Consider the following 230,686-nt stretch of genomic DNA (forward strand, 5'->3'; position numbering starts at 1 on the left):
GCTGTCTCCTTTATGCCTTGATCTTGCGTCGTTGTTGTTACTGCATGGAATCCTTCGTTCATCGCTACAAATCAGTTGCCTGATCGATAGACGGCCACACCTTGCGGTTCTATTGCGCGTGAACCGATCACAAAAGCATCGTCGGCGACATCGGCCAGCGTGTATGTCTGATCGCCGTAGTTCAACACGTAGGTCAGCGCGCCGCGACGGCTGAAGCGCACGGTGTCGCCGAGCGATGTCGTTTCGACGCCCGCTTCCCCGGCGATTCGCTTCAGAAGGCGGACCGTCAGCGCATCGTCGAACAGGCTCGCAAGATAGTGAAACGCGCCGCTTTTCACGTAGGCGGGATGACCGTCAGCGAAACGGGCACGCACGTCGAGCGAATCCGCGGCATCGCTGTCGATGAAATCGCGCCAGTGGCGCGCCACGCCGTCCTCCTGAGTCGCGCTCTGGTTATCCACGAGCAGCACGGCTTCGGTCACATTCGGCCGCATCGATTCGACTCGCCACACACGCAGCGGCAACACAGAAGCGAGCGCGCCCGGCGGCAGGTTCGCCGGAATCTGCACGTCTGCCGTCTTCGAACCTGTGCGGGGACCCAGCACGACTTGCGCGCCCGAGCTCGCCAGCCGCGCCGCGAAATCCGCAGGTACAACCGGCAGCGGCGGCACGACGATCAAACGATAGCCGTCGAGCGCTGCATCGACCGGCACGATATCGACATCCAGTCCGAGCGCGCGCAGCGCCGAGTAGTACTCGAATGCGAAACGCGGATAGTGAAAATCCGCGCCCTGCGGATGAATCTCGAAGAGCCACTTCGCTTCGTAGTCGTAGACGAGCGCAACCTTCGAGCGGATCGCTGCATCGGCGTCGGCGTTCGCTGCGAGCACCGCGCGAATCTCGTCGGCAACCTGCGCAGCTTCGTTGCCACCCACGTCGAGCCGGTTATCGGGCGTATTCAAACCGGCATGCATCTGCTCCTGCGCGAACGGCGCCTGGCGCCAGCGAAAATACGACACGCAGCCTGCGCCGTGCGCGAACGCCTCCCAGCTCCACAGCCGCACCATGCCGGGCAGCGGCGCCGGGTTCCACTGTGCCCAGTTCACCGGGCCCGGCTGCTGCTCCATCACCCAGAACGGCAGCTTCGACATGCCGCGGTACACGTCATGATTGAACGAGGCGAAGTCGGGATGCCCGCTGCGCAACCAGCGCGCTTTCACGTCCGGCGCGAACCACTGCTCTTCGAGTGCGCCGAGCGGATAGCTGTCCCATGCAGCAACGTCGAGATCGGTCGCCACCTTGTAGTGATCGAATTCGGTAAAGAGCTGCATGAAGTTGTGCGCAACCGGCCGCCCCGGCGAATGCGCGCGGATGATCTCGACCTGCATGCGGTTGTAGCGCGCCACTTCGTCGGAGGCAAAGCGCCGGTAATCGAGCCGGTGCGACGGATGCGCCTCGGTGACGGTCGCCACCGGCGCGTCGATCTCGTCGAAGCTGCGGTACTCCATGCTCCAGAACACCGTGCCCCACGCACGGTTCAGCGCATCGATGGTTTGATAGCGCGCCTTGAGCCACTCGCGAAAACGCCCCACTGCCGCGGGCGAATAGCTGACCACCGTGTGATGGCAACCGAATTCGTTATCGGTCTGCCAATAGGCAACGGCGGGATGCTCCCCGTAACGCTCGGCGACTGCCGTGCAGATTCGCTGCGACGCGGTGAAATATGAGGGCGAGGAGAAATCGTAATGACGGCGTGAGCCAAAGGCGCGCGGACGGCCATCCGCACCGATCGGCAAAATGTCCGGATGACGGTCGATCAGCCACTTGGGCGGCGTCGCGGTAGGCGTGCACATGACCACCTGCAAACCGGCCGCGCCGAGTACATCGACCGCGCGATCGAGCCAGCCCCAGTCGTACTCGCCAGGCGTTGGCTCCATCCGGCTCCACGCAAATTCGGCGATACGCACCTGCTCGATGCCAAGTGCTTTCATCCGGCGAGCGTCGTCTTCCCACATCGACTCCGGCCAGTGTTCCGGGTAATAACAGACTCCAAGGCGCATCCGAATATCCTCTATGCGTAGTGTTCGACGGATTCGAGCGAAGCGGCGGCAAAGCCGTCTTCGGTAAACAAATGGCAGGCGCGGCTCGGAACACGCAAGCTCGCGCGGTCGCCCGGCGCGAGACGTGTGTCGCCCGGCGCCTTGGCGATCAGCGTGGCGCCACCCGGCTGATCGAGGTGAACATAGCTGTGCTCGCCGAGCTGTTCGACTAGCGATACGGTGCGGATCAGCACGGCGTCCTGCGAATTGTCAGAAGCTGCCCCGTCGATGAATTCGAGGTGTTCCGGGCGCACGCCGAGCGTGACGGGTTGCGCTGTCTGCAAACCTTCACCGCTGACCGGCACGCGCACGTTTTCGTCAGTGTGATCGAGCGTCACGACCACCCCTTGCGGATCGACCGACGCTACACGCCCCGGCAAAAAGTTCATCCGCGGTGAACCGATGAAACCGGCGACGAAGCGACTCTTCGGCCGGTGATACAACTCGAGCGGCGCGCCGATCTGCGCGATGCTGCCGTAGCGTTCCGTGTCCTTGCCGGCATGCAGCAGCACGATCTTGTCGGCGAGGGTCATCGCTTCGATCTGGTCGTGCGTGACGTACACGACGCTGGCTTTGGCGAACTGCTTATGCAGCCGCGCGATTTCGATGCGGGTCTGGCCGCGCAGCGTAGCGTCGAGATTGGAGAGCGGTTCATCGAACAGAAACACGCCCGGCTCGCGCACGATGGCCCGGCCAATCGCCACGCGTTGCCGCTGTCCGCCGGACAGTGCTTTGGGCCGGCGCTCGAGCAGCGCCTCAAGTTGCAGGATGCGCGCGGCTTCCCGCACCTTGCGGTCAATTTCGTCCTTGGGGGTTTTGGCCAGCTTGAGGCCGAAGGCCATGTTCTCGAACACGGTCATATGCGGAAACAGCGCATAGCTCTGGAACACCATCGCCACACCGCGCTGCGCCGCTGGGACGTCGTTGACGAGGCGGCCGGCGATCGACAGGTCGCCGTCGGTCACGTCTTCGAGGCCGGCGATCATCCGCAGCAAAGTGGATTTGCCGCAGCCCGACGGGCCGAGAAACACGCAGAACTCGTTCTCGCCGATCTCCAGATCGACATCGCGGATCACCAGCGCGCCGTCGCCATACGCCTTCTGCACGCCCCTCAACGAAATGCTCGCCATTGCATCGACTCCGTGATTTAATCGGCTCGACGTCGGAGATTAAGCGCTTAATCAGCAGGGCCGAAAAAAATCGATCGCTACCGATCGCTGGGGCCTTGCCTGTCTCCGATATCGTTTTGTCTGTGCGGCAAATGGTGCCGCGCCTTGGGCTTTGATGCAAATGTCGGACACCCATCCCAAATATTGAATACGCATTATGACAACCCTTAGCGAAGTCGCGCGTCACGCCGGCGTCACCCCTGCCACGGTGTCGAACGTGCTGCGCAATCGCGGCCGGGTCGGCGCGAGCACCCGGCAGCGCGTGCTCGATGCCGTCGACGCGCTCGGCTACCGCCCGCATCTGGCCGCCCGCGCGCTCGCCGAGGGCCGCGCGCCGACGCTGGCGTTGATGGTGTCGAGCATTGCCAATCCGTTCTATCCGGAGTTCGCGCTCGCGGTCGAACACGCGGCGCGCAAAAGCGGCCACTTCGTGATCATCTGCAATACGAACGAAGATCCGCTGACCGGGCGGGCCTATCTCGACCAGATCGCAGGGACGCTTTCCGAAGGCGTGCTCGTCACCAATGCGAACCTGGACTTTGCAGACCTTCATACGACCGAATCGCGCGGCACGCCCGTGGTGCTGTGCATGTGGGAACGGCCGAATGAACCGCCGGGGCTGCCGTGTGTAGCGGTCGATTTTCGTCTGGCAGGCGAATTGGCCGCCACGCATCTGCTGACGCTCGGGCATCGGCGGGTCGGCGCGATTGTCGGCAGCAAGGCCTCGGGCATTCACGCAGCGCGTTACGAAGGTTTTGTCGATGCGCTGCACGCGGCCGGCGCGCCGAAAGGACGGGTTAAGCACGCGCCCGATACGATACAAGGCGGCTACGCCGCGGCACGCGCACTGCTGGAAGCCGACCCAAAACTCACCGCGATCTTCGCGACCAACGATCTGCCGGCGCTCGGCGCGATGCACGCCGCCGCCGATCTTGGCCTGAACGTGCCGGGTGATCTGTCCGTGATTGGCATTACCGATATTCAACTGGCGCGCGAGTCGCGGCCTGCATTGACCACAATCGCCGTGCCCACTGTCGAAGTTGCCGACCTGGCGGTGTCGCTGCTGCGCGAGTTGATCGAATCGTCGTATGGGCAAGCGGGTCGTCAACCGGCGGCAAGCGTGCCGATGCGGATTTCCTCGGCGCCGAAGCTTGTTGTGCGCGCGTCGACGGGAGTACCGCGCCCGAGGTAACGTGGCCGTAACAACATCGAAGACGTTACGTAGCGAACCCTGACTACGGCCGCCCTCACCTCTCAGGTCGCCGTCCGAAAACGCCCGTATCAAGCGGTTCCGCGGCAAAAACACTGTTTCAATCAGTCCATCCATGCAGTTGGCACGGTCCCTGCAATAAAGCAGGAAAGGCCGAGCGCCGGCATGACTCACATGCCGCCCACGCTCCCCCAACCGGCCAGGCCAAGGCCATAACAAGCATGGATACTCAAATGACTGCCGCTCTTCTGCTGGACGCCGATCTCGCCGAACAGACCACCGACGCAGACTCGACCTTCGCGCAGCGCCATCCCTTGCAAATCGCAGTTTGCCTGCGCAAGCTGATGGCCGGACAGGACTTCGTGACGGTGGAATTCAACGGCCGCCAGATCGTGACGCAGATACTCGAAGTCGATTCGCGCAATGCCCGCTTTATCTTCGACGCCGGCAGTACGCAGTTGGACAATTACGCGCTGCCGTCTGCTCGCCAGTTGATCTTTCGCAGTTTGCCGGGCGGCATTCGCACGGAGTTCACGACGCTCAACGCAGACCCGATCATGTTCGAAGGACGCCCGGCGTTCGAGGCAGCCTTCCCTTCACTTCTGTACTACGTTCAGCGTCGCGAGTTCTTCCGCGTGCAAACGCCCGTGCTGGATCCGTACGTCGCTAGCGGGCCGTATGCAGACGGCGATTCGTTCAGGCTCGAACTGCAGGATCTTTCATTGGGTGGCGTGGCGTTGAAAACCGCCGATGCGCGTTTCGGCTCGCTTGAAAGCGGCACCGTATTGCGCGACGTCACGCTGCAACTCGGCAGCTTCGGCACGCTTCGCCTCGATCTGGAAGTCGTCGCGCCGCGGCAACTGACTACGCCGAAGGGCGACCTGCGCTTCGTGATCGGCTGCAAGTTCGTGACGACGCCGGGGCCGGCCGAACGGATCTTGCAGCGTGTCGTCACGCAACTCGAAACGAAGCGTCAAAGGCTCACGCCGCGCGGATGAGTTCCTTCCGGTAAGCCCCTTCAGCCCCTTCAGCCACGCACCGCGTTGGAATCGCGCCGGGTTCCAAACCAGACTGCTGAACCTCGGCATCTTCACTGGTGTGTCAACGCCTGCAGGAGATCGGGCGCGCCGGCAAGCCGATACGGCGGAATCTGCCGAATCGCGCTTTCGCCTGCAGGAGCGCCCGTGAGCAGATGAACGGCAAGGTCGAACGTCGTCGAGCGGCGCGTAAGCATCAGGCAGGTCACTTCGTCCTGCAATGCACGGGTGGCATGCCAGCAACGCGGCCGCATGCAGATCCCCTCCCCGACGGGCACCCTGAAAGCGGCCAATGAATCAAGGTTCGGGTGCCCCTCCGCTGTACTCGTCGCGACAATCTGAACGACAGGTCCAGTTAGCGGCACCACGGCCTGCTCAGTCAGCCAGTGCGCCTCGAGCTTCATCACCTCGGCTTCGCGATCGCGGTATCTGACCCACAGGATTTCTGGATCTCCGGACAGTCCGGCATCGAACAGGTGCTCGCGCCAGAAATCGGAAGACGGGCTTGCGAACGAAGGCGCCGCGCTATCTTCCGGAAACGGTTTTCCCAACATCCATCCATAGGGTTCGAAAGTGCCGGCAGTAAGCGGTTGAACGGTCAGAGGCGTGGCAGTCGGCATCTCGGTTCAGGCCTTTGATAATCAATCGAAGAAAAACATCACGGGATGCCGCTCAATGAGGCGGCAGTGCTTCGTCGGTGTCTGGAAAGAGTGCGATATCCGGTCCGTTTTCCAGGCTGAACTCTCGCATGACCTTTTGCGCCAGATGCGTGATCGACTCGCATAGCAAACTGTCCGGACTGCGCCGGAAGGACGCGAAAAGCGGGAGTTCCGGAACCCGATGCGTCACTTTCAGCAGTTGCAGATGACCGGACTCCAGCTCGCGGGTCACGAATGCTGTCGGCAGAACCGCAATACCGAAGCCGTCGAGTACGAGCCTGATAATCGCCGCAACCGAAGACACGCAGTTGATTTGCACACGCGGCTCACCGGCCGCTGCAAACAGGCCGGCGACAAACACATGCGGCGACGAATGACGGGCAAAGCTCACAATCGGAAAGCTCGCCAGTTCAGCTTCCGATAGTGCTTCAGCCGAGAGATTCAGCGAGGGACTCGCAACCCATCGCATCGGCAATGCCCCGAGCGAAACATTTTCCGCGTCTGCACCTGAGACAACGGTGCTCAAAAAAGCGATATCGACGTTGCCATTAACGAGCTGCACGGACAGATTCGTCGAGGTGTCACAGGTCAGCTCGATCGTCAGATTCGGATATTCGTCCCGCACTCGCCGCAGTAACTCGGGAAGCCACGTATGCACGACGGACTCCATCACGCCGACCCGCAACAACCCGCTCACGTGCGAGCGGTCGCTTACGCTTGCGAGCATGTCGTTCGTGAGTTTCAGAATCTGCTCAGCGAAGACCAGCGCTTTGGTCCCTTCCTGGGTCAGCTTGACATCGCGCGGTCCCCGATCGAATAGACGCACGCCGAATTCCTGCTCGAGCGCAGATATCCGACTGGAAATTGCAGCCTGTGTCGCATGCAAGCGCTCCGCTGTCAGCCGGAAATTGCGCAGCTTGGCGAGCCATACAAACGTTTCTAGAAAACGGACATTCATCAAACACCCTGTGTAGTCGACGGACGCGCAACCCGATTCCACCTATTGCGCCCGCGCAAACGGACAGCCTCAGCGCATCGGCAGAGTTTAGCGCCGCAAAATCGGCCCCGTGACAATAAAAACTGGCCGCCTGGACCAACTTTTTGTTGTGACCGTGGCGGCTCAACGCGCAAGGGGCGGACTATCGGGAAAGCCCTGGGGACAATCAGATTTATCTATCGCCGGTCAATAAAATAAGTCGTTGGACGGAAGAATTTGGCGTTCGAATACTCATTGAACCGAAAACCAAGGAGCCGCCCATGTCACCCTCGATCAATAAATTGAATCGAACGCTGCAAACAACCGCCGCAGCGTTGCTGCTCGGCGCTGGCGGCACGAGCTTTGCCGCGGAACCGGCCGTGATCCTGATTGGCCATGCCGCGCCGTTGACAGGGCAGCTCGCGCATATGGGCAAAGATAGCAAAAATGCGGCGCGGCTTGCCATCGACGAGATCAACAGCCAGCATCCGGTGATCGATGGCAAGGCGGTCCGCCTGCAGCTGGACGCTCAGGACGACGCTGCCGACCCGCGCACAGGCACCCAGGTTGCCCAGAAACTCGTTGACGATGGCGTGGTAGCCGTAGTCGGCGACATCAACTCCGGCGTTTCGATCCCGGCATCGAAGATTTACAGCGAGGCCAGTCTGGTGCAGATCTCGCAAGGCTCGACCAATCCCACGTATACGCTGCAGGGCTTCAAAACGACCTTCCGTGTGGTCGCGACCGACGCACTGCAAGGGCCGGCACTGGCCCGCTACGCAATCGACTCAATGCACGCGAAGCGAATTGCAATCGTGGACGACTCAACCGCATACGGCCAGGGTCTCGCGCAAGAATTTGAAAAAGCGGCAAAAGCACGAGGCGCCGTTATCGTGGCGCACGAAGCGACAACCGATAAAGCCGTCGACTTCCGGGCGATTCTGACGAAAATCAAAGGTCTGAAACCCGACGCAATCATGTACGGCGGCTCGGACGCAACGGCCGGCCCGCTGGCGAAACAGGCGGCGAACCTCGGCATCACCGCAAAGGTGCTCGGGGGCGACGGCGCCTGCACGGACAACATGACGCAACTTGCCGGCAGCGCGATTGCCAACGTGACGTGTTCAGAAGCCGGGCTTGCCCTGTCGAAAATGCCAAAGGGTCAGGACTTCGACAAGCGTTACGTGGCGCGCTTCAGAACGCCGATCGACGCCTACGCCCCGTTCACGTATGACGCCGTCTACGTTATTTACGACGCAATGAAGCGGGCAAACTCGACCGACCGATCGAAAATTCTCGCGGCGATGCCTGCCACCAGCTATGACGGCGTAATCGGGCACATTGCGTTTGACCCACATGGCGACCTGCGGGACGCCGCGATCACGATCTACCAGTTCAAGGACAACAAGAAGACCGTGATGGACGTCATCAGAATGTGATCCGGCCGAAAGCGACGGATATTGCGTACATGGTGTTACGCCCAGCCATCACTGATTACCCTTCGCGACGGCAGCCCATCCCGTCGCGAAAGACCACCTAATACTTCAATCACCTTACAAGCGAGCCAGGACTTTCCCGAAGTACCTGCGCTCGATCTTGCATCGCATCACTCCCGCAAACCCCCGTCACGTAAGGCCTGCAGCCTTGGCAACTGCTTTGGCGCATCAACGGCCTCCCCGCTCGTTTCCTTGACTCTCGTCCCTCCGCCTGCTCTACTAAATCAACCAAAGTGATTTAAGCGATCGATTTCGGACGACATCGGAATCGCATCAGGTTCGAAACCCGATCGCAAATAGGTGGCAAACAGGCGGCAAGCGCGCAGCGTTCGCGTATGCAATCACCAGCAGTTCACAACGTCGTGACCAATAACCGGAGGAGCGTCCCATGAATCTGAATTCCCGCAGGCATCCTGTCGCCAGGAAAATCGTGTCGATGTGCGTCGCGGCATCGGCCGTGTGGTGTGCGAGCGCGAGCCAGGCGGCCGACCAGCCTGTCGTCGGTCTCATCACCAAGACCGACACCAACCCGTTCTTCGTGAAGATGAAACAGGGCGCCGAAGCAGCGGCATCGAAAGACGGCGCCAAGCTGCTCACCGCCGCCGGCAAGTTCGACGGCGACAACGCGAGCCAGGTCACCGCCATCGAAAACATGATGACGGCCGGCGCGAAAGCGATTCTGATCACACCGAGCGACACCAAGGCGATCGTGCCGAGCATCAAGAAAGCGCGCGCCGCCGGTGTGATGGTGGTCGCGCTCGACACGCCGACCGATCCGCAAGACGCCACGGATGCCCTCTTCGCCACCGACAACTTCAAAGCCGGCGTGCTGATCGGCAAGTACGCAAAAACCGCCATGAACGGTAAGCCCGCGAAGATCGCGACGCTCGACCTGGCTCCCGGCGTCTCGGTCGGCGTGCTGCGTCATAACGGCTTCCTGGAAGGCTTCGGCGTGAAGGAAGGCGATCCGTCGATTGTTTGCAGCCAGGACACCCGCGGCGATCAATCGAAGGGCCAGACGGCGATGGAAAACTGCCTGCAGAAATCGCCGGATATCAACGTGGTCTACACGATCAACGAACCGGCTGCAGCGGGTGCGTATCGCGCGCTCAAGGCAGCGGGCAAGGACAAGAGCGTGATGATCGTTTCCATCGACGGGGGCTGTGAAGGCGTGCGCAATGTGAAGGCCGGCGCGATTGCCGCGACCTCGCAGCAGTATCCGTTGAAGATGGCCTCGCTCGGCGTGACGGCGGGTGTCGAGTATGCGAAGACCGGCAAGAAGGTCTCCGGCTATCAGGACACCGGCGTGACGCTGATCACCGATAAGGCGATGTCCGGCGTCGACAGCAAGGATACGAAGTACGGCCTCGACAACTGTTGGGGCAACAAGTAAAGCGTACTGAATGGCGGCCCACTTCGCCGGGCCGCTCACGGATTGCCAGCCACTGAACTGCCGGCCGCGGGATACCCCGCTGATCGCCGGTACGCCAGATGGCCGGCCGCCGGATCGCCGGCCGCCGTAATTGCCACGTGGCTTGCACGTCACGTTCATGCATCGAGGACCCTATCATGTCGACACCTTCCGCGCCTGCCGGCCACCCGCGCACCTTTACCGACCGTTTGCCGTCGCTCGCAGAAATCGGACCGCTAATCGCGCTGCTGCTGGCCTGCGGTTTCTTCATTTCGCAGAGCAACCGGTTCCTGTCGTTCCAGAACCTCTCGCTGATCCTGCAGCAGACGATGGTGGTTGCCGTCATCGCCATCGGCCAGACGCTGATCGTGCTGACAGGCGGGATCGATCTGTCGTGCGGGATGGTGATGGCGTTCGGCTCGATCATCATGACCAAATTCGCGGTCACGCTCGGCGTGCCGCCCGTTCTCGCGATTCTGTGCGGCATCGCCGCGAGTGCGTTGTTCGGCGCGCTCAATGGCGTGCTGATCACGCGGATCAAACTGCCCGCCTTCATCGTCACGCTCGGTACGCTGAACATCGCATTCGCGCTCACGCAGATCTATTCGAACGCGGAGAGCGTCTCGAACCTGCCGGACGCGATCATGTTCCTCGGCAATACGTTCAAACTCGGCCCCGCCGATGTCACCTACGGCACGGTGCTGACGTTGCTGATGTATGGCGCGACGTGGTTCGTCTTGCGCGACACCGTGCCCGGCCGGCATCTGTACGCGCTCGGCAATAACCCCGAAGCCGCTCGCCTGATGGGCCTCTCGTCGCAAAAGATCCTGCTCACCGTGTATACGCTGGCCGGTGCGATCTACGGCATCGCTGCACTGTTGTCTGTCTCGCGCACCGGTGTAGGCGATCCGCAGGCGGGACAAACCGAGAACCTCGACAGTATTACGGCAGTGGTGCTGGGCGGCACGAGTCTGTTCGGCGGACGTGGTTCGATTAGCGGAACGCTGCTCGGCGCGCTGATTGTCGGTGTGTTTCGTAATGGCTTGACGCTAATCGGTGTCTCTTCGGTCTACCAGGTGTTGATCACCGGCATGCTGGTGATTCTCGCGGTTGCCGCGGACAAACTTTCCCATCGTCGCGGTTGAACGTCCAAAGGAATCTGTCATGTCGACACCTACTTCCGCTTCTGCCGTGATGCCCGTTCTGCAAGCGCGCGGACTCGTCAAACGCTACGGCAACGTCACCGCGCTCGACGGCTGCGATTTCGAAGTGCTGCCCGGCGAGATTCTCGCCGTGATCGGCGACAACGGCGCGGGCAAATCGTCGTTGATCAAGGCGCTTTCCGGCGCCACCATCCCCGATGAAGGCGAAATCCTGCTCGACGGCAAGCCGGTCAGATTCCGCAGCCCGCTGGATGCGCGCGCTCAAGGTATCGAAACCGTGTACCAGGAACTCGCGGTGGCGCCCGCCATGAGCATCGCCGAAAATCTGTTTCTCGCCCGTGAGCTCGTCAAACCGGGCTGGCGCGGCTCGATCTTCAAGATGATCGACAAGCGCCGCATGCTCGACGAAGCCACCGCGCACATGAAAGATTTGCAGATCGGCATCCGCTCGATGCGCCAGGCGGTCGAAACGCTATCCGGCGGCCAGCGTCAAGGCGTGGCTGTCGCGCGCAGCGCAGCGTTCGCACGGCACGTGGTGATTCTCGACGAGCCCACCGCCGCACTCGGCGTCAAGGAAGGCAACATGGTGCTCGAATTGATCCGCCGCGTGCGTGATCGTGGCCTGCCGGTGATCCTGATCAGCCACAACATGCCGCACGTGTTCGAAGTCGCGGATCGTATTCATATCCAGCGGCTCGGCAGGCGTGCCGCAGTGGTCAACACCAAAGACATCCACATGTCGGAGGCTGTGGCGATCATGACGGGCGCGAAGCAGGCGGACGTCAAGGCGATTGCATGATGCACGCATCCCGCTGAGAGGCACACGACGATGGACACCACCGGTACACGTTCGCCTCTCAAACGCACGGTCGGCTCGAACCAGGTCGGCATGCGGCAGTTCAACGAACGGATCGTTCTACAGGCAATCCGTTTGCATGGGCCACTGCCGAAAGCCGACGTGGGCCGTCTCACGCGTCTGTCGATGCAGACCGTTTCGATGATCGTCGACCGTCTGATCGACGACGGGCTGCTCGAGAAGCAGGCGCGCGTGCGCGGCCGCATCGGCCAACCCTCGGTGCCGATCGCGCTGCGTGCGGACGGCGCGTACACCATCGGCATCAAGGTGGGCAGACGCAGTCTCGACGTGCTGGCAATGGATTTCGCGGGCCACGTGGTGTGCCGCGATGTATTCGACTATGCCTATCCCGATCCGCGCACGCTATTCCCCGCGCTCGAAAGCAAACTGGCGCGCGTGAATCAAACGCTCGGCGCGAAGGCAAACAAAGTGGTTGGCGTGGGCGTCGCGGCGCCGTTGTGGCTCGGCGGCTGGCGCGACTTTCTCGGCGCCCCGCAAGATGCGCTGGAAGCGTGGCACGAGATCGATCTGCGCAGTCGCATCGCGACGATGACGGGCTTGCCCGTCGAGTTCGCCAAGGACACCACCGCGGCCTGCGCGGCAGAACTCGTGATGGGCCAGGGCCGCGGGATTCACAATTTTCTGTACCTGTTCGTCGGCACGTTTATCGGCGGCGGCCTGGTGATCGACGGCCGTTTGCATGCCGGACCACACGACAATGCGGGCGCAGTCGGCTCGATACCGCTGCGGGACGGCAACGCACGCAAACCCGCGCGGCAACTGCTGCACGCAGCATCGGGTTTCGTTCTGGAGCGGCTATTGAGCGACGCAGGCGTGCCGCCCTCCGCCGCGCACGATCATCGCGCGTTGTCGCCTGAACTGTGGCGGCAAACCGAACAATGGCTCGACACCGCGTGCCCTGCGATCGCCAATGCATTGACCAATGCGGCTGCGTTGCTGGACCTGGAAGCGGTGGTGATCGACGGCGAACTCGACCGGCAACTGGTCCGCGAAATCATCCGCCGAACCGAGCGCGTGCTCGATCGTTTTGAATGGGAAGGCATGGTGCGTCCGCAACTACTGGAAGGCACCATCGGCGCCGACGCGCGGGCGATGGGCGGCGCAATTCTCCCGCTATACGCGCATTTCGCGCCTGTGCACGAGCTTTTCCTTAAGCCGGCAACGGATGCCGGCTATTAGGCGCCCTTGCTCATCGCGCGTTCATTGCGCCGCTACTTTCGCTATCGCAGCCGCTTTGGCCGGCGGATTCTGCAGCAAGGGCTGCAGCACCGGCGCCAGCGACTTCAGCAACTGCACCGAGAGCGCGCTCGTGAACTCGTAATGGGCCGCATACGGCTCATGCACCCAGGCAGTCAGTGTGCCGTAGAAGCGGTCCCCCATCACGAACACGAACGTCGCGCTGCGGTTCACCTTGCGTGACTCGATCAGGCGCGCGCCTTTGGCCCACACATTGAAGCGCTGATCGCCAGTGCCGGTCTTGCCGTAAATTTCGAGTGTCTGACCATCGGGGAACGTCATGCCCTGCGCGAGACGCTTGGCCGTACCGCCCAATACGACATCACGCAGCAGTCCCCTGACCACCCCGGCGATCTCCGGCGACAACTGCTGCTGCGGCGCCACCGCCGCGCGCTGGAAATGCGTTTCGTACGGCGTGTTTTTGGCGAAGTCGAGTTGCGTGAGGCTTTCGGTCGGCACCTTGTTGCCGTTGTTGGCAATCACGCCGATCAGTTGCGCGAGCGCTGCCGGACGGTCGCCGGATGCGCCGATCGCGGCAGCATACGACGGCGTGAGCGTCGCGAACGGATAGCCGAGCGCCTGCCACGATTTGCCGATCGCATCGTAGGCGCGCAGTTCGACCATGCGCTTGATGCGGCGATCCTGGGTGGCGTGATAGCGGGTCTTGAAGAGCCATGAATAGGTTGACAGGCGCACGTCGCGGCTCGCGTTCTGTATCTGGTCGAGCGTCGCGTCGGGATGAGCGCGCAGATAGTTGAGAGTCCACAGTTCCAGCGGATGCACGCTCGAAATGTAGCCGCGATCGTTCAGATTGAAGCGGTCGATTGCATATTTGCCGTACAGGTTCGCGAGGTCCTCATCGTCCAGGATGGAGGCAGCCGGCGTGTTCTTCAACGCCGCGCGCATCTTCGCGTTGAACCACGCGTTCGATTCATCCGGCGCGACACTGCGCAACACTGTTGCTACTTTAGGCGGCGATTTGCGCACGCCGAGCAGCAGCAAGGCCAGTTGCTGCTCGGACGTCTTGCCGTGGTACTTCGTGTAGAAACGATTCATGTACACGCGGCTTTCCTGATCGGCAAAACGTGTGAGATACATCTTGCGAATCGCCGGATCGCCCAGCCATTGCGACGACGGTCCGGTGGTCTGCACCATCTCGTAGTGGACGATATCGCGCATCAGCCGCACGAACACCAGATTGACCGAATGCTGGAATGCGCGGTGCACGGTGAGAATGCGGCTGTTGTCGTCGGATTCGAAGTTGTTGAAAGTCTGCGCGCCGCCGCCCGTGTAAAACGTTTCGCCCGGGCTTGCCGAGTATTTGCGTTCCACGGCCGCGTCGAGCATGGCTTGCAGCGAGCGGTCGGAAGTATGCGCCAGATAGTCCAGCGCCCAGCGTGTGAGCTGATCGTTCGGATCAGGCTTCACGGCTTTCAGCTCCGTTGTGCTCAACGGGGCATAACGCGCATGCAGCTCGGAGACGATCTGCAAATACGTCACCACGGTACGCATTTTCGCGGTCGACCCAAGATTCAGGCGCGCGCCGGAATTGATGTCGAATGGCTGGTTCACGCTGTCGGTTTGCACCCGCACCAGGTTCGCGCCGTCACGCCGTTCGAACAGCGTAAAGCTATAGGCGATTCTCGACGGGTCGTCGGAAGCGCGCAGCATTTCATAGCCGACGAGTCCCGCGGCTTTTGCACCGTCGCGCGTCGCGGCGGCGGCAAGACGTTCACTCACGGCCTGCTGCACGGCGTTATTGAGCGTGCCCGTCGCCTGCATGTCCAGCCGGTCGAGTTCATAGAAACTCGGTATGCCGAGCGCCGCCAGCAGGTGCGAACGCATCGACGTTACGGCCTTGCGCGACACGAACGAGTCGGCGTTGCGCGTTTTTTCCGGCGCGCGGCGCAAATCCACTTGCGCGGACAACGCGGCATCGCGCAGCGGGATTGAAATGACACCACCGTTCGCCAGCAAGCGCAGATAGCTATCCGTCAGGCGTTCAAGCTCGGCATAGCCGTGATGCAGGAAATACGACGGCGCACGTTGCGCGATCATCAGCGAGAGCACCTGGCGAAACGCCACGCCCTGGTCCGCAAGATTCTCTTCGGTCGAAGGCGCTTTGAGAATGCGGTTGACGTCGTTGAAATCGCGACTGTACCAGGCGGCCAGGCCGTCGCCGATGCCATTGATCTCACCAATACCCGGTTGCGCGGCGAGCGGCACCGAGTTGAGATAGTGGACGACGATCTGCTGGCGCGCGGGCATAGTCTGCGGACCGTTCAGATAGGCTCGTACCGAGGCGGATGCGATTTGCCGCAATTTCTCCGGCGGCGTTGCCGTGCGCCCGCCCGCCGAGTGGCGGAACTTCTCGATCTGCGTAGCTAGCGTACTGCCGCCAGGCGTCGACTGATGCCGGTTGAACACGCGCGCGCCCTGGTCGACGAGCGCATGGCTAAAGCGCCCCCAATCGATCGCCGGATTGCGATTCGGCTGATCCGGATCGAGCAGATAGCGGTCTTCGATAAACAGCAGCGAATTGACGATCAGCGGCGGGATCGAATCGAAGCTGTCATAAACGCGGCCCGGATACTGCTCGCCAAAAAGCGGCGCGCCGGTACCGTCGAAGAGTTGCAGTCCCGCCTGATCTTTTTCGGCGTAGGGAATAAACAGACCGCTATCGGCCAGCGAGAGCATTCGCTCGGAATCACGCGATTGTGCGCGGATTTCAAACCCGCGTTCGAGCAAGCGCTTCTGGAACGACGGCAGCAACGCGTAGCCGAGGCGGCTGTCGTAGGGACCTTTGTCTGCCTGAGGGAAGCGGATGGAATGACTTGGACCATTCTCGACGGAGAAACCCACGTCGCGCGTGAGTTCGGAGAGGTAGCGCGCCTGCAGTCGAGACGTTTCGATCTCGACCTGGACAAAGCGGGCCGCCAGAGCCAGCGCGAGCAGGAAGCCCGCTGCCAGCCCCCATTTAAGCCACTTCCTGACAGGCGCCATGCCTGTCGCGCGAAGCGGTAACCGAATCAGTGGCCGATTCATGGCTGCTCTCCCCGAGCGTGCGCCATTCTCTTGATTCTGGCGCACCTTCGATCAAGTGTAGCGCGGAACGCGAGCATGTAATCGGTTCGGATTTACCCCAAAGTGTCGCCGCCGCAACACCTTTTCGCCGGGCATGGCGGAGCGCCAATTGCCATGCGATATTGGGGGGCTTTCTCGCGTCAGAAGAAAGCAGATTCAGGCGTTTTTTGCGCCGGCGCCGCTCTCCCTTCGCCCTACCCCAACGTCCGTCCCCGCAGTAACTCGATGAATTGTTCAGCCGGCGGCGACAGCACGCCGCCTTTGCGCGTCACAATCCCGAAGGTTTGTGACGGCGACTTCAGTTTGACCGGCACGAAGCGCAACATTTTCTGCCGCACGAACAACTCCGCAATTGCGGTCGGCAACAACGAAACCAGATCGGCGCTGCTTTGCAGTAATGCGACTGTCACGAAAGTGGAGGCTGTCGAGATCGGGTTGTCTGGCATCTCGAGCCCCGCCAAATCCATCTCCCGTTCGAGCAACGCATGTAAGGGCATATGCGACGGATACATGACCCAGCGATGGCCGGCCAGGTCACGCAGTTTTACTTCTTTCCTCGGCAATGGCGGATGGCCGTAACCCACCACTACGGATAACGGCTCGTCCCCAAGCGGACGGTAGTGATATTTCGACGGATCGGCGGCGACCGCCGCACGGCCGATCACCAGATCGAGCCGGCCTTCGTCGAGCTGTAGCAGCATGCGCGCGCTGGTGTCTTCCATCACTTCGATCGATAGGCCCGGCTGGCCGGCATGCAGATCGTTCAGCGCCGGCACGACGCAGTCGGGAATCGCGCCCATGATCGCGCCGACCGCGAGCCGGCCGCCGCGCCCCGAGCGGATCTCGGCGACGTCCTGACAGAGCGCTGTAAGGTCCGTTGCCACGAGCCGCGCGTAGCGAATCACGCAGTGGCCGAGCTGGTTCGGAATCATGCCGCTCTTCGAGCGCTCAAAAAGCGGCGCCTCGAGCATCGACTCCAATTCCTGCAACGCCTTGCTGGCCGCCGATTGCGTCATCGACATCGCGCCGGCGGCTTTGTGCAGCGACTTGTGGTCGTCGAGCGCGATCAGCAATTGCAACTGCTTCATGCGCAGTCTCGACAGCAGGACGTTCAGGGTGTCTTTCATGAGTTACCGGGCAGTCGCGGGTAAGTCGCGAGATGAGTCGCGACGTGAGTCGCAAAAGCGATCACAAGATGGAAACAATTCAATATACCCGCCAGGCACCCCGCCGTATAGTCAACGACGGAGACATTCAAAGACCCACGCCTCACTACGTCGTCACCTCACCTCGGCACAACGCACATCACCATGACCCACACCCACAACCCTGCTCCCATGCGCGGCGTGTTCCCCGTCGCGCCGACCATCTTCGACGAGGCCGGCGGTCTCGACCTCGAAGGCCAGAAACGCTGCATCGATTTCATGATCGACGCGGGCTCCAACGGCCTGTGCATTCTGGCGAACTTCTCAGAGCAGTTCGCGCTATCCGACGACGAGCGCAACACGCTGATGCACGTGGTGCTCGAACACGTTGCGGGCCGCGTGCCGGTGATCGTCACGACCACGCATTTCAGCTCGTACCAGTGCGCTGAACGCAGCCGCAGTGCGCAGGCTGCCGGCGCCGCGATGGTGATGATCATGCCGCCGTATCACGGCGCGACGATCCGCATCGGTGAGCGCGGCATCTATGAGTTCTATCGCACGGTGTCCGATGCAATCGGGATTCCGATCATGATCCAGGACGCGCCGGTCAGCGGCACGGCGTTATCCGCACCGTTTCTTGCCCGCATGGCGCGTGAACTGCAGAACGTGTCCTACTTCAAGATCGAAGTGCCGCAGGCCGCGAACAAGCTGCGCGAGTTGATCGAGCTGGGCGGCGACGCTGTGGCAGGTCCATGGGATGGCGAAGAAGCGATCACGCTGATGGCCGATCTCGATGCGGGCGCAACCGGTTCAATGACCGGCGGCGGCTATGCGGACGGCATCCGTCTGATCGTCGACGCTTATGCGGCGGGCGACACTGAAGCGGCCGCCGCCCACTATCAGGCATGGCTGCCGCTCATCAACTATGAAAACCGCCAGGGCGGCCTTGCATCGTGCAAGGCCTTGATGAAAGAAGGCGGTGTGATTCGATCGGACGCAGTGCGCCATCCGTTGCCGCCGATGCATCCGGCCACGCGCGCAGGCCTGCTCAAGGTCGCACGGCGGCTCGACCCGCTGGTATTGCGCTGGGACGTCTAAGGTCGACCCAGACCTGTCGAAAGCCAAGCAACAAGCGCCCGGGCGCAACCCTCGGACGCAAACCCCCGGTCCTGCAGCCATATACGCGGCAATATGCGCGGCGGATGCAGCACACGGGGGGAAAACCACATATAAGGTCGGAAGGAAATTGAGTAACATAGGCCCGCAAGCTCACCACACCACTTTCCATGACCGCCGATCCTCGAGAACTGACGCCGGAAACCCTCGCCGAGTTGCTCGAACGCATTGCCAAAGAGGATGCTTCGGCACTGCGCGAGCTATATGATCTCGCCGCCCCGAAACTGTTTGGCCTTGCGCTCCGTATATTGAGCAAGCACGAGTGGGCCGAAGAAGTCTTGCAGGACAGCTTCGTCAACATCTGGCGCTTTGCAGGCGACTACCGGAGGGCGCTCTCCGCCCCCATGACGTGGATGTCGGCAATCGTCCGGAACCGTGCTCTCGATCACCTGCGGCGGGTCAACAAGCAGGAAACAGAATGGAGCGATGCGTTGGACGATCTTGTGGCAACCGGCGATCCGGATCCCGAAGCACTGACCGCAGTCAGCCTGCAGGCGCGTCTGCTGGCCGGCTGCATGCAGCAGCTGGAACCGGCGCAGCGTCAGGCGGTTGCTCTCGCCTACCTGCGTGACCAGAGCCACAGCGAGATCGCTGAAGCGCTGACGGTGCCGCTCGGCACCATCAAATCCTGGATCCGGCGCGGCCTTGCCAAGCTGAAGACCTGTCTGGGAGGCGAGTGATGAATCTCCATCGCTATCCTCAACTGGTCGATATGCTGGCCGCCGAGTATGTGCTCGGCACGCTGCGTGGCGGCGCCCGGCGACGCTTCCAACTTTACGCGGATCACGATGTGGTGATTCGCCGGGCCGTCGACGAATGGCAGCGGCGCATCTCCCCGCTGGCCGAACTCGCGGAGCCGCGTATGCCGCCGGCCGCCGTCTGGGATGCCATCGAGCGGCGGCTCGGTTTGACGTCGGCGCGTGAGGCGGCACGACCGCGCACCGTGGTTGAAAAACCTGCGCGGCCGTCCGGCAGCATCTTCGAAAACCTCGCGTTCTGGCGCGGCTGGGCGATCGGCGTGACAGGGTTCGCCGCAGTCGCCCTCGTGGTTGCTGTGCGCTCGCTGTTGCCTTCCGGCGTAACGCCATCCACGGCACCGACCGTCGCGCAGCAGCCGGAAGCGGCCGTCTCGCATGTCGCGGTGCTGAATGACAAAGACTCGCATCCGGTCATGCTGGTCGCGTGGGACGAAGCCCGCTCAACCATGACGCTGCATCCGCTCGGCAAGGTGGACTTGCCGGCCGGCCGGGCGATGGAGTTGTGGGGCATTCCGGCCAGCGGCCATCCGGTGTCGCTCGGCTTGCTGCCGGACAGCGCCAGCGGCAAGGTCACGGCCGGTCAGCAGAAGCCGGAAAGCTACGCGGCGCTGGCGGTCTCGATCGAAGCGCCGGGCGGCTCGCCCGATCACAATGCGCCTACGGGTCCGGTGGTGTTCAGCGGCAAGCTGCTGCCGGTGTCCTGATCTACCGTCGCCCTATGCAAAGCTTTTACGAAGCCACCATCACCCGCGCTGCCGGGCACTCGTCCGCTTACGCGCCGCTAACCGGCCGGCGCAGCGTCAACGTCTGCATCATGGGCGGCGGCCTCGCGGGTTTGTCCACGGCGTTGGGACTTGCCGAGCGGGGCGTCACCGACGTCGCCGTGCTCGAAGCCGAGCAGGTGGGCTTCGGCGCCTCCGGCCGCAACGGTGGCTTCGTGTTCGGCGGCTACAGCCTCGATTGCGCGGATCTGCTCAAAACCCTCGGGCCAGTTCGCGCGCGCGAACTCTATGCGCTGACAACCGACGCCGTCGATCTGATGAGGCAGCGTATCCAGTGCTACCGCATCGATTGCGATGTGACGGATGCCGGCGTGATCCTCGCTAACTGGTTCGACGAACCGGCAAGGCTCGACACGCAGCGGCGTTTGATGCGCGATTCGTTCGGTGTCGAGTGGGAACCCGTGGCGCCCGCGGAGCTTGCTTCACAATTGAAGACGAACCGTTATCACGGCGGCCTGTTCGAGCGCAACGCGTTCCACTTTCATCCGCTGAAATATGTGCTCGGCGTAGCGGGTGCCGCGGCTAATGCGGGCGTGCAGATTCACGAGAAGTCGCCCGTTGTGCGCCTGGAGCGCGACGGTGCCGGCTTCGTGGTGCATACGCCGCAGGGCGCGCTCGAAGCACGCCACGTAGTGATGGCCGGCGGCGGCTATGCGCGCAACGTCTATGCACAGGTCGAACGCGCGGTGCTGCCGGTCGCGACTTACGTGATGGCCACCGAACCGCTCGGCGCCCGCCTGAAAGACGCGATGGACACTCGCGCCGCCGTCTACGACACCCGCTTCGCCTTCGACTATTACCGTCCGCTGCCCGACACACGCATCCTGTGGGGTGGCCGCATCTCGGTACGCGACCGCGCGCCCGACGACATCGCGCGGCTCTTGCGGCGTGATCTGTTAAAGGTCTATCCACAGTTGCACGACGTGCGTATCGAGCACGCCTGGGGTGGCCTGATGAGCTACGCGCGGCACAAGATGCCGCAAATCGGCCGCAACACGGACGGCGTCTGGTACGCGGTCGGCTTCGGCGGCCACGGCATGGCGCCCACCACCGTCTCGGGCGAATTGCTGGCGGCGGCCATCTCCGGCGAACGGCCGGTGCCCGAGGCATTCGCGGCTTTCGGCCTGACGCGCACCTACGGCGCGCTCGGTCTCGCGGCCGCGCAACTCACCTACACCGCCATGCAGACGCGCGACGCCCTCGCCGCCCGGCGCCCTTCGGCCCGGCCGGCGCCGTGACGCTGCCCGGTACGCGACCGGACTGCCGGCTCAATACGCCGCCGCTTATGCCCGAGACCCGCTCCAGAGGCTGGTTTCAGCGTGCTAGAATGCGCCGTCATCGCCGCTCGAATACACAATGAAAAAGGGAAGCAAGGCCGCCGAGCCTGATACCAACGGCATCGCGTCCGACACCCGACGCAAGTACGATCCCGAACAGACGAAGCGCAACATCCTCGACGTCGCGACGCAGGAGTTCTCCGCGATGGGATTGACAGGCGCACGCGTCGACGCGATCGCGGAGCGCACGAACACCACCAAGCGCATGCTGTACTACTACTTCGGCAGCAAGGAAGGGTTGTACCAGGCCGTGCTGGAAAAAGTGTACGGCGACATTCGCGCGCTCGAACAGGATCTGCACGTCAGCGAACTCGATCCGATCGAGGGCATGCGCGCGCTGGTCGAGTTTACATTCGACTATCACGACCGCCAGCGCGACTTCGTCCGCCTCGTGACGATCGAGAACATTCACGGCGCGAAGTACGTCGAGCAGGTGAAGAGCTTCAAAGGCCGCAACGTCACCGTCATTCATACGATCGAAGATCTGCTCTCGCGCGGCATCGCGGCGGGAGTGTTCCGCAGCGACGTCGATGCGATCGACCTGCATCTGATGATCAGCTCGTTGTGCTTTCATCGCGTCGGCAATCGCCATACCTTCGGTACGGCATTCGGCCGTGATCCGTCGCACCCGCGCCTGCGCGCGCGTCATCGCGCGATGATCGTCGACGCCGTGCTGCGTTTCGTGCGCAAGGAAGACTGAGGCAAGCCTGAAACGAAAAAGCGGGACCTGGCTAATGCCAGGTCCCGCTTTTTTTTGCTCAATGAAAGCCGTTCGAACGATACGTGCCGGTCAATCCACCAGCACGATCCGCTTGATATCGCCGACGATAAAGATGTACGACAGCGCGCCGATCAACGCGATTGCGCCGATGAACACCAGCGCACCGACAAACGAGCCGGTTGCGGCGACGATGAAACCCACCACCAGCGGCGTGACGATGCCGGCCAGATTGGCGGCAAAGTTGAAGATGCCGCCGGTCACGCCGAGCAGTCCATCCGGCGCAATGTCCGACACCAGCGTCCAGCCCAGTGCCGCCATCCCCTGCGCGAAAAACGCCACCGACAGAATCGCGATCACCGCCACGTTGCTCTCGACATAGTTAGCGAGAATGATCGTCGACGCGAGCAGCAAACCGGCGATGATCGGCAGCTTGCGCGCCACGTTCGGCGACTTGCCGCGCCGCAGCAGCCAGTCGGAGAAAATACCGCCGAACATCACGCCAATCGACGCGGCAATGAAAGGCATGATCGCGAAGAAGCCGATCTTCAGCCATGCCATGTGACGCTCGGTGGCGAGATACGTCGGAAACCAGGTGAGGAAGAACACGAGCGTCGAGTTACCGGCGAACTGGCCAAGACAGATGCCGGCCAATTGACGATGCTTGAGCAGGCGTCCGATGGTGCGCCATTCGAAGCCACTCTTCTCCGATGCAGCCGGTGCGCCGGAAACACCAGCGTCCTTCTTGCTGTGCGTGAGACCGCCGCCTGCTTCGATATAGTCGAGTTCCGCCTGATTGACGGACGGATGATCGTGCGGCTCGCGATAGAACAACCACCAGATCACACCGAACACGAGACCCACGCCGCCCACCACGTAGAACAGCGAACGCCAGCCGAACGCGCCCATCAACATGAACAGGAACGGGCTGAAAAACGCGAGGCCGATATATTCGCCGACCGTGTAGGTGCCGGTCGCCATCGCGCGCTCGCTCTGCGGAAACCATGTGGCCACCACGCGGCTATTGGTCGGAAAACACGGCGCTTCCGACACGCCGAGACCGAGCCGGAACACGAACAAAGCGCCGATACCATGCACGAGCCCTTGCGCGAGGGTGCACAGCGACCAGAACGTCATCGACAGGAAATACGTGAGCTTGCTGCCGAAACGGTCGAGAAAGAGACCGCCCGGAATCTGCGAGGCCACATAGCTCCACGAGAACACGGAGAACAGCAAGCCCATGAGCGCGGCGTTGATGCCAAGTTCCTTGGTCAGTTGCGGCGCCGCGATGCCGAGCACCGTGCGGTCCAGATAGTTGATCATCGTGCCGACCGCCAGCAGCGAGAGAATCTGATAGCGGGCTTTCGAGCGGCGCGCGGTGCTTACCGTGGCAGCCGTTTGGCGGGTTGCCTCGGCGGGCGTGGAGTGGATGGGTTGTGGCATGGCGTCTCTGTCTCCTCGGTCGGGTTACGTACCGGATATGTATGGCTTATGTGTTACTGGCCTGGCGTTGCAACAAGGACTGGAAATGCGTGTACACGCGCTCGGCGTCGGGTTCCAGGCCCGTGAAGATGCGCACCGCGTCGACCGCCTGATATACCGCCATCCCGCCGCCGCTCAGCGTGCGGCAGCCGAGTTCTTCGGCGGCCTGCAGCAGCGCGGTGCGGATCGGGAAATAGACGATGTCCGCTACCCACAAATCGCGATGCAGCAATTCGACCGGCAACGGCAAGCCCGGTAATTTCGCCATGCCGGTGGGTGTCGCGTGAATCAGGCCGTTAGCGGCAGCGAGCGATTCGGCGAGCGAGCTGCCGCCACTGACGGTGGCGGCGGGGAAACGCTTCTGCAACTCCGCGGCGAGCGATGCGGCCCGTTCGGCATCCACGTCGAATAGCGTGAGCGTTTGCGCGCCCATGGTCAGCGCGGCATGCGCGACCGCTGCGCCCGCACCACCCGCGCCAAGTTGTACGACGCGTTCCAGCGATACGTCCGGCAGGCCGCGTTGAAACGCACGCGCGAAACCGGACCAATCGGTGTTGTGGCCGATACGCTTGCCGTTCTTGAACAGAACCGTATTGACCGCGCCGAGTGCGCGCGCGTCGTCGGAGAGTTCGTCGAGCAGCGGAATGACGGCCTGCTTGCAGGGGTACGTAATGTTCAGCCCGTTGTAGCCCATGCGTTCGGCTGAAACGAGCAAATCGGAGAGCGCCGTGGTGTCCAGCTTCAACGCTTCCAGATCGACGCGCCGGTACACATAGTGCAGACCGAGTTTGCTGCCCTCTTCCTCATGCATCGCCGGGCTAAGCGATCCGCCGATGCCCGAACCGATCAGGCCGACGAGAAACGACTGCGGGCTCGCCTGAGCGTTTGTCTGTGTGTTCGCTTGTGCGTTCGCTTGTGCGTTCGCTTGTGCGTTCGCTTGTGCGTTCGCTTGTGGGTTCGCTTGTGGGTTCATTTGGCCGCCCTATTCTTAAGGATGACCGCCATCCGCTCCAGAGCTAGCACATAGCCTTGCGTGCCGCAGCCAACGATGATCGCCTCGGCCACTGCCGACACGTACGAGTGGTGCCGGAACGCTTCGCGGCGATGCACGTTTGAAATATGCACTTCGATGACGGGCTTTTCGATCGCAGAAAGCGCGTCGGCAATCGCCACCGAGGTATGCGTGTAAGCCGCCGGATTGATCACGATGCCGTCGACCTTGCTGCGCGCCGCATGCAGCCACTCGATGAGTTGGTGTTCCGCATTCGATTGGCAGAAGTCGACCGACAGATCCAGTCGCTCGCCCGCGTCGCGGCAGAGCCGCGCGACGTCGTCGAGCGTTTCCGAACCATAGATGGCCGGCTCACGCGTGCCGAGCAGGTTGAGATTCGGTCCGTTGAGGACCAGCACTGATGCAAAACTCATGACGACCACTCCTGCAAAAGGTGAGGCATAAAGCGGGCCACAGCATGCGCCGCGGCTCTACAACGTAAGCGCAGTGTGCGCGCATTGCCCGCGATCGTCATTCGGGGTTTATACGAATTTGTACCATCTAGTTAGTTTGTATAGACTATCGGGAAATTCCGCTAGTATGGGTATTTCTGACGTGCGCCATGCTGGTTGACGGTAACCAGCTAGACCATTTTGCGCATTGCAGCATAGCGGACCGCAAGACACGCGGACACCGCACAGCGGCCGCTTCGCGCCGCCCCAATAGTCGTTTCATTGTTTTTTGCAGGAGCCGTTCATGCAACGTTCGATAGCCACCGTGTCGATCAGCGGGACCCTCGTCGAAAAGCTAACCGCAATCCAGGCGGCAGGCTTCGAAGGCGTCGAAATCTTCGAGAACGACCTGCTGTATTTCGACGGCTCGCCCGCCGACGTGCGGCGCATCGCCGAGGATCTCGGGCTGAAGATCATGCTGTTCCAGCCGTTCCGCGATTTCGACGGCGTAAGCCCGGAGCGCCTCGAACGCAATCTGGATCGGGCGAAGCGCAAGTTCGACGTGATGCACGAACTGGGTACGGACCGGATCCTGGTGTGCAGCAACGTCTCGCCCGACACCATCGGCGACGATTCGCTGATGACCGACCAGCTCGGCGCACTGGCCCGCGCGGCCGAAGCGGCCGGCGTGATCGCCGGCTATGAAGCGCTCGCGTGGGGCAAGCACGTCAAGACCTACCGCCACGCGTGGAAACTGGTTAACGCCGTCAATCATCCGAATCTGGGGCTTGTGCTCGACAGCTTTCATACGCTGTCACTGAACGATACAGTGGACGCGATCGCCGATATCCCGGGCGACCGGATTGCCTTCGTGCAGATTGCCGATGCGCCGAAGCTCGCCATGGACGTGCTGGAATGGAGCCGCCACTACCGCTGCTTCCCGGGTCAAGGCGATTTCGATCTGGCAGGCTTCACCGCCCAGGTCGTGAAAACCGGCTACACCGGGCCGCTCTCGCTCGAAATCTTCAACGACGGTTTTCGCGCTGCGCCTACCGCCATTACCGCGGCGGACGGCCATCGCTCGTTGCTGTTTCTCGAGGAACAGACGCGCGCGCTGCTTGAATCCACCCGGCAGCCGGTCGGCGAGCTCTATCGATCGCCCGCTGCGCCCGCGCACGTCGGCTATCAGTTTCTTGAGTTCGCGGTCGACCACACGACCCGCGCGCATCTCGTCGACTGGCTCGGCAAGCTGCGCTTCCGTCAGGCCGGCCAGCATCGCTCGAAAGATGTAACGCTGTTTCAGCACGGCGCAGCATCGATCGTGCTGAATGCCGAACCGGATTCATTCGCCAACGCCTTCTTCCAGCGGCATGGCTTGTCACTGTGCGCGTCTGCGTTTCGCGTGGATGACGCCAATCAGGCGTTCGAGCGCGCCGCCGGGTTCGGCTATGCCCCGTTCTCGGGCCAGATCGGCCCGAACGAGCGTGTGCTGCCCGCCGTGCAAGCGCCCGACGGGAGCCTGAACTACTTCGTCGACGAGACTCCGGACCAGCCCACGCTTTTCGAAGCCGATTTCGTGCTCACCGACGTCAATGGTCCGACGGAAGTGGGGCCACTCGCGCGCATCGACCACGTCTGCCTGTCGGTGCCGGCACCTTCGCTCGATACGTGGGTTCTGTTTTTGCGGACCGCGCTCGGCTTCCAGGCCGAGCCGGGCGTGCTGGTGCCCGACCCGTACGGGTTGGTGCGCAGCCGCGCGCTGCGCAGTCACGACGGGTCGGTGCGCATCGTACTGAATGCGTCGGTAGACCATCACACAGCGGTGGCCGAAGCCTTGCACACCTATCACGGCTCGGGCCTGAATCACGTCGCGTTCAGCACTAGCGATATTTTTAGCGCGATTCCCGAATTCGTCGCCGACGGTCTGCCGGTGCTGCGCATTCCGCGCAATTACTACGACGACCTCGCCGCCCGCTACGCACTGCCGGACGAGACGCTCGAAGCGCTGCGCGCGCACAACATCCTGTACGACCGCGACGAACGCGGTGGCGAGTTCTTCCACGCTTACACCGAGCAACTGGATCAGCGCTTTTTCCTGGAGATTGTCGAACGGCGCGGCGGCTACGACGGTTATGGCGCGGCCAATGCGGCTGTACGGCTCGCTGCGCAGGCTCAGCGCCGCAAGTAGGCGTTGGCGCAGCCGGCAATGCTTGTGGGTGATGGTTTGCACACGGCTCTCACCCGCGAATTCAGGCGGATCGGGCACGGCCCATGCTCCATCGGCTCAGGCGGGCGCGCCGCACCGATATAATGGCGTTTGATCCGCGGCCGGTGCCGCGCGCACTCCGCCCCATGCGGGTGTGGCGCGAACCGTCAGCCGAATGAAACGCCAGGAGAGATATGAAGAAGTTTGCCGTAGTCCTGTCAGTCCCCCTGCTTCTCAGCGCTTGCGCGTACTTCCAGAAGAATCCGGATGCCGGCGAGCCCGTCACGGACACCACCACGCAACGCTCGGTCAACGACGTAGTCGCCTGCCTGACGCAAGTGGCGACAAGCCACAACGCCGCGTTCAAATCGACCGAGATTCCGCAGGGTCAGATGCTCGATTTCGGCGATTCGAATATCGTCAAGGTGCGCAGCGACAACGGCGCGACGACTTATCGCTTCTACGCCGGCAAACGCCACGTGAACAATCTGTGGATTGAATCGGCGAGCAAAACTTGCGCGCCGTAAGGTAAGCAGGCGCGACAATCGGCCAGGTGTAACGGTCGGTAACTTGTTCCGGCGCAATCATAGTGTCACGGTGTTACATCACAATGGTGTCTTAAGAATCGTTTAAGACTTCATCCGCATGATCCATCCGACACTATCTCGCACAAGGTGCGCTTCATGAACCAGCCCGATCACACCACGAACGACTCGCCCGCACCGGCGAAAAAACCTACGATTCTGCGCCGCTTGCTGAGCCATCACGAACTGGCAACGCTGCTGCTGTTACTGCACGCGCCGATCGACGCATCCGCGAAACCCGAGATTCCCCAGCTTCACGAAGCCGGTCTGATCGAAACGGTCTCCGGCGACGCAGGCGCCTCGCATATCCGTCTGACGCCCGAAGGCAATGCAGTGTTGCGCGGACTCGGCGTGAAATAAAGCGCGTTTTTAGGTTTTCGTTACGCCTGCCAGACGCCGTACCCCGCCTCGCGTAGTCCAATCGCCAATTCCACTTCCATATCCTGTGCGCCGCGGTAAGGCATCGGATTGTAAACTTCATACAGTTCGGGCATAAGGCGCAGGCCGTAATCGCGCACATAGCGATTTGCCTGAATGCCGGCCTTGTGCCGGTCGAATCTCAGATCCGGGTCCAGTCCCGTCATTCCCACGTACACGCAAGGCTTGTCGAACCGGTAATCCGGATTCGCGCGGCGAAAGCGCGCCTCGTTCCAGACGGTGTCGTCCAGTGCGACGACATAGACGTAGTAATGATGCTTGCGACGAACCATGTGTGCGGCGGCTCAGCTTCGCGAGGTTCCGTGCAGCAGCATCCGGTACTCGGTCGGCGTGACGCCGACGGTCGCCTTGAATTGACGCGTAAAAGCGCTGTGGTCGGTGTAGCCGCAGAGTGCGGCGACGTCGGTGACTTTATCGTGTGAAACCAGCAATGCGGTGGCGGCGTCCAGCCGCGTTTTCAGCAGCACCTGGCGCGGCGTCAAATGAAACACTTTGTGAAAGTAGCGCTCCAGTTGCGCCACCGACATATCCGCCATTGCAGCAAGCTGTTTCAGATTCAGCGGCTGGACGTAGTTTTCCTGAATGGACTGCACCACTTCAGCCAGCCGGCTGTAAGCGGGATGACTGCTTTCGTCCGCTTTCAGGTCGCGGGAGATGCCGGCGAGGCCGACCACCTTACCCGCCGGATCGCGTAACGGCTGCTTGCAGGTCAGGCACCAACCCGGCTGCCGGCCAGGATACAGGTGCAGTTCCAACTGATCGATCATCTGGCTGCCGACGTTGATGATCGCTTTGTCCTGGGCCGTGTAGATACGGCCGAAACGATGCGGGAAGACGTCCTCGGCGGTCTTGCCGAGCAGCGCAGACTTTTCCTTGAAGCCACAGCGCGAAGCGAGCGTGCGATTGACCAGCGCATAGCGGGCCTGCGCGTCCTTGACGAAGAACACGACGTCCGGCATCGCATCGAACACGGGCTCGAGTAGCGTGAAATGCGACAGCATGCCGGACAGCGTTGCGTCGTCCGGTTCGAGCGGATGAGCCAGCGTGTTCATCGTGCAGGTTCCGAGGTCGGTGCGGTTGTGCGTTGCGTGCGTTGAGTGCGTTCACCCGCGCGACTGCGCGGGTTGGCACTTGCGGTCGATTATAGGGCCACACGCTACTGAAAATATCCAGCGGACGAATGGATGGCAGTGTCATTCGGCGGGCGATTGCTCCTCGCTGATTGCCATCAACGTGCCGATTTGCGCCGGACTGAACGGCGGGCGCGGCGCTGCAGCCTGCCAGCCTAAATACAGCGAAGCCGCGGCGCCGCAGATCCGGCCCTGGCATGCGCCCATCCCGCAGCGGGTATGCAGTTTCGCCTCGCGCCAATCCGGATAGGCGCGCACCTCGCCGAGGCTGACGTCTTCGCAACGGCAAAGCAGCGTGGCGTCGTCGGGTGGCGTGCGCGCGGCAGACTGCAAGGCAAAGGCCGTCTCGACGTGCCTTGCGAAACGCCGCCATCGGGCCCGTTGCGCTTGCAGTGCGGTGCAGTTTGCCGAGACACCGCTTGCGCACAGCCCAGCAATCTCACCTTCCACCTGCGCCAGCTCCGCGCCGCCGACGCCCGTGCATTCGCCTGCCGCCAGCACGCCGTCGACCGAAGTCTGCTGCTCACCGTCGACGACGATCTCGCCCGCTTCGCTGATCGCACAGCCGAGCGCTGCGCCAAGCGTGATGTTCGGCACGAGTCCATAGCCGCAGGCGATACGGTCGCAGTCGAGCGTCGACTCCTGCTGGCCGCGCCGGATCGTCACGCGCTCGACACGGCCATCGCCATGCGCTTGCCGGACGACGCTGCCGGTCCAGTAATGCACGCCAGCGAAGCCGCGCGTCATGGTCAAGGCCTGCCGTAACTTCGCCGGCTCGCCCAACAATGAGACTCCGAAGCGGGCGACCTGGAGCGCCGATGTCTGCTCCACGACCGCCAGCACGCGCGCCCCTGCCGCACGTGCAGTGGCGAGCGCCGCGATCAGCAAGGGCCCGCTGCCTGCAATCACGATCCGTTCGCCGCGCACCGGCATGCCACCTTTGATAAGCGCCTGCAATGCACCTGCACCAGTCACGCCGGGCAACGTCCAGCCGGCGAATGGCAATAGCCGCTCGCGCGCGCCGATCGCGAGAATCAATCGATCGTAGCTGATCGACACGCCACCCTGCTCCGCCGACTCGAGCAGCAAACCTCGCTGACTCAATGGCGCGATCACGCGAGTCGACGGCAAAAGGGTGACATTCGTTTGCGTCCTCAACGCGCCGAGAAGGCCTTGTAGCGGCACTTGCGGCGGATGGCCGGGACCTTGCCGCCAGATTTGACCGCCGGCGCGCGGATTGTCGTCGAGCACCGCGACCGTGGCGCCCTCGCGCGCCGCTGCCTGCGCGGCGCTCAACCCGGCTGGACCGGCGCCTACCACGACGATGTCGAAGTGCTGCTTCATCAGTTGTCCGTGGTGGTGCAGGTGAGGGTGGCAGTGCAAACCACCTGCCCTTCGCGGCAAAGCGTCTGGCATGCCAGCATATGCGCCCGGCCGTCGATCGTGACGCGGCACTCCTGGCACACGCCCATTCCGCACAGTGCTGCGCGCGGCTGGCCGCTGACCGACGTCCTGGTGCCGCCCGCACCCGCCATGACAAGCGCCGCAGCCACGATCGTGCCCGCTTCGACCTCGACGCTTCTACCGTCGATCGTCAAGTGAAGGTGTGTTGCATCGGCGTCAATCATGGGTCACCTTTTGCGCAAAACGGACCGGCAAGTACGGCTCGACGGGAATCGGTGCGGTGTTCCCAGTGATCTGCGCAGCGAGCAACTTTGCCGTTGCCAGCGAGGTCGTCACGCCAAGGCCCTCATGTCCGACCGCAAGCCACACACCGGGTGCAAAGTCACCGGCCGGACCGATCAACGGCAAACCATCCGGCGACGCCGCACGAAACCCGGTCCACGCACGGATCCCATTGAGCGTCGGCAGGACCGGCAGATAGCGTGCCGCGCGCTGCAGCATCTGCGCGAGCACCGGCATGTCGACGGCGGGATCGGTTGTATCGAACTGGCGCGACGAGCCGATCAGCAACTGGCCTGTAGGCCGCGGCTGCGCATTGAATGCCACCGAGGTGCCGGCCGCATGATGCGCGCTCTTGATGTAACCCAGCTCGAGCAGTTGATGGCGAATGAGTCCGGGATAACGATCGGTGATCAGCAGATGACCTTTCTTCGGTTCCAACGGCAGCGAGCGCAGCAGTTGCTGCGCGCCCAGACCGCTGGCCACGATCACGTGCTCCGCGCTGATGTGCTCGCCGTCGGCCAGCGTCACGCCACGCGCGCTGATTGCGGCAACCCGCGTACCTGGCCGCACGCGAATCTTCTTGACTCCTGACGATTGCGTCAGCAGCCACTCGGCAACCGTAGGCGCATACACGATGCTGTCGTGCTCGACCCGCAAGCCACCCGCCATCGATGCCGCCAGCGCCGGCTCACACGCACGCAATGCAGCCGCGTCGAGCAGCTGAGCGGAGACGCCCTGCGCTTCGAAGGCTGCATGCATTGTTCGGGCGGCTTGCCATTCCTCATCGTCGGCGGCGACCCACACAGTACCGCAGCGCGCAAACGCATCGCGCGCGCGCAGTTGCGGCGCGAGCGCCAGCCACAAGTCGCGCGAATAGCGGCTCAACGCGAATTCCGCGGGCGAGTCGTTCATCACGACGATATGGCCCATGCCCGCCGCCGTCGCGCCGCCGCCGATGCCCTGTGCGTCGAGCACCTCAACGCGCATGCCGAGCGCGGCCAGCTCCGCCGCGCAAGCCGCGCCGACAATGCCGGCCCCGACAATCAACGCATCCGCTGTCATGCCGTGCGGATGCCCCATGCGAACGGGTCGCGCTCGTCGAAACACAAACGCCCTTCGGCCATGATGTGCGCGTGGCCGGTGATGGTCGGAATCACCGAGACGCCATCACCGGCGTGACGATAGCTCGCCTCGAACACGCTGCCGATGATGCTCTCCTGCCGCCACACCGCACCTTCGGCCAGCTTGCCGTCGGCGGCGAGGCAGGCGATTTTCGCGCTTGTGCCGGTACCACACGGCGAGCGGTCATACGCGTTGCCGGGACAAAGGACGAAGTTGCGGCTGTCGATACCCTCTCGCGAGCCGGGTCCGAAAAGTTCGATGTGGTCGATCAATGCGCCTTCCGCGCCGGTGATGCGCTGCTCGATCAGCGCGTCGCGGATTGCCGTACTGAAGTTGGTCAGCTCGGCGATACGCGCCGCCTCCAGCGTGTGCCCATGGTCGGCGACGAGAAAGAACCAGTTGCCGCCCCAGCCGATATCGCCAGTCAGCATGCCGTAGCCTGGCACGTCGACCTGCACGCCTTGCCGGTAGCGATATGCCGGCACGTTGCGCACGGCCACGCTGCCGTCCTCGTTGAGTGTCGCTTCGACGACGCCGACCGGCGTCTCGATCCGATGCAGCCCCGGCCCGATCCGCCCCATGTGCGCGAGCGAGACAACGAGACCGATCGTGCCGTGCCCGCACATGCCGAGATAGCCCACGTTGTTGAAAAAGATCACGCCGGCCGCGCACGCGGGGTCGTCCGGCTCGCATAGCAGCGCGCCGACCACCACGTCCGAGCCGCGCGGTTCGGTGACGACGCCCGCGCGCCAGTCGTCGAAATGCGTGCGGAACACGTCGAGACGCTGCGCCAGCGTGCCGCCGCCAAGCGCCGGGCCACCCGACACCACCAGGCGGGTCGGTTCACCGCCGGTGTGCGAGTCGATGATGTCTAGGGTTTTCATGATGTACATGGTAGGAATGCCGGGCGTCCAAGTCTTGGTGCGCATAATCGTGGATTGTGACGATTTCGGCATATCTTATCTGTCCGTCCCCGCACGCGTCGACTATTGAAATCAGGCGAGCGCCGCGCCTGAACAAGCTCTATTAAGCGAGTTGAGGAGCGCACTTGACGCCCGTTCCGCATGCTTTCGACGTATTTTGCGTCCTATGCTGAAATAGCCAGTCCGCTTGACCTTGTCGGGCATATAGGCACAACCGCTATGCTGAAATCGTCATCCGCTACGCGTGAATCACGCAAGACGGCGGCATTTTCCCTGCTTACACTGCGCTTGAACTCAACACACTCAGGAGAGCAGTCGTGGCGCATATCTGGGAAGGCGTATTGCCCGCAGTTACCACCAAGTTTCACGCGGATTTCAGCATAGATCGCGAATGGACTGGCAAGAATATCGAGGCGCAGATCGACGCGGGTGTGGACGGCATCATCGTGTGCGGATCGCTTGGCGAAGCATCCACGCTCTCGCTGGATGAGAAGCTGCAAGTGCTCGACATCGCCGTTGAGGCCTCGCGCGGCCGTGTGCCCGTTTTGCTGACGATCGCCGAGAACAGCACGCTCGACGCATGCCGCCAGGCCGAAGCCGGCAGCCGGCATGGCGCGGCCGGTTTCATGGTGCTGCCTGGGCTGCGCTATCTGTCCGACCGGCGCGAAACGCTGCATCACTTTCGCAGCGTCGCCGATGCAAGCGCGCTGCCGCTGATGATCTATAACAATCCGCTGGCCTATGGCGTCGACATGACGCCCGAGATGTTCGCGGAAATCGCCGACGAAAAGAAGATCGTCGCGATCAAGGAATCATGCGGCGACGTGCGGCGCGTGACCGATCTGATCAACGTGGTCGGCGACCGCTTCGCGATTCTGTGCGGAGTCGACAACCTCGCGATGGAAGCGATCCTGATGGGCGCGCATGGCTGGGTAGCCGGTCTCGTGTGTGCGTTTCCGCGTGAAACGGTGGTGATCTACAAGTTGCTGAAGGCGGGCCGTCTTGAAGAAGCGCGCGCGATCTATCGCTGGTTCGCGCCCCTGCTCGCGCTCGACGTTTCGTCGAAGCTGGTTCAGAACATCAAGCTGGCCGAGACGATCGTCGGGCTCGGCACGGAGCCGGTGCGGCCGCCGCGTCTGCCGTTGGCCGGGGATGAACGCAAGGAGGTCGAAGCGTTGATCCGCCGGGCGATTGAAATCCGGCCGACGCTGCCGCAGGTCTAAGTTGCGGTTCGGGTTGCAGCAAGTTGACGGGCAGCCGCTCCCGGTCGCGGAGCGGTGCGGAGCGGTGCGGCCGGTGATGCACCGGTTTGTCAGGCCGCCTGTTTTTCCGCAACCGCTTCACCTTGCCTCAGATGCAGCAGCCGATAGCCGCTCTTGTAAACGGGTTGCAGACGGAAGTCGTTTTGTGGCTCGATCTCGAGCAGCAAACGCAGGCGCGACACGTGACTGTCGATCGTGCGGGTGAACTCGCGGAACTCACGGCCCCACACCATCGCGAAGATATGGTCGCGCGACATCACGCGGCCAATATTGGAAAAGAACAGCGACGCCAGCCGGTATTGCGTTCCCGATAGCGGAACCGGCTGACCGCGCAGCATGACGAGCTGACGATGCGTGTCGAAACGGTAGGGGCCGACATCGAAGCTCGCGGCGCTGAAACGGTCCGGATAGGCGCGGCGCAGTAAGGCCGCAACGCGCTCGCGGAACTCGCCGGGACGCAACGGCAGCCCGACATAGTCGTCTGCTCCGCTGGCAAAGGCGCGCACCACGCTGTCCTCCGAGGTCTCGGCCGAAGCAAACAGGACCGGCAGGCGGTCGCCGCCAACGGCGCGCACCGACCTCAGGACTTCGGCGCCGGACAGACGGGTGCCTTGCCAGTCCAGCACCAGCAGATCCACGGTGGAACGGGCGAGCGCTTTCGACATGGCCAGACCGTCGTCGTAGACCATACAGGTATGGCCGGCGCTCATGAGAACCTTTTCGATCGACTGACGCATGACGGGGTCACGCTGAAGAATGGCAATACGCATGGGATGACTCTTAACTGATAGCTCGGACGCGATTCTCAGAGGGACGCTCAAGCCATCCCATAGGAGCATTCTTAATTTGCGCGCCAATTGCCCCCTTCCGACACGTGCGTGCTGCATTCCTACACGTGACCGCTGCGGCTCTCACGACACGCACGCCCCGCCATCCCCGGCCGCCGTCGAAAAACCACGTTTCCTGGAACTTTTCCCAATCTAATTAAGCACTTCCCGAAGCGACCGGCTTTCATCCTGTAAAATCGCCGCCCTGGCCCCTGTCGTCATCGCGCTTGCCCTATCCTGGCCGGCGCGCCGGTGTCCCGTGCTCTACCCAGCGCTTGCCACACTTCTCGCCCGACGACCGCCGTTTTTCCACGCGCTACGTGTGGTTTCCAACTCAAGACAAGACACAAGCAATGCAAGCGACAAATCTGGGTGGAGCGCAGGCTGTCACCCCACGCCCTCTTGGGCGAAGCGACTACAAGACGCTCGGCCTCGCCGCGCTCGGTGGGGCGCTGGAGTTTTACGACTTCATCATCTTCGTATTCTTTGCGCCGGCGATCGGCCAGTTGTTCTTCCCCGCCGCGATGCCGGACTGGCTGCGTCAGGTACAGACCTTCGGCATCTTCGCGGCCGGCTATCTGGCGAGGCCGCTGGGCGGCATCATCATGGCGCACTTCGGCGACCTGTTCGGCCGCAAGCGCATGTTCACGTTGAGCGTGCTGCTGATGTCGGTGCCGACGTTGATGATGGGTCTACTGCCTACCTACTCGAGCATCGGCGTGATGGCGCCGGTATTGCTGCTGCTGTTCCGCGTAATGCAGGGTGCTGCGGTCGGCGGCGAAGTACCGGGCGCATGGGTGTTCGTCTCCGAGCACGTACCGCAGCGGCACATCGGCTATGCGTGCGGCACACTGACGGCCGGCCTCACGGCAGGCATCCTGCTCGGCTCGCTGATCGCCTCGGCGGTGAACCGCAACTTCGCACCGGCGGAAATCTCCGCCTACGCATGGCGCATCCCGTTCCTGGTAGGTGGCGTGTTCGGCATGTTCTCGGTTTATCTGCGCCGCTGGCTGCATGAGACGCCGGTGTTTGCTGAGCTCAAGCAACGCAAGGCAATCGCCGCGGAAGTGCCGCTCAAGGCCGTGTTGCGCGACCACGGTCGCGCCGTGATCGTGTCGATGCTGCTCACGTGGATGCTGTCGGCTGCAATCGTCGTCGTGATTCTGATGACGCCCACGTTGCTGCAAAAGCAGTTTCATATCGCGCCGGCCACTGCGTTGCTGGCGAACTGCGTGGCGACGCTGTGCCTGACGATCGGCTGCGTGATGGCAGGCTCGATCGCCGGCCGCATTGGCGCGGGACGCACGATTTTCATCGGTGGCCTCGCGCTGGCCGTGACGTACTACGTAATGTTCCAGCAGCTTGCCGTCGATACATCTGAGCTGGTGCCGCTGTACGCGGTGGCTGGCCTGTTCGTCGGCGTGATCGGCGCGATTCCGTTCGTGCTGGTGAAGGCGTTTCCGCCGGTCGTGCGATTCTCGGGCATCTCGTTCTCGTATAACGTTGCCTACGCGGTGTTCGGCGGCCTCACGCCGATCGCCGTTTCGCTGATGATGAAGTCGAACCCGATGGCCGCGCCGCTGTATGTCGGCGCGATCTGCATTGTCGGAGCATTGACCACGCTGTTCATCAAAGACGCGCCGCAAACGCGCTAATCGAGCTGTTTTGCAACGGCGCACCACTTTGTGCGCCGTTGTTTCCATCGGCTTTATGCCCTGCCTTTCCGGCAATGCCCGGCACCCTCATCCACGACTGTTTCGCTCTCTCAGACTTCAGGTCTCGATTGGCTCGCACAGTGACTCCGCCTGCCGGAATCAACCCGCACGTCTTGCCAGTATCCGTTCGACCCGACACAAGAGTAAGCACACGTGGGTCCTTGAAATTGCGCATACTAGTTCATAGACTAAGGGCGGCCTTTCCGAGTCCGGACACCGGCAATCCCGCAGACCGTTTTTAAAGCGGCAAGAAACAGATCGTTTTTAATTACGTAGAAGAACTTCCCATCGAGGGCAAGTCCGATTCATGTAAGCACACCCGTAAGGTCGCGATAACCATACGTGGAGGCGCAACATGGCTTGCGATGTTCCTGTTACCCGTCGGACTTTCCTCAAGGTCATGGGGAGTGGCGTCGTCACCGTGTCCGTGAGTTCCATTACTGCCTTGACGTCTGGTTGTTCTGCGCCGCGCACGGAAGACCGGTCAACGCCGAATCTCGCAGCAGGATCCCACGCGACGCCAGAACCCATCCATGGAGCACCCGTCTGGGCACCCGAGCCAGGAAAGGCACGCTGGAGAATCGAAGGCGTTCGCAAAGTAACGGGATCCAAAATCTACGCGCGCGACTACAAGGCGCGTGACTTCGACGGATGGCCAGGTAAGGAAAACTGGCTATATGCCCTTAGATGCAATTGCATCGACAGGAAATTCGAGGGCTTCGATCTAAGCGTACTGCCCCGGCATCTCCGCCCAATCGCGGTGGTATCCAACAATACATTGAACGACTATGGCATCGCTCTTGCAGCGGAACCGGATCCGAGAAAGAGCAAAGACATCTACCTGTTTGCGCAAAAAGGAGGCACTGCCGATTGCTACGGTCAACCCGCTGCACTACTGATTTTCGAAGACTTCGACACATATCGCCACGCGAAGAAGGTGCTCGACTTTAACAAGGACGTTATTCTGTACGGCGAAACGGTAGCCCGGCAGAAGAACCCACCGGCCTTTGGACAATCCAAACTCTACGTCCGCGACGATGAAAAGTCGTTATCGAACATTCACATGGACGCGGACAACAATGGCAACCCCACCGCCCTATTCCGAAGCAAATGCGAGGCCGCTGCCACTGATATCCGCGCATTGGCGAAGCAGAAGGTCAGGAACAAGGTTTGGCATCAGATCAGCGGATCCTTTCAGACGCCGGCAATCGATCCTGTTTTCATGGAACCGGAAGCAGGACTTGCCTGGTATCAGCCAGACTCCGGACTACTGCAACTGGTTCTCGGCACACAATCGCCGCGCGACGACGGCACATCCGCAGTCAAACTGTTTTCCGGCAGCGACATTCACATAGGCCATGTTCACGTCATCGGATGCTTTCCCGGTGGTGGATTCGGCGGGCGCGACAAATCGTATTTTCCGCTCTACCTCGCATTGGCGGCGCCGTTCGCGAAGGGTGCATTGCGCTGGCAGCAATCACGTTATGAGCAGTTTCAGGTCGGCCTGAAACGCTCCGAAACCGAATTCGTCGAATCAATCTGGTTCGACAGCAGCGGCAAGCTCCAGGCACTGGACAGTGCGTTCACGCTCAATGGCGGTGGCAAGCTGAACCTCACGGGCGCCGTCGGCGACCTCGCCTCGATGAGCGCGATGAGTTGCTATGACATTCCGCGCGCGATCGCGGAGGGCTCGGTGACGTATACACCCGAAGTATTCGGCGGCTCACAACGAGGTTTTGGCGGCCCGCAAGCTTTCATGGCTATCGAAACGCTGATGGATGAAGCAGCTCAATCCCTGCATAAAAGCCCATTCGAATTTCGCCGTAGCAATCTGCTTGTCAAAGGTCGCGGGAAGACGATTACGGGCGCGTCCATTCTGTTCGACCTGCAATTGGACGAACTTTTGGCGCGACTTGAATCTCATCCCTTATGGCGCGACAGAGAAAGGACGCGCGCGGAAAGACACAAGCAAGGCCTGAGATATGGCGTCGGGCTCGCCATGTCGAATCAGGCGTATGGAACCGGGAAGGATGCAGTATTTGCAATGGTTCAGATCCAGCCGAACGCAGGATTGTGCGTGTTGACACACTACACGGACATGGGGAATGGCGCGGCAACCACGTTGGGCCTCGCGCCAGCTGAAAATCTTGGCCAGAACGCGCAGGAGATCGTCATGAGTGAGGTCGACGCGTTTGGCTCAATCACGGATTTCGACTTCTCCGTACTAGGCAAGTGGCAAGACGACACCCGAAGCCATCCTATATCGGGCCCGTTTGGCTCTTCCAGTGCATGCCTCGGTGCATTCCATCACTTTCAGGCCGTGGATCGCGCAGCAATGGTATTGATGTTGCAGAGCGTGCTGCCAGCTGCACGCGAACTTTGGGACAAACCACACCTTCAGCAGCAAGACCTCAAATGGATAAATGGAAGGCTAACTACGGCAGGTCACCCGGCCCTCAGTTGGCCCGCGTTATTGGACAAAATCAACCGCATGCAGTTGCCTACGGTGGCTGCTGTCCACGTCACGTATGCCGGCGGATTCTGGAAGAGTAAATACACCTTCAAGTCCGGGCCGGCAGACATGGACTGTGACTTTGTGGCGGTAGGCTCCGATGTGCGCAATCTCAAGTGCTTGCCTCGAGGGGACTTGATACCTCCCCATGATGCGGTCGGATATGGCCGGACAAACTTTGCGCCTGCTGCCGCGCTCGTCGCGGTATCTGTCAGCCCCGGCAGTGGGCACGTCAAGGTCGAGCATGTCGTAACGACACTTAGCGCCGGCCTCCTGATATGCCCGGAGATTGTCGAGGGTCAATCACAAGGTGCGGTTGCGATGGCGATCGGCAACGTGTTGAGCGAGTCGTGCCCTCTGGGCGACTTCGGCCCTGGAAACGGCAAGTGGAACCTCGACCAGTACCTGATAACACGCATGACCGACATCCCCACGCAAGAGCTGATTACACTGCCCCCGTCAGCTGGCAGGGACCATCACAGCGCACGCGGGATCGGAGAAGCCGTTATGTGCCCCATAGCACCGGCATTGCTCAATGCGCTGGCAATGGCGACCGGTCACCGTTTCAGGCAGACCCCTGTCACGCCCGATAAGATCCGGGAGGTACTAACGTGAGCGAAGCTGAGGTGAAGATCTACGTCAACGGGCAGTCGGTCACCGTGCCTGCGGCCGATGCCGATATGAGCCTCGCTGAATTCCTTCACGAGCGCCTGGATTTGACGGGGACAAAGGTGTGTTGCGGCATCGGTGTTTGCCGTGCGTGTACCGTAGGCATGCGCAGCCGTCAGGAAGCCCTGATGGAAAAAACCCTGGCGTGCGCCACACCTGTTAGTGTCGTCGCGAATCAGTACATCTACACCGTCGAGAGTCTTGCGGACGGCAACAGGTTTTCGCCGTTGCAGCAGACTTTTCTTGAGTCTTTTGCCTTTCAATGCGGCTACTGCACGCCCGGGTTTCTGATGGCGGCCACCGCCATGCTCGAACATCTGAAGGCGTATCGCATTGGTGCCGATCAACTCGAAACGACCATTGATACATGGGTGGGCGGAAACCTTTGCCGTTGCACCGGCTACGTCAAATACCGGGACGCAATTCGCAAGGTCGCGCAAGCGCAAATGAATGGCGGGACCTGAAGATGAAAATCTCCGCCGCATTGTTCGCCCTATGTCTCGTCATCGCCTCACCGCTTGTGGCCAGCGAGCGTGAGCAGACGTTGCTTGAATACGGTGAGCAATGTGCGAAAGAGATCGGCGAAATTCCTCCCTTCAACTGCAACGACGGAACCAACATCCCGATCACGATCAACGGAAAACCACCTGCGCGTGGAGATGCTCCGAGGCGGTGCGACAGACCCTCGCTACTTCACCCAACCTCGGAAGTAGAGGGACAGTGCCTGCCCTACTCCAAAATACTGAACCTGTCGCGAGGCAATACGCAGATATCTGCCTACTGCCGTCGAAACAAGTTGCGTGATGACCGCGATCCTGTCTATGACGAAGTTGTCATCGTGCAGCATCACTCAGGCAACGGCAAAACCTGCTGGTTTCTGTCGCAGTCGCGCGCGGGAACGAATGGAATCGATGCCTCAAGAGTGCCGCCACCGAACGAGAAATCGCCACCGGCCGGACACACCCCTGCGGTCGAATTCTGGACGACGCCTGCCAGGATTGCCGCCGTCCAACCCACCTGTATCTCGTGCCACGACGCAGGGCCGTTTATCTTCAGTCCATATATCGGACAGGTCTGGGACAAGGTACCCACCGATCCGTGGGGAAAGTATTCAAGCATCGGTCCTGTATTCTCGTCGCATCGCCTCAATGTGATCAGCACGCCGGGGAACGCCTGTATCGGTTGCCATCGAATCGGAAGCGAGCAAAGTTGCGCAGCTTATATCGGGCTCTCGACGGGACGATTGTCCGCGCCGGGCAACAACCAGCTCGCCAGCAGCTATCCGCTGAACCACTGGATGCCCACGGCCAATAACATGAGCCACGCACAGTGGGACGAGGCCAACATCAAATCAGTCGATGCGTTGCTGTCGTGTTGCCGGGACAAGGCACACAAAAATCCAAACTGCACTTTTACACCGATATCTCCGTCGAAAAAATGACGCAGAGATCAAACAGGGCGACGAAGGCATTCACGTTCAACAAGCAGATTCGAATCTGAACGTGGCCTGTCACAAACTAAATTCGTTAAGCAAAAAGGTAACGTCATGGAAATTTCGAATCTTCATTGTGGTCTTCGCAGGCCCGGACGGTTGTCGTTGTCGATCGCTGCGGGGTTACTGCTGACATCATTGTCGACTGCTGCATGCGCCGACGATGAACAGGATTGTCAGGCGGCCGGGGGATCATTGCTTACCGGCCAGGTCGTCTCTCCCCCAAAGTTCAAACATGGTTCATTCCGCAAAGGCGTGGAGCTGTCCCATACGCATCTCACCTTGAAGGGCGATTCGGATGGCAACAATTACGACGTCGCTATCGACAACGTCTTCGCTTCGGGTTATCAGAGCAATTCGAAGGCCGTACCCGCCCCGATAAATTCGATCGAGGTAGGCGACAAACTCTCAGTCTGCGGGATCCCGTTCAACGGGGGAATCCATTGGGTTCACAATAATTGCGGAGACACGCCGACCTCAACAGACCCGAACGGATGGATCAAGGAGATCACATCCGATGGAAGCGACGGGCCGAACCTCGAGGGTGGCCAGAAATACTGTTACCTTTGGCCTCGTCAATGAACGCCACATTTCCCGTACAACACGGAGACGTGGAAATCGTCGGCTGGTTACATCAAACGGTGGCGTCAACGGTTCGACGAAAACATCACGGGGTCGCGGCGGGCTACTGACCGGCGCCACTCGCAGGAATAACCGAAGCCTGGTCACCCGCGAGGAGGAGCTGGGGAATCTGCGAGAAACTCCACGGGGCGATCCCGGTCGACCTGTCGAGAACCCACACAAGGTCGAACCGGTTCCCCGGCCATTCAGACGGACAGATTCCGTCTGAACCGAGAATTTCCCCCGCAATTGCTGGAATGTCCTCGTGTTGCCATGCTACGAGAACGATGCCGCCAGCTTCGGTGATTCGCTTCACCAGCTCATCCGTCTTCTCTTTCTTGATCGATGCATCGATGTTCATTCCCAGCCTGGCCGCGAGTGGTTGCAGCGTTTGCTGTGGACGCTTACTCGCGCTTCCCGACGCAAACAACCGCTGTGGCGTCGCGAGACCAGGCCGGCAGACCTGGCCCGGCGCTGGCGAGAAAATCCCTATCAGTGCGCCGGCGCGCTGCCACCCCTGAACGGTGAGCGCTTCGGGGTCGTTTTTGCCGTCAGGCGTTACACCGAGCACATTTCCTTCCGGCTTTTCCGCATGGCGCACTAACATGATTTTCGTTGTAGACATCGTCTGTTTCCCGAAATCACCGATGGCAAGTGGTACCGAACTTCCCCAGTTGCGGGCTGTGACGCCGAAGCACGGCACCTGGGCAACTGCATTGTTTGCGCCGCCCCATAAGACACCTAACGTGCAAACAGCTGACGCTCGCTTTCACGGATATCGTTCGGCGTGTAATACCTCGACCACCACTTTTCTCCGTCAAACTTGAGACGAAGCGGCTGTTGGGACGCCCCGGCTTTCTTAAGCGCTTCGGCGAAGGCGTAGTGGTCAACAAGCCGGATGCCTTCAATCGAAAAAGCCGTGGCAATCGCGCGGTCGTAGATAGCAAGGAGATTGTCACCGTTGCACTCTTCCCCATCCTCCGCCAGATTCGACGAACCACAGAAAACGACCGGATTTGTCCCGTTGAAATCGACGACGACGAATTTGTGGTGAACGATATGTGAAGCCGCTCCGGTCACCTCGCGCTCCCTCGCAAATGGTAGAGGAAAGGTCTCGGGGTTCGCCTTCGAGTATACAAGTTCTCCGCCCTTTGAAGACGGCGTGTAAACCGTCGTACCGTTGACAGTGTCGTCTTCGGGATCGACAGAGTCCGAGATGCCATAGGAGAAAACGTTGCGATCGGCATGCAGATCGGACAGCGCCTTCAGTACTTCACCTTTGCCATTCAGGTCCATCACGGCGAAGATGACCGAACTTTCAGCGCCCTTGATCGCACCCAATACTCTCTTCAGCCCGACATCGGGAACCTTGTGAGGAGCAAACGAGAAAACGAGAGACGGCATGCCCGATTCGTTGATCGGAAATTCCTTCATCGAAATCTCGTCCGAGTAAAACTTTGGTGCGGCCAGTTCATCTTTCAACGCAGTATTGAACGCGGTTTCATACTGCCCGGCGACTTTCGCATTGTCGAACACAACAACGTGATTGGCATTGACGTAGAGACCTGTGATGGAAAAATTGGTTGATCCGGTCAGGACCTTGACTGGCGCGCCATCGACCTTCTTGATCAACACCTTGTTGTGCTGGAAGCGTTTGAACTTGCCGCGCATAAAACCGCTTTTCATTCCAGCAGGCGCCAGATTCTGGATTTTTTCAAAGGCCAGTGCAGCAACAGTCCCGTCCGCGTGCTCCTTTGAGTTGTCCGCCAGCAGTCTGAGTTTTCCCGCTTGGGCCAACTGGGCAAACGCCTCGATGATCTGCGGTTCATTGAGGTCGTAGACAAATGCATCCAGCGTTGCCCCGTCCTCACTGTGACATTCAGTCAGGAAATCGTCGATGGCCTGTCGCGCATGTCCCCCGAGCCATGCCCATTGGTTGAGATAGGGCGCCGGATCGAAATCCCAGTTCGCTGCTGTCACGTGCGGCTGGAAGGGTTTATCGTCAAACTTGTCCGCATACGCCTGAGACGACAGATAGCCGCGAGTAAACGCCACCTCGATATTACCTTCCTGGAATGGGCCGACATCTATTGTCAACTGGACGGTCTGGTCGTTCGTCAACTCCGCCGACTGGTCGCGAACGAAGCGCTTGACGACAACCTCGTAACAGAACGTTCCACTGGTCCCATCCGCCGGGAAATCCAGCCACCAGAATTTCTGGAACGGAGCAACGTCCGAGGAGAAGAACTTCCCCTTGTCGGCCCCCGCCCGATTCGTATAAGCACCGTCAAATGAAAGCCGGTTACCTAGCCAGGTCCAATCCCCCGAATTGCCCACTCGACGTCGAATGGCGAACCCGGCAAGCTTTGCAGTCAAGTGGTCGTTCAGGTCAAACGCGAGCATTACGCACCGGTCTCCGGTATACGCCTTGACTGTGAACCCATTTGACGTCGCCGTCGCGGCAAATATTTTAGTCACATCGCCTCCTCAATTTAGTATGCATTCCAAACTTAACTTCCGACGCAGCGAAGAATGAAGGCATTGATACGTTTTCTGCGAAGGGCGCACTTTTGAACCTGATTCACCATGAATCAAGGAACCAAAACGGGTCGATACGGGTTCCCGCAGATGCGATACGCTGCGTGGCCGTGTTCGATGTACTGTTAAAGCTGCATGTTCCCGAGTGGGAGCGAAAGATGTCTGAAATCGCGAACGACAGAGCTCAAGTCAGAGGCCAGAAGCGCTATCACGCTTGCGCATCGAAAAGTCTTTCTACCTTGCCTATGTGAAGGGCGTGTGTCGATCCTACGAACATATACGCCATTTACCGTTTGCCGAAGCTGGTGTGGCGACGATTGCAAGATCTTGGCGGGTTGGCACTAGAACAGTGTTATTCGAAATGAATATATTTAGGTTCACGAAGCACTCCACTAAACGCCGTGTGTTTCGTTCATACCCGTATTCCGTATCTCGCTGGTGCACAGTAACGACTGCACGAGCGCAAGAGCCACGGTGAGCGCAACGCCCTATGACGAAGTAGACATCGCGGTACTGGAGGCGACGGAGACACTTCTCCCGGAGGAGGTCTATTTTCGCCACCGATCCTCCCCTTCCAACCCCACATTCGTGCATTCCAAAGTTCACGACGGATGGAAATGTCTGGGACAACGAAGTCTCATAATTGTTGGCAAGATGCGCGCGATACCCAGGACAGGTTTATTTGTCCGACCCTCAGACCCGGGCCGAACGATTTTTCCACTAATCAATAGGTACCGAGAAGATCCATCACACGGTTCGTTTGCAGGTCACCATCATGAACTCTTCCAATACCGCCATCTCGCCAGCCCTCGGCCGCGTCCTTGCGACCGTCAGCATCGGCTTCGTGGTCACGCAGCTCGACGTGACCATCGTCAACATCGCGTTGCCGAAGATCGGCGCGGATCTGCATGCGGATGTCGCGGGCCTGCAATGGGTCGTTGACGCGTACACGCTCGCGTTCGCCGTGCTGATGCTTTCGGCGGGCGCGCTCGGGGACCGGCTCGGCACACGGCGTATGTATGCTGTCGGCATCGTGCTGTTTGCGCTCGCGTCGCTCGCCTGCGGACTCGCGCTCGATGCCACCATGCTGGTCGCCGCGCGCGCCGTGCAAGGCATCGGCGCCGCTGCCATGCTGCCGAACTCGCTGGCGCTGCTCAATCAGTCATACGGCCACGATCCGAAGCTCCGGGCACGTGCGGTCGGGCTGTGGACGGCCGCAGGCGCGATTGCAATCGCGGCTGGACCTGTGGTCGGTGGCGTGCTGATTGCGGCGTTCGGCTGGCGCAGCATCTTTCTCGTCAATCTGCCGATTTGCGTAGCCGGGTTGCTAGCGACTTTGCTTTGGGTGCCACAATCCGGGGCCGCGCGGAAAAACGCGCAAGCAGCGGCTCGGTCTCCTGCTGCGGCCGCGACTGGGACTCGCACAGGGACTGGAACAACAGCAGCCACTGGCGCGAGAACTGCGGATGGTGTTACAACACCGACATCCGCCGCGGCTGCAGCAATCCCGCGTGGTATCGATCTGAGCGGCCAGGCCCTTGCGATCGTCGCACTCACCGCGTTCGTCGCCGCTGTGATCGAATGGCGGCCGTTGGGGCTGAGCCATCCGCTGGTCGCCGGCGGCTTCATCCTCGCGCTGATCGCGGCCGGTGCCTTTATCGTCGTGGAATCGCGTGTCGCGGCGCCAATGCTGCCGCTCACGCTATTCAGCAAGCGCACCTTCAATGCGGCGGTGCTGTTCGGCATTTGCGTGAATCTGACGTACTACGGCATGGTGTTCGTGCTGAGTCTGTACTTGCAGCGCGTACGCGGCTATACCCCGCTGCAGGCGGGTCTCGCGTTCCTGCCGTTGACGGGCGGCTTCCTGCTCTCGAACGTGGCGAGCGGCTGGGTGGTCGGGCGCTTTGGCGTACGAGTGCCGATGATCGCCGGCGCAATCACTGCGGGACTCGGCTACGGTCTGCTGCATTTCGTCGACGCGTCTACGCCGCTCATCGGCTTGCTGCTGCCATTCCTGCTGATTCCGTCCGGCATGGGTCTCGCGGTGCCGGCGATGACAACCGCCGTGCTGGCTTCCGTCGAGGCACAGCGCGCCGGCACTGCGTCTGCCGTGCTGAATACCGCCAGGCAAGCAGGCGGTGCGGTGGGTGTGGCTGCCTTCGGCGCGTTGGCAAGCGGCGCGGCTGCCACGCAGATCGTCGCGGGAATGCAGACTGCAACGGCCATCTCGGTCGGTTTGCTGGTGGTCGGCGGCGTAATGGGCTGCCTTGTCCATCCCGAGCCGCACGCGTCGAGCGCCAGACCGCACAAAACTGGCACCCGGCGAGTTCATGAATCGCGCTGATCCTCACTTCAGCTTATCAGCGCGGCTCCGCAAATCGCGGTGCCGCCCCGCGGACTTACAGCGGCGCTTCCTGAATCGTGCCGGTGTCGATCGCGCGTTCGATCAGCCCTTCGTTCTGCGCCTTGGTGATCGCATCGGCAATCAGCTTTTCCGGCTGTTCGATTTCGGCCTTGATTGTGCTGATAAGACCCGATGCATCCAGAACCACCAATGTTTTCGCCGAATCGGCAAGGCTGATGATGACGCGATGCGGCGTAGGCCCTTCGCCGAGACTTGCGCATAACTGCGTAACCTTGCCGCCAATGGTTTGCTCAAAACTTTGGATCATTATTTGCTCCCTTGGTTACAGCCACAATCACAAGCGACCTGCACAGACTACCTCAATTGCACGATCACAGATTCAGCCCGCCGCGTGGCGAGCGTGCGCCGTCGATACTGATTCGGCCCGCTCCGGTCACGAACAGCAGCAGGAAACCACCCGCGATACCGATGTTTTTCCAGAAGTGAATCACCATATCGCGTTGCAAGGCGGGATCGGTAACATTCCAGAAATCGTGGCCCAGCACTGCGGTTGCCACCGTGTAGACGGCCATGATGAGCGCGAGCGGGCGAATCTTGAAGCCGACGATCAGCAGCAGGCCACCGAGTGCCTCGACCGCCGTTGCAACCGGTGCGGCGACCTGAACGAGCGGCACACCCTTCGAATTCAGGTAGCCGACAAAGCCCGCATAGCCCAGCAGTTTCATCACACCGCCCCATAAAAACAGCACGGCAAGGGCAATACGCGCGATGAGGATGACGCCGGAATCGACGGGACGCGTCATGAGGGGCTCCTGTAAATGAATAAGCAGCAGACCCGGCCAGACGGCCGCAGTTCCCCACTTTGCACCTGAGAATAGGCGCACTGCCCGCCTTTTCCAAGCGTGGGCCGGCATGAACGGCGCAATCCGCGCCGTCTCAACGGAAGGGAAAAGGTGTCCGAGCGCCCTGCGGGTGCCTGACCGTGCACGCCACGAAAAGTATCGCCGCCGTGCCTAAGCGCGGGGATACGTCGCGACCTCGATCAGATTGCCATCGGGATCGCGGCAATACACCGAGGTCATCTTGCCGCGCGCGCCGTCGCGTTCAACCGGACCAGCCTCTATCTCGACACCCTGAGCGAGCCAGTGAGCTTTGACCTCAGCGGGACTCGTGGTGGTGACAAAACACAGATCGGCGCTGCCCGGCACCGGCTCGCGCCCGGTGAACCACGCGACCGTGTCGGCATCCGCGGGACGCAGGTTGATCTTCTGATTGCCGTACGTCATCGCCACGCGCATGCCGCTGCGCGACTCGAACTCGGTACGCCGCATGCCGAGCATGCGTGCGTACCAGGCCGCGCTGGCTTCCACGTCGGCGACATTCAGAACGAGATGATCGAGACTGTCTATCGAGAAGCTCATGGGTTTTGTCGCCGTCGTGGGGTGCTGCGAAGTGCTATGAGGTGCTGTGAGGTGCTACTGCTGAGGCGCATCCGGCGCGAGCAAAACACCCTTCGTAAAAACGAAGCAGCCGTAACCGCGCTCTTCGCCGGTAGCGATCACGCAATAGGCTTTGCGCGCCCGCTCATAGAAAGCGAAACGTTCGACCGAAGCGAACGGCACCTCGCGCCCTTCCGCTGCATTGATCTCGATCTGCACTTCGCGCTGAACGGCCGGAATGGTATTCGGCTCACCGACCACTTCCATACGCGACGCAGGACGCTCGATGAATGTATCCAGCGGCATCACCGACAGAATCGCGCGAATGGCACGCGGCGCGTTCACGCCATCGAGGCGCAGCAGCTTGCCCAGCACCGTCTCCTGCGCGACGGACGCGCCCGGAAAGTTGGCGTCGCAAACCACCAGTTCGTCGCCATGCCCCATCGAGCGTAGCGCATGCAGCACGTCGGCATTCAGCAGCGGGTCCAGATTCTTCAGCACGGTGTCTCCTTGAGGGTCGATTGGCCGCCAGCCACCCGGGATCGAGCGGATCGTCCTTGTGGCGCGTCGCGATCGATTGTAGCAAGACCGTGGCGCACGGTCCGTTGCCCGCGGCTCACCGTCAATCCGCCTTTCCACACGATGCGGCGAGCGGCATTCCGTGGCACTGCCACCGTAGCCATCCGACCAACGCGAGCAGCACGAGACCCACGCCGCCTAGCACCGGTTCGCGCCAGGCCAGCAACGCCGTGAAGGTGAACGCTCGCGCGCCGGCCAGCAGAGCGAAACCGGCGATCGCGCTGGAAAGCGCATCGACGGCGCCCGACAGGCGCGCGACCGTGAGGACAGTACCGGGAGCCGTGACGGCAACGGACTCGTGCATGATCGTCTCCGTAAAAAGTGGTGTGGTCAGGTAGCGGCAGGAATCTGGTCGAGGAAACCGGTCACCGCCTGCAGGCGGCCGTGCGCGTCGAGCACGCCGAAGTCGGATCCCTTGACGATTGCCTCGCCGGCCGGCGTGGTGAGTGCCCACGAAAAGCGCAGGCGGTTCGCGAAACCGTCGACTTCCGTCGTGCGGTGAAACGTGTGATGGGGGAAGCGTTCATGCACGGCACGGATCATCGCGTCGATGCCGTCATGGCCCGCGCCTGCCAGCAGCGGATCGCGATAGTCGGCATCGGCAGTCCATGTCGCGGCGATCAGTTCGCGGCGGCGCACTGCATCGGTTTCATTCCATGCGTCGAAATAACGGTCGATCAGATCGGTATGCGCATTCATCTCAGACTCCTTGATTGGCATGACTGAGCACTACGCTCGGCAGACACGTTGTATGCGGCGGGCTCGGAATGAAGATTGACGGCTGGAGCGCAGCGCGTCGATTACGTGGGAGGTAAGCATCTGGATGCACCGGCTTGAGGAACTGCGCCTTTTTGTCCACCGGATCGGCCGTCCGGCTGAATCGTCACCAGCTGCGTCAGTCGTTAACCTCAAGGTTGGGGGGTGCGCAGCGTTGATTCGCGCCTGGCGTGCCGCAGCCTAGGGCAACGTCCTGAATGAGCTACGCATTCAAGGGTGCTCCTACGCTTTCTCGGATATTCCCGGGTATTGCGGTGCATTTCCGGGTATTCCATTACCTGTCAGGTAATGGATCGCTAACGCGCTTTGGCTATCATCGGCAACATGAACACACTCTCTCTTGCACAAACCATCCCGTCGAACAGGCCGACGGCAAGCCGCACGGTCGGCGATCTGCTGCGCGAATGGCGGCAGCGGCGAAGAATGAGCCAGTTGCTGCTTGCCGCCGAAGCCGATATTTCAACGCGGCATCTGAGCTTCGTGGAATCGGGTCGTGCGGTGCCCAGCCGGGAAATGGTGATGCACCTGGCCGAGCGGCTCGACGTGCCACTGCGCGCGCGCAATGCACTGCTGATTGCGGCGGGTTATGCGCCGCTGTTCCGCGAACGCCCTTTGACTGACCCGCAGTTAGCCGCCGCACGCGAGGCAGTTGAGTTGGTGCTCAAAGGTCACGAGCCGTATCCGGCTCTCGCGATCGATCGTCACTGGACCATCGTTGCCGCGAACAATGCGCTTGCGCCGCTGCTTGCAGGCGCAAGCCCGGAGCTTCTGAAACCGCCGGTCAATGCGATGCGACTGAGCTTGCATCCGGAAGGCATCGCAGCGTCGATCGTCAATTGGCATGCCTGGCGCGCGCACGCGCTATCCCGGCTCCAGCGCCAGATCGACGTAAGCGGTGACGACACGTTGAGCGCACTGCGCGACGAACTCGCCGCCTATCCCGCTCCGCCCGGCGCGCAAGCGGCCGACCACGACGACACCGCCGGCAATCAGATCGCCGTGCCGCTGCGCTTGCGCACACCGATCGGCGTGCTGTCGTTCTTCAGCACGACCACGGTGTTCGGCACACCGGTAGATGTCACACTGTCGGAGCTTGCTATCGAGGCCTTCTTCCCCGCCGATCAGGAAACCGCGGCGGCGTTGCGCGAGTTTGCCGCGAGCCAGCGCGCCGAAGGCCAAGGATCTGAAGCCGTGAAGCCATAGCAGAACCGCTGATCCGCATAAGCCCGAGGAGCAACATCGAAGGCTGGGTTGTTCACACTTGCAGCACCATGCAAACCACACGGAGAAACATACTTGATCAACAGCGCCCTACTGGTCCGCCAACTCGGTCTGGCCGACCGCGACGCCTACTTCCAGCTTCGCCTGCGCGGACTGAAGGCGCATCCGGAATCGTTCGGTCAAAGCTACGAGGACGCGGTGGCCAAGGGCGCCGCGCGGCACGACGCGATGCTGGAAGGCACACGCGCGGCCGAAGGCGATTTTTTGCTCGGTGCGTATGAATCGGCTGATACGCCATTGATCGGCGTGGTGGGATTGCTGCGTAACCAGAGCGACAAGGAACGGCACAAGGCCTCCGTCGTCGGAATGTATGTCGCACCGGAAGCGGCGGGCCGCGGAGTCGGGCGCGCCCTGCTCAATGAGTTGCTGGCGCGAGCGGCGCAGATAGAAGGTCTAAGGCAAATCCAGCTGATGGTGGGTAGCCGCAATGAGGCGGCACGCAAGCTCTATGAGTCGCTTGGCTTTCGCAAATATGGTTGCGAGGTCGACGCGTTGAACGTCGGCGGTGTGTTTCACGATGCTGATCTGATGGCGCGCTTCATGTAACAGCATTCGGGCGCCGTGCTGCAACGCGCGATCCGTGCTATCTTTTTCAATCACCTTTCCGCTGCACCAACCCCGAAGCGGCTCATCCGCCGCCTTCGGGCTATCTCCGATTTGCCGCTCGCCAGTCAAACACCATGTCCGATCTTGCCACTTCGCTTCCGCGCGTCCCACGCCGTTTCGACATCAATCCGAAACCGCTAGGCGCGGCACTCCTTCTAATCGCGCTGGGCGCCGTCTATCTGGCGCAGACCGTTAGCGGCCGCCAGGCAGCGCTCTACATCGTCGGCACGCTGCTGGGGTTATCGCTCTATCACGCGGCGTTCGGTTTCACCTCCGCGTGGCGAGTCTTTATCGCCGACGGCCGCGGCGCGGGTCTGCGCGCCCAGATGCTGATGCTGGCGCTCGGCGTGTTGCTGTTCTTTCCCGCGCTCGCCGCGGGTACGCTGTTCGGACGGCCGGTAGTCGGCCTCGTCGCGCCGGCCGGCACGTCCGTGCTGGTCGGGGCCTTCATGTTCGGCATCGGCATGCAGCTGGGCGGCGGCTGCGCGTCCGGCACGCTGTACACCGTGGGCGGCGGCAGTACACGCATGATCGTCACGCTGGCGGCGTTCGTCATCGGTTCGGTTGTCGCCACCGCGCACATGCCGTTCTGGACCGCACTGCCGTCTCTTAAACCGCTTTCGATGGTGACCACGCTCGGGCTGGGCTGGGCGATCGCGCTGAATTTGCTCATGTTCGCCGCGATCGCGGCGCTCACCATATGGGTCGAACGGCGCCGCCATGGCCGGCTGATCGACGAGCCTCAGCGTCCGGCCCACGCGTCGCCCTGGCTGCATGGCCCGTGGCCGATGTTCGTCGGCGCAATCGCTCTGGTCCTGCTCAACTTCGCGACGCTGGCGTTGTCCGGTCGCCCATGGGGTGTGACGTCGGCGTTTGCGCTGTGGGGCGCCAAGCTATTTGCCGCACTGGGTATCGATGTGGCCAATTGGCCGTATTGGGCCGCTCACGCCAACGCCGGCGCACTGGCCGCCCCTGTTACACATGACGTCACCACGGTGATGGACATTGGCATCATCCTCGGCGCCATGACGGCCGCCGCGCTTGCCGGCCGTTACGCGCCGGTCTGGAAGGTGCCGGCCCGCTCGCTGATCGCGGCGGTGGTCGGCGGGCTGATGCTCGGCTACGGAGCCCGTCTGGCCTACGGTTGTAACATCGGCGCCTATTTCAGCGGCATCGTGTCAGGCAGCTTGCACGGCTGGCTGTGGCTGGTCGCCGCCTTCGCCGGCAACGTGCTCGGCACCCGCCTGCGCCCGGTGTTCGGCCTCGAAGTCGAACGGGTCCGCGCAAACGGTTGCTAGAAGTTACAAATGCGGCCTCGTTTGTAACTGGGGCCGCATCCACTTGTTACACGCCTGATTTGTCCCCACAGCAGCGTCAATGAACGGTATTTATTACTTTCAATTGGGCTCGCTTTCTATTTCCTTTCTGATTCAGTCCTGATTTTCCGGTTCTCCACCGGTTACATATCATTGCTCGGATGAATAACTCCGACGCCCGCCACACAAGGGTTTTCATGGATCAGACGAAATTCTCAGGCGGCAAAAAATCCGCTAAGCATCGTCTATTACAGGACTGTGAAAGACTTACCGAAATTTGATGTATCTTTTTGAGATATTTTTTTGAGAGGGGATTGATTTCTTGTTTTGCCCTTCATACAATTCGTCCCAAGCTGTTACGAAATGTAACGCGATGTATCAAAAAGTCGCGATCTGTATCAGGTGGTGACATGTAGCCGGAGGACAACGTTTCCGGCGAGGCATAAAAGACATAACGGCAAAAAAAGCCGACTTAGTAATTCGGGGCTTCGGAAAACAGAAAATGGACCGTAGCAGCGAGACGCTGGATTCAATCCGCGAGATCAACTTGTCTTACATCATGCTCGCGCAACGTATGTTGCGTGAGGACAAACCGGTCGGCATGTTCCGACTGGGACTGTCGTCGGAACTGGCTGATTTGCTTGCCGGGCTGTCGCTCGCGCAGATCGTCAAGCTGGCCGCTTCCGATCAGCTTTTGTGCTTCTTCCGCTTCAACGACCACTCGATGTTGTCGGCGTTGACGCAAACGACGAAGCACGCAGCAGTTGCACCGACTCACGCGGCGATCCTGCTTGCAGGCCAGCCTGCTGAGCAGTTTGCTTAATCGAGGTGACCGCGATGCTCAAGCGTAGCCTGACGGAAGACGCACAAGAAGTATTCCGTGCCATCGCGCTGATTGAACTCGGCGCGCGCATGCAGGTGCTCGAAAGCGAGTTGACGCTTTCGCGTGACCGCATGATCCGCCTGTACCGCGAGGTCAAAGGTGTATCGCCACCCAAAGGCATGCTGCCTTTCTCGGCAGACTGGTACATGACGTGGCTCGCGAACATCCACGCGTCGTTGTTCTACAACACGTACCTGTTCCTGAAGAACGAAGCGCGTTGCTCGCACCTGGACGCGCTGACCAAAGGATATCGGCTGTATCTGGAACATTGCCAGCACAGCGACTCCGAACCGGTGCTGGATCTCACGCGGGCATGGACGCTGGTGCGTTTCTTCGACGCCGACATCCTGCAGCTGACCAAATGCTGCCGTTGCACCGGCAAGTTCGTCGCGCACAAGCACGACCTCCAACACAACGTGGTGTGTGGCGCATGCCAACCGCCATCGCGCGCCGGCAAGACCAAAAAGGCGGCCGCCGCTCGTCAGGAAGCGCTCGAAGCAGCGCAGATCGCGCAAGCCGCCTGAGTTAAGTGGAATCGATGAGGGCCGGTCCAGCCTGATTCGAACCGAAGCACCTTGGAAAAAGTCCGCCATCCCGCGGACTTTTTTTTGTGTGGTTTTCGTCCAGGCACGGGGCATGGGACACGGGGCATGGGACACGGGGCACCTCACATCTAACAGCCGATGCCACCCGCTACTCCGCTACCTCTCGCTACTGCATCAGTCCACCAGTCCCACCGTCTGCACCACCAGCCACAGGTTCGCCGCACTGATCACCACGAACAGCGACCAGGCGAGGAGCCGCGTCGGCAGTCGGTTGGCGAATTCGCCCATCAACGAACGATCGTTGGTCATGCGGATCAGCGGATAAAGCGCGAACGGCAGTTGCAGGCTTAACACGACCTGGCTTGCGACCAGCAATTTGCCGACTGCACCGTTGCCCATCATCTGCACACCAATCAGCGCCGGAATCAAGGCGAGCGCCCGCGTGATGAAGCGCCGCTGCCAGCACGGAATTTTCAGCTTCAGGAAGCCTTCCATGATGACCTGCCCCGCCACCGTGCCGGTGAAGGTCGAACTTTGCCCCGAGGCCAGCAGTGTGATCGCGAACAGCACTGCCGCGAAACCGGTGCCGACGATTGGCGCCAGCAGCTTGTACGCGTCTTCGATTTCGGTGACCTGATTATGGCCGGTCGCATGGAACGCGGCGGCGGCGAGAATCAGGATCGCCATGTTGATCAGCAGCGCAATGATCAGCGAGACAATCGTATCGATGCGCGACATGCCGATCGCCGAGCGGATGCTGGCCGAATCACGTTTAACCGCGCGGGTCTGCACGATCGACGAATGCAGATAAAGGTTGTGAGGCATCACGGTCGCACCGAGAATGCCGATCGCCAGATACATCGGCTCGCGGCTGCTGAGTGCCTGCCACGAAGGAATCAGTCCTTGCGCGACCGACGGCCAATGTGGCTTCACCAGCGCCAACTCGATGATGTAGCCGACGCCGATCGTCGCGATCAACCCAAGCATGATCGCTTCAAGGTCGCGAAAATTCTTGCCCTTCAGGCCGAGCACGATCAGCGTATCGAACGCAGTCAGCAACACGCCGGTGGTCAGCGAACATTTAAAGAGCAGATGGAAAGCCAGCGCGCCGCCGAGCACTTCGGCCAGATCGCAGGCCACGATCGACAGTTCGGCAAGCAACCATTGAAAGCGCGCGACACCTGGTGAATAACGCAGTCTCGACAATTCCGCGAGATCCCGCCCGGTGGCGATGCCAAGACGCATGCTCAGACATTGCAGCGCCATCGCCGCCAGACTCGACAGCATGACGACGAACAGCAGGCTGTAACCATAACGCGAGCCTGCTTCGATATCCGTGGCCCAGTTGCCAGGGTCCATGTAGCCGATCGAAATCAGCAGGCCTGGCCCCGCGAATTGCAGGATTTTTTTCCAGAACGGCGCGCCTTGCGTGACGGCAACCGTGCCTTGCACCTCGGATGGGCAAAATGGCGCCGTTGCGGTGGTCGGTAATTTGAACTGCAAGCCGGTGATCTCTTGAAGGGGATAAACCGCGACGCCTCATGCAGGCCGCCGCGAACCGCCTCAAGTGTACAAAGAAACTTCCGGCAATGTCCCGCTTAACGCATAACGGCCGACGTCGCGTACGCGATAGTCGAGTGGATCGTGCAGCGTATGCACGCGAGCGTTGCGCCAGAAGCGGTCGAGCGCGAGCGGCGCGTGGGTGGCGCGCGCGCCGCAGGCATCGAACAGTTTTTCGCTGACGTCGAGCGCGGCGCGGTGCGCGACGATTTTCGCCTCCGAGGTGGCGAGCGCTACCTGTGCACGAGTTTCGGCGTCCAGAGCGGGGCCTTGTTGCCATGCGTCTTCGAGTGCGTAGGCGGCACGCACTGCCAGTGCTTCCGCGCTTACCGCCTGCAGACGCATCTCGCCGAAGCGCTGGATCAGGTAGGGATCGTCGGTGGCTTTTTCGACGCCCGAGGATATCCACGGTTTGCCGTACTGTGTGACGTACGCGCGTGCTTCTTCAAGCGCACCCTGCGCGATGCCGACGAACAGATTGATCAGCACCTGCTGCGAGATCAGCGTACGCAGGCTCGCGTATGACGTGTCGGCCCGCTCCAGCACCTCGTGCGGTTCGACCTTGACCTGCACAAAGGAGACGCTGCCGCTATCGGTTTGCCGCTGACCGATTGGATTCCAGTCTTCGTGAACGGTAATGCCTTCACGCGTGGTCGGCACCACCGCGAACACCGCTTTGCCGGTAACCGGATCGTGTCCGGAAACCGTCATCATGTGCGAGCCGCGCGTGCCCGAACAAAATCCTTTCTGCCCATCTAAAAGATAGCCACCGTCGCTGGTTGCGCTTGCAACGAGTCGCGTGTCGAGCGGATTGACTGCATTGCCCCACCACCAGCGATTTTCCACGGTGCCGCCCAGATAGCGGGCACGTTGTTCCGGGTTGCCCCATACATTGACGCTGACCACCTGCAGGCACGTGAAGCCCAGCAGATGCGCGAGCGCACTGTCGACCCGCGCGATCTGACGGATCGTCTCGTAGATCTCGGGCCAGCGCGTGCCGGAACCGCCGAATTCGCGCGGCACGGCGAGTGTGAGCAACCCCGCGTCAGCGATCCATTGTTTTTCCTGCGCGGCGTGGCCGCCGTCGCGATCGCGCTGAGCCGCGCTGGCACGCAACGCATCGAGCAAGCCGGTCAGGTCGCGCACCACAGGCGCAGCACCGGTTTTCAGCGATTGCAGCGCCCCGGGATGTCGAGGTTCGTTCATGCAATGTCCACTTGAAGAGGTTTGACGAGCGGGAGTCTCGTTGCGCCCAGCGTCGTAAATAACATGATAGACGGTGGCGTCGGCGCTGAAAACGTGGGCCGCAAGCGCGTATTCGTCATGCAAATAGCGGTCGAAAGGCGACAATCATGCGCGTTGTGCAAGCCGTCGCACGAAGCGGTCGCCGACGAACTGCACAGCCGTCACAATCACGATCAGCAAGACGATCACCGTCACCATCACGGTAGTATCGAAACGTTGATAGCCGTAGCGGATCGCCAGGTCACCGAGACCCCCGGCGCCCACCGCGCCCGCCATGGCCGAGGAACCGATCATCGCCACCACGGTAATCGTGAAGCCGCCGAGAATGCCCGGCAGTGCTTCAGGCAGCAGCACATGCCAGATGATATGCCGGCGCTGCGCGCCCATTGCCTGCGCGGCTTCGATCAAACCGCGGTCCACTTCGCGCAAGCTCACTTCGGCTACGCGCGCAAAAAAAGGAATCGCTGCGATGCTGAGCGGCACGATGGCAGCCCATACGCCGATCGTCGTGCCGATCAGCAAACGCGTGAGCGGCAACAGGGCGACCAGCAAAATGATGAACGGCGTGGAGCGGAATGCATTGACGAGTGCGCCGAGTGTGCTATTCACCACACGTTTTTCAAAGATGCCGCCGCGCGTGGTGGTGACCAGCACCAGTGCAAGGGGAATGCCGATCAATGCCGCGACGAAGGCCGATACGCCGACCATGACGATGGTGTCGCGAATGGCATCGGCGAGTTCTGAGAGCCAAAGATCAGACATAGCCGAGGACCTCGACATGATTGGCATAGTGACGTGCACGCTCGAGCAGCGTCGCGATCTGCTTTTGCACCGTGTCATCCCTGTTCGCGCGCACTTCCGCCGACACCACCAGACGCCCCTGCGCATGCCCCTGAATCCGGTCGATGCCGCCATGCACGAAACTCACGCGGCTACCTTCAATGCTCAATGCAGCCGTCAATCCGCCCAGGTCAGGCTCACGCGCATCGCTGCCGGTGAAGCGCACGTCGAGCAGAATCTGCGCATCCGTCTGCACGATCTCGTGCAACGGTTTGACGCGCGCGGCGAGATCCGCTGGCAGATCATGCACCAGCGTGCGCAGCAACGCGCGCGTCGCGTCGTGCTGCGGGTCGCCGAATACACGCCACACCGGACCCGCCTCCACCACTTCACCACGCTCGATCACGGCCACCGTATCGCAGACCTCGCGAATCACCTGCATCTCGTGCGTAATCAGCACGATGGTCAGGTTGAGCCGCTGATTGATATCGCGCAGCAACGCGAGAATGGCTTGCGTCGTTTCAGGATCGAGTGCGGAGGTTGCCTCGTCGCACAGCAGAATGTCCGGGTCAGTCACGAGGGCACGCGCGATCCCGACGCGCTGTTTCTGGCCGCCGGATAAACTCGCCGGATAGGCATCGCGTTTGGTCGACAGGCCGACCAGTTCGAGCAACGCGTCGACCTTTTTGTCGATCGCAGCTTTTGGCGCGCCAGCGATTTTGAGCGGCAACGCAATGTTCTCGCGCACCGTTTTGGCGGAGAGCAAATTGAAATGCTGGAACACCATGCCGATACGCCGCCGCAGCGTGACCAGCCCGCGTTCGTCGAGCTCGCCGACGCTCACGCCATTCACACGCACGGCGCCCGAACTCGGCTTTTCCAGACCATTGACGAGCCGCAGCAGCGTCGATTTGCCTGCGCCGCTTCGTCCGATGATGCCGAACACTTCACCACGCGCCACCCTCAAAGTGACGTTCGCCAGCGCCGCGCTCGACACACCGCGCGAGTTGGCGAACACCTTGCCCACGTCGTCGAATACGACAACTTCCTGCGCGGCATCGGCCGCATCACGATTCACGGCGAGGGACGGTGCGTCTTCAATGAATTGCGGCACGTCGAAAAGATGAGCCATGGCTTCGTTCCTCTCAAGCGTCCACGGTGGATCGCGCGCCGTTCTGCGCAACGGGTGTATGACGCCGATGCTGCGCGCCGGCATGCACCTCAGGCAGTCGTGCCCTGCCGCCGCCGAACAGCTTTTCACGCAGCGTCGGCGCCGGGTCGTAATCTTCCTTGTAGACGCCGCGATTCTGCAATTCCGGCACCACCAGATCGACGAAGTCTTCGAACGATTCGGGCATGACCGTGCGCGTCAGATTGAATCCGTCAACGCCCGCCTCTTCTATCCACGACACCAGCTCGTCCGCGATCTGCTGCGGCGAGCCGACTACCGGCTTCGCGCGGCCGCCGAGCGTCATCTGTTCGAGCACCTTGCGTTTGGTCCATACGCCGCTCACGCTCTTCTTCGAAATCGCTTCAACAGCCGATTGCATCGATTCGGTCTTCACATACGAAATCGGTTCATCCAGCTCGTACTGCGAGAAGTCGATGCCGGTCGAACTGGAGAAATGCGCAATGCCACCCTCGGCGCTCGCATAACGCCGGTACTCTTCGAATTTCTCCTGCGCGGCGCGTTCTGTTTCGCCGACTACAACGGTGATGCCGGCAAAGATCTTGATATCGTCCGGCGCGCGGCCGAAGCTGACCGCCCGTGCGCGAATGTCGTCGACAATGGAACGCGTGAGCTGCTTGTTCTGGCCGCCGACAAACACGCATTCCGCGTGACGCGCCGCGAAATCGACGCCCCGGCTCGACGAACCCGCCTGATACAGCACCGGCGTGCGTTGCGGCGATGGTTCGCTCAAATGAATGGCGTCGATCGAATAGTACGGGCCGTCGTGTTTCACGCGATGCACCTTGTCAGGGTGCGAGAAGATACGCGCCTCGCGATCGCGCACCACCGCATCGTCTTCCCAGCTTTGCTCCCACAGCTTGTAGACCACGTCCATGTAATCGTCCGCGCGATCGTAACGGTCGTCGTGGCTGATCTGTTGTGCGAGACCCATGCCACGCGCCGCGCTGTCCAGATAGCCGGTGACGATATTCCAACCCACCCGGCCCTTGGTCAGATGATCCAGCGTCGACATGCGGCGCGCGAAGAGATACGGCGGCTCGTAAGTCAGATTCGACGTTACGCCGAAGCCGATATGCTTCGTCACGTGCGCCATCGCGGGCACGATCAGCGACGGATCGTTGATCGGAATCTGCACCGATTCACGCAACGGGGTGTCCGGACCACCCTGATAAACGTCGTATACGCCGACGATATCCGCGAGAAAGATCCCGTCGAACTTGCCGCGCTCGAGCGTTTGCGCGAGGCTCGTCCAGTAGTCGAGGTCGGTGTAATGCGCCGAACGGTCGCGCGGATGCGTCCACAGACCATGATTGATGTGACCGACCGCATTCATATTGAACGCGTTCAGTAGGATCTTTTTCTTCGCCATCGTGCGGCTCCTTGCTGGTTGCAACGTTGCTAGCGGCGTGCCTTACCAGGCGACGGCGTAGAGACTGCCGAAGGCTTTGTCGAGCGCGGCGCGCACAGCGGGCGAATGCTGGTAGATCGAGATGAACTTGCGGATGCGCGGATCATTTGCGCTTTCCGGACGCACCACCCACTGGATCGCGTAGTTCCTGTTTTCCAGGCCGTCGAACAACAATGCGCTGTTCGGATCGGTCGTGCCCGCGAGCTTGATGAAGCTCGGGTAGCCCTGGGCGAGATCCACGTCGTCGAGCGAGCGGGCCAATTGCGAGGCCTCGAGCTGAACGATCTTCAGGTGCTTCGGGTTGTCGATGATGTCGAGCGTCGTGGCGCGATAGTCGATGCCCGGCGTCAGCTTGATCAGACCGGCACGCTGCAGCAGCAACAGACCACGGCCGCCATTGACCGGATCGTTAGCGATGGCGACGGTAGCGCCGTCTTTCAATTCATCGAAGCGTTTGATCTTTTTCGAATACAGACCGATCTTCATGATCGTGCCCGGGGCGATTGCGACGAAGTTGTAGCCGCCCTGCTTCTTTGCGTTCTCGAGAAACGGGATGTGCTGGAAATAGTTGACGTCGATATCCTTGTTGGCAAGCGCCGCATTCGGCGTATTCCAGTCGGTGAACTCGATGATCTTCACGTCCAGCCCTTGCTCCTTTGCTTCGCGCGCGGCGACTTTAAGCGCCTCGATTTGCGGGCTGGTGGCGATGCCGATTTTCAGCGTGGGCGTGTCTGCCGCGAACGCGGGCGTAGCGGACAACGACAGCGCGAGGCCGAACGCGCCGAGGAACGTCAGCGTCCGCGCCTTGAAAAAACGCCGTGCAGTGCTCAGAGAAATACGCATGGTGAACTCGTTAGGAAGGGGGCGTAGTGTGTTTCGAGGCGAGCCGGTCCCGCGGCACGCGGGCAGGCGCGCCGGAATCGGTCGAACAATGGAAAATTTGCAGCGCGCGGTTTAACCGGCGCGCAGCAGCGATAGAACGCGCGAGCGGATCAGCGCGGACAGCGGCAGGTCGGACAGGTCATCGCCTCTCTCCAGATGAGGTGCGAATCATCATAGACGGCGGGAAACCGGCGGTCTACGAACGGATTTTTGGAAGGAAAGCGGGAAAAATGATTTGGGGCTCGCCCCATGGAGCTGACGTAACACGTCACCAAAGAAAAAACGCCGGGCCACGCTTTAGCGCGACCCGGCGTTCTTCGCCGACCAACAAACCAAAACTCTAGCGCTTCGCCACCTGCTCCGCCGACGCAGAAGCGGACGTAGAAGCAGACGCAGCAACCGCACCCGATGCCGGCGCAACCGCCCCCACCGCCTCGTCGCCCGCCGGCTTCACATCGCCCCAGCCGCCGCCCAGCGCGCGAATCAGATTAACCGTCGCCACCGCCTGCGTGCCCGACAGATGGCTCGCCTGCAGTTGCGATGTCAGCACCTGCCGCTCGCCGTCGATCACATCCAGATAGCTGACCGCGCCTTCCGTGTACTGCGTGCGCGACAGATGCGCCGCGCGTTGCGAGGCCACCACCGCATTGTTCTGCTCGCGCATCTGATCGTCGAGCAAACGCAGATCGGCCAGGTTGTCCTCGACCTCACGGAACGCCACCAGCACCTGTTGACGATACTGCGCGACATCTTCGTCATACTTCGAGCGAGCTTGCGCGAGGTTGGCCTTGCGGCGTCCACCATCGAACAGAGGCACAGTCAGCGCGGTGCCGGCTAACGGCCCGAGGAGGAACGCGCGGCTCGACCACATGAACAGATCGCCGAGCGTCGCCGACTCATACCCAAACGCGCCCGTGATATCGAGCTTCGGGAAAAATGCCGACTTCGCCAGACCGACTCGCGCATTCGCCGCCATCATCGCCCGCTCCGCCGCCGAAATGTCCGGCCGACGTTCGAGCAGCGCCGAAGGCAAACCTGGTGGCACACGCACCGTCACTGGCGCGAGCGGCGCTTCCGCGAACGAGAAATCCGCCGGCGGCTTGCCGAGCAGAATCGCGAGACTATGCTCGGAAGCGGCGCGCTGGCGCGCCACGCCCACAGCATCCGCACGCGCACTCGCCAGTTCGTTGCGGGAGCGCGAAACATCCAGCTCACCGATATCGCCTTCCTTGAAACGACGCTCAACCAGCTTCAGCGTGTCCTCGCGCAACGCCACGGTACGGCGGTACAGATCCTGATCCGTGTCGAGCTCACGCAACTGGAAGTAGTTCTGCGCGACGTCGGCCTGCAAGGACAACTGGACCGAGCGGAACAGCGCTTCACTTTGTTGCTCGTCCGCACGCGATGCATTCACGTTCGAACCAACCCGCCCGAACAGATCGGTCTCATACGAAGCGCCCACCTGCGCGCGCCAGATCGTGCCCGTCGTACCGCCCGCGCTATCCGGCTGCAATTGCGATGCCGCCGACGCCCGTTCGCGCGTCGGGCCAAAGCCCCCGTCGAACTTCGGGAACCAGTCCGACTTCGCCGCCTGCGTCACCGCACGCGCCTGTTGCACGCGTGCCGCAGCCGCCTTCAAGTCCTGATTCGCGGCAGCCGCCTGCTCTTCCAGCGCGTTCAACTGCGGATCGCCGAAAATCGTCCACCATTCGCCGCGATGCGCGTCGTCGGCGGGCTGAGCCTGCTTCCAGGTGCCCGTGTCCTGCGCCGATGCGGCGGAGGTAGCCGAGGTAGCCGACGCGCCGGACGCAGCCGATGCAGCAGCCGGCGTTTCCTTGAACGCAGCCGGTGTATCCACCTCCGGCCGCTTATACGTGGGCTCCACGGAGCAGGCCGCGAGCAACGCCAGCAGCAAACCGCTGGCAGCCGCTCTGCCCCACCCGCTTAAAGATTCAAAACGATTCATTTTTATTTTCTCCTCAGGCTTCCGTCGCCGGCGCCCCAAGGTGCGGCGCGTCTTTCTGCGCGACGTGAATCGTCCCGCCCGCCAACGTACGCAGCACCACATAGAACACAGGGGTCAGCATCAGGCCGAACAGCGTCACGCCGAGCATGCCGAAGAACACCGCGATACCCATCGCATGACGCATCTCCGAACCCGCTCCGCTCGACAGCACCAGCGGCACCACACCCATGATGAAAGCGATCGACGTCATCAGAATCGGACGCAGACGCAAGCGGCTCGCCTCGATTGCTGCAGCAAGCGGCGTACGCCCGTCATGTTCGAGTTCGCGAGCGAACTCGACGATCAGAATCGCGTTCTTCGCCGACAGCCCCACCAGCACCATCAAACCGATCTGCGTGAAGATGTTGTTGTCGCCACCCGTGAGCCACACACCGGTGAGCGCGGACAGCACGCTCATCGGCACGATCAGGATCACCGCGAGCGGCAGCGTCAAACTTTCATACAGCGCGGCCAGCACGAGGAACACGAGCAGCACGCTGATCGGGAACACCCACAAACCCGCATTGCCGGCGATGATCTGCTGATACGTCAGGTCGGTCCATTCGAGCTTCACGCCATGCGGCAAGGTTTCCGCCGCTACGCGTTCGGCCGCGGCTTGCGCCTGGCCCGATGAGAAGCCCGGCGCCGGACCACCGTTGATGTCGGCAGCCGTATAGCCGTTGTAGCGCACCACCATTTCCGGACCATACGTAGGCGTCACCGTCACCAGCGACGACAACGGCACCATATCGCCAGCAGCATTACGCGTCTTCAGTTGCAGGATGTCGTCGGCACGTTGACGGAACGGCGCGTCAGCCTGCACCCGCACCTGATAAACGCGGCCGAAGCGGTTGAAGTCGTTCACATACAGCGAGCCCAGATAGATCTGCATCGTGTTGAACACGTCCGTGACCGGCACGCCGAGTTGCTTGGCTTTCACGCGGTCCAGGTCGACGTTCAATTGCGGCACGTTGATCTGATAGCTCGAGAACGTCGGTCCAAGTTCAGGCGTTTGTGCCGCTTTCTTCACGAATGCTTCCGCAGCCTTGTTCAACTCTGCGTAACCCACCGCGCCGTGATCCTCCAACTGCATCTTGAAGCCGCCGAGCGTACCCAGACCCAGCACCGGAGGCGGCGGGAACACGGCCACGAACGAATCCTTGATCGCACCGTACTGCTGGTTCAACGCGCCAGCAATCGCACCGGCCGAGAGCTTCTTGTTGCCACGCTCCTTGAAAGGCTTCAGCGTGACGAACACGATGCCCGCGCTTGAGCTATTGGTGAAGCCGTTCACCGACAGGCCCGGGAACGCCACCGCGCTTTCCACGCCCGGCTGCTTCAAGGCAATCGCGCTCATATCGCGGATCACCTTTTCCGTGCGATCCAGCGATGCACCGTTCGGCAATTGCGCAAACGCAATCAGGTATTCCTTGTCCTGCGCCGGTACGAACCCGCCCGGCACGACGCGCGACATCAACACCGTTGCGCCCAGCAGGATCGCGTAGACCGCGAGCATCGCACCTTTACGGCGCAGCACGCCTTTCACGCCACGGCCATACTCCGTCGAACCGCGATGAAACACCTTGTTGAAGCCCTTGAAGAAACGGCCCAGCACGCGATTCATCACACGCGTCAGGATGTCTTCCTTCGCGCCGTGGCTGCGCAACAGCATCGCGGACAACGCCGGCGACAAGGTGAGCGAGTTGAACGCCGAGATCACCGTCGAGATCGCGATGGTCATCGCGAACTGCTTGTAGAACTGACCCGTCAGGCCGGTCATGAAAGCGAGCGGCACAAACACGGCAACCAGCGTCAGCGCGATAGCGATAATCGGCCCGCTCACTTCCTGCATGGCCTTATACGTCGCGTCGCGCGCACTGAGCCCGCTTTCGATATTCCGTTCGACGTTCTCCACCACCACGATCGCATCGTCCACCACGATCCCGATGGCTAGCACCATCCCGAACAGCGACAACGCGTTAATCGAGAAGCCGAACGCCAGCAGCAGCGAGAACGTACCGACAATCGACACCGGTACTGCGATCAACGGGATGATCGACGCACGCCACGTCTGCAGGAACACGATCACCACGATCACCACCAGCGCGATCGCTTCGAGCAGCGTGTGAATCACCGCCTCGATACTCGAGCGCACGAACTGTGTCGGGTCATAGACGATCTTGTACTCGACGCCTGCCGGCATGTCTTCCGCCAGTTCCTTCATTGCGGAGCGAACCTGGTCGGAGATCGCGAGCGAGTTCGCGCCCGGCGCCTGGTTGATAGCGAGCGCCACAGCGGGTTTGTTGTCGAGCAGCGAACGCAGGCCGTATTCCGACGCCGCCAGTTCGACGCGTGCGATATCACGCAGGTACGTCACGCCGCCGTCCGGCGCGGTCTTGACGATGATGTCGCCGAATTCGCCCTCAGTCTTCAAGCGGCCACGCGCATTCACCGACAACTGCAGTTGCGTGCCCGGCACCGAAGGCGATGCGCCGATCACACCGGCTGCCACCTGAATGTTCTGCTCACGGATTGCGTTGACCACTTCGGTCGCCGTCAAACCGCGCTGCGCGACTTTCTGCGGATCGAGCCAGACGCGCATCGCGTAGTCGCCCGAACCCCACAGCTGCACCTCGCCGACGCCCTGAATCCGCGCCAACCGGTCCTTGACGTTGAGCAACGCGTAGTTGCGCAGGTACGTCATGTCATAGCGATTGTTCGGCGAGATCAGGTGGACCACCATCGTCAGCGTCGGCGAACTCTTGATGGTCGTGATGCCAAGCCGTTGCACGTCTTCCGGCAGGCGCGGCAGCGCCTGGTTGACGCGGTTCTGCACCAGCTGCGTCGCGAGATCCGGATTAGTGCCGAGCTTGAAGGTCACCGTCAGCGTGAGATTGCCGTCGCTATTGGCTTGCGACTGCATGTACAGCATGTTCTCAACGCCGTTGATCTGCTCTTCAAGCGGCGCCGCAACGGCCTCCGCGATCACTTTCGGATTGGCGCCCGGATATTGCGCATGCACCACCACCGAAGGCGGCACCACTTCCGGGTACTCCGAAATCGGCAGCTTGAAGAGCGAAATGATGCCCCCCAGCAGGATCAATACCGATAGCACACCGGCAAAGATCGGTCGATCGATGAAGAATTTGGATATGTTCATGGGAAGCTCTTAACGTTGGAGCATGCGCCCGCTACGGCCCGTCAACATGACTGGCCAAGCGCAGCGCACGAGGCTCACGAATTCTTGTCCGCTGCTTTTGCTCGCGTCTGCGCAAGCGGCGCGCTGTTCGGATCCTGATCGGTGGTCATCGGCACCATGTGAGCGCGCACTGCATCGCCCGGGCGCACGCGCTGGATACCGTTCACGACGATCCGGTCGGTTGCCTGCAAACCGCCCTTGACGACGCGCAGGTTGCCCTGCATGCCGCCCACTGCGATTTCCCGGTACACGACGTGGTTGCTCTGATCGACCACCAGCACGAACTTCTTGTCCTGATCGGTGCCCACCGCGGCGTCGTCGATCAGCAGTGCCGGATGCGGCTCGCTGCCGCCGACCTTCACGCGCGCATAGAGGCCCGGGATCAATGCACCGTCCTGGTTATCGAAGCGCGCACGCACCCGGATCGTGCCGGACGACGTATCCAGCCGGTTGTCGACGGATTCGATCGTGCCGCTGCGCGAGTAGCCGCTTTCATCCGCCAGCCCGAGATCCACCGGCACCTTGCTGCCATCCTTCGCGCGGCTCAGATACTGCAGGTAGGTTTGTTCGTCGACGTCGAACGATGCGTAGATCGGCGAAACCGACACCAGCGTAGTCAGCGGCGCCGAGCTTGCGCCCGCCGACACCACGTTGCCCACCGTGATTTCCGCACGCGAGACGCGACCCGACACCGGCGCAACGATCTTCGTGTAGCCGAGATTGATGCGCGCGGTTTCCACAGCGGCTTGCGCGGCCTTCAGGTTGGCGCTCGCTTCGCGCGCGGCGTTCTGCTTCTCGTCGTAGTCGCGCTTGGCGATCGCGTTGTCGGCGATCAGGCGTTGCGCACGCTCCCAATCGCTTTGCGTATAGCCCGTGCGCGCTTGCGCCGCCGCAACCTGCGCTTCGGTGCGATCGACTTCGGCCGCGTACGGACGCGGATCGATCACGAACAGCGTGTCGCCCTTCTTCACGAGGGCGCCGTCCTTGAAGTTGACGGACACGATCGTGCCCGGCACTTGCGAACGGACGTCCACTTTTTCGACTGCTTCGAGACGGCCCGAATACGTTTGCCAGTCAGTGATGGTCTTTTGCACCACGGTGGCCACATCGACTTCCGGCACGATGGTCGGCGCAGCAGGCGAGCTCGCGTCGACGCGGATCGCGCCAAACGTACCCAGCCCGGCCACCACGATGACGGCTAGCACGGCAATCGCCACACGGCGACGGGAAAGAGGAAGGATAGTCATGAGAAGCTCCCGGTATCGTTGATTAAAGTTTTGCTTATTGGTGTCTCAGCGATGGGCGCGTGCATCGAAGCGCCACTGAAAAAATCGCACCGCTTCCTGCAATGCGGGCGGATGGTCGGCCAACGCGGCGTGCGAGACGCTGGGATAGCGGACCACCTGGGTCAGCACGCCCGCGTCGATCAGACCGCTCGCGTATTTCTCCGCTTCCACATGCAGCACGTCGTTTTGCGCCGTCGCGATCAGCGTGGCCGGCAGGCCCGCGAGGCGCGACGATTCGAGCGGTGCGGCATACGGATGCATGCGTTGCGACGCTTGCGGCAGGTACGCGCGATAACACGCCGCGCATTCCTTCGCCGTGATATCTGAGCCGAGGCGCTTTTCGTCGCCGAGGCGCGTCAGACTCGGATCGAGCATCGGTCCGAACAGCGCTTGCGCCGCAATGCGCACGTCGCCGCGATCACGCGCGATGAACGCGAGGCAGTTGGCCAACTGCCCGCCTGCATCGTGGCCCGCCACGCCAACCTTCTTGCTGTTCCCGCCGAACGCGCGTGCTCGTGTCTGCACCCACAATGCCGCGCGATGGGCGTCTTCAGGCGCCGCCGGAAACGGAAACTGCGGCGCCAGCGAATAACCTACCGAAACGACCAGCGCCGGTAAGTGTTCTGCGAAATACCGGGCGGCGAAGTCCGCCTGATCGATCGAACCCTTGGTAAAACCGCCACCGTGGAAGTAAAGCAATACCGGCAGTGCGGTTTTCTGTGCCTGGCGGTACAAACGCAACGTAATGTCCTGTGCGTGCCCTTCGATCTGCACGTCAGTGACGTCGAGTGCCGTGCTGTCAGCTTGTGCCGGGCCGCTGCCGGCGGGCACAAACGAGTACGGCGGTTTAAATGCATCCATGTCGAGCCGCGCAATGCGCATAGAACTTCAATGGTGCGAATTGTGGGTTCGGCAGACTCGTAAATAAATGCCTATAATCCGGCAACACAATTCGGCGCCCCTGAACAATCGAACGCGATTGCTCTGCGGATTCGATTCCTGCTCAGTGCGCCCGCCCCTTTCTGGAGGTTTGCAATGGACCGGCTTCAGGCCATGCAAGTGTTCACGCGCGTCGTCGACACCAACAGCTTTACCCGCGCGGCGGAAACGCTCGATCTGCCACGCGCATCAGTTACCACCATCATTCAGAACCTCGAAGCGTTCCTCGGCACGCGCCTGATGCACCGGACCACGCGGCGTTTGTCGCTGACGCCGGACGGCGCGGCGTATTACGAACGCTGCGTGCGCATCCTCGCGGACGTCGAAGAGACCGAGGCCAGCTTCCAGAGCGGCAATAAAAAGCCGCACGGCAAGCTGCGCATCGACATGCCGGGATCGATCGGGCGTTTGCTCGTGATCCCTTCGCTGTGTGAATTCCACACGCGTTACCCGGACATCGACCTGCAGCTCGGATTGACGGACCGGCCCGTCGATCTGCTGCAGGAAGGCGTGGATTGCGTGGTGCGGGTGGGCGCGCTACAGGATTCCTCGCTGGTGGCGCGCCGTATCGGTCTGTTCGAGGGCGTGACATGCGCGGCCCCCAGCTACATCGAGCGAGCGGGCATGCCGACTTCGCTCGAAGACCTCGAGAATCACAAAGCAGTCAATTATTTTTCGAGCCGCACGGGGCGCACGATCGATTGGGCCTTCATGGTTGATGGCAAAGAAATTGAAGTGAAGATGAAGAGCATTGTGTCGGTGAACGACGCCGATGCTTACGTAACGTGTGGTCTGGAAGGCTTCGGCCTGTTTCAGCCGGCGCTCTTCATGGTGTTGCCGCATCTGCGTTCGGGTCAGCTGGTTGAAGTGCTGCCGGAGCTGAAACCTTTGCCGATGCCGATTTCCGCAGTCTATCCGCACAGTCGGCATCTGTCGCCTAAAGTCCGTGTTTTCGTAGACTGGATTGCCGAGCTGTTCGACCGCTGCCCGTTGTTGAGCGGACGTGGCAGTCTCGATGCGACGTGCACGAAGCGTACTTTCGAAGAACGCGAATCTGCTCCGATGCTCGACACGCCGGTGATAACAGAGTGGGTTGCCTGATTCGCGCGAGTTGAAGTACAGATTTTGGAAAAGTGAATTTCAACCGCGGCTCTAATGCCGCGGTTTCCCTGCAGTAACCGGATAACGCGTGCGTTGTCGCGATTGTTCTAGATTCGCGACAATTCATTTCGCGAAAGTGCGATTTATCCGCCTCACCTCGAAGTCTACATTTCACCCTGTCGCAGCGCCGCTCGTGCTGCAAACGAATCGACAGGAGTGAATCATGAAGCGCAATCTCTTAGCAGGTCTGGCTCTTTCGCTGCTTGCCAGCGCACCGGTGTTTGCTCAAAGCAACGGTGGGGGCATTGGGCATGCCGGTACATACCAAACGTTACCCACGCCGACCACTGTCGGCAAAACCCGTGCTGAAGTTAACGCCGAGCTGGTCGCGGCGTATCGCGATGGTTCGCTGCCTGCGTTGAATCGTACGTCGTATCCGAATAAAGGTCTGATTGGTCAGACGCAGGCTGCGCGTATTGCATTGCAGGAAGGGACTGGTGGCGACGTTACGCGTGTCGCCAACGGGCAGTAAGGCAAATGCGCCGCGATGATTCGGTTTCCAAAAGAAATTTTCATCGCGGTGGGTTGTTTGCACTCTTTATAAAGGAGCATGTTATGACACCGTCTGAACTTGATGATTGGGATGTGGATGTGGGGGTGTGGGTGCCTTATCGGGCGCCGCAGCGGTAAAGGTTTTGCTTTTTTTCCTTTGTGGCGCTTGTTTGTCCGTGTTCTTAGGGCTTTGGCCTTTCCTTGTTTTGTTGGTGGTCTATTAGCGTTCCCCCTGTGCGGGGGGCACCTACTTTTCTTTGCTTGCCGCAAAGAAAAGTAGGCAAAAGAAAGCGGCTCAAACCACTCCTGCTAAGTGGGTACCGTGGTTTACACAGGGTAGTGGTGCATCTGGAATCCGTGCTCTCCCACGTTCCGTGTTAGTGACAAAGGACTCATCCGCTCCCACTCCGCACGACGTGCGTCGCGGACGGGTTTGCATGGGAAACCGCCGGCTTCGGTTGAGGTACTGGGGGCCGTCGGCTTCGCCTCGGCGACGCACCTCTGCCCCCACGCGGGAACCCGGCCTCAAATGATATGGCGGGATCCCGTAATCACGGTCACGACACGGGTGCGGTTGCAGGTGCAGTTGCGGTTGCAGGTGCCGTTGCCGTTCCAATCACAATCGCCATCGCGATGGCAATGGCAATGGCAATGGCAATGATGAGGCCACGGCCTGATGGCTACGCGTGAACGCCAAAACGCAGCGAGTGGTTTTATGAACGGCTCTTCGGCGCGCGCAGCGCCGCCGGAAGTATGACGCCCTTGTCACTGGCGCAAGCAGGTGCACGAACACAGATTCCAGATGCACCACTACCCGTAGCAGACCACGGTGCCCACTTAGCATTAGCGGTTTAAGCTGCTTTCTCTTGCCTACTTCTCTTTGCAGCCGGCAAAGAGAAGTAGGTGCCGCCCCGCACAGGGGCAACGCTAATAGACCACTAACAAAGCAAGGAAAGGCCAAAGCCCTAAGAACAAGGACAGTCCCCTAAAACCACAACCAAATGCCGCCGCCAAAGGCAAAAAACCTACCTCTTAGGCACCCCATCCCTCCACTCCCCCCAATGAGCAGCAATATCCTGCACAAGCGGATTCCCTGACCTGAACAGGTTCTCAATAGCAATCGTAAAACCCCCTTGCGCAGCATAGTTAAGCAGATTATCCGCACTAGTCTGCCCATCATATGGCCGATCAAAATCAGACCCAGCCCGCAGCACCGCAACGCGATTCAAATCAACCTTATGCACTGAGGCCGCGCGCTTAAGCGCCTCATACGTCGCGTTATCCTCCTGCTGCGTCGTGCAATACACACCATTGCCATCCGTCAGGATCTTGGTCCAATCCCGCGCGCGCTGCCCAAGCAGCGTGCCCGACCACCAGGTGTCGCCGGCGAGCGTGTCGCACTGAATGACAGCAGGCGGCCGATTCGCCGGCGCATACGAATACTTGGCCCGCGCAGCCTGCGCCTGAGCGTTATCGGACAACACAACGCTACGCGACAAGGCAAACGCCGTATCGGCTAGCTGGGTATTCAACTGAAACACCTCCGTCCGATAGTCGAGCGGCGGCTTGGCCGTCGGACTCGTGGTGTTGATCCCCAGGTATCCGGTATTCCAGCCAGGCGGAATCTCCCGTCCATCGATCTCCCACTGAATCCCGAAGTCGACCAGGTACTTCGCCCATGCGGCGGATCCCACCGTGCCCTGCTGCGGATCGATCCCGGCAATCCCCGCCACCATAAAGTACGTACGTCGCAAATCGAAACGCGACGAAAAGGTCAACGCCATGATCGATGCAGCAGCGTTGCTATGCCCCATGCCAGTCGTCATGACACACACGTCCTGCTTATTGCAATGAACCGTCGGGTAGTCAGGCGATAAGCCATCGACCGTAATCTCGCGCCATGGACCAAGCCGATCAAGCCATACCTGCCCTTCCGGCCCGAACATCGAAATGATCATCACCTTGACTGGCCGCCCGTGCGAGCCGCCGTCGCCTTGCGAGAAACCGTCGTTATCGTCCGCGCTGGCAGGGCCGGATGTGAAGGCGGCGCAGGCCGCGAGTGCAATGACGGAGATTGCGCCAAGTGTGCGAGTCAGCATCGTGATCCTTCCTTTTTGCTTGTGATGCAGATTGGGAGAAAGGCCGCTTTCAAGCCGAAAGAAGTATAGATGCGAAGAAATTATTTTCCACTACGTATTGCAGCAATTCGCCCGCCTCGGTCGAACTCCACCGAGCCGTGCGTTCGGTTGCCCTTCCAGCACGTCAACGCGTCCGTTCCTATAATGGGGGGTCGTCAGCACGCACCGCGTTTGTGCACTTCAACACAGGAGCACCTCGATGGACTATGTGAAACTGGGCCGCACCGGCCTCGATGTATCGCGTCTTTGTCTCGGCTGCATGAGTTACGGCGTGCCCGCTCGCGGCACCCACCCCTGGTCGCTCGACGATGAAGCGGCGCGTCCCTTTATCAAGCAGGCGCTCGACCACGGCATCAATTTCTTCGATACCGCCAACGTTTACTCGGACGGCACCAGCGAGGAAATCGTCGGCCGCGCATTGAAGGACTTTGCGAAACGCGACGAGATCGTGCTGGCCACCAAGGTGAATAGCCGCATGCATCCGGGCCCGAACGGTGCGGGTTTGTCGCGCAAGGCGATCATGGCGGAAATCGACAACAGCCTGAGGCGACTCGGTACGGATTACGTCGATCTGTATCAGATCCACCGCTGGGACTACGACACGCCGATCGAAGAAACCATGGAGGCGCTGCACGATGTGGTGAAGGCCGGCAAGGCGCGCTATATCGGCGCGTCGTCAATGTATGCGTGGCAGTTCGCCAAGGCATTGCACGTGGCTGAACGCAACGGCTGGACGCGCTTCGTGACGATGCAGAACTACGTGAATCTGCTCTATCGCGAGGAAGAGCGGGAGATGCTGCCGCTGTGCGAAAGCGAAGGCATCGGCGTCATTCCATGGAGCCCGCTGGCACGCGGACGCCTGACGCGTGACTGGAACACTGAAAGCGCACGCTCGGAGACCGACGAGTTCGGCAGCACACTGTACGCACAGACCGAAGACGCAGACCGCCGGATCGTGGAGCGCGTCAGTCAGATTGCGAAAGAACGCGGTGTGCCGCGTGCGCAAGTCGCGCTAGCCTGGGTGTTGCAGAAGAAGCCGATCACCGCGCCTATCGTCGGTGCGACCAAGCTGCATCATCTCGACGATGCGGTCGCAGCACTTTCGTTGAATCTGACTGCGGACGAGATCCGTCAATTGGAAGAGCTGTATGTGCCGCATGCGGTGACCGGCTTTAAATAAGCGGCCAATGCACCGGCCAGCGGACGCGAAAGTATGGGTCTTCCCAAGCGGAGACACTGGCGCGATCCGCTGGCAACCGACGAATCGCACATATCCCCGCCAGCGCGGCAACGCATCAAACCCGCGGCACGTCCGGTTCGAAAAACACCCAGCGCACTTGCGGAAACGCCGCCTGCAAGTCCGCTTCGATCACATTGATCGCGTCGACCATCGCGCGGCCGCTCGCGTAATCGATCATTTCCGCCTGCACCGCCACCACCACGTGGCGGCCCCACTGCAGCGTAATCATGTTGATGATGCTGCGAATCTCGGAGCGGCCGCGCAGATGCGTCTCGATCGCGCGGCGCACTTCCGGGCTCGCCGATTCGCCGACGATCATCGACTTCACTTCGCGCGCCACCAGCCACGCGATCACCATCAGCAATACACCGACGCCGATGGAGCCCAGTGCGTCATAGACGGGATTGCCGGTCACCATCGTCAGCAATACGGCGACAAAGGCGATTGCAAGACCGGCCAATGCGGCAATGTCCTCGCCGGCCACCACCAGCAGTTCGGACTCGCGCGTTTCGCGAAACCAGCGCCACAGGTGTTTGTCGGGATGCGATTTGCGAATCTCCTTCACCGCCCCCAACAACGAAAGCGTTTCGAGCACCACCGAAACGCCCAGTACGACGAGCGCCACATAGGCATACTGCAAAGGCTCGCGCGCGAATAGACGATGCACGCCTTCATACACCGAAAACGCGCCGCCCACAAAAAACAACAGCAAGGCCACCAGCAATGAATAGAAATTGATCTCGCGGCCACTACCCATAGGATGCAAGGGGCTCGCCGGCTTGCGCGCCTCACGCAGGCCGAATAGCAGCAACAACTGGTTACCGCAGTCGGCGGTCGAGTGAATGGCTTCAGCGAACATCGAGCCGGAACCGGTGAACGCAGCAGCAGCGAACTTGCAGATGGCGATGCCGAGGTTGGCGGCGAGCGCATAGAAAATAGCTTTCGGCGATTCTTCTTTCATCGTCGTGGAGAGGGTCCGTGAGTTTGCAGAGCGCTTTCGGTTGGCAATAGTTCGTATTATGGACATGCCAGGTGACATGCGTCCAACCCCGGCGCCGTTCTGCGCCGGGTTTTGTGACGTATGCAGCACATCTGCCCGCTACAGCACTCGGTCGTGCTATGCCCTTTCGAGCGCGGCCATCTCCCGCACGATCACCAGCAGCATCGACAGGCTCGCGCCGCCCGTGGCCCGCAAATCGGCAAGCAGACGCGCATAACGCTCGAGTTGCGCGGTGCGCTTCTCGCGCCATGCCTGAACCAATGCGTCCGGCGTGGATGCCTCGTCGGCGCCGGCCAGCGCGCTCGTGGTCAGCGCGCGTTTCAGGCGTGCAAGCTCCGCCAGCGCGGTGGCGCGCGCCAGCATGTCCCAATGCGTGGGTGCCGGCAGCGCGGCCGCGCGCTCGCTGATCCAGCCGTAGTTCAGCAGCGTGCCGAGTGCGAAGTAGACGCCCGCCACGAGTTCGAGACTGCGTCCGCAGGTCGACGCCACTTCGGCGATGTCGAGCAAAGCCGCCGAGATTTCGCCACTGGCGATCCGCACCGCCAGTTCGCTATCGACACCCGCGTCCACCAGCACGCGTTGCCGCTCGGACAGCGCGTCGAGATCGGCGCTCGGCAGCAGCGCGGGCCATTGCGGCGCGAGGCGTTGCGCCGCGTCGCGGCAGCGTGCGAGCAGGCCAGCAACATCGCCGGCGCTAACCGCTCCCGATTGCAACTGCCGCAGGAACCACAGCGCCGAACGTTCAACGAGCCGCGCCACTTCGACGAACATGCGCGCCTGCACATCGTCGGCGACACGGTTATCGAGTGCGTCGATACTGCGCCACACGTCGTCGAGATCGAACACGTCACGCGCCATGATGCAGGCCCGCACGATATCGCCAGGCTGTGCATCGGTCTCCTCCATCAGCCGATGCACGAACTCGCAGCCCACGCGATTCACCAACGCGTTGGTCAGATGCGTCGCAAGAATTTCGCGCCGCAACGGGTGACGTTGCATCGGTTCGCTAAAGCGCTGCCGCAGCGGCTTCGGAAAGTATTCGATCAGCATGTCGCTGACGAGCGGGTCTTCCGGCATCGACGATTCGAGCAGCGCGTCATACAGCCACATCTTGCTATAGGCAAGCAGCACAGCACGTTCCGGCGTGGTCAGCCCTTGTTTCGCTGCCTGACGCTCGGCGACTTCTTCATCAGTCGGCAAGAACTCGATCACCCGGTTCAGGCGGCCTGCGCGCTCGAGATAGCGCATCAGGCGCGCTTCGGCATCGAGCAACTCGACGCCATAGCGCCCCGCAATCGAGAGCGCCTGGGTCTGGTAATAGTTGTCTTGCAGGACGAGCAAGCCGACTTCATCGGTCATTTCCGCGAGCAGTGCATTACGCTGTTTCTCGGTCATTTCGCCATCGGAGACGACCAGACCCAGCAGGATCTTGATGTTGACCTCGTGATCCGAACAGTCCACCCCGGCGGAGTTGTCGATCGCATCGGTATTGATGCGGCCGCCGCGCTGCGCGAATTCAATGCGCCCGAATTGCGTGAGGCCGAGATTGCCGCCTTCCGCCACCACCTTGCAGTGCAGATCGGCGCCGTTGACACGGATCGCATCATTGGCGCGGTCGCCCACCTGCAGATGCGTTTCGCGGCTCGCCTTCACATAGGTGCCGATACCGCCGTTGTAGAGCAGATCGACAGGCGCCTGCAGAATCGCGCGCATCAATTCAGCGGGCGCGAGCGCCGGTGCGCTGATGCCAAGTACAGATTGCACGGCCGGAGACAATGGAATCGTCTTGGCAGTGCGCGGAAACACGCCACCGCCCGCCGAGATCAGTGACGGGTCGTAGTCAGCCCAACTCGACCGGTCAAGCCCGAACAGCCGCCCGCGTTCGGCAAGGCTTACCGCCGGATCGGGATTCGGATCGAGAAAGATATGCCGATGATCGAACGCGGCGACCAGCTTGATATGCGGCGAGAGCAGCATGCCGTTGCCGAATACATCGCCCGACATATCGCCGACACCCACGACCGTGAAATCAGTTGCTTGCGTATCGACGCCCATTTCGCGGAAGTGCCGTTTGACCGACTCCCATGCGCCGCGCGCCGTGATCGCCATTTTCTTGTGGTCATAACCGACCGAACCGCCCGACGCAAAGGCGTCGTCAAGCCAGAAACCGTATTCCTGGGAGATCGCGTTCGCGTAGTCGGAGAAGGTGGCCGTGCCCTTGTCGGCGGCGACGACCAGATAAGGATCGTCGGGGTCATGCCGCACCACATCGGGCGGCGGCACCACCGTCGTACCCGTGAGGTTGTCGGTCAAATCGAGCAGGCCGCGCAAGAACGTCTGGTAGCAGGCGATGCCTTCACGCATCCACGCGTCGCGTTCAGTCTGCGGCGGCGGATTCTTCACGACGAAACCGCCTTTGGAGCCAACCGGCACGATCACCACGTTCTTGACCATCTGCGCTTTCATCAAGCCGAGGACTTCCGTGCGGAAGTCCTCACGCCGATCCGACCAGCGCAGACCACCGCGCGCAACACGGCCACCGCGCAAATGCACGCCTTCCACACGCGGCGAGTACACCCAGATTTCGAACATCGGTTTCGGTTCGGGCAAACCGGGCACCTGGGCGGGATTGAATTTGAACGACAGATACGGTTTCGGATGGCCGTCGGTGTCGAAGCGATAGTAGTTCGTGCGCTGTGTGGCCTTGATGACGCCGAGGAATTGCCGGAGTATCCGGTCCTCGTCGAGATTCGGCACCTGATCGAGCGCGCCTTCGATCGTCTTCAGCAAGTTGTCGACGCGAGCTTCGCGCGTATCGCCAAGCACCGGATCAAAACGTGCAATGAACAACTCGACCAGCATGCGGGCAATTGCCGGATTACCGGTGACCGCGCGTTCGATATACGCGTCGCTGAACGTCGAACCCACTTGCCTCAGGTACTTGGCGTAGGCACGCAGAATCGTCACCTCACGCGCGCTCAGTTGTGCGCGCAACACCAGGCGATTGAAATCGTCACTTTCGATTCCACCGGTCCACACCTGTTCAAACGCATCTTCGAAGAGATCTTTCACGCGTTCGATATCGAACTCCGCATCGTCCGCGAGTTCAAGGCCGAAATCGTGAATCCAGGCAGGCGTAGCGTCGAGTGCTTCGATCAGATAAGGCCGCTCTTCATCGACACGCACGCCGAGATGTTCGAGCATCGGCAAGCTGCGCGACAAGGCAATCGGCAAGCCCGCGCGATAAACCTTGAAACGGAACGCGCGCGGCCCCGATTCGATCGGGCGGTACAGGTTCATGGCGAGCCGCTCGCTGCCCTGCACGCGTTCGATCAGCTCGATATCGCGCACTGCAGTACGGGCCGGATAGTCGTCGCGATAGCCGGGAGGAAACGAATCCGCATAGTGCTGGAGGAGACGGTTGCCCTGCTCTTCGCCGAAGGCATCAAGCAACGCGTCGGCGAGATCGTCCTGCCAGCGGCGCGTGACGTGAACGAGCCGCGCTTCGAGTTCACGCGTGTCGACATGGGGCATGCCCCCGGGCTTCGCATGCACGACAAAGTGAATGCGCGCGAGTGTCGACTCCGATAACAAGGGCGTGAATTCGACGCTTTCCCCGTTGAACGCATCGGTCAGCAGATTGGCGATACGCTGCCGCAGATCGGTGTTGTATTTGTCACGCGGTACGAACACGAGACACGATACGAAGCGGTCAAAACGGTCGCGCCGCACGAACATGCGCGTGCGCTGATGCTCCTGCAAACGCAGCACACCCAGCGCGATATCGTAGAGCTGGTCTTCGTCGGCCTGAAACAGTTCGTCGCGGGGATAGGTTTCGAGCACCGTCACCAGTGATTTGGCCAGGTGGCCCTTGGGCAGGAAACCGGCCCGCCGTACGATGTTCGCGCATTTGCGCCGTACGATCGGAATCTCGGCGGCCGATACGAGGTACGCGGTGGACGTATACAGGCCGATAAAACGCCGCTCGCCGGTCACCTTGCCGTCGGCACCGGTCAGCTTGATGCCGACGTAATCCAGATAGCCCGGCCGATGCACCGTCGCGCGCGAGTTGGCCTTGGTCAGGAAAATGGGCGACGAGCCGGAGATGATTTCGGCAGCCGCCGGTGGCAATGGCGTGATTTCCGCTGCGCCCGCAGGACGCAACTCGTCGCGCAGAATGCCGAGCCCGGAGCCGGGTACCGCACGCAGGCCAAAGCCGATATCGTGCTGCACCAATTCATAGTCGCGCTGGCCGAGAAACGTGAAATGATCCGCCACCATCCATTCGAGGAACGCACGGGCCTCGACCCCTTCCGGTCCCGCTTCGCCGGCCTTCATGCCTTTGACGGTAACGCGCGCGAGTTCGACGATCTTCGGCCAGTCTTCCACCGCGGCGCGTACATCGCGCAACACTCTCGCGATCTCGTCACGCAATGCGTCGAGTTTCGCTGCGTCGCCGCAACGGTCCACCTCGAAGTGAATGAACGAAGCAAGCTGCGAGCGCGTATCAGCGGCATCTTCAGCGCCCTGACCCACGCGCACAATGCTGCCGTCCGGTCCGCGCCAGATGCGGAATACCGGATGCACGACCGAATGGAGCGCGAGCCCGAGGCGATTGACCGCCATCGATACCGAATCGACCAGAAACGGCATGTCGTCGTTGACGATCTCAATCACCGTGTGATCGGAATGCCAGCCATGCTGTTCGAGTATCGGGTTGTAGACGCGCAGCCGTTCGCTGCCTGGCACAAAGCGCTGCGCGGTTTGCCAGTGAGCAAGCGCTGCGCCGTAAAGATCGGCGATGGAGCGGCTTTGAAGGTCGTCGGCGTCGACGAAATCGTAGTAGTGCCGCAGGAAAGGCTCGACGACTTTGAAGGTCGGCTCCGGCAATCGCCCACGCGCAAATTCAAAGACATCGTTCAGCAGGTGCGTGACGGCTTCTTCATTCTTTGCTTGCATGATCAACTCCCCCGGCGGGCGGCAATAGCGAGTATCGCTTGATTCGCATGCATCGTCTGAACCAGGATTATGCGCCTGCCACCCGGAAATCGATGCGCGAGCTCACTTAGGTTATACCCGCTGCCGGAGAACGTGCCGCCTCTGTTTAAAGCGCGGCCTTCAATTCGCCAGCCTCCTGCTTCAGCCATGCCTGAAGCTGTTCGCTGGCCCAGGCCGGGTCATCGTGCGGCAGGTCATGACCGGCCCATTGATGCTCGCGATGCGTTGCGCCCCAGGCTGCCGCGAGCTTGGCCGAACACACAGGATTGACCAGCTTGTCGGCGCGTGAAGAAAGAATCAGCAGCGGGCAATGCGGTTTCGCCGCCGCCGCACTGAAGCGCGCGGCAGCCCACAGCTGCCGTAACGCATTGCCGCGGCTCACGGGCGCGCTGCGGCGAATTTCGCTCCATGCATCGAGATCGGCGCCCAGCGTTTCGACGTTGTTGCACGTCAGTCGATGAATGCCGCTTTCCGCGCGCGGCGCATCGCGCCAGTGTGCTGCGACGCCCAGCAGGCCCGGCCATGCCGATGGACGCAAGCGCTCGTGCATGCGGCTGAACGGCCGCATGCTGGTATTGATCAACACGAGCCGCTCGATTTCGCCGGGATGCCGTTGCGCCCAGTCGGTCGCCACCATGCCGCCGAGCGACATTGCCAGCACGCGATAAGGACCTGCCGCACCCGTTTGCAATGCAGCAATCCGCACGAAGCCCACCATATCCTCGACCGTGGCCGGCGCGCGCAAGTGCACGAACTCGCCATTGCCGGGCAGATCGAGCAGCAACAGGCGATCCGTGCCGGTCGCCTCGCGCAGCAAGCCAGGCAAACGACCCCAGTGGCGTGTTTCGCGCGTCAGTCCACGCAAAAGAATCCACGTGCTCATAGCGCTTCCGGCATGGTCCAGTGATCGATCGCGCATTGCAGCAGTTCCTCGCGACGATTGCCTTGCGGCAGCCAGCGTTGCGACGAGAACGCCGCACGCGCGAGAAAATCGAGCAGATTCGCGTGACGCCGCAGCACGCGTGCGGTGCGATGCGCCTTGACCGGATTGAACATGCCCTGGCGCGAAAACAGCTGGCGCGGATTCTTCTTGATCCACAGCCACGAACCGAGTTCGAGCGTCATCGGCAGGAAGACGTTGGGTGGCGGCGTACGGTCGTACGCGAAGTCCCACAGATCGCCATGCAACAGATACTGGTGGCTCTGCGGCTCGAACGCGTAGCCATGATGCGGATGCGCGCGCTCGAACATGGTTTTCAGCACGTACATTTCCGGCAGATGCGGCATCAGCTTGCGCGTGCGCGCGTACGGAAACCAGATGCTGTCGCGCCAGCCGTACCCCGAGTGGCAGTCGAGCGCGATGCTCAGGGGCCGCGTGGCCATGTCGGTTTCGACCACTCGCAGGAGTGCTGCGGCCTCGGGCTCCATCGGCTCGCCTTGCCGGCCGCGATACCACGGCAGCCAGGCGCCCACCCGCTGACCGCCGGCGAGCAGCGGCACGCGTTCGTCGGCGTTCTGCGGCGCATTGCGCATCAGATCGACGCCATTGGGATTGGCCCGCGTGGCGGCCCACATGCCGCCCGGATTGACGATCGGCATAAAGATCAGACGAATCGATTGCAACTGCCGTACCAGCAGTTCGTCCCATTCCAGCCGGGCGAGCAGCGCGCGCATGTAGTCGAGCACGAGTTGCGAGCCGATCCGTTCGAGTCCGTGAATGCCGCCAAAAAACCCGATTGCCGGCGCGAGCGGATCGGTTGACCCGATGCTCGCGGTGTGCACGGCGAATTGCCGGCCCCGCACCGTCGTCTCGCAGACGGTGCGGATCTCGAAGCTGGCGCTGCCCTGGTCGAGGATCGTCCTGAGATCTTCGTACTCCGCAAAACTATCGGGCAGAAAGCTCAAAGGCTGCATGACGACGTCGAAAAGGAACTGCAAGGTTATTGGGGACGGCTCACCGAATGACGCAATATAGCCTGGCTGCGCGTGATCATGCGCAGCCCACCCTGTTCAATGCAAATCATGTCATGCGGGTGTCATTTTCTGTTCGAACGAATGACTTCTGTCTGCCTTCCTGGCGACTCAAAAAAGACACATATAGATATAGTCGTCTAGACGTTGCGATGCCTTCACTCAACCGTCACAGACGCTTCCTAGAATGAGCCCCACACATGCCGGCAATGGCCGGATGCATCAAGGGGTACTCATGGAAGCAATTCGGGAAGCTATTCGCATCGAACGGTTGAGCAAAACGTTCGGCAACGGCCGCAAGGCGCTGGACGAAGTCGATCTGCGCGTCGAGCCGGGCGAAATGGTTGCGTTAATTGGAGCCTCGGGCTCGGGCAAGTCGACACTGCTGCGGCATATCGCGGGCTTCACGGCCTCGGATGCGCAACCGTCGCAGATCGCGATTCTCGGCAGGCCGATCCAGCAGAACGGCCGCATTGTGCGTGAAGTGCGCAGCATTCGCCGCGATATCGGTTTCGTGTTCCAGCAATTCAATCTGGTGAACCGGCTTACCGTGGAAAGCAACGTACTGATCGGCGCGCTCGCGCGGCTGCCTTTGTGGCGCCGTTTGAGCGGGCGCTTTCCGGCTGCGGAGCGGGCGTTGTCGATGGCCGCGCTCAATGAAGTCGGCATCGGCGACCATGCGCGCGAACGCGCCGCCAACCTCTCCGGTGGTCAGCAGCAACGCGCGGCATTGGCGCGTGCTCTGGTACAACGCGCACGCATCGTGCTCGCCGACGAACCGATCGCTTCGCTCGACCCTGAATCGTCGCGCCGCGTGATGGAGATGCTGCGCACCCTCAACATCGAACATCAACTGACTGTGCTGGTATCGCTGCATCAGGTCGACATCGCAATGCAGTACTGCCCGCGCACCGTTGCACTGCGTCGCGGCAAGGTGGTCTACGACGGCCCCTCTGCCGCGCTGAGCCCTGCCCTGCTCAAGAAACTCTACGGCGACGATGCCCGTGAACTGCTCGAAGAGACCAACGCAGATGGCGTGGTCAATCAGGCGGACAGCAACGCACCGGCGCAAGACACCGAATCCACCTCGACGCGTTACGCGTTCGCCCTCAATCCGGCGCACTCGAACTGAGCGCGCCCACTCATTCTGTTCACTCAACCGGACCTCAAAGCGATGAAATTCCTGCGTTCATTGATTACGCTGACCGTCGGCGCGGCCGCATTTGCCTGCGTCGCCACCGCACAAGCCGAGGACATCAATCTCGGCATCATCTCGACCGATTCGTCCTCCGTGCTGAAACAACGCTGGGAGCCCCTGATCGACGACATGAACAAGCAAACCGGCCTGAACGTCAAAGCGTTCTTCGCGACCGACTACGCCGGCATCATCGAAGGCATGCGCTTTAACAAGGTACAGGTCGGCTATTTCGGCAATGCCTCGGCGATCGAAGCCGTGGATCGCTCGCAAGGCGAAGTGTTCGCGAAGGTCCTGTATCTGAATGGCGACGCGGGTTACAAGTCGGTGCTGATCACCAATGTGAACAGCCGCTTCAAGACGCTCGACGACGTGTTCAAAAACACGAAGGACGTCACACTCGGTTTCGGCGATCCGAACTCCACCTCGGGTACGCTGATCCCCGGCTATTACCTGTTCGCCAAGCACAACACGCCGGTGAACACCTCGTTCAAGGCCGTGCTGCCGTCGAGCCACGAAGCGAATTTGCTGGCTGTGGTGAACAACAAGATCGACATCGCGACCAACAACACCGAGATGCTCGACACGCTGAAGAAGCAGCATCCGGACAAGTTTGCGCAAGTGCGCGTGTTGTGGACGTCGCCGCTGATTCCTTCGGACCCGCTGGTATGGCGCAAGGATCTGCCGCAAGCCACCAAGGACAAGATCCGCAACTTCTTCGTGAACTACGGCAAGACCGATCCGCATGAAAAACAGGTGATGGCGGCCATCACGGGCTACGCCGGCTTCGCGGCGTCGTCGGATGAACAGTTGCTGCCGATTCGCCAGGTCGCGCTGTTCCAGCAGAAGCAGAAGATCGAGAGCGACACGCATCTTTCCGACGACGACCGCAAGACCCAACTGGCCGCACTCGACGCCAAGCTGAGCGCACTCAACACCGCCGTAGCCAAGCAATGAACACTGTTGATCTGATCACGTCGCCCACGCGTGCGAGCGAAGCGCTCGCCGCGCAGGCGGCGCGCGCCGCCCCTGCTGCGGGCAAGCGCAGCTGGTTGTCGCTCGTCGGCTGGATCGTCGTGCTTGCGATGTTGGGTGGCGCATGGCACGGCGCCGATATGCGACCGCTCGACCTGCTCTCCGATTCCGGCAACATGGGGCAGTTCGCCAAGGACTTCTTCCCGCCGGACTTCACCGAATGGCGCAGCTATCTGCACGAGATGTATGTGACGCTGTCGGTGGCGGTGTGGGGCACCGCCCTCTCGCTGGTGTGCGCGGTGCCGTGTGGGCTGATGTCGGCACACAACATGGCGCCGATGTGGATCGTTCAGCCGATGCGCCGCATGATGGACGCGTGCCGCGCGATCAATGAAATGGTCTTCGCGATGCTGTTCATCGTCGCGGTGGGACTCGGTCCGTTCGCCGGCGTGCTGGCGTTGTGGGTGCACACCACCGGCGTGCTCGCCAAGCTCTTCGCCGAAGCGGTCGAGGCAATCGATCCGCGTCCGGCCGAAGGTGTACGCGCTACCGGCGCGACCAGTCTCGACGAAATCATTTACGGCGTGCTGCCGCAAGTACTGCCGTTGTGGATCTCGTATGCGCTATATCGCTTCGAATCGAACGTGCGCTCGGCGATGGTGGTCGGCATGGTCGGCGCGGGCGGGATCGGCGTGGTGTTGTACGAGGCGATCCGCTCGTTCAATTACGCGCAGACGGCCGCAGTGATGATCATGGTGATCGTGGTCGTGACGGTAATCGATCTGGCGTCCGCGTGGCTGCGCGAACGCGTGACGTGACGCCGCCGGACTCTGCCCGGCGAGTTCCGGCATTGCCGGCCTGCTTCAAGGCTGGCGAGGCGCCAAAGTACCATTGAGCGCCTCGCTGACCTTGCCGAAGAACGCTTCATAGTCTCCACGCGCCAGCACGGTCTTCGTGCGGGCGTCGCCATTGCTGTCCCACACCGTATTGTCGAAACGCGCCCGCACGATGACACCTTGACCGCCTTCAGCCGCCCGTACACTGACGAGCGCCGCGGTGTACTGGTGATCGGGTTTGGCCGGCAGCATACTGATACGCGTTTTCAGCACGCCACGCAGCACTTCCCGCCACTTCGGCACCAGCACTTCGGCGCGGCCGGCTTCTACCAGCGCCGTATCCTTTTCCACGGTAACCGGAGCGTAGCCGCTTGATTTCAATGCGGCGGCGACCGCCGTCAGCGCCTGCTCACGCGTCGAACCCGGAAAGCTGTGGTCGCGCATGGCCGCGAGCGCGTTGCGTTCGCTGTCAGTCAGATCCACGCTTACCTGACGTGAACTGTATTTGACCGCGGTGCCGCCCGAGCCTGTCACCCGCTCGTTCGGATCCGGCGTTGTACATGCCCCCAGTATCGCGACGACACCCGCGCTCACGCAGACGCTGCGCCATAACGGGCGAAGCCGCAGCCTGGGATAATAGAAAAACTGCGTTGTGGCGCGCTGCTGCACAGGCAATGCCATCGCGGTGACCATTGATAGAAAACGCTATCGTAAAAGTACGAAGCCGATATCTTCAATTGAAAGTTTCTGTTAGAAATACAAGAAATACTTGGATATAGGGCTTTTCATGCGGCGCCTGCCCCCACTCAATACGCTGCGCAGCTTCGAGGCCGCTGGGCGCCTCGGCAGCCTCACCAAAGCCGCAGAAGAACTGTGCGTCACGCATAGCGCGATAACGCAGCAGATTCGCGCGCTCGAAGATTATCTCGGGCAAAAGCTGTTCGAACGCAATGGCCGCACACTGCAAATGACGCCGCGCGCCAGACACTACCTGATCGATGTCGCCAGTTGTCTGGGCCGATTAGCCGAAGCCACCGCGCAAATGAGCCGTACCACTGCGCGGCGAACGATCCGCGTGAATACATCGGCGTCGTTCGCGCACGGCTGGCTGATTCCACGCCTCGCGCGCTTTCACGCGTTGCAACCCGAGATCGATGTGCAGATCGCTACCACCAACGACCTCAACATCGATCTCGTCGACGAATCGCACGATGCAATCATCCGCCGCTACGAACCGAGCCTGCGGCGCTATGGCTTCGACTCACGGCCACTTATTGCCAATGTGGCCGTACCCGTGTGCTCTCCCGACCTGCGCGAACTGGATGCGCTGCATACACCCGCCGATTTGCGGCAAGTGCGGCTGCTGCACTATGCGGGCTTGCCGGAGGCCTGGCAGTACTGGTTCCATTGCGCGGAGGTGTCGGTTGGAGAAACGCTCGGCGGCCCGTTCTATGAGCAGTTCTTCTTACTCGTGCAGGCGGCCGCGAGCGGACTCGGCGTGGCGCTCGCGCCTCAGGCGATCGTCGAAGAAGACGTGCAACGCGGACGGCTGGTCGCACTCTTTCCCGAAGTCAAACTGGAAGGGCCGCCGTTTCATTGCCTGTATCGCGTGGCGCCCCAGGATCGCGAACTCAACGTGTTTCTCGACTGGTTGTTTGGCGATGCCGCTCAGGTGCCGGCGGCCGTGTCCAAAAATGCCCCAAAGTCCCTGTAGCTCAAGCGTGATTCGTCTGTTCCCGCGTTCTGCTGGAATAATCACGTGCTTGCGGCCGGCCCCCTGGCTTTCTTTCTCCTCTCCCTGATCTTTGATGGACACCTTTGTCGTCTTGCTGGTCCTGCTCTCCGCGCTGCTTCACGCTACCTGGAACGCGTTTCTGCATCTATCCGAAGACCGCGTATGGCTGCTCGGCATGATGGCGATTCCGTATGTCGCTGTCAGCGCGGTCGGCGTGATCGTGCTGCCTTTGCCTGCACCGGCGGCGTGGCCTTATATTTTCGCGTCGGTCGTACTCGAATTTGGCTATCTGCTGGCACTGATCCGCGCTTATAAGAGCGGCGATTTCGGGCAAATCTATCCGATCGCGCGTGGTCTTTCGCCGATGCTCGTATTCGTCGGCGCGTTGGTATTCGCACACGAATCGCTCAAGCCGCTGGCGGCCGCCGGCGTGGCGCTGGTGTCGCTCGGCATCGTCTCACTCGCGTTCCGCCGCGGCATGCGGTTTTCCGGCGAAAGCGTGCCGTTCGCGCTGCTGACGGGCTTCTTCATCGCTACATATTCGGTCGTCGACGGAATCGGCGCGCGCGTGGCGGGCAACGGTCTGAGCTACATCATGTGGGTCTATCTGATCTGGAATATCCCGCAGTTTCTGCTTGCGTGGCATTGGCGCGGAGGCGCGAAGGGCTTGTTCATCGGGCGCACGGTGGTGTTCAAGGGCATTGCGTCCGGCGCGCTCGCACTGTCCGCCTATTGCCTGATCATCGAGGCCTACCGCTATCTGCCGATCGCGACGGTCTCCGCGCTGCGTGAGCTCAGTTCGATCTTCGCGGTGCTGATCGGCTGGTTGTTCATGCAGGAGAAGCTGACGGCACGGCGTATCGCGGCGTGCGCGCTGGTTACGTTGGGGGCGGTGTTGATTCGGATTTGAGGCACGAAGCCTCCGCCAGCATTCGTTTCGTTTATTGCGATTTCGAATATTTCGATTTACAATGCCGAATTCGAAAGGAACCGTGCCATGAACACCTCGATTCACCCCACGCCGCTCCCTTCAGCGCAAGAGGCTGAGCTCGCCCGTGTATCCGGCCGGAATCTGTCAGTCGTGCTCTCAAGCCGCGCCGAAACGCAGCAGTTCGACTTCAAAGACAGCAAGGGCGAAACACGCAGCGTGGAGTTGCCGACGTCGGTCGTCCGGCTGATGGTCGACGTCCTCGCGGAAATCGGCCAGGGCAATGCCGTGTCGATCATCCCCATTCATGCCGAGCTGACCACGCAGGAAGCGGCGGATCTGCTCAACGTCTCGCGGCCGTACTTCGTGCAGTTGCTGGAGAAGAAGGACATCCCTTTCCGGAAGGTGAACACGCATCGGCGCGTGCGCTATGAAGACGTGATGGCATATAAGAATCGAATCGACTCGGAACGCCGCAAGGCGCTGGACGAACTCGCGGCCTTGTCACAGGAAATGGGTCTGGAATAATCAATTTCGTCACATTTCACCGCGATTTACGACGCTTGCGTTCTGTACTCCCAACCATTACGAAACCTGTTGATGCGTCTGGCGCTAACCGACCTCTACCGTGCGCGCTGGACGCCGGCTATTCATGACGAGTGGACCCGCAATCTGATTGCAAATCGTCCTGACCTCGATCCCGTCAAGATCTATCGCGTCCGCGACCTGATGGACGCGCACGTTCGGGATGCCTTGGTCGACAACTACGAGCATTTGATGCCGGCCATCGATTTGCCGGACCCTGATGATGCACATGTGGTCGCCGCAGCCGTGCATTGCGGCGCGGAACTTATCGTCACGTTTAACCTGAAGGACTTTCCGGTCGATGCATTGAGCACCTTCAATGTAGCGGCCCAACATCCTGACGACTTCATCGCGGATCTCTTCGATCTGAACCAGGCGAAAGTTCTCGAAGCGATGGCTGAGCACAGGAAATCATTGAAAAACCCGCCCAAGTCTGTCGAAGAATACCTCGACACGCTGGCCGGGCTGGGTCTTACGCAAACCGTTTCCGTAGTCCGGCCCTACAGCATAGCTATCTGAAAAGCACTTTCACCTATGCTCAGGCCCACCCTCACGCGAACTGTATAAGCGTCGCGTCAATCGCCTCAGCCAGCGTATTGAACGCCGGCGCGATCTCCTCGTCCGGCACACAGGCATAGCCGATCAGCAGGCCCGACGGCGCCAACGCCGGCTGCGCGTAATACCCCGACAACGGCCGTACGACGATATTGCGCTCCAGCGCCGCCGTAGCCACTGCACGGTCGTTACTGCCGTCAGGCAATTGCATCACCAGATGCAAACCGGCATCGCCGCCCACGGCCGGCAACGCGTCGCCATAACGCTGCGCGGCAGCGTCCAGCAGGGTCTGGCGACGCTGCCCGTAGAGCGTACGCATCTTGCGGATATGCGACGTGAAATGCCCTTCCGCGATGAATTCCGCGAGCATCGCCTGCTGCAACAACTGCCCTTCCCGATACAACTCCGCGCTCGCGGTCGCAAAGCTCTCCGCCAGCGCTTCCGGCACGACCAGGTAGCCGATGCGCAAGCCCGGAAACAGCGTCTTGCCGAAGCTGCCCACGTAAATCACCTGCCCGGACTTATCCAGACCCTGAAGCGATGCCAGCGGCCGGCTGCCATAGCGGTATTCGCTGTCGTAGTCGTCTTCAATGATCCAGCACTGATTCTGCCGCGCGTACTCAAGCAACATGCGCCGCCGCGCGAGGCTCATCACCATGCCCAGCGGATACTGATGCGATGGCGTGACGAGCATCAGCTTCGGCGGTTGCGCGAGATCGTCGGCGGAAGGATTGATACCTTCTTCGTCGACGGCGATCGGCCGCGATTGCAGGCCGGACACGTGCAGCACGCTGCGCACGCCCCAATAGCAAGGGTCTTCGGTCCAGATCACGTCGCCCGGATCGGAAAGCAGGCGCACCGCCAGGTCGACCGACTGGTGGATCCCGGTCGTGACAATGATCTGCTCGGGCGTACAACGCACCGAGCGCGACGTCCGCAAATAGTCCGCCAATGCGTGCCGCAACGAGGCCAGGCCGCCGCCTGGCGCGTAGGTCAACAAATCCGGGCGCGGCCGGCGCCAATACTTGTTGTGCAGGCGGCTCCACACGCGCGCCGGAAACTTCGTGACATCCGGCACCCCGGGCATAAACGCACCCCATTGCCGCTTCGACACGCCTGCGCCCGAAATGAGCCTCGTGCCACGCGTCGACAGCGCGCGGCTGCCCTGCAAAGGCAGCGGCAGGGGCAACGACTCGAGCGGCGCGGCCAGCGCCTCGGCGTCGGGCACCCCGATGATCTCGTCCGGCGCGCTTTCGGCGACGAACGTGCCGCGCCCAGTTGCCGAATTCACATAGCCTTCGAGCACCAGCTGCTCATACACCTGCGTGACCGTATTGCGCCCGATGCCCAATTCCTGCGCCAGCAGGCGCGACGATGGCACCCTGCTGCCCGCTGGCAATTCCCGCGAGAGGATCGCTTGCTGCAACAGCCGATGCAGTTGACGATAGATCGGCTGGCCGTTGCCACGGTCGAGGCGCTGCGCCAGCCAGTCGGACAAAACGCTCGCGCGCATGATTGGCTCCTACATTTTTATTGAAATGGCTCTGAAGTTAAGAGCCAAATCTCATTATAGTCGCTGCATGTGCTGCGCTGAGCGTGCGGCGTCCGCAAAAAACCGAGGAGCGAAGGAGATAACCATGAAGAATGCTGACCTGAAGAGCCGCAAAGACGCCGCCACGCCGCGCGGCGTCGGAGTGATGTGCGATTTCTACGCCGAGCGCGCGGAGAATGCCGAGTTGTGGGACGTCGAAGGCCGCCGTTTCATCGATTTCGCAGCGGGCATTGCGGTATGCAACACCGGCCACCGTCACCCGAAGATTCTGGCCGCGATCCGCGACCAGCTCGATCATTTCACGCACACCGCGTATCAGATCGTGCCGTACGCGTCGTACGTCGAACTGGCTGAGAAGATCAACGCGCGCGCACCGGGCGACTATCCGAAGAAAACCGCGTTCTTCACGACGGGCGCCGAAGCCGTTGAAAACGCGATCAAGATTGCGCGCGCCGCGACCGGCCGTCCGGGCGTGATCGCGTTCACCGGCGGTTTCCATGGCCGCACGATGATGGGCATGGCGCTGACCGGCAAGGTCGCGCCGTACAAGATCGGCTTTGGTCCGTTCCCGGCGGACGTGTTCCACGCCCCGTTCCCGAATCCGCTGCATGGCGTGACGACGGCTGATTCGCTGAAGGCGATCGAGTTTCTGTTCAAGGCCGACATCGATCCGAAGCGCGTCGCGGCGATCATTTTCGAACCGGTTCAGGGCGAAGGCGGTTTCTACCCGGCGCCGGCCGAGTTCGTTCGCGCACTGCGCAAGCTGTGCAATGAGCATGGCATTTTGCTGATTGCCGACGAAGTGCAGACGGGTTTTGCACGCACCGGCAAGTTGTTTGCAATGCATCACTATGACGTGGTGCCTGATCTGATGACGATGGCCAAGAGCCTCGCGGGCGGCATGCCGTTGTCGGGTGTGGTCGGACGAGCTGATCTGATGGATGCGGCGGCGCCTGGCGGTTTGGGCGGCACGTATGCGGGTAACCCGCTGGCGGTTGCTTCCGCGCATGCTGTGCTCGATATCATCGATGAAGAGAAGCTCTGCGAGCGGGCTACGGTTCTGGGTGATCGTGTCAAGGCAAAGCTGATCGCGCTTCAGAGCGAAGTTCCGCAGATCGCCGATGTGCGTGGTCCGGGCGGGATGGTTGCCGTTGAGTTCTGCAAGGCAGGTGGCACGGAGCCGGATGCGGAGTTCACCAAGCGGGTACAGACTCGGGCGCTGGAGCGCGGGCTGTTGCTGCTGGTTTGTGGTGTTTATTCGAACGTCGTTCGGTTCCTTTTCCCGCTCACTATTCAAGACTCCGTGTTTGATGAGGCTATGGGGATTCTTGAAGCGGTGCTTAAGGAGAGTGTTGTTGTAGCTGTTTGATTGTTTTTTTTGCCTGCGCGGCGCTTTTTGGTTTTGATGTTTGCCGCGTTGGGCTTTGTTTTTTTTGCCTTTTGCGGCGCTTATTGTTCGTGTTCCTGGTTTTTGTGCCTTTTCTTGTTTTGTTAGTGGTCTATTAGCGTTCCCCCTGTGCGGGGGGGCACCTACTTTTCTTTGCCTGCTGCAAAGAAAAGTAGGCAAAAGAAAGCAGCTTAAACCGCTAATGCTAAGCGGGGCCCGTGGTCTGCTACTGGTAGTGGTGCATCTGGAATCCGTGCTCTCGCGCATTCCGCGCTAGTGACAAAGGTGTCATCAGCTCCCACTCCGCACTGCGTGCGTCGCGGATGGGTTTGCACGGGAAACCATGGGCTTCGGTTGAGGTTTGTGGGGGCCATCGGCTTCGCCTCGGCGACGCGCGTCTGCATTCTCCGAGGAACCCCGCCTCAAATGCTATGGCGGTGCAACGACGAGCCACGGCCCGGTAGCGAGACGCGGGCGTCAAAACGTAGCGAGCGGTTTTAAGAAGTACGCTTCGGCGCGCGCAGCGCCGCCGGAAGTATGACGCCCTTGTCACTGGCGTATGCAGGTGCACGAACCCAGATTCCAGATGCACCACTACCCGCAGCAAGCTACGGTGCCCACTTAGCATTAGCGGTTTGAGCCGCTTTCTTTTGCCTACTTTTCTTTGCGGCAAGCAAAGAAAAGTAGGTGCCCCCCCGCACAGGGGGAACACTAATAGACCACTAACAAAACAAGGAAAGGCCAAAGCCCCAGGAACACGGACAAAAAAGCGCCGCGAAGGCAAAAAACCTCAAATCCAAACCCCAAAGGAACAAACCAAAAATGCCAACGCTAGCCCTAAAAGACCCCTCCCTTCTAAAAACAAAAGCCTACATATCAGGCGAATGGCAATCCGCCGAAGACACCACAACATTCGAAGTAAAAAACCCCGCCACAGGCGAAACAATCGCCACAGTGCCCCGCATGGGCACATCCGAAACCCGCCGTGCAATCGACACGGCGAACGCCGCCTGGCCAGCATGGCGAGCCACCACCGCCAAACAACGCGCCACGATCCTGCGTAAATGGCATGACCTCATGCTGGAAAACGCCGACGATCTGGCAACGATCCTCACCAGCGAACAAGGCAAACCCCTCGCCGAAGCAAAAGGCGAAATCCTCTACGCCGCCTCGTTCCTGGAATGGTTCGCCGAAGAAGGCAAACGCGTCAACGGTGACACCATCCCCACACCGGCAAACGACAAACGCATCGTCGTGACGAAAGAACCGATCGGTGTCTGCGCAGCCATCACGCCGTGGAATTTCCCGGCGGCCATGATCACGCGTAAAGTCGGCCCGGCACTCGCCGCCGGCTGCCCGATCATTGTCAAACCGGCCGAAGCCACGCCGCTCTCGGCGCTCGCTCTCGCCGTGCTGGCCGAGCGCGCCGGTGTGCCACGCGGTGTGTTCAACGTCGTCACAGGCGAGCCGAAAGCGATCGGCGCGGAGATGACCGGCAATCCGATCGTGCGCAAACTGTCGTTCACTGGTTCGACGCCGGTCGGCCGTCTGCTGATGGCGCAGTGCGCACCGACAGTCAAGAAAGTGTCGCTCGAACTCGGTGGCAACGCACCGTTCATCGTCTTCGAAGATGCGGACCTGGATGCGGCCGTAGCCGGCGCCATCGCATCGAAATATCGCAATAGCGGCCAGACCTGCGTGTGCACGAATCGCTTCTACGTACACGATAAAGTCTACGACGCATTCGCCGAAAAACTGCGCGTCGCCGTCGAACAGCTCAAGGTCGGCCGCGGCACCGAAGACGGTGTCACGCAAGGTCCGCTGATCAATGAAGCCGCTGTGCTCAAGGTCGAATCGCATATCGAAGACGCCCTCGCCAAAGGCGCACGCATCGTCACCGGCGGCAAGCGCCATGCACTCGGTCATGGCTTCTTCGAGCCGACCGTGCTCGCGGATGTCACGCCGGCCATGAAGGTGGCTCGCGACGAAACCTTCGGCCCGCTCGCGCCGCTGTTCCGCTTCTCGTCGGATGAAGAAGTGATCCGCCTCGCCAACGATACGGAATTCGGCCTCGCGTCGTACTTCTACAGCCGCGATATCGGCCGCGTCTGGCGTGTCGCGGAAGCGCTCGAATACGGCATGGTGGGTATCAACACCGGCCTGATTTCGAACGAAGTCGCGCCGTTCGGTGGCGTCAAGCAATCCGGTCTCGGCCGCGAAGGCTCGCAATACGGTATCGACGACTACGTCGTGATCAAGTACATGTGCGTCGGCGGGATCTGAGCCTTTACTGTAACGGCTCGAATATTGGAGTTACGCTGAAAGCTACGCCGACTGAAATCCTTCTGCGCGTAGCCTAAGTGAAGTGCCCCTCGCGCGCGGATCAGTTCGTGCGCGAGGGGCACTTTTTTATTTTGCGCTGCTGCCGGGAGAGCCAGGTGATGGAAGCAGCTATGTGCGTCAGCGAAGAGACTTCAGCGCGGTAAGGTAAGCGGTACGCTCGGCCGTGACCAATCGGCGAGCTTCAACTTGCGGGCGAAGAATCTGTTCGAAGAATAGTCGTTCGTCCACCGTGAACTGCGTCGCGAGAATGTCGGCGAGCCGCGGAGCCCAAGGATGCGGCGAGCTGCCAAGCAGCACGTCCCACGAGGTGACCGCGGCCGGGCGGACATCAATGTGGAACTCCATATGAACATCCACGAACCCCGCATCTAAAGTGAAGCGGACCAGATCGCGTTCGCCGTAGTTGGCAATCGGACTCTCAGAAATTTTTTCCTCAGTATCGGGAAACTGAGCGGATTTCCAGCGATGCAGCAGGTGGAAAAAGTTGTCCCCTGCTTTCTCGGGCAGACCTTCAACGACTTTCCGCAGCGAGCTTGCCTCGATTGCATCGTCGCGCAGAATCGGTTCGGCGATCGATAGCCGGCCACCGGGCCTGAGAATCCGATGAAATTCCCGCAGGGCCGCCATCTTGTCCGGGACGTACGCGAGAACGGCCCGTGTCGTGACTGCATCGACGGCGCCATCCTCAATGCCATCGAGCGATTCGGCGGAGCATTGGATGAAGGCGCACTGATCCCGGATCTTCCGCTCAACTGCGAGTGCTTCAGTGTGACGAAGCAGAGGTGCCGAAATATCCGTCATAAGCACGCGCAGCGATGGGCCTATGCGGTCGATCGCGCTTAAACCGATCTGCCCATCACCGGTACCGATGTCGGCGAGCGTCATGCCAGGGGCAAGCCTCGCGCCGGCCAGAACGCGGTCCACCTGGTGTTTGAGTTCGACATGGAGCGCTTGTTCGTGCGCTGGATCATCTCCGTGCCGGATATGTAACAGCCAATCGGACCACACATCGGATTGCAGCTGGGAGTCGAAGCTATTCATGTCGAAGGACGTATCTCGATTGGACAACGAGGTGTATCGACTGACCAAAGACTCGAACCTCATCCCGGATCAGCCGACAGGTAGCGTGGGTGCATCACCATCGGCGCATGAATGTAAAGGAAGTTACCTTATGAGAACCTGAATTAGTGTCATTCGTAAGGGAAACTGCATAGGAATATCCAGGGTCGATCTGTGGATAGACAAGCGGGCTGCGCTATGAGAGGCTTCGCATCGCGCCGACCTGACGGCGAGGCGATCCATACCCGGCGACGTTGAGCACATCGCCCGGCCTCTGCTGAAAGTGAGTCGGGAAGCCGTCGTGCCAGCACGGCGATCCTTCAAGAAAACGTGAGCTAGAACGTGAGTGAGTGGGAAGCCGGCAGCATTGATGGTATTGCGTACACGTACGGCTATTGCGACGAACTGGATCCGCTGCGCCTTAGACTTCCGTTGCTGCAGTCGGGAATTGCCCCTCCGGTCCTGCGTACCGCCTGCGAGCTAGGATTCGGCCATGGCGTCAGCGTAAATATCCACGCAGCCGGGTCAGCTACAAGATGGTTCGGTACTGACTTCAACCCGTCGCATGCGAGTTTTGCCCAGCAACTGACACAGCGCGCCGGATCGCAGGCAAGTTTGTCCGCTGAAAGCTTCGCGGAATTCTGTGCGCGAGACGATTTGCCGAATTTTGATTTCATCGGCATGCACGGTATCTGGAGCTGGATTTCCGACGAAAATCGCGCGCTTATAGCCGATTTTATTCGACGCAAACTCAATGACGGCGGCGTCGTGTATATGAGCTATAACACCCAACCCGGGTGGGCCACGATGTTGCCGGTGCGCGACTTGATGAACTGTCATTTCCAGGTGAGCGCGCGGTTGAATGAACACGGCGGCGTGCCTGCCGAAACGCAAGTCCAGACGCACATTGCTGCGGCGTTGGACTTCGTCAAGTCCGTGGTTGCAACGCAACCCGGCTACGCAGTGGTCAACCCGCAACTGGCTGAACGTGTCGACGCGTTGTGCAAGGAGAACGCGCACTACCTCGCACATGAATATTTCAATCGCGACTGGCGGCCCATGACTTTCTCGCAGGTCACATCATCGCTTGCCGCGAGCGGTTTGACTTATGGCTGTTCTGCGGACTATCGCGATCACGTTGACGAGATCAATCTCAACCCCGCTCAACGCGGCTTGCTGGCGGGCATTCCAGATACCACTTTACGTGAGACCGTACGGGACTTTTGCATCAACCGTTCGATGCGGCGAGATTACTGGATCAAAGGAAGCCGAACACTCGACGAGGATGCGCAGCAGACGGCGCTGCGCGCGCATCGCGTCATGCTGGCGCTGCCGAGAGCTTCGGTCCTGCTGAAGATACGCGGTGCGCTGGGAGAAGCGACGCTACCGGAAAGCTCATTTGGTCCGATCCTCGACGCGCTTGCCAACCATCTCCCCGCACGCCTCGCCGATATCGAAAACAGCGTCCGTGAGCGCGGGATTACGCTCCCCTTCATCGTCAAGGCCGTAACATTGTTAGTAGGCGCCGGGGTGTTGCTGAATGTACAGGGCGAGGCGCACGTTGAGCTTGCTCGTCCGTCATCGGACAGGCTGAACGCCGCCATTTGCGAGCAAGCGCTCGAGCATGGGGACATACAATTCCTCGTCAGTCCGGTGTCCGGATCGGGCGTTCTGATTCCCCGTGTGCCACAGCTCTTCCTGTTGGCGAGACGGCGTCATTTAAGCGAACCTACACAGTGGGCCGAATTCGCCGAAGCTGCTCTGCACACGAACCCCATGCCTGCTAATACCACGGAAGGTGTTTCCGTTAGCCCGCTGAACGCCCGCGACGAACTGATTGCGAAAGCGAATCGCTTTGCCGAAATACATCTACCGATTCTGAAGGCGCTGGGAATCGCTTGAGGCAGCGCTACGGTCGCCAAACGGATCGCGCCACCTCCATGGCCGCGTCCGCTCCAGTAGACAACCGGGCGTCCAGCCAACGCAATCGCCGCGACACTGCTTACGGCGATCACGTCATCCGGCCATCTACGCGCGGCCGTTACTGTTGGTCGTCTGTCGGTACAAAGGCCAAGCCGTGCGGACTGGCCAGATTGGTGACCAGAGGAAGGAGTGCTCCGCTACGCAAATCAAGTTGGCCGACATAAGCCGGCACCGCCGGCGTACCGCTCGTAGCGGCCACGCCCGTTGATGCGGAGAACGCGGCGTCGCGCTGCCAGACATTGGCACTAATCTTGTACACCATGTTCGCCTTCGTATCGGACACGAGCAGGTAGCCGCGTCGCGCAGTGGCGAATACCGTGTCGTCAACCTGCACGTTACCGAGCAGCGGCAGATATTGCACTCGCGGCTCATCGCCCGACGAGCGCAACAGTACAAGCTGACCATCTCCCTGATCATCGAGCAGCACATCACCCGACGGTGTCAGCGTCATCGAATCCGGATCGGTCAGGTTGAGGGTTGCCACCGTGCCAAACGGAATGTTGCTGGCATCCAATGTGCCGCGCACTACCGGAGTGACGTCGATTGTGTAGGTGTTTGCATCAAGGTGCACAACGCGAACAATCGCGGGCCCCGTATTCTTGCCGCTCGCATTAAGAGTGGGATTGGACGCACTGAAATAGGTCTGGCCGTCCTTGAATACGATGTCATCGTAACCTCCGCCGTGCAGTGTCTTGCCGAATGAATACGGTTTGGATGCCTGGCCGGTGACGGGATTTATTATGACCAGGTTTGGATTCGCATCTTCATTCTGCATCGCCCAGATCTCGCGCGTGTACGGATTGACCTTCAGGCCATCGTTGTGTCCCGCGACCTGATAAGTCTTCACAACACTGCCGTCTGACGCGTATTCAACTATCGCGCTCATCGCGCCATTCGAGCCATCCGGGGCACCGTTGTTTGCATAGCCGACCCAAACGTGACCATCAAGCACGGCCAGTGAGTCCGGTGCGCTGAGCAACCCGCCGGAACCCGCCGCGAATACCGTCAGGCTAAAGCCCGGAGTGACTATCGGCTTCGCCGAGGTTTGTGCGTCGGCGCCGCCGGCCGCGAAACAGAGTGCGGCGAACGCCAGCGCGGCGCGACTGGAAATGCGGCTTACTGCACAAGCTGATCGAGTGCTGGGCATGTTCTTCTCCTGAAACAGGGATGCGGGGTGGAAGACAGCGTCACCGTCATTTGCGAGGCAGACGGTAAGGGAACGTAATAGATAGAAACATGCGCGCGTGACTGAACGGTGACGGCTCTCAATGCGATGAGAAACCTTAAGCCAGTCTTATGAAAGAGACGCTTCTACGCGCAAGCGGGTCTATTCTCTCAACGTTCTCTTCTGGTTTTTTTAACTCTCCTTAAGAGATCCTTAAGATCACGGAGAATAAAAAAATAGGCTGCCTCAGCACTCTGGATCGAGGTCGATAGACAGAACCCAGTACACACTTTTTTCTCTATCGGAAGACTGGGATGTCTATTCAGGAAATCGGTCGGTCTCGCATCGCTGCTCGTCCTGCTCGACGACGGCACGCCTACGCTGCCTTACGAAAGCAGCATTTTTTTGCTCAGCGCCATGATCAAGCTGGCGCTGCGCCGGCGTGAGCTGCGAGCGTTCGACGCAGCGAGGCTCGCACATGACAGATCAGCAATAGCCGACATCTGTGCACCAATCAGAACGAATGGCGAATGCCGGCCATCACGCCGAGTTGCCCGATGCCCGGCGCCGGCGTCGTGCCTCCGCCGCCCTGGCTCACCGTATAAGCGGCATGCGGGCTATTGAACAGATACGCACTCTGCAGATAAACCGCTGAACGCTTCGACAACAGATACGTGGTGCGTAGTGCGGCGATTGTGCCGCGGGTATCGTCGGCGCGATTGATGATGCGGTACACGCCGCCGTCGAGAATGAAGGCAGGCGTCACGTTATACGCTGCCGTGACGTAATACAGATTCGAGCGCACATCCGGCAACGCCGGAGACACCGTCTCGACGTGACGGCCAAGCCAACCCGCCCCGAGTTTTACCGGGCCGATGTGTCCGTAGCCGTTCAACTGCATTCGCACGTCCTTGTCGCCGGATTGCGTCAGCGCAAAAGGCGCCGTGCCGTCATACAGATTCGCTGCGGCGCCCGGGCCGCCGCGTTGTTCGTCGTAGGCGCCCGCCACGCCGTAGCCGTTCATGTCATAACGCAGCATCGTCGACCATTCGCGGCAACTCTGCGAACTGCCAGGAATCGACCCCAAGCACGTGCCCTGCCCCGGTGAATTGCCAGTCCCCGCTGAATCGCGGCCGAACGAATAAGTCGCGCCGAACGTGAAGCCCGAGAACGTGCCTTTGTACGCAATCGTGTTGTCGCTGCGCGCGCTCGGCATGTACTGATCGAACGAGCCCGTACCGCCATAAATGTCAGGACCCAGCAGATCGGAATCGAGTATCGCCCAATACGTCATCGTGTACTGACGGCCGAAAGTGAACGTACCGTAGGGACTCTCGAGACCCACATAGGCCTGCCGCCCAAACATACGGCCACCCTGATTGAGCGTGCCGGCTTTGGTGTTAAAACCGCTTTCCAGTACGAAGACCGCGGACAACCCGCCGCCCAATCCCTCCGTGCCGCGAATCCCCCAGCGCGATGGAAATTCACCCGTGATGCCCGGCATGCGCACGACGCTATCCCCCGCCGCGTTCGAATGCGTAACCAGTTCGATGCCGGTATCGATGATCCCGTACAACGTCACGCTGCTCTGTGCGAACGACGAAGCGCTGATACCGAGCAACATACTGCCCAAAGCGAGTTTGTATTTCATTGTCTCCGAGTCTCCTGAACTAGTGCTTTGTGTAAGCGCACACCAATCCGTATGCGGCACGCACGCAGCGTTTTTATGTAGCGATACTAATGACAGACGTGACGATACCGACCGCTGTGCAAGCCGCCCGATACGCTAAAGATTGACTGCTTCAGATAGCGGCGATCCGCGTGTCACACCGGATCGCCGCGATTCAGGACATTGCGTCCCTCAACCGCCCGGTTTCGGAATATGGCGTTTGACCACCATCAGCGCGACCATCACGATCACCATCGCGATTCCGAGCATCCACAGGTATGACGATGCACCGCCGGCCGTAATCACCACCGCCCCGGCGAACGCGCTGGCAATCGCGCCGAGCCGGCCGAACGCGAGCGCCGATGCGGTACCGGTTGCACGCACACGAGTCGGATAGACATAAGCGCACAACGCAAACATCGTCGACTGGACCGCGTTGACAAACAGGCCGTGCACGCCAAGACCGAAAATCAGCAAGCCCGTGTGGTCGGAGATGTTCACACCGAGCAGCAGCAACGCACTCGCCGCGCCACCCGCACTGCAGAGAATCAACGGCCAGCGCGAACCGGTACGGGCGATCACCACCGCGCACAACAACGCGCCCACCACGCCGCCGAGGTTGTACGCTGTGAGCCCCGCCCCCGCCACCGATACTGACAAACCCTGCGTGCTCAACATGGTCGGCAGCCAGCTGAAGGCGCTATAAACGGCCAGCAGGCATAGGCAGAACGCGCACCAGATCGCCGCCGTGTCGAGCGCCAAGCCCTCTCGGAACAACGCGGTAAAGCCCGTGTGTTTTTCAACAGCCTGTTCGCGCGAATCGGTAAACACGCAGCCGCCGGCCACCGGACGCGACATCCGGCCAAGCAGGCGGTTGAGTTCCGGCCAGCGCTGCGGGTGCCGGGCGAGAAAGCGCGGCGACTCGGGCAATGTGAAGAGCAGCAATGCGCCGAGCGCGAGAGGCAGCACGCCGCCGATCATGAACAAGCCGCGCCATCCGTACGTCGGCAGAATTTCATGCGCGAACAATCCCGCTACCATGCCGCCGAGCGGCACGCAGACGATCGTCGCGGTGACCGCCAAGGTGCGGCGGCGAGCCGGCGTGAATTCAGCTGTCATGGTCGTCGAACTCGGCAACGCGCCGCCAATGCCGAGGCCGGCGATAAAGCGCAGCACGGCGATCGTCACGATGTCGGGCGCGAAGCTGATGCAGCAGGTGGCGGCGCCGAACACCAGCACGCTGCCGATCACCGCCCAGCGGCGGCCGAAGCGATCGGCCAGCAGCCCGGCACACGCACTGCCGATGCCCATGCCGATCAAACCGGCCGCGACCACCGGCGCAAAAGCCGCGCGCGTGACGCCCCACTCCTTGATCAGCACGGGAATCGCGAAGCCGATCAACTGGCTGTCGAAGCCGTCCAGAACTATCGACAAAGCCGCGAGAAACACCACGATCTTCTGCATCGCGGTGTAAGGGCCTTCGTCGAGCGTGCGGCCGATATCGACGGCATGGCGCCCCTCCTCGACTCCCGCCTGATGGCCTGCGAGTGGCGCATTGGCCCGGCCGGTTTCCGCACTGGCCGAGCCGGCCGGCGGTACATAACTGGTCATGAAGCTGTCTCCTGGTTTGGGCGCGCGGTCTGAGCGCCGCGCTTTCGAGGTCACGTTTTTTAGTCAGTATGTGAGCGGACTAACCGCTTTCGACATTGCCGTTTCGCGCAAAAGCCATGACATGTATGCATGGCTTTCACGACACCGCGTATCGCTGCGAAGAAATTGCACGCAACGATACGCAGCGAATACAACGGCACGCCGCCCTTCAGAACGGGTAATGACGCGGCGTGGTCTGCACCGTAATCCAGCGCAAATCCGTAAACTCAGCGATCCCCGCCTGCCCGCCGAAACGTCCAAACCCGCTACCCTTCACGCCGCCGAACGGCATTTGTGCTTCGTCGTGAACGGTCGGCCCGTTGACATGACAGATGCCCGATTCGATGCGCCGCGCGATGTTCATCGCGCGCGCGATATCGCGGCTGAACACCGCTGACGAAAGCCCATACTCATTGTCGTTGGCACAGGCCACGGCCTCGTCTTCGCCGTTGACGCGCACAATGCCCTTCACGGGCCCGAACGATTCGTCGCCATAGATGCGCATGGCGGGCGTGACGTGGTCGAGCAGCGTGGCGGGCATCAAGGTGCTCTCCGCCTTACCGCCGCAAACGAGCGTGGCGCCTTTGGCCAGCGCGTCGTCGATCAGCGCATTGCAGCGTTCCACCGTGCTCATGTCGACGACCGATCCCAACACGACCGGCCCTTTGCGTGGGTCGCCGAGCGGCAGGCCGCGCGCTTTCCGCGCGAGCTTCGCAACGAACTGATCAGCAATCCTTTCGTCGGCGATGATCCGTTCCGTCGACATGCAGATCTGCCCCGAGTTGGCGAATGCGCCGAATGCGGCTGCGTTGACGGCGGCATCGAGATCCGCGTCGTCGAGCACGATCAACGGTGCCTTTCCGCCGAGTTCCAGCACCGACGGCTTCAGGTAGCGCGCACATGTGGCCGCGATAATCTTGCCCACGTGCGTCGAGCCGGTGAAATTGACACGCCGGACTTTCGGATGCGCGATCAACGCCTCGACGACCGCGCCTGCATCGGCCGGCGCATTGGTGACGAAGTTCACCACGCCCTTCGGTAGGCCGGCTTCCTGCAGCACTTCGATAATCAGTCCATGTGTGCCGGGGCAGATTTCCGAACCCTTCAGCACGACTGTATTGCCGCATGCGAGCGGCAATGCAATCGCACGCACGGCGAGGATCACCGGTGCGTTCCACGGCGCGATGCCGAGCACGACACCGGCCGGCTGACGCACGCCCATCGCGAGGCTGCCGGGCACGTCGGACGGGATCAACTCACCGCCGATCTGCGTAGTGAGCGCCGCCGCTTCCATCAATCCGCCGGCGGCGAGATGCACATTGAAGCCGGCCCACATTGCTGATGCGCCCGTCTCTGCTGCCATCACCGCAGCAAACGCCTCGCTGCGCGCTTCCAGTGCATGCGCGGCCTTCATCAGCAGCGCGCGGCGCTCGCTCGGCCCTAGCGCGGACCATGCCGGAAATGCGGCCGCCGCGGCATCGGCAGCGGCTACTGCGTCGGCAACCGTCGCCGCAGGAGCACGCGTCGCGACTTCGCCGTCGAGCGGATTGCGGCGCTCGAACGTGGCGCCATTGCTCGCCTGCACGGCTGCGCCGTTGATCAGCATCGAAATACTCTGCATCGTGTTGTCTCCTGCGGAAAGTTTTATGAATGCGGGCGCGACGCTCGCTTAATGTCAAGCCACGACGACTTCGACCAGCATCGGTCCAGATGACGCCAACGCGTCGCGCAGCACGTCATGCAGGCGTTCGGCGTCGGTCACGCGTGTGCCCTGGCAACCCATGCCTGCAGCAAGCGCCACGAAATCGAGTCCGGGCAGATCGGTGCCTTGCACCGGATCGCTCGGACCAAAACCGAATTCCGGGGCAAAGTCCTGCAACGCGGCATAGCGGGAATTGTTCAGGATCACGAATGTGATCGGCAGTTTCATCTGCACGGCGCTATAGATAGCCTGGATCGAATACATGCTGGAGCCGTCGCCGATCAGGCCGATCACGCGCGTGCCGGGCTTTGCTAGTGCCACGCCGACAGCAGCCGGCATGCCATAACCTAGGCCGCCGCTATCCATCGTGTAGAAGGTGCCGCTGCGCGTGAACGGCAGATAGTTCTGCATCACCGGGCGCGAGCTCGGCGCTTCCTCGACCACGATGTCGTCCGCATGGCGCACCTCGGCAAGGGTCTGCAATGCGAACGCCACCGACATCAACTCAGACGGTTCGGCGCGCGGCGATACGGTGCGTAGTGCGGGCAACGGGCGCGTCTTCGGCGCGGGCCGCGTCAGCAGATCGGCCACACCGAGGCGAATATTGCCGACCACCGCGGTGCCGGCCGGCGCCCACGCCGCAATCGCCGGATCGTCGATCAACTGACACAGCGTTGCGCCGGCAGGCAGATGCGGGCCGTGACCTTCGACGTGATACGTGAAGGCGGGTGCGCCGATCACGAAGATCAAATCATGGCCGCCAAGAAGCTCGACAATCTTCTCGCGCATGGCCGGCAAGAAACCGGCGAACAGGCGGTGGTCTTCAGGGAACGCACAGCGGCCTGTCATCGGCGCGACGAACACGCGGGCGTGGTGGCGTTCGGCAAGGCGCACGACTTCGTCCCAGCCGCCGGCGCGATCGACTGCGCCGCCCACCACGAAAGCCGGCCGTTCACAGGCATCGAGTGCCGCGCCGATCTGCTCCAGCACGAACGGCTCCGGTCGCGTCTCGGTACTGACCACGCGTGCGGGCACCGGCTCCGCGGCGCGGTCCCAGTCGTCGACGGGAATCGACACCAGCACCGGCCCGCGCGGCTCCTGCATCGCCATGTGATAGGCGCGCGCGATCGCCAACGGCACGTCTTCGGCGCGTGCCGGTTCGATGCTCCATTTGACGTACGGCTTCGGCAATTCGGTGGCTTGCGTCGACGCGAGAAACGGGTCGAACGGCAGAATCGAGCGGGCTTGCTGCCCAGCAGTAATCACGATCGGCGTGCGATTGCGGAACGCGGTGAAGATGTTGCCCATCGCATTGCCCACGCCGGCCGCCGAGTGCAGATTGACGAACGAAGCGTTGCGGGTGGCCTGCGCGTAGCCGTCGGCCATGCCGACCACGACGGCTTCCTGCAAACCCAGCACGTAACGGAAATCTTGCGGGAAATCGCGGAACAACGGCAATTCCGTCGACCCCGGATTGGCGAACACCGAAGTCATGCCGAGACGCCGCATGAGATCGATGACGGCGTGGCGCACGGTGAAGGGTTCGTGTTGCGAAGATCCCGATGCATCTGAACGGGGCGCGTTGCTGGTCATCCATGTCTCCTAGTGATGAGCGCCGTTTCTTGAAGGCTCATTATCGGAAGCTCGAGGTTGATTGAAAATTGCCTTTTTTGAGAAAAGGCATTACTTTTGCGCATGACTTTCAATCTTCAGCAATTGCACGCGTTTGCAACCATCGTCGCGAGCGGCAGCCTGGGCCGTGCCGCGGAGGTGCTACACGTTACGCAGCCCGCGCTGAGCCGCACCATCAAGCGGCTCGAGGATCAGGTTGGCGCACCGCTGTTCGAACGGCACTCGAAGGGTATGCAGCTTACTGCGATCGGCAGCGCGCTGCTGCCGCACGCCACGCTGCTGCAGCGCGAAGCCGATCACGCGCGCGAGGAGATCGACGCGATGCGCGGCCTCGCGAAAGGGACGATTCGCGTCGGTGCGGTGGCGAGCATCGCGACGCTCGTGCTGCCGCTCGCGGTGAGTGGCGTGCTTGCGCGCTGGCCGAATCTGCGTGTCGAGATCATGGAGGGGGTATGGGACCGGCTTGCGGACAGCCTGATGAAACACGAGATCGATCTCGCGCTCAGCATGGCGCTGCCCGACACGGATGAGATTACGGCGATCGCCGATTGCAGATGGGAAGACACAAGCTACGTGGTCGCCGCGCTCGATCATCCGCTGCGAAACAGAACGGATTTATCGCTTGCCGACACACTCGATCAGCAGTGGTGTGTACCGCCGCGTGGGACGGGTCCGTTCGAGCATATGCAGCATGTGTTTGCCGAGCATGGGCTCGGCATGCCGCAGATTGCGGTCGAGACGCGCTCGATCACGGTGCTGAAAAGCCTGGTGACGCGCGCGGGATTTCTAAGCTGGATGGCGACGCCAATGTACGACACCGAAAGCGCGGCCGGCGTGTTCGATACGCTGCCGATTCCGGGTCTGGTCGCGCGCCGTACGTTGACGGCGTTTCGGCGCCGTCAGGGGATTTTGCCGAGTCCGGCGGTGAAGCTGCTGGAGCAACTCAGGCAGCTGACTGCCGTTCAGGGCTAGATACACGCATGAACCCAAGCGTGCCGATCGCCCCATTCAACGCCCAATAGCACAGCGGCCCCGCTTTCACATTGAAGTGAAAGCGGGGCCGCTGTCTATCGCATTCAATCGCAGTCAATCAAGCGGGCGCGAAACTATTGCTCGCGCCACGACCTATTAATGACCGAAGTTGGCAACCGGAGCCGAATACGAACTTGCAGTCGTTTCCGTATGGCTGCCTGCCTGCGACGAGCCGTTCGTAGCCGAACCATAACCGCTGGTTTGAGCGGCGCCGTTCTGCGTGGCGACGCGGGCCTCGGCAGCCTGAATGTTCGCCGGGTAGTCATCCGCATTCGACAAAGCCGGGTTGTAACCCGCTTTTTCCAGTTGCACCAGCTCAGCACGTACTTGAGCACGGGTCACCGGCTGATTCGATTGAGCAAAAGCAGCGAGCGGTGCAGTAATGAGAGCGGCGATAACAGCGGCTTCGATCAGGGATTTCATGACGACTACCTCCAGAGATTGTTTTTTCCGGCGCTGCAAACCTGTGTGTTTGCAGCCAGTGACGACAGTCTAGGAGGCAGCAGATATAGGGTAAACCCCTAATAAACGAATTCACTGTTGCTAGAAACGGCACAATTGCCGTGAAAGCTTGTTGAAATATAGGTAGTTAAGCCGGCAAATCAGGCTCTCAATGTTTGGGGTCTTGTGCGCAACGAACTCAGCTTTCCAACAATACGGGAGCCAATGCCTGGGTCGCCGTACTTGATGACAACACCGCGCTGCCATTTCGACCGCCCGTCACCTGCCGGTCGCTTCTCGGACTCACGCCGAACCGGGCGCGATACGTGCGCGAAAAATGCGAGGGCGACTCGAATCCGCATGCGACGCAGATCGATGTGATCGACATGTCCGTCTGCTGCAACAATTCGCGCGCACGCGTGAGGCGCAATTGCTGATAGAAATGCGTCGGGGTGTCCTTCAGCGATGCACAAAACAAGCGCTCCAGTTGCCGCCGAGTCACGCTGATTTCCTCTGCGAGTTGGTCGGGCGTCAGCGGCTCTTCCATATGCTGTTCCATTGCGCCGATCACCTGAATCAGCTTGCGGTTGTGCACGCCGTAACGCGCCGCAATCTCCATCCGCTGATGATCCGAACGCTGCCTGATCCGGCTCACGACGAACTGCTCCGACACCACCGAGGCTAACGCTGCACCGTGTTTGCGGCCGATCAGGTCGAGCATCATATCGATCGACGCCGTGCCGCCCGCACAGGTAATGCGCCGCGCGCCGATTTCGAACAACTCCTGGCTTGCGTTCAGCGAGGGATAGCGTTCGCTGAACGCCGACAGCGCTTCCCAATGGACGGTCACGCTGTCCGAGGCGCTCAGGAGCCCGGCTTCCGCCAGGATGAAGCTGCCCGTATCGATGCCACCGAGCGTCGCGCCGGCGCGCTCGAGCCGCTTCAGGCAGTCGCCGAGTACGCGCGTATAGCAGGCGAGCGGCTCGAAGCCCGCGACGACGAATACCGTCTGCGCCTCATGGACATCGGCGATTGCTGCGTCTGCATTGATGGAAATGCCGTTGCTGGCCGCGACCGGCGCGCCGTCGAGACTCAGGATGCGCCAACGGTAGAGATCGCCGCGAAAGCGGTTCGCCACGCGCAAAGGCTCGACCGCCGACATGAAGCCGATCGCCGAAAAGCCAGGCAGCAGCAGGAACGACATATCTTCGGGCATCGTGCGCGAACTCGATCAGGGACACAGAGAGACACAAGCCGCGAACGAACGCGGGGTTCCGGGCGAGCGTAGCAAGCAGCGCGCAAGCCGGCAAGCCGCACCAAAATTCACTGCGTTAAATCGATGCTGCGTCGCAATGACGAACGATGCTGGTTTTCCCTCGTTGTCGCATGGGAGCAAGAACGGGTCGCTGGCGGTCGCTTTGGCGAGAATATGGGGCATTAACGTAACGTCACTCGTGCAGTTCAAGCGGCTCCAGCATGGCTTGAGCCGTATCGCGCAGGTCCGGGGGTCGCTCGGTTTTTCTCGCCGCGGCCATTTCGCAACACGCTGTTCAACGTGTCCGAAGGGGGAACGTCATGAAGTTACGCGTCAAAGCCTTGCTTGCCCATCTTGCCTGTCTGGCGACCGTCGTCGCCGCGTCGCCGGCACTCGCACAGGATCCCTCCACCTGTCGTGCGGTGCATTTCGCCGACATCGGCTGGACCGACATCACGTCGACCACGGCGCTCGCATCGACCGTATTCGAGGGACTCGGCTATCAGCCTGTGACGACCGTTGCGTCAGTGCCGATTTCGTTCGCGGGTCTGAAGAGCAAACAGCTCGACGTATCGCTCGGCTACTGGTGGCCGGTGCAGGAAAAAGCGATCACGCCGTTCATCGATTCGAAGTCGATTCAGGTGCTGCAACCGCCTAACCTGACTGGCGCTAAAGCGACCTTCGCCGTACCGAGCTATGAATACGACGCCGGCCTGAAGACGTTCGCCGACATTGCCAAACACCGCGATCAGCTCGACGGGAAGATTTATGGCATCGAACCCGGCAGCAGCGCGAACGCGGCGATTCAGAAAATGATCGCCAGCAATCAGTTCGGCCTCGGCGATTTCAAGCTGATCGAATCGAGTGAAGCGGGCATGCTGGTGTCGGTGGATCGCGCCATTCGCGCGAAGAAATGGGTGGTGTTCCTCGGCTGGGAACCGCATCCGATGAATATCCAGATCGACATGAAATACCTCACCGGCAGCGACGGCGTATTCGGTCCGAACGATGGCGAAGCACGCGTTTATACGCTGACGTCCCCCGACTTTCTGACGCGTTGCCCGAACGCCGGCAAGCTCGTGAGCAATCTGCGCTTTTCGACGCAACTGGAAAACGTGGTGATGCAATCGGTGATGAACAAGGAGAAGCCCACCGATGCAGCCAAAGCGTATCTAAAGAAGAACCCGCAAGTACTGGATGCGTGGCTCGCAGGCGTGAAGACGTATGACGGGAAAGATGGCTTGCCGGCGGTGAAAGCCTATCTCGGGCTTTAAGCCGGCCCGGCCTGCATCCATCCAGTCGCGCATTTCAATCCACAGGAACTAGCACGCATGAATCATGAAGTCATCGTGACCTGCGCGGTCACAGGCGCGGGCGATACGGTCGGCAAGCATCCGGCCATTCCCGTCACGCCGAAGCAGATCGCCGAAGCCGCGATTGAAACCGCGAAAGCCGGCGCCACCGTCGCGCACTGCCACGTGCGCGATCCGAAAACCGGTCGCGGCAGCCGCGATCCGCAGTTGTATCGCGAGGTTGTCGACCGGATCCGCTCGTCGGGCACCGACGTGATCATCAATCTGACGGCGGGCATGGGCGGCGATCTCGAGATCGGTCCCGGCGAAGACCCGATGCGCTTCGGCGCGGGAACCGACCTCGTCGGAGGCTTGACGCGGCTCGCGCATGTCGAGGAACTGCTGCCGGAAATCTGCACGCTCGATTGCGGCACGCTCAATTTCGGCGACGGCGACTACATCTACGTGTCGACGCCTGCCCAATTGCGGGCCGGCGCGCAGCGAATCCAGGAACTCGGCGTGAAGCCGGAACTGGAGATCTTCGATACCGGACATCTTTGGTTCGCGAAGCAATTGCTCAAGGAAGGCTTGCTCGACGCGCCTCCGCTGTTTCAGATCTGCCTCGGCATTCCATGGGGCGCGCCCGCCGATACCACGACGATGAAAGCGATGGCGGACAGCCTTCCGCCCGGCGCGCAATGGGCCGGCTTCGGCATCGGCCGCATGCAGATGCCCATGGTCGCGCAGGCGATGCTCCTCGGCGGCCACGTACGTGTCGGCCTCGAAGACAACATCTGGCTCGATAAAGGTGTGCATGCAACGAACGGCACACTGGTGCAACGCGCGGTCGAGATCATCGAGCGGCTCGGCGGCCGCGCGCTGACACCGGCCGAAGGCCGTCGCAAACTCGGCCTGCCCGCGCGCGGCGAGCGGCAGTTGGAGCGGCGTGCCGCGGGACAGTACGCGTGACGATGTCGCGTACCGTTGCGCATCATATAGAGCGCTGCGGAACCTGAGAACTCATAGGCAAAGGAAACATCAGCAATGGCAGTAATCGTCGACATCAAAACATTTGCGGCAATCGGCGCGGGCGTGATCGGCAGCGGCTGGGTAGCGCGCGCGCTCGCGCACGGACTCGACGTCGTCGCGTGGGACCCCGCTCCCGGCGCGGAGAAGCAGTTGCGCGAGAACATTGCGAACGCGTGGCCGGCATTGGAACGCGTTGGCCTCGCCGAGGGTGCAACGGCCGACAGGTTGCGTTTCGTCGATACGATTGAAGCCTGTGTCGAACAGGCGGACTTCATTCAGGAAAGCGCACCTGAACGCGAAGAATTGAAGCTCGCGTTACATGAGCAGATCAGCCGTGCGGCGAAGCCGGATGCGATCATCGCCTCCTCCACCTCCGGTCTGCTGCCGAGCGATTTCTACGCACGGGCGGTGAATCCGCAGCGTTGTATCGTCGGGCATCCGTTCAATCCGGTGTATCTGCTGCCGCTCGTCGAAGTGCTCGGCGGCGAACGTACCGCGCCGGCCACCATCGACGCCGCGATGCAGATTTATCGTTCGCTGTCGATGCGTCCGCTTCTCGTGCGCAAGGAAGTACCCGGCTTTATCGCAGACCGTTTGCTTGAAGCGCTGTGGCGCGAGGCGCTGCATCTGGTCAACGAAGGCGTGGCGACCACGGGCGAAATCGACGACGCCATCCGCTTCGGCGCGGGCATTCGCTGGTCGTTCATGGGCACGTTCCTGACCTACACCCTGGCGGGCGGCGATGCGGGTATGCGGCACTTCATGCAGCAGTTTGGACCCGCATTGGAACTGCCGTGGACTAAACTGGTAGCGCCGCAGCTTACTGACGAATTGATCGACCGGGTGGTGGACGGAACGTCCGATCAGGTGGGGTCGCGCTCGATCAAGCAGCTTGAACGCTATCGGGACGATTGCATTACGAGTGTGCTGGCGGCCATCGGAGAAGCCAAGGCGCGGCACGGCATACTTTCCACGGAGTGATACTTACTGTGCGCCGAAAGACGCCCCGCTGCGCCGGGATGTGTCGGGATGCGTCGGCGGCACAAGATTGCAGCGGCCAGCACCGTTCATAGGACAAAGGAAGCGATTGCATATGCCTACGCCGCACCATGCTTCACTGCCCTGCTATCGCGACGTCGTGCGCGCCGAGTGGGTCGACTATAACGGCCATTTGCGCGACGCGTTCTACATGCTGATTTTCAGCTTCGCGACTGATGCGTTGATTGATGTGATCGGGCTGCCTGATTCAGTGCGCAAGGAACGCGGCCGCTCGATCTATACACTCGAAGCGCATATCAACTACCTGCATGAAATCAAGGAGGGGGTGCAGGTTCGCGTCGATATGCGCGTGCTTGGGCATGATGCGAAGCGGTTGCATCTCTACCTCGAAATGTTCGCTGATGACGGCGTTGAACCAGTGGCCGCAGGCGAACAGATGCTGCTGCACGTCGATACCAGCGGACCGCGCGCTGTTGCCTTCGACCTGGATGTCGAGGCGCGCGTGCGGTCGTTAGCAGAAGCGCATACTGTGTTGCCGGCGGCCAGGTTTGCAGGCCGCGTGATCGCCTTGCCGGTCAAGTCGCCGCGTAATAGTAACGAGGTGTGAGCATGCTTGAGCCCGAGATCGCTGCGTTTATCGAACGGACCGCTGCCATCTATGCCGGGCATTCGACTTCATTGCCGCCGAGCGAGCAGCGCACGATTTACGAGCGCTATGCTGCGGCGCTCACGCCGCCTTTGCCAGCCGATGTGACAACCGAAGACGCTGTGTTTCGCGCAAGAGCCGGCCATCTGATCAAACTGCGGCTTTATCGGAATCGTCGAAAGGCGAGCGGAACGCCTGTTGGCACCGTGTTGTATTTTCACGGTGGCGGCTTCGTACTCGGTTCGTTGGATAGTCACGAGATCGTAACCGCACGAATTGCCGCGGATACTGGACTCGATGTGATTGCGGTCGATTACCGGCTGGCTCCGGAACACCGCGCCCCGGCGGCGCATGACGATTGCCTGGAGATTACGCTCGCCGTACTCTTAGGCCAGTTGCCGTTCGATTCGCTCTCACGTGGCGCACTGCAGTTGGCGGGTGACAGTGCCGGCGCCACACTTGCTGCCAGCGTCGCGATGCGCTTGCGCGATGACGATATTCAAGGCGTGCGCGGCCTTGCACTCGTCTATCCAATGCTCGGCACCGACCCACAAATGCCTGCGCGCGAAAGCGAAGCGCACGCGCCGATGCTCACGCTTGCCAACGTCCATGCGTTTCGCGATCTGTATTGGGGCGAACAGCCGCCCTATCCCGCGTGGACGATACCGCTCGACGCGGCACGCTTCGACCGACTCCCGCCGACACTTGCCGTAGGTGTTGAACACGATCCGTTGCGGGACGACGCGAGGGTGTTTGTCGAACGCGTCAATGCGGCTGATGGGCAGGCCCGGTTATGGATTGGAACCGGACTCGTACACGGGTGCTGGCGTGCGCTCGAATCGAGTCCCGGCGTGAAGGCAATGCATCACACTGTCTGCCAGTTTCTAATCGAGCATTCAGACATGCAGTGATGATTCTCGAGCCATGCACGCATCACGTCTGCGCCGCTCCGCCATTCCGCTTGAATGAACTGGCAAAGAACAGCACCTGGTATTGCACCGCATTCGACCAGTACTTCCACGTATGGCCGCCAGGGCGCTCCGCGTAATCATGCGGCACGCCCAACTCGACAAGCCGCGCATGCAGCATCCGGTTCGACTGAACAAGCGAATCGTTCACCCCGCAATCGATCGTCAGCGCAATATGCGCATTTCCGAAACTACGGGCGTTCTCGACAATCGCCTCGTTGTTCCAGAAGTCGGCGTGACGAGCCGGATCCCCAAACACCTGATCGATCCCGGGCTCATCCTCGCATCCGCGCGGATCGACCGCGCCGCTAATACTTCCTGCAGCGCCGAATTCGTCCGGCCGGTCAAGCGCGATATGGAGCGCCCCGAACCCGCCCATGCTCAACCCTGTAATCGCGCGCGCCTGGCGCGTCGCAATCGTACGGAAATGCGTGTCGATATATCCGACGACTTCTGTACCTACATAAGTTTCGTAACGGCTGCGCGGATCGACTGGGCTGTCGATATACCAGCTCTCGTGACCGCCGTCCGGCATAACGAGAATCACGTGATAGCGGTCGGCCAGTTTGCCGATGTGCGAATTCGTGGTCCAGTCGGTGTAGTCACCGCCTGAGCCGTGCAGCAAATAGACGACCGGAAAGCGATCGGCCGCTTTACCGTGCGTGTATTGGTCAGGCAGCACCACCGTCGCCTCGAACGACTTATGCATGGCCGCGCTGGGAATGGTGACGACCCTGGACTGGAACGCCCAGACCGGGTTCGTGAACAGCAGCGTCAGAATGAGCCAGAACGCACGATTCATTTTCATGGTTTGTCGCTCTCCCCCTTTCTATGTGTCCAAAGAACACTGTCTGGCATCTAGCGGCAAAATTCTGTCAATGACTCTAACAACGGCGACTTACAACCAAATTTCAATGAAGCATACGGTCCCGTCAGCTTGGTGCCATTCCTGGGGGAGCTGGAGCGGCCCAAACCGAACGTTTATTTAACCGATGTCTATTTAACCGTTATGCCCTGCGCACGAATGTGGGGAACGTGACCCATCTTATTCAATATGTGCTGAAAAGCCGATCTGATCCGCAGCAACATCAGACCGCAGTGTGAGCGCCGGGATGTCGTATGCGCCAGCGTTCTGCGGGCGAAACGGTATCGGCGCAGTCTTCCAGAGGTCATCGAGACGTTTGCCGAGTGCGTCTTGCACTCCTGCAAATCGTGCTTCGTCGATCCGGCTTGTCCGATGAATCACGAACGGTGGCAAAACGTCGAAACCGGGGTAATACAGAATGCCGTGCTGGATGGGGAACAACACGTCGTCGATCGGACCGTTGATACCACGCGGGCTGTAATGTGACTCCCAACCGCCTGTTGTCACAACCAGCATCGCCCGCTTGCCCGCCATGCTGCCTTCCCCGTAACGGTCGCCCCAGCGCGCGTCTGAATGTTCCCCGACGCCATACGCGAAGCCATATGCATAGACGCGTTCCACCCAGCCTTTCAGGATCGCAGGCATCGAGAACCACCACAGCGGAAACTGCAGGATCACTGCATCCGCCCACCTCAGCTTCTCCTGTTCAAGTGCGATGTCCTGGCTTTGCCGTCCGTCTTTGAAAGCACGCTTCGAATCGAGAGAGGGATCGAAACGCGCACCCGGTTGCCTGTCCAGGCTGTCGTTTGCATCGAGCGATGCTTTCCAGTTCATCGCATACAGATCGGATACCTGGACAATGTGTCCGGCATCCTCGAGACGCTTGACCGAAAAGTCCTTAAGGGACCCGTTCAATGACCGGGGTTCCGGATGTGCATAGACGATAAGAACATTCATGACCTGAGCTCCTTTGCAAGAAAGCACCACGATAGGTTCCTTGCCGGTATATTGGAAATGAATAACCAATATGTCAGGTATTGCCATGAATAATCTCAGAAGACTGGATCTCAACCTGCTGGTGACACTCGACGTCTTGCTGTCGGAGCACAATGTGACCCGCGCAGCCGAACGCCTGAACTTCTCGCAGCCCTCGGTGAGCGTGCATCTTGCCAAGCTGCGGGACATCTTTGGCGACCCGTTGTTGCTGCCGGGTCCCCGAGGCATGCGCCCCACCGCGAGAGCCGAAGAATTGCGCGAACCTTTGCGCCAGGCGCTCGATGCACTCGAGCACGCGGTGTCGCCGGCCAGCCCGTTTAATCCGGCCGAAGCGAGTCATACGTGGCGCGTTGCCGCGACGGATTACGCCGAATCCACAATCCTGCTGCCCGTCCTGTCCAGCTTGCGCGCGGCGGCGCCCGGCACCCGGCTCGCGATCGTGGAAGCTGCTCCGCCACGCATCGCGAAGCAGGCGGAACAGGGAGACATCGATCTGGCATTCCATACCAGTGAAGGCGCGCCGCCCGGATTGCGCGGGCGAGTGCTTTTCAAGGAGCGGTACGTACTGGCGGGCCGCGCGGATCACCCGCGCCTGAAGCGTCGGCCAACGCTTGCGCAGTTCTGTAAACTGGAGCAAGTGATCGTGTCGCCGGATGGTGGCGGATTTAGCGGCGTCACGGATGAGGCACTGGCTGAGGTGGGTCTCACGCGCAGGGTTGTGCTTTCGGTTCCGCACTTCCTGTTCGTGATGTCAGTCCTGGCGAGCACGGACCTCGTGGCGATGGTGCCGGCGCGATTGGTGCGCGGCAATGGCGCGCTCAGGGTCGTCGAGGCGCCGATTGAGGTGCCGGGCTATGAAATGGCGATGCTCTGGCACGAGCGCTCCCATCGCGATCCGGCGCACCAATGGCTGCGGGAGTGCATCGTGGAGGCGGTGGCGACCTGAATGTTCGTCGATGGGCCGAAGCCTGGATCGGTGTCAACGCGATGAGTGGCTGAAAATCGCGACGCTCGAATCGACCGCCCTTCCATCCCGTATCCACGATTGGCCTGGCCTGCTTTAGAAGCGTGGCCGTCTGCAACGAAGCCATTCAAATCAAATCACAGACTGTCCCGGTTCGCCACTGGGAACCCGCGTCGTCATATCTGCAAAGCGTGCCTTGATGCGCTTGCGCATGGGTTCTTCGTAAAATTTGAAGCAGAGCAGGCTTACCAGCACGCTAAAGACGATCACGATCCATCCATTCGAGCGCCCGAATCCGATCATCAACGACCAGAGCGCGATGGGCATGTGCGTGAGATAAAGCGAGTAACTCGCCTCGCCCAACCGCACCAGAGGCCGCCAGCTCAATATGCCGACCACAGGCCGCTCCAGTAGCGCGAGGCCAAGTATCAGCGCGGCAAAAAAAGGAGCGTCGAGGAAGAACGAAGGCGACACAGGCCTCCATGCACTCAGTCCCACGAGCCCAGTCAGAGCCAGGGCCACAAGCGCCTTCCCCCGGACATGCTGCGATCCGGCGCCTGCCTGAAGGCGCTGATAGAAAAGAGCCGAACAGATGCCCATGACAAACTCAGCGAGTCGCGTCACCGGCATGGCGTAAATCATGGCGCCGCTGCGTGAGACCGGCATATAGGCATCCAGCAGCGCAATCCACACTCCAGTCGTGAGCCACAATGCAACGCAAAAAAATGCGAGCCGCGCGGGCCTCAACCCAGCCATCCTGCGCACCAGAAACGGAAACAGTAGATAAAAGAATGCCTCGCAGGAGACGCTGTCGGACGGTCCGTTCCAGGGTTGATTGATGGCTGAAAAAGGAAACCATGCATTGAGCAGTAGCAGTTGGCAAATCAGGCTAATGGCCAATGCGGGGTAGATTGCACCCTTGATGGCATACCACTTCAGCATCAGCGAAGCATCGCCAGCATGCACAAGGTAGATCACCACTGGAACGCACATCAGGAGGCCGAGCAGGATCACCGGATAGATCCGTGCGATACGTGCCTCGTAAAAAGTACGAGCGCCTCCGCGGACAAGTTTGTCGCGATAGGTGAAAGTAAGAATAAAACCTGAAAGGACGAAGAACAGCGACACAGCGGAACGGCCCCCGTCCAGGAAGTTAAAGACGGAGGCCGGCAACGGCAGGAGTTGATTTTCTGAGTAGTGCGAGAGGACGACCGCCAATGCGGCCATGAACCGGATACTGGTCAACGCGGGAAACGCACCGCCGGACTGGTTCAGGTTCACCGCCATCAGCATCGCCTCCTGATTACGCGGGGCTCAATCTACCATCGCAATCCGGTCAAACCTGCATACCATGCGGCAATTCCTGCTGCGATGGCGGAACGTTTGGGTAGTTTGGCGAGAATTACCTGTGCGATTCGCCAATCGCATCCAGTTCAGCGCGCACCTCGTCAGTCAATTTCAACTGTGCTGCCTGCAAGTTTTCCCGCAGATGCCCTACCGACGAAGTACCCGGAATCAGCAGGATGTTCGGCGCGCGATGCAGGAGCCACGCGAGCGCCACCTGCATCGGCGTCGCGCCGATCGTTTGCGCGATCGTGGAAAGCGCTGACGACTGGATCGGTGTGAATCCGCCAAGCGGGAAGAACGGTACGTAGGCGATGCCCTTCGTTGCCAGTTCATCGACCAGCGCATCGTCTTCCCGATGAACGAGGTTGTAGTGATTCTGCACGCAGACGATCTCCGCGATGCCCTGTGCCTCGGCAACCTGAGCCGCGGTCGCGTTGCTCAGGCCGATATGGCGAACCAGCCCTCGCTGCTGAAGTTCGGCAAGCGCCACGACCTGCTTTTCGATCGACCCTTCGGAGGGGGCATGCACGTCGCCCATGATTCGCATGTTGACGATATCGAGTGCATCGACACCGAGATTGCGAAGGTTGTCGTGAACGCCACGCTCGATATCTTCCGGCTCAAGCGCCGGCAGCCAGGAGCCATCGCTGCCACGAACCGCGCCAAGCTTGGTGACGATCACGAGATCATCCGGATAAGGATGCAGCGCCTCGCGAATCAGCTGGTTGGTGATGTGCGGTCCGTAGAAGTCGCTCGTATCGATGTGATTGACGCCCGACGCCACCGCTTCACGCAGCACGGCGATCGCTGCGTCGCGATCTTTCGGCGGCCCGAATACGCCGGGTCCGGCCAGTTGCATGGCGCCATAGCCCATGCGTTGAACGGAATGGCCAGCCAGCGAATATGTGTCCACGGAGGTGAGGTTCGACATAGCGCGCTCCTTGAGGTGCGATGAGATGAGGGGTTGAGCAGCAGTATGACGACGATTGCGTTGTTCGATAATCCGGCCTAAATTGAACGGGTTGTTAAACATTTCGAACAATAGCCATGGAATTCAACGACCTTGCCGCCTTCGTCTCGGTCGCGCGCGCCGGCGGTTTCCGCGACGCCGCGCGCATCAGCGGCGTCTCCGCTTCCAGTCTGAGCATTGCCGTGCGTCGTCTCGAGGCAAAGCTGGGTATGCGCCTGCTCAATCGAACCACGCGCAGCGTGGCCCCGACAGAAGCCGGACTGCGTCTGCTAGAAAAGCTGACGCCATTGTTCAGCGAGATGGAAGCCGCGCTGGATGTCCTGAACCGGTTCAGGGACAAGCCGAGCGGCACGCTCAAACTCAACGTGCCGTCGAGCGCCGCACGCATCGTGTTGCCGACCGTCATTCCCCAGTTTCTGAAGGCCTATCCCGACATACGCGTGGAGGTGGTGGTGGAGGATGGTTTCGTCGATGTGCTGTCAATTGGTTGCGATGCGGGCATTCGCTACGACGAGCGGCTCGAGCAGGACATGATCGCGATGCCGATCGGTCCGCGTGTGCAGCGCTTCGCTACCGCCGCGGCGCCGGGTTATCTCGATGCCCATGGCAGACCTGAGCATCCACGCGACCTGCTGGCTCACGCGTGCTTGCGTGGCCAGTTTGCCGGCGGCGGTACGCCAACGTGGTATTTCGAGCGCGACGGCGAAGTGGTGCAACTGAATCCGTCGGGACCGCTTCTCGTCAGACCCGGCGCTGCAATCGACCTTGCGGTCAGCACCGCTGTCGCCGGCGTGGGGGTGATTCACCTGTTCGAGGACATGCTGCGCCCGCATCTAGATAGCGGGGCATTGGAGCCGATTCTGGAACCGTGGTGGCAGCGTTTTTCGGGGCCGTTTCTGTACTATCCGGGCCGGCGTCACTTGCCGGCGCCGTTGCGCGTATTTATCGATTTCCTGAAGGCGCGTGCTTAGCGTGAACCGTTTAACTGCGCCTTATAGCGGTTCGATGTTTAGAGGCCGTGAAAGCCATTGCACGCGTGAAACTCTCAGTGTCGACGGATGCCCGCCAAAGTGCAGGCATCCGTCATACCGGGTCGCGTAACGCGAGACCGATCAGAATGCGTGACGCATCCCCACCGTAACAGCCACTTGCGTATTCGACGACGAAGGCGAGAGCGTGTTGATCATGGCATGCGAGAGCACGGAATCAGCCGGTGCGCCGTGCACGTTCTGATAGACGCCTTCAAGATAGAAGTCGGTGCGCTTGCTGATCGAATAGTCGGCCTGAAGCATCCCCGTATTCCATCCCGGCGACGAGCCGTTATAAGCGCCATGCGTGTAGGTGTAGGCGCCCGATAGGCTCAACGCTGGCGTGAGCGCGTACTTGACGTTCGCTTCGTAGTTGTCGAGGCGCAACGAGCCGCTCAGGGTTCCGGCGGAAGCATCGTTCGCACCGAGGTAAGTGCCGGTTCCGAACGAGAAGACGCCCGACGCGTTGTCCATCTGCGTATGGCTCCAGACAAGGCCTACGGTAGCCGGCCCGAACGTGTAGTTGCCACCAAGCGACCAGATACGCTGGCGCTGTGCAAGGAAGTTCGCGCTGGTGTCGCCCGTGGTAACGGCGCCGCCCGCACTGCCTGCGTTGTTCAATTGCAGGTAGCCGGCAGCAAGATTGACAGGCCCTTGCGCATAGGACACACCGAAGCCGTATGAGCGGTTGTTCGCGAAGCTGCCTGCCTTATTGCTGAAGGCATACATCGTTTCGAATGTGACGCCGCTGAATGTCGGGCTCGTGTACTTGACCGTGTTGTTGAAAACGACCGAATTGCCGGCAAGATTGTCGTTCTCGAACGGATGCGCCGCCATGTTGCCGCCCCACGTGTTGAACTCCGCCGTGAGCGGACCGACCAGGTCGTTCATCACATCAAACTGGCGGCCGAACGTCACCGTGCCGTATGGATCGCTTTGCAAACCGACCCACGCCTGAGAACCGAAACCATCGCCGGAGAAAGCCTGGGCGCCGTTGTTCAGCAGGAATCCCTGTTCCAGCTTGAAGACCGCGTGCAAGCCGCCACCGAGATCTTCCGAACCCTTGAGACCGAAGACCGTGTTCTGCGTTGAGCTGCTCACTTCCTGCCAGTTGCTATGTCCGCCCTGATTGTTCGTGTAGATCAATCCTGCATCAATGAGACCATAGAGCGTCACGCTGCTTTGCGCATGCGCCGAAATAGCAAAGGCGCCGGAAAGCGCGACCACGAGTAGAGATTTTTTCATACCTGTTGGCTCCGTGATTGAGCGATGTTGAACGTAATTAATTGTGTGCGTTCGATTCCCACTGGCGAGCGCATTGGCCGCCAACAGGATCTACGAACGCATAGGCAACGGATAGGCAACGCATTCGCAGGCCGGCGCCGTGCGAATTGCAAAAACATCCGATATTGTTTGTTGATTATTGCGTGTGGCGCATTTAATAACGTGTGGATAGCGCGTGCTGACTACAGCATGGTTTTCAATTGAATTACGCAGGCGCATCTTGCGAGGCGCTGCCGAAAACGAACAGTGCAATCATATGACAGCGAAAATAAATTCCGCGTCAAAAATAAAAATGGCGTGGTGCGAAAAGAACACGCAAATGGCACATTCAGACAACGTGCCGCATCAAGCTTAAAAGGCGCGCATGCTTATCGCTTATCGCCACGCTTGAGTAAACTCCCCCACCACGCGTGACAGATGCGACTGCATTGCCTCGCGCGCAGCAACTGGATCGCGGCCCATGATGGCAGCAAAGATACGCTGATGATCTTCCTGTGACGCCGCCCGCATCGCCGGCGTATGAAAGTGTTCCTCGATTTTGGCCCACAGCGGATCGCTGCGCGCACAGTCCCACATCGCGGTGACCATATGCAACAGGACCGCATTGCCGGTCGCTTCGGCAATGCGCATATGAAACTGACGATCAGCCGCGTCGTTAGCCTGCTTGTCATGCATCTGCTCACGCATCGTGGTGAGCGCGGAGAAGATACGGTCGAGGTCGCTGTCCTTGCGCTCGGTCGCCGCGAGCGCCGCCACCTCGGACTCGATTAATGCGCGCGCTCGCAACGTTTCGATCGGACCGGGCCCGCGTGGCAGTTCGAACGTCACCGGTTTGGCGCCGATGCCCGCCGACACATAGATGCCCGACCCGCCGCGCACTTCGACCACGCCCTGCACCTCCAGCGCGATGATCGCCTCGCGAACCTGCGTGCGGCTCACGCTGAATTTGTCGGCCAGGGTGCGCTCCGAGGGCAATCTCGAGCCCGCTTCGAACTCCCCGGACGCCGCGATCAATGCGTGAATCTGTTTCGCAAGGCCGATGTACGAACGGTCCGCGGCTTCGGCGTCCTGTCTGTGGGCAAATGGCTGGGTGGAGAAATCGGTCATCAAGTGCTCGTGGATAGGCATAGCGAGGTGCCACCTGCGGCCCTCGCGCAAAAATGGTACACCAATTTCGTCAACCAGCAGCTTTCCCTTCATTCAAACCGCAGTCAACCGCTTGCTCATCGTTCAGGGACAAGGCTCGGCACATCCATAGACTGGTAAACCACTATCGATTCGAATTGGTCAACCAATCATAATCCGCCTGAATCGGGAGACCGGGCGACGCGTCCCCTCCCGAGCCAGCAGGGCTGGTGCAATCAATCCAAGGAGTGAAGTCGTGAAGATGTCTTTCCGGTGGTACGGCGAGTCCGATCCCGTCACGCTGCAGTACATTCGCCAGATTCCCGGCATGACGGATATCGTGTCCGCCATCTACGACGAGCCCGTAGGCGAAGTGTGGCCGGCGTACAAGATCGCTGCCCTGAAGTCGACGATCGAAGCGGCCGGTCTTCGGTTCGAAGTCGTCGAGTCGGTGCCCGTGCATGAAGACATCAAGCTCGGCAAGCCAAGCCGTGACCGTCTCATCGCCAACTATCAGCAAACCATCCGGAACCTCGCGGCAGCAGGCATCAAGGTCATCTGCTACAACTTCATGCCGGTGTTCGACTGGACCCGCACGGAGCTGTCAAAAACGCTCGAAGACGGTTCGACGTGCCTTGCGTTCAGCACGAAGGAAATCGACGAGATCGATCCGGACAACGGCATTGCGCTACCCGGCTGGGATTCGAGCTACAAGCCCGAACAATTGAAAGCGCTGCTCGCCGAGTACCGCGAAGTCGACGAAGCCAGGCTTTGGCAGCATCTGGAATATTTCCTGAAAGCGATCATTCCTGTCGCGGAAGCATGCGGCATGAAAATGGCCATTCATCCGGACGACCCGCCGCGCCCGATCTTCGGACTGCCCCGTATTGTGAAGAACCGCGACGACCTCGCGCGCATCGTGGGGATCGTGGACTCGCCGGCGAACGGCCTCACCCTTTGCTCCGGTTCGCTCGGCGCCGGACCGCAAAACAACGTGGAAGCACTCGTGCGCGAATTCGGCGGCATGGGGCGCATTCACTTTGCGCACATCCGCAATGTGAAGATCACGCCCGAGGGCGATTTTGAAGAATCAGCCCACCTGTCCAGTTGCGGTTCGCTGGATATTGCCGCGATCGTGAAGGCGTATCACGACACCGGATTCACCGGCTATTTCCGCCCGGACCATGGCCGCATGATCTGGGGCGAAACCGGCAAGCCCGGCTACGGCTTGTACGATCGCGCGCTCGGTGCCGTGTATATCAACGGTTTGTGGGAAGCGATGGACAAGCTTTCCTGAAGCCCGAATAGAACGATCCAGACCAAAGGCGCCGGCGCACTGCCAGCCGGCGCCGCCATAACGCTATAAAAAACGGAGACTCCCATGCCGCGCATCCGATGGACCATGATCTTCATGTGTTTCCTCGCCAACGTCATCAACTTCGTCGATCGGGCCAACCTGGCGATCGCCGCGCCGAGCATTCGCGCGGAGTTGGGTCTGGGCGCGGTCGGCATGGGGCTCGTGCTCAGCGCGTTCTTCTGGACCTACGCATTCCTGCAGCTGCCGGCCGGCTGGTTCATCGACAAGGTCGGCGTGCGTGTGAGTCTGGCGTTGGCGGTCGGCTGGTGGTCGGCCTTCACGATCGCCACCGGCGCGGCTCGCGGCCTCGCGCAACTCGTGGGCGTGCGGCTGATGCTCGGCGTCGGCGAAGCCGCGGCGATTCCGTCGTTCGCCAAGGTTGCGTTCAACTGGTTTCCGCGCAGCGAGCGCGGGCTCGCGAGCAGCATCTTCGACAGCGGCTCGCGCGTCGGCTCGGCGCTCTCGCTACCTCTGGTTGCGTGGTTGATATCCCTTGTCGGCTGGCGCGGCTCGTTCGTGATCACGGGGGGCCTTGGTGTGGTGTGGGCGCTCGCCTGGTGGTTCATCTATCGTGACCCGGAGCGCTACCGGGCTATTGCGCCTGCCGCCGTCGACGCCTTGCTGGCACAGCGCGCCGCCCCTGCCGCAGCCGTTACGTCAGACGAGAACGCCGGCACTGTGTCGTGGCTCGATCTGTTCCGCTATCGCACGGTGTGGGGCATGATGATCGGGCTGTTCTGCCTCAACTTCGCGATTTATTTTTTCATCACCTGGTTCCCGAGTTATCTGCTGCAGTCGCGTGGATTCTCGCTCGCGTCACTCGGCACATGGGGCATGCTGCCGGCGCTGCTGGCCATTCCTGGCGGCTGGCTTGGCGGCCTGGTGTCGGACAGCCTGTTCAAACGCGGATGGAGCGCAACCGCGGCTCGCAAGACTTGCCTTGTGATCGGCATGCTTCTTTCGTCGTCGATCGCGTTGTCGGTACTGGTTCAAAGCACGTGGGCGTGTCTGGCGCTGTTCGCCCTCGCCTATGCCAGCCTGTCGTTCGCCGGCGCTAACGTGTGGACGCTTGTTGGCGAAGTGGCGCCGACATCCGCTCATGTGGCATCGCTCGGCGGCATCCAGAACTTTGCAGGGAATCTCGCCGGGATTTTTATCACCACATTTACCGGGGTCATGCTGGCGATCACAAAGGGTTCGTTTGTGATTCCGCTGATGGTTGCGGGCTCCCTATGCGTGGTCGGCGCCCTGTCGTATCTGTTCGTTGTCGGTAAGGTCGAGCCCTTGCCTCTACTCCCGCGTGCCCGAACGGCAAAGATTGCCAGACACGAAGCCGCTTGAACAATAAAATCGGGGCCGCCGGGTTGAGCTTCGCGTTCATCTGGCCCGTCTTATGCAAGAGGTGTTTCACAATCAGCAATTGCGGCCATAATTGGGCAGAAACTTCTGTTAGAAACCTCCCTCCGATGCGCCCACTATGACTGAAACACGCGTTACCCCGCTGCGCAAATTTGCCGATTTCGTTCGCGGGCAACAGACGCGCCTGACCGCGCAATGGATGAAAACCGTTTTCGGCGATGTCGACCTCGTCGAAGCGGACAAGCTCACCTATCAACAGCTCGCCGATCACCTGCCGGAAATTCTCGAAGGACTGTGCCTTGCGCTCGACGTCGAAGATCTCGAACGCGTCGAGCCGGCAATCGAACGCGATGCGAGAAAACACGGCCTGGTCCGCTGGCGTCAGGGCTACCGCATCGAGGAACTCGTGCGCGAGCTCGATCTGTTCCATCAGGTGCTCGCTGACGCGCTGGAAGAATTCGCCGACCAGGACAGCACGTTCACGCGCCGCCATGAAGGACGGGCGCGGCGCCTGATCGCGGAAGCACTCAGCATGGTGACGCTCACGTCGATCAAGGAGGTGGTCAGCGAACGGGACCGCAAGATCGATGAGTACACCGGCAGGCTCGAGCGCGCCAATCACGAACTGACGCTCAAGCAGCGGCTGGTCGGCGATCTTTACGAATCGCGCATGCAGATCACCCGCAGCGTGGTTCACGATCTGCGCAATTTTCTGAACGCGTTTTCAATTGCGCTGCAACTGATCGAACGGGCGCCTTCAAAGGCCGATATGGCGCTGACACTGGCCAACCGGCAAGCCTCGGACATGAAGCAACTCGTCGACCAGATGGTCGAGTACTCCGTGGTGCTCGGTGACGGCACGCCGAACACAGTCGAGCCGGTTGATCTGCATGCGCTTTACGACGAACTCGTCGCCTCCTCGCGCCCGGCCATCGAGGCCAAAGGACTGACGTTGCACACAGCGTTCGATCCGGCGCTATCCGTTGTCACGTCCAATCGTCTCAAGCTCAAGCAGATTGCAGTCAATCTGCTCTCCAACGCGACGAAGTACACGAAGTCCGGCGAGATCCAGCTTGCCTTCACCATTGCTGATGCGGAGCACTGGTCGATTCGCGTGTCGGATACCGGCGTGGGCATCGCCCCTGCGGATGCGAACCGCGTTTTTGACGAATTCGAACGCGCTGCAGGCGACGACATTCCCGGCACGGGTCTCGGCCTTGCGATCGTCAAGGAGCTCTGCCGCGTGCTGGGCGGCCAGATCGATTTTGCGTCACACGAAGGCGTTGGGACGACGTTCCAGATCCGGTTCCCGCTCGCGCAGGCCGAAGCCGAATAACTCTAACTACCCGCAGGCATCCGGCGTCACAACCGGATGATCAGGACATTTTAATTATTACGATTAACAAACAAATACATTTAACTTCGTAATAAATAATCGATTAACTCACACACGCGCCACGCCCGGACTAGCCCGCCCCTACGCGACTTCAAGCACAATTTCCCGAAGTTGCAATTACGGAAATCCGGTACATCCTTGACAAAGGCTGGTGGCGTCACCTATTTTTCATCTGCCGCCAATATACGAATATTCGATTGCGGAAAATGCCCCGAAAAGAACCGGAATATCCAAATCAGATATTTAGTTATTCTACGCATACTGCATAGAGATCTGAATCTATGCGCTTTGAAGTAAGTTGGTCTCACCGCTGCATGCCGACGATGCATCGCTAATATTTCGAACTCCGATATATTTTCATCGGCGATAGCGGCCTTTGTGAAACGGTATCTGAACCCACCACCAAGGATAGAGATGAAACGAGACGAGCGTCTTTCCGGCAATAGCCAGCATCGCCAGAACAGGCTGCCGGGCCTGGTAACGAGCCTGGGAACATTAGCGGTCGCGACCCTGCTTCTCGGCGGATGCGGCGGAGGGGACGGCGGTTCGTCCTCCGGCACGGCTGTGAGCATGCAACAGACTGCGGCGAATCAGCAACTCAGCGCGCAGGCCGCTGCGCAATCGCAAGCACCAACGGCCAATCAAACCTATATCGACCCGGTCGCCTATTCGGGCAATGCCACCGATGGCCTCGCACCGGCTCAGGCCTCGGAGAAAGCCGCGGTCATGCACTACCAGTGGACCCAGGGCAGGACTCCGATCAACTACACCACCACGACCGGCCATTTGACGGCCACCGATTCGAGCGGCAACCCTGAAGCCACGATGTCCTATGTCGCGTACACCGTGCCGAGTACGAACGGCTCGCCGCGGCCTGTCACGTTCGTCTATAACGGCGGTCCGGGATCCTCTTCCATCTGGCTGCGGCTCGGATCGTTCGCACCGACGCGAGTCGCCACGCCCGACCCGGTGTTCGGCAACTGGCCGAACTATCCGCTCGTCGACAACAAGGAGAGCCTGATCGACACCACGGACATGGTCTTCATCGACCCGCCCGGAACCGGTCTGTCCGAGGCGATTCTGCCGAATACGAACCAGAAGTACTGGACGACCGACGCGGACGTCAACATCATGCGCGACTTTATCCAGCGCTATCTGACGGTCAACAGTCGCAGCAGTTCACCGATCTATCTGTACGGCGAGTCGTATGGCACACCGCGAACCGACATGCTCGCATTGGCGCTTGAATCGGCCGGCGTGCATCTGACCGGCATCGTCCTCCAGTCTGCAATCCTGAACTATTTCGCGGATGCGATCGAGGCCGTCGCCATTACGAACTCGACCAGCGCGCTGGCATTGGATACGGATACGCTCGCGGGCTATTTCCCTGGCTACGCGGAAGTCGCGGCTTACTACAACCAGGTGTCGCCGGCACCGCTCAATCAGGACCTTTACGCCTACCAGGCAAGCCTGTTCGTCACGAACGAATACAACCGGTTCAGGCGGTATTCGCAGTCGTGGGTGCTCAGTCAGCTGGGTATACCGGACGCGCTGGGCACACCGGTATTTCCCAATGCGAAAACGCTCCAGTCGTGGGCCTTGCCATCCAGTTTGACCCTGCAGGCGCTGCAAGGTTATTTCGGCGCCAATCCGTTCTCGACGAGCCTCATACCGGGCACGACGATCGGCCGGTACGACGGACGCGTGTCATTGCCGAACTCGGATCCGCGTCTGCAAAACGATGGGGACCCGTCCGACATCCTGATCTCCCAGCCGTTCACCACGGCTCTGGCGACGCAGATGCCTGACTACCTCGGCTACACGGCGCCGAACGCGACCTATTTGCCGCTGAACGACAACATCATCAACGTGTGGGACTTCTCGCATGACGGACAGCCCTTGCCCGACACGATCCCGGATCTGCTGGGCGCGCTGACGCTCAACCCGCAGCTCAAGGTGCTCTCGGAAAACGGCTTTCATGATCTGGCCACACCGTTCTTCAATACCGAGAAGCAACTGGCACGGCTGCAGACGGTACCAGGTCTGAATCCGGATTTGCAGGTCAACTTCTTCCAGGGCGGGCATATGATCTATCTGGATGACGTCGCCCGTCCGCTGATGAAACGGGATCTGGTGCGCTTCTACCGCGGCACGCCGCTTCCGGATGCGCTCGCCCTCTGGACGCTGCCGCCGCCGTGGCGCGACGAGAGCCCCGCCAGTCAGCCGACCGCTACTGCCACGGCGCAAGCCACGGCACCCTGACTGAACTGACGCGATGTGCCTCGTTCGCGATACTCTATTCACTCAATCAATGCGAGTCATCATGTCCCTTTTCGATATGTTGCGGCGTGTCTCACCGTTGATCGTCCTCGGCTGCTTTATTGGCAGCGCGCATGCGTTACCGCCGCAAGCGGTAGCGCCGGCGACGCCGCCAAACGGGGCCAGAGGAGTCGACGGTCCGTTCTTCCCTCAAAACCGTGCTGCTCCCGTCACGCCGTCGACCGGCACGGCATTGCAGCAGGAAGCCCAGCAGCGGCTTGAAGCGCGACTGGGGGCGAACACGGCTCTCAGCAATGGCGCCGCGGTCACGAAAACGCAGGCTCAGACCGCGGGGCTCGGCTACGTTGCCAAGCACTTCGATCAGATCGATACGAGCCACAAAGGAAGTGTGACCATGAGCGACGTCAGGCAGTATCTGCAGCAGCAAGGCCGGTAGCGGCCGGACTTGGGTCAACGGCGTACCTTCTCTGAAGGGCCGCTTTTGACAAGCGCGAATGGCTGATCCAGCCATTCGCGCGTTTCGTTTACTTCGCCGCGACGCTCCGGCCAGCCGGCAAACAGTCGCCCATTGCGCCGCCGCGGTCGCTCAGTCCCCGCATCACCACTTCGGACGACTTGCCATCACGTCTCACCAGTTCGGCGAGGTCGAGCAACGCTGCGTATTTCGCCGAACAGTCCTGTTCAGGTTCAATCGTTCGGTGCACAGCAGGTGTTTCAGTGCTTGCGATGCCCTCACCGACTGCAATCGCTATCCCTGTTGCAACGATCATCGTTGCCAACGCACCGAACTTGCATAGCGTTCGTGTGCGTGTCGCGTTGTAACGTGGCCGCAGCGCCTGAGCACTTCCCTCCTCGCTCCGCCACTGCAGACCGATCCGGCCGGCCTCCTTGCCGCTTCTCACTCGCACGTTTTTACTCATGACCAGTGCGCCGGCACCCACACATTCCCCACCCAGTGCCCCGGCACCCACACGACAGGTCGCGGCGCAGGAGCCACATACACAACACGCGGAGCGACATACACAGCCGGCGGCGGGGGCGGCGGCGGAACGTAGACAACCGGAGGCGGCGGCACATACACAACCGGCGGCGGAACGACGACTGGAGGCGGTACGACAACAACCGGCTTCGGTGCAACCACGACCGTCGTGCTGCCCGTCGTAACAACGCCGGTAGTCGTGACCGTTCCGCTCGTCGTCACGGTGTTGCCATGCGTGCCCGTCGCGCTCGTCGATGTCGTCACCACGCCCGGTGCTACACGCGTTGCCGTGCCGGAATGGTTGACAGTTCCGCCATCAGATCCGGTCACCGTGCCGGAACGTGAGCACGACGCGCCCGCGCAACTGGTCGATGCCGAGTGGTTGACCGTATTGCCGTTCGAGCCCGTAACCGACCCGGATGACGAATACTGGCCGGGCGCGGTTTTGGTCACATCGCCAGAGGTCGTGGCTGTTTTACCGTCCGGTCCGGTGAGGGTGCCGGTGTGGGAACATGTGCCGCCCGCGCAGTTAGTGTCACCGGCATGCTGGACCTGATTGCCGTAGCGTCCGGTCGCGGTGCCCGAATTCGAGAACTGGCCCGGTGCGTTGCGGGTCACTGTGCCCGTGTTGGTCGCCAGACCGCCGTAGGGGCCGACCACGCCGCCGGCATGCGAACAGCTACCGCCGCCACATGAGCCGTAACGCGCGCCGTTATAGGTGCCACGCGACGTATAGGCGGTGCCGTGCTGCGACCAGGCGAAAGCGGAAGCGCTGCTGAGCGCGAGCACGGTAACGGTTGCAGTCAGCGCGAGCTTGCGCAGCGCGCCGCGTACGGATGAGGCGGAGGTCACGGAGGCAGGGGAAGCGGCGGCTGGTGCGGCGGCGACGACGAACGAACAGTTTTTCACGGTATGTCCTTCTTGATTTCGGGCCACTTTTCGGCACTGCGGCGTGGCGACAAACGGACTATAGAAGGACGCCTGGATTTAATCAGCAGGGAAGATATGTCACCCTGTTTCACCATGACAGAGGCCCGCTGCGCAAGGCTTTCCGGGCGATTCGAAGGCGTCGTGACATAAGCCGACATAAATTGTTTCAGGGCAGCCTGCGCCCGTGCCGCGCGTGGGGCCAGGCACCTCAGCAGGCCAGCTTCGACACCGCCGCGACACTTTTCCGAAATACGCATGTCCTAGGGTTCGATGAACACAACGGCGAAAGCCGCTTGCGTATCTCCCCGCTTACCCTTCCTCAAGAGGCGCTCATGTCGGCAAAACGCGAGTCAAAATCCCAGGCCAAGGCAAAAGAAAGCACGGCGAAAGCAGAGGGCAAACGGAAGCCGCCCGGCAAGGCAGCGGCATCCGGAAAAAAGGCTGCTGCGCTCGCCAGCGGTTCGAAGCAGCCCGTGGCGACCGCCGGCGCGACGGCGCTCCGTCCCCGGATGCTGGACAAGCCGGTGTTCGCACAGCCTCAGCCGACCGCGGACCCGACGGTGTTTCGCGTGCCTCATCCATCGGACGATGCCGCCTATAAGGAAATCGACAAGCTCAATGCGGAGCACAAACTGTTTCCGCTGCCGTTCCCCGCACCGCGAGGCGGCGTGGAGCCTCAGCTCACGCTGGCCGAGGTCATGGGCGGCAATGCAACCGCCATCGACAGGATCACAGCCGCCGGACAGCTGGTGTTTCACGCGCTGGGAGATTGCGGCAATACAAAGGGCCCGGCGACCCAGAACGAAGTCGCCGACAAGTTAACCGCCGATTTCAACGAAGCCAACGCCAGTGAGGTGCCGCAGTTTGCCTTGCTGCTCGGCGACGTCGTCTATAGCTTTGGCGAGAGCCAGTACTACTACGATCAGTTTTACGAACCGTATCGAGACTACCCGGCGCCGATCCTCGCTTGCGCCGGCAATCATGACGGGATGGTTTCGCCGGAAGCGCACGCCGCGAGTCTCACTGCGTTCCTGCGAAATTTTTGCGCGGAGACGTTCGCCGTTACGCCCGAAGCCGGCGGTTTGTCGCGTACCGCGCAGATCCAGCCCGGCGTCTTCTTCACGCTCGAGGCGCCGTTCGTGCGCGTGCTGGTGATTTACAGCAACACCCTCGAAGATCCCGGTGTGATTTCAGACCCGAAGATCGGGAGTACTCAGCTCGATTTTCTCGACGCCGCGCTCAAGCGCGTCAAAGCCGAGCAGTACACCGGCGCACTGCTGATCGCAGATCATCATCCGCCGTACTGCGCAGGCGGACACGGATCGAGCGTCGATATGCTCGCGCAGATCGACAAGGTGTGCGAAGCCAACGGGGTGTGGCCGCATGCATTTCTGTCCGGTCACGCACACAATTATCAACGCTTCACACGCACGCGAAATGCGGACGGCACGCAGATTCCCTACCTTGTGTGCGGCAACGGCGGACACGGTTTAATCAAGCTCGCCGCACAAGGTGCGCCCACCATCCGCGCGCCGCAAATCGTGCAGGCAGCGTCGGCCACTACCGATCAGGTCGTGCTGGAAAACTATGACGACACCAACTACGGCTATCTGCGCGTGGTCGTCACCGCGACGCAGCTACGTATCGAGTACCACTCGGCGTCTGACGGACTCAACACGAAAGCGCCGAACGACTACGTGACGATCGACCTCGCCGATCGCAAAGTGGCGCATTTCGTCGCATCGGATTTGGGGCGTCCGATGGCCGCCAGGGCCGTGCGTGCTTTGATGCGCGGCTAGCGGCGAACAACGCGGGACGAGTTCCTGGGACCGCGCTCACCGCCGCAACACGTATTTCGCCGCGACGCCGGATAAAAAGCATCAGCACTACGTTTTTCCGCAAACGCGCGTTTGCACCCAATCACCTGTTTTTACCGGGGCAAAACCATGTAATCTCTCGGTTTTCTTCCGGCATCAAAACAGATGAGTCGAGCGTTGGCGAGCGAACAACTTCAACAAACGGGGGCGCACACGCGTCGCCGGCCCATCGTTCTTCGTTTGCGCTGCACCGTGCTGCTGCTGGCGTGTGGGGTCGCCGCAGCCGCACGCCCCGCTTTCGCAGCCGAATCCGCGTGCAGCGCGGAAGCCGGACCGGCCGGCCGCCCCTCCGTCGGCCTCGTGCTGTCGGGCGGCGGCGCGCGCGGCTATGCACACCTCGGCGTACTGAAGGTGCTCGAGGAAAACCGCATCCCGGTCGATTGCATCGCCGCCACCAGCATGGGCTCGGTGGTCGGCGGCCTGTATGCGAGCGGTATGACGGCGCAGGACATGCAAAACCGCCTCGCGGGCATCAATCTCGCGGACATCGCGTTCGACGTCACCGAGCGTGCCGACCTGCCGCAATCGCGTCGAGAAGACGAGCGGCTGTATGTGAACAGCCTTTCGCTCGGCTACGGCGCCAATGGTTTCCGCTTGCCGGTCGGGCTCGTTCAGGGCAATCGTTTGCAGGCGCTGCTGCAGGACTGGACGTCCGCCGTGCCAGGCAACGTTTCGTTCGACCGGCTGCCGATTCCCTATCGCGCGATCGCAACCGACCTGCGCACCGGCCAGAAGGTGGTGCTCGATCGCGGTTCGCTGCCGCAGGCGATTCGCGCCAGCATGGCATTGCCCGGCCTGTTCGCGCCGGCCGATATCGACGGGCGCACGCTAGTGGACGGCGGCATCGTCAGCAATCTGCCGATCGAAACGGCGCGCGACATGGGCGCGAAAGTCGTGATCGCGGTCGATATCGGTTCGCCGCTGCGGCCACTGGATGCGCTGGCTTCCCCCGCCGACGTGATGCAGCAGATGATCGGCATTCTGATTCACCAGAACGTTGCGCGCCAACGTGAACAGTTGCAGGCTGGTGACGTCCTGATCGAACCGGCGCTCGGCTCGCTGAGCTTCACCGATTTCGCCAACGCGAGCCAGGCCATCGCGGCCGGCGCCGCCGCCACGCGCGCGGCCATGCCGCAGCTTCAGCAACTGGCGCTTTCGCCCGCCGACTACGCCGCGTGGCGTGCCCGGCACAGTGCGCCCGCAGTGCGCCCGGTACGGATCACGCAGATCGAGATCGCCTCGCAAGGCTACGTACCCGAGGCACGCATTCGCGCCGCGATGCATGTCAAAACCGGCGATGTCTACGATCCAGTCGCGCTCAACAAGGACTTGCTGGCGCTCACCACCGCCGGCGACTTCGACAGCGTGAGCCAGCAACTCGTCGACGACGGCGACGCGCACACACTCATTGTCTCCGCGCAGCAGAAGCTGTGGGGGCCGAATTTCCTGTTGTTCGGGCTAGGTTTGTCGAGCAGTTCGACGGATGAAGGCGGCTTCCGGCTGCACCTCGGTTATCGCCGGCCGTGGCTCACTTCGTCTGGGCTCGAAGGGCGAGTGGACGGCACCGTCGGCAGCGATCTGATCGACCTGCACGCGGAACTGCGGCAGCCACTGTCGAGCTCTTTCGGCTATTACGTGGCGCCTTATCTCGAGTTTCAGCGTCGCTATGCCAATCTCTACGACGATTCCGGCAACGTCAAGATCACGCAATACAGCTTGCAAACCGAGCGCGCAGGGATCGATTTCGGCGTACCGCTCGCCCGTCTCGGCGACTTCCGTATCGGCGTGGCCTACGCGCATGGCTACGCCTCGCCGCAATACAACTTGCCGCTCGACGATGCGTTTAACTCGCCGCTGCTGTTCCCCGATATCTATGGGCGGCAGCTTAGCGCGCGCGCACGCCTCGTGATCGATCAGTTGGACGACCCGTTGTTCGCCCGCAAAGGTTATTTCGGCGAACTACGCGTGGAACGTTCGTTGTTTGCGGGCAGCGACAGCTTCACCGAGGTATACGGAAAAAGCCTTGTCGCGGCGAGCTATGGACGGCACAGCATCAACGCGAGCATCGAAGCGGGTAACGACTTCGGCGGCACCAATCTGACGAATCCGTTCGGCTTCACGCTGGGCGGTTTCCAGCATTTGTCGGCCTACGCCGCCGACCAGCTGTCCGGCAACTCGATGGCATACGGCCAGATCACCTATATGAATCAGCTTGCCACGTTCAATGCGTCGCCGATTCGCGGCCTGTTTGCAGGGCTGAGCATCGAAGCCGGCAACGTCTGGAACCGCGATTCGCAGTTCGGCAGCGGGCCGCTGAAGCGCAGCGTAACGGCCTTCACCGCGATGACCAGTTCATTCGGACCGATCTATCTGGGGGTAGCGTTCGCACCGGGCGGCCGCCATAACTTTTACTTCCAGTTGGGACATACCTATTGAGGCTGCGCAGGTACGGTGTGTTTCACGCAACCGTGCCTACCGGCCAGCTCATTTCGAAGCGAGCTCCGCCTAGCGTCAACGGATCAGTCACCGCGATCCGGCCATGGTGGGCGCGCAGCACCTGTTGCGTAATCGCGAGACCCAACCCGTAGCCGCCAGTCTGACGATCGAGCCGCACGAAGGCATTGAAAATACGTTCGCGTTGGTCAGGCGGCACGCCCGCGCCATCGTCTTCCACGTAGATTTCCACATTGCCGTGCTTGACGCTCAATCCGACCATGATCCGCGAACGGGCGTATTTGCTGGCATTGCGCAGCAAGTTTCGCATTGCGTACGACATGAGGCGTTTGTCCATCACCACGCGTAGCGATGCGTCGACGTCTGCTTGCGGGACGAGTTGCTTGTCCGCGTACAGCAGCGTGGCGTCGGTAATCTGGCTGTCGAACCATGCCGTGAGCAACGTGGATTCGAGGTTCGATTGCAGGGAACTATATTCGAGGCGCGCGTAGGTCAGGCTCATGTCGATGAGCTCGTCGAGCTCGGTGACGTCCAGGTCGATGCTCGCCAATGCGCTGTTGTATTCGGCGGCTGACGCGGGTTCGCGGAGGTTTTCCAGCGCGAAGCGCACACGGGCTAGAGGTGTGCGCAATTCATGGGAGATGCCGTTGGTGAGTTCGCGCTGCGCGGCGATCAGGCGTTCCATGCGCTCGGCCAGAGCGTTTAGCGTGCGGGCCAGTGGGCCGATTATGACGCTGTGCGATTCGCGGGCGCGGGTGTTGAAGCGGCCGCCTGTGAAGTCGATTGCGCGTTCGCGGACCATTACCAGGTCCAGCCAGACTGGGCGCATCCAGCGGTATGCAGTTACGGCTGGTAGCAGTAGGGTTGCCAATGCGATTGGTATTGATGCTTTTGCTGTTGTTAGCGTTTGCCAGATTGATGGCGAGGTTTTGAGTGTCAGGGCCAGGGTTGCTATCGATGCTGCTAGCACCAGCACTGTCAGTGTCAGCAGGCGCGTGTAGACACGCAGGTATAGCCGGGACCAGCTCGGGATTCTGTCTGCTCGTGTGTCCGTCCAGGAACGGCGGAAACGGAGCCAGCGCCATTTTCCATAGCGGTAGGCTGTTAGTTTTTTTTGCTCCGCTGGGGGTGGCATTTTATTCTCTTCGCGTTCTTTAATGGGGTTGTGGTCTATTAGTGTTGCCCCTGTGCGGGGTGGCACTTACTTTCTTTGCCGCCGCAAAGAAAGATAAGCAAAGAAAGCGGCTCACACCACTCCTGCTAAGTGGGCACCGTGGTCCGCCACAGGTAGTGGTGCATCTGGAATCTGGGTTCGTGCACCGGTATGCGCTTGTGACAAGGGTGTCATTCTTCCGGCGGCGCTGCGCGCGCCGAAGCGTACTTCTTGAAACCAAGCGGCAGTTTAGCTTGGTTTCTTCGGTGTGACGCGGGTGGTTTGCTTTGTTGCCGGCTGCGTTTTTTCCTTGTCCTTCGGCTTGCCTCTTACGCCCTCTGTACGAATGCCAGGGTTTGCTCCGCTACCCTGTCTCGCTCGTTGTCGAGCGTGATCATGTGGTAGCTGTCGGTCAAGCGTACGAAGGTGACGGCGCGGCTTCCCAGGTGTTCGCACACGAATTCAGCGGAGCGGATGCTCGTCACTTCGTCTTCCTCCGAATGCATGACCAGGGTCTCGCATGTGACGCGGCTCAGGGCTCGCTTCACCGCGAAACGCATCCAGTCGACCTGCTCGATCGCCGCCAACGGCACATACGGATAGTGGACGCCACTCCCTTTCTGCAGGTGGCGACGGATCAGGTTGCGTATGCGCGCGTTCTTGATGCCGAACGGCTCGCCCTCCGGGACGCGAATCAATCGGCGCAGGCCCGGCACGCAATACATCAGGTAGCGCAATGGACGCAGGCGTGAACCGCCCCAGCCGTCGAGAAACAACGGCGGCGAGAGCAGAATCAGACGCCCTGTCGTCATGCGCTCGCGCGCACTCAACATCAATGCAAGCAATGCCCCCATCGAAATGCCCGCCACGTCGACGCGCTCATAACGTTTGGCCAGTTCTCGGTAGGTGCGGCTCAGTAACTGCATGTAGTCGCTCAACGTCACACGGCTCAACGCGTCAGGGTTCGAACCGTGGCCCGGCAGCGACGGCAAATGCACGTCGCAACCGATCTGCTCGAACTTGCGGTCGAGCGCGCCGAAATCATGGCGTGTGCCACCCAGGCCGTGAATCATCAACACGGCATGGCGGGAAAGTGGGGAAACGCGAGCGGACATCGCTAAGCCTGTCATTACACAAGCTTGCGATGCTAATCATCCCCACCTCGCGTGACTGTCGATTTGCTGTCGCGTTTGTGGAGTTTTGTCGGCCGATATTTCGACGTATTACTCAATTGAAACTCAATGCGGACTCCGCCGAACGGCAACCGCGGCAACCGCCATAAGCGTCGTCAATCCCACGCCAGCTTGCTGAACTGATAGCCCTTGCCACGTATCGTCTTGATGCGCTGCGGAGTGCCAGCGTCGTCATGTAGCTTGCGGCGCAGCTTGGAAATGCCGCCGTCGATCGTGCGGTCGAGGCCGTCGAATTCGATGCCGCGCAGTTGCCGCATCAGCTCGTCGCGGCTCACCACCTCGCCCGCGCAACTCACCAAGGCCCACAGCAAATCGAATTCGGCCGATGTCAGATCGGGCAGGCTGCCGTCCGGCAGCTTGACCGTGCGGCTTGCCCGGCTGATCTCGAACTTGCCGAAGGTATAGCTCTCCGGCCGGCCGGCCTCCGGCGTGCGCGCGCTCACGCGGCGCAGCTGCGCCTTGATGCGCGCCAGCAGCACGCGTGGTTCGACAGGCTTGTGCACGTAGTCGTCCGCACCGAATTCGAGGCCCAGCACTTCGTCGAACTGCTCATCGCGCGCGGTCACCATGATGATCACGCCGTCGAATTGCTCGCGCGCCTCGCGGCAAATCTGGAACCCGTCTTTGCCGGGAAGGTTCACGTCGAGTATCACCAGGTCCGGGCGGCGTTTGAGAATCGCCGGCACAGCGTCGTTGCCATGCAGCACGGTCTCGACTTCGTATTCGTGTTTGCGCAGATAACCGGCGACCAGCGCGGACAGGCGGTCATCATCTTCGACAAGGAGGATCCGGAATGGCATGGGACGAATCGTTCAGGGCTAACTCATTTAATAGCGGCGGATAACAGGCCGGACGAGCCAGACGAGGCTGACAAGGCGGCTCGACGCACAGCATAGCGGATGCGCCGCACATCATGCGACACGCGCGACAAAACTCGACAAACACTCAAGCAATTCGACACGGTAGCGCGATCCCCGCCACTAGCATCGCCTCGTTGAAATAGCCAGGGGATTTGCCATGTCGACCGTTTCCAACCAGGGGGCCCGGGCCCGCTCGCCGTGGTTCGCGAGAGCCACTGCGTCCTTTGCGGTCATTCAGCAAGCCGCTCATGCACTCTATCCCGGCACCAGCGTATTTCATCGCTGGCGGCGCCTGCGCTTGTGGCTGCGCTCGCTGATGTCGTGGCGTTCGACGCAAGTATGGCTCAAAGGCTGCGCGATTTCACCCTTGCAAGACCTGGTGCAACGTCATCCCACCGCGCTCGAACGCATGCATCGGCCGTTCCTCCATACCCGCTTCAGTCCGCGCGAACGCCTCACGGCGAGCCTGGATCATCATGCGCTGACCCAGCAGCGCGTGCCGCAACTCGCCGCGCGCATCGCCGCGGCCGGCTCGGCGCAGATCGCATCGTTCGAGGTAGGCGCCGAGCGCTGGCACGTGTCGCTCGAGTCGATCGAACAGTTTCAGAAGGAAGGCGACTGGACCTTGTGCATCCGCGATGCGCGGGACCGGCGCATTGTCTCCTGCACCTTCAGCCTCGCCTATCTCGGCGGCAAGGTGCGGCGGCCGCGTCTTTGCATCGGCTCAGTCCAGGGGCCGGACACTTCGGTCAACGGTCGCGAACTGTTTCGCGCGCTAACCAAACGGTGGTACGGACTGCGGCCGAAAGTACTGGTGATTTACCTCGCGCAATGTGTCGCCGCGGCGCTCGATGCAGGCGGCACCTTCATCGTCTCGAAGCAGGCGCACATCTACGCGAACTGGCGCTATTGCCTGAGAAAGCGCCGCGTGGCCGCGGACTACGATCGGTTGTCCATCGAATGCGGCGCGCTCGCGCGCTGGAACGGCTGGTTCGTTCTCGCGCCGCCGGCACGCTATCTGGCCGAACGTCAGGGCGACGATACCGGCAGCGCAACCCGTCGCAAGCGTTACGCATTGCGCAGCGCACTCGCCGCGCAAATCCGCGTCAGCGTCTCACCAGGCAAAGCGAGCCGACTCTGCCTGCCTCGCGTTGTCGCTTGAATTGATTGCGAATTTTTTGTTGACAAGACATGCGGCAAAACGGCACACTCAATCGCATGTTGACGCACACCTCCATCGCAGTCGCGATTAAAAACCGAACAATGCATGCCATCATCGGCAGGCGTTTGGGAGCATGTGCGCGTTAGCAGTCTGAATCTGCAAACAGGACCCAAAGGCCCCGCCGGTAACGGAAGGGGCCTTTTGTTTTGTAGGTGCCTCCGTCCGCCGGCTCGATGACGGAGAGCAAGATGGATCAGGCAAGCCCGCAGTGCATGGATGACGACTCAAGTCTGTCTGCATATCAACCAGACGAGCGTCTGCCGAAGGTAGTCGTACATTTTTCCGTAGTGCGAGGCGCAACGCTGACGTGGCGTGTCGACGCCGACAGCACGCTCAGTGTTCAAGGCGCGCGCCTGTGGCTCACGCGCGTCAACTCGCCTTACGATCATTGGCTCGAACCCGGCAACGAGTTCCGGCTGCAGCGCGGCGAACGCGTGTGGCTCAGCACGGATAGCGAACGCACCGCGCGCGTGTCGTTAAGTTGCGCGCTGCCTGACAGACGCGGTTTCGTCAGCCGATGGCTTGGGCGGCTCGCATGGTTGGGTCTGGGGCCACCGGCGGCTCGATAGCACGCCCCTCGCGCTCGACGGTCTAACTTTCGTGCCGTAGAAAAGCAAACACCCCTGCAAAGAGGGGTGTTTGCTGCTGTGGCATTGACTGCGCCACCTATCGCAGTGCGATCTATTGCGGCGTGACCTGCACGGCCGCTGCCGAAACGAATACCGCGTGAATCGTATCGCCGACCTTGACGCCCTTCAGATCGACGTCCGGTCCGACTTCGAGCGTTTGCGTCTGATACGCGCCGCGCAGCGTAACGAGGCGTTTCTTGTGATCGATCTTCTGCACGGTGGCGAGCACTTCGACCTGGCGCGCGGAGGCAAAACCACCCGAGGCCGGCGCATACACCTGAGTATCGACGCGCGCACGAATGCCCTTGTCCGCGCCGGCGACCTTGTCTGCCTTCACCAGCAACGCATTCTTGTACAGCACGTCCACCCGATCGCCGATCTTCAGTTGATCGAAGCCCGCGACTTCCTGGCTCACCAGCACGACCACCACGTTTCCGCCCGGCCCTTTGAGCGTGAGCGTGCGGCTGCCCGGATCGATACCGACGATCTGCGCCTTCACGTGCACCGGTTGCACTGCGCTGACGATGCCCTGCGCGGCACTGGCCATCGCATCTTGCGCCCACGCCGGTTGTGCCGTGGCGAAAGCCGCTACCACCAACGCTGCTCCAATCGTCGCTGCCTTCATTTACTCTCTCCTCGAGAAATTGTTCGATCTGGCGTGACGGCGATCTGAAACCGCAGGATGCCGATTAACGCCACGAATGCATACAGTTTCGGGGTGACAATTACTAAAAGGGTACGGCGAAACGATTGTACATGCCTTACAAGAAGCTACGGCTGTTTGTATCGCTGATTTTAGAATCAGCGTGCGGCATGCTGCGAAATGCTGCAACGTGGCGCCGCAGCGGCATCTGGCGGGTTGACAGTATTGCTTTAACCTGCCAGAGCATCTATATAGGGCGACAATACTCACAATGCATAAAGCATTAAATACGTACTGCATGACGGCCCAGTATTTTCATTATTCTTTTATCGACACAATTCGCCGCAACACAATAGGAAGGCGCATTAACACCGATTAAACATCAACTCAATAGCCGGTGAATCCATACGCTGCGCAAAATAAAACAGCCCCGTCGCCTGAGCGAAGGAGCTGTTCGTTATGCGGCTAAAGGAACGCTATACGCGAAGCGTCGATACGCAAGATGCCGCGACGCTTCTCTGCATAAACGCCAAACCGTTACACACGTTCGATCGCGATCGCGATGCCTTGACCGACGCCGATACACATCGTGCACAGCGCAAAACGGCCTTGCGTGCCGTGAAGTTGATACATCGCCGTGGTCACCAGGCGCGCGCCGCTCATGCCGAGCGGATGACCGAGCGCGATCGCTCCGCCGTTCGGATTCACGCGAGCATCATCGTCGGCCACACCGAGTGCGCGCAGCACAGCAATACCTTGCGAGGCGAACGCTTCGTTCAGTTCGATCACGTCGAACTGGTCGATGGTCATGTTCAGACGCGCCAGCAACTTCTGCGTGGCCGGCGCCGGGCCGATGCCCATCACGCGCGGCGCGACGCCCGCCGTTGCGATACCCAGCACGCGTGCACGCGGCGTGAGGCCGAAGCGCCTGGCGGTCTCTTCATTCGCGAGCAGCAAAGCCGCCGCGCCGTCGTTCACGCCCGACGCGTTACCTGCCGTGACCGTGCCATCCGGACGCACCACGCCCTTGAGCTTGGCGAGCGTTTCGAGGCTCGTCTCACGCGGGTGTTCGTCTTGCAACACCGTGATCGGATCGCCCTTCTTCTGCGCGATAGTCACGCCGACGATTTCCTGCGCAAGCGTGCCGTCGCGTTGTGCGCGTGCCGCTTTCTGCTGACTGCGCAGCGCAAACGCGTCCTGATCGGCACGGCTGATCTTGTAGTCGGTGGCGACGTTTTCTCCAGTCTCGGGCATCGAATCGACGCCATACATCTGCTTCATCAGCGGGTTCACGAAACGCCAGCCGATCGTCGTGTCGAAGATATCGGCCTGGCGCGAAAACGCGCTGGTGGCCTTGCCCATCACGAACGGCGCACGGCTCATGCTTTCGACGCCACCGGCCAGCATCAACGCGGCTTCGCCCGACTTGATCGCGCGTGCGGCAATGCCGACGGCGTCCATGCCCGAGCCGCACAGGCGGTTCACCGTGGAGCCCGGCACACCTTGCGGCAAACCGGCCAGCAACAGCGACATACGCGCGACATTGCGGTTGTCTTCACCGGCCTGGTTCGCGCAGCCGTAGATCACGTCGTCAATCGCGTTCCAGTCGACGTCCTTGTTGCGCTCCATCAGCGCTTTGAGCGGCACCGCGCCCAGATCGTCGGCGCGAACCGACGACAGCGAACCCGCATAGCGGCCGATGGGGGTGCGAATCGCGTCGCACAGGAATGCTTCGGTCATGTGATGTCTCCAGTTGATGTACTGCATGCGCTGCGCCGCTAGCGGATATCGATTCGTGACGCCGGCCGCTTGCGCGTGACGCGCGCTGGATACCGTGCGGTATCGACCCGGCTGACGCAACGGGAACGGTCACATGGCAGCCGTCGCGACAGATCAGCTTAGCGCAGGATGATGAACGATGGGCTCAGGATCTCAGCCCGTTTGTTCTACATACGAACACAAGGTCATATATCGAACAACCTGGGCTCGATAATAGGCGTGTGCCTGAAACCATGTCAAGCAAAGCCGGACTCGAACCAGGGAATATCTGCAGGCCGGTGGCGTTTAGCCATGACCCGCCAAAAGGTCTGAAGATTGACGCGCTCGTGCCGGCAGGCGTGTTCTTAGGCCCGCCGGCACGAGGCTTGGGATCGTTCTGCTGTCCGGATGCCGTTGTTGAAATGACAGCTTCAACACGCGCGTTATCCGCGGATCTGAATACCCTCGTCGGCGATATAGCCGCGAATCACATCGGCGAAGCTGTGGTCGCCGGTCAAGCCGAGCCGTTCGGCACGCGAGCAATCCCACTGCCCCGGCCAGCTGCCGACGATCTTCTCCACCCGCGCATCCGGCTGCCATACGATCCGCTTCGCGGCCTCCTCCCCCGCCACTTCGCGCAGCGCCGCCACCATTTCGTCGACGCTCACCGAAATCCCCGGCAGATTCAGCACGCGCTGGTTGCCGAGCGCCGCTGAATCGATTTCGAGTCCGGCGATCAGGCTTTCTATGGCCTTGCGCGGCGACAGCAGCCACAAACGCGTCGCGCCCGCTACCGGGCACACCGCCGCCTCGCCGTTTAGCGGCTCACGAATAATGCCGCTCGCGAACGACGAGGCCGCCGCATTCGGCTTGCCCGGGCGCACACTAATTGTGGGCAGGCGCAACACCCGCCCATCGACGAAACCCCGCCGCGTGTAGTCGTTGAGCAACAACTCCGCGATCGCCTTCTGCGCGCCGTACGACGATTGCGGGTTCAGCGCGGTGTCGTCCTGCACGACTTCCGGCAAATCGCCGCCATACACAGCCACAGAACTCGTGAACACCACACGCGGCGCATGTCCACGCTGCCGGCACGTTTCCAGCAGAAGGCGCGACGCGTCCAGATTGATGCGCATGCCGAGATCGAAATCCGCCTCGGCCTGCCCGCTCACGATCGCGGCAAGATGGAAGATGGCCGACGTCCTGTCGTCGATCATGCGCTCGAGCACGCTGCGCTCGGCGATATCGCCCACTTCCGTGCGTACACGCGAGTCGCCGAAATCGCTTCCGTGCACCACGTCGAGCAGCACCAGTTCGGTAATCGCTTGCGATTTGCCGTGCTCATCCTTCAATGAACCGCGCGCCAACAATTCGCGCGCGAGACGCTGGCCGAGAAAACCCGCACCGCCGGTAATCAGTACTTTCATGATGTGCTTTGTCCTTGCCTGATCGGCTGCTCCGTTGCTTGCTAGCGCGCGGCATTCAGATACGGCTTAAGCCAATCGAGCCCAGCCGATGTGCCGGCCCGCGGCCGGTATTCGCAACCGATGTAGCCGTCATAGCCCAGCGTATCGATCAGATCGAACAGGTAGGGATAATTCAGTTCGCCGATATTGGGTTCATGGCGTTCAGGCACGCCGGCAACCTGAATGTGACCAATACCCGCCATATCGCGTTTAAGCTTGACCGCAAGGTCGCCCTCGACGATCTGGCAGTGATAACAGTCGAATTGCACCTTGAGATTCGGTGCGCCCACCTCCGCGCAAATCGCCTGCGCGTCATCCTGGCGGTTCAGAAAGAAGCCCGGCATATCGCGCGTATTGATCGGCTCGATCACGACGGCAATGCCGTCCCCTTGCGCGGCTTTCGCGGCATAGGCGAGATTCTTCAGATACACGTCGCGATGCTTCGCCCGCGGCTGATCTGCGCCGATCAACCCGGCCATCACATGCAGTTTGCGATTGCCGAGCACGCGCGTGTAATCGAGCGCGGTTTCGATGCTGCGGCGAAATTCGTCTTCACGCCCCGGCAGCGAAGCAATGCCGCGTTCGCCCGCGGCCCAGTCGCCAGGCGGCGCATTGAAAAGCGCCTGAGTCAGGCCGTTCGATTCGAGCCGCGCCTTGATTTCCCCTGCACGGAAATCGTAGGGAAACAGAAACTCCACCGCCTTGAAGCCGTCTTTTGCAGCAGCGGCGAAACGGTCGAGGAAAGCGTGCTCGTTGTACATCATGGTCAGGTTGGCAGCAAAGCGAGGCATGGCAGCAACTCCTTTAAAACGGTTTCGTTCGGTGTGCGGAAGCAGCCATGAATGCGTGCTCCGCATACAAAATTTCACGACAGCGTATGCGTCTACCAGCGCGCGCCGAACACAGTTCGCAGTTCTTCGAGCGCCGTATCGTCGAGCGGCGCGGGTCGCGGGTTTGTCATCAGCCACAGGCGCGCGGTCTCTTCGAGCTCCTCAAGCGCATACGACGCTTGCGCCACCGAGCGCTCCCACACCACCGGGCCGAGGCGCTCGAGCAACACCGCACGAACGGTGCCGGCGAGTGCGGCGATCTGCTCGGCCACTTGCGGGTCGCCGGGGCGCTTATAACGAATCAGAGGGACGTGACCCACTTTCATCACGTAGTACGGCGTGATGGGCGGCAGAACATCGTCGTCGTGCCATACACCGGCGAGCGTCAACGCAACCAGATGCGTCGAATGCGTATGGACAATGCCGCCTGCCTCGCTGTTGCGTGCATAGATGCCCCGATGCAACGCCAGCGTTTTCGACGGCTTGCCGCCGGACACCGCATTGCCCGCGAAATCGACCTTGGCGATATCGGCGGGATCGAGCCGGCCGAGGCAGGCATCGGTCGGCGTGATCAGCCAGCCGTCGTCAAGGCGCGCGCTGATGTTGCCCGCGCTGCCCACCGTGTAGCCGCGTTGATAGAGGCTCGCTCCGGTCACGCAGATTTCTTCACGCACGCGTGCTTCGTTCGTCGTGTGGAGTGCGGGTGTGCCGGTCATTGCACGCCTCCATCGAGGTGACGGAGTGCCTTTTCGAAAAAGTCGGTTGTGCCGAAGTTGCCGGATTTCAACGCGAGCGCAAGCGGCTCGGCGTCCGTCGTTGCGGTGGCGGGCACGCCGGGATCGATCTGCGCGCCAATCCGCAACGTGCGCACGTCGAGCGCCTGCACGACGGCACCCGAAGTTTCACCGCCCGCCACCACGAACTTGCGCACGCCGCGTTCGCGCAAACCGCGTGCGATCGACGCCAGCGTGGATTCGACCAGGTGTCCCGCTTCGTTGACGCCGAGCTCGCGTTGCACCGCTTTGACTTCGTCGGGCGTGGCCGTGGCGTAGATCAACACGGGCTCGGCTTTATCCAGGTACGGCTCGGCAAAGGCCAGTGCCTGCTCGACCACCCGCTCGCCACGCGCCGCCGCTAGCGGATCAATGCGGAACGCGGGCCGTGTTTCGCGCCAGGCTGCCACTTGCGCGTTGGTCGCTTTCGAAGCGCTGCCGGCCAGCACCGCCGACAGTCCTTCGACACGCGGCAATTGCGCGGCATCGTTGCCTTGCGCAAGCAAGCCGGCGCGACGGAAATTGGCAGGCAGGCCTAGCGCGACACCGGAGCCACCCGTAATCAGCGTAAAGTCGGCACATGCCTCGCCGAGCACATAAAGATCCGCGTCCGATACGGCGTCGGCAATCGCTATTCGCATGCCGTCGCCGCGAAGCGCAGCGAAAGACTCGCGTACTGCCGACACGCCTTTCGCCACCGCGTCATAACGCACGAGGCCGACTTTCGATCCGGTCTGCCGCTGCAGCACGCGCACGAGGTTCGCATCACGCATCGGCGTCAGCGGATGGTTTTCCATGCCCGATTCGTTCAGCAAGGTATCGTCGACGAACAGATAGCCGCGATAGATCGTGCGGCCGTTCTCGGGAAACGCCGGGCAGGCAATCGTGAAAGCCGTTGCGTCAACCTTTGCGGATAATGCGTCGAGCAAGGCGCCCGTGACCGGGCCAATATTTCCGGCGTCGGTCGAATCGAACGTCGAGCAGTATTTGAAGAAGAACTGACGGCATCCTTGCGAGCGCAACCAGTCGAGCGCGGCGAGCGATTGCGCGACCGCATCGGCGGCGGGGATCGTGCGCGATTTCAGCGCGACGACCAGCGCGTCGGCTTCGACGGCATCGTTCGACGCGGGCACGTCGATGGTCTGCACCGTGCGCATGCCGCCGCGCACCAGCATGTTGGCGAGATCGGTGGCGCCGGTGAAATCGTCGGCGATGCAGCCGAGCAGCGCGCGTCTGGACGGAGTGGTCATGGCAGGCTCCGCGCTTACTTCGCCACCGGCAAGTCAATGCCGGGGAAAATCTTGATCACCGCGGAATCGTCCTCGCCGCCATGCCCCGCGGTCGACGCCATCATGAACATCTGATGCGCCGCTGCCGACAAAGGCAACGGGAATTTCGAGCGGCGCGCGGTATCGAGCACCAGACCGAGATCCTTCACGAAGATGTCAACTGCCGAGAGCGGCGTGTAATCGCCGCTCAGAATATGCGGCACGCGGTTCTCGAACATCCACGAATTGCCCGCGCTGTGCGTGATGACCTCGTACAGCGCATCAGGATCGACGCCTTCGCGCAAACCGAGCGCCATCGCCTCGGCGGCCACGGCGATATGCACGCCGGCCAGCAACTGATTGATGATCTTCACCTTCGAACCCGCGCCATGCGCCGAGCCCAGCCGATAGACCTTGCCCGCCATCGCGGCCAGCACGTCCTCGCACGCGGCATAGGCGGCGTCCGGGCCGGACGTCATCATCGTCATTTCGCCGGACGCGGCGCGCGCCGCGCCACCGGACACCGGCGCGTCGAGCATCTGCACACCGGCCGCTTCGACGCGCTTGCCGAGTTCGATCGCGAAGTCCGGTGCGACGGTCGCGCTTGCAATCACCACGCTGCCGGGTTTCATCACGGCGACCGCGCCTTGCGCGCCGAATAGCACCGCTTCGGTTTGGGCGGCATTCACGACCAGTGTGACGACCACCTCGCATTGCGCACCGAGTTCGGCGGGCGACGCACAGCCGACGCCGCCTGCCGCCACGAACGCCTGCAGGATCTCGCTGCGCAGATCGCACGCGTGGACCTGAAAGCCCGCGCCCAGCAGCGAGCGCGCGACGCCCATGCCCATCGCCCCGAGACCGATAACGCCGACATTTCTGGACATGCCTGACCTCTATATGGGTTCGCCGCGAGCGCCCGATGAAACCCGACCGGGCAACGCGCTCCGGCTTGGTTCAGTTCAACAAATGCCCGCATCGGCGAGCCGCCGTGCCGCATTGTTCATATGCGCGCTCGCCGCATTGCGCGCCGCCATCGAATCGCCAGCCCTGATCGCCGCGACGATGGCCGCGTGCTCTTCGTGCACCTGACGTGAGAAGTCATCGCGCAGCGCTTCGTTGCGACGGGTGACCAGGGTGCCGGCCTCGAGGTACTGATTCAGGAAGGTGAGTGTTTTGAGGAAATACGGATTACCGGTGGCCGCAGCGATTGCGCGATGGAAAGCAACGTCTTCGGCGACGCCGTTCTCGCCTTCGGCCACTGCTTCGTCGATCTTTGCGAGGGCGGCGTCGATCGACATCATGTCCGCGTCGCTGCGGCGCATGGCAGCTTCCGAGGCAACCTCCGCCTCGATCGCCCGCCGCAGCGCGAGGATTTGCAGCACCGAGCCTGTTTCAACGGCTTCCGCATAGTCGATGCGCAGCGGCCGGATCGCACCATGGGCAGCAATAAACACACCGCTGCCCTGGCGCGGTTCGACCACGCCTTCGTTTTTCAGCCGTGAAATCGCCTCGCGGATCACCGTGCGGCTCACGCCGAACTGCTGCGCCAGCACCGCCTCGGTCGGCAGCTTGCCGACGCGCGCGAAGGTGCCTTTGTCGATCTGCTTGAGCAACTGTTGCGCGACGGTATCGCTCAGCGCCCGGGCAGGAATCTTGTCGAACATGGGTGCCCCGATGAATCAGGTTGTCGGGTCATCATACAAATTTGAGGCTCCGACGGCATCGATGCAAACCCTGAGTTTTCCGGGCACGGTCGCGCGAAGTCTACGGCGCACGCGCCGTAACGACTATCGAACATGCGTCGGCGACGGCGCTCCTATCCCTTCATTGGCGGCTGCACAGAATCGAATATCTGCCCACGGTCATACACGAGCAGGAATACGCACCCCGTTTCACTCCTGAACCCGTGATCGACGGTTCCCGCGCCGGCAATGCCAACCCATCCTGCTGACAGCGTCTCGCCGTTCTGAACAGCCTGCCCCTCGAGCATGTAAATGAATTCCGGCCCGGTATGGAAATGGTCCGGAAAGCTCACGCCCGGTGCGAATTTCACTAACTGAATAGCACGGCCGTCCGCGGTGCCGAGGTTTTTGACTTCAACACCTGGGGCGACAGCCGACCGCTGCCATGGGACCGCTTCGCTGTCGCGGCGGCTAAAGGAGGGAAATGCGGCGATCTCTTTCATCTGGATGTCCCGGCGACGTTAATGCCCCAAGCCTGAAAGGCCGTGAAACGCCCTGACTACGTGATCTCGTGCGCAAGCACGGCGATCGACCATGCTAGGCTACGCGTAGAAATGTCCCGCGTGGTATAAATTGCGGCGTCGGGAAAAGAAACATCGAAAGTTCAAGTTGCCTGAATATCCGCGTCCCCTCCGTCGTTTAGGTTAAACGCAGGCGATATAAGGTGGATCGATGATCGACGTTATCCAGCGTATTGTCCGGCAGCGGCGCCTGTACGTCGCGCTATGCGGCTGCGCCGCAGCCGCCGGCTGCATGGTCGGTCCCGATTACCGTACTCCCCCCGCGCCCGCTACCGACAGCTACACTGCCTCGCCATTGCCCGAACAGACGGCCTCCTCTCCAGGGGCGGCCGGCCTGCCGCAGCGCTTTGTGCCGGGACAGGATATTCCCGCCGCCTGGTGGGCGCTCTTCCATTGCGAACCGCTCGACGCGCTGATCCGCCAGGCGCTCGTCAACAGTCCAAACATCACCGCGGCGCAAGCCGCATTGCGGCAGGCACGCGAAAACTTCTCGGCACAAGCCGGCGGCACCCTTCTGCCAAGCGTCGACGCGCAACTTGGCGCCACGCGCGAAAAACTGAACGGCATAGCATTTGGCCAACCCGGCGTGGTCGATGAGTTCAATCTGTACAACGCATCGGTGAACGTGTCGTACAAACTCGACGTGTTCGGCGGCTCGCGGCGCGAGCTCGAAGCGCTGCACGCGCAAATCGATTACCAGCGTTTCCAGTTGCAGGCCGCCTATCTCGCGATGTCCGCGAACATCGTGACCGCGGCCGTCAAGGAAGCGTCGTTGCGCGCGCAGATCGAGGCAACCGAGCGGATCGCCGCCGAAGAAGACGAGCAACTCGGCGTACTCGGCAAGCAGTTCGAACTGGGGGGCGTGGGCCGCACGGCGGTGCTGGCGCAGCAAACCCTCCTCGCGCAGACACGCGCCACGCTGCCGCCGCTGCAACAGCAACTCGACCAGACGCGCCACCAGCTCGCCGTGCTCGCCGGCCAATTGCCCAGCGACGCCACATTGCCTGAATTCAGGCTCGAGATGTTTTCGTTGCCCGAAACGCTGCCCGTGAGCCTGCCGTCGGCACTGGTGCAGCAGCGTCCCGACATCCTCGCCGCCGACGCCGTGCTCCATCAGGCCAGCGCGCAAATCGGCGTGGCGACCGCGGCGATGTATCCGCAGATCACGCTGTCCGCCAGCTACGGCGCCGAGGCCTTGACGCCGGCCCAGGTGTTCAAGGCCGGCAGCACGATCTGGAGCCTGGGCGCGGGCCTGCTGCAACCGGTCTTCCACGGCGGGCAACTGAGCGCGCAGAAGCGCGCGGCCGAGGCGGCGTACGAGCAAGCCGGTGCGCAATATCGTGAAACGGTGCTGCTGGCGTTCCAGAACGTCGCGGACTCGCTGCGCGCGCTCGATCACGACGCGACCGGTCTGAAAGCGCAAACGGACGCCTGGCGCTCGGCCAGCGATTCGCTGGAACTCACGCGCGGGCAGTATCGCGTCGGCGGTGTGAGCTACCTGGCGCTGCTCGATGCCCAACGCCAGTACCAGCAAACGGTGGTGAGCCTCGCGCAGGCACAGGCCTCCCGCTACGCCGACACCGCGGCCCTCTTCCAGGCGCTCGGTGGCGGCTGGTGGAACGCCGCTGCGCCGACCGCCGCCACAACGACGCAATGACGCAATGACCGACGCATTGACATAGCCAGACAGAACGCTCGCCGTACCGCTCTTTGCAACACGCGCTGTCAGACACGAAGGCATGCAAAGTCCGGCGCTTCGCCCAATGCCGTGCAAGGACATCACGATGACCGAAAGAAAACCGATGACGAAGCGGATGGTGATCATGCTGATCTGTGTCGGCCTGCTGCTGGCCGCACTCGTCGGCTTCAACCAGTTCCGCTCGTATATGTTCGCCAAGTTCATGGCGGGCAACGCGGCGCCGCCCGCCACCGTTTCGGCGGTCGTCGCCGGTTATCAATCGTGGCAGCCGCAGCTGGCGGCGGTCGGCAGCTTACGCGCCGTGCGCGGCGTCGACGTCACCACCGAAGTCGCGGGCCTCGTGCGCGAGGTGGCGTTCAGTTCGGGGCAGGAAGCGAAGGCCGGGCAAGTCCTCGTCAGACTCAATGCCGACAGCGACGTGGCGCTGCTCCAGTCGCTCCAGGCCGCAGCGGAACTCGCGCAGACGGTCTACACGCGCGACAAGGCGCAGTACGACATCAAGGCCATCGCCAAGGCGCAGCTCGACGCCGACGCCGCCGATCTGAAGGGCAAGAAGGCGCAAGTCGCGCAACAGGCCGCGCTCGTCGACAAGAAGACGATCCGCGCACCGTTTGCGGGGCGCCTCGGCATCACCACGATCAATCCGGGCCAATACATCAATCCAGGCGATGCGATCGTCACGCTGCAAGCAATCGATCCGATCTACGCCGATTTCTACCTGCCGCAGCAGCAGCTCGGCCAGCTCGCGATCGGCCAGACCATCGTGGTCGACACCAACGCGTTCAGCGGGCAAACGTTCGTGGGCAAGATCCAGTCGCTCAGTCCGAAAGTCGACAGCACCACGCGCAACGTGCAGATCGAGGCGAGCGTAGACAATCACGAGCGCAAGCTGCTGCCGGGCATGTATGCGAACGTGAAAATCGACGCGGGCGCCGGACAGCGCTATCTGACGCTGCCGCAAACGGCTATCACCTACAACCCCTACGGCGCGACTGTATTCGTCGTTAAACCGGGCACGCAGCCCAACGCGCAGGGAGGCAAGACGCTGCCCGTCGCGCAGCAGGTGTTCGTCACGCCAGGACCGACGCGCGGCGATCAGGTTGCGATCCTCAAAGGCGTCGAGGCCGGCACGCAGGTCGTGACGAGCGGGCAGCTCAAGCTCAAGAACGGCACGCCACTCGTCATCAACAACAGCGTGCAGCCTTCGGACAGTCCAAACCCGACGCCGCAGGAACAATAGAGAGACCGCGCGATGACATTCACCGATCTCTTTATCCGGCGGCCCGTGCTTGCATCGGTCGTCAGCCTGTTGATTCTCGTGCTCGGACTGCGCTCGCTGGCCACACTGAAAGTCAGCCAGTATCCGCAAACCGAAAACGCTGTCGTGACGATCAGCACGGCCTACTACGGCGCGAACGCCGACACCATCGCCGGTTTCATTACGCAGCCGCTCGAGGCGGCAATCGCTCAGGCGCAAGGCATCGACTACATGTCGTCGACGAGCAGCACCGGCGTGTCGACCATTACGGCGACGCTGCGCCTGAACTATGACGCGAACCGCGCGCTGACCGAGATCAACACCCAGATCGGCTCGGTGCGCAACCAGTTGCCGCCGCAGGCGCAGCAGCCGGTGCTGACGGTACAGACCGGGCAGACCACGGACGCGATGTACATGGGTTTCTACAGCGACGTGCTGCCGAGCAACAACGTCACGGATTATCTGCTGCGCGTCATCAAGCCCAAGCTCGATTCGATCGAAGGCGTGCAAACGGCGGAAATCCTCGGCGGGCGGCAGTTCGCGTTACGTGCATGGCTCGATTCGACGCGGCTCGCCGCGCACGGCGTCACGGCAAGCGACGTCTTCACCGCGCTCGGCAACAACAACTACCTCGCGACACTCGGCACGACGAAGGGACAAATGGTCAGCGTCGACCTGAACGCGGGCACGGACCTGCATACCGTCGACGATTTCAAGCAACTCGTCATCAAGCAGAAAAACGGTGCGATCGTGCGCCTCGAAGATGTCGCGAACGTCGTACTCGGCGCCGACAGCTACGATTTCAACGTCGCGTTCAGCGGCAAGCGGTCGGTGTTCATCGGCATCAAGGTGGCGCCGGACGCCAACATCCTCGATGTCGCCAAACGCGTGAAGGCCGTGTTTCCAGGGCTGCAGAAGCAGTTTCCGACCGGCATGACCGGTGAGATCGTTTATGACGCGACCGATTTCGTCAACACGGCGATCGTCGAGGTGATCAAAACGCTGGTCGAGGCGCTGCTGATCGTCACGGCCGTGATTTTCCTGTTCCTTGGCAGCTTCCGCGCGGTCATCGTGCCGCTGATCGCGATGCCGTTGTCGCTCATCGGCACGTTCTTCGTGATGCAGTTGCTCGGCTATTCGATCAATCTGCTGACACTGCTCGCGCTCGTGCTCGCGATCGGGCTCGTCGTGGACGACGCGATCATCGTCGTCGAAAACGTCGATCGCCATATGAAGGAGGAAGGCAAGACGCCTTTCGACGCCGCACTGATCGCCGCACGCGAACTCGGCGGACCCATTCTCGCGATGACTGTCGTGCTGATCGCCGTATATGTGCCGATCGGTTTTCAGGGCGGCCTCACGGGCGCCCTCTTTACCGAGTTCGCCTTCTCGCTCGCCGGCGCGGTGACGGTGTCCGGTGTGATCGCGCTAACGCTGTCGCCGATGATGTGTTCGCGCTTCTTCCGTGCGGACCAGGAATCCGGGCGCTTCGCGCGTTTCGTCGACCGCCAGTTCGAACGCGTGCATCGTGGCTATGGCCGCCTGTTGCACTCCACACTCGACACCTGGCCCGTGTTCACCATCATGGGCGCGCTGTTGCTTTGCGGCACGGTCTACCTGTTCATGACGTCGAAAGCGGAACTCGCGCCGCAGGAGGATCAGGGCATCGTCCTGTCGCAGATCCAGGGGCCGCCGAACGCGACCATCCAGCAGATGCAGATGTACGCGGACCAGGTGTTCGATATTTCCAAGGCGCTGCCTGAATACGCGCAGATGTTCCAGCTCACGGGCGCGCCGACACTCAACCAGGGGATCGGCGGTGTGCTGTTCAAGACATGGGATCAGCGCAGCAAGGGCGCGACCGCCTTGCAGCAGGAATTGCAGCAGAAATGGAATCAGATTTCAGGCGCGCGCGTCGCGGCGTTCCAGTTTCCGCCGCTGCCGGGCTCGCAAGGCCTGCCGGTGCAATTCGTCATCAGCACGACCGAGCCGTTCGAGAACCTCAACGAAGTTTCGCAGGCAGTCCTGCAAAAAGCCCGCGAAAGTGGCATGTTTTTCTTCGTCGACAGCGATCTCAAGCTCGACAAGCCGGAAGCCACGCTCGTGGTCGACCGCGACAAGGTCGCCTCCCTCGGGCTCTCGCAAAGCGACGTCGGCCAGGCGCTCGGGTCGGCGCTCGGCGGCGGCTATGTCAACTACTTCTCGATCGCCGGCCGCTCGTACAAGGTGATTCCGCAGGTCCTGCAGACCGATCGTCTGAATCCTTCGCAGGTGCTCGATTACTACCTGCGCACGCCGGATGGCAGCGTCATGCCGGCTTCGACGATTGCGCACCTCGAACACAACGTCGTGCCGGAATCGATCAACCACTTCCAGCAACTCAACTCGGCGACGATCTCAGGCGTGATCGTGCCGGGCGTGTCGCAAGGCGAGGTGCTCGATTTTCTGCGCAAGGCGACGAGCCAGGTCGCACCGGCAGGTTATGCGGCAGACTACTCGGGCCAGTCGCGGCAGTTCGTGCAGGAATCGGGCGGCTTCGTCATCACGCTGCTGCTCGCCACGATCATCGTGTTCCTTGCGCTTGCTGCGCAATTCGAAAGTTTCCGCGACCCGATCGTGATCCTGGTTTCGGTGCCGATGGCGCTGTTCGGTGCGCTCATCTTCATCAACATCGGCTTGACGACGCTGAACATCTACACGCAGGTCGGGCTCGTTACGCTGATGGGGCTCGTCAGCAAACACGGCATTCTGATCGTCCAGTTCGCCAACGAGCTGCAACACGCCGGCAAGTCGAAGCGCGAAGCCCTGGAAGAAGCAGCGGCCGTGCGGCTACGCCCGATTCTGATGACCACCGCGGCGATGGTGCTTGGCGTCGTGCCGCTCGTGTTCGCCTCGGGCGCAGGCGCCGCCGGCCGCAATGCGATGGGGCTCGTGATCTTCACGGGGCTCTCGATCGGCACCCTTTTTACCCTGTTTGTGGTGCCTGCGATGTATATGTTCCTCGCCGCCGATCATCATCGGGACGCTGCCGCGCAGGAGGCGAGTTAGCGCTCAACCACCTTCCAGGCCAACAAATTGTTTATAATCAATGGGTTAAGAGCTTGGCGCAAAGCGGATTTCACTCGCGGCGACCGACGGTTGAAAGCGGGCAAAGTTGGCGAAACAGAAGGCTTACGCTATCGTCACGCCTTTGCAGTGCATCGCGCCGGCTGAAACGCGCGAACGCTACGCGCCCTTCTTCGAACGCATCTTTCAAGGTCCATGAGCAAAGCCCTGCCACCGCCTTCTGCCGTTCCTGTCAGCGCCGAACCGGCCGCGGACAAACCGGGCGACTCGTATGTGCAGTCATTTGCACGAGGCCTCTCGGTGATTCGCGCGTTCGATGCCACCCGCCCCGAACAAACGCTCACTGACGTCGCCGCGGCCACTGGCCTGACACGCGCCGGCGCACGCCGCATTCTGCTGACCCTGCAGACGCTCGGCTACGTGGAGGCTGACGGCCGCCTGTTCCGCCTCACGCCGAAGATTCTCGACCTCGGTTTCGCGTACCTGACCTCGATGCCGTTCTGGAACCTCGCCGAACCGGTGATGGAAAACCTGTCGTCGCAGGTTCACGAGAGTTGCTCGGCGGCCGTGCTCGACCGCACCGAGATCGTCTACGTGCTGCGCGTGCCGACGCACAAGATCATGACCATCAACCTGTCGATTGGCAGCCGCTTGCCGGCGTATTGCACGTCGATGGGCCGCGTGCTGCTGTCCGCGCTCGACGATGAAGCGCTCGAAGCGACCCTGAGTTCGACACCGCTCTACGCGCATACGCCGCGCACGGTGACCGACAAGGAAGAACTGAAAAAGCTGATCGCGCAGGTGCGCCGCCAGGGTTGGGCGATCGTCGACCAGGAGCTCGAAGGCGGTCTGATTTCCCTGTCCGCGCCGATTCGCAACCGCCAGGGGCGCGTGATCGCGGCGATGAACATCAGCGGTAACGCTCAGCGCAATTCGGCCAAGCAGATGGTGAAGGCGTTTCTGGAGCCGCTGCAGCAGGCTGCGCAGACAGTTTCGGAGATGGTGGCGCGACGCGGTTGATTGCGGTTGAGTGCGTCGGTGCCTTTGAAAGGCGCGCGTTTCTCGCACGCGCGCCCATTGCACCTATTGCGCCTGAGGCTCCTGGTTAGCAACCCATGCCCTTCACTGCCCCAGATACCGCTCCACCAGTCGCGTCCAGAACGCGGCGCCGACCGGCAGATTGCGGTCGTTGAAGTCGTAATGGGGGTTGTGCACCATGCAGCCGTCTTCGCCCACCCCGTTGCCGAGCCGCAGGAACGTGCCGGGCCGCTTTTGCAGCATGAAGGCGAAATCTTCGCTACCCATCAGGATGTCGGTTTGTTCGACCACTTTGTCGTCGCCAACCAGTTCGCGTGCCACCTGCACCGCGAAGTCCGTTTCGGCATCCGAATTGATCACCACCGGATAGCCTTCGATATACTCCACCACCGCCTTGCCGCCATAGCTCGCAGCCTGGCTTTCGGCGAGTTCGGTAATGCGTTTTTTCAACAGCGTGCGTACTTCGGGGCTGAATGAGCGCACGCTCAATTCCAGCTTCGCGCTGCTCGAAATCACGTTGTTCGCGGTGCCCGCATGCATCGAACCGACTGTCACCACCGCCGGCTGCGACGGGTCCACGTTACGCGCGACGATCGTCTGCAACGCCATCACGATGCTCGCCGCCACGACCACCGGATCGACCGTCAGATGCGGACGCGCCGCATGGCCGCCGACACCTTCGATCGTGATGATCGCCTTGTCGCCCGCCGACATGAACGGCCCCTTGCGGAACAGCATCACGCCCGGTTCCGCGCCCGGATGATTGTGCAGACCGAACACGGCGTCGCACGGAAAGCGCTCGAACAGGCCGTCGTTGATCATTTTCATCGCGCCGCTGTCGATACCGCTTTCTTCAGCCGGCTGAAAGTACAGATGCACGGTGCCCGAAAAATTGCGCGTGGAGGCAAGGTGTTGCGCGGCGCCGAGCAGCATGGTCGTGTGGCCGTCGTGGCCGCAGGCGTGCATCTTGCCGTGCGTGCCGCTCGCATACGGCAGCCCGGTTTGTTCGATGATCGGCAGCGCATCCATATCGGCGCGAATGCCGATGCTGCGTGTGCCGTTGCCCACCTTCAGCGTGCCCACCACGCCGGTTTGACCGACCCCGCGCGTAACCTGCCAGCCCCATTGTTCGAGCTTCTCCGCCACCAGTGCGCCGGTTTGCACTTCCTCGTAGGCCAATTCCGGATGGTGATGGATGTGATGGCGAATCTCGCGCAGGCTCTCGGTTGCAGGCGCCAGGTCGGACACTTCGGTAAAACGCGCGGCTTCGCTCATCTATCGCTCCATGGAATTCACGCCGCATGACGCGGCAAACAGACGAGCACTATAGCCACGCCCTCTTGTTCGAACAAGATACCGTTCTTTTTGGCATTATCTCGCTGCGCGATTTGCTGCTCACTGCGGCGGTGCTGCAGGGGGTACCGTGTTTGCAGGAAGCGACCCGGGACCCCATGGCGGCGGCCGGATAGTCGAGCCTAGCGAACGTGCGGAACACGGGAAACGTGGGAAATGTCGCGAACGTCAGTCTCCGCCTGCAAAAAAGCGATCAGCGCGTGCCCTGCGTCTTCCAGTGCCCCGGAGTTATCGATCGTTGTGCACCGCAGCCCCTCCGGCAATGAAAACGGCGCCCGCCGCGCAAGCCTGGCCGCAACCTGTTCTGCCGACTCACGCGCCCGCGCGCCGAGCCGCGCTTCGAGAATATGCGGCGCGGCGTCCACATGCACGACTTCCGTGCGCGGATAACGCGCCAGCGTATGCTGCAAATGCTGGCGCGAGCCGTTGACGACGACCGTGCAACCGCGCGCAAGCCATGCATCGATCTCGATACCGATCCCGTAGCGCAGCGAATGGCTCGACCATTCGAGCGCGAACAGACCGAGCACCGAACGCGCCGCGAATTCTTCGACGCTCAACGCAACGTGCTCTTCGCCGTTGCCGCTCGGCCGCGTGATGTAGCGATGCGCAAACAGAATCGGCTCGCCCATCAGACGGCTGCGTGCAAAACCCAGCAATGAATCCTTGCCCGCGCCGGACGGCCCCATTACATAAATAAAACGACCTGCCATTGTTATTTCACCTCGCGGGTCTGAAACGGCACGCGCTGCCACAAGACGAACGGCTCACCAGGCGCGGGCTCGACAAAGAGCGCCGCGTGATCGACCGCGAGCGGCCCAAGCGCGGGCGTTTGCGCCTGCCACCATGCAACCAGCGTTGCACGCTCACCAGCATCGGCAAGAGAACTGGACAGCGTCATGTGAAAACGGAATTCGTCGAAGACGTACGGATAGCCCCATTCGATCAGCAGCGCACGTTGCCGTTCACTCAACGGCGCGGCAAGACGGCGCGCGAGATCGGCCGCGGTGGGTCTCGCGCGCAGTGCATCGAGCGAGCGCATTGCACTTGCGGCAACAGCGCCAATGTTTGCTTCGCCGTTCTGATCCGCGGGACGCAGCGCGACGAAATCGCCGAGCGTTGCGGCTTCGACCGGCAACGCGAATGGGCTTTGCGTCTGCGCCCATTGACGCGTCGCTTCCAGCACATCCTGTTGAGTCACGCCTTCAGCGAGGCGGAACGGCGCGACCAGCGTGCCGTGCCAACCATAGCGACGCGGTGCTTCGGTCAGATCCGCCAGCGGACGCGTCAGACCCTCCGGTTGCGGCGATACACAACGCTCGCCGCTTTCCGCGTCACGCTCCAGCCACGCCGAACCGGCCCGCCACCACACCGAACCGCGCGACGGCGCGTAATACACCGCGAAACGTGCGCCGGTGCTCCATTCGACCTGATCGCCGGTGTTCCCCACCACGGCGCTCATACTTCGTGCTCCACCAGCAACTGCACACGGTCCGCCGCAAAATGCGTGAAGCCGTACTTGATCGGTGTGCCTTCCAGATCGACGTCGACGTTTTCGACCCACAACACCGGCTGCTGCCGGTTGATATTCAAACGCCGCGCCACTTCCGGTTCAGGCAACACGCTGCCGATACGGCTCCACTTACGCAGATAATCGGTTACGCCCAATTCGGCCATGGCCTTGGTAACGCCGCCGGTACGCTCCAGCACTTCCGGCAAACCCGGCAAACGCGCGGCCGGATACCAGTTGCGCGCGAACGTGAGCGGCACGCCGTCCGATTCGTGCAACGTCTCGATCCGGTAGACCGCGGCGCCCGCCCGCAAGCTGAGCGCCTTCGCCACATTCGGCTCGGCCTTCACGCGCGCGGACGACAACATCATGCCCGCCGCCGCATGATGCTGCTGCCGCAAGTTTTCTGTAAACCGCGTGCGCCGGCCAATCGAATAGTCGATCGCGCCGGGCTGCACGAACGTGCCACGCCCCTGCTCGACGCTGACGAGGCCCAATGCGGCAAGGCCGAGCATGGCCCGGCGCACGGTATGCCGGTTCACGTCGAAGCGTTTGGCCAGTTCGCCCTCGCTCGGCAAACGGCCGTCTTCGCCAAAGCCGCTCGCTGCAATTTCCGCTGCCAGAATCTGCTCGATCTGCCGCCAGACGGCAACGCCCGCGCCGCGTTCGAGCAGCGTGCCCGGCGTCGCGTTGTCGTTCGATGTCATGGTGCTGTCATTCCCTTGGGTTCAAATATTCGCTATGCCATGCATTGTAGTGCGCAAGCCGTGATGGAAATATGAAACGGTGACCACGCACGGCAACGCCCGGTAAGCATACCCCTAAACGTCTAGACGTTTAGATGAATAGATGCTTAAATGTCCACTCGCTGGATCAACAGGAATTTCGATGAGTGCCACTTCCGCCTCGCCTTCCTCCGCCATGCGGCGCGCATGGATGGCCGTGCTGGCCCGCACCCCGCGCGCCGATCTCGAAGCCGCGCTGCAACACGCGCTGCAAGGCGCTTCACCCCCCGCTTACGACTGGCTGCGACCACCCGAAATCGGCCTCGCGATGGTGCGCGGCCGCGTCGGCGGCAGCGGCGACCCGTTCAACCTCGGCGAAGCCACCGTCACGCGCGCCACGTTGCGTTTGCGCGTCACGGGTGATGCAACGCCAACCGTCGGCGTGGCGTGCCATCTGGGCCGCGACCGCCGCCGCGCCGAACTGGCAGCGCTTGCCGATGCGTTGCTGCAAATGCCCGAGCATCACACCGCCCTGCACCAGCAATTGATCGCACCGTTTGCCGAACAGCAAGCCGCGCAACTCGCCGAACGCAGACAGGACGTCGCGGCCACACGCGTCGAATTCTTCACGATGGTCAGAGGCGACTGATGGAAAACTCGCAGATTGCATTGTCTACCTTGACGCCCGGTTTCGCAGACCCGGTGCACGATACCCAGGCGGTATTCCGCACGCTTCTCGACGCGCTGTCGCGTCCGGGCACGGTGGGCGTCGTCGAAAAAGGCTTGCCAGAAGTGCGGGCCACTCGCGCCGCGCTCGCTGCCTTCGCCGCGCTGCTGACCCTGTGCGACTACGCCACGCCCGTATGGCTCGCGCAACCCGATACGGCACTGGGTTCGGCGCTGCGCTTTCATACCGGCGCGCCGCTCGTCGACGAACCGGGACTTGCCGCCTTCGCCTATATCCACGAAGCAGCTGCAATGCCGGCGCTGGAAAGCTTTGCACTCGGTGAAGCGGAGTCCCCTGAGCACTCGGTGACCTTGCTGATCCGCGTCGAAGCGTTGACAGGCGGCGCACCGATCGTGCTCAGCGGTCCCGGCATTCAGCACACCACGACGATTGCGCCGGTCGGTCTGCCCGAGCACTTCTGGCGCGAACGCGCCGCCCTCGCGCCGCTCTTTCCGTGCGGCATCGATTGTTATCTCGTCTGCGGCAGCACGTTGATCGGTCTGCCGCGCACAACTCAAGCGAAGGTGAACTGATGTACGTTGCCGTCAAGGGTGGTGAACGCGCGATCGAAGCGTCGTGGCGTCTGCTCGACAAGTCGCGCCGCGGCGATACGCGGCTTGCCGCACTCAGCGTCGCTCAGATTCGCGAGCAATTGCGCCTCGCCGTCGCGCGAGTGATGACTGAAGGTTCGGTCTACGACGAAGAACTCGCCGCGCTCGCGATCAAGCAGGCCGCGGGCGATCTGGTCGAAGCGATCTTTCTGCTGCGTGCGTATCGCACCACGTTGCCGCGCTTCGGTTATACGCAGGCGATCGACACTGAAGCCATGCAGGTCGAGCGCCGTATTTCAGCAACGTTCAAGGACGTGCCCGGCGGGCAATTGCTCGGTGCGACTTACGATTACACGCAACGTCTGCTGGATTTCGCGCTGCTTGCCGAAGGCGACGCCGGAACCGATACGGCTGCCGCCTCAACTTCCATTCAAGCCGCCCAGTGCGCAGCCGAAGCCATGCCGCGCGTGGTCACGCTGCTCGACAAGGAAGGTCTGATCGAACAGGAACGCCCCACGCCGGACGCGCCGGAACCCGGTGATCTCTCGCGCGAACCGCTCGCGTTTCCCGCGAGCCGCGCCACGCGGTTGCAGAATCTCGCGCGCGGCGACGAAGGCTTTCTGCTCGCCATGGGTTACGCCACGCAACGGGGCTACGCGCACACGCATCCGTTTGCCGGCGAGATCCGCTTTGGCACGATCGCCGTCGAAATGGAACTCGACGAACTGGGTGAAGCCGTTGAAATCGGCGACATCGACGTCACCGAATGCCAGATGATCAACCAGTTCGCCGGCAGCGGAGAGGTGCCGCCTACTTTCACGCAAGGCTATGGTCTCGCGTTCGGACACTCGGAACGCAAAGCGATGGCCATGGCGCTCGTGGATCGCGCGTTGCGCGCCGAGGAACTCGGCGAAACGCTCGCCTCGCCGACGCAGGACATCGAATTCATGCTCTCGCATAGCGATAACGTCGAAGCCTCCGGCTTCGTTCAGCATCTGAAATTGCCTCACTACGTCGACTTTCAGTCGGAACTCGAACTCGTGCGGCGACTGCGGGCGCAACACAACGCAGAGGGCCAGGATCTGCGCAAGGATCACGATCAGCAGGAGCAAGCCGCATGAACGCGCCGGCCACATCTCACACCACCGCGTCGTACGACAGCGCCGCGGAAGGCTACAACTTCGCCTACCTCGACGAACAGACCAAGCGCATGCTGCGCCGCGCGTTGCTCAAGGCCGTTGCCGTGCCAGGCTATCAGGTACCGTTCGGCTCGCGGGAAATGCCCCTGCCGTACGGCTGGGGCACGGGCGGCATTCAGGTGACCGCGGCGATCATCGGCAGCAACGATACGCTGAAGGTCATCGATCAGGGTTCCGACGAAACCACCAACGCGGTCAACATCCGCCGCTTCTTCGCGCGCACCACGGGCGTAGCGACCACGCGCCGCACGACCGAAGCGACGATCATCCAGACACGCCACCGGATTCCGGAAGCGCCGCTCACCGACAGGCAGATTCTGGTCTATCAGGTACCGATGCCCGAACCGCTGTTCAGGCTGGAGCCGCGCGCCACGGAATGCAAGAAGCTGCACGCACTGGCTGATTACGGTTTGATCAGCGTGAAGCTGTACGAGGACATCGTGCATCACGGCAGCATCGCCACCACGTACGACTACCCGGTGATCGTCAACAACCGCTATCTGAGTTCGCCGTCGCCGATTCCGAAGTTCGACAACCCGAAGATGCATATGAACCCCGCGCTGCAACTGTTCGGCGCCGGCCGCGAACGGCGCATTCACGCGATCCCGCCGTACACACCCGTGCGCAGTCTCGACTTCGACGACCATCCGTTCGAAGTGCAGAAGTGGCAGCACGCGTGCGCGCTGTGCGGATCGACGGAAAGCTTCCTCGACGAAATGATCGTCGACGATGCCGGCAAGCGCATGTTCGTCTGCTCGGATAGCGACTACTGCCACGAACGCCGCGGCGATCAGGACCTCGAGTTGCCGGCCTACGAAGCGCGCAAAGGAGAAACCGCATGACGCCGCTGTTGAGCGCCCGCTCGCTCACCAAACAATTTGGCGGCCGCAACGGCTGCAGGAATGTCAGCTTCGATCTGTATCCGGGCGAAGTGTTGTGCATCGTCGGCGAATCCGGCTCGGGCAAAACTACTTTGCTCAATGCGCTCGCCCTGAAAACCGAAACCGATAGCGGCTCGCTCCACTACACGGCCACGCATGGCGAAAAGCTCGATCTGCTCGCCTTGTCCGAACCGCGCCGCCGCCTGTTGATGCGCACCGAGTGGGGCTTCGTGCAGCAGAATCCGCGCGACGGCCTGCGCAGCGGCGTCTCCGCCGGCGCGAATATCGGCGAGCCGTTGATGGCCGTCGGCGCCCGCCATTACGGCGACATCCGCCACACCGCAACGCAGTGGATGGAGCGCGTCGAACTCGACGCCACCCGCATCGACGAATTTCCCTCGGCGTTTTCCGGCGGCATGCAGCAGCGTTTGCAGATCGCGCGCAATCTCGTCACCGGTCCGCGCCTCGTCTTCATGGACGAGCCGACCGCCGGTCTCGACGTCTCCGTGCAGGCGCGTCTGCTCGATTTACTGCGCACGTTGACGTCCACGTTGCATCTGTCGGTGCTGATCGTCACGCACGATATCGGCGTGGCGCGACTGCTCGCGCATCGTTTGATGGTCATGCAAGGCGGCGAAGTGGTCGAGTCGGGCCTGACGGACCAGGTGCTCGACGATCCGCAGCATCCGTACACGCAAACGCTGGTTTCCTCGGTTCTGCCGGTTTGAGGCTCACAATGCGATCCATTGAAACAAGCAAGGAATTCCACGCTACTGAACGCGCGTTCATCGAGAACAATGCACTGATGCTGCGCGCGGTCGGCATCGGCAAGACCTTCACGCTGCACGGCCAGGGCGGCGTGCAGATCGAAGCGCTCGCGGGCGTGTCGCTCGATGTCGAGCGCGGCGAGTGCGTCGTGCTGATCGGACCTTCAGGCGCGGGCAAGAGTACGCTGCTGCGCTGTCTGTACGGCAACTACCTGGCCAGCGCGGGCTCGATCGCTATTCGCGATGCGGCGGCGGATGACGCGCCGGCTGTGTCGATCACCGGAGCTGAGCCGCACGACGTGTTGCGCCTGCGCCGCGGCGTGGTCGGCTACGTCAGCCAGTTTCTGCGCGTGATTCCGCGCGTGCCGACGCTCACGCTCGTCGCCGAACCGCTGCTGTCGCGCGGCGTGGCCGAAGACGAAGCCCGTGCGCGTGCTGCTGCCCTGCTGGCGAGATTGAACGTGCCCGAGCGACTCTGGTCGCTCGCGCCCGCCACCTTCTCCGGCGGCGAACAGCAGCGCGTGAACATCGCCCGCGGTTTGATCGCAGAGCATCCGCTGCTGCTGCTCGACGAGCCCACTGCCTCGCTCGACGCGGAGAACCGCGACGTGGTCGCCGATCTGATCGTCGAAGCACGCAAGCGCGGCGCGGCGATCGTCGGCATCTTTCACGACGAAGATACCCGCAACAAGGTGGCCACACGCCGTCTTGAACTCCAGCCGCCGTCGCGTCCGCAGTTGCGTAACTAACTGACACGAAACGGCACTAAACTGAACCACTTAGCTGAAACATTGAGTCAAGCACCGGGTCGAAACACTGCGTGCAAGATTCAGGACAGACTACGGAGCAAGTCGATGTTGATCAGGAACGCTCGCATCGTGACGCGAGACGAAGTATTTACCGGTGTGATACGCATCGAAGACGGCGTGATTCGCGACGTCGAGCGTGGCACGACCTCGGCGCGCGAAGCGGAAGATTGGGAAGGCGACTATCTGTTGCCGGGTCTGATCGAACTGCACACGGACAACCTCGAGAAGCATCTCGTGCCGCGTCCGGGCGTGCAATGGAATACCGATGCCGCCTTCGTGATACACGACGCACAAGTGGCGGCGGCCGGCATCACCACGGTGTTCGACGCCCTCGCGATCGGTTCGCGCTCGAACGTAGGGCTGCGTGGCCGCGATATGCAAATGCAATGTGCCGCATCCCTCGCGCGATTCTCCGAGCGCAAGCTGCTGCGCGCCGAACACTTTCTGCATCTGCGCTGCGAAATCGCGACCGCCGACGTGGTCGAGTTGTTCGATTCGTTGTGCACGCATCCGCTGCTGCGGCTTGCCTCGGTCATGGATCACACGCCCGGCCAACGTCAATGGCACGACCGCGAACAATGGCGCCGCTTCCAGGAGCGCAACGGCAAGCTGACTGACGAACACGTGGCGACCGCGCTGGTCGAACTGTCCGTCGAACAGGAACGTTACGCCGACGCGCACCGCCGCGAGATCGTGGCACGCTGCAACCGGCTCGGCATCCCCGTGGCGAGCCATGACGACACGCTGATCGAGCACATCGAACAGGCCAAGGCCGAAGGCATCGTGCTGGCTGAATTCCCGACTACCCGCATCGCCGCCGAGGCGGCACGCGAGCACGGCATTTCGACCATCATGGGGGCGCCGAATATCGTGCGCGGCGGCTCGCATTCGGGCAACGTGTCGGCCCTCGAACTGGCGAAGGCGGACTTGCTCGATATCCTGTCCTCGGATTACGTGCCGTCCAGTTTGATGACGGCCGTGTTCGATCTGGTGAGCAAGGCCGGCTGGACCCTGCCGCGCGCCATGGCGACAGTTTCCGCCGAGCCGGCCCGCACGGCGGGTCTGCATGACCGCGGGGCGATTGAAGCGGGTTTGCGCGCGGACTTCGTGCGCGTCACGATGCTCGACACGCTGCCGGTGCCGCGCGCAACGTATCGCGCCGGAGCGCGGATTGTCTGACGATGTTGTTAGGCCTCGCTGGCTGCGGGCAGGAGCGGTTCGACCGCGGCCCAGCGTGTCCAGCGGGGTGTCTGATCAGGCGCTTCGACGCGAAGGGTGCGCGAGCCGTCGCCGAAAACCAGAGTTTCGATATTGAATGCGCTCCCCTCTTCAATGCCGGCGTCGCGCACGTGACCGGATTGGTAAGTGAAACTGAGATTGCCTTCGCGCAACAACTCGAGGTAGACGTCGAAGTCAGTCGTTGACGAACGTGTGGCCCAACGATTCAGGAGGGTGGCGGCGATTTCGGCGTCGTACATTCTGTACCTCTCTGGACATATGCCGTGCCCTGACTATAGCTGAAAAACAAGCATTGTGCTGCAGCGCACCATTGTTGATCTTTACTGCCCTTTACATGACCGCTCGCGCCCCGCTCAGACCCGCTCCACGAATCTCCTGCGTCATTTGTGCGTACAACGAGGCGCCCCGCATCGGCACGGTGCTAGCGGTAGCCTGCGCGCATCCTTTGCTCGGCGAAGTCATCGTGGTGGACGACGGTTCGACCGACGGCACCGCCGATGTGGTCGAGCGTTTTGCATCCGCGCAGCTGATCCGATGCCCCGAGAACCGCGGTAAAAGCGCCGCCATGGCAGCCGGCATCGCCGCCGCGCGTGGCGAACTGCTGATGCTGCTCGACGCCGACCTGAAAGGACTGACCGCCGAGAGCATCAGCGCGCTCGCCCTGCCCGTCCTGCAAGGCAGCGCTCAGGTGAGTATGAGCTTGCGCCAGAACAGCCTGCTGGCATTCCGCGCCATCGGACTCGATTTCGTCTCCGGCGAGCGCGTGGTCAAAAAAGCGCTGCTCAGCGAAGTTCTGCAGGAGGTTCACGGCTTGCCGCGCTTCGGGGTCGAAGTGTTCATGAACCGCCGCATCATCGCGCGCCGTCTGCCGATTGCGGTGACGCACTGGCCACACGTCACGCAGGCCCGCAAAACCGAGAAACTTGGCTACTGGAAGGGCATGCGTGCGGAATGGCGCATGATCGCGGACCTCCTGAAGGCGGTCTATCCGCTCGCGCTGATTTCACAGACCTTTCAAATGCTTCGCTTACGCAGTGAGCAGGACTCGCGCGCGAGTTTTGCGGCACGCATGCGCAAAGTGCCCGATACGGATAGTCCGCGCTGAAGCGCTTACCGAAGCCGGCGGATCCTGTGATCCGCAATGTGCCGCAATGTGCCGCACTGTGTCGCTCAAGCCCGGCCCTCGAGGTTTCAGTCGGCGGCCGAAAGTGGATTGCGCCCCCTCGTTGCAAGCGCAACGAAACCTGCCGCGCCCAGCGCCAAGGGGCTGTAAAGCGTCGCGAAACGCCACAGCACCAGCGCCGTCGCGATGCCTGCGCGGGGCACCCAGCTCGCAAACGCGGCAGCGAGAGCGATATCGCCGGTGCCGCCACCCGCGGGCACGCCGGTCCATAACGCAGCATGCAACACGACAGCCTGCACCGCCAGAACGAAACCCAAGGGCAGGCGGTAACCCAGTTCGCGCAAGATAAACCAGAGCGCGCCATAGCGCAGCAACCACTGCAGCGTCGTGAGCAGACACAACGCGGCAAGCCGCCACTTGGGCACGGCCACCAGTTCCAGCCATTGCCGGCGAACGCTGTGGAAAAACCGGCTCAATCTCGCGCGGCGCTCGTTGAGCCAATGAACGCGCCGTCCGGCGGCGTCCAATGCCGTCGCCACACGCCGGCGGTTCATCCAGCAGACGGCCATCAGGCATGCAGCGCCGGCCAGCCCGCCGAACACGAGCGGCGCGCTCGCGCGTGGAATCACTTGCGTCAGCGGCCCGAAGGCAAACAGCAGGGAAGCCGGTACGGCGGTCGTGAAGAACGCGAGATCGAGCGCCTGATCCGCGCCAACGACGGTCGTCGCCAGCGACCAGGATGCCCCGGCGCGTTGCAGCAGGCCAATGTTGACGCCGTAGCCCGCCGCGCCCAACGGAGACGCCAGGAACGCGAAATCGGTGGCCAGTGTGATGGCAAATGTGCGCAGGAAACTGATCCGGAAACCGAGCGCGGTCTGCATCAGATGCAGCTTGCCCGCCTTTGCCATCGCGCTGATCGCGGCACTCGCGGCAAGCGCGGCGAATACGTAGAGAGAGACGTTACGCAGCCCGGCGAACGCCGCGTGCGAATTGAGAACGAAAGGCGCGCCGACGGCGAGGCCGATACCGGCAAGCGCCACCAACACTGCCGCTTTACGCGTATGTGATCTGATCAACGAAGGCCTCAGCAAGTACAGCGTGGCCCTGCTTTCTCCGCACGATGCAGCATGCATGAGGCTGCGCGTTGCGTGAAACCCGGGCCGTCCGGGGGCCTCATGATAACCACGCGACGCTGCGTTTTCGTGACTAGCGATCGGCGAGCAGCGATTGGCGCGCGGACGGCAACTGTCCCCATCCGACCAGCACCTGCTGGATGCTGCGGGCGTAGGCGTCACGCTGCTTCGGAGTTTCCGAGTGGTACGCCCCGATCGCACGCCAGGTATTGCCGTATTTGACCATCTTCTGCTTCAGCAGCCACGCGGCCACGTAGACGTTCACACACGGATCGGTCAATGCGCGGTGCGGCACGCCTTCTCGAGCGAGGGCGCCGAAATGAATCGAATTGATCTGCAACTGGCCGACGTCGATCGAACCGTTCGCGTTCTGGTGGATCGCGTCTGGGTCGCCCTTCGATTCGTACCATGCAACCGCGCGCAATACCCAGGGATTGACGCCCTGGTACGCTGCGGCCTCATTGAAGCAATCGTCGGCCGCGTGGGCCGCGCCGCACATCGAAAGCCACGCTAACGCGGCACAGAAGAGTTTCAAGGACACGATTCATCCTTCCGCTTGATGGCGGCAAAAGTGGTGAGCTCCACACCGCGGCCGAATTACTTGGCCAACGCCAGATCGATTTGCCGTTGCACGGAGTCGAGGTACGTATGCGAAGCATCGGAGACGACGAGCCGGACAGCCGGCAGCGGCGCTCCTCTGCGCTCCTGCGTCTGGATCGGCGCACGCGACTTCTTTCGATGCGTCGCCGGCTTCACCGGCAAATCATCATCAGCGCCACTCGAAGGCGGCAGCATGGCAAGCGTGGGCAACGGCGGATAAACCTTGTCCGCCGCCGGAGGAAACGTGGCAGGAAACGCGCCGGCCGACTGCAGATCCGTTCCCGGCGGGGCCGCAAAAGCAGGCGCGGCGAGCAGCATGGCCACCGTCAGTAAGGTGATTCGAAACATCACGATGGCCTCCTTCATTGCACCGTCCTGATCGACACGCTATAGGGCTGACCGAGACCCGCAGTTCGATTCTCGAAGCTCACCTTCGACATACGTTGCGCAGGCACACCCTTCCATACTGCCTGGTTCAGGTACGCGAAATCCTGACCCAGCGCAGTGACCAGCACGACCGTAGACTGCTGTTGCGCGGCAGCCAGTGCGCCTGCCTTGGTCAGCACGGCGGTGAGTTGCGGGTCATGCGCCCCAAGTGCATCCGGCGGAATCTCGAAGCTGATGACTTCGTTGGGCGCCTTGTCCGTGTGCGCGGCATTCTGCGCAGGCATCTGTGCGCACCCGGCCAGCGCGAGAACGGCTACCAAAAACCACACCTGTCGCTTCACACCCGTCTCCAGTCAATCCCGTTGCTATAGAGATGTTTTCGGCAGGCTCACGGGAAAAGTTGATAGGTCGAAAACGCGTCCGCGAAAATCAAAAAGAGTTACCTCAAGATCGGCGCAAACGATTGCTTCGACGCTCGATGAAGCGTCGAACGAGGCGAAGTTGCCTCGCGTTTGGAGGGGATTATTCGTATGAGGATTGTGCGCTGGAGAGGCCGCGGGACGGGGCTTCGAGCGTCAAGCCTGGGTGAAATTGGCAAGCACAGCGGGAGGGCTATGCCTCTGCCGTAATGTGATCGTAAGCGAGCAAGCCGGCCGCCTACCCGCGCATCGGTCTAAGTCGACAGCGGCACGCGTTCCGGTTCGTCCGCATCGAACCACGCCGGATTGCGCTCCGCAATCGGACCAAGCGACACCAGAATCTCGCGCAGGTGACTACGCATCGCTTCTTCAGCGGCGCCCGGATCGTGGGCGCGCAGGCCGGCCAGAATCTTCGCGTGCTGCTTGATCAGCAGATCGAGCGGCGATACTTCGGGCAAGCTCAGGTAGCGCACCCGGTCCATCTGCGCCTTGATGTCCTGAATCGTTTCCCATGCCGCCGTGCAATCGATCGCCTGGGCAATCGCGTAATGAAACGCCTCGTCGAGTGCAAGGAAGGCGGCGGTGTCGTTCGATTTCGCCGCAAGCTTCTGGTCGCGAAGGTTGTCGGCCAGCGCCTGCAACTGCTCGTCCGTGATCGACACGGCTGCCTTCTTCACCACCGCTGTCTCGATCGCCTCGCGAATGAAGCGCCCTTCCCGCACCTGGCGCGGCGAAATGCGCTTCACGAAGGTGCCGCGCTGCGGCAACACCTGAAGCACACCCGCTTCGACCAGCTTGATGAATGCCTCCCGCACCGGTTGCCGCGACACCTGAAACATGTCGGACACTTCCTTCTCCGAAAGCGGCGTGCCCGGCACCAGTTGCCCGGCGAAAATTGCCTGACGCAGCGCGCGGAAAATCTGCTTGCCGATCGGCTCATGCGAGTCGAACGAGACGCTGGCGGCCAGATCCGGCAGTTCGACGCGCGCGCCGGCCTGCACGCTCACGCGACGTCTTGTACGGGGTGCAAGCGCGGCATCGGAGGAGAAAGAAGACGTGTTGGCGTGGAGGTTCTTGGTCGGCATCGGGTAATGCAGCGATTGAATTACGACAGGGACGGCACACACCGTGAATACCCACCAGGCTATCCACTAAAGTGTGCCGCACCATACTACCATGCACGTTTCATGTTTAAGGCACTCGCTCGCGGCTCGCGAATCCACACCAGCGAACACACCGCGCCGAGCACGGCAATCGCCCCCGCCAGCACGAACGCACTCGCGTAGTTGCCATGCGTCGCTTCGACAATGAAGCCTGTCACCGCGGGGCCGATCACGCCGGCCAGATTCGCCAGCAAGTGCACAAAACCGCCCGCGCCGCCGACGTGTTCGCGCGGCACGGTGTCCTGAATCACCGCCCAATACACGGCGCCCGTCACATACAGGAAGAAGATCGACACCGACATCAGCGCGACCGCGCTCTGAGTACTGGCAACACGCCCGGCCAACGCGACGCACACCGCCGCCGCGCCCAGACAGCTACTCAGCACGATCTTGCGCGACAGCAGCGGCTTGCCGGTCAGGCGCAAGATGAAGTCGGAGATGAAGCCACCTGCCGCGAGCCCGATGCTGCCGAGCAGCCATGGAATCACCGTAGCGAAACTCATGTCGCGCAGACTCAGGTGATGTGCTTCGGTCAGATAAGTCGGGAACCATGACAGGAAGAAAAACAGCACGTAGTTGTATGAGAAGAATGCGAAGGCGGTCGCGAGAATGATCGGCTTCTTCAGGAAGTGCCGCAGGCCGAGCCGCTCGCCGCCTGCTGAATGTGCGATCGCATGTTCGTCCGCCTGACCGGCGCGAATGAGTTCGATCTCGTCAGGCGTGACGCGCGAGTTTTCGTGCGGGTGTTCAGTGGTCGTTGCCGCCCACAATACAAGCCACAAGAGTCCCAGCAGCATGATCGCGACGAAGGCCCAGCGCCAGCCGAACTGCACCGCCATGAAGCCGACCACCGGTCCCGCCAGCGCACCGCCGAGCGGCGTGCCCGAACTGATCACGCCGATCGCGCTCGCGACTTCCTTGCGTGGGAACCAGTTGTTGACCATCTTGCTGTTCGACGAACTGAACGGGCCTTCGCCCATGCCGAACAGCACACGCAGCACGATCAGCGAACCGATGCCGGTGGCCAACGCCGTCGCGCCGCAGAACACCGACCACACGCCCATCGCGGTGCCGAACACGCGTTTCGCACCGACCTTGTCCGACAGCACGCCGCCGACAAAATTGAACAGCGCATAGCCGATGAAAAAGCTGCTGAACACGATGCCCATCTGCGCATGCGAGAAGTGCAGATCTTTCTGGATCAACGGTGCGGCAATCGACAGCGCCGCGCGGTCGAGATAGTTGATGACGCCGGCCAGAAACAGTAGCGCGACAACAAACCAGCGTTGACTCTTGATCATCAGGTGTCTCCTTCGGGTCGCCTCTTGATGGGCGTTCTGAATAGCTTAGGTAGCTTGATTGGCGCGGCAACGCGCTGCGCTCACGCAACGTCTCATGCCACGGGCGGTACTCAATCGAAGTTCAGATGCACCTTCATCGACTGCGAGCGGTCGAGCGCCACTTCGAACGCATGGTTCGCTTCGCTCATCGCGAATGCATGCGTCATGAGCGGTCGCAAGTCGACTTTGCCGGAAGCGATTTCATCGGCGGCGATGGCGTATTCGCCGGTGAAGCGGAACGAGCCCTGATAGCGCAGTTCCTTCGACATCACCAGGTTCGCCGCCACCGGCGACTGACCGGCCGGCAGATTGCCCACCTGAATCACCGTGCCGCCGGCTCGTGCAGCACGCAGCGCCGTATCGAGTCCGGCGGGACTGCCCGATGCCTCGATGACCACGTCGAACGTGCCGCGTTGCGCGGACCATTGATCGATCGTGGCGCTATCTGTCGCATTCACGATCTGATCCGCACCGAGTTGCTGCGCAACCTGCAATGCCCGATCCGAAAGATCCAGCGCGACCAGGCGATGAGCACCGGCGCGGCGCGCCACGCTCAGCAGAATGCAACCGATCGGCCCGCAACCTACCAGCAAGACGCTCGCGCCGACAAGCGAGCCCGCCTGCTTCACCGCATGCAATGCAACGGCAAGCGGTTCGGCCATCGACGCCTGCGCAAAATCGACGCCATCCGGCACCGGTACGCATTGCCGCGCCGCGACGACGATGTACTGGCGGAACATGCCCTGCGTGTGCGGGAACGTCGATGCACTGCCCATGAAGCGCATGTTCAGACAATGATTAGGCATCCCGCCGATGCAAAAGCGGCACGTCCCGCAGGCCAATCCCGGATTGACGGCAACACGCTGCCCGGGTGTCAGACGGCTCTCTGCGCTCACACCCTCGCCGAGCGAATCGATCTCGCCGGCCACTTCATGTCCGAGCACGAACGGCTCGCGCACCGCGAAATCGCCGCTCTTGCCTTTGAAGTAATACGACAGATCGGAGCCGCAAATGCCGCCGGCGCGCACGCGTACTCGCACCTGGCCGGGGCCGGGTACAGGCGGCTCGACTTCGTCGATACGGATCAGTTTGGGTTCGTGAAGTACGGCTGCGAGCATGAAGGACTCCGGTATGACAAAGGTCTCGCGCTCAGTGCCGCGCGAAAGAAGACGAAGATGAGGACGCGAGGGCTTGCGCTGCCGCATGGGCTTCTACCGGTTCGCCGCCGCCCCAATCGTGGAGATCGCCGCCGCGGCGTAAAGGCGCGGTTTCCGGCAAAGCAAAAAGCGATACCGCCGATACAATGCCGAGCACGGCCACGTAGACGATCAATGCAAGCGAATTGCCATGCGTGACCTGAATGAGTTTGACGGCCAGCAGTCCGAGCACGCCGCTGCCGAGCAACGAGCCGATCTGCCAGATCAGCGCGATACCGCTACAACGTATGCGCGCGGGGAACAGTTCGGGGAACAGCGCCGCTTGCGGTGCATAGCAAAGACTGTGGCCCACGCTGATGGCGAGGATCATCACGAGCTGGATCGCCGCACGATTGCCGCTATCGATCGCCATGAAGAACGGCACCACCAGCGCCACGTGCAATAACGCACCGGCAATAAAGGTCGGCCGCCGTCCGATGCGATCGGACAGCGCACCGGCGAGCGGAATCGTGACGAGCTCGAGCGCGACCGCGACAATCACCGTTTCGAGCAGCATGCTTTGCGCAATGCCGTGTGCCTTGCCGTAGGCGAGCACGATCATGGTGTACATCGCAAAGGCGCAAGCTTCGATCAGTTTCGCGCCGACACCTTTGACAATTGTCGGGCCGAACTGCCGCACCACTTCCACCACGGGGCGCGAGGCCACCGCCTTGGTGCGTTGGATCGTCGCGAAGATCGGCGACTCTTCGGTGCGCAAACGGATATAGAGGCCCACGGCAACCAGCAACGCGCTGGCGAGAAACGGAATGCGCCAGCCCCAGTCGAGCAGTTGCGCCTGTGTCAACGTCGCGCTGAGCAATGCGAACAGGCCCGACGGAATCAGAAAACCGGCCGGCGCACCGAGTTGCACGAGACTCGCGAAGAAACCACGCCGCGCAGGCGGTGCATATTCCGCCGTGAGCAACACGGCGCCTGCCTGCTCGCCACCCACGCCGAAGCCTTGCAACACGCGAATAACGATCAGCGCGATCGGCGCCCAGATCCCGATCGACTGATAGTCCGGCAGCAGGCCGATCACGAACGTCCCCAAGCCGACAATCAGGATCGTCACGATCAAGGCCTTCTTGCGGCCGACGCGATCGCCGAAATGCCCGAACACGATGCCGCCCAGCGGCCGCGCCAGAAAGCCGACCGCGTAGGTGGCGAAAGCGGCGAGCGTGCCGATCAGCGGGTCGGCGGAAGGAAAGAATTTCTGGCCGAACACCAGCACGGCAGCTGTGCCGTAGACAAAGAAGTCGTAGTACTCGGCCGCCGTGCCGATGGTCGAGGCGAACGCCACGCGACGCAGCATGGCAGTGCTGGCCGGCGCGGCGGCTTGCGGACGTGCTGGGTTCACGCGTGTCTCCATGATTTTGTAGTTGGGGTCAGTCGAGCGAAATCAGCTCACCAGTTCCACAGCGTTCCGTCTTCGAGACGCGCGACCGGCAGATACGCCGAGTCGTAGGGATACCGCGCGGCCACTGCTTCGTCGATGTCGACGCCGTGGCCCGGGGTTTCTCCCGGATGCATCATGCCGCGCTCGAAGCGCCATGCATGCGGGAATACGTCGAGCGCTTCTGGCGGAAAGCCCATGTATTCCTGCACGCCGAAATTCGGCACCCACAGATCGAAGTGCAGCGCCGCGCCCATGCACACCGGCGACAGATCCGACGGCCCGTGACAACCGGTTCGCACCTGATACAGCGAAGCAAAATCCGCAATGCGCCGCAGATGCGTAATACCGCCTGCGTGCGTCAAGGTCGCGCGGATATAGTCGATCAACTGCTCCTCGATCAACTGTTTGCAATCCCAGATGCTGTTGAAAATTTCGCCGACGGCAATCGGCGTGACCGTATGCTCGCGAATCAGCCGGAAGCCGGCCTGGTTTTCGGCAGGCGTTGGGTCTTCCATCCAGAACAGGCGATACGGCTCGACCGCTTTGCCGAGACGCGCGGCTTCGATCGGCGTCAAACGGTGGTGGACGTCATGCAGCAAATGCGTATCGAAGCCGAATTTGTCGCGCACTGCTTCGAAGAGTTTAGGCACGAAGTCGAGATACTTTTCCGACGACCAGCTCTGCTCCTCGACCGCGCCCTTGGTAGCCGGCTCATACATGCCACTGCCTTTCGACACGCCATACACCGAGCGCATATTCGGCACGCCGCATTGAATGCGAATGGCCTGATAGCCGGCTTCGATGTGTTCCGCGTAACGGTCGAGTGCTTCGGGAATGTCGCGGCCGGTGGCGTGGCCGTACACCATCACGCCCTCTCGCGAGGCGCCGCCAAGCAGCTTATATAACGGCATGCCCGTTACCTTGCCGAGAATGTCCCACAGCGCCATATCCACGGCGGCGATCGCCGTCATCGTGACAGGACCGCGACGCCAGTACGCGCCTTTGTAGAGGTACTGCCAGGTGTCTTCGATACGACCGGGATCGCGGCCGATCAGCAACGGGCACACGTGGTCTTTCAGATACGAAGCGACCGCGAGTTCGCGGCCGTTCAGCGTTGCATCGCCGATGCCGTATACGCCTTCGTCCGTGACGATTTTCAATGTGACGAAATTGCGGCCCGGGCACGTGACGATCACGTCGGCGCGAACGATCTTCATGACTTCTTCCTTGCAGAGGCAAGTAGCAAACCGCGCACAGCGGCGGCATGCAACTGGCTGTTTTTTTCATGTCGATTTTGAGCACCGGTTGAAGTGGAAAATCGCACTCTTCAACCTGTCTCAAACCGTTTGAACGATGCTACCATACAAGTATAGCGACACGTCAAATCAGGGTTTTCCCGTTGAACGGCGTCGGTTTGAAGCCTTTCCGCAACCTGGAATTCGTCACATGATTTCTGTAGCCACCTTGCCTCGCCTCGTCCGCGAGGCACTCCCCACGCTGCAATCCCATCTGCTGTCGCCACACTGGCAGGAGCCGCGTATCGGCATCGTTCATCTGGGGATCGGCAACTTTCATCGCGCACATCAGGCCCTCTATACGGAAGAGGCCATGCTTGCCTCGGGCGGTGACTGGGGCATTTGCGGCGTCACGCTGCAAGGCGATGTCGGCAAGCGCGATGCGCTGATGGCGCAGCAAGGTTTGTATAGCGTGGTCGAACGCGGGCCGCATGGCGCCAAAGTGACGGTCGTGCGTGCGCTGCGCGAAGTGCTGGCCATGCCGCACGATCGCGCCGCCCTGTTCGCGCGTCTCGCGGATCCGCTGGTACAGATCGTCTCGCTGACCGTCACGGAAAAAGGCTATTGCCGCGACGCGAAAACCGGCGAGGTCGCGCTGGACGATCCCGCTATTGCACATGATCTGGCCAACCCGCTCGAACCGCGCACGGTGCCGGGCATCCTCGTCGCGGCTTTGCGCGAGCGGCGCGACGGTGCGCACGGCAAACCGTTCACGGTGCTCTCGTGCGACAACCTTTCCCATAACGGCGCCGCGCTGCGCCAGGTGGTCTGTTCGTTCGCGCGGCAACGCGATCCCGCGCTGGCCGACTGGATCGCCACCCACGTTGCGTTTCCGTCGACGATGGTCGACCGTATCGTGCCGGCCACCACGGATGCCGAACGCGTCACCGTGGCCCACGCAATCGTTTATGAAGACACCGTACCGGTGCCCTGCGAGCCGTTCCGGCAGTGGGTCATTGAAGATCGTTTCGCGGGGGGACGTCCCGCATGGGAGGCAGTCGGCGCGCAACTCGTCGAGGACGTGACACCGTTCGAATTGGCGAAGCTGCGCATGCTGAACGGCACGCACTCGACACTGGCTTATCTGTCGATGCTCGGCGGCTTCGAGACAATCGATGCAGCGATCTTCCACCCGCCCATGCGCCATCTCATCCGCACGATGATGACGGAAGAAATCGCGCCGACGCTAACCATGCCCGCATCATTCGACCTGGCCGCCTACCGGGATGCACTGCTCGAGCGCTACGCGAACCCGGCGCTGAAACATCGCTGTGCGCAGATCGCGATGGATGGCAGTCAGAAGATTCCACCGCGTCTGATCGCCACGATTGCGGCGCGAATCGGTGCAGGTGAACCGTTCACACGTCTCGCGCTGGCGATAGCGGCATGGATGATGTTTTTGCGCGGCCACGCGGACGACGGTACGCGTTACGAAATCAGCGATCCGCTGGCCAGCAGATTGAAGACGCTCGCGACATTCGCGCAAGGTGAGCCGCAGGCGCTGATGGATGCGTTACTGACCGTACGTGAGGTGTTTCCGGAAGATCTGGCCGCCCTTCCCGAATTCAGAAAAGCGCTTCGACACGCATTGCAGTTGCTTCACGAACACGGCGCACGGGGAGCCATCGCAGCATTGCAATGAAATTCGGCGCGTCAGGCTGTCGGCTCCGCCTCACGGCCTTCCGTTGCCCCTTCGCTCTCCTGCTCCCGTTTGCGCGCCACCAGCACATCCTGGTAGCGCAGATAGCCACACCGTCCACCAGCTTTGGCGGCATACATCGCCGCATCGGCATGGAGCAGCAACTCCTCCACCGTGGCGCTGTCATCGGGAAACTGGCTGATGCCGATGCTCGCGCCCACCGTCATGCTTTGTCCGTCGATCACCAGTTCTTCGTTCAACGCCCCCATGATGCGCGAGGCGATCCCCGGCGCGGCCTCCGCGGAGCGCGGCCCCTCGATCAGCACAATGAACTCATCGCCGCCAAGGCGCGCGGCGACATCCGCCGTGCAAAGCACCTTCTTCAGCCGCTGCGCCACGGCGGCAAGCACCTTGTCGCCAATCGAATGGCCGAACTGGTCGTTGATCTGCTTGAAGCGGTCGAGGTCGACGAACAGCACGGCTAGCCCTTCCTGACGCCGTGTCGCTTCCTCGATCGCCGCCTCGAGCTTCTGCATGAACAACATGCGGTTCGGCAGGCCGGTCAGCCCGTCGTGGGTGGCGAGATGCACGAGCTCACGTTGCTTGTTATGCAGCACATCCATTTGCGACTTGATTTCCCGGCGCAGACGATCGAAGCAACGCGCGAGTATGCCGATCTCGTCGGTACGTTTGAGGGGCAGCGTTTCCATTGCGTGTTCGGCGAACAGATGCGTCGCCGCATACGCGAGGATATGCAAAGGCTTGGTCAGGGCGCGCGCAAACAGAATCGCAAGGAACAGCGCCAGCACGCTGAAGATCAACACCATGCGAATGATTCTGTTACCCAGCTGGGTGGCGCCGGACAAGACATCCTCGAGCGGTTTGGCGAGGCCGATCACGATGAAACGGTTGCCTTCGGATGCGCCGAACGGCCTGCGCACGAAAGCCAGCACCTGACCGGCCGCCTGCCTCGGCCGCACGAGACCGTTCAGCAAAACTTCGCCCTGCGACTGATCGAAGAGCGGCCTGGTAGCGGAAAAGCTGTCCTGCATCAGCACGCGGCGGCCCCTGTCGAAGCCGAACGTTTTCGAGGCATCCGGATGGACCAGGAAATCGCCCCATTCGTTGGCGAGATAGACCTGATAGTCGCTCGGCAAATCGCTCTGCAAACGGTTAAGCAATCCGGCCAGATCGATATCGATAATCACGACGCCCACCACTGCGCCGCTCGCGTTCGCGACAGGCGTGCCGAGCCGCAGTGTCGGTTTGCCTTCGGCTGCGTGCGCGCCGTACTCGTGATTCACCGCGATCGGCGAGGTGTAAATACGTCCGGGCGAGAACGCCAGCGTGTCGAACACATACGCAAACTGGCCTTTTTCCTGCAGATTGTTCCCCTCGACCCGCACGAGGCCATCAGCATCGCGGTCGAAACGGATCAGCTCGAGTCCGTAGTGTTTGCGGGTAATGAAACGGATCTGCAGATATTCGGGGTGGTGAACCATGAAGCTGGCATACACCTGCGCCAATTGTTCGCGCTGCGGATTCGCGCCAACGCCGTTGTCGGTTTGCGCGACGTCGGCCAAAGACGGCAAACTCGCGAGCACCAGCGCGTCCGCGGCAACGTCGTCGACCGCCACGGAAAAGCGCTGTCCCAACAATTCCGTTGATGTCAGCAGGCTATGCTCGGCTTCGTTCACAAGCATGGTGCGGTTGGCACGATACGTGTAATAGCCAGTCGCACCGGACGCGAGCACGCCAATGCACGCAAGCAGAATCGATAGTTTGAATGTCAGGCCGGGACGCATCATCAGAAACGCTCCGACCGGTCGCCGGACACGATTCTGCTCCACAGATCTTCGCGCCGTTGAATATCTTCCACCGGGCCGATCCAGAGGATATGTGCCTTGTCGCTATTCTCCGCCGGCGCCGTCAACGTATTGGCGAGCCCCTGGCGTTGGGTCAGCAACGCGCTGACGTCCGGTTCGAGCATGTAGTTGATCCACGCAAGCGCGAGCGGGCGATCCTTGGCGGAGCGCGTCATCGACCAGCAGTCCAGCCACGCGAGCACCCCTTCGTCGGGAATCACGTAGCCCACGTCGGCGCCGGCGCGGCGCAACGACTCAACCTGCTGGGTGCCGTAGTTACCGAACATCAGGGCAACTTTGTGCTGGATGAAGAACGCGGTCGCTTCTTCAGGCAGCGTGTAATAGGTCAGCAGGTTGCGGCGCAGATCGACGAGCTTGTGAGCGATTACGCGCATCTGCGTGTCGTCGAGCTGGAAAGGATGGGGATAGCCCAGCGCCAGCGCGGTGAACGAGAAATTATGCTGGGCGCTGTTGAAGTCGAGAACCTTGCCGCGATAGCGCGGGTTCCATAATTCGCGCATGGAGCGCGGCGCAACGGCGATCTGCTTGCGGTCATAGATCAGCCCCATCGACGAGTACGTGAATGGAATGGCGTACACATTGCCTGCCGAGGTCAGCCCTGCGATCGACGAGAGCGCCTGAAACCGCGGCAACTGTTTTTTCGTATTCGGCAAACTGGCCAGATCGAGCGGCGCCAGCAGATTCGCGCGGGTATAGCGCTCGATTTCGGCAGTATTCGCAGCAAGCACATCGAACTGCGGCGTGCCCTGAGCATGCATCTGCGCCCATAGCGCCTCGTCGGAATCGACCAGCGTGACTTCGACCTTCGCGTTGTAGCGCGTCTCGAAAGTCTTGACGACGTCGGCGTCCGCATAACCGGGCCATGCCAACACGCGCAGAACGTTGTCGGCGGCCACGACGGGTGCTGAAGACAAAAGGCTACAGCAGAAAGCGGCGTTTATCAGTAATGTCAAAAAACCGGAAAACGCGCGGCTGTGCAGTGACTTCGCGCGTGCCGCTGCGACCGCAGTTCGGCTCCGGCGCGATGGTTTGAAACAGCGCATTTCGTCTGCCATCGAAATCGTGTGCATATACAACCGCTTAGCAGAAGGTCATTAAGACGAACGCAAACAGGCGCGCGGTATTTAATCGCGGGCGTAGTGCTCGATGACTTTGTTCAGACAGATACCGATACGATCGTACGCTGCAAAGGCAGCCGTGCGGAGCGTTGATCATAGCGCCAAGCAATGCGTTTTTGGTTCCGGCCCCGCCTCAATCGGGAAAAAACAATTGGTCAGGCGTAATTTAACAAATACGCTCATCTGTATTTAACGGTAGTTCAAGCGAAATCTTTAACTCGGCGACAGCCAATTGAAACAATTGTGGGCGCCGTAATAGTCTGCAATAACTGACGGTAATAGCGCCATTCTGAATACTGGTTTTGACGGCACAGCGCAAGGTGCGATGCACGCCGACAAAGCGCCGTGGTCAGCCAACTTCATTACGGCTCCTTTACGCGACAACACGCAGCATCCCAAAGCCATGCAAGACGCATGACGACGCCGCCGAATCTCCACCACATTCGGGCTTTAGAAGCTATTCCCGTGCGCTATCCGGTGTTTCACTAGCTACCCAATCTTTTTGAACTGATAAGCTTGGCGCGCGCTGCTGGCCGCCCCGGCTGGCAGCTTCAACCCAAGCCTGGTCGTGAGTCGCGCCAGGCGTCCCGCAGCGGCACAACCGCATACGGGAGTATTCGAACTACACCGAGGAGTTAAACAGTGAAAAAACTGCTAGCGGCTTTGACGGTTGCTCTGCTTGCAACCGTCTCGATTGGCGCACACGCTAAAGATTGGTCGACAATCCGTTTCGGCGTTGACGCCAGCTACCCCCCGTTTGAGTCCAAGGGCTCCGACGGCAAGCTCGCGGGCTTCGACATCGACCTCGGCAATGAAATCTGCACGCGCCTGAAGGCCAAGTGCGTGTGGATCGAAAACGACTTCGACGGCATGATCCCGGCCCTGAAGGCGAAGAAGTTCGACGGCGTGCTGTCGTCGATGTCCATGACGCCGCAACGCGCTGAGCAGATCGCCTTCTCGTCGAAGCTGTTCAACACGCCGACGCGCCTCGTCACGAAGAAGGGTTCGGGCGTCATGCCGACGGCCGATTCGCTGAAGGGCAAGACGGTTGGCGTCGAGCAAGGCACGATCCAGGAAACCTACGCGAAGACGTACTGGGAACCGAAGGGCACGAAGGTCGTGCCGTATCAGAACCAGGACCAGGTCTATGCAGACTTGCTGTCGGGCCGTCTCGATGCATCGCTGCAAGACGCGGTCGAAGCTGAAATCGGCTTCCTGAAGACGCCGCGCGGCGCCGGCTACGAGTTCGCGGGCAAGGATCTGGTCGACGAGAAGATCCTCGGCAACGGCGCGGGCATCGGCATGCGCAAGGAAGACACCGATCTGAAGGCGAAGGTCGACAAGGCGATTGCCGACATCATCAAGGACGGTACGTACAAGAAGCTCGAGAAGAAGTACTTCGACTTCGACGTGTACGGCGGCTAAGCCAGTCACGCGCGCCTGACGGCGCGCTTGCCGGCTTGCAAGAACGGGCTCCGCATTACGCGGAGCCCGTTTCGTTTGCGGAGCCGCGAAGCCGCGGGGCCGTTTGGCCGCGCCGCCCGGACTGCTATCGGACCGGACACGCCTGCCCGCGTGCCAGGCGCTCCGCGCCGCGCCGCATAAGACCACGCGTCGCGTCATATCGGCTAAGATCGTGCGCTAGAGGCGCTGCGAAGCGGCCCGCCAATGACCGACCTTTAAATACCCTTTCCCCTTGTAATCAACGACATAGCGCGGCGCGCCCCAGATGCCCGCGGATTTGAAAACCATGCAAACCCAAACCCATCCGCTGATTGCCCCGACGCTCGGCACCGCCCGTAATCTGACGAGTTTTCACTATGGTCCCGGCGGCGGGCAGAAGATTTACATCCAGTCGTCGCTGCATGCCGACGAGTTGCCTGGCATGCTGGTTTCGTGGGCGTTGCGCCGCAAGCTCGCCGCGCTGGAAGGCGCCGGCAAGGTGCGCGGCGAAGTCGTGATCGTGCCGGTCGCCAATCCGATCGGCCTGAATCAGCACTTTCTCGGCCATCTGACGGGCCGCTTCGAGACCAACAGCGCGCAGAACTTCAACCGCAATTTCTACGAGTTGTCGGCGCTGATTCAGCCCGGCATCGAAGCGCGCCTGACCGACAACCTCGACGCCAATCGCACCGCCATCCGCGCGGCGATGCGTGAAGCGCTCGACGCGCAGGAGCCGGTCACCGAACTCGAATCGCAACGTCTGGCGCTGCAAAAGCTCTCGTATGACGCCGATGTCGTGCTCGATCTGCACTGCGACTGGGAAGCCGCGATGCACCTCTACACGAACCCGGACCTGTGGCCGGAAGTCGAGCCGCTCGCCTGCTATCTGGACGCCAAGGCGTCGCTGCTGGCGCTGAATTCGGTGGGCAATCCGTTCGACGAAATCCACAGCTTCTGCTGGTCGGATCTGCGCGGCCGTTACGGCGACCGTTTTCCGATTCCGAACGGTTCGGTCTCGGTCACGATCGAACTGCGCGGTCAACGCGAAGTGTCTTACGAGTACGCGGAACGCGACGCGCAGGCGATCATCGAGTACCTGACCTCGCGCGGCGTGATCGACGGCACGGCCGCTCCGCTGCCGGCGCTCGAATTCGCCGCCACGCCGCTGGCCGGTGCCGAACCGATCGTCGCGCCGATTAGCGGCGTGCTCGTGTATCGCTGCGAAGTGGGTACCTGGGTCGATGTCGGCCATGAGATCGCCGATATCGTCGATCCGTTAACCGATCGCGTCGTCACGCTGAAGAGCACCGTAGCCGGTGTGCTGTATGCGCGGCATTTGACGCGCTTCGCGACGGCCGGACTGGAATTCGCGCGCATTGCCGGTGCGAAGGCGTTCAGAAGCGGGTCGTTGTTGAGCAACTAAGGAACACCTGAAACCGCGCTTTCGTGGATTCATCCGCGAAAGCTGTGCGTGCAAAGCAGAACGCCCGCTATTTCAGCGGGCGTTCTGCGTTTACGGGTCTGTTGGGAAAGAACGGCTTGCTCAAAAGCGGCCGGAAAGCCGCCCGTCAATCCGCTCAGAAAGCCGGAATGATCGCGCCTTTAAACTGCGTGTCGATGTACTTGCGCACTTCATCCGACTCATACGCCGCGACAAGCTTCTTGACCCACGGCTTGTCGCGATCCTGCGCGCGCACGGCGATCAGATTCGCGTACGGACCTTTGAGGTCCTCGATCGCGATCGCGTCTTTCGTCGGCTGCAAGCCGGCCTTCACCGCGTAGTCCGTGTTGATCGACGCCGCGTCGAGGTCGTCGAGCGAGCGCGGCAATTGCGCGGCGTCGAGTTCCACCAGCTTGATCTTCTTCGGATTCTCGGCGACGTCGAGCGGCGTGGCGTTGACGCCGTTCGTGCCGACACCCGGCTTCAGCTTGATCACACCGTACTTCTGCAACAGCAGCAGCGCGCGGTTGCCATTCGACGGATCGTTCTGGATGCCGACCTTCGCGCCTTCCGGCAAGTCCTTGAGTGACTTGAACTTTTTCGAATAGAAGCCCATCGGCGAAACGTAGGTCAGCCCGACGTTGACGATCTTGTAGCCGCGCTGCTTGATCTGGCTATCGAGAAACGGCTGGTGCTGGAAACCGTTGGCGTCGAGGTCGCCCGAGTCGAGCGCCGCGTTCGGCTGCACGTAATCGTTGAATTCGACGACCTTCACATTCAGCCCTTCGCGCGCCGCCACCTTGGTCACGACGGACCAGATCTGTGCGTCCGGGCCGCTCATCGTGCCGATTTTCAGTTGTTTGTCATCGGCGTGCGCAAACGTTGCCGTCAGCGAAACGGCGGCAATAGCGAGCAGATTCTGGATGATTTTCCGGCGTTGCATGCATTTCCCCATAAGCGATTTTGATTGGCAGGTGCGGATCCTCCCATGCAGCGGATGCACCCGAAAACCAATCGTTTTTCACACGCTTATATGCACGATCTGGAAAAAGCTTATGCGCGGCGCGCCTTGCTTGATTTCAACAGGCAATGCTATGTGAGTGTCGCGCCGGCGCTACAGATTACAAAAATAAGCAAAGCTGTCACATACCTTACTCTGCGTTCCCTTAAATTTCGCTCCATCTCACGACCTTACCAAAGAGTAAGGGGTGGTGATCGCTTAATTTTTAATCGGAGAAAGTCTTGAACAAGAAAGTATTTGCCGCCGCTACTCTCGCCGTCTTCGCCAGCGCCGCTCACGCGCAAAGCAGCGTTACGCTGTATGGCCTGATCGATGCCGGTTTCACCTATGTCAATCATGCAGGCGCCCAAGGCAAGAGCCTCTACCAGTACGGCGACGGCGTCGCCCAAGCGAGCCGTTGGGGCCTGCGCGGCACTGAAGACCTCGGCAATGGCCTGAAGGCACTGTTCACGTTGGAAAACGGCTTTAACTCCGGCACCGGCGCGCTCGGCCAGGGCAGCTCGCTGTTCGGCCGTCAGGCATACGTCGGTCTGTCGCAGAACGGCATCGGCACGCTCACGTTCGGTCGCCAATACTCGTTCTCGACCGACTTTCTGGGCGGCGTGTACAGCAACGGCAGCCAGACCGTCGCGGGTAACTACGGCTATCACATCAACGATGTCGACCAGCTCACGTCGAGCCGCGTCAGCAACGCGGTCAAGTTCACCAGCGCGAACTTCGCAGGCCTGACCTTCGGCGGCATGTACGGCTTCTCGAACCAGGCTGGCGCATTTGCTGGCGCGCCGGGCGCAACCGGTTCGTCGTCGGTTTACAGCTTTGGCGTGAACTACGCGAACGGCCCGTTCGGCATCGGCGCTGCGTACACGGACATCCGCTACCCGGGTTCGGCATCGCCGACCACCTTCTCGACGACGCTCGCAAACTCGGCGATCAGCGGTACGGCTAAGGACCTGTCCACGGTCGGCGTCGGCACCAAGTACTCGATCGGCGCGGCAACGATGTGGGCCCTCTGGACGCACACGAACATCGAGCAGATCACCGGTCACATGACGACGTTCAATGCGTACGAAGCAGGCGGTAAGTACGCATTCACGCCGGCACTGACGGGCGCGCTGGGCTACACGTACATGCAATCGAAGGACCAGACCAACGGTCACTGGAACCAGATCGACGCCAGCGTCGACTACGCACTGAGCAAGCGCACAGACGTGTACCTGCTGGGCGTCTATCAGGCAGCTGCGGGCACGACGTCGAAGAATACCGGCCTGCAAGCGCAGATCGGTTCCAGCACGAGCAGCTTCCTGCCGGTAGCAGGCGCAAGCACGCAACTGGCAGTTCGCGCAGGCCTGCGTCACAAGTTCTAAGCGAGCCTTACCCTGCCGGCGAGGAACGCGAGTTCCTTGCTGTCCTGAGGTTTTGGAAAACGCCCTACGGGGCGTTTTTCTTTTGGGGAACCGGTTTTCGAGCAACCGACACGCCTCGGCAAAATCCCCTTTACCACCCTCTCCAGGCTGCGCTCGCGGCCTATGCGCATGCGATCTCGCGTCACCGGAATTAGCTCGTCCGGTCAAAAACAAGTAGATCCCAGCGTCATCTTGTATAGACATTAACGCACACATACCGACGTTCAAAGTGTATATACCGCCTTGCCGCGCGGCACACGTACGACCGCCAAACTTAGCCAGCACCCGCTGAAAACCGGCCTAAATTCTTACATTCTGCTAATAGCATACGAGAAAACCCCAGTTGCTTCGCAGAATATTGACCGGATATCTTGTATATACAAGCTGTGAAAACCAGCATCTCTCGCACACCAGACTCGATATGTCTAGACAACACTGACGCATCGAATACCAGACGCTGCGAGGGACTCGAACCCCAACACCCGGTGTCACGAACTACCCCTTGGAGATGTCATGAAGAAGCTTGCCCTGTGTTTCGCGCTCGCGGCCATCGCAACTGGCGCCTACGCAAAAGACTGGTCCACCATCCGCTTCGGAGTCGACGCGAGCTATCCGCCGTTCGAATCGAAGGGTACAGACGGCAAACTGACCGGCTTCGACATCGATCTCGGCAACCAGATCTGCGCGCGTCTGAAGGCTAAGTGCGTGTGGGTCGAAAATGACTTCGACGGCATGATCCCCGCGCTAAAGGCGAAGAAATTCGACGGCGTGCTGTCGTCGATGTCGATGACGCCGCAACGTGCCGAACAGATCAACTTCTCTGCCAAGCTCTTCAATACGCCGACGCGCCTCATTGCGAAGAAAGGCTCGACCCTCCTGCCAACGCCGGAATCGCTGGCGGGCAAGACGATTGGCGTCGAACAGGGCACGATCCAGGAAACCTACGCCAAGACCTATTGGGAGCCGAAGGGCGCCAAGGTCGTGCCGTACCAGAACCAGGATCAGGTCTACACCGACCTGCTCTCGGGCCGTCTCGACGGCGCCCTGCAAGACGCAGTGCAGGCCGACATCGGCTTCCTGAACACGCCGCGCGGCGCGGGCTTCCAGTTCGCCGGCAAGGACATCGTCGACGCGAAGATCCTCGGCAACGGCGCCGGCATTGGCCTGCGCAAGGACGACGTGGACCTGAAGGAGAAGATTGACAAGGCCATCGCCGACATGATCAAGGACGGCACCTACAAAGCCATCGAGAAGAAGTATTTCGTCTTCGACGTGTACGGCAGCTAGGCGATAACCAGGCACCTTTCGCCGGTCTACCCGCCGCATGCCATGGTTCAACGTCACTCGTGGCGCCGGCCCAGATCGCCGGCGCCGAACGGGGACGATGTGCAATCGAGGATAGCAATATATGTTCTTTCACGGTTATGGCCCGCTTCTCCTTGCGGGCGCATGGGAAACGATCAAGCTGGCTGTGTTGTCGCTGGCTGCAGCGTTCCTGCTGGGTCTCGGAGGCGCTGCGGCGAAGTTGTCGCCGAACCGCTTCCTTTCTCGGGTCGGCACGCTCTATACAACGCTGATTCGCTCCGTACCCGATCTTGTGCTGATGCTGTTGCTGTTCTACGGCATTCAGATCCTGCTCAACAATCTGACTGACGCCCTCGGTTTCGATCAGATCGACATCGACCCCTTCGTGGCCGGTGTCATCACACTCGGCTTCATCTACGGTGCGTACTTCACCGAGACGTTCCGGGGCGCCTTCCTCGCAGTTCCGCGCGGACAGCTCGAAGCAGGCTTCGCGTACGGCATGAGTTCGCGGCGCGTGTTCAGCCGCATCATGTTCCCGCAAATGATGCGCTTCGCTCTGCCTGGCATCGGCAACAACTGGCAGGTGCTGGTCAAGGCCACTGCGCTGGTCTCGATTATCGGCCTCGCCGACGTGGTCAAGGCCTCGCAGGACGCGGGCAAGAGCACGCTTGAGTTTTTCTTCTTCACGCTGACGGCAGGCGCGATCTATCTGGTGATCACGACGGTGTCTAACCTCGTGCTGATCTGGCTGGAAAAACGCTATTCGACAGGCGTCCGGAGGGCCGTACTGTGATCGAACTCGTCAGGCAATACTGGCAAGCCTACCTGTACACCGACGGTTACCGGTACAGCGGCCTTGTCATCACCCTATGGTTGCTGGTCGCATCGATCGGACTGGGTTTCTGCCTCGCCGTCCCGCTGGCGGTGGCCCGGTCATCGCGCAACCGCTTCATCTCCGGACCCGTCTGGCTCTATACGTATGTGTTCCGCGGCACACCGCTCTACGTGCAGTTGCTGCTCTGCTATACGGGGCTCTACAGTCTTCAGTTCGTCCACTCGCACGTTCTGCTCGACACGTTCTTCCGTAGTGCGATGAACTGTACGCTGCTTGCCTTTGCGTTGAACGAATGCGCTTACGCCACGGAGATATTTGCCGGCGCGATTAAATCGACCGCCTACGGTGAAATCGAGGCCGCTCAGGCTTACGGGATGTCCCGCTTCAAGCTCTACACCCGGATCATCCTGCCGTCCGCATTGCGGCGCGCGCTACCCAACTACAGCAACGAAGTCATCCTCATGCTGCACGCAACGACGCTCGCTTTCACGGCCACCGTCCCCGACATCCTGAAGGTGACGCGCGACGTGAACTCGGCAACCTACGCATCCTTTCAGGCCTACAGCATTGCCGCCGTGCTGTACGCCTGCATCGTGTTTACGCTGGTCTGGGCGTTTCGCAGAATGGAAACACGCTTGCTCGCGTTTTTGAAGCCGCAAGGGCATTGAACCTGGCTACCCTTAGCCAAGATGGAGTGTATCGAGATATGTATAAGCTGATTGTCGACGACCTGCACAAGAAGTTCGGTGACAACGAGGTTCTGAAGGGCGTATCGCTCAAGGCCAAGGCCGGCGATGTCATCAGCATCATCGGTTCGAGCGGCTCAGGTAAAAGCACGTTTCTGCGTTGCATTAATTTTCTTGAGCAACCTTGCTCCGGGCGCATTACCGTCAACGCAGAAGAGATCCAGACGCGGCCGGATCGGAACGGCTCCTTGCGGGTGAGCGATCACAAGCAACTGCAGAAGATGCGCACGAAGTTGTCGATGGTGTTTCAGCACTTCAACCTGTGGGCGCACATGACCGTGCTTGAAAACATCGTCGAAGCGCCCATCAGCGTGTTGGGATTGAGCCGGGCTGAAGCCGAGACGCGGGCTCGCAAGTACCTGACCAAAGTAGGGCTCAACGCCGGCATGGAAGGCAAGTATCCGTCCCACCTTTCCGGCGGCCAGCAACAGCGCGTGGCCATTGCTCGCGCGCTGGCCATGGAGCCCGAAGTCATGCTGTTCGACGAACCCACGTCGGCGCTCGATCCGGAACTGGTCGGTGAGGTCCTGAAAGTAATGCAGGCTCTCGCTGAAGAAGGCCGTACGATGATCGTGGTCACGCACGAGATGGGATTTGCCCGTAACGTGTCGAATCACGTGGTCTTTCTGCATAAGGGAAAAATTGAAGAAGAAGGCCATCCTCAAGACGTTCTGGTCAACCCGAAAAGCGAACGCCTAGGCCAGTTTCTTACCGGCAGCCTGAAATAACGTTGCAAACAACGTTGCAAACCGTCTCAATCCATGCGAACGACGTTGAACGCGGCCGCGTTCAGAACGGGCGCACTGCTACTGGATTAACTTAGGCATTTGAAGTCTGGTACGCTGCGCCCTTTGCTACCGATTGCATTGGACTCGATGGAAACTCCCTTCAACGATCGCGGCGTGTCAGTCACGCGCAACGCACTCTCGTCGGCCGGCCAGGTCTTTCCGCTGCGCGACATCGTCGACGTGCAAGTCGTCACCGTGCAGAAGAACAAAGCTCTGCCCCGCGCGATATCGCTGCTCGGACTCGTGGGCGCTATTGTCGGCGGGATATGGCGCTCGCCGGTCGGTATGGTGTGCGGCACGATGCTGGTCGTGGTCGGCTGGCTCACCTGGGCGACTCAGGACATCACGCATCGTCTGATGGTGCAGACCGCGAATGGTCTGCGTGAAGCGCTCATGAGCACCGACCGCGAGTTCGTGGAGCAGGTCGCCGCCGCAGTGCACGAAGCGAAGGCCGTCGCTGCGGCGCCCAAGGCCTGAAGAGTCGCCGTCCGTTTTATGCCGGGCGTGGCGCGTTAACACAAAATTGATTCGCGGCGCGGCAGCTTTTGCGCGTCGTTGAGGCGCGCGCCGCTAGAGTGGTTGAGTGTCAACAACGCGCGCCGCCTCGCCGAATCGGCGCAATCATGATGCTCACGTCCGTTGCAACGTCTGAATTCCCCCTCCCGCGCGCAGCACGGGAATCACGCCTGCCCCGTCGCACACATGTCGTCGTTCCGCTTGTGATTATCGACGTCACCGTGCCCGGCACCTCGTCGGCACATGGGCGGCGCGCGTTGCATGCCGCTCTCGGCGACGATCTGCGCCTCTACGTCGTGACCGTCGACCAGCAGCACGAGCGCGTGACCTTTCGCGTCGAAGTCACTTCGCGCACCCTCGACGACGTGATCAGCCTACTGACAAGCGCCCTCGACCGCGCCACGCTCGGCCGCGCTCAAGCCACCGTGATCCGCCGTCCGCGTGACTATTGACGTAGATCAATGCTTGCATGGGCGACTTGCTAGTCATCCCTTAGACCTTTACACATCTTTGCAATTGCCTGCGGGTGGCCGTGTAGAGTCGCCGCTCCTGTTATCGCGTGTTCCCTCCCGCAGGCCCCCGCAAGCGTTCCGGTTTCCCCGCCCACGCCGCGGCAATCCCGTAAGATTGCCGCCAGTGCTGTTCGAGTAGTCCAACCCACAGCTCACGATGCATCGCCTTCGCCAGGGACCCGCCTTTTTGCAAAGCGTGATCCTATGTTCCTGTCGTCTCTCGATGCCGCGCGCCGGCATGTCGGTTTCCAGTTTTGTCGTTCGATGGCAGCAGCGCTGATCGCTGCCAGCGCGCTCGCCGCACTGACCGGTTGCTCCGTCACCTTCCCCACCCCCACGCCGCCGGCCCCCAATGCTGCGCTGATCAATGGCGGCAACGACGGTCTGCTGATTCCGCTGCACGTGGAGCGTGCCGACGAAGACCACGCACGCCTCGGTCTGCCGGTCCAACTCGACGGCAAACCGGTGTATATGGCGCTCGACACGGGTACGCAAGGCACGCGGGTATTGAAGTCGGTGCTGCCCGGTTCGGGCTATGCAAGCGCCGGTGGCGTGACGTCGTTGTCGTTCGCGAACGGCGTGGAGATTCTCGGCTCGGCCGTGAAGGTGCCGTTCAGCCTCGCCGGCACCACCCCAACGCCAATCGCTGCGCAAGCAGTGGACGTCGTGCGCTGCCTGCCGAACGCGCGCAAGTGCGTCGGGATGGACGGCTATACCGGCGAATTCGGCTGGGCGTTTTCCGGCATTGTCGGCGTCGGCGCCGCGCAGCCGGACGATAGCTGCTGCACTCAACCGTTGCGCGCATTGCCCGGCAACATTGGCCAACGCTATCTGGTGCACGCGAACTTCACAAAGCCGTACATGGTGTTGAGCCCCTCGAGCACCCTTACCAATAACTACACGATGGTGCCGATGACAATGTCGAAAGACGGCACGGCGCATTGGCCGCGAGGCTGCGTGAATGTGGGCGGCAAGATGACATTCTGCGCGCCGCTGGTGTTCGCAACCGGCAGCACCGGCATGATCCGCCTCGAAATGGACAAAGCGCCCAACTGGGCCGGCGACGGCGATGTCGGCAATGTGCTCGATCAGGGTAACTACGAGACGGCCATCGGCACTGGATCGTGGGTGCACCGTTACGAGAAGGCGCAAGTCACGATCGTCAAGGCGAAGCCGGACGCTAACCGTATCGTGGTCGGTTTGATGGCCATGCAGAACATCGACGTGTTATTCGATTTCCCGCGTGGGCAGTTAGGGTTACATGCCGCGCAAGAGAGCGAACGATTCGCCCCGTGATAGTCGTCGATCGATAAAGAAAGGCCGTGCAAAAATTTGCACGGCCTTTCTCATCTGAGCAAGCGCCGTAGACAAGCGTGCTCGTATCACTCCATGCTGAGTGGATTCACGTGCCAGATATTGCGCGCATATTCGCCGATGGTGCGGTCCGATGAAAACTGTCCCATACCCGCGACGTTCTCAATCGCGCTCTCGGTCCATGCGCGCCGGTCGACGAAACGCGCATCCACTTCGTCCTGCGCTTTCGCAAACGCGGCGAAATCGGCGAGCACCATATAGTGATCGCCCCAATCCACCAACGTGTGGAAAATGTCCGAGAAGCGCAGCGGATCATCCGGTGAGAAGTAACCGGTGCGAATCTGATCGAGCGCCATGCGCAATTCCGGATTCTCCTCGTAGACTTGCCGCGGCCGGTAGCCGGTGGCGCGCAGGTTGTCCACTTCATCAGCGGTATGGCCGAAGATGAAAATATTCTCGCGCCCCACAGCGTCGCAGATCTCGATGTTCGCGCCGTCCATCGTGCCGATCGTCAACGCGCCGTTCAACGCGAGCTTCATGTTGCCAGTGCCTGACGCCTCGGTGCCGGCCATTGAAATCTGCTCGGAGAGGTCGGCCGCCGGAATGATCAGCTCGGCCACGCTCACGCCGTAGTTCGGCACGAATACCACCTTGAGGCGATCGCCGATCAACGGATCGTGATTGACCTTCTCGCTGACGTCGCCGATCAGTTTGATGATCGTCTTGGCCATGCGATACGCGGACGCCGCTTTGCCGGCGAACATCACCACGCGCGGCACCCAATCGCGCTCCGGATTCGCGCGAATCTGGTTGTAGCGCACGATCACATGCAACACGTTCAGTAATTGCCGCTTGTATTCGTGAATGCGTTTGACCTGCAGGTCGAACAACGCATCGGGATCGAAGTGCAGTTTGGTGTGATGCGCAAGCCGCTGCACGAGCCGCAGTTTGTTCTGCCGCTTCGCTTCATGAAAGGCGTCGATGAACGCGCTGTCGTTGCGCAGGTTGCGCAGTTGCTCCAGCTCGAACAGGTTGCTGCGCCAATGCTTGCCGATCTGCTGATCGATCAGCGACGACAGCGACGGGCTCGCCTGCGCCAGCCAGCGCCGCGGCGTGATGCCGTTGGTGACGTTCGTGAAGCGGTCCGGATAGATGCGCGCAAAGTCGGAAAAAATATCGCGCGTCATCAGTTGCGAATGCAGCTTCGATACACCATTCACCTTGTGACTCGCGACGATCGCCAGGTACGCCATCCGCACACGCCGCTGACCGTACTCGTCGACCAGCGAAATGCGGCGGATCATCTCGCCGTCGTGTCCCGATTGTTCGCTGACATGCTTGAGAAAGCCCGCATTGATCTCGAAGATGATCTCCAGATGCCGCGGCAAAAGGCGTGCGAGCATCTCGACGTCCCACGTTTCGAGCGCTTCGGGCATCAAGGTGTGGTTCGTGTACGAGAAAATCTTCGTGACGTGATGCCACGCCTTGTCCCACGGCTGATGATGAACATCCACCAGCAGACGCATCAGTTCGGGAATCGCCAGAACCGGGTGCGTGTCGTTCAGATGCACCGCCACCTTTTCGGAGAAGCGCCCAAACGTGCTGTGCGTGCGCTGATAGCGGCGAATCAGATCCTGCATGGTCGCCGAGACGAAGAAGTATTCCTGCCGCAGCCGCAGTTCGCGGCCGGCCGGTGTCGAGTCGTCCGGATACAGCAGGCGCGAAACGTTCTCCGACATGTTCTTCGTATCGACCGCGTTGCGGTAGTCGCCACGATTGAATGCGCCGAGATCGAGTTCTTCGGTGGCGCGCGCCGACCATAGGCGCAGCGTGTTGGTCGCGTCTGTCGCATAACCCGGAATGACGGTGTCATACGCGGTTGCGTTCACATGCTCGGTGTCGATCCACTCCACATGCTCGCCACGCTGCACCGTGCGGCCGCCGAAGTGCACCATGTATTTGATCTCGGGCCGCGGAAACTCCCACGGATTGCCCGCGCGCAGCCAGTAGTCCGGCGCTTCGACCTGCTCGCCGTCGACGATCTCCTGACGGAACATGCCGTATTCGTAACGGATACCGTAGCCGAAACCCGGAATGCCGAGCGTCGCCATCGAATCGAGAAAACAGGCGGCGAGCCGCCCGAGGCCGCCGTTGCCAAGGGCCGCGTCCGGCTCGATATTGACCAGCGTGTCCATATCGACGCCGAGATCCGCGAGCGCTTCCTTCACCTGATCGTGGATGCCGAGCGCCAGCAACGCGTTCGTAAACGTGCGGCCGATCAGAAATTCCATCGAAAGGTAGTAGACGCGTTTGACGTCCTGTTCGTACTGCAGGCGCGTGGTCTTCATCCAGCGCGCAACCAGCCGGTCGCGCACGGCGAGCGCCGCGGCGTGCAGCCAGTCATGGGGATGAGCGGTGACGGCGTCCTTGCCGACGCCGTACATCATGCGATTGGAAATTGAGCGCCGTAGCGCGTCGACGGTACTGTTGAGCTGGTCGAATTCCAGATCGACGGCTGTCATCGAAGCCTCCGGGGAAAAAACGACGCGACATACGCGAACCGCATAGATGACGGACGGGAGGCGCGTGCCGGTCAGGCGGGTTAGCAAACAGAGTACGACATTTTACGGCGCAGGGACACCGCCGAACGCGAGCGGGTGCTCATGCACATGCCATGCCCGCCGATATACGGGGCTTCGTGCATTTCACACGCATTGCGCGCACGCACGCGGTGCAGAGGCAGCGTGTGCGCGGCACTCGACGCGTGCATCGGCCCGCAAAACAGGCAGACGATGGCGCGCAATGAAAGCCGACTGCATGGGAGAGACAGCACGATTATCTTTTTCGACGTGTGACGTGCCGATGAATGCGTTGACCGGTTCGATACGTGGTCAAATCGGCGCGCCTCGTCTGCTGAACCGTTATGCCTAAGCGATATGCGACAACGCGGGGCCACGCCGATTCGAAGACGCCACACGGGCTTGACCGTTAGTTGCATTACGGACGCCCGATCAAGCACCCCGCCCTGCCGGCCTCCCAGCACGATTTCCACGTCTCTGTAACAATCACTTCATTCGCCGCGCGCGCCGTCCTGACCGCTGAACTCAAGCCCCGCGCTTCACGCCACGCAACCCTGCCGCCTGCACGCCGCCGTGCTGTCCCTTCGACACACATGGCGCTGCGGCATGCATAACCCGACGAGCCACGCCTTGTCCGACAAACCCAGCGCCACCCACGGCGCCACGCTCGACCAGACTCTTCCAGCGGACGGCCCGATGAGCGCCGCCAATCGCCGCGCGATGGCCGCGATCATGCTCGCAGTCGCGCTCGCCACGCTCGACACAGCAATCGCCAACACCGCCCTGCCCGCCATCGCCGCGGATCTGCACGCTGCGCCCGCCGCTTCGGTGTGGATCATCAACGCCTACCAGCTCGCGATGGTCGCGACACTGCTGCCGCTCGCCGCACTCGGCGACATCGTCGGGCATCGCAGGATTTATATCGGCGGCATTGCGCTGTTCACGCTGGCGTCGCTGGCGTGCTCGCTCGCTTCCACACTGCCGATGCTGGCCGCCGCGCGCGTGCTGCAAGGTCTCGGCGCGAGCGCGATCATGAGCGTCAACACGGCGCTGATCCGCTATCTGTATCCGCCGCATCGACTCGGGCGCGGCCTCGGCACTAACGCGTTGATCGTCGGCGTGTCGTTCGCGGTCGGGCCGACGGTGGCCTCGCTGATTCTGTCGGTTGCCGCGTGGCCCTGGCTGTTCGCGGTCAACGTGCCGCTCGGTCTGCTGGCGCTGGCCTTCGCATGGCCCGCGCTGCCGCACACCGAGCGCGGCAAGCACAACTTCGACCCGATTGCGGCGCTTCTCAACGTGATCACCTTCGCCGCGCTGATCTTCGCGCTCGGCGAAGCGGCCCAGCGCGCCTCGACGCAACTGGTGCTGAGCGCGGCCGCGATCGCCGTGGTGTTCGGCCTGCTGCTGATTCGCCGTGAAGCCGGTCACCCCGCGCCGATGCTGCCGGTCGATCTGTTCAAGCGGCCGGTGTTCGCGTTGTCGGCCGTGACTGCGGTGTGCTCGTTCGCCGCGCAAGGGCTGGCGTTCGTGTCGCTGCCTTTCTACTTCGAGGACGTGCTGCATCGCAGCCAGGTCGAGACCGGCTTTCTGATGACGCCGTGGCCCGTGGTGGTCGCACTGGCCGCGCCGCTGGCAGGCAGTCTGTCTGATCGCTATCCGCCGGGCCTGCTTGGCGCGATCGGTCTTGCCGTGATGTCGGCGGGAATGGCGTCGCTGGCGTTGTTGCCGGTGCATCCGCATGTGCTCGACATCGGCATCCGCATGGCGATTTGCGGCGCGGGCTTCGGCTTCTTCCAGTCGCCCAACCTGAAGGCATTGATGGCGAGCGCGCCGCCCGAGCGCAGCGGCGGCGCCAGCGGCATCGTCGCGACTGCCCGGCTGCTTGGGCAGACCACCGGCGCTGCGCTGGTCGCGCTGAGCTTCGGTATCGCCGGACGCCATGGACCCACACTGGCACTCAGCACGGGCGCCTTCTTTGCCGGCGCGGCGAGCCTTGCGAGCGGACTGCGGCTGTTCGCGCCTTCGCATCGCTCAGGCGTGCACGCGAAAGCGTCGGCGAAATAAACAAAACGGGCGCACTGCTGTGGCAGTGCGCCCGTTTTTTCTTCGCGGTATTTCGGTTAATGCGCGTCGGTTAATGCGCGGCGAAATACCCCTTCACCGCAGCGAGAAACGTATCGATATCCGCACGCGACACATCCTTATGCGTGACGAAGCGCGACGCGTAGAGCATCTGCGTGAGGACGCCGCGCTCCTTGAGCCACGCTTCAAGCGGTGCGCAATGTTGCTGCGGAAAATGCGCGAACACCATGTTGGTCGCGATCGACTGCACCTTGACATGGTCGATCGATTCAAGACCGGCCGCCAGATGCGCGGCGTTGGCGTGATCGTCGGCGAGACGCTCGACGTTGTGATCCAGCGCGTACAGGCATGCCGCCGCCAGCACGCCGGCCTGACGCATCCCGCCGCCCAGCACCTTGCGCCAGCGATGCGCCACGTCGATCAGCGCCTTGCTGCCGACCAGAACCGAGCCGACCGGCGCCCCCAGCCCCTTTGAAAAACAGATCGAGATCGAATCGAACGGCTCGCACAGCGCCGCGACCGGCTTGCCCGATGCGACCGCCGCGTTGTAGACCCGCGCGCCATCGAGGTGAGCCGACAAACCATGCTTACGCGCCAGCTGCACCGCCTCGTCGACATAACCCGCCGGCAGCACCTTGCCGCCGATGGTGTTCTCCAGCGCCAGCAGCCGCGTACGCGCGAAGTGGTTGTCGATCGGTTTGATCGCGGCGGCGATCTTCTCTAGCGGAATCGAGCCGTCGGCGGCATTCTCGAGCGGCTGCGGCTGGATACTGCCGAGCACCGCCGCGCCGCCGCCTTCGTACTTATAGGTATGCGCCAACTGGCCGACGATGTATTCGTCGCCGCGGGCGCAATGCGCCATCAACGCCGCCAGATTGCTTTGCGTGCCGCTCGGAAAGAACAGGCCGGCTTCCTTGCCGGCACGCTCCGCGACCGTTGCCTGCAGACGCAGCACGGTTGGATCGTCGCCCCAGACGTCGTCGCCCACTTCGGCGGCCGACATCGCCGCGAGCATAGCCGCGGTGGGACGGGTTACGGTATCGCTGCGCAAATCGATCATGGTGAGAGCCTTGTGTGTCCCTGTTTGTGTCAATGCCTGACAGCCTGCGACAGCCGGCGCGGGCACCGCATCATCTGCGTCGATGAGCGGCCGCGGTTCCGGCTGTAGAGCCACACAGTGTATTCAATTAACGCGACGCTGAAAACCGCGCTAATAAGCGCGGCTTACCCGCCCGACTTCGGCAGCCACGCGAGCGGGTCGACCGGTTGGCCGTTCTGGCGGACTTCGAACTGGATCGACGCCACGCCGCGGCTATCCACGCCGACTTCGCCGATGGTTTGTCCTTGCGCGACAGCGTCGCCTTCCTTGACGAGCAGCGTGCTGTTCTGCCCGTAGGCGGTAATCAGCGAGTCGTCGTGCTTGATGATGATGAGCGGACCGTAAGCCTCGATACCCGTGCCGGCGTAAACCACCCGGCCGGTCGCGGCCGCCTTGACCGGATCACCCGCGTGGCCACCGATCACGATACCGTTGGACTTGCCCGGCGCGAACGCTTTCAGCACAGGACCCCGCAACGGCCACAGCAACACCCCTTGCTGCGCCACGCCGGGCGCGCCATTCTGACCGGCAACGCCAACCGGCGGCGTCACCACGCTACCCGACGCCATTGGCGGCGCCACCCGCAGCACCTGCCCCGGATTGACCGCCGAATTCGCTGCGAGGCCGTTCCATGCAGCAATCTCCTGCGGCTTGCGACCGTACGCCGACGCGATGCCCGCCAGCGTGTCGCCCGGATTGGCGCGGTAGTAACCGGCCGGCACAGGGACCGTGCCAAGGGTAGTCGGGTGGGACGGCGCGCTGCTGTAGAACGGCGTGCTTTCCCACGGCATCGACGTACAACCGCTGATCATCACGCCGAGTGTCGCCGAGATCAGCAACCGGGTCGCCGTGAATTGCCATTGTCTTGTCATGTGATTTTCCTCGACACGTAGATTCAATCGGATTCAATCAGCCCCAAGCATTCGCCGTGCCGCTCGCTACGGGCGCCACGGCGCCTATCCGCGCCTATCCACATTATGCCGCCGCGCACGTTGGCAACGGCTTCGACACGGTATGGGCCAAGGAACCGTCAGACACTGCCCTCAGCCTCGACCACCAGAATGCGCGCCGCGCCGATCGGATGCGCGACATGTTCGGTGCCGACCGACGCGTAGAACACGTCGCCCGTTTCCAGAATCGCCGACAGTTCAACGCCGCCTTCGCGATAGCGCATTTCCACGCGGCCATCGAGCACGGCGAACACTTCCTCGCCGTCGTTGACATGCCACTTGTACGGCTGATCGGTCCAATGCAGGCGCGTCGTAATGCCGCCCATGTTGGCGATATCGAGCGCGCCCCACGGACGCGTCGCGGTGAAGCTCTTACTGCGAATGATCTTCATGGTGAATAGTGGGTTGAGAAGCAGTCGGTATCGACGCGTTATCCGTGCCGCATACCAAACCGCCCGGCCCAGCGGGATCACGCATTTCGACCGACCCCATTATAGGTGTTGCAGCAGGCACAACCGCGGCCATACGGCCTCGCGAGCGCATTCGTGTGATTATTGAATCGTTTCAACCCTCGCCTATACTCAGTCATGCTGCCGCAACGCACCGTACGCAAACGCCTGGATCCAGCGAGGAGTTGAGGATGAACAAAGCCACGTTTCTGGCCGTGCAACTCAACGTCGACGATATTGCGGCGTCGCCTGGTTTGGTCGAGTTGCTGAACACCCATCTGGTTTTCGCGGCAGACGTCGCCGAAGCCGCCGACGCGCTGGTCCAGCTGGCCAGTATCGCGGGATTGTCGAGCGGCGTCGAAGCCAGCGTCGAGATTCCGGCGCTGGCGATCGAACGGCTGCGCGAGGCGCTCGACAATCTCAGCGGTTACGACGAATCCTGGTTGCTTGCCCTCGAACCCAGCCGCGCGCTGTTCGATGAAATAGGCCGCCGGCATCGCTCCCTGCATTAAAGCTGCGCTCGCGGAAAACGCTTCCGCACTGCCGCGCACCCCGGTGCTCAGCCGCTAGTACCGCCGGTCCGCCACTTTTCGCTCACCGCCCGAACAGCCAGATTGTCCGGCATGCATGACTGTCGACGCCGTCTGAAGGTTTCTGGCGAGTCAACCGGAGGAACCGCCGTGAAAAGTCTCCTGAACCGCCGCAGCGTGCTGGCAGGCCCATCGCATCTCGTGCAGGTCGCGCGAGAGAACGCCGCCGATTCCGTATCGCCCGACGATAGCGAGGAAGCGGCACTGGCCGCGGCGGCCGGCGTCGCGCCGGCTGTCACTCCCGCTGGCGCACCCACCGCCCCAGTCGCCGAGCCGGCGCGCCCTGTGACGACGTTGCGGCCGGTGCCGGTGGTGCCCTCGCAGGTTAGCGCACGCGGCGTGCAGATGGCCGACACCGCCGAAATCGAATGGCTCGCCGAAGAAGAAGCGCTGACGCCGTTCCGCGTGTTCCGCAGCTTCGCCTATTCGGTCAGTCTGCTGTTCCACGCGAAGGAGCTGGCGTACTACGTCGCGCTGTATCAGGACGGCTCGCTGTGGCGCGCGCTCAAAGCTGCTGACCTCGAAGCCGCGGAAGCGGCCTTCCATCACTTCGAGGAACAGGCGACGCGGCTTTCGGAAGGCGAAACGCGCCGCGCGCAACTCGAGGCGCAAAACGAACAGCTTGCACGCATGATCGCCCGCTCCGAAGCGCAGGCCGAACGCTTGCGCACGGACCTGCAACGGCGCGGCGCGCAGGAACAGACCGTGTCGAACCGGCAGCATCAGGTGCGCAAGGAGGTGTCGCAACTGGAAGCGCAACGCGTCGCCGCGCAGGCGCATCTGAACAAGGCGCATCGGCAGATTCATCAACTCAACCTGACCAGCAACGAAGGGATTCCGCATTTGCCGAACCGTTGAAGCGCGCCTTGAAATCGGTCTGACGCCAAGTCCAGGCCGTAAACGACAAAACGCCGCCCGGCAATCCGGGCGGCGCTTTTTTCATTACCCGCCGCCTGTCAGCCAGGCGGCGTTCACATCAGCTTCGGCGAATTAGTTGCCGAAGTAGACCGAGTTACGGTCGTTGCCAGTCACCGGACGGCCAGCTTGCGAGGTGCCTGCGATCGGTGCGCCGTAGCCGCTGTTCACAGCTTGAGCGGTGCCGTTCTGTGCATCGACGCGGGCTTGTGCAGCTTGCAGGTTAGCCGGGTAGTCAACATGATCGCCGATCGGGTTGTAACCGGCCTTTTCCAGTTGCACCAGTTGAGCGCGCACTTCAGCGCGGGTAACCGGCTGGTTCGATTGAGCAAACGAAGCAACAGGAGCGACCAGAGCAGCGGCGACGACAACTGCAGAGATAAGAGTCTTCATGATGTAAACCTCCAGAACTTGTATTTAATGTGCTTTGGGCTCGTTGTCCCGTAGCGCTTAAGTAGAAGTTTAGGAGCGGCAACATCTAGGGGAAACCCCTGAAACGATGAAACTCTATTCCAAAATTCGCAATAGTAGAGGGTCCAGCGTGCTGCCACGCTATCTGTCCAATAGCTATCAGCAATAATTGCCCATCCAGATTTCAATCGCTTGCGCGGCCCGGCGCGCCTTGCTGCAAGCGCGCACCGGGCCACGATTCAAACGCTCAGCTCCAGTTCGCGTGGAAGCTGCCCGGCTTGTCGATACGCTCGAACGTATGCGCGCCGAAGAAATCGCGCTGAGCCTGCACCAGGTTCGCCGGCAGGCGTTCCGACCGATACGCGTCGAAATACGCCACTGCCGACGCGAATGCCGGCACCGGCACGCCCGCGTTGATGGCGGCGATCACAACTTCGCGCAACGCCGACTGATAGTTCTTCGCGATGTCGCGGAAGTACGGATCAAGCAGCAGATTGGCGATTGCCTTGTCTTTCGTATAGGCGTCGGTGATCTTCTGCAGGAAGCGGGCGCGGATGATGCAGCCGGCGCGGAAAATCTTCGCGATCGTGCCGTAATCCAGATCCCACTTGTACTCTTCCGATGCCGCGCGCAGTTGCGCAAAACCTTGCGCGTACGAAATCACCTTACTGAAGTACAGCGCGCGGCGCACCGATTCGATGAACGCGTCACGCTCGGCGCCGAGCGGCCTGGCTGCCGGCCCTTCGAGCACCTTGCTCGCCGCCACGCGCTGAGTCTTCAGCGACGACAGCACGCGCGCGAACACGGCTTCCGTAATCAGCGGCAGCGGTGCGCCGAGGTCGAGCGCGTTCTGGCTGGTCCACTTGCCGGTGCCCTTCTGCGCCGCGCGATCGAGGATCACGTCGACCAGATCCTTGCCGGTTTCTTCGTCTTTCTTCTTGAAGATCTTCGAGGTGATTTCGATCAGGTAGCTGTCGAGCTCGCCCTCGTTCCATTCGGTGTAGACCTTGGCCAGCTCCTCGTTCGACAGACCGACGACCTGCTTGAGCACCGCATAGCTCTCGGCGATCAGCTGCATGTCGCCGTATTCGATGCCGTTGTGCACCATTTTCACGAAATGGCCCGCGCCGTCCGGACCCATGTACGCGACGCACGGCTCGCCGTCCGGCGCCTTGGCGGCGATTTCGGTAAGGATCGGGGCGACGAGATCATAGGCGTCGCGCTGGCCGCCCGGCATGATCGACGGGCCTTTCAATGCGCCCTCTTCGCCACCCGACACGCCCGTGCCGATGAAATGCAGGCCGGACTTCGCGAGATCCTGATTGCGGCGGATGGTGTCCGTGAAATGCGTATTGCCGCCGTCGATCAGGATGTCGCCCTTGTCGAGCAGCGGTTTTAGCTGGTTGATTGTCGCGTCGGTGCCTTCGCCTGCCTTGACCATTAGCAGAATGCGGCGCGGTTTTTCCAGCGATTCCACGAAGTCTTCCAGCGTGAAGGCCGGCACCAGCTTCTTGTCCGGATATTCGGCGATGAGTTCGTCGGTTTTCTCGCGACTACGGTTGTACACCGAGACCGCGTGGCCGCGGCTTTCGATGTTGAGCGCCAGATTGCGGCCCATGACCGCTAGCCCCACCACGCCGATTGCCTGTTTGCCCATGTGAATTCTCCAGAGTCCAATGAATGTCGGGACGCCGCGCCGGAAAGAACGTCGGCGGGACGTCGAGGGTGAAAGGATAAAAGAAATGCTGGCTTGCCGCTCGCTGACGTGCATTGCCACTCAACGAGCGGGTTTTCCACTGCGTGCGGGCCTCAACTTTATGCCGCGCCCCGCGATGCGCTTTATGACGCACCGCTTACGCGCCGCATGACACAGCGTCTGTCAAACCCGCGCCGCGTCCAGGCGTTTCCTGAAAACCAGACTGAAATTGTTCGCCGGCATCGCGATCGGCTCGTCGCACACGAGTCCGACCGATGCGCCCAACGCGACCACCGCTTCCATGTCGCGCACGCCCCACGCGGGGTCGCGGCTGCGCAATTGCTGATCGAACGCATCGTTGCTCGGCGAGGTTTGCGCGCCATCGCGTTTGTAAGGGCCGTACAGATACAGTACACCGCCGTCGACCAGTCGGCGACTCGCGCCGGCGAATAGCGCTTGCGTTGCGCTCCACGGCGAGATGTGAATCATGTTGATACAGACCACGGCGTCGAACTGATCGGGCGCATTCATCGTTTGCACGCCCCAATCCGCCTGATGCACATCGAGGGCGAGCGGCGCGCGCACGTTCGCCAGCCCTGCGTGTGCGATCCACGCCGCAATCGACGCACGCGCATCCGCATCGGGATCGCTCGGTTGCCAGTCAAGCCCAGGCAATGCGCCGGCGAAGCAGATAGCATGCTGCCCCGTGCCGCTCGCGATTTCCAGCACACGGCCGGTGGGTGGCAGCACCTCGCGCAATACGGCAAGGATGGCTTCGCGATTGCGTTCGGCGGAAGGCGAGTGTTGCCGCAACGCCGGATGGGAATCAGTCATGTTCAGTTTGTTTCAGTACAGGATCGTGCGCACGCGCTCGGCGAGTTCACGGTCGTAGGTCGCGGCATCGAAACTGGCGCCGTTGATGCGGCGGTGAATCTCGCCGGCACTCGGCAGTCGCGAACGTTCGACATGACGCGCGGGATCCCACAGTTTCGAGCGCACCAGCGCCTTCGAGCAATGAAAGTACACCGCTTCGACGTCGATCAGCAGCACGGTGCGCGGCAGTTTACCTTCGACGGCGAAACTGTCCAGCAATTCCGGATCGTTGGAAATCCGGCCGCGGCCGTTCACGCGTAAACTTTCGCCGACGCCCGGAATGATGAACAACAGCGCCAGCTGCGGCTCAACGATGATATTGCGCAGACTGTCGACGCGATTGTTGCCGATGCGGTCCGGCAGCGCGAGCGTGCGTTCGTCGATCACGCGCACGAAACCCGGCGCGTCGCCACGCGGCGAACAGTCGAGGCCTTCGGGACCGGCGGTGGCGAGCACGACGAAGGGCGCGACTTCGATGAACGCGCGATAGTCTTCGTTGACGTAGGGAATCTCTTTCTTCACTGCGCGTTCGTGGGGCTGACCGTAGATTGCTTCGAGCTGGTCGATCGTCGTCAACATCGGCGTTCCTTTTGCGGGACGGTTGCTTTTCGTGAGAGCGGTGCTGCGTGGGATTGGAATTATCGACGATTTGCGGGCCGCGCGCGGCTCGGGAAGCACGGGCAGTCGGTTCAATCCAGTGCCAGACGGCCCGCCAACGCGGTCAGCGTGTCGGCACAGGGCGCCGCGATTTTCAGCGACAGCAGCGGATCGGCGCGCGTGCGCCCCAGATTGATCGCGACGATCGGCTTGCCCTGCTTCTGCGCCCACACGCAGAAGCGATAGCCCGAATAGACCATCAGCGACGAGCCCACCACCAGCACCGCGTCCGCCGCATCGAGCGCATGCGAGGCCGCTTCGACACGCTCGCGCGGCACGCTTTCGCCGAAGAACACCACGGCGGGCTTCAATAGACCGCCGCAGTTCGTGCACGCCGGAATGCGGAAAGCGTCGAGATCGTGCCACTCCAGATGCGCGTCGCCGTCGGCGGCGGTTTCGGCGGTGACGTTCAGCAACGCGGGATTGTCGGCTTCCAGCGTCTGCTGGATCGACGCGCGTGAATGCTGCATGCCGCAATCCAGACACGTGACGCCGTCGATGCCGCCATGTAGTTCGATCACCTCGCGGCTACCCGCCCGCTGATGCAAACCGTCGACGTTCTGCGTGACGAGCGTCGGCACATGGCCCGCTGCCTCGAGCCGGGCGAGAGCGGTATGCGCGGCATTCGGCTGCGCGTCGGCCACCACCGGCCAGCCGACCATGCTGCGCGCCCAGTAGCGCCGGCGCATCGCGGCGGTGCCGAGAAATTCCTGCAGCGTGATCGGCGGCGAACGTTTCCATTCGCCGTTGTCGTCGCGATAGCCTGGAATGCCGGAATCGGTGCTGATGCCGGCTCCGGTCAGCACGAACAGACGCGGGTAACGCTGCACGAAGTTATGCAGGTCGTCCAGCGTGTGCGTTTCGTTGAAGGGTTCGATGTGCGCGGGCTGAAGGTCGGTCATGGCGGGGACGGGGTATGGCTGCGGACTCGGCGTAAAACCTGAAATTCCGTTTAGCGGCGCGTACGCGGTTTGCTCTGCCGCGCTTTCCATTCGGCGAGCGCTAACTGATAGCGCTCGAGTGCTTCATCGTAGAGATCGAAGACACACGGATTGCAGCCGCTATGACAACAATCGTCGAGGTCGGGCTGCACGGGCGGCACCGGCTCTGGGTCGTCCCTGGGTGTGGCGCGGGGCACGGCGAATCGCTTTTCCGGAAGGTGGGAAGCGCCCAGTATAAGTTGATCTTCCGCGCCGCGTGCGGAGGGCCCCCGCTCAGCCTCGCCCGACGAATGGCATCTTGCTCGCCATGATGGTCATGAACTGCACATTCGCCGACAGCGGCAATTCGGCCATATGCAGCACCGCGTCGGCGACGTGCTGCACGTCCATCAACGGCTCGACGGCGATTTCGCCGTTCGCCTGCGGCACGCCGCGCGCCATCCGCTCGGCCATTTCCGTCGCTGCATTGCCGATATCGATCTGCCCGCACACGATGTCGTATTTGCGGCCGTCGAGCGAAACCGCTTTCGTGATGCCGGTAATCGCGTGCTTGGTCGCCGTGTAGGCGATGCTGTTCGGCCGCGGCGCATGCGCGGAAATCGAACCATTGTTGATGATGCGGCCGCCCCGCGGCGTCTGCGTTTTCATCAGACCGAAGGCGGCGCGTGTGCAAAGAAACACGCCCGTGAGATTGGTGTCGACCACTGAGCGCCATTCGTCGACATCGAGTTCATCGATATCCACCGGCGAGCCATTGCGGCCCGCGTTATTGAATAGCACATCGAGACGGCCGCGCCGCGAACGGATCGTGTCGAACAGTGCGGCGACGCTGTCAGCGTCCGTCACGTCGCAGGCCACGGCAAGCGCGTCGCCGCCCAGTTGCTGCGCTTCTTCGACCACGGCATCGAGCGGCGCCTGACGACGGCCGGCGAGTACGACGCTATATCCGTGTTCCAGCATCTTGAGCGCGCAGGCCCGGCCGATGCCGCTGCCCGCGCCCGTCACCAGCGCGACCTTCTTGATCCCCGTTCCTGTCACAGCACTTCTCCCGCTCGGTTTCTTTGGCCTTAGCACCATACAACAGCGGCGCGCCCGGCGCGAAGCAGCCTGTCTTTCAGCATTCTTTCATTACTTATCGTTACCTTCCGCAACAGCGTCGCATTGCGCATCAATGGTATCGTTGGCTGTTGCGCGTCACGCGCGCGATTCATGGCCTTCCCAGGACGGAGGAAGGAAGACAGGAAGCACGCTTTATGAACAGACTTTTCACCCCGCATCGCAATGAACCCGCGCCGCAGCACCGCTGGCCGCGCACCGGCTATCCCGCGATGCTCACCGCCACGGCCGCATGGCACGTATTCGTGCTAGCCGGCTGCCTGCTGGCACCCGCCGCATGGCCATGGTGGCTCGCCGCGATCTTCGCGAATCACGCTATTTTCACAGTAGCCGGCCTGTTGCCCCGCACCTCGCTACTGGGCCCGAACTGGACGCGCCTGCCCGACGGCGCGCGCAACGCAGACGCGATCGCACTGACCATCGACGACGGCCCCGATCCGGTCGTCACCCCGCAAGTGCTGGATCTGCTCGACGCTTTCAACGTGCGCGCCACCTTCTTCTGTATCGGCGCAAAAGCGCAACGCTACCCGGAACTCGCACGCGAGATCGTCGCACGCGGCCATGCGCTCGAAAACCATTCGCAGGTTCACGTACACACGTTTTCGGTCACGTTTCCGGGCGCGCTCACGCGCGAGATCGAAGCGGCGCAACGCACCTTCCAGGCATTGAGCGGCGAACGGCCGATGTTCTTCCGTGCTCCGGCGGGCTTGCGCAACATCTTTCTCGAACCCGTGCTGCGCAAACTCGATTTGCGGCTCGCGGCGTGGACGCGGCGCGGCTACGACACGCGCGAGCGCGATCCCCACGTGGTCGCGCACCGGTTGCTCCACGGCCTTGCCGCGCGCGACATCCTGCTGCTGCACGATGGAAATGCCGCGCTCACCGTCGAGGGCAAACCGCTTATACTCGCCGTCCTGCCACGCGTGATCGACGCGGCGCGCCACCAGCACCTGCGCTTCGTTACGCTGCGTGAAGCACGCGTCGACGACTGAACTGCCAGCAATCCTTCCGCGTGGCCTGGCCGCCAACACACGGCGAGCCGCACCGACACCCCTCTTACATCCGGAAATCCGCGGCCATGTCTTCGTCCGTGCGCGCCTCGAGCTCGCCGCTGCGGCAGGCCTTCAGGAACAGGTCGTAATCACGCTCCACCTGGTCCGCGTAGCTGGCGGCATAAGCCGCGAGCGATTCCGCAAACTGATCGCCACGACCGATATACGCGCTGACTTCGATCGCCTGGCCACTCGCCTTGGCATGCGCACGCGCCATGATCCAGCCGCACAGCTTCGCGTAGCCTTCCAGCAGGTCAGTGTCGAACAGTTCGATATTCGCCGACAGTTTCATATCGCGCAGTTGCCGGAAGTAGAAATGGCGCCCTAACGGTCCGTTCGCCCAGCCGAGAAAGATGTCGCTCGCGGCCTGCAGCATGCGCTGCCCTTGCACGACGCGTTCGCCCTCGTGCTTCACGGGAGGCGACTTGTAATACTGGGAGACCACCGACGGCCGCGCCTCCTTGAGTTGCAGGAACAATGGCTTGCCCATGTGATCCACATTCAGCACGACCATGCAGCGCGTGCCGACGCTGCCAACGCCCACCACTTTGAATACGATGTCCTGCACCGTGAAATGGCTGAGCAACTCGCGCCGGTCATGCGACATCGTCTTCAGATATTCGCCCCACATGCGCTCGAGCATCTTGCGCCAGTTGTGGCCCCGGAATGCTTCGGTTTCTTCAGGCGTGAACAGCGTGTTCGCGCCTAGCACGTGGAACAGCGCCGGCGGCGCATCGCGGATCGTCCAGTGCTCGCCGTCGTGCTCGGCCATTTTCTCCAGCAGATTTTCGTGGGTACGGCTCGCGGCCTTTTCCATACCACGGCGCACGATACGGCGGCGCTCGGGGGTTAGCGCGGTTTCCGCCATGCGGTCGAAGGTAATGCGGTCGTACCAGAGTTCGAGCGCGCCGCATTGCGCGTATTGCGTCATGCGATCGCGGTATTCGGTGACCGCGGTCATGACCAGGTGCTCGGCCGTGCCGCGGCTCAAACGCATATGACGCGCGGCGACCACGAGGCTCGCGGTCAGGCGTTTCAGATCCCATTCGAAGGGGCCTGTCGCGACTTCGTCGAAGTCGTTCAGATCGAATACGAGTTGACGCTCCGGTGTCGCGAAGCCGCCGAAATTCATCAGATGGCCGTCGCCGCAAATCGGCATCGTGAGGCCGGTGTCGGGGACACGGCTCAAATCGTGCGCCTGGATGATCGCCGTGCCGCGAAAGAAGGTGAACGGCGATACCGACATGCGCCCGTAGCGCAGCGGCACAAGCCGTTCGACGCGCCCCTCGCTGCTTTGCTTGAGCAACTCGATCGGGTCGCGATGCAACTCGCCTACCGTGCGATGGCTCGAACGCTTCGAGCTCTCACGGGCGGCACGGCCACGGGCCTCCCGTTCGGCGATGGTGCTGGCTTTCATGCTCTTCTCCGGTTTTTTTGTGTGAATCTTTACCATCGGTTCTAGAAGACTGCTTCTGCTGGCACAGTGAGCCATCACCAACGGTAGCCCACACCGCCGAAAATCACATCCGAGTCACGATCATAGCGTGTCACAACACGATTCCATTCGATCCGCGCATTCCAGTGATCGGTCAAGCGATACGAGCCGGCGATCGTGACGAGGCCGGAAAACTTCCCTGCGCCCGGCCCCGGCGTCGGGCTGTTCTCGTTTTCGTTGATCGCATAGTAGGCGCCGACGCCGAGTCCGAGCGATACCTTATCGTTGAGGAACGCGCGCGTCGCCCACAGCTGGCTGGTCAAGCCGTCGCGGCGCGCCACCTTGCTGCTGCCCTCATGAAGATAGCCAACTGTCACATCGAGGTATTTCGCAAGGCCGCGCCGGTACTCGATCGCGCCGCCAAGTGCAGTCGGCGAACTGGTCGAATTGATGATCGTCTCGCCGAGATACACCGCCACTTCGTTGTTAGTGACCTTGTGCGTACTGCCGCTTGCCCAGTCTCGTGGACCGGGTGTGTTCGGGGCATCGAGCTGATAGCCGACGCCGAACATCACGCTGGTCGCATCCGGCCCGCGTTGCACATGCACGCGATTCAACTGCAGTTGCGTGATCCACCGGCTCGACGCGTAGTACGCCGCGCGCACGCTATACACGACACCCCAGCCATGAGTGTCCGAATAGCTGCCGCCTTGCACGGCGGTGGTGGTGTCGAAGTAACGGTAGGGACCGACGCCCGCCTGCAGGACGAACTGTGGACTCCCGACGGGAATGCGGCCCCATAGCTGGATCATCTGGCCGTCGCGATGATGATCGGGAATGTGTCCTTCATTGAGCCACGTGAAGCTTGCGGCAAAGTATTGCCCGAGCCCTTCCTGATAGTTGAACGCCCACGTGTAGGTGTTTGTACTGCCTGCGCGCGAGCCACCGCCGAATAGGGAAAACTCCTGGGCCTGAGCCACGCCGGACGCAAATAGAAGTCCGAGACCGGCAACGCATGAGGCCGCTTTGGCTGCCAGCTTGATGTTCTCGGCAGAATTCAGATTCCGCATGCTTTTCGCATCTCCGGATGGGCCGCTGTCGCTGCCGGCATTCGTGAGCCGATGAGAAGCCGCGTAGCGGCTTCGAGCGCCGGGACGTTACAAACTGTTAGCCATGCTAGCAGACCGCCCGGTAAAAATGCCACACCATGCCTTTTGAATAATCCGGTCATGCACTCACGTCTTCAATCAACCGGTCTGCAAATCTCCACTATTGGTTGCGGCCGCAACGATTGATCACAACTCCGCGGACAAAATTACCGGAAATCAAACGGGCGATTAACCAGTTGGTGAATATTTTCCTTTTTCATTGATGCGCACACTTCAGACATCGCGAATCTGGCCGTTTACCGGTACATGGAGAATATGAGTGGCGCACTCGAAAAATCCCCTGAAATAGGGCCTGTTCCACCGAACGTGCGTCGCGCAAGATAACGGAGAGAGCATGTTTGTCGCAATCGGCTGGGTAGTGGTAATGGCTTCGGTGATCGGTAGTTTTGTCGGGGTAGGCGGGCATCTTCCCGCGCTCGTTCAACCGTTCGAATTGCTATGTATTTTTGGCGCGGCGATCGGCGCGTTTGTCGTGAGCAATCCGACTTCCACGCTGAAGAAAACGATCAAGGCGATTCCTTCGTGTTTTAAAAGCGGTGGCTATACGAAGGAAAAATATCTTGAACTGATCGCGCTGCTTTACGAGTTGCTTCAGAAGGCACGCAAGGAAGGCATGATGTCGCTCGAAGCCGACGTCATGGCACCGGAAGAAAGCGTGCTGTTCCAGAAGTATTCGCACGTTTTGAAGGACCATCATCTGCTCGACTTTATCGTCGACTATTTGCGCATGATGTCCGGCGGCAACGTGAACGTGCTCGAGGTGCAGGACCTGATGGACGAAGAACTGGCCACGCATCATGCGGAAGCGTCGGTCGCGGCCAACGCGATTCAGAAAATGGCCGACGGCTTGCCTGCATTCGGCATTGTCGCCGCCGTGATGGGCGTGGTTCATACGATGGGCTCAGTCGGCGCGCCGCCCGCCGTGCTCGGCGAAATGATCGCAGGTGCACTGGTGGGCACCTTCCTCGGCATTCTTCTCGCCTATGGTTTTATCGGCCCGGTCGCCGATCTGCTCAATGCAAAGGGCCGCGCCGAAGCGAAACCTTATCAGTGCGTGAAGGCCGTGTTGCTTGCATCGCTCTCCGGCTATGCACCGCCGATCGCCGTCGAATTCGGCCGCAAGGTGCTGTTCACCGCCGACCGTCCGAGCTTCCAGGAACTCGACGACGCCGTGCGCGCCACCAAGATGCCGAAATCGGCCTGACGCGGAGCGGCATCATGAGTGAAAGAAAGTCTCGCGCGTCCCAGCAGGACGAGACAAGCGCTCCTGTGATCGTGCGCCGCTCGAAGAAGGGTGGCGATCATGGCGCCCATCACGGCGGCGCATGGAAAATCGCCTACGCCGACTTCGTCACCGCGATGATGGCGTTCTTCCTGCTGATGTGGCTGCTCGGTTCGACGTCGAAGTACGACAAGCAGGGCATCGAAGACTACTTCAACACCCCGCTGTCGAGCCTGCTCGGCGGCAACGAGGGCACGGCAGCGGCACGTCCGAACGTCATCCAGGGCGGCGGCCGTGACATCACCGACACCCGTCCCGGCGACGGCAAGAAAACCCAGACAGAACCCACACCACCGGCAAAGGTCCCACCGATCGTCGCGCCCGCAGACACGGCACGGCTTCAGCAGTTGAAAGAGAAGCTCACCGCCTTGATCGAACAGAGCCCGGCGCTGAAGGCATTCAAGGATCAGATCCGCATTTCGATCACGAACGAAGGCCTGCGCATCGAGATCGTCGATTCACAGAATCGTCCGATGTTTCCGTCCGGAAGTTCGAAGTTGCAGCCTTACGCCGTGACGATCCTGACGCAGATCGGCGCCGCGCTCAACGACGTGGAGAACCGCATTTCGATTGCCGGCCACACCGACGCAGTGCCTTATACGGCCGGCCCAGAGGGTTACTCGAACTGGGAGCTATCGTCCGAACGGGCCAACGCCGCACGCCGCGCACTGGTAGCAGGCGGCATGCACGGCGAGAAGCTGCTGCAGGTGCGCGGACTCGCCGATGTATTGCCGCTGAACAGCAACGTCGCCGACGAACCGACCAACCGGCGCATCAGTATCCTCGTACTGAACAAGGCAGCGGAACTCGCGTTCTTCCACGACGGCGGCCGAACTGCAATTGACGAAACGTCGCCAGCAAGTTCGACTATTCCCGAGGTAGTGAGCCGTTTGCAGCCGGTCAGCGTTTCACGTAGCACGCCGTAGAATTTTTACTGGGCAGAGGTTGAGTTCGGATCGGCTTCGGCTCGCGCGATTTTCTCAACTGCTGCAAAGCGAATGTGGTGTGTATAGAATCGTTCGCATGCGCCCTGCCCCACATCATCACCATGAGCCCGAGCTTCCGCTCCACACGCCCAGCGTTTCGTCTGTGACGCTGGCGGCGATCATTGCCGTGATCGCGTGGATTTCCATCGTTGCGCAAGCCGATTTGACGATCGACCGCACGCTAGCTCGCGGGCTCGGCGTACTCGATGGGGTTGCACGGATGAGCAGTTACCTCACCAATCTAACGGTATTAGCGTGCGCGGTCTGTTTTACCTGCGTAGCGTTACGAGGGCGCAGTCCGGCGATCATGCGTTTTTTTCGACAGCCTACCGTCGTGACCGCGGTCGTTGTCTACATGGCATTTGTGGGGATCGCCTACAACCTGCTTCTACGCGGAACGTGGTCACCGAGGGCGTACAGACTGCTGCTCAACGAATCGATGCACAGCCTTTTACCGATGCTGGCGGTACTTTACTGGGTGTTATTCGTACCGCGATTTCATTTACGGTTACGGCATTACCTGTTGTGGCTGATCTATCCCGTCGCGTACCTCGCCATTACCTTCTGGCGCGGCAGTTTGTCAGACTTTTATCCGTATCCCTTCATCAACGTCGACGTGCTTGGCATCAGACACGTTGTCGTCAATTCCGCCCTACTGTTCGGCGGATTTCTGATGTTAATGGCCGTATTCGCGGGAATCAACTTCCGGCGTAGACACTAACAAGAAGCACGCCACCGCATCCCCACACCTCGACGAAGATAAGCTCAAAGCACCGAATGGTTTTCGAACGACTCTTCGACGCGCGCAGCGCCGCCGGAAGAATGACGCCCTTGTCACCGGCGCATGCGGGGCACGGACACAGATTCCAGATGCACCACTACCCCAGGCAAACTACGGCACCCACTTAGCAGGCGTGGTTTGAGCCGCTTTCTTTTGCCTACTTTTCTTTGCGGCAAGCAAAGAAAAGTAGGTGCCCCCCCGCACAGGGGGAACGCTAATAGACCACTAACAATGCAAGGAAAGGCCAACACCACCAGAGCAACCACCCCAGCAGCGCCAGCCAACCAAACAGCCAGCAAAAAAACCATCAAACCGCCGCCACAACCCTCCGCGGCGACAAAACCGACACAACAAAACTAACAACAACATTAGCAGCGAGCGCAATCAACCCGATATAAACCGGATAAACAGCATCACCGACATGCAAAGCAAACACCGGCTTGAGCCCTTGAGAAACAGCAAGCCCAGTCCCAAGCACAATCCCAACCAACCACCCAAGAAACAACCCCGCCGTATTCAACCGCCGCGTATACAAAGAAAACACAATAGCCGGGAAGATCTGCAAAATCCAAACCCCACCCAGCAACTGCAAATCAATCGCATACTGCGTAGGCAAGAACACAATAAACAGCAGCGCCCCAAACTTCACAACCAGCGAAACGATCTTCGCCGTAGAAGCCTCCGCCTCAGGCGTGATATCCGGCGAAACCAGAGGACGCCACAAATTCCGGGTGAACAGATTAGCCGCCCCAATCGACATGATCGCCGCAGGCACCAAAGCACTAATCGCAATAGCAGCAGCCGCAAACCCAACGAACCACGACGGAAACAGCGTGTTAAACAGCGCAGGCACCATATCGGACGCCGACTTCACATGCACCCCAGCCGCAATCGCCATATACCCGAGCAACGCAATCAGCCCCAGCAACAACGTATAAGCCGGCAGGAAAATTGCATTTTTGCGCACCGTATTAGCCGACGAGGACGACAACACCGCCGTCATCGTATGCGGATACATGAACGCCGCCAGTGCCGAACCTAACGCGAGCGAGGCATAAGCAGTGAACTGAGTCGGCTTCAGAATGATCCCGGTCGCGCCACCCTTGGCCTTGAAATACGTATCGGCCGCATCGAACACATGCGCATAGCCGCCGAGCTTCGCCGGAATCAGCCAGATGGCCGCAATCACGACGATATAGATCATGATGTCCTTGACGAACGCGATCATCGCCGGTGCCCGCAAGCCGCTTGCATACGTGTACAGCGCAAGAATCACGAAAGCGACGATCAACGGCATTTCGCCGGTCACGCCGAGCCCTTTGATCACGACCTGCATGCCCACCAGTTGCAGCGCGATATACGGCATCGTCGCGACAATGCCGGTCAATGCGACCGCAGCCGGGAACCACTTGCCGCCGTATTCCCCCTGCACGTAGTCTGCTGCCGTGATGTGATCTTTCGCCTTCGCGATCTTCCACAGCTTCGGCATCACCGCGAACACGAACGGATAGACGATGATCGTGTACGGCAGCGCAAAGAAGCCATACGCGCCCACCGAATACACGAGCGCAGGCACAGCGATCACGGTATAGGCGGTATAGAAGTCGCCACCCACAAGGAACCACGAAATCAACGTACCGAACTGGCGGCCACCCAGGCCCCACTCATGCAATTGCGTCAGATCGCCCCGCTTCCAGCGCGCGGCAAAAAAACCAATCACGGTGACGAGAACGAAGAATGCGATAAAGACGGTCATCGCGACCGGGTTGACGGGATTGACATCGCTCATTTGACACCTCGGTACACGACGTAAATCAGTAGCGAGGTCAGCGGAACCCACAAGAACTGATACCAGTAGAAGAACGGAAAGCCGGCGAACGAGGGTCGCGTGTCGTTATAGAACGGCAACCACAGCAACGCGATGTATGGGATCAGCAGGATTAGCCATAGCCATGAACGGCCGGCAGATTGGGAGGTCTCCACAAACTTCTCCTAGGTCTATTATTGGAACCGCGCGCCGTGACTTGTGGCCGGACACGCGGAAAACCGGTTACCTGATATTAGACGGCAAAACCGGGTTCTGCTTTTGCACTGTGCGCCGCACCATTGCGCGCCGGAAGGCGCGGTGCGTCGTGGGGATGTAGTATTCGCCTTCGTGAGCGCTCTCACAAGCGCGCAACTACGTAAGCCGGCTACGTAAAACTACTTAGCCCGTCGGCCGTCCTGTCTACGATGAAACTCAAAGCAAAGATTGTCCTGCTGGCGATCGTTCCCTTTCTGGCGGCCATCGCCAGCATCGAAACTGGCGTGCGCCAGGAAGCCACGGCGCTCGCCGAAACACAGCACGCGACCACCCAGGCCGCGTACATGGCCAGCAAGGAAATCGAACTCAAGCACTACGTCGAGCTCGCGACCACGGCGATCGCCCCGCTCTACAACGCCGGCCAGGACAACGCACGCGACGACGCAATGCTGCGCACCCGCGCGCTCGATATCCTCGGGAAAATGGATTTCGGCAAGGACGGCTACTTTTTCGTCTACGACATGCACGGCCGTTCGCTGATGCATCCGCGCGAACCCGACCTCGTCGGACGCGACCTCTGGGACCTGCGCGATCCGCAAGGAACGCTGACGATCCAGCAATTGCTCGCCGCGGCCACGCGCGGCGGCGGCTATGTACGCTACGTGTGGCATCGTCCGTCGACGGGCAAGCTCGCGTCGAAACTGGGTTACGTGGTGCCGCTCGAACGCTGGGGCTGGATGATCGGAACCGGCATCTATCTCGACGACGTCGACGCCACACTCGCGGACATCGATCAGCGCGCGGCGGCCAACATCGATCGCACGATGCAGTGGATCGATGCCATCGCACTCGCCGGGCTCGCCGTGATCGCATTGTGTGCGCTGGTGCTCAACGTCACCGAATATCGCAGTGCCGATGCAAAACTGAAGCGGCTCGCGCAGCAGGTGGTCGACTCACAGGAAAACGAACGGGCGCGCCTGTCGCGCGAATTGCACGACGGCATTAGTCAGATGATGGTTTCCGTGAAGCTGCTGCTCGAATCGGCGTTGGCACGCTTCGAACGCAGCGAAGTGCGCGTGCCTGCGGCGGAAGCCGCGCTATCGACCAGCGTGGCACGCATCGGCGATACCTTGCGCGAAGTGCGCCGCATTTCCCACGCGCTGCGTCCGTCGATGCTCGATGACCTGGGCGTTGCGGCCGCGCTGGAGCAACTCACGCGCGAGTTGAGCGACGAATCCGGCATCGAGATCGGCTTCACGCAGATCGCCCACACTCATGCAGCGGCTTTGCCCGAAGCGGTGAACACGGTCCTGTTCCGCATCGCCCAGGAAGCGCTGACGAACATCGTGCGGCACGCGCAGGCGTCCAGCGCGGCACTCTCGCTGGAGATATCGAGCGACGCCGTCACGCTGACGATCTCGGACAACGGGCGCGGTTTCGATGTAGCGCACGCACTTGTCAGTCCACGCGCGGGCGTGGGTCTGCGCAATATGCGCGAACGGCTGGACGCATTGGGCGGCAAGCTGTCGCTCAGCTCGCAGGCCGGTCATACGATCGTGAGCGCGCGTGTGCCGGTCGTTGCCTCTGCGCTTCAATCGCCGGCCTTGCAGGAAACCTCACTATGAACGACATGTCGCTCGCCATCGCACGTCTGATTCTGGTCGACGACCACCCGCTGGTACGTGACGGCTTGCGCGCCCGGCTCGAGGCTGTGCGCAACATCGAGATCGTCGGCGAGGCGGGCAATGCGCAGGAAGCACTCGCGCTCGCCGCCAGCCACGAACCGCATCTGGTGCTGATGGATGTCGGCATGAACGGAATGAACGGCATCGCGCTGGCCGGTATGTTTCATGAGCGCTTTCCGGCAATACGCGTGCTGATGCTGTCCATGCACGACAACCTCGAGTACGTGACCCAGGCGGTGCGTGCGGGGGCGAGCGGTTACGTGCTCAAGGACTCGCCCGCCACCGAGATCATTCAGGCCATCGGCGCGGTGCTGGAGGGCAAGACGTTTTTCAGCGCAGGGCTGGGCGCGCGATTGATCCAGGCATCGGCGACGCAATCGCCCATTGAACGGCTCACGCCGCGCGAGCGCGATATTCTCGATGCGCTCGCGGAAGGTCTCTCGAGTAAGCAGATCGCGCAACGCAACGATCTCTCGGTACGCACGGTGGAAACGCATCGGCTGAATCTCAAGCGCAAGCTCGAAATCGAAGGCCAGGCCGAGTTGATCAAATTCGCCGTTGAAAATCGTCGTAGGAGTCAGTGAGGTTTAGAGCCACCGCGTCATAATCTCGACTAGATAGTCGAGAATCCAAACCACCGATCCGTCTGCCCCACGCTCAAACTCCGGAGCCCAGGACGATGAAACGCCCGATCCAACAGCACCTGGCGAGTCTGCTGATCTGCATGGCCGCGACGCATGCCCAGGCGCAAGCACAAGCGCCACGCGTCAATCGCGGCCACGATCCGTTCTTTCAGATATCCAAAGCAATCAGCGACTGTCCGGTACCCTTAGGCCCACTCGAAACCGAGCAGGAATGGCTCGACGATAGTCATTACCGGATCGAGCGCGGCAATAGCTGCTGGGTGGAGGGCAGATGCCGTCTGTCGAACGCCTATCTCTACGACGCGGAAATCGCGGACGCCGTCCAACGGCGTCTCACCAACATCAATTACGCCACCCACTGGCGCGAACAGTCGACGTTATGGCTCACGCTGCAACGTCGTTTCATCTACGTGCAGGGCTGCGTCGCACCAGGCTTCGACAAACAGGCGTTCCTCGCGGAACTCGCGAAAACCGCGGACGTCGATCGCGTGATCGACGACACCACAACCAATCCGCACGCAGCGTCATTACCGTATAAAACGCTGGCAGATCCTGACAAGCCCGTGATCGATCCGGGCAACTAGCCACAGCAGCCAGTGGCGCAAATTTAGTCAGCGGCACTGCTACGGTCACTATTGTCCCGAATGATTTGCGCGATCAGCGCATCCGCATCGCGCGAGACGTTATCGTGAACGCGGGTACTTTGCGTGGCCGCCGGCGTATCGTTGCCGATCAGATGACCGCTGCGCACGTGCGTATCCACCGACACCTGCATCGACAGGCCAAGCCGCAACGGATGCGCCGCGAGTTCGGCCGGGTCGAGCGAAATCACGATCGGCACGCGCTGCACGACCTTGATCCAGTTACCGGCCGCGTTCTGCGACGGCAGCATCGAAAACGCACTACCCGTGCCAGCAGAAAAGCCCTCCACGTGCCCCTGATACACCACTTGCGAGCCGTACACATCCGACACGATACGTACCGGCTGCCCGACGCGCATGCTGCGAATCTGGCCTTCCTTGAAATTCGCCTCGACCCACAGACGCTCGAGCGGAATGATCGACATGAGTGCGAGCCCCGGCCCGACCTGTTGGCCAATCTGCACCGAACGCTGTCCGACCGTGCCGTCGACAGGAGAAACGACGGTGGTGCGCTGCAGATTCCGGTAAGCGAGCCTCAATTGCGCTGCGGCTTGCAGAACCGGCGGACTGGCTTCGACCGGGAATTTGCCGCCGAGCGCGCGGGCAGCATCGAGTTGGACTTGCGCTGAGGCGAGATTCGCTTGCGCGACCGCTACCGCTTCGCGAGCGCGCGCCAACTCTTCCGGCGACACGACTTCCACCGATGCATGATCGCGCGCCGCCAGCGCACGTTGCGCCAACGCGAGTTCGGCGCGGCGCGCGTCGATCGATTGCACATAGAGCTTGCGCGAAATCGTCGCGTTTGCCACTTGTCGCACGGCGAGCGTCAGTTGCGCTTTGGCCTGCGCGAACGCGGCCGCCGCTTCGGCGTCGTCGAGTTTGACGAGCGGCTGGCCGGCCCGCACCTGCCGTGTGTTGTCCACCAGAATATCGGTGACCGTGCCGGGTATCTGCGCGGCGATCTGCACGATGTTGCCCGCCGCGTAGGCGTCGTCGGTCTCTTCGAAGAAGCGCGCGCTTAAGCCCCAGTACGTCAGCCACGCCACACCGGCGAGCGCCACCATGCCGAAGAAAACGGCAAAACGCCGCCGACGCGTCGCCCGTTTCGCATCGTGCGCGCCGCTCGTTATGCCTGCCGCGTTTGCCGGGTTTGCCGGGTTTGTCTGCTCCTCGGTCCAGCCCGCGGCATGTTGTGCCTGTTTATCGTTGTGCATTCAATCGAAGTGCGTATCCGTGATGCGTGCGTGGGAGGGAAAGGTGGTCTGATAGTGAGAAATCGGTGCGCCGGCCACCTTGCGTACGTCGAAACCGCCACCGAGCGCGCCGACCAGCGCAACCTGCAGCATTCTGCGGCGGCCCTGCAAATCCACTTGCTGCGCGCGTTCGTCGAGCAAAGACAGGTCGGCCAGCGTCACGTCCTTCTGCATACCGATGCCGCGCCGATGCCGCTCTTCTGCGATCGCGACGATATGCGAGGCCGCTTCCACCGCGTGCGTCTGCTCGGTCGCAAGCGTATCGACCGTGCGCAAGGAAGTCAGCTGACGCGCCACCTCGCCGAGTGCCTCGTCGACGGTCTTGTTGTAGAGGCCGATCGCGGCGTCGACGTTGGCGTAATCGCCGCCTAATTGCGCGTGCAAACGGGTGCGGTCGAAAATCGGCAGGGAGATCGCCGGCCCCACCGAACCGGTCAGCGCCGCGCGCGAGAAAAGCGCGCCGGGCGTCAATGCTGTCAACCCTGCAAAGGCCACCAGGTTCACGTCGGGATAGAACTGGGCTCGCGTGGCGTCGGTATTGGCGAGGGCCGCTTCAGCCCGCAAACGCGCCGCCACGATGTCGGGCCGGCGGCCCAGCAGATCGACCGGCAATTGCGCAGGCATCGGCGCGTCAGCCGCCGTGGCCAGTTGTGGACGATGCAGCGACAAACCCCGCTCCGCGCCGCGCCCTGTCAACACGCCGATCTGCAACTCGGTCAGCTTGATGCGCTCGTCGTTGAGCGCCTGCTGTGAGGCGAGCCGGCTCCGCTTGAGTGTGGCGTCGGCAGAGTCGTACGCGTTATCGATGCCACGCGCGCCACGCTCGCGAAGCACTGCGTCGACCCTATCCGCGGCCTGCTGCTTTTGCAGCAGAATGTCCTGCATCGCGAAGGCGCGGTCGAGCTCGCAGTAAAGCGTCACGAGCGCGACCGTCAACGTGAGCCGCGCCTGCTCCGCATCGACTCGTGCGGCGTCGCGCGTGGAGAGCAAACTGCCGGTCAGCGCGGCATTTTTGCCCCACAGGTCGAGCTGGTAGCTCAAGCCCGCGAACAACGCGGCCGGCGACACCACCGGATCGTTGAACAGCTGCACCGGAATCTGCCGGCCACCGACGGATACGTTGGCCACGTCGTCCGGCTGCGGTAAGCGGGCCTTGCTCACTGTCGCGCCCGCCGTGCCGGTGAGGCCGGTAAGCGAAGCAAACTGTTCGAGTTGCGCCTGCGCGGCGCCCACCCTCGCCTTGGCGATCTGCAGGTCGGGATTGTTTTGCAACGCTTCGGCGGTCAGCTCATCCAGTTGCGGATCACGGTAGCGCTTGACCCAATCAGGCGCGGGCCATGCGCCGTTCGCGTCTGGTCCAATGGTCTGCGAAAGTGCATCGGCGGATGGCTTGAGCGGTTTGACGTTCGCGTGCAGACCCGCATCGCTCACGCAACCCGTCAGCGCCGCTGCAATCAACAGCAACGGCATCAGCAACGGCAAGGTGCGTAGCGTAGAAAATTGCATAGACAGTCTCATGAGTGCCGGGTAAGAGACATTGCACGTTCTCCTGCTACCGGCGTATTCATCTCGCCAAGCCTCGCCGGGTTGGTCGTATTAACGGCATTCGTGGTCCTGGCCACTCTGGCCGCGAATCGCGGACGCGTCCGCTCAAGTGGCCCCATTCGTCCGAAGAACCCATCGAAGAGCCCCAACACAATCGCGTTGAGCTTCGCCAGCTTGTCCTTTTCCAGCAGCACGATCTGCACGATTTGCCAGAGCGTCAGCACGTTCGGCACGATTGCGACCGGCAGGCGCATCCCATATTGCAGCGCCAGCTGCATCGCGTTTCGCGCGCTGTAATAGCGGCGGAAACCGGGGTGATTCATCGTCGTCAATTCCAGCGAACCCAGCTTGTGGCGCCGCCGCGAGCCGATCCGATGCAGTAGTACGAGGGATGGCACCACGTACACGGGCACATTGCACAGCAGCGCACGCAGGCAGTATTCGGTGTCGACGTGGTCGATAAAAAGCGTTTCGTCGAAGCGGCCGAGCCGCGTGAACGCCTCGCGTGAAATCACACAGCCCGACGAAATCAGAAACGCACAGCGCTGCATCGCGGCGTCGGCGTGTATCGACAGCCTCTCTACCGCCAAACCGCTCGTCGCGAGTTCGGGCAGGAAGCGCTGGTCGTTTTCATCGAAGACGCGCGGGCCCGCTAAAAATGCCCGGCCATTCATCGACGTGCACCGGTCGCGCATCACAGCGAAGTAAGCGTCTGGCGCCTCGGAATCCTGGTCGAACAGCGCGACCGCATCCGCGCCCGCGTCGAATAGCGCGCTCAAGCCGCAATTGAAGGCCCCGGCAATGCCGTTGCGATTACCGTGATGCAGCAACGCAACGCCCGCCTCCCCCAACATCATCGCGGCGCGCGCGTCCGGCAACGGCGAGTTGTCGACCACCAGCAAGCGGTCGCATGCCGAACGCATCGCCACCGCTCGCGCGAGTTGCTCTTCACTCGGATGAAACAGGATGATCAATGCGCCCAGGATCGTCATTCGAGGTTCCTCAGTGACCTAAAGCCATCGCCGCGCCGCGCTTGGGACGCGTAAGCCACATCATGGCGGCGAGCACGAGGCAGGTGATGCTTGCCATGTAGAACATATCGCCGGTCGCCATCATGTAGGCCTGTTGCTGCACGACGTGATGCAAGGTGGCGAGTTCGCGCGCGCCGTCGATGCCCATGCCGTGCAGACCCTGAACGAAGCGCTGCGTATTGCCGGACGATTTCGTCACGGACTGCGCGACGACGTCGTAGTGATACAGCGCGCGGTTATCCCATAGCGTGACGCTCATCGCCGTACCGAACGCCGCCGATAACGTGCGCAAAAAATTCGACAGACTCGAGGCCGCGGCAAGCTTGTCGTCGGACACGCGCGAGAGCGTCGCCGCCGTCAGCGGAATGAAGAAGCACGGCAAGCCGATGCCCTGAATCAGACCGGGCGTGATGATCTGCGTGAAGGTCATGCTCAGCGTGAAATGCGCATCCCACCACAGCACGCCCGCGAACACGAGAAAGCCGAAAGTCGCGAGCACGCGCGCGTCGAAACGGGCCGCATAGATGCCGACCAGAATCGAGAACACCAGCGCGAGCACGCCAAGCGGCGCGGTGGCGAGTCCAGCCTGGTACGCGGTGTAGCCCATCACGGCCTGCAGCCAGAGCGGAAAGATCACGCCGACCACCGAGAAGCTCATCATGCCGAGCGAAATGATCAGCACGCAGAACGAAAACGTGCGATCTCGGAACAGGCTCAGATCGATCACCGGATGCCGTTCGCCCGCCTCCCAGATCAACAGCGACACGATCGCCAACCCGGCGACGATCGCGAGCGTCAGGATCAATGGCGAATCGAACCAGCCGCGGTCGTGACCGAGATCCAGCACCGTCTGCAACGAGCCCACGCCGACGACCAGCAAGATAATGCCAGGCAGATCGATCGGCACTGGCTTGCCAACGGGCGCATCTCGGCGCAGCAGCGTCATGCACACCGCAAACGAAAAGATGCCTATCGGCAGATTGATCAGGAAGATCCACGGCCACGAAAAATTGTCGATGATCCAGCCGCCCACCACCGGGCCGAAGATCGGCGCGAGCAGCACCGTCATGGCCCACAGCGCGAGCGCCACAACGCGTTTATCCGGCGGAAAGGTCCGCAGCAGGATTGTTTGGGAGAGCGGCACCATCGGCCCGGAAAAGAGCCCCTGCAATGCCCGGCATACCACCAGAAGATGAAAGTCACCCGCCACGCCGCATAGCAGGGACGTCAACGTGAAAAGGATCACCGCGCCGAGAAACAGCCGTGTTTCGCCGACCCGCCGCGAGAGCCAGCCCGTCAAGGGCACGGCGATGGCTGCGGCTACGGAGTATGAGCTGATCACCCACGTGCCCTGGCTGTTGGACACGCCGAGACCACCGGAAATCGCGGGTACCGCGACGTTGGTTACCGTCGAATCCAGGACTTCGATGAACGTGGCCAGCGACAGCGCGAAAGTCAGCAAGGCGAGCCGCGCACCGTGCATGCCGGGTACGCTGCGCTCGCCGGCAGACCCCGGGCCAACGCCATGCGCCTCGTCAATCGACGCAGCGCGCTTCGGCAATGGCGTGGCGGCGCTCATGCGCTATGCCCGCTGTCGGCGAATGCCGGCATGGAAATGCGGCCGACGGTCTGTGCGCGCATGCCGGTAGGTATGAAACCCTCGATATACCGTGCGGCCGCTTCGCAACCATCCGGCGACGACGCAAGCCGATCCTGCACGCGTCCGCACTGCGTCGCAATCGACGGGCTGCCTAGCAGATGCTTCAACGCACGCGCAAGCGCCTGCGGCTGCAGCGGCTTATCGAGCCGAACGCCGCAACCGCTCACGACGACACGCTGCGCGTTATCGAACTGATCGTGCGCGAACGGCGTCACCACTTGAGGAATGCCGGCAGCATACGCAAGCGCCGCCGTGCCGATGCCGCCGTGATGCACCAGCGCCCGGCAGCGCGGCAACAGCTTTTGCAGCGGTACGTAACGCCGCTTGAGCAGCACACCCTGTGCGTCTGTCTGGGCATCTGCTTGTGCGACTGGCGCATCCGGCGCATCCGGTGTCAAAAGAATCCCGCGCAACCCGCTTTCCGCCAGCGCTACGCTCACCGCATCAGCATAGCGTGGCTGATCGATCAAAGTCGAACCCGCGGTGAACACCACTGGCCGCTCGCCCGCGGCGAGAAAGGCGTCGAGTTGCGGATCGGGCGCGGGCACGCCCGTGTCGTTGAACAACGGAAAACCACTGAGGCAACGCGGCGACGGCCAATCGGGCTGAGCTTGCGCGAACCATTCCGGAAAGAGACACAGCACACCGTCGGTTGAATGCAACCACTTGCCGAAAATGCGTCGCGCCGGTGCGAGCCCCAGCTCCACGCGCAACGCATTCAATGCGGGACCGCAGACTTTGTCGAGCACCTGGCGCTCGATCAACCGCAGCAGCGCTGTTTTCACTGCCAGCGGCAAACCACGCGGAATGGTCAGCCGTGGGTGTGTCGGCGGCGCATGCGCGGAGAGCAGCGTCGACGGCGAGACCTGCACCGATACGAACGGCACCCGGTACAGCTCCTGCATCAAGCGCGCGGAAAAAGCCCACAAGGTGCCGACCAGCACGGTGTCGCTATCGGTCAACGCGGCCAGCGTGTCGAAATGCGGACGCAGCGTCGGCGCTATCACTGCCCATAGCGTGCGGAATGACGTACGCGGATGCCATAGCGCCGGGTTAGCCATCGCCTCTTCATATTCGGCGGCAGTGCCGATCGGCACGAATGCGAAACCCTGGCGCGAGGCAGCCGCGGCAAACGGCGGATGCGTGCAGAACACGATCTCGTGACCGCGCGCGGCCAACGCTGCGCCGATGCCCAGCAAAGGATGCACGTCGCCCGCCGAGCCGATCGCGGTGATGATGACTTTCGTCATTCAGGTCGCTCAGAAGAGACCGGGAATCAGCGCGGCGACATCGCGGCGATACTGCGAATACGCACGGCCGAAGTGACCGGTCAACCAGCTCTCTTCGACTCGCACCTTGTAGGCCAGCGAGGCGAAAATCAGCACTAGCCCAGCCACGCCGCGCCATTGCGCGCCGATCAGCACAGCGCCGAGAAGCGCCAGCAGGCAGCCGGTATAGATCGGATGACGAACCAGTCCATAGGGTCCGCTGCGCACCAGCTCGTGGTCTTCCTTCAGCGTGACCGAGACGCTCCAGTTGGTGCCCAGATGCAGACGCGCCCATACGGAGAACGCAAGTCCCGCCAGCAGCACGGCAATGCCTGCCAACTGCAGCGGTCCGATCGCATGCGGATCGAAGGTCAACGCCGCCGTGTTGAAGTCCGGCAGCACGATCAACGCGCCTCCGCTGATCAACGGAATCGACTGCAACGTACGCGACAAAGACGCCTCCTTGCGCGCGGTTTCCTTGACGCGGTTCGACGTCGCGATCCAATACAGCAGCCACAGCGTCCACGGTACGACGATAGCGATGCTCTGAGCGATATTCACGGTGTTTCGACCTGTTGGAACGAGTGATCGGCGGTGGCTTGCAACGCGACATTCGCGACGTTCGCGATGGCGGGTTGTTGCACCGGCATGATGGGCGAGCGGGTGGCGAACGTGTCGAAGCCATCGAGCCCACGGCTCGGTGTCTGCACCCGCGCGGCGCCGAAGTAATCGAAAATGGCCGTGCGAACCTGGCGCAACGCGGCCCGCCCTTCGAGATCGAGGAAATGCCCGGCCTGCTCGATCGTGAGAAACTCGGCGCGCTTCAGATGCGCGCTAAGCGAGCGGGCGTCCTCAGGCGTGGTGTAGTCGTCGAGCTCGCCATTGAGGAATTTCAGCCCGCACTCGATGTTGCGGAACTCGTGCAGATAGTCCTCTGGACGGATGGCCAGAATCTGGTCGACGTGGAAGGCCACCTGGTCCTGCTCATCGCGTGGCAGCGTAGAGAGGTAGCGGTAGTTATAGAGCTTCATGATGCGCGGCAGATGCTGGCCAACGGTATCGTTGAGCAGCTGCGCAGCCTTCAGATTTTCACCGGCCGCGATGTGGTCGCGTGCCGCGGTCACGTACGCGGTCATCGCTGCGTTCAGCCGCGGCGAGAACGACGCAATCACCGCGCGCCTAACGCTGGTGCGCGCCCGCGAGAGCGCCAGCAGCGACGCCACCCCGCCCCACGACACCGATAACAGGAAGCTCGGCTCGAATAAGCCTATTAGATGCAGCAGAATGTCGACTTCATCGTCTTTTGTCAGAACGAAGTCGCACACGTTATGCGTTTTCGATTGACCCGCATAAGGTAAATCGAAACAAATTGGGTTATAGCGTTCGCCGAGGTATTTGATTGTCTGTCCGAACGACGCCGTGGTGGCCAGCGCGCCGTTGATCAGAATGACACTCTCGAAGGCCGGATCGAATACGTGACGTTCAACGTAGACTTTCAGGCCCGCCGGTAGCGGAACAAGGAGTTTTTCGATGGGCATGGCGTATTCGCATGCACTTGCGCAACGCAAATGCGTACCGATACCGCGCCCGCACTCGCGGACGCCTTGCGGCCGTACTACCGGGGATCAGGCCCATGCGATTTGCCTTTACATATCTTTACGCCGGCAAATCCGATCCGCGACGACCGCTGCTGCACCGAAAACACGTACCACTCGACGTGATACCTGCCGGCTCTTCATGACGCGTGCCTGAACCCAGGTCCGCTTCAATCGGGCGTTCGATGCCTCGTAATATATTTATATGTAATTTCGAATACGTTGCTTCAATCTCTGCAGCACGCCATTCGTTGCTGCCACTCTGCCCTCACTGCGTGAAGACTTCATGTCAATATACGATGACGGAAAGCTTTTTAACATGTTTCAAAAATAAAAGCTAAAAAAAGTCATTGAGCATACGTTCGAAATGGGCGGGAAAATGTTATTGAAAGGAAACAGCAGCGCGTTGCGCGGTCATTGCATCACAGCTGCGTATCCAGCAGCGACGCGAACTTCTCGATCAGCTTCTCCCGGAATGGCCGTCGCAGCCACGCGTCGAGTGTGACCTGGTGCGACTGCCTGATGTCGTCTGCGAAGGTTGCGGTTTGCTGCTTCGCGAAGTCGTGGTCGTAGATATTCAGGTTCGCTTCGTCGTTCAGTTTGAACGAACGGTTGTCGAAATTGGTGGAGCCGACCGAGACCAGGTACTCGTCCACCACCAGCAACTTGCAATGAAACATGGTCGGCTGATACTCGAACATTTCGACACCCGCTCGCAGCAGGTCGCCCCAACAGGCACGCGACGCTTCACGCACGGTATGAGTGTCGATACGTTTTCCGGGCGTGATGATCTGTACTTTCACACCGCGCTTTGCCGCTTCGACGATTGCGTTGATCGTCAGCTTGTCCGGTACAAAGTAGGCACTCGCCAGATGAATGGAGCGAGTCGCCGCGGTGATCGCCATCAGATACATCAACTGCATATCATCGCTGCCGCCTGAAGGCGAACTGCTGAACATATGCGCGAGGCCATCACCGACGCCCTCAACTTCTGGAAAGTAGTCGGGCCCATGCAGCACATTGCCGGTCGCTTTAACCCAGTTGTCCATGAACACGGCCTGCATGTGGCCAACTACCGGGCCGGCCACACGAAAATGAGTATCGCGCCAATGTTTTTCGTCTTGGGCGTGGCCGGTCCATTCCGGTGCAATGCCCACGCCGCCCGTAAAGCCGATATGCCCGTCAATCACCAGCAGCTTGCGGTGAGTGCGGTCGTTCATCCGCCCGAGACCGGTCCAGTGCGGCTTGTGATACTGGATCACTTCCGCGCCCGCATCGCGCAGCATGTTCAGATAACGCTTGTCCATTTTCGACGAGCCCACCCAATCGAGCAGTACATGAACAGCAACGCCTTCGCGTGCTTTGTCCGCCAGTGCGCGGGCGATCTGCTCGCCTATTCCGCCGGACCAGTAGATGAAGGTTTCAAACGTGATGGTTTTACTGGCGGAGCGGATGCCTTCGAGCATCGACGGAAAGATATGTTCGCCGTTCAGCAACATCTCGAAGCGGTTTCCGGACACTACGGGCGGCCCGAGCAGCAGGCCCATCGAACGGAGAAACTGCGGGTCGTCACTCGTATAAAGCCGTTCGATTTTGTGTTCGATCTTCTTTTCGCCACTCGACAGATTGGCAATCACCAATATGATGACGAGCGTGACAAAGGCGGTAATTGGAATCATCAGCATGCGTGGCCTCGATGCTAATCGGCAGGACGCGCCGGGTAGGCACCCTGCGTTTGTGGTTTGCCGTTTGGTGGGCACGCCGGGACCTTAGGCCCGGGTTCTTACTAACTGGGCAGGACGCATTGCGCGTGCCCGTTGCCAGGACCGCGTTTTGCTACGCAGTGTGCCAAGTGGCTGGAGAGGCTGGCATTGGAGCACCCGAACGCTGCGTGAGGCGAGCGTTCAGGCTATGGGACAGACTGAAAAGAGACGGCATCACTAGCGGCATAACCGCCAGGAAGATTAGCGGACCAGCGAGAAAGCTTCCCGGCAGGCGATCTCACCCGCGCCATACACGCCGACCACCGTATAGTCCGACGCCACGCATTCGAACGTTGCGCCCTGAAACGTGATGACGAAATGGCGTTGTGCAGGACCGGGCGACGTGACCGCCGAAATCTCGGCGGCCAGCGACGAATTCATGACTTCGTGAACCGAGTACCCACTGAGACCTTGTGAAGCGAGTGGATGGATCTCGAGATCGACATCGCCCGGCGGCCCGAGCCGATGAAACACGGCGTCGGGAAATAGCACCGTGCAAAATGGATCGTCGTCGGAATCGAATGGTCCGAACCGTTCGAAGTCGGATTCAGCAATCGGATAAGCCAGAATCACCCGGCGGTCGCTGGCGACAATGAATGGTTCGGCGGCGTCGGCTGCCGGATGAGGAACGGAGTCCAGCAGGACGACATGGTCTTCCTGCTGGGGTACTTCGAGCATGCTGGTCATCTACTTCACGACTCCGTTGCGCTTACGCGCCGGCTTGCACTGACGAGGTTTGCGGCGCTGCGGCAGCGCTCGTCGCGCCGGCTTTGCGTCGACCACCCGCCTTGCGGCCCGGCGCCTTTTTAGCCGTTGCGGTTTTCTTCACTGCAGTCTTCTTTACCGCGGCTTTCTTCGCAGCAGGTTTAGCTGCGCTTTTCTTTGCCGCAGCCTTTTTAGTCGCTGCAGTACCCTTCTTCGCAGCTGCCTTAGACGTCACCGCCTTTTTCGCCGTCACAACTTTTTTGGCAGCGACATTGCCGGTAGCTGCGGCGCCATCAATCAGAAATCTGGTGCGGTCCTTGACCGTGGCGAGCCATGCCGGCGCCGGGCCGCGTCCGCTCCAGGTCGCACCAGTTTTCGGATTGAGGTACTTGGCCGGCTGTGCGCCTTTAGGCTGACCTTTACTTTTGCCTTTGGCCTGAGTGACCGCTGCCTTCGCCGCGGACTTCAGTTCGCTTGCGCCTTCAATCAGGAATTGAGTCCGGTCTTTCACGGCGGCAATCCAGGCCGGTGCACGCCCGTGACCTGTCCATGTCGCGCCCGTTTTATGATCGCGGTACTTCGGCACAGACTTACCCGCGCCGGCTGCTTTTGCCTTGCCACCTGCAGCATGACCATTCAAACCGCGCGCGGCGCGTCTCGCCTTTGCCTTTGCTTCGATATCTGCGGTAGTGAGACCGTGCTTGAGCATCAGGTCGCGAATCTGGTCGACCGCGACTTGTGCTTTCCTGGCAATAAGGACGTCAGCTTGCGCCTGGAGCTTCTTAAGCTTTGCTTGGATTTGCTCTAACGTGGGCATTTGATTGCTCCTTATGTGGTAATCGATCGAACTATGCCATGAATAACGCGAGAAAGGCAGATCTATGCAACTATAAAGGCATCAGGTTTACACGGAAATGTATCCCGTGGAGTACGAACTTTCGAGCTCACTACTCCATAGCCGCATTCCTCAATCTTTCCAATTGCCGGCCAGTCACTCAAATAGGAGTAAAGACGACAACCTGGCGGTCAGCGATATATTTCACACTGCGCATGAACCGGTACTGCTGATCGTCAGCAGTTATCCGGTTGAGTCCCAACTGCGTCAGCGCCAGCATCTCGTCGGCCTGGAAGGCGGCCACTACGCCGTGATCCGTCAAATCCTCCAGCGTGCCGGACGGATTGCCGACATAAATACTGCGCACCTGCGTGCCGATCCGCATCAGAACCACGCTTTCTCCCTCGTCGAGCGCCAGTTCAAGATAGGTGGCAAGCGTTCTTAATGATTCCGGCGTGCAAGCCTGGGCCTGATAGATTGCAGCATTCGATGGCGTCATTTCTGTTTCCCCGTCACCCATGTCAAGAGAGGCCGGCCGCCGTGCAATGCGGCAATAGTCGCTTCTACTATAGGCAAGATTCGGAGATCCAAAGCGCAGTGGTTGGTTTTTTTAGCCGGTAACCCCACGTTACCAATCTAGCAACGCTGTTTCACCTGTGTCCAGACCGCTCTTCTACACTCCGAACCGTATTCAGAAGCAAAACAGTGGCAACCAGGCACTCGGATGCATGGCACCCCGGGTGAATAGCGCCGCGAGCAATGGCGTGAACAAATGGCTCGAACGCGGCCGCCTGGGCGGCTATTGAAATGGCGCGCAAAAGCACCACTTTCGGAACACTCAATAGCAGGGTACTTTCAGATGAATGCTGGTTTTATCAAGGCCGCTCTCGCGGCGGTTGCACTCACTTTGGCAGCAGTCGGCACGGCAAACGCGGCCGGCTGTATGAAAGGCGCAGTGGTGGGCGGGGTTGCCGGCCACTATGCCGGGCATCATGCGGTCGTAGGCGCGGTGGGCGGTTGTCTGGTAGGCAGACATATGGCTAAAAAAGAAGCCGAAGAACGCGCAGCGCAACGTCAGCAAGTGAGGGCACAATAGCCCGGCCTATTCACGCAATCCGTAGTCCGCGAGTCGGCAGAATCTCCTGCGTAATCACAAAACGGTGCTCTTTGACGGCGTCGTGAAAGCGCCGGTAATCACTTTTCTCAAAGGCGTCGCTCCACCGGGGGCGGTCCCCGCTGTCGTCGTCGGACTGCAAACCGGTGGCCTTATATTTCCAGGAGCCGAGCCCCTTGGCCACATAGTCAGGAACCGACTCTGACAGGCCTGGAATGACATCGGTTTTCACCGCTTCGCAAATGGTCTGCAGGCGCTTGTTGTCGTCCAGGTTCCGATTGGTGTCGAGAAGCTTCGTGAGTGCGGCTGTGGCATCTTCCGGCAGACCGGGCTGGGATTCAAAATCTTCCCGTCCCGCGACGTAGGCACGCACCGCGCGGCAAGTCATCTCGGCGGCCTGCATGAACTCCGGCAGATTGTGCCTGTTGACGCGCTCGTTTCTGCCGTCGGTGTAATGCCATTTCGCCCACGGCTGGTCGGGATAGTGCAAAGCAGCCCCATGACCTACGGGCAGTGCAAGCGTCAGCACATCTTCCTCGACGTGTTGGACCAGATGCCGGGTGGCGCGGGTAAGACGGGCAAGCCAGCCTTCCCGCGTGCAATCCTCCGCCTCCAGCATATGAACGCGGTTCATCGGGCTTTCGATACCGGCGAAGCCCTGGTGGGCCCACGTATCGACGTATGCGTGCAGCGTCACGCCCAGGCGGTGCAATGCCGTATCGGTGCCCCGCTGCCGGATTGCCCGGCGCACCACCTCGCGAGCAACTGCGCTATCCGGGCGGCACACCGCCTTCTCGTCAAGCGTCTCCCCCTCACCGGCAGGCAGAAAATGAAATGGTGTCCACACCAGACGGTTCTGGTCGTC

Annotated in this window: 203 protein-coding genes and 2 pseudogenes (1 of these 205 running past the window's edge); 92 read left to right on the forward strand and 113 right to left on the reverse strand. The window is 61.4% G+C overall.

Translation table 11 applies throughout. From position 1 onward, the window contains the following. Positions 1 to 71 precede the first annotated feature (71 nt). Both R8871_RS01045 and R8871_RS01050 read right to left on the reverse strand, forming a co-directional pair. Positions 72 to 2,060: a beta-galactosidase gene (locus R8871_RS01045; RefSeq protein ID WP_175048651.1), complete on the reverse strand. Its 1,989-nt coding sequence runs from the start codon at positions 2,058 to 2,060 to the stop codon at positions 72 to 74. Positions 2,061 to 2,071: 11 nt separating this feature from the next. After that, on the reverse strand, positions 2,072 to 3,229 hold the full coding sequence (locus R8871_RS01050) for an ABC transporter ATP-binding protein (protein ID WP_175048652.1): 1,158 nt from the start codon (positions 3,227 to 3,229) through the stop codon (positions 2,072 to 2,074). A 196-nt stretch (positions 3,230 to 3,425) separates the two neighbouring features. Between R8871_RS01050 and R8871_RS01055 the strand changes: the two genes are divergently transcribed. Continuing rightward, positions 3,426 to 4,460 (forward strand): LacI family DNA-binding transcriptional regulator, encoded by a 1,035-nt coding sequence (locus tag R8871_RS01055; protein ID WP_175048653.1) that lies wholly within the window; start codon positions 3,426 to 3,428, stop codon positions 4,458 to 4,460. A 251-nt stretch (positions 4,461 to 4,711) separates the two neighbouring features. Continuing rightward, on the forward strand, positions 4,712 to 5,476 hold the full coding sequence (locus R8871_RS01060) for a flagellar brake protein (RefSeq protein WP_175048654.1): 765 nt from the start codon (positions 4,712 to 4,714) through the stop codon (positions 5,474 to 5,476). Positions 5,477 to 5,568: 92 nt separating this feature from the next. Here the strand turns inward: R8871_RS01060 and R8871_RS01065 are convergent, their stop codons facing one another. Together R8871_RS01065 and R8871_RS01070 are read right to left on the reverse strand one after the other, a co-directional pair. Beyond that, positions 5,569 to 6,135, reverse strand: coding sequence for an ureidoglycolate lyase (locus R8871_RS01065; RefSeq protein ID WP_175048655.1), 567 nt, complete (start codon positions 6,133 to 6,135; stop codon positions 5,569 to 5,571). Between the two features lie 52 nt (positions 6,136 to 6,187). Continuing rightward, positions 6,188 to 7,132: a LysR family transcriptional regulator gene (locus R8871_RS01070; RefSeq protein ID WP_175048656.1), complete on the reverse strand. Its 945-nt coding sequence runs from the start codon at positions 7,130 to 7,132 to the stop codon at positions 6,188 to 6,190. Positions 7,133 to 7,431: 299 nt separating this feature from the next. On the opposite strand from R8871_RS01070, the gene R8871_RS01075 reads away from it, so the two are divergent. The 5 genes from R8871_RS01075 (at position 7,432) to R8871_RS01095 (ending at position 13,276) form a co-directional block, all read left to right on the forward strand. Continuing rightward, positions 7,432 to 8,589 carry a branched-chain amino acid ABC transporter substrate-binding protein gene (locus R8871_RS01075; RefSeq protein ID WP_175048657.1) on the forward strand — a complete coding sequence of 386 codons (1,158 nt, stop codon included), beginning with the start codon at positions 7,432 to 7,434 and terminating at the stop codon, positions 8,587 to 8,589. A 445-nt stretch (positions 8,590 to 9,034) separates the two neighbouring features. Next, a complete protein-coding gene (locus R8871_RS01080) occupies positions 9,035 to 10,039 on the forward strand; it encodes a sugar ABC transporter substrate-binding protein (protein WP_175048658.1) in 1,005 nt (334 codons plus the stop codon). 176 nt (positions 10,040 to 10,215) lie between these two features. Then, complete coding sequence (locus R8871_RS01085) at positions 10,216 to 11,202, forward strand: ABC transporter permease (protein ID WP_093645352.1); 987 nt, start codon at positions 10,216 to 10,218, stop codon at positions 11,200 to 11,202. Positions 11,203 to 11,221: 19 nt separating this feature from the next. Then, positions 11,222 to 12,019, forward strand: a complete 798-nt coding sequence (locus R8871_RS01090; protein WP_175048659.1) for an ATP-binding cassette domain-containing protein — start codon at positions 11,222 to 11,224, stop codon at positions 12,017 to 12,019. A 30-nt stretch (positions 12,020 to 12,049) separates the two neighbouring features. Beyond that, entirely contained in the window at positions 12,050 to 13,276 is a 1,227-nt protein-coding gene (locus R8871_RS01095; protein ID WP_175048660.1) for an ROK family transcriptional regulator, read from the forward strand. A gap of 21 nt (positions 13,277 to 13,297) precedes the next feature. Here the strand turns inward: R8871_RS01095 and R8871_RS01100 are convergent, their stop codons facing one another. Both R8871_RS01100 and R8871_RS01105 read right to left on the reverse strand, forming a co-directional pair. After that, complete coding sequence (locus tag R8871_RS01100) at positions 13,298 to 16,378, reverse strand: transglycosylase domain-containing protein (protein ID WP_175048661.1); 3,081 nt, start codon at positions 16,376 to 16,378, stop codon at positions 13,298 to 13,300. Between the two features lie 233 nt (positions 16,379 to 16,611). Next, positions 16,612 to 17,544: a LysR family transcriptional regulator gene (locus tag R8871_RS01105; RefSeq protein ID WP_175048662.1), complete on the reverse strand. Its 933-nt coding sequence runs from the start codon at positions 17,542 to 17,544 to the stop codon at positions 16,612 to 16,614. Between the two features lie 183 nt (positions 17,545 to 17,727). On the opposite strand from R8871_RS01105, the gene R8871_RS01110 reads away from it, so the two are divergent. The 5 genes from R8871_RS01110 to R8871_RS01130 all read left to right on the forward strand — a co-directional run bounded on the left by R8871_RS01110 (position 17,728) and on the right by R8871_RS01130 (position 22,315). Next, complete coding sequence (locus R8871_RS01110) at positions 17,728 to 18,660, forward strand: dihydrodipicolinate synthase family protein (RefSeq protein ID WP_175048663.1); 933 nt, start codon at positions 17,728 to 17,730, stop codon at positions 18,658 to 18,660. Between the two features lie 188 nt (positions 18,661 to 18,848). Next, positions 18,849 to 19,418: an RNA polymerase sigma factor gene (locus R8871_RS01115; protein ID WP_054039041.1), complete on the forward strand. Its 570-nt coding sequence runs from the start codon at positions 18,849 to 18,851 to the stop codon at positions 19,416 to 19,418. Further along, complete coding sequence (locus tag R8871_RS01120) at positions 19,418 to 20,200, forward strand: anti-sigma factor (RefSeq protein ID WP_175048664.1); 783 nt, start codon at positions 19,418 to 19,420, stop codon at positions 20,198 to 20,200. The genes R8871_RS01115 and R8871_RS01120 overlap by 1 nt, the downstream gene beginning before the upstream one ends. A 14-nt stretch (positions 20,201 to 20,214) precedes the next feature. After that, the gene (locus R8871_RS01125; protein WP_175048665.1) at positions 20,215 to 21,516 is read left to right on the forward strand and encodes an NAD(P)/FAD-dependent oxidoreductase; all 1,302 of its coding nucleotides are present in this window, start codon (positions 20,215 to 20,217) and stop codon (positions 21,514 to 21,516) included. Positions 21,517 to 21,634: 118 nt separating this feature from the next. After that, positions 21,635 to 22,315 carry a TetR family transcriptional regulator gene (locus R8871_RS01130; RefSeq protein WP_175048666.1) on the forward strand — a complete coding sequence of 227 codons (681 nt, stop codon included), beginning with the start codon at positions 21,635 to 21,637 and terminating at the stop codon, positions 22,313 to 22,315. A gap of 90 nt (positions 22,316 to 22,405) precedes the next feature. On the opposite strand, the gene R8871_RS01135 is transcribed toward R8871_RS01130, so the two are convergent. The 3 genes from R8871_RS01135 to aroQ are packed head-to-tail and all read right to left on the reverse strand — an operon-like array spanning position 22,406 to position 25,240. Beyond that, positions 22,406 to 23,776, reverse strand: coding sequence for an MFS transporter (locus R8871_RS01135; RefSeq protein WP_175048667.1), 1,371 nt, complete (start codon positions 23,774 to 23,776; stop codon positions 22,406 to 22,408). 46 nt (positions 23,777 to 23,822) lie between these two features. After that, on the reverse strand, positions 23,823 to 24,788 hold the full coding sequence (locus R8871_RS01140; RefSeq protein ID WP_175048668.1) for a shikimate dehydrogenase: 966 nt from the start codon (positions 24,786 to 24,788) through the stop codon (positions 23,823 to 23,825). Further along, positions 24,785 to 25,240, reverse strand: a complete 456-nt coding sequence (gene aroQ, locus R8871_RS01145) for a type II 3-dehydroquinate dehydratase (protein WP_175048669.1) — start codon at positions 25,238 to 25,240, stop codon at positions 24,785 to 24,787. Before aroQ ends, R8871_RS01140 begins: the two co-directional genes overlap by 4 nt. Positions 25,241 to 25,562: 322 nt before the next feature. Between aroQ and R8871_RS01150 the strand changes: the two genes are divergently transcribed. From R8871_RS01150 to R8871_RS01160, 3 genes are all read left to right on the forward strand, one after another. After that, a complete protein-coding gene (locus R8871_RS01150; RefSeq protein ID WP_175048670.1) occupies positions 25,563 to 27,446 on the forward strand; it encodes a bifunctional sugar phosphate isomerase/epimerase/4-hydroxyphenylpyruvate dioxygenase family protein in 1,884 nt (627 codons plus the stop codon). Positions 27,447 to 27,658: 212 nt separating this feature from the next. Then, on the forward strand, positions 27,659 to 27,991 hold the full coding sequence (locus R8871_RS01155; protein ID WP_097396058.1) for a hypothetical protein: 333 nt from the start codon (positions 27,659 to 27,661) through the stop codon (positions 27,989 to 27,991). Between the two features lie 156 nt (positions 27,992 to 28,147). After that, positions 28,148 to 28,408, forward strand: a complete 261-nt coding sequence (locus R8871_RS01160) for a hypothetical protein (RefSeq protein ID WP_175048671.1) — start codon at positions 28,148 to 28,150, stop codon at positions 28,406 to 28,408. A gap of 20 nt (positions 28,409 to 28,428) precedes the next feature. On the opposite strand, the gene R8871_RS01165 is transcribed toward R8871_RS01160, so the two are convergent. The 6 genes from R8871_RS01165 to R8871_RS01190 form a co-directional block, all read right to left on the reverse strand. Next, positions 28,429 to 28,758, reverse strand: coding sequence for a hypothetical protein (locus R8871_RS01165; RefSeq protein ID WP_093645319.1), 330 nt, complete (start codon positions 28,756 to 28,758; stop codon positions 28,429 to 28,431). A 12-nt stretch (positions 28,759 to 28,770) separates the two neighbouring features. Next, positions 28,771 to 29,538: an AraC family transcriptional regulator gene (locus R8871_RS01170; RefSeq protein WP_054039102.1), complete on the reverse strand. Its 768-nt coding sequence runs from the start codon at positions 29,536 to 29,538 to the stop codon at positions 28,771 to 28,773. 141 nt (positions 29,539 to 29,679) lie between these two features. After that, positions 29,680 to 30,960 (reverse strand): FAD-dependent oxidoreductase, encoded by a 1,281-nt coding sequence (locus tag R8871_RS01175; protein ID WP_175048672.1) that lies wholly within the window; start codon positions 30,958 to 30,960, stop codon positions 29,680 to 29,682. Then, positions 30,960 to 31,244 carry a (2Fe-2S)-binding protein gene (locus R8871_RS01180; protein ID WP_175048673.1) on the reverse strand — a complete coding sequence of 95 codons (285 nt, stop codon included), beginning with the start codon at positions 31,242 to 31,244 and terminating at the stop codon, positions 30,960 to 30,962. The genes R8871_RS01175 and R8871_RS01180 overlap by 1 nt, the downstream gene beginning before the upstream one ends. Beyond that, positions 31,237 to 32,364, reverse strand: coding sequence for an NAD(P)/FAD-dependent oxidoreductase (locus tag R8871_RS01185; RefSeq protein WP_175049926.1), 1,128 nt, complete (start codon positions 32,362 to 32,364; stop codon positions 31,237 to 31,239). The genes R8871_RS01180 and R8871_RS01185 overlap by 8 nt, the downstream gene beginning before the upstream one ends. Continuing rightward, positions 32,361 to 33,317 carry a 4-hydroxyproline epimerase gene (locus R8871_RS01190; RefSeq protein WP_175048674.1) on the reverse strand — a complete coding sequence of 319 codons (957 nt, stop codon included), beginning with the start codon at positions 33,315 to 33,317 and terminating at the stop codon, positions 32,361 to 32,363. The genes R8871_RS01185 and R8871_RS01190 overlap by 4 nt, the downstream gene beginning before the upstream one ends. A 347-nt stretch (positions 33,318 to 33,664) precedes the next feature. Between R8871_RS01190 and R8871_RS01195 the strand changes: the two genes are divergently transcribed. After that, the gene (locus R8871_RS01195; RefSeq protein ID WP_175048675.1) at positions 33,665 to 34,570 is read left to right on the forward strand and encodes a dihydrodipicolinate synthase family protein; all 906 of its coding nucleotides are present in this window, start codon (positions 33,665 to 33,667) and stop codon (positions 34,568 to 34,570) included. Between the two features lie 89 nt (positions 34,571 to 34,659). Here the strand turns inward: R8871_RS01195 and R8871_RS01200 are convergent, their stop codons facing one another. After that, a complete protein-coding gene (locus tag R8871_RS01200) occupies positions 34,660 to 35,379 on the reverse strand; it encodes a response regulator transcription factor (RefSeq protein WP_175049927.1) in 720 nt (239 codons plus the stop codon). Between the two features lie 410 nt (positions 35,380 to 35,789). On the opposite strand from R8871_RS01200, the gene R8871_RS01205 reads away from it, so the two are divergent. The 5 genes from R8871_RS01205 (at position 35,790) to R8871_RS01225 (ending at position 42,406) form a co-directional block, all read left to right on the forward strand. Continuing rightward, positions 35,790 to 37,091, forward strand: a complete 1,302-nt coding sequence (locus tag R8871_RS01205) for an MFS transporter (RefSeq protein WP_175048676.1) — start codon at positions 35,790 to 35,792, stop codon at positions 37,089 to 37,091. A 415-nt stretch (positions 37,092 to 37,506) separates the two neighbouring features. After that, entirely contained in the window at positions 37,507 to 40,278 is a 2,772-nt protein-coding gene (locus tag R8871_RS01210) for a xanthine dehydrogenase family protein molybdopterin-binding subunit (protein ID WP_175048677.1), read from the forward strand. An 11-nt stretch (positions 40,279 to 40,289) separates the two neighbouring features. After that, positions 40,290 to 40,796, forward strand: coding sequence for a (2Fe-2S)-binding protein (locus R8871_RS01215; protein WP_175048678.1), 507 nt, complete (start codon positions 40,290 to 40,292; stop codon positions 40,794 to 40,796). A gap of 2 nt (positions 40,797 to 40,798) precedes the next feature. Then, positions 40,799 to 41,773 (forward strand): hypothetical protein, encoded by a 975-nt coding sequence (locus R8871_RS01220; RefSeq protein WP_175048679.1) that lies wholly within the window; start codon positions 40,799 to 40,801, stop codon positions 41,771 to 41,773. Positions 41,774 to 41,878: 105 nt separating this feature from the next. Then, a complete protein-coding gene (locus R8871_RS01225; RefSeq protein ID WP_246287295.1) occupies positions 41,879 to 42,406 on the forward strand; it encodes a hypothetical protein in 528 nt (175 codons plus the stop codon). Between the two features lie 103 nt (positions 42,407 to 42,509). Here the strand turns inward: R8871_RS01225 and R8871_RS01230 are convergent, their stop codons facing one another. Then, on the reverse strand, positions 42,510 to 43,148 hold the full coding sequence (locus R8871_RS01230) for a histidine phosphatase family protein (protein ID WP_246287297.1): 639 nt from the start codon (positions 43,146 to 43,148) through the stop codon (positions 42,510 to 42,512). A gap of 38 nt (positions 43,149 to 43,186) precedes the next feature. After that, a complete protein-coding gene (locus R8871_RS01235; RefSeq protein WP_175048680.1) occupies positions 43,187 to 44,848 on the reverse strand; it encodes a phospholipase D-like domain-containing protein in 1,662 nt (553 codons plus the stop codon). 910 nt (positions 44,849 to 45,758) lie between these two features. Here R8871_RS01235 and R8871_RS01240 point away from each other — a divergent pair. Further along, positions 45,759 to 47,327, forward strand: a complete 1,569-nt coding sequence (locus R8871_RS01240; RefSeq protein WP_175048681.1) for an MFS transporter — start codon at positions 45,759 to 45,761, stop codon at positions 47,325 to 47,327. A 55-nt stretch (positions 47,328 to 47,382) separates the two neighbouring features. Here the strand turns inward: R8871_RS01240 and R8871_RS01245 are convergent, their stop codons facing one another. The 6 genes from R8871_RS01245 to R8871_RS01270 all read right to left on the reverse strand — a co-directional run bounded on the left by R8871_RS01245 (position 47,383) and on the right by R8871_RS01270 (position 50,065). Further along, positions 47,383 to 47,655: a hypothetical protein gene (locus tag R8871_RS01245; RefSeq protein ID WP_093634704.1), complete on the reverse strand. Its 273-nt coding sequence runs from the start codon at positions 47,653 to 47,655 to the stop codon at positions 47,383 to 47,385. Between the two features lie 64 nt (positions 47,656 to 47,719). After that, positions 47,720 to 48,151, reverse strand: coding sequence for a DoxX family protein (locus R8871_RS01250; RefSeq protein ID WP_175048682.1), 432 nt, complete (start codon positions 48,149 to 48,151; stop codon positions 47,720 to 47,722). Positions 48,152 to 48,361: 210 nt separating this feature from the next. Next, on the reverse strand, positions 48,362 to 48,769 hold the full coding sequence (locus R8871_RS01255; RefSeq protein WP_175048683.1) for a VOC family protein: 408 nt from the start codon (positions 48,767 to 48,769) through the stop codon (positions 48,362 to 48,364). A 54-nt stretch (positions 48,770 to 48,823) separates the two neighbouring features. Beyond that, positions 48,824 to 49,288 carry an RbsD/FucU family protein gene (locus R8871_RS01260; RefSeq protein ID WP_168435985.1) on the reverse strand — a complete coding sequence of 155 codons (465 nt, stop codon included), beginning with the start codon at positions 49,286 to 49,288 and terminating at the stop codon, positions 48,824 to 48,826. A gap of 121 nt (positions 49,289 to 49,409) precedes the next feature. Beyond that, the gene (locus R8871_RS01265; protein WP_175048684.1) at positions 49,410 to 49,670 is read right to left on the reverse strand and encodes a hypothetical protein; all 261 of its coding nucleotides are present in this window, start codon (positions 49,668 to 49,670) and stop codon (positions 49,410 to 49,412) included. A gap of 26 nt (positions 49,671 to 49,696) precedes the next feature. Next, a complete protein-coding gene (locus R8871_RS01270) occupies positions 49,697 to 50,065 on the reverse strand; it encodes a nuclear transport factor 2 family protein (protein ID WP_175048685.1) in 369 nt (122 codons plus the stop codon). A gap of 402 nt (positions 50,066 to 50,467) precedes the next feature. Here R8871_RS01270 and R8871_RS01275 point away from each other — a divergent pair, with 402 nt between their 5' ends. The 5 genes from R8871_RS01275 (at position 50,468) to flhC (ending at position 54,753) form a co-directional block, all read left to right on the forward strand. Continuing rightward, the gene (locus R8871_RS01275; protein WP_175048686.1) at positions 50,468 to 51,346 is read left to right on the forward strand and encodes a helix-turn-helix domain-containing protein; all 879 of its coding nucleotides are present in this window, start codon (positions 50,468 to 50,470) and stop codon (positions 51,344 to 51,346) included. Between the two features lie 93 nt (positions 51,347 to 51,439). After that, positions 51,440 to 51,970, forward strand: coding sequence for a GNAT family N-acetyltransferase (locus R8871_RS01280; RefSeq protein ID WP_175048687.1), 531 nt, complete (start codon positions 51,440 to 51,442; stop codon positions 51,968 to 51,970). A 134-nt stretch (positions 51,971 to 52,104) separates the two neighbouring features. Further along, a complete protein-coding gene (locus R8871_RS01285) occupies positions 52,105 to 53,328 on the forward strand; it encodes a YeeE/YedE family protein (RefSeq protein ID WP_175048688.1) in 1,224 nt (407 codons plus the stop codon). A 520-nt stretch (positions 53,329 to 53,848) separates the two neighbouring features. Continuing rightward, on the forward strand, positions 53,849 to 54,169 hold the full coding sequence (gene flhD, locus R8871_RS01290; protein WP_028194930.1) for a flagellar transcriptional regulator FlhD: 321 nt from the start codon (positions 53,849 to 53,851) through the stop codon (positions 54,167 to 54,169). 14 nt (positions 54,170 to 54,183) lie between these two features. Further along, positions 54,184 to 54,753, forward strand: a complete 570-nt coding sequence (gene flhC, locus R8871_RS01295) for a flagellar transcriptional regulator FlhC (RefSeq protein WP_054039111.1) — start codon at positions 54,184 to 54,186, stop codon at positions 54,751 to 54,753. 195 nt (positions 54,754 to 54,948) lie between these two features. Here the strand turns inward: flhC and R8871_RS01300 are convergent, their stop codons facing one another. The 10 genes from R8871_RS01300 to R8871_RS01345 all read right to left on the reverse strand — a co-directional run bounded on the left by R8871_RS01300 (position 54,949) and on the right by R8871_RS01345 (position 69,192). Continuing rightward, on the reverse strand, positions 54,949 to 56,277 hold the full coding sequence (locus R8871_RS01300; RefSeq protein ID WP_175048689.1) for an Nramp family divalent metal transporter: 1,329 nt from the start codon (positions 56,275 to 56,277) through the stop codon (positions 54,949 to 54,951). A 60-nt stretch (positions 56,278 to 56,337) separates the two neighbouring features. Next, a complete protein-coding gene (locus R8871_RS01305) occupies positions 56,338 to 57,540 on the reverse strand; it encodes an acyl-CoA dehydrogenase family protein (protein WP_175048690.1) in 1,203 nt (400 codons plus the stop codon). Positions 57,541 to 57,684: 144 nt separating this feature from the next. Further along, positions 57,685 to 58,341, reverse strand: coding sequence for a methionine ABC transporter permease (locus R8871_RS01310; protein ID WP_120344862.1), 657 nt, complete (start codon positions 58,339 to 58,341; stop codon positions 57,685 to 57,687). Further along, positions 58,334 to 59,491: a methionine ABC transporter ATP-binding protein gene (locus R8871_RS01315; protein ID WP_175048691.1), complete on the reverse strand. Its 1,158-nt coding sequence runs from the start codon at positions 59,489 to 59,491 to the stop codon at positions 58,334 to 58,336. The genes R8871_RS01310 and R8871_RS01315 overlap by 8 nt, the downstream gene beginning before the upstream one ends. 13 nt (positions 59,492 to 59,504) lie before the next feature. Continuing rightward, positions 59,505 to 60,920 carry an LLM class flavin-dependent oxidoreductase gene (locus tag R8871_RS01320; RefSeq protein WP_175048692.1) on the reverse strand — a complete coding sequence of 472 codons (1,416 nt, stop codon included), beginning with the start codon at positions 60,918 to 60,920 and terminating at the stop codon, positions 59,505 to 59,507. A gap of 42 nt (positions 60,921 to 60,962) precedes the next feature. After that, positions 60,963 to 61,802, reverse strand: coding sequence for a MetQ/NlpA family ABC transporter substrate-binding protein (locus tag R8871_RS01325; protein WP_175048693.1), 840 nt, complete (start codon positions 61,800 to 61,802; stop codon positions 60,963 to 60,965). Positions 61,803 to 62,181: 379 nt separating this feature from the next. Then, entirely contained in the window at positions 62,182 to 63,807 is a 1,626-nt protein-coding gene (locus tag R8871_RS01330; RefSeq protein ID WP_175048694.1) for an efflux transporter outer membrane subunit, read from the reverse strand. A 13-nt stretch (positions 63,808 to 63,820) separates the two neighbouring features. Next, complete coding sequence (locus tag R8871_RS01335; RefSeq protein WP_175048695.1) at positions 63,821 to 67,006, reverse strand: efflux RND transporter permease subunit; 3,186 nt, start codon at positions 67,004 to 67,006, stop codon at positions 63,821 to 63,823. 74 nt (positions 67,007 to 67,080) lie between these two features. Continuing rightward, positions 67,081 to 68,292 carry an efflux RND transporter periplasmic adaptor subunit gene (locus R8871_RS01340; RefSeq protein WP_175048696.1) on the reverse strand — a complete coding sequence of 404 codons (1,212 nt, stop codon included), beginning with the start codon at positions 68,290 to 68,292 and terminating at the stop codon, positions 67,081 to 67,083. A 45-nt stretch (positions 68,293 to 68,337) separates the two neighbouring features. Then, complete coding sequence (locus tag R8871_RS01345) at positions 68,338 to 69,192, reverse strand: alpha/beta hydrolase (protein ID WP_093634909.1); 855 nt, start codon at positions 69,190 to 69,192, stop codon at positions 68,338 to 68,340. Between the two features lie 174 nt (positions 69,193 to 69,366). Here R8871_RS01345 and R8871_RS01350 point away from each other — a divergent pair, with 174 nt between their 5' ends. Together R8871_RS01350 and R8871_RS01355 are read left to right on the forward strand one after the other, a co-directional pair. Then, positions 69,367 to 70,371 carry a LysR family transcriptional regulator gene (locus tag R8871_RS01350; protein WP_175048697.1) on the forward strand — a complete coding sequence of 335 codons (1,005 nt, stop codon included), beginning with the start codon at positions 69,367 to 69,369 and terminating at the stop codon, positions 70,369 to 70,371. A 223-nt stretch (positions 70,372 to 70,594) separates the two neighbouring features. After that, positions 70,595 to 70,903: a DUF4148 domain-containing protein gene (locus R8871_RS01355; protein WP_175048698.1), complete on the forward strand. Its 309-nt coding sequence runs from the start codon at positions 70,595 to 70,597 to the stop codon at positions 70,901 to 70,903. A gap of 1,045 nt (positions 70,904 to 71,948) precedes the next feature. Here the strand turns inward: R8871_RS01355 and R8871_RS01360 are convergent. Next, a complete protein-coding gene (locus R8871_RS01360; RefSeq protein WP_175048699.1) occupies positions 71,949 to 73,022 on the reverse strand; it encodes a purine-nucleoside phosphorylase in 1,074 nt (357 codons plus the stop codon). Positions 73,023 to 73,260: 238 nt separating this feature from the next. Here R8871_RS01360 and R8871_RS01365 point away from each other — a divergent pair, with 238 nt between their 5' ends. Continuing rightward, positions 73,261 to 74,241: an aldo/keto reductase gene (locus R8871_RS01365; RefSeq protein ID WP_175048700.1), complete on the forward strand. Its 981-nt coding sequence runs from the start codon at positions 73,261 to 73,263 to the stop codon at positions 74,239 to 74,241. 115 nt (positions 74,242 to 74,356) lie between these two features. On the opposite strand, the gene R8871_RS01370 is transcribed toward R8871_RS01365, so the two are convergent. From R8871_RS01370 to R8871_RS01385, 4 genes are all read right to left on the reverse strand, one after another. After that, positions 74,357 to 75,262, reverse strand: a complete 906-nt coding sequence (locus R8871_RS01370) for a cation diffusion facilitator family transporter (RefSeq protein ID WP_175048701.1) — start codon at positions 75,260 to 75,262, stop codon at positions 74,357 to 74,359. Positions 75,263 to 75,418: 156 nt separating this feature from the next. Further along, on the reverse strand, positions 75,419 to 80,260 hold the full coding sequence (locus R8871_RS01375) for an NAD-glutamate dehydrogenase (protein ID WP_175048702.1): 4,842 nt from the start codon (positions 80,258 to 80,260) through the stop codon (positions 75,419 to 75,421). Between the two features lie 145 nt (positions 80,261 to 80,405). After that, positions 80,406 to 81,182 (reverse strand): alpha/beta fold hydrolase, encoded by a 777-nt coding sequence (locus tag R8871_RS01380; protein ID WP_175048703.1) that lies wholly within the window; start codon positions 81,180 to 81,182, stop codon positions 80,406 to 80,408. Next, positions 81,179 to 82,213 carry a M14 family zinc carboxypeptidase gene (locus R8871_RS01385; RefSeq protein ID WP_175048704.1) on the reverse strand — a complete coding sequence of 345 codons (1,035 nt, stop codon included), beginning with the start codon at positions 82,211 to 82,213 and terminating at the stop codon, positions 81,179 to 81,181. Before R8871_RS01385 ends, R8871_RS01380 begins: the two co-directional genes overlap by 4 nt. Positions 82,214 to 82,505: 292 nt before the next feature. On the opposite strand from R8871_RS01385, the gene phnC reads away from it, so the two are divergent. The 3 genes from phnC to phnE are packed head-to-tail and all read left to right on the forward strand — an operon-like array spanning position 82,506 to position 85,258. Beyond that, positions 82,506 to 83,402 (forward strand): phosphonate ABC transporter ATP-binding protein, encoded by an 897-nt coding sequence (gene phnC, locus R8871_RS01390; protein WP_175048705.1) that lies wholly within the window; start codon positions 82,506 to 82,508, stop codon positions 83,400 to 83,402. Between the two features lie 42 nt (positions 83,403 to 83,444). After that, entirely contained in the window at positions 83,445 to 84,422 is a 978-nt protein-coding gene (gene phnD / locus R8871_RS01395; RefSeq protein WP_175048706.1) for a phosphonate ABC transporter substrate-binding protein, read from the forward strand. Next, the gene (gene phnE / locus R8871_RS01400) at positions 84,419 to 85,258 is read left to right on the forward strand and encodes a phosphonate ABC transporter, permease protein PhnE (protein WP_175048707.1); all 840 of its coding nucleotides are present in this window, start codon (positions 84,419 to 84,421) and stop codon (positions 85,256 to 85,258) included. The genes phnD and phnE overlap by 4 nt, the downstream gene beginning before the upstream one ends. A 45-nt stretch (positions 85,259 to 85,303) precedes the next feature. On the opposite strand, the gene R8871_RS01405 is transcribed toward phnE, so the two are convergent. Beyond that, positions 85,304 to 85,957 (reverse strand): hypothetical protein, encoded by a 654-nt coding sequence (locus tag R8871_RS01405; protein WP_246287299.1) that lies wholly within the window; start codon positions 85,955 to 85,957, stop codon positions 85,304 to 85,306. Positions 85,958 to 86,063: 106 nt separating this feature from the next. Between R8871_RS01405 and R8871_RS01410 the strand changes: the two genes are divergently transcribed. The 4 genes from R8871_RS01410 (at position 86,064) to R8871_RS01425 (ending at position 89,043) form a co-directional block, all read left to right on the forward strand. Beyond that, a complete protein-coding gene (locus tag R8871_RS01410) occupies positions 86,064 to 86,990 on the forward strand; it encodes a LysR substrate-binding domain-containing protein (protein WP_175048708.1) in 927 nt (308 codons plus the stop codon). 94 nt (positions 86,991 to 87,084) lie between these two features. Further along, positions 87,085 to 87,921: a DMT family transporter gene (locus tag R8871_RS01415; protein ID WP_175048709.1), complete on the forward strand. Its 837-nt coding sequence runs from the start codon at positions 87,085 to 87,087 to the stop codon at positions 87,919 to 87,921. Between the two features lie 87 nt (positions 87,922 to 88,008). Beyond that, positions 88,009 to 88,467, forward strand: coding sequence for a helix-turn-helix domain-containing protein (locus R8871_RS01420; protein WP_175048710.1), 459 nt, complete (start codon positions 88,009 to 88,011; stop codon positions 88,465 to 88,467). Positions 88,468 to 88,470: 3 nt separating this feature from the next. Further along, positions 88,471 to 89,043, forward strand: a complete 573-nt coding sequence (locus tag R8871_RS01425) for a PIN domain-containing protein (RefSeq protein WP_175049931.1) — start codon at positions 88,471 to 88,473, stop codon at positions 89,041 to 89,043. Between the two features lie 31 nt (positions 89,044 to 89,074). Here the strand turns inward: R8871_RS01425 and pdxR are convergent, their stop codons facing one another. Continuing rightward, complete coding sequence (gene pdxR, locus R8871_RS01430; protein ID WP_175048711.1) at positions 89,075 to 90,592, reverse strand: MocR-like pyridoxine biosynthesis transcription factor PdxR; 1,518 nt, start codon at positions 90,590 to 90,592, stop codon at positions 89,075 to 89,077. 124 nt (positions 90,593 to 90,716) lie between these two features. On the opposite strand from pdxR, the gene R8871_RS01435 reads away from it, so the two are divergent. Both R8871_RS01435 and R8871_RS01440 read left to right on the forward strand, forming a co-directional pair. After that, positions 90,717 to 92,000 (forward strand): 4-aminobutyrate--2-oxoglutarate transaminase, encoded by a 1,284-nt coding sequence (locus R8871_RS01435; RefSeq protein ID WP_175048712.1) that lies wholly within the window; start codon positions 90,717 to 90,719, stop codon positions 91,998 to 92,000. Positions 92,001 to 92,840: 840 nt separating this feature from the next. Continuing rightward, a complete protein-coding gene (locus R8871_RS01440; protein WP_175048713.1) occupies positions 92,841 to 94,301 on the forward strand; it encodes an NAD-dependent succinate-semialdehyde dehydrogenase in 1,461 nt (486 codons plus the stop codon). 177 nt (positions 94,302 to 94,478) lie between these two features. Here R8871_RS01440 and R8871_RS01445 read toward each other — a convergent pair whose 3' ends face one another. Next, positions 94,479 to 95,402 (reverse strand): class I SAM-dependent methyltransferase, encoded by a 924-nt coding sequence (locus R8871_RS01445; RefSeq protein ID WP_175048714.1) that lies wholly within the window; start codon positions 95,400 to 95,402, stop codon positions 94,479 to 94,481. A 360-nt stretch (positions 95,403 to 95,762) separates the two neighbouring features. Here R8871_RS01445 and R8871_RS01450 point away from each other — a divergent pair, with 360 nt between their 5' ends. Then, positions 95,763 to 97,322: a class I SAM-dependent methyltransferase gene (locus tag R8871_RS01450; RefSeq protein ID WP_175048715.1), complete on the forward strand. Its 1,560-nt coding sequence runs from the start codon at positions 95,763 to 95,765 to the stop codon at positions 97,320 to 97,322. 139 nt (positions 97,323 to 97,461) lie between these two features. On the opposite strand, the gene R8871_RS01455 is transcribed toward R8871_RS01450, so the two are convergent. From R8871_RS01455 to mdlC, 5 genes are all read right to left on the reverse strand, one after another. Further along, positions 97,462 to 98,550 carry a hypothetical protein gene (locus R8871_RS01455; RefSeq protein WP_175048716.1) on the reverse strand — a complete coding sequence of 363 codons (1,089 nt, stop codon included), beginning with the start codon at positions 98,548 to 98,550 and terminating at the stop codon, positions 97,462 to 97,464. Between the two features lie 532 nt (positions 98,551 to 99,082). Further along, positions 99,083 to 100,219: a porin gene (locus R8871_RS01460; protein ID WP_175048717.1), complete on the reverse strand. Its 1,137-nt coding sequence runs from the start codon at positions 100,217 to 100,219 to the stop codon at positions 99,083 to 99,085. Positions 100,220 to 100,429: 210 nt separating this feature from the next. After that, positions 100,430 to 101,701, reverse strand: a complete 1,272-nt coding sequence (locus tag R8871_RS01465; RefSeq protein ID WP_246287456.1) for an MFS transporter — start codon at positions 101,699 to 101,701, stop codon at positions 100,430 to 100,432. A 355-nt stretch (positions 101,702 to 102,056) separates the two neighbouring features. Next, positions 102,057 to 103,508: an aldehyde dehydrogenase gene (locus tag R8871_RS01470; protein ID WP_175048719.1), complete on the reverse strand. Its 1,452-nt coding sequence runs from the start codon at positions 103,506 to 103,508 to the stop codon at positions 102,057 to 102,059. Between the two features lie 54 nt (positions 103,509 to 103,562). Further along, positions 103,563 to 105,182: a benzoylformate decarboxylase gene (gene mdlC / locus R8871_RS01475; protein ID WP_175048720.1), complete on the reverse strand. Its 1,620-nt coding sequence runs from the start codon at positions 105,180 to 105,182 to the stop codon at positions 103,563 to 103,565. Between the two features lie 102 nt (positions 105,183 to 105,284). Between mdlC and R8871_RS01480 the strand changes: the two genes are divergently transcribed. Continuing rightward, on the forward strand, positions 105,285 to 106,193 hold the full coding sequence (locus R8871_RS01480) for a LysR family transcriptional regulator (protein WP_175048721.1): 909 nt from the start codon (positions 105,285 to 105,287) through the stop codon (positions 106,191 to 106,193). Positions 106,194 to 106,349: 156 nt separating this feature from the next. Here R8871_RS01480 and R8871_RS01485 read toward each other — a convergent pair whose 3' ends face one another. Together R8871_RS01485 and R8871_RS01490 are read right to left on the reverse strand one after the other, a co-directional pair. Beyond that, positions 106,350 to 106,676 (reverse strand): DUF4148 domain-containing protein, encoded by a 327-nt coding sequence (locus tag R8871_RS01485; RefSeq protein ID WP_175048722.1) that lies wholly within the window; start codon positions 106,674 to 106,676, stop codon positions 106,350 to 106,352. A gap of 217 nt (positions 106,677 to 106,893) precedes the next feature. After that, complete coding sequence (locus R8871_RS01490; protein WP_246287301.1) at positions 106,894 to 107,910, reverse strand: GlxA family transcriptional regulator; 1,017 nt, start codon at positions 107,908 to 107,910, stop codon at positions 106,894 to 106,896. A gap of 359 nt (positions 107,911 to 108,269) precedes the next feature. On the opposite strand from R8871_RS01490, the gene R8871_RS01495 reads away from it, so the two are divergent. From R8871_RS01495 to R8871_RS01515, 5 genes are all read left to right on the forward strand, one after another. Next, positions 108,270 to 109,223, forward strand: coding sequence for a choline ABC transporter substrate-binding protein (locus tag R8871_RS01495; RefSeq protein WP_175048723.1), 954 nt, complete (start codon positions 108,270 to 108,272; stop codon positions 109,221 to 109,223). A gap of 57 nt (positions 109,224 to 109,280) precedes the next feature. Continuing rightward, on the forward strand, positions 109,281 to 110,210 hold the full coding sequence (locus R8871_RS01500) for a BKACE family enzyme (protein WP_175048724.1): 930 nt from the start codon (positions 109,281 to 109,283) through the stop codon (positions 110,208 to 110,210). A gap of 75 nt (positions 110,211 to 110,285) precedes the next feature. Further along, positions 110,286 to 111,251: an L-carnitine dehydrogenase gene (locus tag R8871_RS01505; protein WP_175048725.1), complete on the forward strand. Its 966-nt coding sequence runs from the start codon at positions 110,286 to 110,288 to the stop codon at positions 111,249 to 111,251. A 112-nt stretch (positions 111,252 to 111,363) separates the two neighbouring features. After that, entirely contained in the window at positions 111,364 to 111,876 is a 513-nt protein-coding gene (locus tag R8871_RS01510) for a thioesterase family protein (RefSeq protein WP_175048726.1), read from the forward strand. Positions 111,877 to 111,878: 2 nt separating this feature from the next. Then, the gene (locus R8871_RS01515; protein ID WP_175048727.1) at positions 111,879 to 112,826 is read left to right on the forward strand and encodes an alpha/beta hydrolase; all 948 of its coding nucleotides are present in this window, start codon (positions 111,879 to 111,881) and stop codon (positions 112,824 to 112,826) included. Positions 112,827 to 112,848: 22 nt separating this feature from the next. Here R8871_RS01515 and R8871_RS01520 read toward each other — a convergent pair whose 3' ends face one another. Both R8871_RS01520 and R8871_RS01525 read right to left on the reverse strand, forming a co-directional pair. Next, a complete protein-coding gene (locus tag R8871_RS01520) occupies positions 112,849 to 113,691 on the reverse strand; it encodes an alpha/beta hydrolase (RefSeq protein WP_175048728.1) in 843 nt (280 codons plus the stop codon). A 237-nt stretch (positions 113,692 to 113,928) separates the two neighbouring features. Continuing rightward, positions 113,929 to 114,705 (reverse strand): NAD(P)H-dependent oxidoreductase, encoded by a 777-nt coding sequence (locus R8871_RS01525; protein ID WP_175049932.1) that lies wholly within the window; start codon positions 114,703 to 114,705, stop codon positions 113,929 to 113,931. A gap of 70 nt (positions 114,706 to 114,775) precedes the next feature. Here R8871_RS01525 and R8871_RS01530 point away from each other — a divergent pair, with 70 nt between their 5' ends. Then, positions 114,776 to 115,690: a LysR family transcriptional regulator gene (locus R8871_RS01530; protein WP_175048729.1), complete on the forward strand. Its 915-nt coding sequence runs from the start codon at positions 114,776 to 114,778 to the stop codon at positions 115,688 to 115,690. 150 nt (positions 115,691 to 115,840) lie between these two features. On the opposite strand, the gene R8871_RS01535 is transcribed toward R8871_RS01530, so the two are convergent. Further along, on the reverse strand, positions 115,841 to 116,995 hold the full coding sequence (locus R8871_RS01535) for an acyltransferase family protein (protein WP_246287303.1): 1,155 nt from the start codon (positions 116,993 to 116,995) through the stop codon (positions 115,841 to 115,843). Between the two features lie 115 nt (positions 116,996 to 117,110). After that, positions 117,111 to 117,986 (reverse strand): aldo/keto reductase family oxidoreductase, encoded by an 876-nt coding sequence (locus R8871_RS01540; protein WP_175048731.1) that lies wholly within the window; start codon positions 117,984 to 117,986, stop codon positions 117,111 to 117,113. A 116-nt stretch (positions 117,987 to 118,102) separates the two neighbouring features. On the opposite strand from R8871_RS01540, the gene R8871_RS01545 reads away from it, so the two are divergent. Then, a complete protein-coding gene (locus R8871_RS01545; protein ID WP_175048732.1) occupies positions 118,103 to 118,996 on the forward strand; it encodes a LysR family transcriptional regulator in 894 nt (297 codons plus the stop codon). A gap of 141 nt (positions 118,997 to 119,137) precedes the next feature. On the opposite strand, the gene R8871_RS01550 is transcribed toward R8871_RS01545, so the two are convergent. Continuing rightward, complete coding sequence (locus tag R8871_RS01550; RefSeq protein WP_175048733.1) at positions 119,138 to 120,298, reverse strand: porin; 1,161 nt, start codon at positions 120,296 to 120,298, stop codon at positions 119,138 to 119,140. 414 nt (positions 120,299 to 120,712) lie between these two features. Next, positions 120,713 to 121,444 carry a FadR/GntR family transcriptional regulator gene (locus tag R8871_RS01555; protein ID WP_175048734.1) on the reverse strand — a complete coding sequence of 244 codons (732 nt, stop codon included), beginning with the start codon at positions 121,442 to 121,444 and terminating at the stop codon, positions 120,713 to 120,715. Positions 121,445 to 121,718: 274 nt separating this feature from the next. On the opposite strand from R8871_RS01555, the gene uxuA reads away from it, so the two are divergent. The 5 genes from uxuA (at position 121,719) to R8871_RS01580 (ending at position 128,290) form a co-directional block, all read left to right on the forward strand. Next, positions 121,719 to 122,759, forward strand: a complete 1,041-nt coding sequence (gene uxuA / locus R8871_RS01560; protein ID WP_175048735.1) for a mannonate dehydratase — start codon at positions 121,719 to 121,721, stop codon at positions 122,757 to 122,759. An 84-nt stretch (positions 122,760 to 122,843) separates the two neighbouring features. After that, positions 122,844 to 124,160, forward strand: a complete 1,317-nt coding sequence (locus tag R8871_RS01565; RefSeq protein WP_175048736.1) for an MFS transporter — start codon at positions 122,844 to 122,846, stop codon at positions 124,158 to 124,160. 136 nt (positions 124,161 to 124,296) lie between these two features. Next, positions 124,297 to 125,514: a sensor histidine kinase gene (locus R8871_RS01570; RefSeq protein ID WP_175048737.1), complete on the forward strand. Its 1,218-nt coding sequence runs from the start codon at positions 124,297 to 124,299 to the stop codon at positions 125,512 to 125,514. A gap of 474 nt (positions 125,515 to 125,988) precedes the next feature. Continuing rightward, entirely contained in the window at positions 125,989 to 127,836 is a 1,848-nt protein-coding gene (locus R8871_RS01575; RefSeq protein WP_175048738.1) for a S10 family serine carboxypeptidase-like protein, read from the forward strand. A gap of 61 nt (positions 127,837 to 127,897) precedes the next feature. Beyond that, a complete protein-coding gene (locus R8871_RS01580; RefSeq protein ID WP_233465074.1) occupies positions 127,898 to 128,290 on the forward strand; it encodes a 2-oxoglutarate dehydrogenase in 393 nt (130 codons plus the stop codon). Between the two features lie 88 nt (positions 128,291 to 128,378). Here the strand turns inward: R8871_RS01580 and R8871_RS01585 are convergent, their stop codons facing one another. Together R8871_RS01585 and R8871_RS01590 are read right to left on the reverse strand one after the other, a co-directional pair. Continuing rightward, positions 128,379 to 128,774 (reverse strand): hypothetical protein, encoded by a 396-nt coding sequence (locus R8871_RS01585; RefSeq protein WP_246287306.1) that lies wholly within the window; start codon positions 128,772 to 128,774, stop codon positions 128,379 to 128,381. Next, positions 128,771 to 129,742: a hypothetical protein gene (locus R8871_RS01590; RefSeq protein ID WP_175048739.1), complete on the reverse strand. Its 972-nt coding sequence runs from the start codon at positions 129,740 to 129,742 to the stop codon at positions 128,771 to 128,773. The genes R8871_RS01585 and R8871_RS01590 overlap by 4 nt, the downstream gene beginning before the upstream one ends. Positions 129,743 to 130,095: 353 nt before the next feature. Between R8871_RS01590 and R8871_RS01595 the strand changes: the two genes are divergently transcribed. Beyond that, positions 130,096 to 131,562, forward strand: coding sequence for a metallophosphoesterase family protein (locus R8871_RS01595; RefSeq protein WP_175048740.1), 1,467 nt, complete (start codon positions 130,096 to 130,098; stop codon positions 131,560 to 131,562). A 183-nt stretch (positions 131,563 to 131,745) separates the two neighbouring features. Further along, complete coding sequence (locus R8871_RS01600; RefSeq protein ID WP_175048741.1) at positions 131,746 to 134,076, forward strand: patatin-like phospholipase family protein; 2,331 nt, start codon at positions 131,746 to 131,748, stop codon at positions 134,074 to 134,076. Between the two features lie 22 nt (positions 134,077 to 134,098). Here the strand turns inward: R8871_RS01600 and R8871_RS01605 are convergent, their stop codons facing one another. The 3 genes from R8871_RS01605 to R8871_RS01615 form a co-directional block, all read right to left on the reverse strand. Further along, on the reverse strand, positions 134,099 to 135,229 hold the full coding sequence (locus R8871_RS01605) for an ATP-binding protein (RefSeq protein ID WP_175049934.1): 1,131 nt from the start codon (positions 135,227 to 135,229) through the stop codon (positions 134,099 to 134,101). A gap of 347 nt (positions 135,230 to 135,576) precedes the next feature. Further along, complete coding sequence (locus tag R8871_RS01610; RefSeq protein ID WP_175048742.1) at positions 135,577 to 136,362, reverse strand: alpha/beta hydrolase; 786 nt, start codon at positions 136,360 to 136,362, stop codon at positions 135,577 to 135,579. 173 nt (positions 136,363 to 136,535) lie between these two features. Continuing rightward, positions 136,536 to 137,240, reverse strand: a complete 705-nt coding sequence (locus R8871_RS01615; RefSeq protein WP_175048743.1) for a response regulator — start codon at positions 137,238 to 137,240, stop codon at positions 136,536 to 136,538. A 217-nt stretch (positions 137,241 to 137,457) separates the two neighbouring features. Between R8871_RS01615 and R8871_RS01620 the strand changes: the two genes are divergently transcribed. After that, entirely contained in the window at positions 137,458 to 138,462 is a 1,005-nt protein-coding gene (locus R8871_RS01620; RefSeq protein ID WP_175048744.1) for a DUF535 family protein, read from the forward strand. Between the two features lie 248 nt (positions 138,463 to 138,710). After that, entirely contained in the window at positions 138,711 to 139,091 is a 381-nt protein-coding gene (locus R8871_RS01625; protein ID WP_175048745.1) for a DUF2917 domain-containing protein, read from the forward strand. Positions 139,092 to 139,203: 112 nt separating this feature from the next. Here R8871_RS01625 and R8871_RS01630 read toward each other — a convergent pair whose 3' ends face one another. From R8871_RS01630 to R8871_RS01670, 9 genes are all read right to left on the reverse strand, one after another. Next, positions 139,204 to 139,776, reverse strand: coding sequence for a hypothetical protein (locus tag R8871_RS01630; protein WP_175048746.1), 573 nt, complete (start codon positions 139,774 to 139,776; stop codon positions 139,204 to 139,206). Positions 139,777 to 140,331: 555 nt separating this feature from the next. After that, positions 140,332 to 141,534: a 3-oxoadipyl-CoA thiolase gene (pcaF, locus tag R8871_RS01635; protein ID WP_175048747.1), complete on the reverse strand. Its 1,203-nt coding sequence runs from the start codon at positions 141,532 to 141,534 to the stop codon at positions 140,332 to 140,334. Positions 141,535 to 141,995: 461 nt separating this feature from the next. Next, positions 141,996 to 142,979 carry a D-erythronate dehydrogenase gene (denD, locus tag R8871_RS01640; protein WP_175048748.1) on the reverse strand — a complete coding sequence of 328 codons (984 nt, stop codon included), beginning with the start codon at positions 142,977 to 142,979 and terminating at the stop codon, positions 141,996 to 141,998. Between the two features lie 41 nt (positions 142,980 to 143,020). Continuing rightward, positions 143,021 to 143,809, reverse strand: coding sequence for a 2-oxo-tetronate isomerase (gene otnI, locus R8871_RS01645; RefSeq protein WP_175048749.1), 789 nt, complete (start codon positions 143,807 to 143,809; stop codon positions 143,021 to 143,023). 92 nt (positions 143,810 to 143,901) lie between these two features. After that, positions 143,902 to 144,564, reverse strand: coding sequence for a 3-oxo-tetronate 4-phosphate decarboxylase (gene otnC / locus R8871_RS01650; protein ID WP_175048750.1), 663 nt, complete (start codon positions 144,562 to 144,564; stop codon positions 143,902 to 143,904). Then, complete coding sequence (otnK, locus tag R8871_RS01655; protein WP_175048751.1) at positions 144,561 to 145,871, reverse strand: 3-oxo-tetronate kinase; 1,311 nt, start codon at positions 145,869 to 145,871, stop codon at positions 144,561 to 144,563. The genes otnC and otnK overlap by 4 nt, the downstream gene beginning before the upstream one ends. Positions 145,872 to 145,885: 14 nt before the next feature. After that, a complete protein-coding gene (gene ltnD, locus R8871_RS01660) occupies positions 145,886 to 146,776 on the reverse strand; it encodes an L-threonate dehydrogenase (RefSeq protein WP_175048752.1) in 891 nt (296 codons plus the stop codon). A 75-nt stretch (positions 146,777 to 146,851) separates the two neighbouring features. Then, positions 146,852 to 147,556, reverse strand: a complete 705-nt coding sequence (locus R8871_RS01665) for a FadR/GntR family transcriptional regulator (RefSeq protein WP_175048753.1) — start codon at positions 147,554 to 147,556, stop codon at positions 146,852 to 146,854. 152 nt (positions 147,557 to 147,708) lie between these two features. Beyond that, a complete protein-coding gene (locus R8871_RS01670; RefSeq protein WP_175048754.1) occupies positions 147,709 to 148,077 on the reverse strand; it encodes a cupin domain-containing protein in 369 nt (122 codons plus the stop codon). Between the two features lie 229 nt (positions 148,078 to 148,306). Here R8871_RS01670 and R8871_RS01675 point away from each other — a divergent pair, with 229 nt between their 5' ends. The 4 genes from R8871_RS01675 to R8871_RS01690 all read left to right on the forward strand — a co-directional run bounded on the left by R8871_RS01675 (position 148,307) and on the right by R8871_RS01690 (position 155,198). Beyond that, positions 148,307 to 149,812 carry an efflux transporter outer membrane subunit gene (locus R8871_RS01675; protein WP_175048755.1) on the forward strand — a complete coding sequence of 502 codons (1,506 nt, stop codon included), beginning with the start codon at positions 148,307 to 148,309 and terminating at the stop codon, positions 149,810 to 149,812. A gap of 127 nt (positions 149,813 to 149,939) precedes the next feature. Next, on the forward strand, positions 149,940 to 151,094 hold the full coding sequence (locus R8871_RS01680) for an efflux RND transporter periplasmic adaptor subunit (RefSeq protein WP_175048756.1): 1,155 nt from the start codon (positions 149,940 to 149,942) through the stop codon (positions 151,092 to 151,094). A gap of 12 nt (positions 151,095 to 151,106) precedes the next feature. Beyond that, entirely contained in the window at positions 151,107 to 154,160 is a 3,054-nt protein-coding gene (locus R8871_RS01685) for an efflux RND transporter permease subunit (protein ID WP_175048757.1), read from the forward strand. 213 nt (positions 154,161 to 154,373) lie between these two features. After that, positions 154,374 to 155,198, forward strand: coding sequence for an IclR family transcriptional regulator (locus R8871_RS01690; RefSeq protein ID WP_175048758.1), 825 nt, complete (start codon positions 154,374 to 154,376; stop codon positions 155,196 to 155,198). A gap of 102 nt (positions 155,199 to 155,300) precedes the next feature. Here R8871_RS01690 and R8871_RS01695 read toward each other — a convergent pair whose 3' ends face one another. Further along, complete coding sequence (locus tag R8871_RS01695) at positions 155,301 to 156,491, reverse strand: M20 aminoacylase family protein (protein ID WP_175048759.1); 1,191 nt, start codon at positions 156,489 to 156,491, stop codon at positions 155,301 to 155,303. 26 nt (positions 156,492 to 156,517) lie between these two features. Between R8871_RS01695 and R8871_RS01700 the strand changes: the two genes are divergently transcribed. Then, on the forward strand, positions 156,518 to 156,685 hold the full coding sequence (locus R8871_RS01700; RefSeq protein WP_175048760.1) for a hypothetical protein: 168 nt from the start codon (positions 156,518 to 156,520) through the stop codon (positions 156,683 to 156,685). Between the two features lie 6 nt (positions 156,686 to 156,691). On the opposite strand, the gene phnN is transcribed toward R8871_RS01700, so the two are convergent. Genes phnN through phnF form a run of 3 tightly spaced genes read right to left on the reverse strand, consistent with a single transcriptional unit; the run spans position 156,692 to position 158,786 of the window. After that, entirely contained in the window at positions 156,692 to 157,282 is a 591-nt protein-coding gene (gene phnN, locus R8871_RS01705) for a phosphonate metabolism protein/1,5-bisphosphokinase (PRPP-forming) PhnN (protein ID WP_175048761.1), read from the reverse strand. Positions 157,283 to 157,284: 2 nt separating this feature from the next. After that, entirely contained in the window at positions 157,285 to 158,031 is a 747-nt protein-coding gene (locus tag R8871_RS01710; protein WP_175048762.1) for a DUF1045 domain-containing protein, read from the reverse strand. Then, positions 158,028 to 158,786, reverse strand: coding sequence for a phosphonate metabolism transcriptional regulator PhnF (gene phnF / locus R8871_RS01715; RefSeq protein WP_175048763.1), 759 nt, complete (start codon positions 158,784 to 158,786; stop codon positions 158,028 to 158,030). Before phnF ends, R8871_RS01710 begins: the two co-directional genes overlap by 4 nt. 181 nt (positions 158,787 to 158,967) lie before the next feature. Here phnF and phnG point away from each other — a divergent pair, with 181 nt between their 5' ends. The 7 genes from phnG to R8871_RS01750 all read left to right on the forward strand — a co-directional run bounded on the left by phnG (position 158,968) and on the right by R8871_RS01750 (position 164,917). Beyond that, complete coding sequence (gene phnG, locus R8871_RS01720) at positions 158,968 to 159,453, forward strand: phosphonate C-P lyase system protein PhnG (protein ID WP_175048764.1); 486 nt, start codon at positions 158,968 to 158,970, stop codon at positions 159,451 to 159,453. Beyond that, positions 159,453 to 160,064, forward strand: a complete 612-nt coding sequence (phnH, locus tag R8871_RS01725; RefSeq protein WP_175048765.1) for a phosphonate C-P lyase system protein PhnH — start codon at positions 159,453 to 159,455, stop codon at positions 160,062 to 160,064. Before phnG ends, phnH begins: the two co-directional genes overlap by 1 nt. Then, positions 160,064 to 161,203: a carbon-phosphorus lyase complex subunit PhnI gene (locus tag R8871_RS01730; RefSeq protein ID WP_175048766.1), complete on the forward strand. Its 1,140-nt coding sequence runs from the start codon at positions 160,064 to 160,066 to the stop codon at positions 161,201 to 161,203. Before phnH ends, R8871_RS01730 begins: the two co-directional genes overlap by 1 nt. Next, positions 161,200 to 162,123, forward strand: coding sequence for an alpha-D-ribose 1-methylphosphonate 5-phosphate C-P-lyase PhnJ (locus R8871_RS01735; RefSeq protein ID WP_175048767.1), 924 nt, complete (start codon positions 161,200 to 161,202; stop codon positions 162,121 to 162,123). Before R8871_RS01730 ends, R8871_RS01735 begins: the two co-directional genes overlap by 4 nt. Next, entirely contained in the window at positions 162,120 to 162,890 is a 771-nt protein-coding gene (gene phnK / locus R8871_RS01740; protein ID WP_175048768.1) for a phosphonate C-P lyase system protein PhnK, read from the forward strand. The genes R8871_RS01735 and phnK overlap by 4 nt, the downstream gene beginning before the upstream one ends. Before the next feature lie 8 nt (positions 162,891 to 162,898). After that, complete coding sequence (phnL, locus tag R8871_RS01745; protein ID WP_175048769.1) at positions 162,899 to 163,678, forward strand: phosphonate C-P lyase system protein PhnL; 780 nt, start codon at positions 162,899 to 162,901, stop codon at positions 163,676 to 163,678. A 105-nt stretch (positions 163,679 to 163,783) separates the two neighbouring features. Continuing rightward, positions 163,784 to 164,917, forward strand: coding sequence for an alpha-D-ribose 1-methylphosphonate 5-triphosphate diphosphatase (locus R8871_RS01750; protein WP_175048770.1), 1,134 nt, complete (start codon positions 163,784 to 163,786; stop codon positions 164,915 to 164,917). A gap of 8 nt (positions 164,918 to 164,925) precedes the next feature. Here R8871_RS01750 and R8871_RS01755 read toward each other — a convergent pair whose 3' ends face one another. Further along, a complete protein-coding gene (locus R8871_RS01755) occupies positions 164,926 to 165,216 on the reverse strand; it encodes a hypothetical protein (protein ID WP_175048771.1) in 291 nt (96 codons plus the stop codon). Positions 165,217 to 165,311: 95 nt separating this feature from the next. On the opposite strand from R8871_RS01755, the gene R8871_RS01760 reads away from it, so the two are divergent. Continuing rightward, positions 165,312 to 166,082 carry a glycosyltransferase family 2 protein gene (locus tag R8871_RS01760; RefSeq protein ID WP_175048772.1) on the forward strand — a complete coding sequence of 257 codons (771 nt, stop codon included), beginning with the start codon at positions 165,312 to 165,314 and terminating at the stop codon, positions 166,080 to 166,082. 86 nt (positions 166,083 to 166,168) lie between these two features. Here the strand turns inward: R8871_RS01760 and R8871_RS01765 are convergent, their stop codons facing one another. The 9 genes from R8871_RS01765 to manD form a co-directional block, all read right to left on the reverse strand. Next, on the reverse strand, positions 166,169 to 167,176 hold the full coding sequence (locus tag R8871_RS01765; protein ID WP_175048773.1) for a lysylphosphatidylglycerol synthase transmembrane domain-containing protein: 1,008 nt from the start codon (positions 167,174 to 167,176) through the stop codon (positions 166,169 to 166,171). A gap of 130 nt (positions 167,177 to 167,306) precedes the next feature. Beyond that, entirely contained in the window at positions 167,307 to 167,732 is a 426-nt protein-coding gene (locus R8871_RS01770) for a lytic transglycosylase domain-containing protein (RefSeq protein WP_175049935.1), read from the reverse strand. Between the two features lie 98 nt (positions 167,733 to 167,830). Next, a complete protein-coding gene (locus R8871_RS01775) occupies positions 167,831 to 168,181 on the reverse strand; it encodes a hypothetical protein (RefSeq protein ID WP_175048774.1) in 351 nt (116 codons plus the stop codon). Between the two features lie 14 nt (positions 168,182 to 168,195). Further along, complete coding sequence (locus R8871_RS01780) at positions 168,196 to 168,504, reverse strand: hypothetical protein (RefSeq protein ID WP_233465006.1); 309 nt, start codon at positions 168,502 to 168,504, stop codon at positions 168,196 to 168,198. A 389-nt stretch (positions 168,505 to 168,893) separates the two neighbouring features. Beyond that, positions 168,894 to 169,724, reverse strand: a complete 831-nt coding sequence (locus R8871_RS01785; protein ID WP_175048775.1) for a GntR family transcriptional regulator — start codon at positions 169,722 to 169,724, stop codon at positions 168,894 to 168,896. A gap of 86 nt (positions 169,725 to 169,810) precedes the next feature. Continuing rightward, the gene (locus R8871_RS01790) at positions 169,811 to 171,103 is read right to left on the reverse strand and encodes an MFS transporter (RefSeq protein ID WP_175048776.1); all 1,293 of its coding nucleotides are present in this window, start codon (positions 171,101 to 171,103) and stop codon (positions 169,811 to 169,813) included. A 110-nt stretch (positions 171,104 to 171,213) separates the two neighbouring features. Next, a complete protein-coding gene (locus R8871_RS01795) occupies positions 171,214 to 172,260 on the reverse strand; it encodes an L-idonate 5-dehydrogenase (RefSeq protein ID WP_175048777.1) in 1,047 nt (348 codons plus the stop codon). Between the two features lie 31 nt (positions 172,261 to 172,291). Beyond that, on the reverse strand, positions 172,292 to 173,695 hold the full coding sequence (locus R8871_RS01800) for an MFS transporter (RefSeq protein WP_246287311.1): 1,404 nt from the start codon (positions 173,693 to 173,695) through the stop codon (positions 172,292 to 172,294). Positions 173,696 to 173,742: 47 nt separating this feature from the next. Further along, on the reverse strand, positions 173,743 to 174,951 hold the full coding sequence (manD, locus tag R8871_RS01805; protein ID WP_175048778.1) for a D-mannonate dehydratase ManD: 1,209 nt from the start codon (positions 174,949 to 174,951) through the stop codon (positions 173,743 to 173,745). Positions 174,952 to 175,180: 229 nt separating this feature from the next. Here manD and R8871_RS01810 point away from each other — a divergent pair, with 229 nt between their 5' ends. Beyond that, positions 175,181 to 176,671, forward strand: a complete 1,491-nt coding sequence (locus tag R8871_RS01810; protein ID WP_175048779.1) for a mannitol dehydrogenase family protein — start codon at positions 175,181 to 175,183, stop codon at positions 176,669 to 176,671. Positions 176,672 to 176,682: 11 nt separating this feature from the next. Here the strand turns inward: R8871_RS01810 and R8871_RS01815 are convergent, their stop codons facing one another. Both R8871_RS01815 and R8871_RS01820 read right to left on the reverse strand, forming a co-directional pair. Next, complete coding sequence (locus tag R8871_RS01815; RefSeq protein ID WP_175048780.1) at positions 176,683 to 178,476, reverse strand: bifunctional diguanylate cyclase/phosphodiesterase; 1,794 nt, start codon at positions 178,474 to 178,476, stop codon at positions 176,683 to 176,685. Next, positions 178,476 to 179,624 carry an ABC transporter substrate-binding protein gene (locus tag R8871_RS01820; RefSeq protein WP_175048781.1) on the reverse strand — a complete coding sequence of 383 codons (1,149 nt, stop codon included), beginning with the start codon at positions 179,622 to 179,624 and terminating at the stop codon, positions 178,476 to 178,478. Before R8871_RS01820 ends, R8871_RS01815 begins: the two co-directional genes overlap by 1 nt. A 690-nt stretch (positions 179,625 to 180,314) precedes the next feature. Here R8871_RS01820 and R8871_RS01825 point away from each other — a divergent pair. Continuing rightward, entirely contained in the window at positions 180,315 to 181,097 is a 783-nt protein-coding gene (locus tag R8871_RS01825) for an ABC transporter substrate-binding protein (protein WP_175048782.1), read from the forward strand. A 325-nt stretch (positions 181,098 to 181,422) separates the two neighbouring features. Continuing rightward, positions 181,423 to 182,538 (forward strand): succinylglutamate desuccinylase/aspartoacylase family protein, encoded by a 1,116-nt coding sequence (locus R8871_RS01830; protein WP_175048783.1) that lies wholly within the window; start codon positions 181,423 to 181,425, stop codon positions 182,536 to 182,538. Between the two features lie 154 nt (positions 182,539 to 182,692). Here R8871_RS01830 and R8871_RS01835 read toward each other — a convergent pair whose 3' ends face one another. Continuing rightward, entirely contained in the window at positions 182,693 to 183,499 is an 807-nt protein-coding gene (locus tag R8871_RS01835) for a MetQ/NlpA family ABC transporter substrate-binding protein (RefSeq protein ID WP_175048784.1), read from the reverse strand. 299 nt (positions 183,500 to 183,798) lie between these two features. On the opposite strand from R8871_RS01835, the gene R8871_RS01840 reads away from it, so the two are divergent. The 8 genes from R8871_RS01840 to R8871_RS01875 all read left to right on the forward strand — a co-directional run bounded on the left by R8871_RS01840 (position 183,799) and on the right by R8871_RS01875 (position 190,978). Continuing rightward, positions 183,799 to 184,941 (forward strand): porin, encoded by a 1,143-nt coding sequence (locus tag R8871_RS01840; RefSeq protein WP_175048785.1) that lies wholly within the window; start codon positions 183,799 to 183,801, stop codon positions 184,939 to 184,941. A 552-nt stretch (positions 184,942 to 185,493) separates the two neighbouring features. Then, complete coding sequence (locus R8871_RS01845) at positions 185,494 to 186,267, forward strand: ABC transporter substrate-binding protein (RefSeq protein ID WP_175048786.1); 774 nt, start codon at positions 185,494 to 185,496, stop codon at positions 186,265 to 186,267. Positions 186,268 to 186,388: 121 nt separating this feature from the next. Next, a complete protein-coding gene (locus tag R8871_RS01850) occupies positions 186,389 to 187,078 on the forward strand; it encodes an ABC transporter permease (protein WP_175048787.1) in 690 nt (229 codons plus the stop codon). Beyond that, positions 187,075 to 187,788, forward strand: a complete 714-nt coding sequence (locus R8871_RS01855; protein ID WP_175048788.1) for an ABC transporter permease — start codon at positions 187,075 to 187,077, stop codon at positions 187,786 to 187,788. The genes R8871_RS01850 and R8871_RS01855 overlap by 4 nt, the downstream gene beginning before the upstream one ends. A gap of 38 nt (positions 187,789 to 187,826) precedes the next feature. After that, positions 187,827 to 188,594 (forward strand): ABC transporter ATP-binding protein, encoded by a 768-nt coding sequence (locus R8871_RS01860; protein WP_175049937.1) that lies wholly within the window; start codon positions 187,827 to 187,829, stop codon positions 188,592 to 188,594. 147 nt (positions 188,595 to 188,741) lie between these two features. After that, positions 188,742 to 189,131 carry a DUF6232 family protein gene (locus R8871_RS01865; protein ID WP_175048789.1) on the forward strand — a complete coding sequence of 130 codons (390 nt, stop codon included), beginning with the start codon at positions 188,742 to 188,744 and terminating at the stop codon, positions 189,129 to 189,131. Positions 189,132 to 189,277: 146 nt separating this feature from the next. After that, positions 189,278 to 189,622: a hypothetical protein gene (locus R8871_RS01870; RefSeq protein ID WP_175048790.1), complete on the forward strand. Its 345-nt coding sequence runs from the start codon at positions 189,278 to 189,280 to the stop codon at positions 189,620 to 189,622. Between the two features lie 264 nt (positions 189,623 to 189,886). Further along, positions 189,887 to 190,978, forward strand: a complete 1,092-nt coding sequence (locus R8871_RS01875) for a hypothetical protein (protein ID WP_175048791.1) — start codon at positions 189,887 to 189,889, stop codon at positions 190,976 to 190,978. An 86-nt stretch (positions 190,979 to 191,064) separates the two neighbouring features. On the opposite strand, the gene R8871_RS01880 is transcribed toward R8871_RS01875, so the two are convergent. Next, on the reverse strand, positions 191,065 to 193,518 hold the full coding sequence (locus R8871_RS01880; protein ID WP_175048792.1) for a glycogen/starch/alpha-glucan phosphorylase: 2,454 nt from the start codon (positions 193,516 to 193,518) through the stop codon (positions 191,065 to 191,067). Between the two features lie 753 nt (positions 193,519 to 194,271). Between R8871_RS01880 and R8871_RS01885 the strand changes: the two genes are divergently transcribed. Next, positions 194,272 to 195,639, forward strand: a complete 1,368-nt coding sequence (locus R8871_RS01885) for an MFS transporter (protein WP_175049938.1) — start codon at positions 194,272 to 194,274, stop codon at positions 195,637 to 195,639. A 70-nt stretch (positions 195,640 to 195,709) separates the two neighbouring features. Here the strand turns inward: R8871_RS01885 and ltaE are convergent, their stop codons facing one another. The 3 genes from ltaE to R8871_RS01900 form a co-directional block, all read right to left on the reverse strand. Beyond that, positions 195,710 to 196,717, reverse strand: a complete 1,008-nt coding sequence (gene ltaE, locus R8871_RS01890; protein ID WP_175048793.1) for a low-specificity L-threonine aldolase — start codon at positions 196,715 to 196,717, stop codon at positions 195,710 to 195,712. A gap of 164 nt (positions 196,718 to 196,881) precedes the next feature. Next, positions 196,882 to 197,628, reverse strand: coding sequence for a murein hydrolase activator EnvC family protein (locus R8871_RS01895; protein ID WP_175048794.1), 747 nt, complete (start codon positions 197,626 to 197,628; stop codon positions 196,882 to 196,884). Positions 197,629 to 197,786: 158 nt separating this feature from the next. After that, positions 197,787 to 198,098 (reverse strand): cupin domain-containing protein, encoded by a 312-nt coding sequence (locus R8871_RS01900; protein WP_175048795.1) that lies wholly within the window; start codon positions 198,096 to 198,098, stop codon positions 197,787 to 197,789. A gap of 248 nt (positions 198,099 to 198,346) precedes the next feature. Between R8871_RS01900 and R8871_RS01905 the strand changes: the two genes are divergently transcribed. Together R8871_RS01905 and R8871_RS01910 are read left to right on the forward strand one after the other, a co-directional pair. After that, positions 198,347 to 198,667 (forward strand): hypothetical protein, encoded by a 321-nt coding sequence (locus R8871_RS01905; RefSeq protein ID WP_074289890.1) that lies wholly within the window; start codon positions 198,347 to 198,349, stop codon positions 198,665 to 198,667. A gap of 168 nt (positions 198,668 to 198,835) precedes the next feature. Beyond that, a complete protein-coding gene (locus R8871_RS01910; RefSeq protein WP_175048796.1) occupies positions 198,836 to 199,603 on the forward strand; it encodes a DUF2968 domain-containing protein in 768 nt (255 codons plus the stop codon). Positions 199,604 to 199,735: 132 nt separating this feature from the next. On the opposite strand, the gene R8871_RS01915 is transcribed toward R8871_RS01910, so the two are convergent. The 7 genes from R8871_RS01915 to R8871_RS01945 all read right to left on the reverse strand — a co-directional run bounded on the left by R8871_RS01915 (position 199,736) and on the right by R8871_RS01945 (position 205,276). Further along, positions 199,736 to 200,053: a DUF4148 domain-containing protein gene (locus R8871_RS01915; protein WP_175048797.1), complete on the reverse strand. Its 318-nt coding sequence runs from the start codon at positions 200,051 to 200,053 to the stop codon at positions 199,736 to 199,738. Between the two features lie 265 nt (positions 200,054 to 200,318). Then, positions 200,319 to 201,728 carry an NADP-dependent phosphogluconate dehydrogenase gene (gene gndA / locus R8871_RS01920; RefSeq protein WP_175048798.1) on the reverse strand — a complete coding sequence of 470 codons (1,410 nt, stop codon included), beginning with the start codon at positions 201,726 to 201,728 and terminating at the stop codon, positions 200,319 to 200,321. Between the two features lie 222 nt (positions 201,729 to 201,950). Beyond that, on the reverse strand, positions 201,951 to 202,601 hold the full coding sequence (locus tag R8871_RS01925) for a DUF938 domain-containing protein (protein WP_175048799.1): 651 nt from the start codon (positions 202,599 to 202,601) through the stop codon (positions 201,951 to 201,953). A 12-nt stretch (positions 202,602 to 202,613) separates the two neighbouring features. After that, positions 202,614 to 203,219: a pyridoxamine 5'-phosphate oxidase family protein gene (locus tag R8871_RS01930; protein WP_175048800.1), complete on the reverse strand. Its 606-nt coding sequence runs from the start codon at positions 203,217 to 203,219 to the stop codon at positions 202,614 to 202,616. A gap of 110 nt (positions 203,220 to 203,329) precedes the next feature. After that, complete coding sequence (locus R8871_RS01935; RefSeq protein WP_175048801.1) at positions 203,330 to 204,199, reverse strand: NAD-dependent protein deacetylase; 870 nt, start codon at positions 204,197 to 204,199, stop codon at positions 203,330 to 203,332. Between the two features lie 50 nt (positions 204,200 to 204,249). Then, complete coding sequence (locus R8871_RS01940; protein WP_175048802.1) at positions 204,250 to 204,435, reverse strand: oxidoreductase-like domain-containing protein; 186 nt, start codon at positions 204,433 to 204,435, stop codon at positions 204,250 to 204,252. A gap of 76 nt (positions 204,436 to 204,511) precedes the next feature. Next, the gene (locus tag R8871_RS01945; protein WP_093634811.1) at positions 204,512 to 205,276 is read right to left on the reverse strand and encodes an SDR family oxidoreductase; all 765 of its coding nucleotides are present in this window, start codon (positions 205,274 to 205,276) and stop codon (positions 204,512 to 204,514) included. Positions 205,277 to 205,491: 215 nt separating this feature from the next. Here R8871_RS01945 and R8871_RS01950 point away from each other — a divergent pair, with 215 nt between their 5' ends. Then, positions 205,492 to 206,346 carry a polysaccharide deacetylase family protein gene (locus tag R8871_RS01950; protein WP_175048803.1) on the forward strand — a complete coding sequence of 285 codons (855 nt, stop codon included), beginning with the start codon at positions 205,492 to 205,494 and terminating at the stop codon, positions 206,344 to 206,346. A 64-nt stretch (positions 206,347 to 206,410) separates the two neighbouring features. On the opposite strand, the gene R8871_RS01955 is transcribed toward R8871_RS01950, so the two are convergent. Next, positions 206,411 to 207,823 (reverse strand): DUF2252 domain-containing protein, encoded by a 1,413-nt coding sequence (locus R8871_RS01955; protein ID WP_175048804.1) that lies wholly within the window; start codon positions 207,821 to 207,823, stop codon positions 206,411 to 206,413. A 74-nt stretch (positions 207,824 to 207,897) separates the two neighbouring features. Next, entirely contained in the window at positions 207,898 to 208,911 is a 1,014-nt protein-coding gene (locus tag R8871_RS01960) for a hypothetical protein (RefSeq protein WP_175048805.1), read from the reverse strand. 433 nt (positions 208,912 to 209,344) lie between these two features. On the opposite strand from R8871_RS01960, the gene motA reads away from it, so the two are divergent. The 3 genes from motA to R8871_RS01975 all read left to right on the forward strand — a co-directional run bounded on the left by motA (position 209,345) and on the right by R8871_RS01975 (position 211,999). Then, positions 209,345 to 210,214 (forward strand): flagellar motor stator protein MotA, encoded by an 870-nt coding sequence (motA, locus tag R8871_RS01965; protein ID WP_093634921.1) that lies wholly within the window; start codon positions 209,345 to 209,347, stop codon positions 210,212 to 210,214. Positions 210,215 to 210,228: 14 nt separating this feature from the next. Beyond that, positions 210,229 to 211,218: a flagellar motor protein MotB gene (gene motB, locus R8871_RS01970; RefSeq protein ID WP_175048806.1), complete on the forward strand. Its 990-nt coding sequence runs from the start codon at positions 210,229 to 210,231 to the stop codon at positions 211,216 to 211,218. 97 nt (positions 211,219 to 211,315) lie between these two features. After that, positions 211,316 to 211,999 carry a Pr6Pr family membrane protein gene (locus tag R8871_RS01975; protein ID WP_175048807.1) on the forward strand — a complete coding sequence of 228 codons (684 nt, stop codon included), beginning with the start codon at positions 211,316 to 211,318 and terminating at the stop codon, positions 211,997 to 211,999. Between the two features lie 367 nt (positions 212,000 to 212,366). Here the strand turns inward: R8871_RS01975 and mctP are convergent, their stop codons facing one another. Further along, complete coding sequence (gene mctP, locus R8871_RS01980; RefSeq protein ID WP_175048808.1) at positions 212,367 to 213,848, reverse strand: monocarboxylate uptake permease MctP; 1,482 nt, start codon at positions 213,846 to 213,848, stop codon at positions 212,367 to 212,369. Further along, the gene (locus R8871_RS01985; RefSeq protein ID WP_093634922.1) at positions 213,845 to 214,042 is read right to left on the reverse strand and encodes a DUF3311 domain-containing protein; all 198 of its coding nucleotides are present in this window, start codon (positions 214,040 to 214,042) and stop codon (positions 213,845 to 213,847) included. The genes mctP and R8871_RS01985 overlap by 4 nt, the downstream gene beginning before the upstream one ends. Before the next feature lie 249 nt (positions 214,043 to 214,291). Between R8871_RS01985 and R8871_RS01990 the strand changes: the two genes are divergently transcribed. The 3 genes from R8871_RS01990 to R8871_RS02000 all read left to right on the forward strand — a co-directional run bounded on the left by R8871_RS01990 (position 214,292) and on the right by R8871_RS02000 (position 216,995). Next, complete coding sequence (locus R8871_RS01990; RefSeq protein ID WP_175048809.1) at positions 214,292 to 215,707, forward strand: cache domain-containing protein; 1,416 nt, start codon at positions 214,292 to 214,294, stop codon at positions 215,705 to 215,707. After that, a complete protein-coding gene (locus R8871_RS01995; protein ID WP_175048810.1) occupies positions 215,704 to 216,351 on the forward strand; it encodes a response regulator in 648 nt (215 codons plus the stop codon). Before R8871_RS01990 ends, R8871_RS01995 begins: the two co-directional genes overlap by 4 nt. 95 nt (positions 216,352 to 216,446) lie before the next feature. Next, positions 216,447 to 216,995 carry a hypothetical protein gene (locus R8871_RS02000; RefSeq protein WP_175048811.1) on the forward strand — a complete coding sequence of 183 codons (549 nt, stop codon included), beginning with the start codon at positions 216,447 to 216,449 and terminating at the stop codon, positions 216,993 to 216,995. A 23-nt stretch (positions 216,996 to 217,018) separates the two neighbouring features. Here R8871_RS02000 and R8871_RS02005 read toward each other — a convergent pair whose 3' ends face one another. From R8871_RS02005 to R8871_RS02055, 11 genes and pseudogenes are all read right to left on the reverse strand, one after another. Then, the gene (locus R8871_RS02005) at positions 217,019 to 218,266 is read right to left on the reverse strand and encodes an HlyD family secretion protein (protein WP_175048812.1); all 1,248 of its coding nucleotides are present in this window, start codon (positions 218,264 to 218,266) and stop codon (positions 217,019 to 217,021) included. Next, positions 218,267 to 219,811: an efflux transporter outer membrane subunit gene (locus R8871_RS02010; RefSeq protein ID WP_246287313.1), complete on the reverse strand. Its 1,545-nt coding sequence runs from the start codon at positions 219,809 to 219,811 to the stop codon at positions 218,267 to 218,269. It abuts the gene before it with no gap. Positions 219,812 to 219,945: 134 nt separating this feature from the next. Further along, a pseudogene (locus tag R8871_RS02015) lies at positions 219,946 to 220,842 on the reverse strand (glycosyltransferase family 2 protein); the annotation flags it as partial. 10 nt (positions 220,843 to 220,852) lie between these two features. Continuing rightward, positions 220,853 to 222,460 carry a DHA2 family efflux MFS transporter permease subunit gene (locus tag R8871_RS02020; RefSeq protein WP_175048815.1) on the reverse strand — a complete coding sequence of 536 codons (1,608 nt, stop codon included), beginning with the start codon at positions 222,458 to 222,460 and terminating at the stop codon, positions 220,853 to 220,855. Beyond that, positions 222,457 to 223,791, reverse strand: coding sequence for a glycosyltransferase (locus R8871_RS02025; RefSeq protein ID WP_175048816.1), 1,335 nt, complete (start codon positions 223,789 to 223,791; stop codon positions 222,457 to 222,459). Before R8871_RS02025 ends, R8871_RS02020 begins: the two co-directional genes overlap by 4 nt. 9 nt (positions 223,792 to 223,800) lie before the next feature. Further along, a complete protein-coding gene (locus R8871_RS02030; RefSeq protein ID WP_175048817.1) occupies positions 223,801 to 224,370 on the reverse strand; it encodes a methyltransferase family protein in 570 nt (189 codons plus the stop codon). 149 nt (positions 224,371 to 224,519) lie between these two features. Further along, positions 224,520 to 225,347, reverse strand: a pseudogene (locus tag R8871_RS02035) (alpha/beta fold hydrolase); the annotation flags it as partial. 479 nt (positions 225,348 to 225,826) lie between these two features. Further along, a complete protein-coding gene (gene cls / locus R8871_RS02040; RefSeq protein WP_175048819.1) occupies positions 225,827 to 227,089 on the reverse strand; it encodes a cardiolipin synthase in 1,263 nt (420 codons plus the stop codon). A gap of 279 nt (positions 227,090 to 227,368) precedes the next feature. Beyond that, positions 227,369 to 227,854, reverse strand: coding sequence for a hypothetical protein (locus R8871_RS02045; RefSeq protein ID WP_154567078.1), 486 nt, complete (start codon positions 227,852 to 227,854; stop codon positions 227,369 to 227,371). Positions 227,855 to 227,876: 22 nt separating this feature from the next. After that, entirely contained in the window at positions 227,877 to 228,689 is an 813-nt protein-coding gene (locus R8871_RS02050; protein ID WP_175048820.1) for an H-NS family nucleoid-associated regulatory protein, read from the reverse strand. A gap of 178 nt (positions 228,690 to 228,867) precedes the next feature. Continuing rightward, a complete protein-coding gene (locus tag R8871_RS02055) occupies positions 228,868 to 229,206 on the reverse strand; it encodes a hypothetical protein (protein ID WP_175048821.1) in 339 nt (112 codons plus the stop codon). Positions 229,207 to 229,566: 360 nt separating this feature from the next. Between R8871_RS02055 and R8871_RS02060 the strand changes: the two genes are divergently transcribed. Beyond that, entirely contained in the window at positions 229,567 to 229,803 is a 237-nt protein-coding gene (locus R8871_RS02060) for a hypothetical protein (RefSeq protein ID WP_175048822.1), read from the forward strand. A gap of 10 nt (positions 229,804 to 229,813) precedes the next feature. Here R8871_RS02060 and R8871_RS02065 read toward each other — a convergent pair whose 3' ends face one another. After that, positions 229,814 to 230,686 carry the 3' portion of a DUF6765 family protein gene (locus R8871_RS02065; RefSeq protein ID WP_175048823.1) on the reverse strand. 201 nt of this gene lie beyond the right edge of the window, so the window shows 873 of its 1,074 coding nt (coding positions 202–1,074); its start codon lies off the right edge, out of view — the gene reads right to left on this strand; the stop codon is at positions 229,814 to 229,816.

Origin of the sequence: Paraburkholderia sediminicola, assembly GCF_902859805.1 — a bacterium.
Classification (GTDB): Bacteria; Pseudomonadota; Gammaproteobacteria; order Burkholderiales; family Burkholderiaceae; genus Paraburkholderia; species Paraburkholderia sediminicola.

Excerpts from the sequence above, each read along its gene's own strand:
- R8871_RS01045 (WP_175048651.1), bottom strand. The coding sequence starts at position 2,060 with ATGCGCCTTGGAGTCTGTTATTACCCGGAACACTGGCCGGAGTCGATG.
- R8871_RS01050 (WP_175048652.1), bottom strand. The coding sequence starts at position 3,229 with ATGGCGAGCATTTCGTTGAGGGGCGTGCAGAAGGCGTATGGCGACGGC.
- R8871_RS01055 (WP_175048653.1), top strand. The coding sequence starts at position 3,426 with ATGACAACCCTTAGCGAAGTCGCGCGTCACGCCGGCGTCACCCCTGCC.
- R8871_RS01060 (WP_175048654.1), top strand. The coding sequence starts at position 4,712 with ATGACTGCCGCTCTTCTGCTGGACGCCGATCTCGCCGAACAGACCACC.
- R8871_RS01065 (WP_175048655.1), bottom strand. The coding sequence starts at position 6,135 with ATGCCGACTGCCACGCCTCTGACCGTTCAACCGCTTACTGCCGGCACT.
- R8871_RS01070 (WP_175048656.1), bottom strand. The coding sequence starts at position 7,132 with ATGAATGTCCGTTTTCTAGAAACGTTTGTATGGCTCGCCAAGCTGCGC.
- R8871_RS01075 (WP_175048657.1), top strand. The coding sequence starts at position 7,432 with ATGTCACCCTCGATCAATAAATTGAATCGAACGCTGCAAACAACCGCC.
- R8871_RS01080 (WP_175048658.1), top strand. The coding sequence starts at position 9,035 with ATGAATCTGAATTCCCGCAGGCATCCTGTCGCCAGGAAAATCGTGTCG.
- R8871_RS01085 (WP_093645352.1), top strand. The coding sequence starts at position 10,216 with ATGTCGACACCTTCCGCGCCTGCCGGCCACCCGCGCACCTTTACCGAC.
- R8871_RS01090 (WP_175048659.1), top strand. The coding sequence starts at position 11,222 with ATGTCGACACCTACTTCCGCTTCTGCCGTGATGCCCGTTCTGCAAGCG.
- R8871_RS01095 (WP_175048660.1), top strand. The coding sequence starts at position 12,050 with ATGGACACCACCGGTACACGTTCGCCTCTCAAACGCACGGTCGGCTCG.
- R8871_RS01100 (WP_175048661.1), bottom strand. The coding sequence starts at position 16,378 with ATGAATCGGCCACTGATTCGGTTACCGCTTCGCGCGACAGGCATGGCG.
- R8871_RS01105 (WP_175048662.1), bottom strand. The coding sequence starts at position 17,544 with ATGAAAGACACCCTGAACGTCCTGCTGTCGAGACTGCGCATGAAGCAG.
- R8871_RS01110 (WP_175048663.1), top strand. The coding sequence starts at position 17,728 with ATGACCCACACCCACAACCCTGCTCCCATGCGCGGCGTGTTCCCCGTC.
- R8871_RS01115 (WP_054039041.1), top strand. The coding sequence starts at position 18,849 with ATGACCGCCGATCCTCGAGAACTGACGCCGGAAACCCTCGCCGAGTTG.
- R8871_RS01120 (WP_175048664.1), top strand. The coding sequence starts at position 19,418 with ATGAATCTCCATCGCTATCCTCAACTGGTCGATATGCTGGCCGCCGAG.
- R8871_RS01125 (WP_175048665.1), top strand. The coding sequence starts at position 20,215 with ATGCAAAGCTTTTACGAAGCCACCATCACCCGCGCTGCCGGGCACTCG.
- R8871_RS01130 (WP_175048666.1), top strand. The coding sequence starts at position 21,635 with ATGAAAAAGGGAAGCAAGGCCGCCGAGCCTGATACCAACGGCATCGCG.
- R8871_RS01135 (WP_175048667.1), bottom strand. The coding sequence starts at position 23,776 with ATGCCACAACCCATCCACTCCACGCCCGCCGAGGCAACCCGCCAAACG.
- R8871_RS01140 (WP_175048668.1), bottom strand. The coding sequence starts at position 24,788 with ATGAACCCACAAGCGAACCCACAAGCGAACGCACAAGCGAACGCACAA.
- aroQ (WP_175048669.1), bottom strand. The coding sequence starts at position 25,240 with ATGAGTTTTGCATCAGTGCTGGTCCTCAACGGACCGAATCTCAACCTG.
- R8871_RS01150 (WP_175048670.1), top strand. The coding sequence starts at position 25,563 with ATGCAACGTTCGATAGCCACCGTGTCGATCAGCGGGACCCTCGTCGAA.
- R8871_RS01155 (WP_097396058.1), top strand. The coding sequence starts at position 27,659 with ATGAAGAAGTTTGCCGTAGTCCTGTCAGTCCCCCTGCTTCTCAGCGCT.
- R8871_RS01160 (WP_175048671.1), top strand. The coding sequence starts at position 28,148 with ATGAACCAGCCCGATCACACCACGAACGACTCGCCCGCACCGGCGAAA.
- R8871_RS01165 (WP_093645319.1), bottom strand. The coding sequence starts at position 28,758 with ATGGTTCGTCGCAAGCATCATTACTACGTCTATGTCGTCGCACTGGAC.
- R8871_RS01170 (WP_054039102.1), bottom strand. The coding sequence starts at position 29,538 with ATGAACACGCTGGCTCATCCGCTCGAACCGGACGACGCAACGCTGTCC.
- R8871_RS01175 (WP_175048672.1), bottom strand. The coding sequence starts at position 30,960 with ATGAAGCAGCACTTCGACATCGTCGTGGTAGGCGCCGGTCCAGCCGGG.
- R8871_RS01180 (WP_175048673.1), bottom strand. The coding sequence starts at position 31,244 with ATGATTGACGCCGATGCAACACACCTTCACTTGACGATCGACGGTAGA.
- R8871_RS01185 (WP_175049926.1), bottom strand. The coding sequence starts at position 32,364 with ATGACAGCGGATGCGTTGATTGTCGGGGCCGGCATTGTCGGCGCGGCT.
- R8871_RS01190 (WP_175048674.1), bottom strand. The coding sequence starts at position 33,317 with ATGTACATCATGAAAACCCTAGACATCATCGACTCGCACACCGGCGGT.
- R8871_RS01200 (WP_175049927.1), bottom strand. The coding sequence starts at position 35,379 with ATGCGTATTGCCATTCTTCAGCGTGACCCCGTCATGCGTCAGTCGATC.
- R8871_RS01205 (WP_175048676.1), top strand. The coding sequence starts at position 35,790 with ATGCAAGCGACAAATCTGGGTGGAGCGCAGGCTGTCACCCCACGCCCT.
- R8871_RS01210 (WP_175048677.1), top strand. The coding sequence starts at position 37,507 with ATGGCTTGCGATGTTCCTGTTACCCGTCGGACTTTCCTCAAGGTCATG.
- R8871_RS01220 (WP_175048679.1), top strand. The coding sequence starts at position 40,799 with ATGAAAATCTCCGCCGCATTGTTCGCCCTATGTCTCGTCATCGCCTCA.
- R8871_RS01225 (WP_246287295.1), top strand. The coding sequence starts at position 41,879 with ATGGAAATTTCGAATCTTCATTGTGGTCTTCGCAGGCCCGGACGGTTG.
- R8871_RS01235 (WP_175048680.1), bottom strand. The coding sequence starts at position 44,848 with ATGCTCGCGTTTGACCTGAACGACCACTTGACTGCAAAGCTTGCCGGG.
- R8871_RS01240 (WP_175048681.1), top strand. The coding sequence starts at position 45,759 with ATGAACTCTTCCAATACCGCCATCTCGCCAGCCCTCGGCCGCGTCCTT.
- R8871_RS01245 (WP_093634704.1), bottom strand. The coding sequence starts at position 47,655 with ATGATCCAAAGTTTTGAGCAAACCATTGGCGGCAAGGTTACGCAGTTA.
- R8871_RS01250 (WP_175048682.1), bottom strand. The coding sequence starts at position 48,151 with ATGACGCGTCCCGTCGATTCCGGCGTCATCCTCATCGCGCGTATTGCC.
- R8871_RS01255 (WP_175048683.1), bottom strand. The coding sequence starts at position 48,769 with ATGAGCTTCTCGATAGACAGTCTCGATCATCTCGTTCTGAATGTCGCC.
- R8871_RS01265 (WP_175048684.1), bottom strand. The coding sequence starts at position 49,670 with ATGCACGAGTCCGTTGCCGTCACGGCTCCCGGTACTGTCCTCACGGTC.
- R8871_RS01270 (WP_175048685.1), bottom strand. The coding sequence starts at position 50,065 with ATGAATGCGCATACCGATCTGATCGACCGTTATTTCGACGCATGGAAT.
- R8871_RS01275 (WP_175048686.1), top strand. The coding sequence starts at position 50,468 with ATGAACACACTCTCTCTTGCACAAACCATCCCGTCGAACAGGCCGACG.
- R8871_RS01285 (WP_175048688.1), top strand. The coding sequence starts at position 52,105 with ATGTCCGATCTTGCCACTTCGCTTCCGCGCGTCCCACGCCGTTTCGAC.
- flhD (WP_028194930.1), top strand. The coding sequence starts at position 53,849 with ATGGACCGTAGCAGCGAGACGCTGGATTCAATCCGCGAGATCAACTTG.
- flhC (WP_054039111.1), top strand. The coding sequence starts at position 54,184 with ATGCTCAAGCGTAGCCTGACGGAAGACGCACAAGAAGTATTCCGTGCC.
- R8871_RS01305 (WP_175048690.1), bottom strand. The coding sequence starts at position 57,540 with ATGAACGAACCTCGACATCCCGGGGCGCTGCAATCGCTGAAAACCGGT.
- R8871_RS01310 (WP_120344862.1), bottom strand. The coding sequence starts at position 58,341 with ATGTCTGATCTTTGGCTCTCAGAACTCGCCGATGCCATTCGCGACACC.
- R8871_RS01315 (WP_175048691.1), bottom strand. The coding sequence starts at position 59,491 with ATGGCTCATCTTTTCGACGTGCCGCAATTCATTGAAGACGCACCGTCC.
- R8871_RS01320 (WP_175048692.1), bottom strand. The coding sequence starts at position 60,920 with ATGGCGAAGAAAAAGATCCTACTGAACGCGTTCAATATGAATGCGGTC.
- R8871_RS01325 (WP_175048693.1), bottom strand. The coding sequence starts at position 61,802 with ATGCGTATTTCTCTGAGCACTGCACGGCGTTTTTTCAAGGCGCGGACG.
- R8871_RS01330 (WP_175048694.1), bottom strand. The coding sequence starts at position 63,807 with ATGAATCGTTTTGAATCTTTAAGCGGGTGGGGCAGAGCGGCTGCCAGC.
- R8871_RS01335 (WP_175048695.1), bottom strand. The coding sequence starts at position 67,006 with ATGAACATATCCAAATTCTTCATCGATCGACCGATCTTTGCCGGTGTG.
- R8871_RS01340 (WP_175048696.1), bottom strand. The coding sequence starts at position 68,292 with ATGACTATCCTTCCTCTTTCCCGTCGCCGTGTGGCGATTGCCGTGCTA.
- R8871_RS01345 (WP_093634909.1), bottom strand. The coding sequence starts at position 69,192 with ATGGATGCATTTAAACCGCCGTACTCGTTTGTGCCCGCCGGCAGCGGC.
- R8871_RS01350 (WP_175048697.1), top strand. The coding sequence starts at position 69,367 with ATGGACCGGCTTCAGGCCATGCAAGTGTTCACGCGCGTCGTCGACACC.
- R8871_RS01355 (WP_175048698.1), top strand. The coding sequence starts at position 70,595 with ATGAAGCGCAATCTCTTAGCAGGTCTGGCTCTTTCGCTGCTTGCCAGC.
- R8871_RS01360 (WP_175048699.1), bottom strand. The coding sequence starts at position 73,022 with ATGCTGACTCGCACACTTGGCGCAATCTCCGTCATTGCACTCGCGGCC.
- R8871_RS01365 (WP_175048700.1), top strand. The coding sequence starts at position 73,261 with ATGGACTATGTGAAACTGGGCCGCACCGGCCTCGATGTATCGCGTCTT.
- R8871_RS01370 (WP_175048701.1), bottom strand. The coding sequence starts at position 75,262 with ATGAAAGAAGAATCGCCGAAAGCTATTTTCTATGCGCTCGCCGCCAAC.
- R8871_RS01375 (WP_175048702.1), bottom strand. The coding sequence starts at position 80,260 with ATGCAAGCAAAGAATGAAGAAGCCGTCACGCACCTGCTGAACGATGTC.
- R8871_RS01380 (WP_175048703.1), bottom strand. The coding sequence starts at position 81,182 with ATGAGCACGTGGATTCTTTTGCGTGGACTGACGCGCGAAACACGCCAC.
- R8871_RS01385 (WP_175048704.1), bottom strand. The coding sequence starts at position 82,213 with ATGCAGCCTTTGAGCTTTCTGCCCGATAGTTTTGCGGAGTACGAAGAT.
- phnC (WP_175048705.1), top strand. The coding sequence starts at position 82,506 with ATGGAAGCAATTCGGGAAGCTATTCGCATCGAACGGTTGAGCAAAACG.
- phnD (WP_175048706.1), top strand. The coding sequence starts at position 83,445 with ATGAAATTCCTGCGTTCATTGATTACGCTGACCGTCGGCGCGGCCGCA.
- phnE (WP_175048707.1), top strand. The coding sequence starts at position 84,419 with ATGAACACTGTTGATCTGATCACGTCGCCCACGCGTGCGAGCGAAGCG.
- R8871_RS01405 (WP_246287299.1), bottom strand. The coding sequence starts at position 85,957 with ATGGCATTGCCTGTGCAGCAGCGCGCCACAACGCAGTTTTTCTATTAT.
- R8871_RS01410 (WP_175048708.1), top strand. The coding sequence starts at position 86,064 with ATGCGGCGCCTGCCCCCACTCAATACGCTGCGCAGCTTCGAGGCCGCT.
- R8871_RS01415 (WP_175048709.1), top strand. The coding sequence starts at position 87,085 with ATGGACACCTTTGTCGTCTTGCTGGTCCTGCTCTCCGCGCTGCTTCAC.
- R8871_RS01420 (WP_175048710.1), top strand. The coding sequence starts at position 88,009 with ATGAACACCTCGATTCACCCCACGCCGCTCCCTTCAGCGCAAGAGGCT.
- pdxR (WP_175048711.1), bottom strand. The coding sequence starts at position 90,592 with ATGCGCGCGAGCGTTTTGTCCGACTGGCTGGCGCAGCGCCTCGACCGT.
- R8871_RS01435 (WP_175048712.1), top strand. The coding sequence starts at position 90,717 with ATGAAGAATGCTGACCTGAAGAGCCGCAAAGACGCCGCCACGCCGCGC.
- R8871_RS01440 (WP_175048713.1), top strand. The coding sequence starts at position 92,841 with ATGCCAACGCTAGCCCTAAAAGACCCCTCCCTTCTAAAAACAAAAGCC.
- R8871_RS01445 (WP_175048714.1), bottom strand. The coding sequence starts at position 95,402 with ATGAATAGCTTCGACTCCCAGCTGCAATCCGATGTGTGGTCCGATTGG.
- R8871_RS01455 (WP_175048716.1), bottom strand. The coding sequence starts at position 98,550 with ATGCCCAGCACTCGATCAGCTTGTGCAGTAAGCCGCATTTCCAGTCGC.
- R8871_RS01460 (WP_175048717.1), bottom strand. The coding sequence starts at position 100,219 with ATGAAATACAAACTCGCTTTGGGCAGTATGTTGCTCGGTATCAGCGCT.
- R8871_RS01465 (WP_246287456.1), bottom strand. The coding sequence starts at position 101,701 with ATGCAGAAGATCGTGGTGTTTCTCGCGGCTTTGTCGATAGTTCTGGAC.
- R8871_RS01470 (WP_175048719.1), bottom strand. The coding sequence starts at position 103,508 with ATGCAGAGTATTTCGATGCTGATCAACGGCGCAGCCGTGCAGGCGAGC.
- mdlC (WP_175048720.1), bottom strand. The coding sequence starts at position 105,182 with ATGACCAGCAACGCGCCCCGTTCAGATGCATCGGGATCTTCGCAACAC.
- R8871_RS01480 (WP_175048721.1), top strand. The coding sequence starts at position 105,285 with ATGACTTTCAATCTTCAGCAATTGCACGCGTTTGCAACCATCGTCGCG.
- R8871_RS01485 (WP_175048722.1), bottom strand. The coding sequence starts at position 106,676 with ATGAAATCCCTGATCGAAGCCGCTGTTATCGCCGCTCTCATTACTGCA.
- R8871_RS01490 (WP_246287301.1), bottom strand. The coding sequence starts at position 107,910 with ATGCCCGAAGATATGTCGTTCCTGCTGCTGCCTGGCTTTTCGGCGATC.
- R8871_RS01495 (WP_175048723.1), top strand. The coding sequence starts at position 108,270 with ATGAAGTTACGCGTCAAAGCCTTGCTTGCCCATCTTGCCTGTCTGGCG.
- R8871_RS01500 (WP_175048724.1), top strand. The coding sequence starts at position 109,281 with ATGAATCATGAAGTCATCGTGACCTGCGCGGTCACAGGCGCGGGCGAT.
- R8871_RS01505 (WP_175048725.1), top strand. The coding sequence starts at position 110,286 with ATGGCAGTAATCGTCGACATCAAAACATTTGCGGCAATCGGCGCGGGC.
- R8871_RS01510 (WP_175048726.1), top strand. The coding sequence starts at position 111,364 with ATGCCTACGCCGCACCATGCTTCACTGCCCTGCTATCGCGACGTCGTG.
- R8871_RS01515 (WP_175048727.1), top strand. The coding sequence starts at position 111,879 with ATGCTTGAGCCCGAGATCGCTGCGTTTATCGAACGGACCGCTGCCATC.
- R8871_RS01520 (WP_175048728.1), bottom strand. The coding sequence starts at position 113,691 with ATGAAAATGAATCGTGCGTTCTGGCTCATTCTGACGCTGCTGTTCACG.
- R8871_RS01525 (WP_175049932.1), bottom strand. The coding sequence starts at position 114,705 with ATGAATGTTCTTATCGTCTATGCACATCCGGAACCCCGGTCATTGAAC.
- R8871_RS01530 (WP_175048729.1), top strand. The coding sequence starts at position 114,776 with ATGTCAGGTATTGCCATGAATAATCTCAGAAGACTGGATCTCAACCTG.
- R8871_RS01535 (WP_246287303.1), bottom strand. The coding sequence starts at position 116,995 with ATGGCGGTGAACCTGAACCAGTCCGGCGGTGCGTTTCCCGCGTTGACC.
- R8871_RS01540 (WP_175048731.1), bottom strand. The coding sequence starts at position 117,986 with ATGTCGAACCTCACCTCCGTGGACACATATTCGCTGGCTGGCCATTCC.
- R8871_RS01545 (WP_175048732.1), top strand. The coding sequence starts at position 118,103 with ATGGAATTCAACGACCTTGCCGCCTTCGTCTCGGTCGCGCGCGCCGGC.
- R8871_RS01550 (WP_175048733.1), bottom strand. The coding sequence starts at position 120,298 with ATGAAAAAATCTCTACTCGTGGTCGCGCTTTCCGGCGCCTTTGCTATT.
- R8871_RS01555 (WP_175048734.1), bottom strand. The coding sequence starts at position 121,444 with ATGACCGATTTCTCCACCCAGCCATTTGCCCACAGACAGGACGCCGAA.
- R8871_RS01565 (WP_175048736.1), top strand. The coding sequence starts at position 122,844 with ATGCCGCGCATCCGATGGACCATGATCTTCATGTGTTTCCTCGCCAAC.
- R8871_RS01570 (WP_175048737.1), top strand. The coding sequence starts at position 124,297 with ATGACTGAAACACGCGTTACCCCGCTGCGCAAATTTGCCGATTTCGTT.
- R8871_RS01575 (WP_175048738.1), top strand. The coding sequence starts at position 125,989 with ATGAAACGAGACGAGCGTCTTTCCGGCAATAGCCAGCATCGCCAGAAC.
- R8871_RS01580 (WP_233465074.1), top strand. The coding sequence starts at position 127,898 with ATGTCCCTTTTCGATATGTTGCGGCGTGTCTCACCGTTGATCGTCCTC.
- R8871_RS01585 (WP_246287306.1), bottom strand. The coding sequence starts at position 128,774 with ATGAGTAAAAACGTGCGAGTGAGAAGCGGCAAGGAGGCCGGCCGGATC.
- R8871_RS01595 (WP_175048740.1), top strand. The coding sequence starts at position 130,096 with ATGTCGGCAAAACGCGAGTCAAAATCCCAGGCCAAGGCAAAAGAAAGC.
- R8871_RS01600 (WP_175048741.1), top strand. The coding sequence starts at position 131,746 with ATGAGTCGAGCGTTGGCGAGCGAACAACTTCAACAAACGGGGGCGCAC.
- R8871_RS01605 (WP_175049934.1), bottom strand. The coding sequence starts at position 135,229 with ATGCCACCCCCAGCGGAGCAAAAAAAACTAACAGCCTACCGCTATGGA.
- R8871_RS01610 (WP_175048742.1), bottom strand. The coding sequence starts at position 136,362 with ATGTCCGCTCGCGTTTCCCCACTTTCCCGCCATGCCGTGTTGATGATT.
- R8871_RS01615 (WP_175048743.1), bottom strand. The coding sequence starts at position 137,240 with ATGCCATTCCGGATCCTCCTTGTCGAAGATGATGACCGCCTGTCCGCG.
- R8871_RS01620 (WP_175048744.1), top strand. The coding sequence starts at position 137,458 with ATGTCGACCGTTTCCAACCAGGGGGCCCGGGCCCGCTCGCCGTGGTTC.
- R8871_RS01625 (WP_175048745.1), top strand. The coding sequence starts at position 138,711 with ATGGATCAGGCAAGCCCGCAGTGCATGGATGACGACTCAAGTCTGTCT.
- R8871_RS01630 (WP_175048746.1), bottom strand. The coding sequence starts at position 139,776 with ATGAAGGCAGCGACGATTGGAGCAGCGTTGGTGGTAGCGGCTTTCGCC.
- pcaF (WP_175048747.1), bottom strand. The coding sequence starts at position 141,534 with ATGACCGAAGCATTCCTGTGCGACGCGATTCGCACCCCCATCGGCCGC.
- denD (WP_175048748.1), bottom strand. The coding sequence starts at position 142,979 with ATGAAAGTACTGATTACCGGCGGTGCGGGTTTTCTCGGCCAGCGTCTC.
- otnI (WP_175048749.1), bottom strand. The coding sequence starts at position 143,809 with ATGCCTCGCTTTGCTGCCAACCTGACCATGATGTACAACGAGCACGCT.
- otnC (WP_175048750.1), bottom strand. The coding sequence starts at position 144,564 with ATGACCGGCACACCCGCACTCCACACGACGAACGAAGCACGCGTGCGT.
- otnK (WP_175048751.1), bottom strand. The coding sequence starts at position 145,871 with ATGACCACTCCGTCCAGACGCGCGCTGCTCGGCTGCATCGCCGACGAT.
- ltnD (WP_175048752.1), bottom strand. The coding sequence starts at position 146,776 with ATGTCCAGAAATGTCGGCGTTATCGGTCTCGGGGCGATGGGCATGGGC.
- R8871_RS01665 (WP_175048753.1), bottom strand. The coding sequence starts at position 147,556 with ATGTTCGACAAGATTCCTGCCCGGGCGCTGAGCGATACCGTCGCGCAA.
- R8871_RS01670 (WP_175048754.1), bottom strand. The coding sequence starts at position 148,077 with ATGAAAGAGATCGCCGCATTTCCCTCCTTTAGCCGCCGCGACAGCGAA.
- R8871_RS01675 (WP_175048755.1), top strand. The coding sequence starts at position 148,307 with ATGATCGACGTTATCCAGCGTATTGTCCGGCAGCGGCGCCTGTACGTC.
- R8871_RS01680 (WP_175048756.1), top strand. The coding sequence starts at position 149,940 with ATGACCGAAAGAAAACCGATGACGAAGCGGATGGTGATCATGCTGATC.
- R8871_RS01685 (WP_175048757.1), top strand. The coding sequence starts at position 151,107 with ATGACATTCACCGATCTCTTTATCCGGCGGCCCGTGCTTGCATCGGTC.
- R8871_RS01690 (WP_175048758.1), top strand. The coding sequence starts at position 154,374 with ATGAGCAAAGCCCTGCCACCGCCTTCTGCCGTTCCTGTCAGCGCCGAA.
- R8871_RS01695 (WP_175048759.1), bottom strand. The coding sequence starts at position 156,491 with ATGAGCGAAGCCGCGCGTTTTACCGAAGTGTCCGACCTGGCGCCTGCA.
- R8871_RS01700 (WP_175048760.1), top strand. The coding sequence starts at position 156,518 with ATGACGCGGCAAACAGACGAGCACTATAGCCACGCCCTCTTGTTCGAA.
- phnN (WP_175048761.1), bottom strand. The coding sequence starts at position 157,282 with ATGGCAGGTCGTTTTATTTATGTAATGGGGCCGTCCGGCGCGGGCAAG.
- R8871_RS01710 (WP_175048762.1), bottom strand. The coding sequence starts at position 158,031 with ATGAGCGCCGTGGTGGGGAACACCGGCGATCAGGTCGAATGGAGCACC.
- phnF (WP_175048763.1), bottom strand. The coding sequence starts at position 158,786 with ATGACATCGAACGACAACGCGACGCCGGGCACGCTGCTCGAACGCGGC.
- phnG (WP_175048764.1), top strand. The coding sequence starts at position 158,968 with ATGAGTGCCACTTCCGCCTCGCCTTCCTCCGCCATGCGGCGCGCATGG.
- phnH (WP_175048765.1), top strand. The coding sequence starts at position 159,453 with ATGGAAAACTCGCAGATTGCATTGTCTACCTTGACGCCCGGTTTCGCA.
- R8871_RS01730 (WP_175048766.1), top strand. The coding sequence starts at position 160,064 with ATGTACGTTGCCGTCAAGGGTGGTGAACGCGCGATCGAAGCGTCGTGG.
- R8871_RS01735 (WP_175048767.1), top strand. The coding sequence starts at position 161,200 with ATGAACGCGCCGGCCACATCTCACACCACCGCGTCGTACGACAGCGCC.
- phnK (WP_175048768.1), top strand. The coding sequence starts at position 162,120 with ATGACGCCGCTGTTGAGCGCCCGCTCGCTCACCAAACAATTTGGCGGC.
- phnL (WP_175048769.1), top strand. The coding sequence starts at position 162,899 with ATGCGATCCATTGAAACAAGCAAGGAATTCCACGCTACTGAACGCGCG.
- R8871_RS01750 (WP_175048770.1), top strand. The coding sequence starts at position 163,784 with ATGTTGATCAGGAACGCTCGCATCGTGACGCGAGACGAAGTATTTACC.
- R8871_RS01755 (WP_175048771.1), bottom strand. The coding sequence starts at position 165,216 with ATGTACGACGCCGAAATCGCCGCCACCCTCCTGAATCGTTGGGCCACA.
- R8871_RS01760 (WP_175048772.1), top strand. The coding sequence starts at position 165,312 with ATGACCGCTCGCGCCCCGCTCAGACCCGCTCCACGAATCTCCTGCGTC.
- R8871_RS01770 (WP_175049935.1), bottom strand. The coding sequence starts at position 167,732 with ATGTGCGGCGCGGCCCACGCGGCCGACGATTGCTTCAATGAGGCCGCA.
- R8871_RS01775 (WP_175048774.1), bottom strand. The coding sequence starts at position 168,181 with ATGTTTCGAATCACCTTACTGACGGTGGCCATGCTGCTCGCCGCGCCT.
- R8871_RS01780 (WP_233465006.1), bottom strand. The coding sequence starts at position 168,504 with ATGCCTGCGCAGAATGCCGCGCACACGGACAAGGCGCCCAACGAAGTC.
- R8871_RS01785 (WP_175048775.1), bottom strand. The coding sequence starts at position 169,724 with ATGCCGACCAAGAACCTCCACGCCAACACGTCTTCTTTCTCCTCCGAT.
- R8871_RS01790 (WP_175048776.1), bottom strand. The coding sequence starts at position 171,103 with ATGATCAAGAGTCAACGCTGGTTTGTTGTCGCGCTACTGTTTCTGGCC.
- R8871_RS01795 (WP_175048777.1), bottom strand. The coding sequence starts at position 172,260 with ATGCTCGCAGCCGTACTTCACGAACCCAAACTGATCCGTATCGACGAA.
- manD (WP_175048778.1), bottom strand. The coding sequence starts at position 174,951 with ATGAAGATCGTTCGCGCCGACGTGATCGTCACGTGCCCGGGCCGCAAT.
- R8871_RS01810 (WP_175048779.1), top strand. The coding sequence starts at position 175,181 with ATGATTTCTGTAGCCACCTTGCCTCGCCTCGTCCGCGAGGCACTCCCC.
- R8871_RS01815 (WP_175048780.1), bottom strand. The coding sequence starts at position 178,476 with ATGATGCGTCCCGGCCTGACATTCAAACTATCGATTCTGCTTGCGTGC.
- R8871_RS01820 (WP_175048781.1), bottom strand. The coding sequence starts at position 179,624 with ATGCACACGATTTCGATGGCAGACGAAATGCGCTGTTTCAAACCATCG.
- R8871_RS01830 (WP_175048783.1), top strand. The coding sequence starts at position 181,423 with ATGCAAACCCAAACCCATCCGCTGATTGCCCCGACGCTCGGCACCGCC.
- R8871_RS01835 (WP_175048784.1), bottom strand. The coding sequence starts at position 183,499 with ATGCAACGCCGGAAAATCATCCAGAATCTGCTCGCTATTGCCGCCGTT.
- R8871_RS01845 (WP_175048786.1), top strand. The coding sequence starts at position 185,494 with ATGAAGAAGCTTGCCCTGTGTTTCGCGCTCGCGGCCATCGCAACTGGC.
- R8871_RS01850 (WP_175048787.1), top strand. The coding sequence starts at position 186,389 with ATGTTCTTTCACGGTTATGGCCCGCTTCTCCTTGCGGGCGCATGGGAA.
- R8871_RS01860 (WP_175049937.1), top strand. The coding sequence starts at position 187,827 with ATGTATAAGCTGATTGTCGACGACCTGCACAAGAAGTTCGGTGACAAC.
- R8871_RS01865 (WP_175048789.1), top strand. The coding sequence starts at position 188,742 with ATGGAAACTCCCTTCAACGATCGCGGCGTGTCAGTCACGCGCAACGCA.
- R8871_RS01870 (WP_175048790.1), top strand. The coding sequence starts at position 189,278 with ATGATGCTCACGTCCGTTGCAACGTCTGAATTCCCCCTCCCGCGCGCA.
- R8871_RS01875 (WP_175048791.1), top strand. The coding sequence starts at position 189,887 with ATGTTCCTGTCGTCTCTCGATGCCGCGCGCCGGCATGTCGGTTTCCAG.
- R8871_RS01880 (WP_175048792.1), bottom strand. The coding sequence starts at position 193,518 with ATGACAGCCGTCGATCTGGAATTCGACCAGCTCAACAGTACCGTCGAC.
- R8871_RS01885 (WP_175049938.1), top strand. The coding sequence starts at position 194,272 with ATGAGCGCCGCCAATCGCCGCGCGATGGCCGCGATCATGCTCGCAGTC.
- ltaE (WP_175048793.1), bottom strand. The coding sequence starts at position 196,717 with ATGATCGATTTGCGCAGCGATACCGTAACCCGTCCCACCGCGGCTATG.
- R8871_RS01895 (WP_175048794.1), bottom strand. The coding sequence starts at position 197,628 with ATGACAAGACAATGGCAATTCACGGCGACCCGGTTGCTGATCTCGGCG.
- R8871_RS01900 (WP_175048795.1), bottom strand. The coding sequence starts at position 198,098 with ATGAAGATCATTCGCAGTAAGAGCTTCACCGCGACGCGTCCGTGGGGC.
- R8871_RS01905 (WP_074289890.1), top strand. The coding sequence starts at position 198,347 with ATGAACAAAGCCACGTTTCTGGCCGTGCAACTCAACGTCGACGATATT.
- R8871_RS01915 (WP_175048797.1), bottom strand. The coding sequence starts at position 200,053 with ATGAAGACTCTTATCTCTGCAGTTGTCGTCGCCGCTGCTCTGGTCGCT.
- gndA (WP_175048798.1), bottom strand. The coding sequence starts at position 201,728 with ATGGGCAAACAGGCAATCGGCGTGGTGGGGCTAGCGGTCATGGGCCGC.
- R8871_RS01925 (WP_175048799.1), bottom strand. The coding sequence starts at position 202,601 with ATGACTGATTCCCATCCGGCGTTGCGGCAACACTCGCCTTCCGCCGAA.
- R8871_RS01930 (WP_175048800.1), bottom strand. The coding sequence starts at position 203,219 with ATGTTGACGACGATCGACCAGCTCGAAGCAATCTACGGTCAGCCCCAC.
- R8871_RS01935 (WP_175048801.1), bottom strand. The coding sequence starts at position 204,199 with ATGACCGACCTTCAGCCCGCGCACATCGAACCCTTCAACGAAACGCAC.
- R8871_RS01950 (WP_175048803.1), top strand. The coding sequence starts at position 205,492 with ATGAACAGACTTTTCACCCCGCATCGCAATGAACCCGCGCCGCAGCAC.
- R8871_RS01955 (WP_175048804.1), bottom strand. The coding sequence starts at position 207,823 with ATGAAAGCCAGCACCATCGCCGAACGGGAGGCCCGTGGCCGTGCCGCC.
- R8871_RS01960 (WP_175048805.1), bottom strand. The coding sequence starts at position 208,911 with ATGCGGAATCTGAATTCTGCCGAGAACATCAAGCTGGCAGCCAAAGCG.
- motA (WP_093634921.1), top strand. The coding sequence starts at position 209,345 with ATGTTTGTCGCAATCGGCTGGGTAGTGGTAATGGCTTCGGTGATCGGT.
- motB (WP_175048806.1), top strand. The coding sequence starts at position 210,229 with ATGAGTGAAAGAAAGTCTCGCGCGTCCCAGCAGGACGAGACAAGCGCT.
- R8871_RS01975 (WP_175048807.1), top strand. The coding sequence starts at position 211,316 with ATGCGCCCTGCCCCACATCATCACCATGAGCCCGAGCTTCCGCTCCAC.
- mctP (WP_175048808.1), bottom strand. The coding sequence starts at position 213,848 with ATGAGCGATGTCAATCCCGTCAACCCGGTCGCGATGACCGTCTTTATC.
- R8871_RS01990 (WP_175048809.1), top strand. The coding sequence starts at position 214,292 with ATGAAACTCAAAGCAAAGATTGTCCTGCTGGCGATCGTTCCCTTTCTG.
- R8871_RS01995 (WP_175048810.1), top strand. The coding sequence starts at position 215,704 with ATGAACGACATGTCGCTCGCCATCGCACGTCTGATTCTGGTCGACGAC.
- R8871_RS02000 (WP_175048811.1), top strand. The coding sequence starts at position 216,447 with ATGAAACGCCCGATCCAACAGCACCTGGCGAGTCTGCTGATCTGCATG.
- R8871_RS02005 (WP_175048812.1), bottom strand. The coding sequence starts at position 218,266 with ATGCACAACGATAAACAGGCACAACATGCCGCGGGCTGGACCGAGGAG.
- R8871_RS02010 (WP_246287313.1), bottom strand. The coding sequence starts at position 219,811 with ATGCAATTTTCTACGCTACGCACCTTGCCGTTGCTGATGCCGTTGCTG.
- R8871_RS02020 (WP_175048815.1), bottom strand. The coding sequence starts at position 222,460 with ATGAGCGCCGCCACGCCATTGCCGAAGCGCGCTGCGTCGATTGACGAG.
- R8871_RS02025 (WP_175048816.1), bottom strand. The coding sequence starts at position 223,791 with ATGACGAAAGTCATCATCACCGCGATCGGCTCGGCGGGCGACGTGCAT.
- cls (WP_175048819.1), bottom strand. The coding sequence starts at position 227,089 with ATGCTGATGATTCCAATTACCGCCTTTGTCACGCTCGTCATCATATTG.
- R8871_RS02045 (WP_154567078.1), bottom strand. The coding sequence starts at position 227,854 with ATGACCAGCATGCTCGAAGTACCCCAGCAGGAAGACCATGTCGTCCTG.
- R8871_RS02050 (WP_175048820.1), bottom strand. The coding sequence starts at position 228,689 with ATGCCCACGTTAGAGCAAATCCAAGCAAAGCTTAAGAAGCTCCAGGCG.
- R8871_RS02055 (WP_175048821.1), bottom strand. The coding sequence starts at position 229,206 with ATGACGCCATCGAATGCTGCAATCTATCAGGCCCAGGCTTGCACGCCG.
- R8871_RS02060 (WP_175048822.1), top strand. The coding sequence starts at position 229,567 with ATGAATGCTGGTTTTATCAAGGCCGCTCTCGCGGCGGTTGCACTCACT.